This is a genomic window from Anaerobacillus sp. QJM3NY_32, assembly GCF_056173645.1.
Window position 1 is genome coordinate 115,344 of the sequence record NZ_CM149684.1, and the last position, 230,686, is coordinate 346,029.

Here is a 230,686-nt window from a genome sequence, read left to right on the forward strand (position 1 = left end):
GTATACTTACCAGATTTAATACAATTACTCAATATAGGGGATCTTCCAGCAGTATTTACTAATTCTTATGCAGGTGCTGTCATAGGAGCGGTGTTATTCTTTTTAGCAACTTTTTGGGTGACAGATTATATTGTCGATTTCATTCGTCTGGTTGAAGAAAAGGTTGTTAGTGCACCGGTTGGAGACGTACTATTTGGGGCAATTGGACTGATTATTGGACTTATAATTGCATTTTTACTAACCGTACCTCTGGCTGAGATTAACTTTCCAGTTGTGAGTAACATTCTGCCGATTTTCATTACCATTTTGCTTGGGTATTTTGGATTCCAGGTTGGATTTAAAAAGCGTGATGAGCTTATTAATCTTTTCTCGAACACCAAAGGAAAAGATAAGAAAAAGGATAACGATGAGGATGAGATTGATTCTGGTTCATCCAAATTGAAGATCCTTGATACAAGCGTAATTATTGATGGAAGAATTGCTGATATCTGTCAAACTGGTTTTCTTGAAGGAACACTCGTTATACCACAATTTGTACTAGAGGAATTGCAGCATATTGCTGATTCATCAGACGTTTTGAAACGAAACCGTGGTCGTCGAGGTCTTGATATACTAAACAAGATACAGAAAGAGCTTGCGGTGAATGTGGAAATATACGAAGGTGATTTTGAAGAAATTCAAGAAGTTGATAGTAAACTGGTTAAGCTTGCCAAGCTTGTTAATGGCATGGTTGTTACAAACGACTTTAACTTAAATAAAGTATGCGAACTTCAAAAGGTTCAAGTGTTGAACATCAACGATTTAGCCAATGCGGTTAAACCAGTCGTTCTCCCTGGTGAAGAGCTTAATGTTCAAGTCATCAAAGATGGAAAAGAATATAATCAGGGCGTAGCCTATCTAGACGATGGTACAATGATAGTAGTGGAAGAAGGTAGGAATTATATTGGCAAAACGATTGATGTTCTTGTAACGAGCGTATTGCAGACATCAGCTGGACGCATGATTTTTGCCAAACCCAAACTACTCGAAAAAGCACTTTAAGTGATAGGCGACGGGGGTTCTAGCTTTGAAATATTCAGTAGTCATTCCTGCTGCCGGACAGGGAAAAAGGATGAACGCAGGGAAAAACAAACAATTTATTATGCTTGAAGGAAAACCGATTATCGTTCATACGATATCGGTTTTTCAGAGTGACCCACATTGCGAGGAGATCGTGCTCGCTGTAAATGAACGTGAGCATGAAGATTTTCACTCGCTTATTCAGGAATATGGACTAACAAAGGTAAGTCATGTCGTAACAGGTGGCTATGAACGTCAGCAAAGTGTTTATGAAGGACTTAAAGCATTGCAAGGGGATAAAATTGTTTTAATTCACGATGGTGCCCGTCCATTTTTTACACATGAAGTTGCAAATCAAGCGGCGACAGCAGCTAAAGATTACGATGGTGCGATTGTAGCTGTTCCAGTTAAGGACACAGTGAAGCAAGTGGATGAACTGAAGGTGCAGAAAACCATTGATCGCTCAAGCTTGTGGGCCGTGCAAACTCCACAGGCTTTTCGTCTTTCGGTCATCAAAGGAGTTCATAAATGGGCTGAGGAGAACGGTGTGATTGGAACTGATGACGCCAGTTTAGTAGAGATGAATGGACGCTCAGTCCAAGTGATCCCGGGGGATTATTGGAATGTGAAATTAACAACACCTGAAGATTTAATTTTTGCGAGAGCGATCTTGCGAGAGAAGAGGGAGAGTGGAGTTTAATGCGAGTTGGTCATGGCTTTGATGTACATAAGTTAGTGGAAGACCGTCCGTGTATTATTGGAGGGGTTACCATTCCATTTGAGAAAGGTTTGCTTGGTCATTCCGATGCTGACGTACTCCTACATTCCGTTGCGGATGCTTGTCTTGGTGCTATTGGAGAAGGCGATATAGGAAAACATTTTCCCGATACAGATGAAGCTTTTAAAGATGCTGATTCAAAGGAACTTCTTCGACATGTATTTGGAATTGTGAAGGAAAAAGGCTTCACGCTCGGTAATGTGGATTGCACAATTATTGCGCAGCTTCCCAAAATGGCTCCTCATATTTCAGCTATGCGTGAAGTGATTGCTCATTTACTTGAGTGTGACATTAGCCAGGTAAATGTGAAGGCTACTACTTCAGAGAAGCTTGGATTTACTGGTAGAGGGGAAGGAATTGCGGCTGAAGTTGTCGTGTTGCTTCAAAAAGCTTGACCGATAATTTGACGGTAATGGTAAAATAATAAGACAGTTAAAGATAATAATTAATGGTGGTGGATATAATGGGAAACGAAGTACGCGTACGTTATGCGCCGAGCCCAACAGGTTATTTACATATTGGGAATGCAAGAACGGCGTTATTTAATTATTTGTTTGCTAGAAATCAAGGCGGTAAGTTCATCATTCGTATTGAAGATACGGACCAGTCTCGTAATGTTGAAGGTGGCGTTGAGAATCAGCTTGATTACTTAAAGTGGCTAGGAATGGATTGGGATGAGAGTATCGATAAAGAGGGAGAATACGGTCCATATACTCAAATGGAACGTCTAGATATTTATACTGAACATACAAAAGAGCTTTTGAATAAAGAACTTGCATATAAATGTTATTGTACAGAAGATGAGCTTGAGGCAGAGCGAGAAGCACAGCGTGCGCGAGGAGAAATGCCGCGATATTCTGGAAAATGTCGACATCTTACAGAAGACCAGCGTGAAAAGTTAGAAGCAGAAGGTAGAGAACCGAGCATTCGTTTTGCAGTTCCACGTGATAAAGAATATTCGTTTGACGATGTTGTAAAAGACCGCGTATCCTTTGAATCGAATGGAATTGGCGACTTTGTTATCGTTAAGAAGAACGGTATTCCGACTTACAACTATGCCGTTGCTCTCGATGATCACCATATGAAGATTTCTCACGTTCTTCGTGGGGATGATCATATCTCAAACACACCTAAGCAGTTAATGATCTACGAAGCATTTGGTTTTGAACCACCTAAATTTGGTCATATGACACTGATCGTTAATGATCAGAAGAAGAAGCTTAGTAAGCGGGATAAATCAATTGTGCAGTATATTGAACAGTACCATGACTTAGGTTTTCTTCCAGAAGCGTTATTTAATTTTGTGACACTACTTGGTTGGTCGCCTAAGGGAGAAGAAGAGCTGTTTACGAAAGAGCAATTGATCGAAATCTTTGATCCAGAACGCTTGTCCACTTCGCCGGCAGTTTTTGATTCACAAAAACTCTACTGGATGAATAATCAATATATTAAACAGGCGAGTCTTGATCGAGTGGTTGAACTGACTCTTCCACATCTTGTTGAAGCAGGAAGGTTCCCTCTTGAAATGACAGCGGAACAAAAGGAATGGGCTCAAGAACTAATCGCCCTTTATCAAGAACAACTTCACTATGGTAGAGAAATTGTTGAGCTTACTGAGTTGTTCTTTAAGCAAGAAATTCAGTATAATGAAGAGGCAATGACAGTACTAAACGAAGAGCAAATTCCTGAAGTGATGCAAGGATTCTTAGACCAACTTAAAGAAGTTGAAGAATTTGAGCCAGCTGCAATTAAATCAGCTATCAAGGCTACTCAAAAGGCAACTGGTCATAAAGGGAAGAAACTCTTTATGCCAATCCGTGTGGCTACTACAGGTGAAACACATGGTCCTGAACTTCCACAGGCGATTGCCTTACTTGGAAGGGAAGCAGTTAATGCTCGTTTGAATCAAGTTCTTGCGATGAGTAAAGCATAATAATAAGCGAATTGACAACAAACGTTGAAGAGGAAAAGTAAATGAGTGTAATTCTTTATAGAGAGAGCTGTCCTCGGCTGAAAGCAGCTTAAGTATTTACTCATTGAAATGCCCCTCTGAGTCTTCTACAGAAAGCCTTTATGGTTATTAGGTAGGAGCGGTGCCGCCGTTATCGGTGATAGGAACATTTGTAAAAATGTTCGAAGCAGAGTGGAACCACGCAAATAGCGTCTCTGTGTGATGGAGTCATCACACAGGGGCGCTTTTTTTAATAATTATTATTCTTTGGAACGCAGAGATGGTGAACCTACATTCTAGTTGATCTTATGGGAGTATACGGAGAGAGGTGAAGACATGTGGAAGACGTTGAAGCAGGATATCGATGTGGTCTTTGATCAAGATCCAGCAGCACGAAGTTATTTTGAGGTTATTTTAACTTATGCTGGCCTTCACGCAATATGGTCACATCGAGTGGCACACTGGTTTTGGAAAAAGAAGTTTTTCTTTCTTGCTAGAGCAGTATCGCAAATCAGTCGATTTTTCACAGGTATCGAAATTCATCCAGGAGCAACAATTGGAGAACGTTGTTTTATTGATCACGGTATGGGTGTTGTTATTGGAGAAACATGTGAGATTGGAAATAATGTGACGTTATTCCAAGGCGTAACACTTGGGGGAACTGGTAAAGAAAAAGGGAAACGTCATCCAACTCTTGGGGATAATACGCTTGTTGCGACGGGAGCGAAGGTGCTAGGCTCCATCACGATAGGAGAGAATTCCAAAGTAGGTGCCGGGTCAGTTGTTTTGCAGGATGTGCCTGTTAATTCAACTGTGGTAGGTATACCTGGAAGAGTCGTTATCCAAAATGGAGTGAAAGTTCCACATAATCTTGACCATCATAAGATGCCGGATCCAGTGGCTGATAAATTTAAGCAAATGGAACAAGAATTGCGAGAGTTAACAGAGGAAGTCCGAACGTTAAGGAAGAGGAGTGAAAGTTATGGCGATTAAGCTATATAATACATTGACACAGAAAAAAGAAACGTTTCAACCAATTGAAGAAGGTAAAGTACGGATGTACGTGTGCGGTCCGACCGTATACAACTATATTCATATTGGTAACGCGCGCCCTGCTATTGTCTTTGATGTTGTCCGTCGTTATCTGCAATACAGAGATTATGATGTGCAGTATGTTTCTAACTTTACGGATGTAGATGATAAATTGATTCGAGCGGCCAATGAATTGGGTGAAGATGTACCGGCAGTGGCTGAACGATTTATCGGTGCTTATCATGAAGATACGGGTGCGCTTGGCGTTAAGAAAGCAGACGAACATCCAAGAGTAACAGAGAACATGCAGGAAATCATTGATTTTATCACAGCTCTTATTGAAAAGAACTACGCATATGAGTCTGAAGGAGATGTGTACTTTAGAACTCGTCAATTCGAAGGTTATGGAAAACTTTCACACCAGTCCATCGATGAGCTTAAGCTCGGTTCTCGAATTGTGGTGGGTGAAAAGAAAGAAGACCCTCTTGATTTTACACTTTGGAAATCTGCAAAAGAAGGTGAAATTTCATGGGCGAGTCCATGGGGAGAGGGGCGACCAGGCTGGCATATTGAATGCTCGGCGATGGCGAAGAAATATTTAGGAGATACAATTGATATTCATGCGGGAGGAAAAGATCTGGCATTCCCTCACCATGAAAATGAAGTAGCGCAAACGGAAGCGTTAACTGGGCATACTTTTGCGAATTATTGGCTTCACAACGGGTATATCAATATTAACAACGAGAAAATGTCTAAATCACTAGGTAATTTTGTCCTTGTTCATGACTTGATTAAACAGCATGACCCAGAAGCGATTCGATTCTTTATGTTGTCTGTTCATTATCGTAATCCCATTAACTTTGACCATGAGCTCCTGGCAAGTGCTAAAACAGGACTTGATCGCATTAAGGATACGGTAGAAAACCTTGAGCACCGCCTTCAACACAGTGCTGACCTTGATGGAGAAGTTGAGAAATGGCAAGAGAAAATTGAGGGATATCGTGAACGCTTCGTTACAGAAATGGACGATGATTTTAATACGGCGAATGCGATCTCCATTTTATTTGAACTTTCTAAAGAAGCTAATCTCTACCTCCAGGGGACAAATTCATCCATGGAGATTCTTGAACTATTTATGGAGCGCTTTGAAGACTTTGGTTCCGTTCTTGGCATTTCCTTCAAAAGAGAAAAAGCTCTACTTGATGAAGATGTGGATCAACTGATAGAAGAACGAAATGAAGCAAGGAAGCAACGTGATTTTGGAAGAGCAGATGAAATTCGTGATGAATTAAAAGAACAGGGAATTCTTCTTGAGGATACACCTCAAGGTGTTCGCTGGAAAAGGATGTAGCGCATGAAGGAAATCGATGCAAAACAACTTAATTCACTTGCGCTTGCTTATATGGGAGATTCTGTTATTGAAATTAACGTTCGGAAGCGGCTGCTTTCACTTGGTCACATTCGACCTAATCAGCTGCACCGAACAGCAACGACGTATGTTTCTGCAAAAGCACAGGCAGCGTTCCTGCACCATGTATTAAACAAAGAATGGCTGACAGAGGAAGAAGCTGGTGTTGTGCGCCGAGGAAGAAATGCTAAATCGGGAACTGTCCCAAAGAATACGAGCGTAAGTACGTACAAATATTCAACAGCCCTTGAAGCTTTGTTTGGGTACCATCATTTAAAGGGAAATGAAGAGAGAGTAAATGAATTGTTACAAAAGCTTTATGAATTCGTAGAACAACCGAAGAAAGAAGTGAAGTCAGATGGATAAAGAATTTATTGTAGGACGAAATTCGGTTCTTGAAGCATTACGATCGGGACACGAAATCAATAAAATTTGGATAAATGAAGGGTCTCAAAAAGGCCCTCTTCAAAACTTGATACAAAAAGCAAAGGAACAAAATGTACTCGTGCAGTTCGTGCCGAAACGAAAGCTAGAACAACTATCCGGGGAAAGTAACCATCAAGGTGTTGTCGCTTCAATTGCGGCTTATGAATATGCTGATCTTGAGGATTTATTTAAGAAAGCAGAGGATTCTGGGAAGCCGCCGTTTTTCCTTATTCTTGATGAAATTGAAGATCCTCATAATCTAGGATCTATATTAAGAACAGCGGATTCTGCAGGAGCTCATGGAGTTATTATTCCAAAAAGAAGAGCGGTTGGTTTAACTTCTACCGTTGCCAAATCTTCTACAGGAGCGATTGAGTATATCCCGGTTGCGCGAGTAACGAACCTTGCTAGAACAATGGACGAGTTGAAAGACCGCGGCTTGTGGTTTGTGGGCACTGATGCAACCGGGGGGCAGGACTATCGTCAGGCAGACTATGATATGGGGATCGGACTTGTCATCGGAAGTGAAGGTAAAGGGATGGGACGTCTTATTAAGGATAAATGTGATTTCTTAGTAAGTCTTCCAATGGCCGGAAAAGTAACCTCTCTCAACGCTTCAGTTGCTGCAGGGTTAATGATGTATGAGGTTTACCGACAACGTCATCCTTTGGGGGAGTAAATAATGGACGTGCTGTTAGTTGATGGCTATAACATTATTGGTGCATGGCCAGAATTGCGAACACTTAAAGAGAGAGATTTCAGTAAAGCACGTGAGCTTCTAATTGAAAAAATGGCCGAATATCAAGCTTATACCGGGTATCAGGTGATCGTCGTTTTTGACGCTCACCTCTCTCATGGTATTGAAAAACGTCATAGCCAATACAGAATTGATGTTATTTATACGAGAGAAAATGAAACAGCAGATGAGCGGATTGAGAAAATGGCGAGGGAACTGAAGGGTATAAGAACGCAAATACATGTGGCAACATCAGATTTTACAGAGCAATGGGCTATCTTTGGCCAAGGTGCACTTAGGAAATCGGCGCGTGAACTTTACAACGAAATGCAAGGAATTGAAAAAGGAATTGAAAAAAGTGTAAATATTGAAAATCGTCGCAATCGTTCTGGTGGCCTGCATTTATCAGAAGAAATTAGCGAAATATTTGAAAAATGGCGAAGAGGCGGTAAATAGGCGGTTGACGATTTTTCGACACGTACTGTATAATATTTCTATATAGCGTACTGGTCGGGGGGAACGCATATTGAGTACAGTAGACCTCAAAGAAAGCACGGTAAATCAAGAACAACTGTCAGTAGACCAAAGACACCTGGAACACGTAGCATTCGATCAACTTGATGATGAAATGCTCGTCATCATGGTTCATGAAGGTCACAGTAGAGCGTTGGAACATTTGATTACGAAGTACAAAAATTTCGTACGCGCTAAGGCGAGGTCGTATTTTCTCATTGGAGCAGACCGAGAAGATATCATCCAAGAAGGGATGATCGGTCTCTACAAAGCCATTCGTGATTTTAGAGGAGACAAGTTCTCATCTTTTAAAGCGTTTGCCGAATTATGCATCACCCGGCAGATGATTACAGCTATCAAAACCGCTACAAGACAGAAGCATATTCCGCTTAACTCTTACGTATCGCTTGATAAGCCAATTTACGATGAAGAGTCTGATCGTACGCTTCTAGACGTTATATGCGGCACGAAAGTAACAGATCCTGAGGAATTAATTATTAATCAGGAAGAATTTGATGACATCGAACTTAAAATGTCAGAAATTTTGAGCGATTTAGAGAGAAAGGTGCTAATGCTCTATCTCGATGGACGTTCATACCAAGAAATTTCGGTTGATCTAAACCGTCACGTCAAGTCAATTGATAACGCATTGCAACGAGTGAAACGCAAGTTAGAGCGTTATCTCGAACTACGTGAAGTCAGCCTTTAATATGGACAAACCTAAGATGGTTAGGGAAAAGAACAGGGGCGAGTTCCCTGTTCTTTTCTTATGAGTACCTATCCGACGCTTTATTGACATGCTGAAACACGCTGTGATAAAGTGATAAAAGTAAGAATGTCAATTTTTTGTTAGGTTTGTAAGAACGTCACAGGGTAGCTGAACGTTTTTTTATTTTGCTCTTTTTTGAAATAATATAGCTTATATAAATTACAAACTTCACTACTGCGCGGCTTAGGAAGGTGTCATTATGCGAAAAAAGGCAGTACTAGCATGTGTTCAATGCAATAGCCGAAACTATACAACTATGAAAAACTCACAGACGAGCCCGGCCCGCATGGAAGTTAAGAAGTATTGCAAATACTGCGATGTTCACACTGTCCATCGTGAAACAAAGTAATGCCTCGAAGGGTGTTTGCTTCTTGAGGCAAACCTTATCAAAATAGATTCTCGGGGGAGTTTTCCACCAGATTAATTGGGGGTAACAAGTAATGGCAAGTATTGTTCAACGTTCTGGTAAGTTCTTTCGTAATGTCGCAAGTGAAATGAAGCGGGTAAGTTGGCCAACGCGTAAGGAATTAACACGCTATACGATTGTAACTGTTACAACGGTTATTTTTATAGCTGTTTTCTTCGCATTGATTGACCAGGGTATTTCCTCGATAATCCGCCTCATTTTAGGATAATTCGTTATAAATTTTCATTCAGAAGGTTAGAATGAGAGAGTAAATGAGCTGGGGAGGGAAGGACGCAGTCCTGCAAATATGGAAAAAAGATGGTATGTTGTTCATACGTACTCGGGGTATGAAAACAAAGTAAAAACCAACCTTGAGAAAAGGGTTGAGACAATGGGCATGACGGATAAGATCTTTCGTGTTCTCGTCCCGGTAGAAGAAGAAACAGAAGAGAAGAACGGCAAGAAAAAGACAGTTATGAAAAAAGTCTTTCCTGGCTATGTTATTACAGAAATGGTCATGACAGATGATTCATGGTATGTCGTTCGGAATACACCAGGTGTTACTGGATTCGTAGGGTCTAGTGGTGCTGGGTCTAAACCGACTGCATTGCTTCCGGAAGAAGTGGAATCACTTCTTAAGCAAATGGGTATGGAGCAACCAAAAGTAGATGTAGACTTTGAACTTAAAGAGAAAGTTAAAGTGAAAGAAGGTCCATTTGCTGATTTCGTAGGTTCTGTTGAAGGGATCGATACGGACAAAGGAAAGGTCAAAGTGCACGTAAATATGTTCGGCAGAGAAACGCCTGTTGAACTTAATTTCGGACAAGTTGAGAAGTTCTAATTGAAAAGTCCTTGCTTAACTTTTCGATTAATGATAGAATTTTAATGTTTCATGAGTCTCATACTAATCGAGACATTCAATTGATATATAAGGTGGGAGGGTGTAAAACACCCAAATACCACATCACGGACTTAAGGAGGTGTGTCGCGTGGCTAAAAAGGTAATCAAGGTTGTTAAATTGCAAATCCCGGCTGGGAAGGCGAATCCTGCACCGCCAGTAGGACCTGCACTAGGTCAAGCTGGAGTTAACATTATGGGATTCTGTAAAGAGTTTAATGCTCGTACTTCTGACCAAGCTGGTATGATCATTCCAGTAGAAATTACGGTTTTTGAAGACCGTTCATTTACATTTATCACTAAAACTCCACCAGCTGCAGTTCTTCTTAAGAAAGCAGCAGGTATCGAGTCAGGTTCTGGTGAACCAAACCGCAACAAAGTTGCGACTGTGAAGCGTGATAAAGTGCGTGAAATCGCTGAAACAAAAATGCCAGACCTTAACGCAGCGAATGTTGATTCTGCAATGCGTATGGTTGAAGGTACTGCACGTAGCATGGGAATTACGATCGAAGATTAATGTTACACAAGCCGTTGCGATTAAAAGGGATTCCTGCCTGTGTTATACAGGTTCGCAACTTTTATTATGATGTCGACATTTTGGCGTCATAAATAGTGGGAGGTTAATCCGCTAAACCACATTCAAGGAGGAACACAAAATGGCAAAAAGAGGTAAGAGATACCAGGAGGCTGCCAAGCTAGTTGAACGTACAACTTTCTATGAGCCTCAAGAAGCAGTTGAACTTGTGAAAAAGACATCTGTAGGAAACTTTGATGGAACAGTTGAAGCAGCAGTTCGTCTTGGAGTAGACCCTAAGAAAAACGACCAGCAGGTTCGTGGCGCGGTTGTACTTCCAAACGGAACTGGTAAAACACAACGCGTTCTTGTTTTCGCTAAAGGCGAAAAGGCTAAAGAAGCTGAAGCAGCTGGCGCTGACTATGTAGGAGAAGCAGACTATATCGCTAAAATCAACGAAGGTTGGTTTGAGTTTGACGTAATCGTTGCAACTCCAGACATGATGGGCGAAGTTGGTAAACTAGGTCGTGTACTTGGACCAAAAGGTTTAATGCCGAACCCGAAAACTGGAACAGTAACGTTCGACGTTGAAAAAGCTGTTAACGAAATCAAAGCTGGTAAAGTAGAGTACCGCGTTGATCGTGCTGGTAACGTCCATGCACCAATCGGTAAAGTATCTTTCGAAGCTGACAAGCTTGTTGAAAACTTAAACACACTTGTAGAAACACTTGTGAAAGTTAAGCCAGCAGCAGCTAAAGGTACGTACCTTAAAAACATTTCGGTTACATCTACAATGGGACCTGGTGTTAAAGTTAACGCATCAACTTACCGCTAATTAAATTAGCTGTTGACATTTGCGTAGCTATTAAATATACTTGTAAATGTTGTTTGATAAATTAATACTTTCTGTACCGTAGACAGCAGGGGTGTTCTTGCACTTAATATCCTGCCGAGGTGTGAAGTGATTCGATACGTATGTAATCGTAAAGCCTTCATGTCTTCGGATGTGAAGGCTTTTTATATGACCTCATATTCCAGGGCGGTATAGATACATTTCTTTAGGAGGTGGAACTATGAGCAGTATAGTTGAACAGAAGAAGCAACTAGTTACGGAAATTGCAGACAAACTACGTGATAGCCAATCAACAATTTTTGTTGATTATCGTGGACTTGATGTTTCTGAAGTAACTGAGCTTCGTAAGCAATTGCGTGATGCAAACGTTGAGTTCCGTGTTTACAAGAACACAATGACTCGTCGCGCGGCAGAAGAGCTTGAACTTACTGATTTGAATGAACACCTTGTCGGACCTACGGCAATCGCGTTCAGCAATGAAGATGTTGTTGCTCCTGCTAAAATTTTGAACAACTTCGCTAAGAATCACGAAGCTCTTGAAATCAAGACTGGCGTAATCGAAGGCGGCGTTGTATCAGTAGAAAAGATCAAAGAACTTGCGGACCTACCAAACCGCGATGGACTACTTTCTATGTTGCTATCTGTGCTTCAAGCACCTATGCGCAATATGGCACTTGCTACAAAAGCTGTGGCTGATCAAAAGGAAGAACAAGGCGCGTAAACGCACGGCCTATCAATTGGTATAAATAAAACAAAAATTAAGGAGGATTTACTCATGGGTAACGAGCAAATCATTGAAGCAATCAAAGAAATGACAGTTCTTGAGCTTAACGACCTAGTTAAAGCAATCGAAGAAGAATTTGGTGTAACTGCAGCAGCTCCAGTAGCAGCAGCAGGTGGCGCAGCAGAAGGTGCTGCTGAAGAGCAATCTGAATTTGACGTAGTTCTTGAAAGTGCTGGAAGCAGCAAAATCAAGGTCATCAAAGTTGTTCGCGAAATCACTGGTCTTGGCTTGAAAGAAGCTAAAGAACTAGTTGATGGCGCACCAAGCCCGATTAAAGAAGGCATTGCTAAAGAAGAAGCTGAAGAGCTTAAAGGCAAGCTTGAAGAAGTTGGCGCAGTAATCGAAGTTAAGTAGTCGTTTGAAACAAAAGCTCGCTTTTAAAAGCGAGCTTTTTGTTATTTGACGCTATTATTTTTGGTTTGGTTATAGGGGTTAGGCTTATAGAAATGACGTTGAAAAGAGGGAAAGCAATGGGTGAACATTATTATACGAAGAATCCGGGTGTGAAAAGCAGTCCGAACAAAATTGATGCGGATTTACGGGGAAGTAAATTTCAATTCACGACTGATTCTGGTGTTTTTTCAAAGAAGGAAATCGATTTTGGGAGTAAACTTCTAATCGAATCATTTGAAGAACCTGAACTTGAAGGGGATATTGTTGATGTTGGATGTGGCTATGGCCCGATCGGCATTTCACTTGCTTCTGAATTTTCAAATCGTTATTTTTATATGCTAGACATAAATGAACGCGCAACAGAGCTTGCGATGAGCAATGCCATTAAGAATCGCGTTCATAATTTGAGCGTTATGGCAAGTGATCAGTTGAATGCCGTAAAAGATAAAACGTTCGCGTCTGTCCTTACGAACCCTCCTATACGTGCAGGTAAACAAGTTGTTCATGGAATTCTTGAAGAGGCCTATGACGTTTTAAAAAAAGGTGGGACGCTTTGGGTAGTGATCCAAAAGAAGCAAGGGGCCCCATCTGCAATAACCAGACTCGAAGAAATGTTTGAGCATGTTGAAACCGTCGTGAAAAAGAAAGGATACTATATTCTTAAAGCAGTCAAGTAAAATATGAAAATATCCTTTGACTTCATGGATGGCCTATGCTAATATAATATAATGCCAATGATGGATTTTCCAGGCCTTTTTCACATTCGTTTGCAAAGAGGTATAAAATGCCGTCGTCTGGAAAAACTAATATAATCGCTTATAGTTAAGGGGAATTTTTATCAATGCCCTTTTTCTTTTTTTGTCCAACGATAGATTCTTTTTAAAACAGAATATCATTGGGCTAAGAAAATAAATACGCTGGATTTGAGGGGTGAATCATTTGACAGGCCAACTAGTTCAGTATGGACGCCACCGCCAAAGAAGAAGCTACGCGCGAATCAAAGAAGTGTTGGATTTGCCAAATCTAATTGAGATTCAAACGGCTTCTTATCAATGGTTTCTTGATGAGGGTTTACGAGAAATGTTTCAGGATATTTCTCCAATCGAAGATTTCACTGGTAATCTTGTGCTGGAATTTATTGATTACAGCCTCGGTGAACCTAAGTATCCCGTGGAAGAAACCAAAGAGCGAGATGTGACCTATTCTGCGCCTTTACGTGTAAAAGTACGCTTGATCAATAAAGAAACAGGCGAAGTAAAGGAACAGGAAGTGTTCATGGGTGACTTCCCATTAATGACTGAAACAGGTACGTTTATTATTAATGGGGCAGAACGCGTAATCGTATCTCAGCTCGTGCGTTCTCCAAGTGTCTACTATAGTGAAAAGATCGATAAGAACGGCAAAAAAGGATATACAGCTACTGTCATTCCAAACCGAGGAGCATGGCTGGAATTTGAAACTGATGCCAAAGATATTGTCTATGTACGAATTGATCGTACTAGAAAGCTACCAATTACGGTGCTGCTCAGAGCGTTAGGGTTTGGGTCTGATCAAGAAATCATAGATCTCCTAGGTGAAGATGAGTATCTTCGCAATACCCTGGAAAAAGACAACACGGACGGCACGGAAAAAGCGCTTCTAGAAATCTACGAACGCTTACGTCCTGGCGAGCCTCCGACTGTCGATAACGCCAAAAGCTTACTTGATTCTCGCTTTTTTGATCCAAAGCGCTATGATCTTGCGAACGTAGGACGTTACAAGATTAACAAGAAGCTTCATATTAAAAATCGTCTATTCAATCAACGTCTTGCGGAAACGCTTGTTGATCCTGAAACAGGCGAAGTGATTGCAGAAGAAGGCGCGATCCTTGATCGTCGTCTACTGGACAGAATCCTTCCTGCTCTAGAGACTAACGTTGGATTTAAGGACGTTGAACCTCACGGTGGAGTAATTGAAGATGAGTCTATCGGTCTGCAATCCATTAAGGTATACGCACCTGATGATCCAGAAGGGGAAAGAGTCATTAATGTAATTGGTAATGGTGGAGTTGAAACAGGCGTGAAGAATATCACACCTGGCGACATCATTTCTTCTATTAACTATTTCTTTAACCTTCTACATCAAGTAGGTAACACAGATGACATTGATCACCTAGGTAACCGTCGTCTTCGTTCTGTAGGTGAACTACTTCAGAACCAATTCCGTATCGGTTTATCTCGTATGGAACGTGTCGTTCGTGAACGTATGTCTATTCAGGATACGAACGTTATTACGCCTCAGGCGCTTATCAACATTCGTCCTGTTATCGCTTCTATTAAAGAATTCTTTGGTAGCTCTCAGTTGTCCCAGTTTATGGATCAGACAAACCCGCTAGCTGAGTTAACTCACAAGCGTCGTTTATCTGCTCTAGGACCTGGTGGTTTAACACGTGAGCGTGCTGGCTTTGAAGTTCGTGACGTACATTACTCCCACTATGGCAGAATGTGTCCGATCGAAACTCCAGAGGGACCAAACATCGGACTTATTAACTCATTGTCTTCTTATGCGAGAGTTAATAAATTTGGCTTTATTGAAACGCCATACCGCAGAGTAGATCCTGAAACAGGTAAAGTGACGGAGTTTATTGACTACCTAACTGCTGATGAACAGGATAACTACGTTGTGGCACAGGCAAATGCTAAGCTACACGATGATGGTTCATTCCAAGACGAAGATATTGTTGCTCGTTTCCGTAGCGAAAACATTATCATCGCTCGTGAAAAAATTGATTACATGGACGTATCACCGAAACAGGTAGTTTCGGCCGCAACGGCTTGTATTCCGTTCCTTGAGAATGATGACTCCAACCGTGCGCTTATGGGTGCGAACATGCAGCGTCAAGCTGTACCTTTGATGGTTCCTGAAGCACCAATTGTCGGAACAGGTATGGAGCATGTTAACGGAAAAGATTCCGGTGCTGCTGTTATTTGTAAGCATGACGGTCTAGTCGAGTTTGCATCTGCTGCAGAAATTCATGTTCGTCGTATCTCCGTCATTGATGGACAGGAAGTGAAAGGCGATCTTGATCGTTACAAATTGCTTAAATTCATTCGTTCCAACCAGGGAACGTGCTATAACCAAAAGCCTATTGTTGTTGAAGGCGATCGCGTTGTAAAAGGAGAAATCCTTGGCGACGGACCTTCAATGGAAAAAGGTGAAATGGCCCTTGGGCGTAACGTCCTAGTCGGGTTTATGACATGGGAAGGTTACAACTACGAGGATGCTATTATTATGAGCGAACGTCTTGTAAAAGATGACGTTTATACCTCAATTCACATCGAAGAGTACGAATCAGAAGCTCGCGATACAAAGCTAGGACCTGAAGAAATCACTCGTGACATTCCGAATGTTGGGGAAGACGCATTGCGTAACCTTGATGAACGCGGAATTATTCGCATGGGTGCTGAAGTGAAAGACGGAGATATCCTTGTAGGTAAAGTTACTCCTAAAGGTGTAACAGAGCTAACTGCTGAAGAACGTCTACTTCATGCAATCTTTGGAGAAAAAGCTCGTGAAGTTCGTGATACTTCTCTACGTGTACCTCACGGCGGAGATGGTATTGTACTTGATGTGAAGATCTTTAACCGTGAAGACGGTGATGAGCTTCCTCCGGGAGTAAATCAACTTGTTCGTGTTTATATTGTACAGAAGCGTAAGATTCATGAAGGAGATAAAATGGCGGGACGTCATGGTAACAAAGGTGTAATCTCTAGGATTCTTCCTGAAGAAGATATGCCATACTTGCCTGATGGAACTCCGATCGATATCATGTTGAACCCTCTAGGTGTTCCTTCTCGTATGAACATTGGACAGGTACTAGAGTTGCATATCGGTATGGCCGCACGTGCACTTGGAATTCACGTAGCAACACCGGTATTTGATGGAGCTCGTGAAGAAGACGTATGGGAAACACTAGAAGAAGCAGGAATGCCACGTGATGGTAAAACTGTTCTTTACGATGGTCGCACAGGCGAACCATTTGATAACCGCATTTCTGTCGGTGTCATGTATATGATCAAACTTGCTCACATGGTCGATGACAAGCTTCACGCACGTTCTACTGGACCATATTCACTTGTTACGCAGCAACCGCTTGGTGGTAAAGCACAATTCGGTGGACAGCGTTTCGGTGAGATGGAAGTATGGGCACTCGAAGCATATGGTGCTGCATATACCCTTCAAGAGATTTTGACTGTGAAGTCGGATGATGTTGTTGGACGTGTTAAGACTTACGAAGCAATCGTAAAAGGTGAAAATGTTCCTGAGCCTGGTATTCCAGAATCGTTTAAAGTTCTAATCAAAGAATTGCAGTCGCTTGGTATGGATGTCAAAATGCTAGCAAGTGATGAGCAAGAAATTGAAATGAAAGAGTTAGACGATGAAGAAGACCAATCCAGTGAGAAATTAAACTTGAATGTTGGGTCAAATCAGGCGAGTGAGTAAGGGTTAAACCTGAATTCTAAAGGGAGGTAGGCCCCTTGATAGATGTCAATAAATTTGAGTATATGAAAATCGGTCTGGCGTCACCGGCTAAAATCCGCTCTTGGTCAAGAGGAGAAGTTAAGAAGCCAGAAACCATTAACTACCGTACCTTGAAGCCAGAGAAAGATGGTCTTTTCTGTGAGCGAATCTTTGGACCCACAAAAGACTGGGAATGTCATTGTGGGAAATACAAACGTATCCGTTATAAAGGAGTCGTTTGTGATCGCTGCGGTGTTGAAGTAACACGTGCAAAAGTCCGTCGTGAGAGAATGGGGCACATCGAGCTTGCTGCTCCTGTCTCTCACATCTGGTACTTTAAAGGCATTCCAAGTCGTATGGGACTTGTTCTCGACATGTCTCCGCGTGCACTAGAAGAAGTTATTTATTTTGCTTCTTATGTTGTTACTGAAGCTGGAGACACACCGCTTGAGAAGAAACAACTTCTTTCTGAAAAAGAATACCGTGCATACCGTGAAAAGTATGGTAAAACATTCTCTGCAGAAATGGGTGCGGAAGCAATCCGCAGACTACTGTTTGATATCGACCTTGATAAAGAAGTAGATATCCTTAAAGAAGAGCTTAAAACTGCACAAGGTCAACGTAGAACTCGTGCGATTAAACGTCTTGAAGTACTTGAGGCATTTCGTGGTTCAGGAAATAACCCGTCATGGATGATCTTAGATGTTCTTCCGGTTATTCCTCCAGAGCTTCGTCCTATGGTACAGCTTGACGGCGGACGATTTGCGACATCGGATTTAAACGATCTGTATCGTCGTGTAATTAACCGCAATAATCGTTTGAAACGTTTGTTAGATCTTGGTGCTCCTAGTATTATCGTGCAGAATGAGAAGCGTATGCTTCAAGAAGCTGTCGATGCCCTTATTGATAACGGCCGTCGTGGTCGTCCAGTAACAGGTCCTGGTAACCGTCCTTTGAAATCTCTTTCTCACATGCTGAAAGGGAAACAAGGTCGTTTCCGTCAGAATCTACTAGGTAAGCGTGTTGACTATTCAGGTCGTTCCGTTATCGTTGTAGGTCCTCACTTGAAGATGTATCAATGTGGACTTCCAAAAGAAATGGCGCTTGAATTGTTCAAACCTTTCGTAATGAAGGAGCTTGTATCAAAAGGTCTTGCACACAACATTAAGAGTGCGAAACGTAAAGTAGAAAAAGTTCACCCTGAAGTTTGGGACGTTTTGGAAAACGTAATTAAAGAACATCCAGTTCTTTTAAACCGTGCACCAACGCTTCACAGACTTGGAATTCAGGCGTTTGAACCCATTCTAGTTGAAGGGCGCGCGATTCGTCTTCACCCACTCGTATGTACAGCTTACAATGCTGACTTCGATGGTGACCAAATGGCCGTCCACGTACCGTTATCTGCTGAAGCACAAGCTGAAGCACGTATCTTAATGCTTGCAGCACAGAACATCCTTAACCCGAAAGATGGTAAACCAGTTGTTACGCCGTCACAGGATATGGTTCTAGGTAACTACTACCTTACTATGGAACGTGAAGGAGCAATCGGTGAGGGTTCTGTTTACAAAGATACAAATGAAGCATTAATTGCTTACCAGAATGGATTTGCACATCTTCATTCTCGCGTAGCAATCCCTGCTGCATCATTGAATAAATCTGCCTTTACTGAAGAGCAGAACAAGCAATTGCTTGTGACAACGGTTGGTAAGTTGATTTTCAACGAAATTCTTCCGGAGTCATTCCCATATATTAATGAACCGACGACAAATAACCTTGAAATCGCCACACCGGAAAATTACTTCCTTCCTCACGGAGTGAATGTGAAAGAAGAAATTGCTCAGCGCGAATTGATTTCACCATTTAAGAAAGGTATTCTTGGTAAAATCATCGCCGAGGTGTTTAAGCGATTCAAAGTGACTGAAACGTCTCGTATGCTTGACCGCATGAAAGATCTTGGTTTCAAATTCTCAACTAAAGCTGGTATTACCGTTGGTGTAGCTGACGTAGTGGTACTTGCTGAGAAACAAGAAATTGTTCATGAGGCTGAAGAGAAAGTCGAAAAAGTTCTTAAGCAATTCCGTCGTGGTCTTATTACTGACGACGAGCGATATGATCGTGTTATTGCGATTTGGAGTAGTGCGAAAGATCGTATCCAGGAAAAACTAATGAATCGACTCGAAAAAGATAACCCAATCTTTATGATGAGTGATTCAGGTGCTCGTGGTAACGCATCTAACTTTACTCAGCTCGCAGGTATGCGTGGATTGATGGCAAACCCATCTGGACAGATCATTGAACTTCCAATCAAATCCAGCTTCCGCGAAGGTCTAACAGTGCTTGAGTACTTTATTTCAACACACGGTGCTCGTAAAGGTCTTGCCGATACGGCCCTTAAAACAGCTGACTCAGGTTACCTTACTCGTCGTCTTGTTGACGTGGCACAGGATGTTATTGTTCGTGAAGACGATTGTGGTACGGATCGCGGCCTTGAAGTTAGTGCGATTAAGAATGGAAATGAATTAATCGAAGGGTTGTTTGACCGTCTTGTTGGCCGTGTTGCCTTTAAGAAAGTTAGACATCCTGAGACGAACGAAGTTCTTGTTGAGAAAAATAACCTAATTACAGAAGACATTGCTACTGAAATCGTAGAAGCTGGTATTGAGAACGTCTATATCCGCTCTGCCTTTACTTGTAGCACTAGTCATGGCGTTTGTAAGAAGTGTTATGGACGTAACCTTGCAACTGGTACTCGTGTAGAAGTTGGTGAAGCAGTTGGAATTATCGCTGCTCAATCAATCGGTGAACCAGGTACACAGTTGACAATGCGTACATTCCACACAGGTGGTGTTGCCGGAGACGATATTACTCAGGGTCTTCCTCGTATCCAGGAGCTATTTGAAGCACGTAACCCTAAAGGTCAGGCTGTTGTGTCTGAACTTGATGGTAAAGTGATTGATTTGGCTGAGGTGAAAGAGAAGAAAGAGATTGTCGTTCAAGGTGAAACTGAAACAAGAAACTACCCTGTTCCATACGGCGCTCGTTTGAAAATAGTTGTAGGAGATGAAGTGAAGGCTGGTCAACCTCTAACTGAAGGTTCGATTGACCCTAAACAACTTCTAACAATTAGTGGTATTGACGGCGTTCAAGAATACCTACTTGCAGAAGTGCAAAAGGTTTACCGTATGCAGGGTGTTGAAATTGGCGATAAACACGTTGAAGTTATGGTTCGTCAGATGATGCGTAAGATTCGTGTTATTGATGCGGGCGATACTGAAGTGTTGCCAGGATCCCTTATCGATATTCACCAGTTTAAAGGTGTTAACCGTAAAGTTCTTAAACAAGGTGGCTTACCTGCAACTGGTCGTCCGGTTCTTCTTGGTATTACTAAAGCGTCTCTTGAAACTGAATCATTCTTATCAGCAGCATCCTTCCAGGAAACAACTCGTGTCCTAACTGATGCAGCTATCAAAGGTAAGCGTGATGAGCTACTTGGTCTTAAGGAAAATGTTATTATCGGTAAACTTGTTCCGGCAGGTACTGGTATGCAACGTTACCGTAGAATCAACGTAGCAGGTGAAGCACAAGAGGCTGAAGAGCTTTTAGAACAAGAAGAAAGTGCGTTAGTTAGTCAAGAATAAACAGGGGAAGTGTTGACATCGGAAGTACAGGGTGATATTATATCCAAGGTGCTTCCGATAATCCTGTTACTTTGGAGGATATGTTCTTGTCTTATGAAAAAGTATCACAGGCAGATGAATTGATTATCGGAACGAAACAAACTCTAAAGGCCCTCCAGATTGGAGAAGCGAAGGAAGTTTTCATCGCTGACGACGCTGATCGCAGGGTAACTTCTAAAGTTGTTGCACTCGCCGAAGAGAAAAGCATACCAGTTTACCGAGTGGATTCTATGAAGAAGCTAGGTAAGGCATGTGGAATCGAAGTAGGCGCAGCAACAGTTACGATAAAAGCATAACCGTTTTTGCCGGGCAAGGCATGCCCTGTCAGGCAAAAACTTTCCTTTTATCTATACATGAACCACCTGGATGTGTGGGCTTGCTATTAACAAAAGAAGGGAGGAAAACAAAATGCCAACTATTAACCAACTTGTTCGCAAGGGACGCGTTTCTAAATCAAAGAAATCAGATTCTCCAGCATTGAACAAAGGATATAATAGCTTCAAAAAGTCTCATACTGATCTTTCATCTCCACAAAAACGTGGTGTGTGTACTCGTGTAGGTACGATGACTCCTAAGAAGCCGAACTCCGCATTGCGTAAATACGCTCGTGTTCGTCTTACTAACGGAATTGAAGTAACTGCTTATATCCCGGGTATCGGTCACAACCTTCAGGAGCACAGTGTAGTGCTAATCCGCGGAGGTCGTGTTAAGGATTTACCGGGTGTACGTTACCACATTGTTCGTGGTGCGCTTGACACTGCAGGTGTTAACGACCGTAGACAAGGTCGTTCTAAATACGGTACTAAGAGACCGAAACCAGCTAAGAAATAATAGCTATAAAATTAACTAAAACATGAAAGGGGGTTAACCCATGCCACGTAAAGGTCCAGTAGAACGTCGTGACGTATTACCAGATCCAATTTACAAATCCAAGCTAGTTACTCGCCTGATCAACCGCCTTATGGTAGACGGTCAGAAAGGTAAAGCTCAACAGGTGCTATACAAAGCATTTGATCTTATTCAGGAACGTACAAACACAGAGGCTATGGAAGTATTTGACCAAGCGATGAAGAACGTTATGCCAGTACTTGAAGTACGCGCTCGTCGTGTTGGTGGTGCAAACTACCAGGTTCCAGTTGAAGTACGTCCTGATCGTCGTACAACTCTAGGTCTTCGCTATCTTGTGAACTATTCCCGTCTTCGCGGTGAAAAGACTATGGTAGAAAGACTTGCTAACGAAATTATGGATGCTGCTAACAACACAGGTGCTTCTGTTAAGAAGCGTGAAGAACAGCACAAAATGGCTGAAGCTAACAAAGCATTTGCTCACTACCGTTGGTAATCAGCACACAACCCAAATCCCTTTATAAAAGGAAGGAGAAATACTAATGGCAAGAGAATTCTCCTTAAGAGATACACGTAATATCGGTATCATGGCTCACATCGATGCTGGTAAAACAACAACTACTGAGCGTATTCTTTTCTACTCAGGCCGTATCCACAAAATTGGTGAAACTCACGAGGGTGGATCACAGATGGACTGGATGGAGCAGGAGCAGGAGCGTGGAATCACGATCACTTCTGCTGCTACCACTGCCCAGTGGAAAGACCACCGTGTTAACATCATTGACACGCCTGGTCACGTAGACTTCACAGTAGAAGTTGAACGTTCATTGCGTGTATTGGATGGAGCAGTTGCAGTACTTGATGCACAATCTGGTGTTGAACCACAAACAGAAACTGTTTGGCGTCAAGCTACTAACTACGGCGTACCGCGTATCGTATTCATTAACAAAATGGATAAACTCGGAGCAGACTTCCTATACTCCACAGGTACACTAACTGAGCGTTTACAAGCTAATGCACACCCTATTCAGCTACCAATTGGTGCTGAAGATGACTTCGAAGGAATCATTGATCTCATCACAATGGAAGCTTTCTATTATCTTGATGATCTTGGTTCACGTACAGAATCACGCGAAATTCCTGCCGAATACAAGGAACAAGCTGAAGAGTACCGCACGAAGCTTATTGAGGCTGTAGCTGAGCTTGAAGAAGACCTTATGATGAAATATCTTGAAGGTGAAGAATTGACAGTTGAAGAAATCAAAGCTGCAATCCGTAAAGGAACTTGTAACGTTGAATTCTATCCTGTACTTTGTGGTTCTGCATTTAAGAACAAAGGCGTTCAGCTTGTTCTTGATGCTGTACTTGACTACCTACCTTCACCACTTGATGTTCCAGCAATTAAAGGTCATCTAAAAGATTCCGAAGAAGAAGTAATTCGCACAGCTGACGATAATGGTCCTTTCTCTGCACTTGCATTTAAAGTAATGACTGACCCTTACGTTGGTAAGCTTACATTCTTCCGTGTTTACTCAGGAACGCTTTCTTCTGGTTCTTATGTTAAGAACTCGACTAAAGATAAGCGCGAACGTGTAGGCCGTATTCTTCAGATGCACGCTAACTCCCGTGAAGAAATCTCAACTGTTTACGCAGGAGATATCGCAGCGGCAGTTGGTCTGAAAGATACTTCTACTGGTGACACTCTATGTGATGAAAAGGATACTGTTATCCTTGAGTCTATGGACTTCCCAGATCCGGTTATCTCAGTAGCAATCGAGCCTAAGACTAAGAGTGACCAAGATAAAATGGCTGTTGCTCTAGCTAAGCTTGCTGAAGAGGATCCAACTTTCAAAACTGAAACAAACGAAGAAACTGGCCAAACGATCATTTCTGGAATGGGTGAACTTCACCTTGATATCATCGTTGACCGTTTACGTCGTGAGTTTAAAGTTGAAGCAACTGTTGGTGCACCTCAGGTTGCTTATCGCGAATCAATCCGTAAAGCCGGTAAGGTTGAAGGTAAATTCGTACGTCAGTCCGGTGGTCGTGGACAATTCGGACACGTATGGGTTGAATTTGAACCTAACGAAGAAGGCGCTGGATTTGAATTTGAAAACAAAATTGTCGGTGGTGTTGTTCCACGTGAATATATCCCTGCAGTTGAAGCAGGACTTCGCGATTCAATGGCCAACGGTCTGCTTGCAGGCTACCCACTAATCGACGTGAAAGCTCGTCTTGTTGATGGATCTTACCATGACGTTGACTCAAACGAAATGGCATTTAAGATCGCAGCATCTATGGCTTTGAAAAAAGCTAAGACTGTTTGTGACCCTGCTCTTCTTGAGCCTATGATGAAAGTTGAAGTTGTAGTTCCAGAAGAATACTTGGGAGACATCATGGGCGATGTAACTAGCCGTCGTGGACGTGTTGAAGGTATGACTGCACGCGGAAACGCTCAGGTTATTAACGCGTTCGTACCACTATCAGAAATGTTTGGTTATGCAACTACGCTTCGCTCACGTACACAAGGTCGTGGTACTTATACAATGACTTTCGATCACTACGAGCAAGTACCTAAATCAATTTCTGAAGAAATCATTAAAAAAGCTACAGGCGAATAATTGTAGCAAACCAACTTTTGTTGTAATCTAAGATAGGCGAGATTGATTCATTCATACGCCTATCTTGGCATAGATAATTTCTTGGTAATCAAAGGAGGAAACACTAATGTCTAAAGAAAAATTCGACCGCTCCAAGCCCCATGTTAACGTTGGTACAGTTGGACACGTTGACCATGGTAAAACAACTCTAACAGCTGCGATCACTTCAGTGCTTCATAAGCGTTCAGGTAGCGGTACTGCTATGGCTTATGATCAAATTGATGGTGCTCCTGAAGAGCGCGAACGTGGAATTACAATCTCAACTGCACACGTTGAGTACGAAACTGAAAACCGTCACTATGCACACGTTGACTGCCCAGGTCACGCTGACTATGTTAAAAACATGATCACTGGTGCTGCACAAATGGACGGAGGAATCCTAGTAGTTTCTGCTGCTGACGGTCCAATGCCACAAACTCGTGAACACATCCTTCTTGCTCGTCAAGTTGGTGTACCAACTCTAGTTGTATTCTTGAACAAATGCGACATGGTTGACGACGAAGAACTACTTGAACTAGTTGAAATGGAAGTTCGTGATCTTCTTTCTGAATACGACTTCGATGGCGATGAAGTTCCAGTAATCAAAGGTTCTGCTCTTAAAGCTCTAGAAGGCGACGCTGACTACGAAGCTAAGATTTATGAACTTATGGACGCTGTTGATGAGTATATCCCAACTCCAACACGTGACACTGACAAGCCATTCATGATGCCAGTTGAGGACGTATTCTCAATCACTGGTCGTGGTACAGTAGCAACTGGCCGTGTTGAGCGTGGACAAATCAAAGTCGGTGACGAAGTTGAAATTCTTGGTCTTGCTGAAGAGAACAAGAAAACAACAGTTACTGGTGTTGAAATGTTCCGTAAGCTTCTTGACTATGCTGAAGCTGGTGACAACATTGGTGCACTTCTTCGTGGTGTATCCCGCGACGACATTCAGCGTGGACAAGTTCTTGTTAAGCCAGGAACTGTAAAAGCTCACACTAAGTTCCAAGCTGAAGTTTACGTTCTTTCTAAAGAAGAGGGTGGACGTCACACTCCATTCTTCGCTAACTACCGTCCTCAGTTCTACTTCCGTACAACTGACGTAACTGGTACAATCGCTCTTCCTGAAGGCGTAGAAATGGTTATGCCTGGAGACAACATCGAAATGACAGTTGAACTTATCGCTCCAATCGCAATCGAAGATGGAACTAAGTTCTCTATCCGTGAAGGTGGACGTACTGTAGGCGCAGGCGTTGTAGCAACAATCACTGAGTAATCTCATTGATTTAACAAAACACCCGGATTTTTCCGGGTGTTTTTTATTTTGAATCTATGTTAGATTAGACAAATGGGTTCGATCAGAACCATTTGAAATTACAACCGATTCATTGAATAGTCTGAAATTGCTTTTAGACCTTGCATTTTTCGGCGCAGGCCGTTATACTATCAAGAGTGTGCGATCGACATACTTTTCTAATTGAGCTTAACCTTGCATATAGGCGCTTAATTTAGTATAATAAGAATGTTGGTCATAAACAGCGATGATGTGGAAGGTTGCTGACACACCCGGCCCCTTTGCCATGGCGAGTGTGTTGGGTTTATTTTCACGGAGAACTGTCTATAACAATATGGGCGATAAAGGAGGGGAAATAATGGCAAAGCAAAAGATTCGTATTCGTTTAAAAGCATATGATCACCGTATTCTAGATCAGTCTGCTGAGAAAATTGTAGAAACAGCAAAACGTTCAGGTGCTCAAGTATCCGGACCAATCCCGTTGCCGACGGAAAAATCTGTTTACACAATTCTACGTGCTGTACACAAGTACAAAGATTCTCGTGAGCAGTTTGAAATGCGTACGCATAAGCGTCTTATCGACATCATCGAGCCTACACCACAAACGGTTGACTCGTTAATGCGTTTGGACCTACCGTCTGGCGTTGACATCGAAATTAAACTTTAATATAACGCTAAATAAATCATTTAAAAACAATTAGGAGGTGTGACGAATGACCAAAGGAATCTTAGGAAGAAAAGTAGGCATGACACAAGTTTTTGCTGACAACGGAGATATTATCCCGGTAACTGTTATTGAAGCAGAACCAAACGTTGTCCTTCAAAAGAAATTGGTTGATACAGACGGCTACGAAGCAATCCAAGTTGGTTTTGCTGACAAGAAGAAGTCTCGCTTCAACAAGCCTGAAGAAGGCCATGCTACAAAAGCTAGCACAACACCTAAGCGCTTCGTGAAAGAAATTCGTAACGCAGAAGGTAGTTACGAAATTGGTCAGGAAGTCAAGGTAGATATCTTTAACGAAGGTGACGTAGTTGATGTAACTGGTACGTCTAAAGGGAAAGGTTTCCAAGGTGCAATTAAGCGCCACAACCAATCTCGCGGACCAATGACTCACGGTTCTCGTTATCACCGTCGTCCAGGTTCAATGGGACCTATCGATCCAATGCGTGTTATGAAAGGTAAACTTCTACCTGGTCGCATGGGTGGCGAACGTGTAACTGTACAAAACCTTGAGATCGTTAAAGTAGATTTAGAACGTAACGTCATTCTAGTAAAAGGTAACGTACCTGGAGCTAAGAAGAGCTACGTAACTATCCAAAGCGCGGTTAAAGCAAAAGAAGCTAAGTAAGAAGGGAGGATATCCAAGTGCCTAAAGTAACAATGTTCAACCAAACCGGAGCACAGGTCGGCGACATCGAACTCGCTGAAGCAATCTTCGGCATCGAACCAAACGAAAGTGTTATGTATGATGCGGTTATCATGCAACAAGCATCTATGCGTCAAGGTAATCATGACGTAAAAAATCGTTCAGAAGTACGCGGTGGTGGAGCTAAACCATGGCGCCAAAAAGGAACAGGTCGTGCTCGTCAGGGCTCAATCCGTTCACCACAATGGGTTGGCGGTGGAGTAGTATTTGGTCCGACACCAAGAAGCTACTCTTACAAGCTACCTAAAAAAGTTCGCCGTTTGGCAATCCGTTCTGCTTTGTCTTCTAAAGTACAAACAGAGGATATGGTCATCGTGGACAGCATTTCTTTTGATGCTCCAAAAACAAAAGAAATGAAATCAGTACTATCAAGCTTATCTGCAGAAAACAAGGCGCTTATCGTTACAGGAGACTATAACGAAGCAGTTGCATTATCTGCACGCAATATTCCTGGTGTTACTGTTGTAACTTCAGCTGGACTTAACATCCTTGATGTCCTTAAAGCTGACAAACTAGTTATGACAAAAGACGCTGTGGAACAAGTAGAGGAGGTGCTAGCGTAATGAACGCTCGTGATATCATCAAGCGCCCCGTTATTACAGAAGCTACTACAGATGTAATGGCAGACAAAAAGTATACTTTCGAAGTTGATACTCGTGCTAACAAAACTCAAATCAAGAGTGCTCTAGAAGAAATCTTCGGAGTTAAAGTTGCAGGAGTTAACACTCAGAACTATATGGGTAAAAAGAAACGTGTTGGCCGCCACAGCGGATTTACACCACGTCGCAAAAAAGCTATCGTGACGCTTACACCAGAAAGCAAAGAATTGGACTTCTTTGAAGGCTAAAAATTAATAGTGAAGGAGGGAAATAAGAATGGCGATTAAAAAGTATAAACCGACCACAAACGGTCGTCGTGGTATGTCAGTATCTGATTTTGCTGAAATCACAACAGACCAGCCGGAAAAATCGTTGCTTGCACCGATTCATAGAAAAGGCGGTCGTAACAACCAAGGTCGCTTGACAGTTCGTCACCAAGGTGGCGGTCACAAGCGTAAATACCGTGTTATCGACTTTAAACGAGACAAAGATGGAATACCAGGACGCGTTGCTACGATCGAGTACGATCCAAACCGCTCTGCTAACATCGCTCTTATCAACTATGCTGATGGAGAGAAGCGTTACATTCTTGCTCCAAAAGGAATTAAAGTAGGAACTGAAATCATGTCTGGCGCTGAAGCTGACATTAAAGTAGGAAACGCTCTTCCACTAATCAACATCCCAGTTGGTACTACTATTCACAACATCGAACTTAAACCAGGCCGCGGCGGACAGCTTGTTCGTTCTGCTGGCGCAGAAGCTCAGCTTCTTGGTAAAGAAGGCAGATACGTACTAGTGCGTCTTCGTTCTGGAGAAACTCGTATGATTCTATCTACTTGCCGCGCTACAATCGGTCAGGTTGGTAACCTTGAGCACGAGCTTATCAATATTGGTAAAGCTGGTCGTTCTCGCTGGTTGGGCATTCGTCCTACAGTTCGTGGTTCTGTAATGAACCCAGTTGATCACCCACACGGTGGTGGTGAAGGTCGTGCGCCGATCGGACGTAAATCACCAATGTCACCATGGGGCAAACCAACCCTTGGATTTAAGACACGTAAGAAAAACAAAGACTCTGACAAGTACATTGTACGACGTCGTAAAAAATAACGAGATTTTCCTACGGTTCCATGGAGCCGTAGCATAATCTCAAAAGGGAGGTTCACAAATGGGTCGTAGTTTGAAAAAAGGACCTTTTGTCGACGATCATTTAATGAAAAAGGTCGAAGACTTAAATGAAAAGAGCGACAAAAAAGTTATCAAAACTTGGTCTCGTCGTTCAACAGTATTCCCAGAATTTATTGGACACACTTTTGCAGTATATGATGGACGCAAGCATGTACCGGTTTATGTTACTGAAGACATGGTCGGCCACAAACTTGGTGAATTTGCTCCAACTCGCACATATCGCGGGCACGCTGCAGATGACAAAAAAACTAGACGTTAATTTGAGGGGAGGTACAACGAATGCAAGCTAAAGCTGTTGCAAAACACGTGCGTATTGCTCCTCGTAAAGCACGCTTAGTCGTAGATCTCATTCGAGGAAAGCAAGTCGGTGAAGCTATTGCGATTTTGCGCAACACAAACAAAGCTGCTTCTCCAGTAGTTGAGAAAGTGCTTAACTCTGCGATCGCTAATGCAGAGCATAATCTTGAGCTAGAACCGAACAATCTTACGGTTTCTCAAGTGTTTGTGGACGAAGGAGTAACAATGAAACGTTTCCGCCCACGCGCTATGGGTAGAGCTAGCCGCATTAACAAGCGTACTAGCCATATCACAGTCGTGGTATCAGAAAAGAAGGAGGGATAACGAGTGGGTCAGAAAATTAATCCGGTAGGACTTCGAATTGGTGTCATTCGTGATTGGGAGTCTAAATGGTACGCAGACAAAGATTACGCTAACCTTTTACACGAAGATATTAAAATTCGTGAATATATTGAAAAACGTTTGAAAGATGCATCTGTTTCAGCTGTTGAAATCGAACGTGCAGCAAACCGAGTGAATGTTACAGTGAAAACTGCTAAACCTGGTATGGTAATCGGTAAAGGTGGTTCTGAAGTTGAGTCTCTTCGTAAGTCTCTCGCGGAACTAACAGGTAAGAAAGTTCACGTTAACATTTTCGAAATCAAACAAGCTGACATCGACGCAACTCTAGTTGCTGATAACATCGCTCGTCAACTTGAAAACCGCGTTTCATTCCGTCGCGCTATGAAGCAAACAATTCAGCGTGCAATGAGATCCGGAGCAAAAGGTATTAAAACGCAAGTATCTGGCCGTCTAAACGGTGCTGATATTGCTCGTTCTGAATCATACAGTGAAGGTACTGTACCTCTTCACACACTTCGTGCTGACATCGATTATGGTACTGCAGAAGCAGATACTACTTACGGTAAGCTTGGTGTGAAGATTTGGATCTATCGTGGTGAAGTCCTTCCAACGAAAGGAACGCAAAAAGAGGAAGGGGGAAAATAAATCATGTTGTTACCTAAACGTGTTAAATACCGCAGAGAACATCGCGGAAAAATGCGCGGACGTGCTAAAGGTGGCACTGAAGTAGCATTTGGTGAATATGGTCTACAAGCTCTTGAAGCTAGCTGGATCACTAACCGTCAAATCGAAGCAGCTCGTATCGCTATGACTCGTTACATGAAACGTGGCGGTAAAGTTTGGATTAAAATTTTCCCATCAAAGCCTTACACTGCTAAACCACTTGAAGTACGAATGGGTTCCGGTAAAGGTGCTCCTGAAGGTTGGGTAGCTGTAGTAAAGCCAGGGAAAATCTGTTTTGAAATTGCAGGCGTATCTGAAGAAGTAGCGCGCGAAGCACTTCGTCTTGCTTCTCACAAATTGCCTATTAAAACTAAGTTCGTAAAACGCGAAGAAGTGGGTGGTGACACAAATGAAAGCTGAGGAAATTCGTAACTTGACCACTGCCGAAATCGAGCAGAAAGCGAAATCTTTTAAAGAAGAACTTTTCAATCTTCGCTTTCAACTTGCTACAGGTCAACTGGAAAACCCAGCCCGCATTCGTGAAGTCCGTAAATCAATCGCTCGCGCAAACACTGTTTTGCGTGAAAGAGAGTTAGGAATCACAAACGGTTAATATGAGGGGAGGTTTGCGAAATGAGCGAACGCAATAATCGCAAAGTATACACTGGGCGTGTAGTCTCTGACAAAATGGATAAGACAATTACTGTTATGGTTGAGACATACAAAATGCACCCGTTATACGGTAAACGCGTTAAGTATTCTAAGAAGTTTAAAGCACATGATGAAAACAACACTGCAAAAATCAACGACGTGGTAACTATCATGGAAACTCGTCCAGTTTCTAAAGATAAGCGTTTCCGTCTTATGGAAGTAGTTGTAGAAGCAGTTATTATCTAAATGAACTCGGATCATTGAATAATGTCCGAAGGGAGGTCTTTCTAGATGATTCAACAGGAATCTCGTTTGAAATCAGCAGACAACTCTGGTGCACGCGAATTGCTATGTATCAAAGTTCTTGGTGGCTCCGGTCGCAAAACTGCTAATATCGGTGACGTAATTGTTTGTTCGGTGAAACAGGCAACACCTGGAGGCGTTGTTAAGAAGGGTGAAGTCGTAAGAGCTGTTATTGTACGCAGTAAATCTGGCGTTCGTCGTCAAGATGGTTCATATATCAAATTTGACGAAAACGCAGCGGTTGTTATCCGTGATGACAAAGGACCGCGCGGAACACGTATTTTCGGACCAGTTGCTCGCGAACTACGCGACAACCAGTTCATGAAAATCGTTTCTCTTGCTCCAGAAGTTCTTTAATCATTTGAAAATAGATGCCTTGTAAGGAGGTGCGCGACCTTATGCACGTAAAAAAGGGAGATAAAGTAAAAGTTATTTCTGGTAAGGATAAAGGTAAACAAGGTGTGATCCTTGAAGCTTACCCGAAAAAAGATAGAGTTATCGTTGAAGGTGTCAACCTTGTTAAGAAACATTCGAAACCATCCCAGGCTAATCCTCAAGGTGGAATCATCGAACAGGAAGCTGCGGTTCATGTTTCTAACGTAATGGCGCTTGATCCGAAGTCTGGTGAACCTACTCGCGTTGGATACAAAGTAGACAACGGGAAGAAAGTTCGTATCTCAAAAAAATCCGGTGAAGTACTCGATAAGTAGTTCGTAGCGAAAGGAGGTCAATCCGATGAATCGTTTCCAAGAAAAGTATCAAAATGAAACTAAACCTGCATTGATGGAGAAATTTAACTATTCCTCTGTTATGGAAGTTCCAAAACTTGAGAAAATCGTAATCAACATGGGTGTTGGTGATGCTGTACAGAACCCGAAAGCTCTTGATACAGCTGTTGAAGAACTTGAGTTAATCTCAGGTCAAAAACCACTTATCACTCGTGCTAAGAAGTCTATCGCTGGCTTTAAGCTTCGTGAAGACATGCCGATTGGTGCAAAAGTTACATTGCGCGGAACTCGTATGTTTGAATTCCTAGATAAACTTATTTCTGTATCACTACCACGTGTACGTGACTTCAGAGGTATTTCTAAGAAAGCATTCGATGGTCGTGGTAACTACACACTTGGTATTAAAGAGCAGTTGATTTTCCCTGAAATTGATTACGATAAAGTAAATAAAGTACGCGGAATGGACATCGTTATCGTAACAACAGCTAATACGGACGAAGAGAGCCGTGAAATGTTGACTAACCTAGGTATGCCATTTCAAAAGTAAGTAAGGAGGGAAAATTGTGGCGAAAAAATCAATGATCGCGAAACAACAGCGTCAAGCTAAGTTTAAAGTTCAAGAATACACTCGTTGTGAACGTTGCGGACGTCCTCACTCTGTTATTCGTAAATTTAAACTTTGCCGTATTTGTTTCCGGGAACTTGCACACAAAGGTCAAATCCCAGGCGTTAAAAAGGCTAGCTGGTAAACCCGAAATAGGGAAGGAGGTAATTACTAATGGTCATGACTGATCCAATCGCAGATATGCTTACAAGAATTCGTAATGCGAACACTGTTCGTCACGAAAAACTTGAGTTTCCTGCATCTAATTCGAAAAGAAGCATCGCTGAAATCCTCAAACGTGAAGGTTTTGTGCGTGATGTTGAAATGATCGAAGACAGCAAACAAGGAATCATCCGTATCTTCTTAAAATACGGTTCAAATAACGAACGAGTTATCACTGGATTAAAGCGAATCAGTAAACCTGGTCTTCGCGTATACGCTAAAGCAGACGAAGTACCACGTGTACTTGGCGGTCTAGGAATCGCTCTTGTTTCTACTTCTAAAGGAATTATGACGGACAAAGAAGCTCGTCAACAGCAAGTAGGCGGAGAAGTTCTAGCGTACGTTTGGTAATTCTTAAAGCAGAATGGAGGTGTAATTATGTCACGTGTCGGACTTAAACCGATTGAAATCCCAAGTGGTGTAACAATTGATATCAAAGAAGACGTTGTAACGGTTAAAGGACCTAAAGGGGAACTTTCTCGTTCATTCAGCTCTGATATCAAAGTAAACATTGAAGAGAACGTGCTAACAGTAGCTCGTCCTTCAGATCATAAAGAGCACCGTGCACTTCACGGTACAACTCGCAGCCTGATCGCTAACATGGTTGAAGGTGTGACTAAAGGCTTTGAAAAAGGTCTTGAAATCATCGGGGTTGGTTACCGTGCTAGTAAATCCGGTCAGAAACTAATCCTTAACGTAGGGTACTCTCACCCAGTTGAGATGGTACCTGAAGAAGGTATTGACATTGAAGTTCCTTCAAACACAAAAGTTGTTGTTAAAGGAATCGATAAAGAACGCGTTGGAGCTGTTGCAGCAAACATCCGCGCTGTCCGTACTCCAGAACCTTATAAAGGCAAAGGAATTCGTTACGAAGGCGAATATGTACGTCGTAAAGAAGGTAAAACAGGTAAATAGGTAAAAACCTAGCGGAAAGGAGTGACTTTAATGATCACTAAGGCCGATAAAAACAAAGCGCGTCAAAAAAGACACGCTCGCGTTCGTCGCACAGTTACCGGTACTACTGAACGTCCGCGTCTAAACGTATTCCGTTCTAACAAGAACATCTATGCTCAGCTTATCGATGACACTAAAGGTGTTACAATCGTTGGAGCTTCAAGTATGGAAGAAGGAATTGACGTTAAACACGGCGGTAACACAGAAGCAGCTGTGAAGGTCGGAGAAACAATTGCAAAGCGTGCTGTAGAAGCAGGTTATTCTGTAGTGGTTTTCGACCGCGGAGGATACCTCTATCACGGACGTGTGAAAGCTCTTGCAGACGCAGCGCGTGAAGCAGGACTGAAATTTTAATAAAAAGGAGGTTAACTCATGCCTAGCATTGATGCTAACAAACTAGAACTTGAAGAACGCGTAGTTACCGTTAACCGCGTAGCGAAGGTTGTAAAAGGTGGACGTCGTTTCCGCTTTGCAGCAATCGTAGTTGTCGGAGATAAAAACGGTCACGTTGGATTCGGAACTGGTAAAGCACAGGAAGTTCCTGAAGCTATTCGCAAAGCTATTGAAGATGCGAAAAAGAACTTAATTACTGTTCCAGTCGTTGGAACAACAATTCCTCACCAAATCACAGGCCACTTCGGAGCTGGTAACGTACTATTGAAGCCTGCTTCTGAAGGTACAGGAGTTATCGCTGGCGGACCTGTTCGTGCGGTACTTGAACTCGCTGGTGTAGGTGACATTCTATCGAAGTCTCTTGGATCTAACAATCCGATTAACATGGTGCGTGCAACTCTTAATGGCCTTGAAAACCTTAAGCGTGCTGAAGACGTTGCGAAGCTTCGTGGAAAATCTGTAGAAGAGCTACTAGGTTAAGGGAGGGAAATTAGATGGCTAAGCAATTAGAAATCACCCTCACACGTAGTGTGATTGGTCGCCCTCAAGACCAACGCGTGACGGTAAAAACACTTGGACTTAAAAAGATGCATCACACGGTTGTTCATAGCGACAATCCTGCGATTCGCGGTATGATCAACAAGGTATCTCACCTTGTAACTGTTAACGAAATTGATGCGTAAAAAATCTATACATTGAGGAGGTGCCCACAATGAAACTACACGAACTAAAACCATCTGAAGGTTCTCGTAAAGAACGCAACAGACTTGGTCGCGGTATTGCTACTGGTAACGGTAAGACATCTGGCCGTGGTCAAAAAGGTCAAAAAGCTCGTTCTGGCGGCGGTGTACGCGTCGGTTTCGAAGGAGGACAGCTTCCAATCTTTAAACGTCTACCGAAACGTGGATTTACAAACATGAACCGTAAAGAGTTCGCGATTGTTAATCTTGATTCGTTGAACCGTTTTGAAGATGGAACTGAAGTTTCTCCAGAGCTTCTTTTAGAATCTGGCGTAGTTAGCAAAGAAAAAGCTGGAATTAAGATTCTAGGTAATGGTAAGCTTGAGAAAAAGCTTACCGTGAAAGCCCACAAGTTCTCTGCTTCTGCAAAAGAGGCGATTGAAGCGGCAGGCGGAAATACTGAGGTGATCTAATGTTCCAAGCAATCTCCAACATTATGCGCGTAGGTGATATTAGAAATAAAGTTATTTTCACCCTACTCATGCTTGTCGTGTTCCGTATCGGAACATTCATACCGGTTCCTGGTGTGAACAGAGATGTACTTCAATTTCAAGATCAAATGAGTCTCTTCGGAGTTCTCAACACCTTTGGCGGTGGAGCGTTGCAAAACTTCTCCATCTTTGCCATGGGAATTATGCCTTACATCACTGCTTCTATCATTGTGCAGCTTTTACAAATGGACGTCGTTCCTAAGTTTACCGAATGGTCTAAACAGGGCGAAGCCGGACGTAAAAAGCTAACACAAGTTACTCGTTATGGGACGATCGCACTTGGACTTGTCCAAGGTGTTGGACTTTCCATCGGGTTTAACAATATTGTTGGAGGTCAGTTGATTAGTAATCCCGGTGTACTAACGTATCTTAATATTTCTCTTGTTTTAACAGCCGGAACGGCTTTTTTGATGTGGTTAGGCGAACAGATCACTGCAAAAGGCGTTGGAAACGGAATTTCAATCATCATCTTTGCTGGGATTGTAGCTGCAATTCCTCCAGGGCTTAATCAGCTTTATGCTCAGATGTTTGAGGGTTCTCAGGATGAGTTGTTCATTAACATCGTTACACTTGTTATTATTGCACTAGCTGCACTTGCAATTGTTGTCGCTGTTATCTTTGTTCAACAAGGTCTTCGTAAAATTCCAATTCAATATGCAAAAAGAACTGTTAACCGCAGACAAGTTGGTGGTCAATCCACACACTTACCGATTAAAGTTAATGCAGCAGGTGTTATTCCAGTTATTTTTGCGATATCACTGATCATTACTCCACCAACGATCGCCAGGTTGTTCGGAGATAATTCGGTAACGGAATGGATCGTAAGGGTGTTTGACTATACACAGCCTATTGGTATGGTCGTGTATGCGTTACTCATCATTGGATTTACGTATTTCTATACGTTCGTCCAGGTAAATCCGGAGAAAATGGCTGAGAATCTGAAAAAACAGGGTGGATACATTCCTGGTATTCGTCCGGGTAATGCTACTGAAACGTACATTACACGAATTCTCTACCGTTTAACGTTTGTAGGAGCACTTTTCCTTGCTGTTATATCGATTATTCCGGTATTTTTCACAACCGTAGCAGGACTGCCGCAGACGCTGCAAATCGGCGGAACAAGCTTGCTGATCGTTGTTGGGGTAGCGCTTGATACGATGAAGCAAATTGAAAGTCAATTAATTAAACGTCATTATAAAGGCTTTATTAAATCTTGAGGATAAACCGGGAAGAGCTTTCTTCCCCTCCTTCATCCTCGATTGGGTGACGTGCGGAGGGATTAGATGAATCTAGTATTAATGGGGCTTCCGGGTGTCGGAAAAGGAACCCAGGCAGAAAAGATTGTCGAAAAGTATGGTATCCCTCATATCTCTACTGGAGATATGTTCCGAGCAGCGATCAAAGAAGGAACGCCTCTTGGTCTAAAAGCAAAAGAGTACATGGATTCTGGAAACCTCGTACCTGATGAAGTAACTATCGGTATAGTACGGGAGCGTTTAGGAAAAGATGATTGCGAAAAAGGATTTCTCCTCGATGGTTTTCCAAGAACCGTCGCACAGGCTGATGCGCTTGAAACGATCTTAGCCGATCTTGGTAAAAAACTTGACTACGTGGTAAACATTGCAGTCGAGGAAGATCAACTCATGCAGCGTTTGACTGGACGTCGCGTTTGCCGAAATTGTGGAGCAACCTATCACGTAATCTTTAATCCACCTAAAGAAGATGGAATTTGTGATAAGTGCGGTGGAGAACTTTATCAACGTGATGATGATAAGGAAGAAACTGTGCGAACTCGCCTCGAAGTCAACAAGCAGCAACAGCAGCCATTGTTGACCTTTTATGAAGGCAAGGGCTATCTTAAAACGATTGATGGCAACAGAAACATCAATGAGGTGTTTGAAGATGTCGACCAACTCCTAAAAGGGTTGTCGTAATGATTATTTGCAAGACTCCTCGTGAACTTGATATCATGCGAGAAGCAGGCAAAATTGTCGCGTTAACACATCAAGAACTACAGAAGCACATCAAGCCTGGAGTTACGACAAAAGAGCTGGATACGATTGCCGATCGGTTTATTCGTCAGCTTGGTGCAATTCCTTCCTTTAAGGGTTACAATGGATTTACTGGAAGTATATGCGCTTCAGTCAATGAAGAGCTTGTACATGGTATTCCAGGAGATCGCGTGTTGGCGGAGGGAGATATAATTAGCATTGATATTGGTGCTAAGTATAATGGTTATCATGGCGATTCAGCCTGGACCTATCCTGTTGGCACTATCTCAGAAGAAGACGAACGGTTGTTAAAAGTTACCGAGGAATCGTTATATAAAGGGTTGAATGAGACGAAGGCCGGTAGGAGGCTTTCTGATATTTCTCATGCGATCCAAGCATATGCCGAAGCTGAGGGTTTTTCGATTGTACGAGAATATGTTGGTCATGGTGTAGGTCAGGACCTTCATGAAGATCCTCAAATTCCCCATTACGGTCCTCCAGGAAAAGGACCGAGGCTTAAGCAGGGGATGGTCCTTGCAGTAGAGCCAATGGTGAATCTGGGCTCTCGCTACGTTCGAACACTTTCGGATAATTGGACTGTAGTAACAACTGACGGTAAGAACTGTGCTCATTTCGAGCATACGATTGCCGTTACAGAAGAAGGATATGAAATACTAACAAAAGCCTAAGTGAAGGTGATGGTTCGTGAAAGAGTCGGATACCGTTCCCGAGATCGGTCAGATCGTTTGGAATAGACGGGGAAGAGACGCTGAACAATATAGCGTGATTGTAGGGATTGTTGATGAACGTTATGTTTTCTTAGCCGATGGTGACAAACGAAAGTTTGATCGTCCTAAGCGGAAGAACCTCGCACACCTTGAGCTGGTAGAGTATATATCTCCTGAGGTAAAGCGAAGTCTTGAAGAAACGGGCCGTGTCACAAATGGCAAGCTACGTTTCGCGATCTCAAAGTATATGAATGAACACGTCATTGATTTAAAGGAGGGAGAGCAAGTAGATGGCTAAAGAAGAAGTAATTGAAATGGAAGGCACGGTTATCGAACCTCTACCGAATGCAATGTTTCGAGTAGAACTCGAAAACGGTCATAAGATTCTTGCTCACGTATCCGGAAAGATACGTATGCATTACATCCGTATTCTACCAGGTGACAAAGTAACTGTTGAGCTTTCTCCATATGACTTATCACGTGGTCGTATCACGTATCGATATAAATAAGAAATTAATCTCCGTATATAAGGAGGGTTAAAATAATGAAAGTAAGACCGTCAGTAAAACCAATGTGTGAAAAATGTAAAGTTATTCGCCGTAAAGGGAAAGTCATGGTTATCTGTGAAAATCCAAAGCATAAGCAAAAACAAGGCTAATATATAAGGAGGTGCAACGTAATGGCACGTATTGCTGGTATTGATGTTCCACGCGAAAAGCGCATCGTAATCGCGTTAACTTACGTTTATGGAATCGGTAAAACAACTGCGAAACAAGTTCTAGTTGACGCTGGTGTTTCTGAAGACACTCGTGTACGCGACTTAACTGAAGAAGAGCTCGGAAAAATCCGTGAAGTAGTAGACAAAATTAAGGTTGAGGGTGATCTTCGTCGTGAAATCTCACTTAACATTAAACGTCTAATCGAAATCGGTTCTTATCGTGGTATCCGCCACCGTCGTGGTCTTCCTGTCCGAGGTCAACATACGAAGAACAACTCTCGTACTCGTAAAGGCCCTCGCCGTACAGTAGCTAACAAGAAGAAGTAAGGGAGGTAATTAACAAATGGCTAAACAACGTAAAGCAAATACACGTAAAAAGCGCGTGAAAAAGAATGTTGAGAGTGGAGTAGCTCATATCCGTTCCACTTTTAACAACACAATCATTACGATTACTGATACTCACGGAAATGCGATTTCTTGGGCAACTTCCGGAAACATGGGCTTCAAAGGTTCTCGTAAGTCTACTCCATTCGCTGCTCAAATGGCTGCTGAAACTGCAGGTAAAACTGCACAGGAGCACGGCATGAAAACTGTAGAAGTTTCTGTTAAAGGCCCTGGTGCTGGTCGTGAAGCTGCAATTCGTGCACTTCAAGCTGTAGGTCTAGAGGTTACTGCGATCCGTGACGTAACTCCAGTACCTCATAACGGCTGCCGTCCGCCAAAACGTCGTAGAGTCTAAGGTAGTAGAGAGTTCAAAAACGTAGATGTTCCCTTCGGGAGAATGCCTGGTTTTGAACAATCTCTTATGGAAAGATTCAATCTATCGGTATACAATTGATGAACATGTCAATAATGATAATGTATAAATTGTTGACGGTTGACGAATCATAATTAGGTTGTTGGTATTTGAACCACCTAAGGGGATTATTCGGTTAGACAGCATGTCTAACCGAAGTTCGACGTTTTGAAGGAGGGTTTGTTGGATGATCGAAATCGAAAAGCCAAAAATTGAAGCGGTAGCTATCAACGAGGATGCAAAATACGGTAAGTTTGTTGTAGAACCATTAGAGCGTGGTTATGGAACTACCCTGGGTAACTCCCTTCGTCGTATCCTGTTATCTTCACTTCCTGGTGCTGCTGTCACATCCGTACAAATTGAAGGAGTACTCCATGAGTTCTCTACAATTGAAGGCGTACATGAAGATGTAACAACTATCATTCTCAATCTTAAGAAGTTAGCTATGAAAGTTTACTCTGAAGAAGAGAAGACATTGGTTGTTGATGTACAAGGACCAGGAACGGTAACAGCAGGAGATATTACTCATGACAGCGACGTGGAGATCTTAAACCCTGACCTTCATATTGCTACCCTTTCTGCTAGTGCGCGTTTCCAGATGCGAGTTACTGCAATTCGTGGAAGAGGCTATGTACAAGCGGAAGGAAACAAAAATGATGAACAGCCAATCGGTGTAATTCCGGTTGACTCGATCTTCACACCTGTTTCTCGTGTTAACTACCAGGTTGAAAACACTCGCGTTGGCCAGGTAACAAATTATGACAAACTAACCCTTGATGTTTGGACAGATGGAAGCATTCGTCCTGAAGAAGCTGTTTCGTTAGGTGCAAAGATTTTAAATGAACATTTAAACATTTTTGTTGGTTTAACGGACCAGGCTCAAAATGCTGAAATCATGGTCGAAAAAGAAGAGGATCAAAAAGAGAAAGTGCTTGAGATGACTATCGAAGAGCTTGATCTCTCAGTTCGTTCATACAATTGCCTGAAGCGTGCTGGCATTAATACAGTTCAAGAATTGACTCAGAAGTCTGAAGAAGACATGATGAAAGTTCGTAATCTTGGACGTAAGTCACTTGAAGAAGTACAAGAGAAGCTTGAAGAGCTTGGGCTTGGACTTCGTAACGAAGAATAGATATTTAAAGTTGTTGATTTTATAAACAACAAAGGAGGGAATACTTCATGGCATACCAAAAGTTAGGTCGTACTAGTGATACGCGTAAAGCGCTATTCCGTGACCTTGTTACAGATTTGATCATCAATGAACGTATTGAAACGACAGAATCAAAGGCGAAAGAACTTCGTTCTTTCATCGACAAAATGATTACGCTTGGTAAACGCGGAGATCTACACGCACGTCGTCAAGCAGCTTCTTTCATCCGTAACGAAGTAGCGGATCAAGAAAGCGGTCAAGATGCAGTTCAAAAACTATTCAGCGATATCGCTCCTCGTTATGCAGAGCGTCAAGGCGGTTACTCTCGTATCCGTAAACTTGGACCACGCCGCGGTGACGGTGCTGAAATGGTTATCATCGAGCTAGTATAAGACGCACTTGATTAAAAGGGCGGGACAGGATCTCGACATTGGATACTGATTCTATGCCCTTTTTTCGTGCGTTTTTTTGTTTGAATCGCACAAATTCAAGTGGTTATTTGCTGCTTGCCATTAAAAAAAGCCTGGCATCTGCCAGGCTTTTTTTATAGGATAAGTACAGTTAATATCACGCATTAAAAAGCTTATTATACTGATAGGAAAAAGCGGCGGTTCCAACTGCCCGCCTTTTTTTCGCACCAGTATATTGCCTGAAGCGATCACCGCTTGAAATTAGCAGAGGCAGGAGGAACGAGTATGGAAGAACTAATCACCGTTCAAAATGTATCCTTTCGGTATCAGGAAGAGCAACCCCATGTATTGCATGATGTTTCATTATCTGTTCATAAGGGTGAATGGCTAGCGATAGTAGGACATAATGGTTCTGGGAAGTCGACACTTGCAAAGCTTCTAAATGGGCTGCAACTTCCTGAAAAAGGCGATGTTACCGTAGAAGGATATAACAGTAGAGATGAGGAAAGTATTTGGGAAATTAGAAGAAGAGTGGGGATCGTATTTCAAAACCCAGACAATCAGTTTGTAGGTACGTCTGTGCGTGATGATGTAGCTTTTGGTCTTGAAAATAACGGAATGGCACGCGAAAAAATGTTGGAGCGCATCCATGAGAGTGTGAATAAGGTGCGGATGGCAGATTACCTTGATCAAGAGCCACACCGTCTCTCAGGTGGTCAAAAGCAACGTGTAGCGATTGCTGGGATTATTGCCTTAAGACCATCCATTGTCATCCTAGATGAAGCCACTTCTATGCTAGATCCAGCTGGTCGTAAAGAAGTGCTTCAAACAATGCGTGAGCTTAAAGACGAAGAAGGCATGACGGTGATCTCTATCACCCATGATCTCGAAGAAGCTGCACAAGCTGATCGATTGATCGTCATGAATGCAGGAGAGGTCATTGATGAAGGTCTTCCGGTTGATGTGTTTAAGAAAGGTGACATGCTTGAGCAAATTGGTTTAGATTTGCCGTTTCCACTTCAGGTGCAGCGAGCACTCAGTGAGAAAGGCTATGATTTCTCAAAGCTTACTTTATCTCAAGAGGAACTGGTGAATGAGCTATGGACATTACAATCAAAGATTTAGAGCATTCTTATGGTAGAGGGACCCCTTTCGAAAGAAAAGCGCTCTCTGAAATATCGTTATCTATCCCAGCACGTACTTTCCAAACGATTATTGGGCATACAGGCTCAGGCAAATCAACGCTGATCCAGCATTTAAATGGGTTACTTAAACCTACAAAAGGAAGCATTCAGATTGGCGACTTTTTGATTCGAGCTGGTGAGAAAGAAAAACGCCTAAAAGCCCTAAGAGAGCATGTAGGGATCGTTTTTCAATATCCAGAACATCAGTTGTTTGAAGAGACTATAGAGAAAGATATTATCTTTGGTCCTCGTAATTTTGGAGTATCAGAAGAAGAAGCGAAACAGCGTGCAGCGAGGTTAATTGAACAAGTGGGACTTGATCAATCATACCTTAGCCGTTCTCCGTTTGATTTGAGTGGTGGCCAAATGCGCAGAGTAGCTATTGCAGGAGTACTAGCGATGAAACCATCTATTCTAATTCTCGATGAACCTACTGCTGGACTAGACCCTAAAGGGCGACGGGAGATTATGAGTCTCTTTTATCGTTTACATCAGGAGGAGGGCCTCACTACGATTCTAGTGACCCATAGCATGGAAGATGCAGCGCAGTATTCCGATGAGATCGTCATAATGGAAAAGGGCGGTGTGGCACTTCAGGGGAAACCTGAGGAAATTTTCGCTAATTCCGATGCGTTAAAGAAACTAAGTCTTGATGTACCAGAAACTGTTAAGTTCATTCATCGGCTAGAAGAACGCTTTAATCTCAGTCTGCCAAAGAGTGTATTTACTCTCGATGCGGCAGTTGATGCAGCCCTGTCTATTTTGCAGAAAGGAGATGATTCTTGATGCAAAATATTATTATTGGTCAATACGTCCCAGGTCAATCCTTCATTCATAAACTTGATCCAAGAGCGAAGTTGCTAACGGCGTTTCTATTTGTTATTATCGTTTTCTTGGCTAACAATTGGATTACCTACGCATTACTTGGTGGTTTTACACTTCTAGCGATCCTGGTATCCAAATTACCATTGCGCTATATCTATAATGGTTTAAAACCAATTTTACTTGTTATCATTTTAACGTTTCTTCTTCATGTGTTTTTAACGAAAGAGGGACCGCTGCTGTTTGATTTTGGTTTTCTTGACGTTTATGAAGGTGGCTTGAAGCAAGGTGTATTTATTTCACTCCGGCTATTGTTTTTAATCATGATTACTTCCTTGTTAACTCTGACGACAACGCCTATTGATATTACAGTAGGTATTGAAACGTTACTTGGACCTATGAAAAAAATTGGTCTTCCTGTTCATGAGTTTGCTCTCATGATGTCTATTGCTCTTCGGTTTATTCCGACGCTTCTGGAAGAAACTGAGAAGATTATGAAAGCACAATCTGCACGAGGTGCGCAATTTTCTAGTGGACCAATTAAAGAACGATTGAAAAGTATTGTTCCTCTGCTAGTACCTCTCTTTGTAAGTGCATTTAAGCGTGCTGAAGATCTTGCTATGGCAATGGAGGCTAGAGGATATCGTGGAGGAGAAGGAAGAACTAGCATCCGATTACTGAAGTGGTCAGGAAAAGATACAGCCTTATTTCTTATCCTCCTCCTTCTATGTGTTAGTTTGCTGCTTCTAAGAAGTTAGGGGAGAATGTGATGCAACGAATAAAAATGACCCTCTCTTATGACGGGACGGCTTTTAATGGTTATCAAATTCAGCCAAATGGCCGCACAGTTCAAGAGGAAGTGCAGTGCGCCCTGAAGCAGATGCATAAAGGCGCCTCTATTCCGATTACCGGATCAGGAAGAACGGATGCTCGGGTGCATGCTCACGGGCAGATTATTCATTTTGACACCCCGCTTTCGATTCCTTCTGAAAATTGGACACGGGCATTAAACGCTCAGCTCCCACAGGATGTGAGGGTTTTACACACTGAAACCGCTCCTAGCGATTTCCATGCGAGGTATGATGTCGTTCGCAAAACCTATCAATATCGAGTGCATAATCGTGCAGCTTCAGATGTTTTTAGAAGAAACTATGCCGTACATGAACCTCATCCGCTCAATGTTAAAGAGATGAGGCGTGCAGCCGCTCACCTCATTGGGGAGCATGACTTTACATCCTTTTGTGCTAGTAAGACTGATGTGAAGAATAAAGTGAGGACCATCTACCGAATAGAAATTGAGCGAATTCAGGATGAACTCGTTTTTACCTTTGAAGGAAGCGGGTTCCTATACAATATGGTTCGCATTTTAATGGGGACATTCCTTGAGATAGGGAGAGGGCGGCGCTCAGCGAATGAAATGGTGTCCATTTTAGAAGCAAAGGATCGAAACACAGCGGGAAAGACGGCACCACCACATGGGCTTTATTTATTGGAAGTCTCTTATAGGTAAAAAAGGAAAGAAAGTTACCAAACACTTGACATTTTCGCCCCAGTATTATAAGATATTCTTTGGTATTTCTACATCCACTTGCCCCGGATTTAGAAATCTGACTGACAACTGACAATGAAAATTCTGTGCTAGTTTTAAAATAAATTGGATTGATTTTAGGAGGGAAACTCATGCGTACAACATTTATGGCTAAAGGCCACGAAGTAGAACGTAAATGGTACATCGTTGACGCTGAAGGTCAAACACTTGGCCGTCTAGCAAGTGAAGTAGCAGCGATCCTGCGCGGTAAAAACAAAGTAACTTTCACACCTCACGTTGACACTGGTGATCATGTGATCATCCTTAACGCTGAGAAAATTGAACTAACTGGTAACAAACTTAATGACAAGATGTACTACCGTCATAGTGGACACCCAGGTGGTTTGAAATCAAGAAATGCTCTTGAAATGCGTACTAACCGTTCTGAGCAAATGCTTGAACTTGCAATCAAAGGTATGCTTCCAAAGAACAGCCTTGGTCGCCAAATGATTAAAAAGCTTCATGTATTCGCTGGTAGCGAGCACAATCACCAGGCACAACAGCCTGAAAAATACGAACTAAGAGGATAATTAAAAGGAGGGAATTAACTTGGCACAAGTACAATACAACGGCACTGGCCGACGTAAAAACTCTGTAGCACGCGTACGTTTACTTCCTGGTAACGGACGTATGGTTATTAACAACCGTGAAATCGATGACTATTTCGATCTTGAAACACTTAAGCTAATCTCTAAGCAACCACTAGTTGAAACTGGTACTGAAGGCACTTACGATATTTTCGTGAATGTTAACGGTGGTGGATTCACTGGACAAGCGGGCGCAATCCGTCACGGTATCGCTCGTGCACTACTTCAAGCTGATCCGGAATCACGCGCTACACTTAAGAGTGCAGGCTTCCTAACACGTGATGCTCGTATGAAAGAACGTAAAAAATACGGTCTTAAAGCAGCACGTCGTGCACCTCAGTTCTCAAAACGTTAATATGGTTTTTCAAAACCTCTGGCCTATGGCCAGGGGTTTTTTTGTATTTAGAAAAGATTTGCTACTATGGTCTTTTTAACAAAAGACTTGAGAATTATTCATTTTGAAGCCTGAATGAATTACCAATTTATTTGCTGTATACTCCCCAACTCTTGAGTGAGACTAAAACAATATGATTCGAGAGGATGGGTGAGATGGACAACGTTATTACTGTATTCAAGGAACGTCAGCGTCATAAACGCCTTGAATTCGAACGAAGGGTGTTGATTGAAATTTCATTGAAAGAGCTATCGGATAACATAAGAGAACTGTTTTCTCCATTTTTCTCAGAGGCTATTCTGTATAAAGGTGATGTGGAGAATGTTTGTATGGACATTGCGATCGAAGCATATTTACTTGGTGCTGAGTATAGCAAGTTTTCTTATTATGGAGAATCAATGTCGACAGCGCATAAACGGTGCTTCAAATTAGAGAAAGCATTAATTGAAGCGTTGTTTGATTACTGGCTTTTCTGGAAAACGTCAGCGGTTTACGAAGAATCATTACAAATTACGTGTGATGTATTTGTTTCGAATTGGTGGAAAGCAGGCTATGAAAAAGGAACAATGAGGCGTCGACTTCGATTACAATAAATTGATTAAGTTCCATGACTAATTCAGCTACCCGTCCCATATAGATAAGATAGGACAAAATAAGGGGCGGTGTTAGTGGGATATGAAAAAGTGGTATAAGCGATTTGGTGTTGCCACTGGAATCATCGTGCTGTTATTTATTATTAATTACAAATTCGCTATTGATTCTTCTTGGGATGCCTGGCATCTTCCTTTATCAGGACAGGTCATTGTCATTGACGCTGGACATGGAGGGGCTGATGGAGGAGCTGTTGGTGATAACGTGGTTGAAAAAGATATTGCGTTAACGATCTCTCTTAAGTTAAGGGATTATCTCCAAGAAGCGGGAGCGCTTGTTATTATGACACGTGAGACGGATACAGATTTAGCAGCAGAAGGAACTAAGGGACTTAGCAATCGAAAAGCTGAAGATTTAAGAAAACGAGTTGAGTTGATTAATGAGGGAAGTAACGATCTTTTTGTGAGTATTCATCTAAATGCGATTCCGTCTTCTAAATGGAGTGGCGCTCAAACGTTTTATAATCCAGTTAATGATGAGAGCCAGGCCTTATCTCGTTTTATTCAGGCTGAAATTAAGCGAAACCTTGAAAACACAAATCGATTGGCTAAAAACATGGATAGTGTATATTTACTAAGAGAGGCTGAAGTTCCAGGAGCTCTTGTTGAAGTTGGCTTCCTTTCTAACCCTACTGAGAGGGAGTTATTAAATACTGAAACGTATCAAAATAAAGTCGCAGCCTCTATTTATCAGGGCATTATACGATATACGACAAATGAGCCAGTACCCGAGGAATAAAGAAAACACTGGCTTATTGTACGTTCTATACTCTTTCATTGATTTGGTATATCCTTCAAGCACCGAAGTCAAAACTCTCTGAATGATATGTTATACTAGCAATGTAATCGAATTCAGAGAAGGTGGTGCCTCCATGTTAACGAAAGATCAAGTCGTTGAATTACTACAAAAGGTGCAAGATCCTATTTTACATAAAAGTATCACGATTCGTGATGTGAAAACGAAAGAAGGCTATGTCAGTGTTAAGGTTGCTCTTGCTCAAACTGAATCAGCTGAACAGATGAAGGTGCAGCAAGAAATCGTCAACACTTTAAAAGGCGAAGGGGCCGAATCAGTGGGATTGCGATTTGAACAGTTGGCGGATGAAGAGCTTCCTGAAGGAACATCTGCTAATCCTGACCTCCCGTCATTGCTTTCTCCAGAAAGTAAAACACAGTTTATCGCAGTGGCAAGTGGAAAAGGTGGCGTAGGTAAATCAACTGTAACCGTAAACCTTGCAACGTCACTTGCCCGTCTTGGAAAAAAGGTCGGCATTATCGATGCAGATATTTATGGATTTAGTGTACCGGATATGATGGGGATTGAAACCAGACCCAAAGTGGAAAACGAAAAAATCTATCCCGTTGAGCGGTTTGGCGTTAAAGTAATGTCTATGGCCTTTTTTGTAGAAGATAACGCTCCTGTTATTTGGCGTGGTCCAATGCTTGGGAAAATGCTGAATAACTTCTTTAGTGAAGTAGATTGGGGAGAGTTAGATTACCTGCTTCTAGATTTACCGCCAGGAACGGGAGATGTAGCATTGGATGTTCATACGATGCTTCCGGCTTCAAAAGAAATCATCGTGACCACTCCTCATGCTACAGCAGCTTTTGTAGCTGCGAGAGCGGGTGCTATGGCGCTTAAAACGAAACATGAAGTGCTTGGTGTTGTTGAAAATATGTCTTACTTTGAGAGTAAAGTAACAGGCGAGAAAGAATATGTGTTTGGTCAAGGTGGAGGAGATAAGTTAGCTTCCGAGTTAACAACTGACATTCTTGGTAGACTTCCTCTTGGGCAGCCAGATTTTAATGATGAAGAATTTGCACCTTCTGTTTATCAAGAAGATCATCCGATTGGACAGCAATATCTTCACATTGCACAAGAAATCTTAAAAAGAACAGCAAAATAATAATAAAAGGGCATGCGAGCGCATGTCCTTTTATTATGCAGATTATTTCTGACCAGAATTTGATCCTTCGCCACTATCTGATTCGGTATTGTCTGTGTTTTCTTCTTTCTTATTACCGCTCTCAGATGATTTTAGTTGTTCAGAAGTAATTCCAGTTAACATTTCCTGGATTTTGGCCTGGAATAACGGACTTTCAAATGTTTCGGATATAAGGTCTTTAATTTGCTGTCTCGATTGTTTACTTTCGAGTAGTTGTAAATAATGTTTTTCCATTACCGGATCTTGCAAGAGATCCATCATTTTTTCCTGGTATTCTGGATCATCCATCAGTGATTTAAATAATTTCTCATTTTCACTTTGAATGTTCTTGGCAAAGTTCTCAACGAACGCAGGATCTTTCAGCATTTCTTGCCAGTAATCTTTTCCTTCTTCAGTTGTTAGTACTTTTTGTATGGTTTCTTTCACAAATGGCTGTTCCATAACAAGTTGTTTTTTTATTTCTTCATCTGACATGACTTCTTGAATTGCTTTCTTGCCATCATCTGATTTAAGTAGATCGACAAGCATCTTTTTCGTTTCTTCGTAATTAGCCTGAGATCCTTCAGCAGAACCCGAGGCACATCCGGTTATTAAAAGAATGGTTAATCCAAGAGCAAGCAGTTTGAATCCATGACTCATAAGTCTGTGCTCCTTTCTCGAGGTGTTAACCTTAATATTAGGCGAAACTGTGAATTTATACCCGGTGAATAAAGGAAGGGTGGCAATTTAAAAGTGGCATTGGTACAATTCAACATAGAAGCACCATTAACGTTTACGGGGGTTTGATTTTGAAAACAAGAAATCTTGTTTACTTATTTTTTACAACCCTTCTGATTGGATCAACAGCAGGTATGCTCACAGGGATTGTTTTAGATTGGTCACAGTATTGGACGGATCTGAAAAATGGAGAATTTGTTTCGTTCCTCATTGTGATACTCTGGTTACTGGGAGTATCTAGTATCTTTAGTTTGATTAGTCAGATGGGATTCTTTGCCTATTTAACAATTCATCGTTTTGGTCTTGGTATCTTTAAATCAGTAAAGCTTTGGAATACGATACAAGTCGTACTTATTGCGGTCGCTCTATTCGATCTTGTCTACTTCCGCTATGCTGTTTTTGCTGAAAAAGGAGAGAGTATTCTAAGTTATATCTTGACCGCTCTTTTTATTTTGATTATTGGATTGGTAACAGCATATATTAAGCAAAAAGAAACGAATAAGCAGGCCTTTATTCCAGCTCTTTTCTTTATTGTTGTTGTAACTATTCTTGAGTGGATTCCTGGCCTGCAAAGTAATGATCCAAAATGGCTCTGGCTTATTTTGATTCCGCTATTGGTGAGTAATGTATGGCAATTGCTAACACTTCATCGATTAATTCGAAAAGAAGCTTAATACACAAAAGCAGCTCTCCTAATCGGAGGGCTGCTTATTTTACTTCCTTGGTATTTATTTTTGCATTAGATACGAGTTCACTGACTGTGACAAAAGAATAGCCTTCCTTTTTTAGAAGAGAGATCATTTCTGGAATGGCTTCAACTGTTTGTTTAGCGGAATCAGATGCATGCATAAGAATGATATCTCCCGGATCAGCTTGTGTTGTTACATTCTGAACAATTTTGTCTACTCCTGGGTTTTTCCAGTCTTCTGAATCGAGACTCCAATGAATGACTGTGTAATTAAACTTCTCAGATAGAATAAGAACACGTTTATCAAAGTTTCCATTTGGTGGTCTTAGTAATTCTGGTTGGTCATCTGTTACTTTTTTGATTGCTTCATTAGAACGAATAATGTCCTTTTTTATTTCCTCGTCCTTCATTGACGTATAGTTCTCATATCGATATCCAAGGTTCCCGATTTCGTGTCCATCTTTTGCAATTTGCTCAACAATTTCAGGGTGGCGTTCAGCCCAGGCTCCCGAAATGAAGAATGAGGCTTTCACTTTATTTTGTTTTAGCTCTTCAAGAATAGGTAGAGCTTTTGTCTCGCCCCAACTAATATCAAAGGTTAATGCAAGACGTTTATCCTCGCTTTTCACGTGATCAATTGCGAGCGGGACGTTGTTATTTGTAAATACAGCGAGGTCCCCACCTTCAATAAAAAGAATAATTGCAGCAAAGAAAGCGGCTGTAACTATAATCAGTCCTTGCTTTATTCGCATGCCATTCCAAATCCAAAAAAACCTCATCATGCACCCCCTTTGTCCCATTCATATGCGAAAAGTTTCTTAACTATGTACAAACTCTAGAGGAGACACATATTTCTTAAAAGCTTAGGTCATACTGGTTTGAGGAAGGAGAGGTTCAGATGATTGGATTCTTAGTAAACTTTAAAGAGATGAAGGAAATCGAATACTTACTTAAAAGAGAAATGGAAGAGCTACTGTTAGACCTGGATAACAATCGAATCGATGGACTAATTAAAAGAGCGATGGAAGAACGATATCACCTTCTATTAGGTATCTATAAAAGAACGGCTACAGAAGCGGAGATTTCGAAGTATAGGCGGATTTTGAAAAAAAGTACAAATTAATTTAAAATACCCCTTGCCAAATAGTACAACTACCTGTATATTTATATAGGTCGCCGCAACAATGCGGTTGACGCCAAAAAGAATTTCAAAAAAGTTATTGACGCTGACGGAGTTAATATGGTATATTAATAAAGTCGCTGAAAACGACATTGAAAGAAACAAATTGATCTTTGAAAACTGAACGAAACGCCATGTAAGTAGTTGTTTCTAAGGAAACAAAACATTGTTTTAAAGCTAGATTAGGCTTTCTATCGGAGAGTTTGATCCTGGCTCAGGACGAACGCTGGCGGCGTGCCTAATACATGCAAGTCGAGCGAAGAGATGGGAGCTTGCTCCCTGATCTTAGCGGCGGACGGGTGAGTAACACGTGGGCAACCTGCCCTGCAGACTGGGATAACTCCGGGAAACCGGAGCTAATACCGGGTAATACATCGCACCGCATGGTGCAATGTTGAAAGTTGGCTTTCGAGCTAACACTGCAGGATGGGCCCGCGGCGCATTAGCTAGTTGGTAAGGTAATGGCTTACCAAGGCGACGATGCGTAGCCGACCTGAGAGGGTGATCGGCCACACTGGGACTGAGACACGGCCCAGACTCCTACGGGAGGCAGCAGTAGGGAATCTTCCGCAATGGACGAAAGTCTGACGGAGCAACGCCGCGTGAGTGACGAAGGCCTTCGGGTCGTAAAGCTCTGTTGTTAGGGAAGAACAAGTACCGTTCGAATAGGGCGGTACCTTGACGGTACCTAACCAGAAAGCCACGGCTAACTACGTGCCAGCAGCCGCGGTAATACGTAGGTGGCAAGCGTTGTCCGGAATTATTGGGCGTAAAGCGCGCGCAGGCGGTCTTTTAAGTCTGATGTGAAAGCCCACGGCTCAACCGTGGAGGGTCATTGGAAACTGGAGGACTTGAGTGCAGAAGAGGAGAGTGGAATTCCACGTGTAGCGGTGAAATGCGTAGATATGTGGAGGAACACCAGTGGCGAAGGCGGCTCTCTGGTCTGTAACTGACGCTGAGGCGCGAAAGCGTGGGGAGCAAACAGGATTAGATACCCTGGTAGTCCACGCCGTAAACGATGAGTGCTAGGTGTTGGGGGGTTCCACCCTCAGTGCTGAAGTTAACACATTAAGCACTCCGCCTGGGGAGTACGACCGCAAGGTTGAAACTCAAAGGAATTGACGGGGGCCCGCACAAGCAGTGGAGCATGTGGTTTAATTCGAAGCAACGCGAAGAACCTTACCAGGTCTTGACATCCTCTGACAATCCTGGAGACAGGACGTTCCCCTTCGGGGGACAGAGTGACAGGTGGTGCATGGTTGTCGTCAGCTCGTGTCGTGAGATGTTGGGTTAAGTCCCGCAACGAGCGCAACCCTTGATCTTAGTTGCCAGCATTTAGTTGGGCACTCTAAGGTGACTGCCGGTGACAAACCGGAGGAAGGTGGGGATGACGTCAAATCATCATGCCCCTTATGACCTGGGCTACACACGTGCTACAATGGACGGTACAAAGGGCAGCAACACCGCGAGGTGAAGCGAATCCCATAAAGCCGTTCTCAGTTCGGATTGCAGGCTGCAACTCGCCTGCATGAAGCCGGAATTGCTAGTAATCGCGGATCAGCATGCCGCGGTGAATACGTTCCCGGGCCTTGTACACACCGCCCGTCACACCACGAGAGTTTGTAACACCCGAAGTCGGTGGGGTAACCTTTATGGAGCCAGCCGCCGAAGGTGGGACAAATGATTGGGGTGAAGTCGTAACAAGGTAGCCGTATCGGAAGGTGCGGCTGGATCACCTCCTTTCTATGGAGAATTACGAAGGTAACTTACGTTACCAACCTTACATGAGCGTTTCGTTTAGTTTTGAAAGAATGATTTATTCTTTCAAACCAGGTGAAGTGATGAAGCTTAGGCGGATTCAAGTAGTAACCTTGTTCCTTGAAAACTAGATAGCACAAACAACGACATCCAATAATTATTTTTTATGCAATAACTTAGTAATAACTGATGCGTTATGGCAGTAATGCCTAACAAATCGAAGGTTAAGCTACTAAGGGCGCACGGTGGATGCCTTGGCACTAGAAGCCTAAGAAGGACGGGACGAACACCGATATGCTTCGGGGAGCTGTAAGTACGCTTTGATCCGGAGATTTCCGAATGGGGGAACCCACCATCTTTAATAGGATGGTATCCATTTCTGAATACATAGGGAATGGAAGGCAGACCCGGGGAACTGAAACATCTCATTACCCGGAGGAAGAGAAAGCAAACGCGATTTCCTGAGTAGCGGCGAGCGAAACGGAATCAGCCCAAACCAGAGGGCTTGCCCTCTGGGGTTGTAGGACGTCTCTTTGGAGTTACAAAGGCACGGATAGACGAAGCGACCTGGAAAGGTCCATCAGAGAAGGTAACAATCCTGTAGTCAAAATCCGATGCCCTCCGAGACGGATCCTGAGTACGGCGGGACACGTGAAACCCCGTCGGAATCCGGGAGGACCATCTCCCAAGGCTAAATACTCTCTAGTGACCGATAGTGAACCAGTACCGTGAGGGAAAGGTGAAAAGCACCCCGGAAGGGGAGTGAAAAAGAACCTGAAACCGTGTGCCTACAACTAGTTGGAGCCCGTTAATGGGTGACAGCGTGCCTTTTGTAGAATGAACCGGCGAGTTACGATCCCGTGCAAGGTTAAGCTGAGAAGGCGGAGCCGCAGCGAAAGCGAGTCTGAATAGGGCGAAATAGTACGTGGTCGTAGACCCGAAACCAGGTGATCTACCCATGTCCAGGGTGAAGTTCAGGTAACACTGAATGGAGGCCCGAACCCACGCATGTTGAAAAATGCGGGGATGAGGTGTGGGTAGCGGTGAAATGCCAATCGAACCTGGAGATAGCTGGTTCTCTCCGAAATAGCTTTAGGGCTAGCCTCGCGGCAAGAATCTTGGAGGTAGAGCACTGATTGGACTAGGGGTCCTTACCGGATTACCGAATCCAGTCAAACTCCGAATGCCAACGATTTATCCGCGGGAGTCAGACTGCGAGTGATAAGATCCGTAGTCGAGAGGGAAACAGCCCAGACCACCAGCTAAGGTCCCAAAGTATACGTTAAGTGGAAAAGGATGTGGCGTTGCTTAGACAACCAGGATGTTGGCTTAGAAGCAGCCATCATTTAAAGAGTGCGTAATAGCTCACTGGTCGAGTGACGCTGCGCCGAAAATGTACCGGGGCTAAACGTATCACCGAAGCTGTGGATTGTCTTACGACAATGGTAGGAGAGCGTTCTAAGGGCTGTGAAGTCAGACCGAAAGGACTGGTGGAGCGCTTAGAAGTGAGAATGCCGGTATGAGTAGCGAAAGACAAGTGAGAATCTTGTCCGTCGAAAGCCCAAGGTTTCCTGAGGAAGGCTCGTCCGCTCAGGGTTAGTCGGGACCTAAGCCGAGGCCGAAAGGCGTAGGCGATGGATAACAGGTTGATATTCCTGTACCACCTCCTTTCCGTTTGAACGACGGGGGGACGCAGAAAGATAGGGAGAGCGCGCTACTGGAAATGCGCGTCCAAGCGATTAGGCTGGTGAATAGGCAAATCCGTTCACCATGAAGGCTGAGTCGTGATGGCGAGGGAAATTTAGTACCGAAGTCCTTGATTCTACGCTGCCAAGAAAAGCCTCTAGTGAGGAAAAAGGTGCCCGTACCGCAAACCGACACAGGTAGGCGAGGAGAGAATCCTAAGACGATCGGGAGAACTCTCGTTAAGGAACTCGGCAAAATGACCCCGTAACTTCGGGAGAAGGGGTGCTTCCTCGGGTTTATAGCCCAGGGGAGCCGCAGTGAAAAGATCCAAGCGACTGTTTAGCAAAAACACAGGTCTCTGCAAAGCCGTAAGGCGAAGTATAGGGGCTGACACCTGCCCGGTGCTGGAAGGTTAAGAGGAGGGGTTATCCCTTACGGGAGAAGCTCTGAATCGAAGCCCCAGTAAACGGCGGCCGTAACTATAACGGTCCTAAGGTAGCGAAATTCCTTGTCGGGTAAGTTCCGACCCGCACGAAAGGTGCAACGACTTGGATACTGTCTCAACGAGAGACCCGGTGAAATTATAGTACCTGTGAAGATGCAGGTTACCCGCGACAGGACGGAAAGACCCCATGGAGCTTTACTGTAGCCTGATATTGGATTTTGGTACAGCTTGTACAGGATAGGTAGGAGCCATAGAAGTCGGACCGCCAGGTTCGATGGAGGCGTCGGTGGGATACTACCCTGGCTGTACTGACATTCTAACCCAGCACCGTGATCCGGTGCGGAGACAGTGTCAGGTGGGCAGTTTGACTGGGGCGGTCGCCTCCTAAAGTGTAACGGAGGCGCCCAAAGGTTCCCTCAGAATGGTTGGAAATCATTCGCAGAGTGTAAAGGCACAAGGGAGCTTGACTGCGAGACCTACAAGTCGAGCAGGGACGAAAGTCGGGCTTAGTGATCCGGTGGTTCCGCATGGAAGGGCCATCGCTCAACGGATAAAAGCTACCCTGGGGATAACAGGCTTATCTCCCCCAAGAGTCCACATCGACGGGGAGGTTTGGCACCTCGATGTCGGCTCATCGCATCCTGGGGCTGAAGTAGGTCCCAAGGGTTGGGCTGTTCGCCCATTAAAGCGGTACGCGAGCTGGGTTCAGAACGTCGTGAGACAGTTCGGTCCCTATCCGTCGCGGGCGCAGGAAATTTGAGAGGAGCTGTCCTTAGTACGAGAGGACCGGGATGGACACACCGCTGGTGTACCAGTTGTTCCGCCAGGAGCATAGCTGGGTAGCTACGTGTGGAAGGGATAAGTGCTGAAAGCATCTAAGCATGAAGCCCCCCTCGAGATGAGATTTCCCACAGCATGAAGCTGGTAAGATCCCTTAGAGATGATGAGGTAGATAGGTTCGGGGTGGAAGCGTGGCAACACGTGGAGCTGACGAATACTAATCGATCGAGGGCTTAACCTAAAAACGAAAAGTAAAGCAGGCTTGGTCACTTTCGTAGACCATTGGAGCTCTTGAACGTAAGGCGCTTTTCGCCTGAAGTGAAAGAGTGAAATGGGCAAGAATGTAGCCTGCGGAACTAGACATTGTTATTGGAAAACGTTGTGCGTGCTATCTAGTTTTCAAGGAATGAAAATTTTTCTTGATCTTTATAAAGAAATATAGTAAGATATATCTTGTCCTTGGTTAAACACTTTCTAGTGGAACAACCTTTGATTAGTCTGGTAATGATGGCGAAGAGGCCACACCCGTTCCCATGCCGAACACGGAAGTTAAGCTCTTCAGCGCCGATGGTAGTTGGGGGATCTCCCCCTGCAAGAGTAGGACGTTGCCAGGCTGACCAATATTCCACAGTAGCTCAGTGGTAGAGCAATCGGCTGTTAACCGATCGGTCGTAGGTTCGAATCCTACCTGTGGAGCCATTATGCTTCCATAGCTCAGCAGGTAGAGCACTTCCATGGTAAGGAAGGGGTCATCGGTTCGAATCCGGTTGGAAGCTCCAGGACATGGCCCGTTGGTCAAGCGGTTAAGACACCGCCCTTTCACGGCGGTAACACGGGTTCGAATCCCGTACGGGTCACCAATTTAATTTATCTATACTCTGTGGAGGATTAGCTCAGCTGGGAGAGCATCTGCCTTACAAGCAGAGGGTCGGCGGTTCGAGCCCGTCATCCTCCACCATTTTTCTTAATAATTGCTTTACCTTCAGGAGTACTCAGTAGAGTGCACTCTTTTTTATTTGTTAATACTATATATTTGCCGGCCTAGCTCAATTGGTAGAGCAACTGATTTGTAATCAGTAGGTTGGGGGTTCAAGTCCTCTGGCCGGCACCATTTTTCCAGTGGAGGGGTAGCGAAGTGGCTAAACGCGGCGGACTGTAAATCCGCTCCCTCAGGGTTCGGCGGTTCGAATCCGTCCCCCTCCACCAGTAAGAGCCATTAGCTCAGTTGGTAGAGCATCTGACTTTTAATCAGAGGGTCGAAGGTTCGAGTCCTTCATGGCTCACCATATGCGGAAGTAGTTCAGTGGTAGAACATCACCTTGCCAAGGTGGGGGTCGCGGGTTCGAATCCCGTCTTCCGCTCCAAACTTTATATGCGGGTGTAGTTTAGTGGTAAAACCTCAGCCTTCCAAGCTGATGTCGTGGGTTCGATCCCCATCACCCGCTCCAAATGGGGCCTTAGCTCAGCTGGGAGAGCGCCTGCCTTGCACGCAGGAGGTCAGCGGTTCGATCCCGCTAGGCTCCACCATTTTCCTTAAACAATGTTTAGGGTTTTTTTTATGTCATAAAATCATTTTGAAGTAGGAAACTTTTCTATTTCTAATGCGCCTTGCAGATGATATATGATTCAGATCCTCCACGGCCAGGCTACTGTTCCTTATATTTATCCGTAAAGAACATCAATTTACGTAATTGTATGAATATTTATTCGTATTTTATGTCAGGTTGAGTCATTTACTGGAATATGGGTAGAATAGAGCTAGACTAGGATACGAGGAGGCTACATAATGAATAATAAACTTTCGATTATAGGAGTACCAATGGATCTTGGCCAAATGAGACGCGGGGTAGACATGGGTCCAAGTGCGATCAGATATGCTGGAATTGTAGAACGGTTATCAAATTTGAATTACGATATTGAAGATCTTGGGGATATTGAAATAGGAAGGCCAGAAAAGCGTCCAGAAGAACAGGATCATCAACTTAAAAATTTGAAAGAAGTTGCTGATGCTAGCGAAAAGCTTTCAAATGTTGTAAATGAAGTGATTAATCGAAAGCGCTTTCCACTAGTGTTTGGTGGAGATCATAGTATTGCTATTGGCACTCTTGCCGGTGTAGCACGTAATTATGAAAATTTAGGCGTTATTTGGTACGATGCGCATGGTGATTTAAATAACTCCGAAACGTCACCATCAGGAAATATTCATGGAATGCCACTTGCAGTTAGTCTTGGTATTGGTGATGAGTCTTTAACTAGCATTTCAGGATATTCACCTAAAATTAAACCAGAAAACATTGTGATTATCGGAGCTCGTTCTCTTGATGATGGTGAGCGTAAACTGATTAAAGAAAAAGGTATTAAAGTATATACGATGCATGAAGTTGACCGTATGGGTATGACGCAAGTAATGGAAGAGGCTATCGAGTATGTATCGAAAGACACTGATGGGGTGCATTTAAGTCTTGACCTTGATGGACTTGATCCGCACGATGCTCCTGGAGTAGGTACACCAGTACTTGGAGGAATTAGCTATCGTGAGAGTCATCTTGCGATGGAAATGCTTGCAGAATCAAACATTTTAACTTCTGCAGAATTCGTTGAAGTGAATCCTATTTTAGACGAGAAAAATAAAACGGCTACTGTTGCCGTCGCTTTAATGGGATCTTTATTTGGGGAAAAATTAAAATAAACACAAAGGCAGCGACTTTATCTTAAGATAAAGCCGCTGTTTTTTTATTTCGACATTGATCATATTCGTTTAATAGATAGTCCAGATAAGTGCTAATTTCAATTATTTCGGAAGAACTAAGTGGTTTGTTCCTTGCTAATAAATTCATTTTATTGCGGGAAGCCTCAATTTCTTGAAGGAGATGATCTTTCTCGCTTTTTATTTGAAAGCTTATTTTTCGATTCAACCTTTCCATGAGCCGAACCACCCTCTCAATAATTTATAGCTTTATACCCTATATATTAAAAAAATAAACTATTTTCACTAGAAAATTATGTATTTTCATTAAAAACAGTAATTCAAACGTGATAGAATAAGGAAAGATTAGAAAATGTTTTTTTAGAAAAAGTGAAACTTTGTTTTTCCTGATACGTAACTATAATAGCCGCAGGAATCAGCGGGGGTTGAAAAAATGGATGCAATCGTAAAAAGAATCGTGTTGAAAGTAAGAAAAGGGGACCATAATGCATTTGGGGAGTTAGTAGAGCTCTATAAAGATCGAGTCTTTGCTTTGACATACCGAATGCTTGGTAACAGGCAGGAAGCTGAGGATGTGGCTCAAGAGGCATTCATTCGTGCTTATACGAACATTGATCGCTATCAGATTGATCGAAAATTCTCTACTTGGTTATATCGTATAGCCACGAACTTATCGATTGATCGTATGCGAAAGAAAAAGCCGGATTATTACCTCGATGCTGAAATTTCGGGAACGGAAGGTCTGACAATGTATTCTCAAGTGTCGACTGATGAACCATTACCTGATGATGAAGTTGTATCGTTAGAGGCACAGGATGGGATACATCAGGCTATTCTAAGTTTGCCAGCTAAGTATCGAAGTGCTATAACTTTAAAGTATATTCAGGAGTTATCGCTAAAGGAAATCAGTGAAATTCTGGATTTACCAGTAGGAACGGTCAAAACCCGAATACATCGGGGTAGAGAAGCGCTTAGAAAGAAGCTTCGAGAGCAGTAAGAAAGGGGGAGAAGCTATGAAATGCCCTGCAGAAATAGTTGCAATTATGCATGATGTACTTGATGAAGAAGCTACAGATCAACAGCGTAAAGAGCTATTTGATCATTTAAAGACATGTCATGATTGCAAAGAGCATTATGAAGAACTGAAGAAAACGGAATCGTTTCTCCTCAGCTCACCTTCTATGAAGGCACCCGATGGTTTTACATCAAAGGTAATGCAACAGCTACCACAGGAGAAACGCACGGTCTGGATGAAACGATGGATGAAATCTCATCCATTCGTAACAGCGGCGATTTTATTCTTAGTATTAATGGCAGGATCTGTTTATTCATCATGGACGAGTGAGGATCAATTATCTGCGCTCTCTGGTAATTTAAGATTTGACCAGGAAACGAATACGGTTATTGTTCCTGAGGGTGAAGTCATTGAAGGAGATCTAACAGTAAAAAACCGTAATCTTGAAATTGAAGGACAGGTTAAAGGTGATGTTCTTGTGATCAATGGAGAACAGTATATGGCCTCTGCTGGACAGGTAACTGGTGAAATCGAAGAGGTGGATCATATTCTTGACTGGACGTGGTTTCAGCTGAAACACCTTTTTCAAGATATAGGTAGTGTATTTACAAATGATGAACAAAAATAAACCGTCCTATAGGGCGGTTTATTTTTGTGAATTATTGCTGTAGTAAAAAAATGATTCTTCTCCCCCGAACTCAACATTTGATCACAGAGTTACTAATTATATGAAATGTCATACTAATTGAGATGTGCTTTTTTTGAAGTTGTCAAAAATATGATATAATTAAAAAGTTACAAATGTATTTTAGCAATGCACTAGAAGTGAACTTCAGGCTAAATACAATACGTTTGGAGGAAGAGCCGTGCTGCCTGTTGGAAATGTAAATGTACTTGATTACATAACTGAGATTATTGATATTTTGCTCGTTACGTATGTGATATATAAAATTATTATGCTTATTCGCGGCACGAAGGCTGTTCAGCTTCTTAAGGGAATTACGGTCATTATTGCCGCATGGTTCTTAAGTAGTTTTTTCGAACTGAACACGCTACATTGGATTCTAGAGCGGGTCGTTCTTTATGGACTACTTGCCATCATTATTATTTTCCAACCTGAGCTTCGAAGAGCACTTGAGCAGTTAGGACGCGGTCGATTGTTTGCTCGCTCCGCTGTTGAAGAGGAAGAGACGAATAAAATGGTGGAAGCCATTATTAAGTCATCATCCTATATGGGTAAGAGAAGAATTGGCGCATTAATATCCATTGAGCGGGAAACAGGTCTCAATGACTATGTAGAGACAGGTATTCCTATGAATGCAAAATTAACTTCTGAACTTTTAATTAATGTGTTCATTCCGAATACACCACTTCATGATGGAGCGGTTATTCTAAAGAAGGATGAAATTTTAGCTGCAGCATGTTATTTGCCACTTTCAGAGAGTCCTTTTATTTCGAAGGAACTCGGTACAAGGCACAGAGCTGCTCTTGGAATAAGTGAAGTAACAGATAGCCTAACACTCATTGTGTCTGAAGAAACAGGGAGTATTTCCCTGACAAAGAACGGAGAACTTCATCGAAATTTATCTGAAGAGGTATTACGTGATCTTCTTAATGCTGAGCTAAATCCTTCTGTGTCTAAGACTGAGACTTCCAACCGCTTTAGTAATTGGAGGGGGAAAAAGTAATGGACAAATTGTTAACGAGCAACTGGTTTGTCAAAATCATCTCTTTTCTTCTCGCTCTCATGCTTTACACGATTGTTGCGATGCCTGATGGGTCTACTACTGATCCTAATGGATTACTTACTCAACAAACAGAAACAGAACGTTTACCAGATATGGAGCTTGAAGTGCTATACGATGAAGATAGCGTAGTGGTTTCTGATTTACCTGAAACCGTAGATGTCATTGTTGAAGGCCGCACAGATGGTTTAATGCTATCAAAGTTAACGAATAAAGAGGTCTATGTCGATTTGCGCAATTTAACACCAGGTCAACATCTTGTTACAGTAAAACACAGAGATTTTCCTGAAAATGTAGATGTCGCGATTGATCCAGTTAGAGTTTCTGTGACGATTGAAGAGAAAAAATCGAGTACTTTTCAAGCTGGAATTAACTTGTTGAAGGAAGATGAGCTTTCGGAAGGGTATGCGACAGAAGAACCGATCGTTTCACCTAAAACCGTTACAGTTACTGGTGCAAATTCCAAGCTTGAGCAAATTGCATTTGTTAGAGGCTATGTAAATGTGAGCGGTGCAAAAGAAGAAGTTAATGAAAGAATAACACTAAATGTGTATGATGCGAATATGGAAGAAATACAGGGGGTATCGATCGATCCTGCCGTAGTTGATGTAAAAGTACCAATTACTGCCCCTTACAAAAAGGTGCCGATTAAACTAGATCAAAAAGGAAAGCTTCCTGACGGTGTTAGTATCTCATCGATTGACCTTGAACCTTCGGAGGTTTCTGTCTTTGGTCCTGAAGAGGAACTTGGCAAACTAGAGTTTCTGGACGGTATTCCACTTGATCTATCAAAAATAACAAAGGATACAACGGTTGAGCTTGATGTACCAGTTCCGGACGGAATGAAAAAAGTAGATCCAGAAACGGTTGAAGCAAAAATTAAAGTTGGTAAAGAAGATGAAAAAGCATTTGAAGATGTACCAATTAAAGTAACTGGAGTATCTGATGGGTTAACAGCAAATATTTCAGAACCTGAAACGGGATCTACGGATATGAAGATATATGGTGTATCTAGCGTGCTTGAAAATATTCAGAATGATGATTTTCAGGCTTATATTGATGCAAGTGGTCTTTCCGAGGGAGAACATGAACTTGAATTACAATGGAACGGACCGTCTTATGTTCGCTGGTCCGGTTCATCCAAGAAGGTAACGCTGCAAATAGAGAATAGTCCTTCCTAATAGTTGGAACTGCGCGATAATAAAGGAGAGAGTATAACGATGGGTAAATATTTTGGTACTGACGGTGTAAGAGGGATAGCTAATACAGAGCTTACCCCTGAACTTGCATTTAAACTGGGCCGTCTCGGTGGGTATGTCTTAACGAAAGAGACCGAGAAACCTAAGATTTTAATCGGACGCGATACGCGTATTTCTGGATATATGCTTGAAGGGGCGCTAGTTGCCGGTCTTCTTTCCATTGGGGCTGAAGTAATGCGTCTTGGTGTCATTTCTACGCCAGGAGTTGCTCATTTAACGAAGGCACTAAGTGCTCAAGCGGGAGTAATGATTTCTGCTTCCCACAATCCAGTTGGGGATAACGGAATTAAGTTTTTTGGCCCGGACGGCTTTAAGCTTTTAGATGTTCAGGAAGAAGAAATTGAAGCGCTTATTGATAGCGATGAGGATCTTGTACCACGTCCTACAGGTGCTGATCTAGGTATCGTTAGTGATTACTTCGAAGGTTGTCAGAAGTACCTTCAGTATTTGAAACAAACAATTGATGAAGATTTCTCTGGACTTCACATTGCGCTCGACTGTGCACATGGTGCAACGTCTTCGCTTGCAGCTCATTTATTCGCTGATCTTGAAGCTGATATTTCCACTATAGGTACAAATCCTACTGGAACAAATATTAACGACGGTGTCGGATCGACGCATCCAGAAACACTGGCTGAATTTGTGAAAGAAAAGAATGCCAACGTAGGCTTTGCATTTGATGGAGATGGAGACCGTCTTATTGCCGTTGATGAAAATGGAGATATTGTAGATGGCGATCAGATTATGTTTATCTGCGCTAAATTCATGAAAGATCAAAAGCGTTTACGTCATGATACGGTTGTTTCAACTGTTATGAGCAATCTTGGATTCCATAAAGGGATGGAAGAGTCAGGTGTAACATCGCTTCAAACTAAGGTAGGCGATCGTTATGTGATGGAAGAAATGCGTAAAGAAGGCTACAACCTTGGCGGAGAGCAGTCTGGACATATTATTTTCCTTGATCACATCACGACAGGTGATGGTATGCTATCAGCACTTCAGCTTGCTAACATTATGCAAGTGACAAACAAACCGTTGTCAGAGCTTGCTGGAGAAATGAAGAAGTACCCTCAATCTCTTGTGAATGTGAAGGTAACAGATAAAAACAAGGTAGATTCAAACGAGCGTATTCAAGAAACGATTCAGCAAGTAGAAAGCGACATGAACGGAGAAGGGCGTATTCTTGTTCGTCCATCCGGAACGGAGCCTCTTGTTCGCGTCATGGCTGAAGCCCCTACAAAAGATCTATGTGATGAGTACGTCGATCGCGTTGTATCTATGGTGAAAGAAGAACTTGGAGCGTAATCGACAAAAATGAAAAGTTTGTACGAAAGGTATGCATGGGAAGCACGGAAAAAGCTACCCATGCATATTTTTATATATAGGGGAATTTTCACAAGTGATTTTCTCATTAAAATGAGTCAAAATAGAGCAAATTATAGCGAGAACGACTTGTTCTAGAAAAAAGAATTGACCAGCTTTTTACAATTGATATAATATAGAAGTATGTTTGGTTTTTATTCTAAAAGGGAAAGAGAGGAAAGTTGGGTTACTTTTGATATAAAAGCGCCTGGACTGTTTTCGAACGGTAGAAAACAGTTGACGAGGAAGAGGTTTATCGATCATCGGCGGATACCTCTCGATTGCTCCACCACAATCGAATGGTTTTGTGAAAAACAGAGAGGTGACTTTCTGAACAAAAGCAAAACTATGGTGACAAAAAAGCTATTAATCGGAAAAGAAGGGGCAGGTCTGCCCCGTTGTATGCCTGCTCCTTCAATTGAAGGAGGACTTTTACATGTGCGGTATTGTTGGATATATTGGAAATCAGGATGCTAAAGAAATTCTATTACGAGGTCTGGAGAAGCTTGAGTACAGAGGGTACGATTCAGCAGGTATTGCGCTTCTTAATGACGGTGGACTCCACCTTTTTAAAGAAAAAGGTCGTATTGCTGACCTTAGAAAAAAAGTGGATACAAGTGTGGAAGCGACAGCAGGTATTGGACATACACGCTGGGCAACACACGGTGAACCTAGTCAGGTAAATGCTCATCCACATCAGAGCTCAACTGAACGCTTCACGCTTGTTCACAACGGTGTAATTGAAAACTATCAACAAATCAAACGTGACTTCTTATCCGAAGTTAATTTCGTAAGTGCTACAGATACAGAAGTAGTTGTTCAACTTATTGCTACTCTTGTTGAAGATCAAAATATGTCTGTTGAAGATGCTTTCCATCAAACATTGAATGAACTTCACGGTTCATATGCACTTGCACTTATTGACAATCATAATCCAGAAACGCTCTACGTAGCGAAAAATAAGAGTCCGCTTCTAGTTGGAATCGGCGATGATTTCAACGTAGTAGCAAGTGACTCAATGGCTATGCTTCAAGTAACAAGTAAATTCATCGAGCTTATGGATGAAGAAGTAGTGATTGTGAAGCGTGATTCTGTCACAATTAAAGATATGAGTGGAAAAGTAATGGAACGCGAACCATTCACAGCTGAAATCGACGCAAGTGATATAGAAAAGGGAACATACCCTCACTATATGCTTAAAGAAATTGACGAACAGCCGCTTGCGATTCGTAACATTATTACAAAGTACAAAGATGAGAATGATAACATCAAACTTGATGAAGATATTCGTGAAGCGATGAAAGACACAGATCGTATTTATATCATTGCGTGTGGCACTAGTTACAATGCTGGCCTTGTTGGTAAACAGCTAATCGAGAACATCGCTGAGGTTCCTGTTGAAGTGCACATCGCAAGTGAGTTCTTATACAACATGCCGCTTGTTTCACAGAAACCACTCTTTATCTTTATTTCACAAAGTGGTGAAACGGCAGATAGCCGTGGCGTACTTGTGAACGTGAAGAAAAAAGGATTCAAATCTCTTACGATTACGAATGTTCCAGGATCAACGCTTTCTCGTGAGGCTGACTATACGCTGCACACACATGCAGGCCCTGAAATTGCAGTTGCTTCAACAAAAGCTTATACTGCACAAATGGCTGTACTAACACTACTTGCTGTTGATACTGCTCAGGCAAAAGGCATTAAGCTTGATTTCAACCCAATTCAGGAGCTTGGAATCGTTGCAACAGCGATGGAGTCCATGATTGACCAGAAGGAAATGATCGAAACAGTTGCACGTAACTTCCTTTCAGTTACACGTAATGCATTCTTTATTGGTCGCGGCGTAGATTACTACGTTTGTCTTGAAGGAGCTCTTAAACTTAAGGAAATTTCTTACATTCAAGCTGAAGGATTCGCAGGCGGTGAATTGAAGCACGGTACGATTGCTCTAATTGAGAAAGGTACTCCTGTTATTGCTCTTGCTACGCAGAAGCACGTGAATGGAAGCATCCGTTCAAACGTACAAGAAGTCGTTTCTCGTGGGGCATCACCATGCATTATTTCTCTTGCTGGCCTTGAAGAAGAAGGCGACACCATCGTCCTTGATGAAGTGCATGAGCATCTTACTCCGCTAGCTTCTGTTGTACCGCTTCAATTACTTGCATACTATGCAGCGCTACACAGAGAATGCGACGTAGATAAGCCAAGAAACCTTGCTAAATCAGTTACGGTAGAGTAACCATAGATTGATTAGAACGGCCTTTCCTTACTAGGGAGGGCCGTTTTATTTTTGGTTATCATTGTTAAAAAATGACTCGCCTCTCTTTTTTCGACTACTTAAAAGCATGTCCGAATACAATGATACGAATACGAAGAAGGGTGGAGGCGTATGAGTATCTTTGTAAGCTACATATTGTTAGGACTTTCCCTTTCAGCTCCAATGGGACCGATTAATGCGGCACAGCTGGACAGGGGGATTCGATTTGGCTTTATGAATGCCTGGTTAGTAGGGTTTGGAGCTATGGTAGCGGATGGCGTATTTATGATGCTCATTTACTTTGGACTTGCTCATGTCATTGAGACGCCGTTTATGAAAACATTTCTTTGGCTGTTTGGTTTTTTTGTTTTAACGTATACAGGAATTGAAAATATCGTGAAGGCTGATTCAATTGGACTTAAGCAGACAAGTGGTCGATATGAAACGAACCGCAAATCGTTTCGAACTGGTTTTTTTATCGCAATCTCAAATCCGCTGAACATTTTGTTCTGGCTTGGCATTTATGGTTCGATTCTAGCCCAAACATCTAGTATGTTTGGTGCCGCCCAACTGTTTCTTTATAGTACGGGCATTTTTTTAGGTATCACCCTATGGGATCTCACAATGGCGAGTGCATCAGCAGGTGCACGAGCGTGGGTAAATCCATTTATTTTGAAGCGAATATCGATCTTATCCGGTATCACGTTAATCGGATTTGGACTCTATTTCGGTATGCAAGCTGTTAGGTTGTTCCTTGGATAGACTGGCACCTCTTTTTGTCCCTCCTAATAGGATAACGCGTGTAGTGTTAAGGAGGGATTCCGTTTGGAACTATATACGAAATCATGGATTGATGAACATGGAGAAGGAATGGAAGGTTGGAAGCGAACTGCATTTGCTCATTTTGGAGCGATGTTATCAGATCGTGAACAACCTTACCCTTGCATTCCTGGGAAGCAGGGGTTCCATCAAGATAATTTACGATTTGGATTTGCGGAAGATCCTACAACAGACGTAGCAAGTGTACAGTTAGCTACATTGTTGAAACAGTACGGGGAAGTAGCGAGGGAAACGGGGAAATATGCCTCTCTTGTTGTTTTTTTTGACTCCACGACGTTACAGAAACAAAAAGCCGAAGTAGATCAATACCAGGAATTATTCTGGTCGCTACTAAACAGTTTACATGAGCTTGATGAGGCGCAGTGGCCAGAACATATCCCTAAAGACCCACATGATCCTAAATGGGAGTTCTGCTTCAACGGAGAACCGTATTTTGCATTCTGTGCGACACCAGCTCACCAAGTTCGAAAGAGTCGTCAGTTTCCATCTTTTCTGATTGCTTTTCAACCAAGATGGGTTTTTGATGAAATTAATGCAGAAACAACATTTGGTCAAAAGCTTAAAAAAGCGATCCGGCAACGGTTGGTTTCTTACGATGGGATTCCAGCTCACCCCGCCTTGAAGTGGTACGGTCAACAAGATAATTATGAATGGGAGCAATATTTTCTATCTGATGATGATTCTTCTCTTTCCAAGTGTCCCTTTATGGCGATGAAAAACAAGTGGAAGAGCATTCGCTCTTAACTGTGTTTTCTTTTCATTTTCAGAAAAGTTGCCCCGGCAATGAGAACTAGAAAGCATAAACTAACCAAAAATCCAGCCCGGCTAATATGGTCAAATAACGTTCCTGAAATAGCTGTACCAATCAGGACTACGCCGGTTCCAATTTTCAAATGATCTTTAAACGTAGTTTTGGTTAGTTTCCGATATGAAAAAAGAATGAACATCCAATTATAGAGAAGCATTAAACCAGCAGCTGTCGTCAAATACTCAAAGATGTTCTCCGGTAAAAGTAGTGCAACAACAATTGAAAGTAAGACGACTAGAGTCGTGAGACCAAAAGCAGGAAGAGGAATCTTCCTGCTTTTCTTTGCAAAGAGGGCAGGTGCATCATTTTCTTCAGCAAGTGTTACTAGCATGGTCGTTACGGCATATAGGGAAGCGACCATAGTGGAGAAACCGGCAATAATGAGGGTCGCATTAAATACGTGTGGGATCCAGGGTAGATGAAATTGAGTTAAAGCTGTTAAAAATGGACTTTCATTCGGATCAATGCTTTTGATCGGAATAAGTTTTAACACAACGAAAAAAGACATTACGTAAAGAAACGTTAAGACTAAAAGCATGATCTTTCCAGCTTTTGGGGCATTTTTGGGATCTTCAAGCTCATTCGCCATCAGTCCCATCACTTCAATTCCACCAAATGCATAGAACGCATAAATAAGGGCAACCCAGAGACCCATTGCGCTACCTGTGAGAAAGTCTTTTGACGTGATTTCAATTCCAGCGTTACCTTTTTGTGGTTCAAGCCATCCAAATAAGGAGGCGATTCCGATAGCGAGAAACATCACAATGGCAGCAATCTTCATTACCCCAAATACGTTCTCCATTTTTTCTACGAGTTGAACACCGATAAGAATAACGATAAGGCCAAGTGAAGCGAATACAGATGCGGTGAGCCATAAAGGAGCTTTCGGAAACCAAAACTGTGCAAATAGAGCGAGGGCTGTTAGTTGACTTCCCATAATAAGCATTTCAGATGACCAGTATACCCAGCCGTTACTAAAGCCGGCCCATTGGCCAAAAGCTTGTTTTGCATAAGTGCGAAAAGACCCTTTTTCTGGATGTTCAGCAGTTAATTTCGCAAGTGCTTCATAAACAATCCATGTGCCGATCGCGGCCAGAAAATAAGCCAATAAAACGAGATAGCCTGCTTTTTCAATCGTGATACTAGAACCAAGGAAATACCCGGTCCCGATAATACACCCTACCCCTATAAACGACATTTGCCACCAGGTTAATTTCTTTTCGTGATTTGTCGATTTACTCATTATTGCATCCCCCTCTTATCTTCTTTAGTTTGAGAATCACTGGCAGTGTTTATGTGTGTTTCTTGAATTGGAGAATCTTTTCTTCGGATGAGGAGAAAGTAAGGAGACTATGTATGATAAAGGAGTTTGGTTGAATGAACATCCATCCGAATTGTTGGAATGAATATGGAGAATTAAAAACGGTTGTCGTTTGTTCTCCTTCACACTTAGATGTACCAGATCAGCAAACTGCTACAGATGTGCAGTGGGAAAAAGCAGTGAAACAAAAGAAGGCGCAAGAAAATCATGAAGAAATGATTCGCGCAATGGAGGATGCTGGCGTTCATGTTATTGATTATTCCGTTCATTTATTACGAGAAGACCTTCTATTAAATGAAAAATTAATCAATCGTATTTTTGTACGTGATCTTGCTTGTGTATTTGGAAATACGATTCTTCCGGGAGCAGCAGGAACTTCCATGAGGCGACCTGAATATTTTCAAAGCCACAGGTTATTTCAACAGTGGTTTGATGAGCGGACGTTTCAAATTCAATCAAATAATCAGTTAAAGGCATTGGAATATGGAGATGTCATGATACTTAATAAGGATGCTGTTTTTATTAATTCTGGGATTCGGACAAGCATTGAAAGTATAGAAGCACTGCAAGGGAGTATTTTTAATGCGGGGTTCCAGGAAATCGGTGTTATTGATCTACCACGACGTCCAGATACGATGCATCTTGATATGAATTGTAATGTAGTGGGAGAGAGTATATTTATAGCGAAAAGCTATATGAGGTATCTCCCTGTACAGGTTGTGACCGAAAATGATTTTCGATATGAGATGACGGGTGATTTTTTAGAGCGACATGGATATGAAGTCGAATGGACCTCTGAGATCAAACATACTGTTGCAGATATTAATTTCTTGAATTTAAATCCTGAGACGCTATTGATTAGTACGAAAACAAATAAATCTATTCTTAAAAATCATCCTACCCTTCGTAAAAAGAAGCTTATTGAGATAGAGGTAGGTGAATTAGAAAACGGTGGTGGAGGAATACGATGTATGACATTACCACTTGAGAGGGGATAAGAGAAAGTGGCTTGAAGGCCAATTCAATATATATTTCATAAAGAATCCTGCAAAGTTGTGGGATTCTTTTACATGTGTTTTGGTTGACTATTATACCTAAGGGGGGTATATTGATAATAAGCTAAATTAGAGGAGATGATCGGATTGACAGATGAACTAAACATCCCTTTACAGCCGGATAAAAAGCCAACTGAACCGAGAACGGATGAAGAGAAACAGCAGCTGCAGAACCGATTGAAGCGAATCGAAGGCCAAATACGCGGGATTCAGAAAATGGTTGGAGATGATCGCTATTGCGTGGATATTCTTATTCAGCTGTCTGCCATTCAGGCTGCCTTAAAAAAGGTCGGCTATACGTTGCTTGAACGTCATACAAAAACGTGTGTTGCTAGTTCCATACAAGAAGGTAATGGAGATGAGCAAATAGAGGAATTAATGAAAGTGATTCAGCAGTTCTCTAAATAAAGAGGTGAGTCAGATGGATTCGAAGAAACAACTCTCTCTTGATGTGACGGGGATGACATGTGCTTCTTGCTCATCAAGAATCGAGAAGGTATTAAATAAAATGGATGGTGTCGAGGCAAACGTCAATTTAACGATGGAAAAAGCAACAATCTTGTATGATTACGATCAAGTGAAGACAGAAGATATCGTAAGGAAAATTGAAAAACTAGGCTATGGGGTTCGGAAAGAAAAAGTGGAGCTTGATATTCACGGAATGACCTGTGCAGCTTGCTCCACAAGAATCGAAAAAGGCTTAAATCGTACGAAGGGTGTTGAGCTTGCTTCGGTTAACTTAACAACAGAGTCTGGCGTTGTCGAATATCAGCCGGGAGAAGTGACGTTAGATGACATTCTCCAGAAGGTGAAAAAACTTGGTTATGAAGCGGTGATTAAAGAGAATCGTGAAAATCAAAAAAGCCATAAAGATGATGAAATTATGAAGAAGAAACGTCGATTATTGATTTCAGCTCTTCTTTCTCTTCCGCTTCTGTTAACGATGCTTGCCCATATACCTGGGGAGTTGCCTATTCCTGTTCCTCATCTTCTTATGGAACCATGGTTTCAGTTTCTTTTAGCAACACCTGTTCAATTTGTAATAGGTGCTCCATTTTACACTGGGGCTTATCGTGCCTTAGTAAATAAAAGCGCAAATATGGACGTTCTTGTTGCGCTTGGGACTTCAGCCGCTTATTTTTATAGTGTTATTGAAGGAATCAGAAGTTATTTGACAGAAGGATACAATCCGTCGCTTTATTTCGAAACAAGCGCCATTCTGATCACGCTCATCTTAGTAGGGAAGTTATTTGAAGATCTAGCGAAAGGGAGAACGACGCAGGCCATTACCAAATTACTAAACCTTCAAGCAAAAGAAGCGAGTGTTATTCGAGAAGGCGCTGAAGTGAAAGTACCTGTCGATCAGGTTCAGGTAGCTGATCGAATCGTCGTTCGCCCGGGTGAAAAAATACCAGTAGACGGTATCGTGGAAAAAGGGAATTCATCCGTAGATGAGTCCATGATTACAGGTGAATCCATTCCCATTGAGAAAGAAGTAGGGGCGAGTGTGATTGGCTCTACGATTAATGAAAATGGGACTTTAACAATGCGTGCTGAAAAAGTGGGGAAAGACACCGCTCTTGCTGGAATCATTAAGATTGTTGAAGAAGCGCAGGGTTCAAAGGCACCGATCCAACGTTTAGCAGATGTGATTTCAGGCATATTTGTCCCTATTGTGGTAGGGATCGCAGCGATTACGTTTCTAGTTTGGTATTTACTAGTCAATCCTTACAATTTGCCACAGGCACTTGAAGCGGGGATTGCGGTGCTCGTTATCGCATGTCCTTGTGCACTAGGATTAGCTACACCAACTTCTATTATGGTAGGGACTGGGAAGGGTGCTGAGCAAGGGATTCTGTTTAAAGGTGGCGAATTTTTAGAAGCCACTCATAAAATTGATGCAATTTTACTTGATAAAACCGGTACAATCACAAAGGGAAAGCCTGAAGTAACGGACTTTGTTGCTTTTGACCTCGATGAGAAAACGGTGCTCGAACAATTGGTTGCCGCTGAGAAAGCTTCCGAGCATCCTCTAGCAAGGTCCATTGTTCAATATGGCGCGAATCACAATGTTACTTTAGCTGAAGCTGAGCAGTTTCAAACTATACCAGGTCACGGTATTGTTGCTACTGTCAAAGGAAATCAGGTTCTTGTTGGGACTCGAAAACTTATGGAACGAGAGCAAATTCCTTATTCCACTCATGAAGAACAAATGAAAACATATGAACTTGACGGGAAGACAGCCATGTTTGTTGCATTTGACGGTCGCGTACAGGGAATTATCGCTGTTGCAGATACGGTGAAAGAAACGTCGAAAAGCGCTATTGAGGAAATGAGATCCCTTGGAATCGATGTATATATGATTACAGGTGACAATAAACGGACGGCTGAAGCTATCGGGCGGCAAGTGAACCTAAATGGTGTGTTTGCAGAAGTACTTCCTGAGGAAAAGGCTACTAAGGTGAAGGAATTACAGGCACAAGGAAAACGAGTGGCGATGGTAGGGGATGGCATTAACGATGCGCCAGCACTTGCAACAGCCGATATAGGAATGGCAATTGGAACCGGAACAGATGTCGCCATTGAGACAGCAGACGTTACACTTGTTGGTGGCGATCTTGAAAACATTGCAAAGGCGATTCATTTAAGCCGTAAAACGATGCGGAATATTCGCCAGAATCTATTCTGGGCGTTATTCTATAATTCAATTGGGATTCCAATTGCTGCAATTGGTTTACTAGCACCTTGGGTTGCGGGGGCTGCTATGGCCTTTAGCTCTGTATCAGTCGTAACCAATTCCCTTCGTTTGAAGCGAGTGAAACTATAATTCATTGAGAGGAGAATCAGGATGGAACAAACAACATTAAAAATTGAAGGAATGACATGTGATCATTGTAAAGCAGCAGTAACAACTGCTTTACAGGAACTTGAAGGAGTTTCAGAAGTAAATGTGAACGTAGAAGAAGGAACGGCAAAAGTTTCTTATAATGCTTCTAGCGTTAGCGTTTCGGAAATGAATGAAGCGGTAGAAGAACAAGGATATGACATTGTCTAAATAAAAAGCCGAAGAAGGGAGTGAATCCTTTCTTCGGCTTTTTAAATTCATAACTTTCGTTTCTTGATAATAAAATTCGCTAATAGGACAAGTGGAAGAATAAGCTTATCTTTGAGGAGGGAAAGACGCCAATGAACACTTCACTGTTCACAAGTTTATTTATGATAGGCTTCGGGGGTCTTTTGATAGGAGCTACTGCAGGGAAGGTGGCATTTACCTATTATCAACATCGTTTGGAAGCTCTTTATCTGATTTGTGGTGGTATGCTCATCGGCGTGATTTCCTTTGAACTGATACCAGAAAGCGTTCGTTCGTATTCGTTTTGGGCACTACTTGCAGGTGCGTCGCTTTCTGTTCTTTTCTTTATTTGGACAGAGCAAGTGGTTCACAGAAAGTTTCAAGACAAGAGTTACCTTCCAGTGTTTGCTTTCGTTCTTGCTGTCATCTCGCACAATATCCCAGTCGGGATCGCTCTTGGAATGACGTCAGTTAGTAGCGGAATTGGCATGTCATTACTGCTAGCCTTATTTATCCATCACTTACCAGAGGGAGTGGCGTTGTATATACTCACTAGAATGAACGGATTACATCGGTCGTTTATGATCTTAGCAGCAAGCTCTGTAACAATTATTTTAACGCTATCGGCCTGGTTCGGTATGGTTTCTTATCAATCGCATCTACTAAATGGTCTCTTTATGGGCGTAGCTATTGGATCTTTATCATATGTAGCCCTTCATGAAATGATCGGTCATGTTGTTGGAAGAGTTTTAAATCGGGAGTTGTACTTATATACAAGTCTGGGAATACTTTTACTGGCTATTTACCTTGAGGTGACTCATAAACTCTTTTGACAACATATATAAAATTCAGTAAAATTGTACATAGACTAATATGAACACATGCTCATATATTGAATAAAATAAATAAACCACATAAGAAAGGAGTTCCCATCGATGGAAGAATATCGTTTGACAGGTTTATCCTGTCCAAATTGTGCAGCGGGAATGGAACAACAGATTCAAAAACTTGAATACGGAGAATCCGCTCAAATTCAATATAATTCCGGTAAATTAAAGCTAGATGAGAGAGTGAATCTTGAACAAGTTGAGAAAATTCTTGCTTCAGATCACGCATCATTGATTAAAAACGGAAATGGACATGCCCATGAACATAGTAAGGGTGACAACAACGGGAAGTGGCTCCTTGCTATCTCATCAGCGATTTTCGCTGCTGCTCTTCTTTTAGATGGATTTACAAACATACCAGCTATTCCTTTCTATTTAATTGCCATTATTTTAAGTGGCTATCAAACGTTTATTAAAGGTCTACAGAACTTAATAAAACTGACATTTAATATTGAGACGTTGATGACTATTGCTTTAATAGGTGCAGTCTCTATTGGAGAGTGGAAGGAAGGCACGCTTGTTGCAATCCTATTTGGACTGAATGAATATTTAGAAGGCCTAGGTATGGAGAAGGCAAGAAAGTCTATGGAGTCCTTACTAGAAATTGCGCCGAAGGAAGCCCTTCGTATTCGAGAGGGAAGAGAAGAAATCGTTTCGATTCAGGATCTAAAAGTGAACGACATTGTTTTGGTCAAATCTGGCGCAAAAATTCCATCAGATGGAATCGTCGAATCTGGCTATAGTTCAGTGAACGAAGCGGCTATTACTGGAGAAGCTATGCCGGTTGAAAAAAGTGCTAATGAGTCTGTTTATGGCGGAAGTATAAATAATGAAGGAATTCTTCGTGTGAAAATCACGAAAGCTTATGAGGATTCCTCACTAGCAAAAATATTGCATTTAGTTGAAGAAGCTCAGGAAACAAAAACACCTACGGAATTATTTATTAATCGTTTCTCAAAGTATTACACACCGATTATTATGCTTATCTCAGCACTCGTGATGCTTGTTCCGCCTTTATTGTTCGGAGGGGCTTTTAGTGAGTGGTTTTACCAGGGACTTGCAGTGCTTATTGTAGGATGTCCATGTGCACTTATTCTTTCATCACCGATTGCCAACATCTCGGGTATTACTCGAAATGCGCGTAACGGTATTCTCGTAAAAGGATCTGTTTATCTTGAACAGCTAGGAAAAATTGATACGCTCGCTTTTGATAAAACCGGTACGCTTACAAAAGGGCTACCTTATGTGGAGAAATATAAAGTTTATGACCAGGAGCATTTCTTATCAGTAGCGGCAGCGGTTGAGAAACATTCTTCACATCCGTTAGCAAAAGCAATCATGACAAAAGTAAATAGCTTTCCTTATCGTAAAATCGAAGCAACAAATATCGAAACGATATCAGGGCAGGGGATCATAGCCGACATTAATGGAAAAAGACATTGGGTAGGAAATGAAAAAAGTGTTCAACATGTAACCATCTCTGAGGATGTGAGAACATCGATTGATGCGATGAAACATGATGGGTTAACGCTGGTCCTTGTAGCCGATGAGAAACATATTCTTGGGATATTTGGAGTTGCAGATGAAATTAGAGAGGAAAGTGAGTCTGTTATTCGCGCTTTACATCATGTAGGTATTAAGAATACGGTGATGTTAACAGGAGATCATGAGAAAACAGCTGAGAAAGTGGCAAAACGTGTTGGCGTACGTTCTTATTTCGGAGGTCTCTTACCTGAAGACAAAGTGGCTAAGGTGAAAGAATTAACAACAGAAGGTAAAGTAGCCATGATCGGTGACGGGATTAATGATGCTCCGGCTCTTGCTTCAGCAGACCTTGGAATCGCTATGGGAAAAGGGACAGATAGCGCGATTGAAACAGCCGATATCGTATTGATGCAGGATCACTTAGGAAAACTGCCTGAAGCGGTCTCGATCGCTAAACGAGTGAATCGAACGATACGGGTTAATATTGCGTTAGCCCTTGGCTTAAAAATGATTGCTTTACTGCTTACTATTCCTGGGTTATTAACGCTATGGATTGCGATACTGTCTGATATGGGGGCAACAATTCTCGTGACGTTCATTAGTTTAACGATTCTATGGGAACGGAAAACAAAAGAAAAAACGCATATTCATAATGAAGCAGAACCACAGCATTCGTAACCCTCTAGATTTCTAGAGGGTTTTTGTTTATGATATCGCTCTATATTATTCTCCGTAAATATTAATAGAAAGTAAAGCTTTGTTTAATCATGTCAACAAGTGCTGTGCCGAATTCACATTTGGATTTCGTTGTAACTGACTTTGTCTCCCTTTATGATAGTAAGTAATTAAGACAAACAATACGTGCCGGGGAATAGGGGTTCCAATTAAGCGAAATATAAGATCATGTCAACAAGTCTCCTAAAAAAATGAAAACGCTTTAACGGTGCGGAAGAAAGGGAGGATATATAATGAGTGAACAGAACACAGCAGAGAAATCTGGATTTAAAGTAAAAGTTCAGCGTTTCGGAAGTTACTTAAGCAGTATGATTATGCCAAATATTGGCGCATTTATTGCTTGGGGATTGATTACTGCTTTATTCATACCAGATGGTTATCTACCAAATGCAAGCCTTGCCGAGTTAGTAGAACCAATGCTTTACTACCTATTGCCACTTTTGATTGGTTACACTGGAGGTAAAATTGTATACGGTGGTCGAGGCGGAGTTGTTGGTGCAACGGCAACCATTGGTGTTATTGTTGGAGCAGACATTCCGATGTTCCTTGGAGCTATGGCTATGGGGCCGCTTGGGGGATATTTAATTAAGAAATTCGACGAAGCGATTCATGGCAAGATTAAATCAGGCTTTGAAATGCTCGTTAACAATTTCTCAGCTGGGATTATTGGTGGGGCTTTAACTATTATAGCTTCTCTAGCAATTGGACCAGTTGTATTAGGTTTAAACAAAGCGCTTGCTGCAGGTGTAGAAGTTATTATTGCTGCAGGTCTATTACCATTAGTAAGTATTCTAATTGAACCAGGTAAAGTACTCTTTTTAAATAATGCGATTAACCACGGGATTTTCACCCCACTTGGACTTGAACAGGTAGCGAATACAGGTAAATCGGTTCTCTTTTTAGTTGAATCCAATCCTGGTCCAGGTTTAGGGATTCTCCTTGCCTACTCGATTGTGGGTAAAGGGTCAGCAAAACAATCAGCACCAGGAGCTGCACTGATTCATTTTGTTGGGGGAATTCATGAAATTTACTTCCCTTACATTTTGATGAAGCCGGCACTTCTTCTAGCTGCCATTCTTGGTGGAATGAGTGGTGTGTTCACATTTACACTTCTAGATGCAGGGTTGTTAGCGGCAGCTTCACCGGGTAGTATTGTCTCTCTTATACTTATGTCACCACGGGGTGGTTATCTAAGCGTCATTGCAGGTGTTGTGGTTGCAACGATTGTTTCTTTCCTGGTCGCTTTCATAATCCTTAAACGCTCAAAAGATAGCGGAGAAGATATATCAGAAGCGACTGAAAAAATGGAAGCAATGAAAGGGAAGAAGAGCAGCGTATCTTCTAACCTAAAAACGAATGCAGAAGAGCCAAAAGAAGAAACAACATCTTCTTATGGCAATATAGCCAAAGTAGTCTTTGCATGTGATGCTGGAATGGGATCAAGTGCAATGGGGGCATCCGTACTACGTAATAAATTCAAAAAAGCTGGGTTAACAGACATTGAAGTAACAAATACTTCGATTAGCAATTTACCTAATGATGCAGATCTAGTTGTGACTCATCAAGATTTAACCGATCGTGCAAAGGATAAGCTTCCAGAAGCGAATCACATTTCGGTTAAAAACTTTATGAACAGCCCAAAATATGATGAACTTGTTGCTGAGTTAACTTCCGCAGGTGAAGTGCCAGTGAAAGAAGAAGTAGAGCAAGTTGAGAAGAAAGATATTAATAAAGTAGTGTTTGCATGTGATGCTGGAATGGGATCAAGTGCAATGGGCGCATCAGTCCTTCGCAATAAGTTCAAGAAAGCTGGACTTCAAGACATTGATGTGACAAATACGGCTATTAGTAACTTACCTGATGATGCCGACTTAATCGTAACGCACCAGGACTTAACAGATCGAGCAAAAGCAAAACGTCCTGATGCTGAGCATATCTCAGTGGCAAACTTTATGAATAGCCCGAAATACGAAGAGCTTGTTGATAGACTTAAAAAGTAGGTATAGCCAGAATTCGAGGTGAACCATGTGTTTATTTCAGCAAGGGAACGAACAATTCTTCAGCTTCTATTAGAGAGTAATGACTATTATACGGTCAAAGGAATCGCTCAAGAACTTGAGGTAAGCGAACGAACGGTTCACCGTGATTTAGTAGGCGTAGAGGATATTCTCACTCAGTATGATTTAACCTTAAACAAGAAAGCTGGAGTAGGGGTTCGAATTGATGGTGAAGAATCCAACCGAAATGAGTTGAAAAGCTATCTAGTTGATCTAACCATTACGGAATACACGCAACAAGAAAGGGAGACGCTGATTCTATGTAAGCTATTGGAATCAGCTGATCCTATTAAGTTAATTGGTCTAGCGAATGACTTGAGAGTGACAGTTGCTACTGTCAGTCATGATTTAGACAAAGCGGAAGAATGGCTTGAAAGAATGCAGCTTTCATTAATACGAAGGCGGGGATATGGTGTGCAGGTTGAAGGGACTGAAGCCCTGAAAAGGCACGCCATGAGTTCCTTGCTTGCTTCTGAGTTTAATGATTCAGACTTTTTTACGTTGTTAAAGAAGTCGATTCAAAAGAAATCTCAAGGCAATGTTCTCGAATCTGCTTCCGAACGATTGCTAGGGTTAGTTGATCGAGATAAGCTTTTGAAAGTTGAAACAATCGTTGATGATATTAACAATGAGTTACCTTATACGATCGCTGATAGTGCATATATTGGTTTAATTGTGCATTTGACTCTGGCTGTGGAGCGTATTCAAAAGGGTGAAAAGATCGAGATTGATGAAGACTATTTAAGCACGCTAAGGAATACGAAAGAGTTTGGTTTTGCTAGAATAATCGCTACAAAACTTGAAGAATCTTTTAGTGTTTTAATACCTGAAGCTGAGATCGGTTATATCACCATGCATTTACGCGGAGCCAAATTAAGAAACACTGGAGACTACTATTTAGAAGAAACAAATTATCCGATTCTTGTTAAAACCAAGGAGTTAATCCGCTATGTAGATAAGCGTCTCAATGCGAATTTAGAAACGAATGAATCACTTCTAGAGGGTTTAGTGACACACCTCGGTCCTGCTACGCATCGTGTTAGGCAGAACATGAATATCCATAATCCTTTGCTTACAAAAATCAAAGCAGATTATGCTGACTTATTCCAACTGCTTGAAGATGCGCTAAAAGATACTTTTCCGGGGGTATCCATTCCTGATGAAGAAGTTGGTTTTCTCGTCCTTCACTTTGGTTCAGCCCTTGAAGGTCGCTTTCAACATAACGAAGTGAATATTCTTGCCGTATGCTCAAGTGGTATCGGGACATCCAAAATGCTGGCGACTCGATTGAAGCAGGAGTTACCAGAAATCCAAACTATCAAAAGCGCTTCATTATTTGAACTACAAGATGAAGATCCAGAGAATTATGATCTGATTGTTTCTACAATCCCTCTCCCTGAATATGAAGGAGAGTATATAAAGGTAAATCCTTTTTTAACGGAGGAAGAGGCAACACGAATCCGCTCGACTCTTCATAAGAAGTCGATGATGAAAAGAAGAAGCACGGTCGAGAAGCCAAAGACGGATAAGGAATCCTTGTTTTTTTCAAATGATGAAGCGAGTACCTGGTTTCGTAAAGCTGAATTATATACCAAGACTGCAGCTTCAGTAGTGGAATTATTTCGAGTAAATCAATCTGAACACAAAGAGGTGGAGAAGCTTTTAGCAGAAGAGTGTATGCGTCTAGAAATGCTTGATGCTATCAGCGATTCATCAGATGTTAAAGAAGCACTTCTAAAGCGCGAAACCATTAGTGGAGTGGGTATTCCTGAGACTTCACTTGCATTGTTTCATACGCGGACACCTGAAGTTAAGAAGCCTGTGTTTACAATTGTTCGATTAATGGAACCTGTTCAGAGAAAGGCAATGGATGGTTCATTTATTGAAATGGACACCGCTCTTTTACAACTGGCACCAGAGGATTCGCCAATTGAAAGCATTGAGATCATGAGCTACATTAGTTCTCTTATCATTGAATCAAATGAAAGCATCGCGCTTTTTTCGGGGAGCAATCAAGAATCAATTGGATTGTATCTCGCTAACAAAATGAAAAGTCATGTAGAAAAACAATTAGGATTTAAAGGAGACGATTAAAATGGCAAAAGAAATTCTATCAACTGAGAACGTATTACTAAACGAAACGGCTGCAACAAAAGAAGAGGCTATCCGTATGGCAGGTCAAATCCTTGTAGACAACGGTTATGTGGATGAAAGCTACCTTGAGCAAATGCAAGAACGTGAAAAGATCACGACGACTTACATGGGCAACTCTGTTGCAATTCCTCACGGTACGGAGGATGCTAAGAAAGCTGTGAAGCATTCTGGACTATCCATCATCCAATTGCGAGAAGGCGTTGATTTCGGAGATGGAAATATTGCGAAAATTATCATAGGTATTGCTGGTAAGGATAATGAACACTTAGAGATCCTTTCTCAAATTGCCATTGTATGTTCTGAAGAAGAAAATGTAGAAGAGTTGATTCAAGCGGATTCCAAAGAAACGTTAATCTCAATGTTTAACGAGGTGAATTAATCATGCTTGCCGTTCATTTTGGTGCTGGAAATATTGGAAGAGGCTTTATTGGTAAGCTTCTTTCTCAATCAGGATATGAAGTATGCTTCGTAGATATCAACGAGAATGTGATTAACGAGCTTAATGAACGAAATAGTTATACAGTGGAAATATTAGGTCAGGATAAGGAGAAGATTGCTGTTGAGGGTGTGAAAGGTATTAATAGCCAACAAGATCCTGAGGCAGTTGTCGATGCGATCTATCAAGCTGACCTTATTACGACCGCTGTTGGCCCGACCGTATTGAAATTGATTTCTTCTGCTATCAAAGAAGGCATCTCAAAACGTATCGCAGATGGAAAGGCTCCCGTTAACGTTATTGCATGTGAAAATATGATCGGTGGCAGTACAATGCTTCGAAAAGCTGTTGAAGAAAAGATGGATGAAGCGGATCGTAAAGTGCTAGATCAATATGCTGGTTTCCCAGATGCCGCAGTGGATCGTATTGTTCCAAATCAAACGCACGAAGATCCATTAATGGTTGCGGTTGAACCGTTCTATGAATGGGTAGTCGATCAAACTATGATGGCTGGAGAGGTTCCGGATATTGCTGGGCTTACGTACGTTCAAGATCTTGCTCCTTACATTGAGCGGAAGTTGTTCACCGTTAATACTGGACACGCAGTGACAGCTTACCTTGGTTATCAAGCAGGGTATGAGACAATAAAGGAAGCACTAGACACTGAAGATATCTATCATGATGTTAAGAAAGCTCTTGAAGAGTCTGGTGAATTGCTTCAGCATAAGCACGGTTTCGAAAAAGAGGCGCATGAGGCTTATATTACAAAAATTCTTGGTCGTTTTCTAAATCCACATCTAGTGGATGAAGTTACTCGCGTTGGACGAGCTCCAATTCGTAAAATTGGAGCTGACGACCGTCTTGTTGGACCGGCACGTCAGCTCGCGGAATTAAACAAAGAACCAAACTACCTTGCGAAAGGAATTGCAGCAGCATTACGATTTGATCCTAAAGAAGATGAAGATGCTGTAACGATTCAGAGTAAAATCAAAAACGAAGGTCTTTCTAGTGCGATTACTGCTTTTACAGGAGTAACCGAAGGAGAAACTCTATTTGATCTAATTAGCAAGCATTATAAAGAAATGGCGTAATCTCTACGCAGAAGGGGAGCTCATTAAATGGAGCTTCCCTTTATTTGTTTGAAATCTGTTCGTTTCGGAATTATTTATTAGGGATAAATAATATCTTAAATCGTATCATTTTGTTACGATTTCGTATTAGGACTTGTGCCAACCTCAATACAATTCTACTATTAAGGTATGGCGTTAGTCATATTCATTTTCAATGGGAAGGGGAACACGAATGTTCAATATATTACTTCAGTCTCACTCAGGTTCATGGGCGATTCTTGTTTTGCTATTAGTGGTTAGTTACTTTGCTCCTAAGCAAAAGATCTCGCTTATGATTCAGCGATTATTTTACTTGATTATGCTCGGTACTGGAATTGGGATGCTCTTTATCCTTGGTTTTCCGCTGATCTATGTGCTTAAAGGGATCCTGGCGGTTGTGTTAATCGGGGTTATGGAAATGATTGTTGGAAGAAGAAAGCGTGCCGAATCAACAAAAATGCTTTGGATCGCATGTATTGTTCTTATTTTAGTTATTATTTCAATCGGCTACAATTGGATTTAATGTGAAAAAGCGACAGCCAATAAAATTGGCTGTCGCTTTTTTTAGTGGCCTCAGTCCCTCGATCGCTTCACCTCATAAAATGAACACAAAGACCGTGTTCTTTTTATAAGGCTCCAGCGCTTGTCGGGCCTAATCGGTCACTTCCGCTTTTGTTACCATCCAGCTGCAGTGACCAGTCCCTCGATCGCTTCACCACTCAAAATGAACACAAAAGACGTGTTCTTTTTGAGTGGCTCCAGCGCTTGTCGGGCCTAACCAGTCACTTCCGCTTTTGTTATTCCCAAGGTTTTTCTGTGGTTAGGAGGCCGGCTAGTTCTTTACTGGCCTGGCGGTGTTCTTTGCGTTTTTCTGCTCGGGCGGGAGCTGTTTCGTGTAGGTTTTTTTCTTCTTCTGATTCAGGGATGACTTTTGGAACGGGTAGTGGTTTTTTCTTTTCATCCAATGCCACAAATGTAAGGAATGCTGTAGCTCCTATATGTCGTTCGCCCGATAGGAGATGTTCTGCAATTACTTTCACAAATACTTCCATAGAAGACTTTCCGGTGAATGTCACGTATGCTTCGAGACAAACAGAGTCGTCTGGTGTAATCGGGTGTAAGAAGTCAACAGAGTCAGTTGAGGCTGTTACAACTTCACTACGACAGTGGCGCATTGCTGCGATTGATGCAATATCATCAATGTCTCTCATCAGCTGGCCACCAAATAAAGTATTATGATTGTTTGTTGCTTCTGGGAATACGTGACTTGTTTTGACAACACGTGATTCGCGAATGTATTTAGATTCCATAGTCGTCTCTCCTTATTATGCTTTTCTTGTCGTCTATCTTTACTATGCCCTTGATTAGGAGCTGAAAAACCTCTGTCAAATATGTAAGAGTAGAGGAGTTACCTAAAGTAGCGATTATATAAATCGTCCCACTCATCTTCGTTCACGTCAAAGACTGTTTTTGAATCCCATTTTGATAAATTGTCTCAAGGTTTAAATCGATCCATGTGTTTCTTTATGTATCGAGGTTTTCAAAAGGATGTGATGTATGTGATTTTTTTGAAGTAATTGAAGAGAGAGAAGATCGGTTGACCACTTTCTGTACAGATGCGTAGTAAATACTCATCTACGTTCATACTGAAGCTCCTTTCTTCTCTCTATTTTCATGCAGTCGAATGGATAACGCAACTGATCTACCTCGGCATTCATGAAGAAGCCTTGTATGGGAATAGTAAAGGGTGAAAGGAGTGTGTGGACGTGAACAAGTGGGTTTGTTTTATGATGTTGATCGTACTTTTTCCAAGTCACGTGTATGCGGAGAATAATCGCGAGTTGGCCATTGTTATTGATGATTTTGGAAATGACATGGGTGGGACAGATGAAATGCTTCGATTACCTGTTACACTAACGGTAGCCATTATGCCGTTTCTTGAAACGACTGAAAGAGACGCGGAGGAAGCGCATCGTTATGGACATGAAGTGATCGTTCATGTTCCGATGGAACCGGTAAAAGGGAAGAGAAGCTGGCTAGGTCCAGGCGCAATTACAACTGATCTTTCTAATAAAGAAATTCAAAAGCGAGTAAACGAAGCGATTGAGGCTGTTCCTCATGCGGTTGGAATGAATCACCATATGGGTTCAAAAGCGACAGCTGATGAACGAGTGATGAGGATAGTTCTTGAAGTGTGTCGAGAAAAGGGTCTCTATTATTTAGATAGCAAGACAACAGGCAAAAGTGTCATTCCTGAACTAGCAGAAGAAATAGGGGTACCTTACCTTGAGAATGAGCTGTTTTTTGACGATGTCTATACGATTCAACATATGAGCAGACAAGCTCAAGAGTTGGCGGAAAAGCTGAAGGATGATGAGGCTCATATCGCAATTGGACATGTAGGAATCGCCGGGAAAAAGATGGTAGCTGTTTTAAATGAATTTATTCCAATGTACAAAAGCGAAGCAAAAATTGTACCTCTTTCACAGATGATTCCAGGTTTTGAAATGATTGATGAAAGCATGCCTTAAATAGAACTTCCTCCTTTATATAATAAATGTTAACATTTATTATATAAAGGTTAACATTTGAGGGGGAAGAAAATGCAGAAATCAAAGCTTAGAATGATAATTTTATGTGGATTCTTTATTGGCATTACAGCTATTCTTGCACAAATGGAAATTCCTTTACCACTTGTCCCTATTAGTGGACAGACTTTAGCTGTCGGTTTAACCGCCACAATTCTTGGTAGTAAATACGGTGCCATTACAATGACAGGCTATACAATATTAGGTGGGATTGGTCTTCCGGTGTTTGCACAGGCTAAAGGTGGATTAGGAGTCTTATTAGGGCCGACTGGTGGATATATTTTTGCCTTCATTATTGCGGCATATGTTACTGGCCTTATCCTAGAGAAAACACGTATACTTTGATACATGCGATGTTGGCGAACACCGTGGCTATGATTATCATCCTTTTAATCGGTACGATTCAATTGAAATTTGTTGTAGATCTAAACTGGCATGATGCGATGATTGCGGGAGTTTATCCTTTCTTATTTGTTGGTTTAATCAAAGCATTTCTTGCAAGTTGGTTAGGTATTACTGTTCGCAAACGTCTGATTGAAGCAAGGCTCTTACAAAGTCCAGTGGGACCGATTCAAGCATAAAGTGATCCAAGGACCCTATCTGACACGTTAGCTAAGAAACAATACAAGTGAGGTGTCCATTGTGAAGAACAGAATGGAATGGGGCTTTCTGGGTGGGCGAGTAATACTCGGTTTCATTATGCTAGCTCATGGAATACAGAAACTAGGTGGAATAGGAGATACCATTGCCATGTTTGAAAAGATTGGTCAACCTGCCTGGTTAGCTTATGCTACAGCCATTATTGAAGCCGTTGGAGGAGCGTTTCTTATTGCGGGGATTTTCGTTGTCCCATCTGCGATCCTCCTAGGATTAACGATGATTGGTGCTATTGTTCTTGCAAAGCTTCCTATGGGATTAATAGGAGGCTACGAATTTCCACTCTCCCTTTTTGGATTATCACTTATATTAGCATTTACAGGTAGTAGGAAGTTGGCCTTATCTGAAGTTATTTCAAGTGAAAAATAAAAAGATGAAATAGAACGATCTTTGAAGAGATGATTTTTCAACAAATATTGTACAGCAAGATAGCTCTAAATAGTGCTAAATAAACGTTTGTTTAAGAAGAATAAAATAAAGAAGCGCCTTTCTGTAGAGAGGCGCTTCTGTTTGTGTCATATCCAGATAAAATTCAGAATATATCTCGGTTAGCGATGCTCTTATGGAATATCATGTCCCATAGAACTTGTTAGAATTTCAAACCACTGATCACGTGATAAGGAGTAAGAAAGAGCTTCGACAGCACTATCAATTCGCTCTCGCTTTCCTGATCCAACGATTGGCATAATGTTTGCCGGATGGTTAAGTAGCCATGCATAAAGCACTTGATCGATCCCTTCAGCACCGGTCTCAGAGGCTATCTTTTCTATCGTCTTGCGGAGACGAACTGCTTTATCGTCTTGCGATGTGAACACATCTCCTCCTGCAAGTGGAGACCATGCCATTGGTTTCATTCGCTTTTCCTGACAAAGATTTAACGTCCCATCTTCGAAGTTCTCAAGATGGTAGGCTGAAAGTTCCAGCTGATTTGTAATTAACGGTTGATCCACATAAGATTGTAGCATGTTAAATTGATGATGTTTGAAATTAGAGACTCCAAAATGACGAACCTTTCCAGCTTGTTTTAATTCAGAAAAAGCTTCGGCCACTTGTTCTGGATCCATAAAGGGATCAGGTCGATGAATTAACAGGACATCGATATGCTCAATCCCAAGTGCTGTAAGGGACTGTTCAGCAGAAGCGATGATGTGATCTTTACTTGTATTATAATGATGAGATTGGTGGGAGGGACGATTGGGAGACTCGATTACAATCCCGCATTTTGTGACAATCTCCATTTGGTCACGTAGAGATGGCTTGAGTGCTAATGCCTTCCCGAAAAGTTCTTCACACTCATAACTTCCATAAAGATCAGCATGATCGAACGTTGTAATGCCACGATCGAGATTATGCTCTATTAAAGAAAGTGTTTCTTCGCTCGTTTGATTCCAGTCTGCCAGTCGCCAGAGACCATGAACGAGACGAGAGAATGATAAATCTGCTGTTAGATGAATACGCTGCATCATTAAACCTCCAAAATGGTTTTGTATGTACTTTTCTTATCATAATGTAATGAAATCGTTTGCGCAACTTGTTGAACCTTTATTAGTTGGCAAATGTGCTCACCCTTAATGATAATGCTTCTCATTATCATTAAGGCGTGCTATAATGAAAAAAATAGTCAACGAAGAGGTGGGTAAAATGGTTGAAACGTTACAAATCTCCATGTTTTTCTTAATACTGGTCTTTTCCTTTACAGCATTTGCACTTGTTCTTAGAGCAGAGGCTTTAAGAAGTGGTTATGTACGTGAAAAGAAAACGAGTGCTTTTGAATCAACACCACAAATTTCATTTAAGAAAAGTTATTGACTTTCTAATTGATAAAGATTATCATTATCGGTATAGAAGAAAAGAGACATGGTGTTCCCCGACACAAATTGTCCTATATAGCTCAAACAAAGCCAAAGAAGTTCCCCCTTCTCCAATTGTTTGAATATTGTAGCTGCCAACGCCGGCAGCTATTTTTATTTGTCTCCTTTAATAAATATACATAAATGCTTTTATACTAGTGATTTAGAAAGGGTTTTTATCCATATATTTTCATTTACAAAATTTAATAACGTGCTAAACTAATTTTTGGAAGTACACATATAATGGGGGTTATACCAATGAAAAAGGTCTTTTTTGTATTGAGTTTATCAATGCTTCTCGTCGTAGCAGCATGCGGTTCAAATACAAATAGTGCTAATGAAACTAGCGGAGATGCAGAGCAAATGGACACGAAGAGTGTTCTACTTGATTTTCAATCTGAAATTGTTAGCGTATTGAAAGAAAATAATGAAGACATTGCAGCATACGAGTCAGCTAAGTTTGCTGTAAGTGACAGTGAAACACCAGAAGAGGAAAAGCCTTCAAATGAAGAACTTAAAGAGCTGAAAGGCAGTGCTGTAGAAGCAAGCAAAGCCACTGTTGAAGGTATTGAAAGCCTGGAAGTTCCATCTGAATTGAAAGACTCGAAAGAAGAAATTGAAAGCGCACTTGATGAACTAACGGAAGCCTATGAAATTCGCGCAGAGCAAGCTGCTATTGATGATCCTTCAGTGCAAGAGAAGGCATTAGAGCATTTTACGATGTTTGAAGATCAAATGGGTAAAGTATTTGAAGATGCTGATTTAATTAAGCCAAGCTTTGCGAAAGAACTAGAATAGTGAAATTTAACCCTGCATATTAAATGCAGGGTTTTTTACATAGTAGTTTTTTGTATGACGTATACGATTTCACGTATGATAAGCTAGGGGAGGAAACGCTCTTAATAATCAAGAGGCCTGTGTTCTGATAGAATGAAAAAATGAACAGGTTAATTTAAAAAAGGAAGTGTCACTATGAACGAACGTTTATCGAAATTTACGAATTACCTTATTGAGCAGAATCAAGATTTTGCCTACATCCATTCCCCTTCTAATGTCTATTATTTGACTAACTTTCATTGTGAGCCTCATGAAAGGTTGCTTGGACTTTTTGTGGTGCCGAATCAGGAACCATTCCTAGTCTGTCCTGGAATGGAAGTTTCACAGGCTAGAGACGCAGGGTGGAAATATGACATTATCGGCTATAGTGATTCAGAACAACCATTTGACTTCATTTTTGAAGCATTGAAACAACGTGGCATCCATAAACCAACTAGTGCTTCGATTGAGAAAGGTATGCTTGCTTATGAGCGAGCTGAAGAACTGCAAGCACGTTATCCTGAGCTGAGCTATCACTCAGCAGAGCTTGGACTGAATCAATTGCGCCTAATTAAGGATGAGAAAGAAATTGAAGTATTACGTGAAGCAGCAGCACTTGCTGATTTTGGTGTAGAGACTGGTGTTAAGGCTTTACGAGAAGGTGTTACAGAGATGGAAGTCCTTGCTACCATTGAATTTGAATTGAAGAAAAAAGGAATTCGTGAGATGTCATTTTCAACAATGGTCTTGTTTGGTGAGAAATCTGGACAACCACACGGTAACCCTGGAGAGCGTCAATTAAGAAAAGGAGATCTCGTCTTATTTGATCTCGGAGTTGTATTAAACGGGTATTGCTCTGATATTACTAGAACAGTGGCTTTTGGTGAGATTAACGATAAGCAAAGAGAAATTTATGAGACAGTATTAAGTGCACAAACGGAATCACTTAATATCTCAAAACCCGGGACACGACTAGGTGATATTGACCTTGCAGCAAGAAACGTTATTTCTGATGCAGGCTATGGCGAACACTTTCCACATCGTATTGGACATGGTATTGGAATTGAAGTACATGAGTTTCCTTCCATGAGCGAGAAGAATGACGACTTGCTTCAAGTAGGTATGACGTATACGATTGAACCGGGTATCTATCTACCAGATGTTGGCGGCGTGCGTATAGAAGATGATGTTCTTGTAACAGAGACTGGTTATGAGACGTTAACAAAGTACCCGAAGGATCTACAAATTATTAAGTGAGATAAAGTCGGCTCTTCAAAGAGCCGGCTTTAAAAAGAGTTAGGTGGATTGTCATCATTCTGTTTATTTCATGTCATCAATAGTAGTGTATAATAATAATATATTTTGGCTTGAAAGAAGAGAGGTACAGCTGTGAATACTGAGAAAAAAAGTGAGTATCTTTTATTTGGAGCGTGGGCTGCTTCAGTTCTTGCCCTTGCTGGAAGTTTGTATTTTTCTGAAGTTCTTAGATACGAACCTTGTGAACTATGTTGGTATCAAAGAATTCTCATGTATCCTCTAGTTATAATTCTAGGTATCGCTGTGGTGCGAAAAGACGCATCCCAACGATTTTATGTTCTCCCATTGTCGATCATTGGTACATGCGTTTCGCTGTATCATTATTTGCTACAAAAAACATCTTTTCTAGCAGAAGCGGCACCATCATGTGGTAGGGTTCCATGTACAGGTGAATATATTAATTACCTTGGATTTATTACGATACCGTTTCTTGCACTTATTGCATTTCTAATCATTACGATTCTAATGGTTGCCTTACATAAGCAAACAAAGAGGGAGGAAAACATGTGAAGAAAGCTATTATCTTTCTTGGTATTGTCATCGTAATATTCGGAGCACTCGCCTTCGTTACAAACTATAGTAATAGTGAGAAGACAGAAGGGAATCCATACGGGAAGAGCTCTTTAAATCCGGCTACAATAGAGCAACTTGACGATCCATTATATCAAAATCAAATTTTACCTGATGAGCTTGAGGAAGCCCTGTCTAATGAAGAAGATGCCTTCGTTTATTTCTATAGTCCAACATGTATCCATTGTAAAAATACTTCCCCAGTCCTTGTACCACTTGCCGAAGACATGGGAATTGACTTGAAAAAATACAATGTTCTTGAGTTTGAACAAGGTTGGAATGATTACAGAATTGAATCAACGCCAACTCTTGTGCGATTTAAAGATGGTAAAGAAGTTGATCGTATTGTAGGTACGCAATCAGAAGACACTTTTAAACAGTGGATCGAAAAGAATGATTAACATACTAAAGCACCCTATGAGGGTGCTTTTTGTATACAATAAAACATTGGAATGTTTACACGTCATTCAACCGGGAACTAGAGATGTGAGGATAAAACGAAAGGTGGAGAATCATGAGTCATATTAATGGAAAAGTAGTTATTATTACTGGAGCAAGCAGTGGAATCGGCGAAGCAACGGCGAAGAAACTTGCAGGAGACGGCGCAAAAGTTGTTCTTGCAGCTCGACGTGAGGACCGCCTTGAAGAATTAAAGAACGATATTACGAACAATGGCGGAGAAGCAATTATTCAAATAACAGACGTAACTTCAAGGGAACAAATGCAGGCTCTTGCCGATAAAACCATTGAGCATTATGGACAGATTGACGTCATGATCAATAACGCAGGATTGATGCCACTATCATTCATGAATAAGCTTAAGATTGATGAGTGGGATAAGATGGTTGATGTGAATATAAAAGGTGTCCTCTACGGTATTGCCGGAGTTCTTCCACATATGGAAGAAAGAAAATCTGGACATATTATTAATGTATCTTCTGTTGCCGGTCACGAAATTATGCCAGCTGGGGCAGTGTATTGTGGTACGAAATTTGCTGTACGAGCGATTACAGAAGGACTGCGTAAGGAAATGTCTCCTTCAACAAATATTCGTGCAACGATCATATCACCAGGGGCTGTTGCAACAGAGTTAACGAACACAATTACAGATGAAGATGTTCAAGAGAAGTTGAACAATCGCGGACCAAATGGTCTTGATCCACTAGATCCAGAGGCGATTGCTGATGCCGTTTATTATGCTGTTGGTCAACCTGACAGTGTATCGATCAATGAAGTACTAGTGCGTCCAACATCCCAAGGATAATGAAAAAACCGTTCTCCATTTAGGAGAACGGTTTTTAACTTTCTAGATTAAGGTTCTAGAGCAACATTGTGGCGACCATCTTGGCCAATTGCGCACAGAGAACCGCTGCGTAGCTACCGACAACATTACCTACAATTCCCATCAAAAGTCCAACAGGAGCAAGTGAAGGTTGGAAAACAGAGGCAACGATTGGTGCCGAGCTTGTCCCACCAATATTTCCTTGTGAACCTACGGCTACAAAGAAAAGAGGGGCACGTAATAAGCGCGCTGCGATGAAAATAACAAGAATATGAATACTGAGCCACACAATGCCCATTAAAACATATTGTGGTGAATCCACTACATAAGTAAGATCCGCTCTTGCCCCTATTGTTGCAAGCAAAAGATAAATGGCTGTATAGCCGACTTTACTAGCGCCATAACCCTCTAGCTTTTTAATAGGAGTGAATGAGAACAAAATACCGATGGCAGAAATAATCATGACTGTCCATGTTGTTGTAGAAAGAACAGCTGATTGTGGAAGATTCTCGGAAATTTTCAATACAATATAAGAGACACCAAAGCCAAGTCCAAGTAATCCTAGTAGCTGAGGTACTTGAATTGGGCGTTCATTCTTACGTTGAATATCATTCATTTCCTTATTCACACTTTGAATAACGGAATCGTCCGCTTTGTTCCATTTGTTAAACTTGTGCTGGAATCCTGCTAGGAAAATCATAATCCCCATCCAGCTATAGCCGACAACAGTGTCAACGACAATAATTGGGGAAAGAATTTCTTTCGGTGTCCCCACTGCTTCAATCATTGCAGCCATATTCGCTGAGCCGCCAATCCAACTTCCTGCGAGAGCAGCAACTCCTGTCCATGCGTCTGCAGGTAGCCAAGGTTGGAAGATGGCTAGTGCAATCGGCCCGCCGATAATAACACCGATTGTTCCTGCTAGGAACATTAATAAGGCTTTTGGTCCTAATCTTAACGTAGCTGGGACGTTAGCTGATAATAATAACAGCAGGAGCCCAACTGGAAGAATATACGTAGAAACGAAGCCATATAAAGTCGACTCTTGCGGAATAATCGCAAATGTCGTTGATAGCATTGGGATAAAGTATGTCCAAATTAACGGTGGGGCATAATGAAATATCTTCTGCAGAACGTTGTTTTTTGATTCGCCAAGCATGAAGATTGCTCCAACTACAACCGTTAGATAGACAAATACAGCCATCGGATCCTCAATTAATGGATTAGCCTTTGACCAGGCTAGTGCAAATGTCATTATTGTTCACTCCTTGATGTTAGACTATAGTCGCAAATAGACATTATATCATCTAAGTGACTTTCTTCGCTTTTAAAATTAATTAAAGAAAAATTGCAAGTATTAGAAAAATTCATAGCTTGTATTAATGAAGCATACATATTGTGTAGAGCGAGGATAAAGGAGTGAATTTCCATCGGTCTATTAAATGAATTTCGTCATTTCGCTATTAGAGGTAACGCGGCTGATATGGGAATTGGAATTGTCCTAGGCGCAGCGTTTAGTAATTTTATCGATTCGCTTGTTTCAGATATAATACTTCCACCTGTAGGTCTACTATTAGCGAGAATTAATTTTTCCGATCTTTTTATTAGTTTAAATGGGCATTATTATCCTTCTCTCTCTGATGCAAAAGAAGCCGGGGCGGCAACAATCAATTATGGAGTTTTCCTTACAACGTCCATTCGCTTTTTAATCATTTTCTTTTCGGTGTTTCTTGTCGTTCGTCAGTTGAATAGATGGCGAAAACCAGGACAGGATCCTATTAATTCTATGACTAGAAAAGAATGCCCGTTTTGCTGTACACCGATACCTTCGAAAGCGGTGATTTGTCCGAATTGCTCTACATCTCTTCGTGAAGAATTTGAACCGCCTTCACTAAAGGTTCATGTTCGGAAAGATTCAAGAACATCATTTAAGTAATAGGAATGATATGTATGGGCAACAAGCGATTAACTTTTTCTTCTGATGGGAATATAAAGTGGTAACGACAGAAGGAAAGGTGAGAGGACAAACATGATTGGTTGTTTGCTCATACATGGATTTACAGGGTCACCATTTGAGGTTGAACCTTTGGCAAATTATTTTCGAAGTCAAACGGATTGGGTTGTAGCATCACCGACACTTCCAGGACACGGTGAGAACGATTCACTTAAAGGGATTACCTTTCAACAGTGGGTAGATACAGCTGAGGAATATTTAGTACAGTTATTAGAAAGGTGCGACACGATTTATCTCATTGGGTTTTCAATGGGGGGCGTTCTTGCAGGATATTTAGCAACGAAGTACCAAATCGATAAATTAGTATTATTAAGTGCAGCTATACAGTATATCCATCCTTTTCAAATGGTGAAGGATATAAGAGAAATGATGACTGATCTATGCAGAGGAAAGCTTCTTCAGAATGAGTTATTCATTCGCTATAGCAAAAAGGTAAAGACAACGCCACTCCTTGCTTCATTAGAATTTCGAAAGCTTGTCCAACACCTCAAGCCATCCTTCGAACAGGTCTCTATTCCAACGATCATTTTACAGGGAAAGCTTGATGGAATGGTACCTTATAAAACCGCTGATACGATTTATCAGTTGATTCGTTCGGATGAGAAACAGGTTAGATTGATGGAGAATTCAAAGCATTTGATCTGCCACGGGGAGGATCGGGATGAGGTTATTCATACGGTGTACCGTTTCCTTACAAACTAGCGGGATGATTGTTTATAAAACAAAGAACTTGCTTTTAACTATAAAGAACAGCTTCATACTTGCTAGCTCCTTCTTAGGGTCTCGGTGAAAAGGAGAAAAAGAGATGCGAAATCCACTACTTACTCCAATAATGATTGAAAAATACGCTAAACGCCTTGTTGTCCGATTGAAACAACCATCGTTATCTGGGATTGTTTTGACTGGTAGCTTTGCTAGAGGGGAAGCTGGTCCATATTCCGATCTGGATATCTGGTGTTTTTATAAGGAGCTCCCAAGTAAGTCGCCATGTCTCCCTGAACTAACGGGTATTTCACTTGATCTAAGAGAAGTTAGTCTACAGGAATTTAGTGAAATGGCTGATGGGTCAAAAGAGTATGTGGCTCCTTGTTTTGAGCAATTAAATGTATTTGGAGAAACACCTTTTGTCCTTCCTTCAAGAAATAAAATCAAGGTTGGTCTTATGAGCCTGCTACAGTCTATTGATACTCGCTTGCAACAGTGTGTGCCACCAATCAACCACTACGAATTATTAAATGACATCATGTACGCCCTTCGCATCGAACAGTTCTTCAAGACTTCACAATACCCCCTCACCCTATCTGAACTATACGCTATACAATTTGAAGAGAGCGATCGCTTCCTAGTAGAGTGTTATTCTTCATTCTTATTTGGAGAGCGACACAAAAGTGAGGATGAAATTCATAGCGGGATTCATCTTTTTATGGAGAAGAGATTGGAATAAGAAGGATTTTAAAATCATCTCGAGAAACAAATGGTAGAGGTATTGAAAGAAAATGATACTATACTTAGATGAAAAGGCAGGGTGGATGAAGTGGCGACGTTTGATGATTTTATGAAACTTGATATTCGTGTTGGGGAAATTATTGAAGTGAATGATTTTAAAAAGGCTAGAAAACCAGCTTATCAATTAAAGGTAGATCTGGGGGAGGAAATTGGTATCAAGAAGTCCAGTGCACAAATTAAGGACCTGTATAACCAGAATGATTTAATCGGTAAACAGGTGATGGCAGTGGTGAATTTCCCCCCACGGCAAATTGCAGATTATATGTCTGAAGTACTTGTATTAGGCGTATACGGAGATGAAGGAGTCGTGCTAATACAGCCTGATCAAAAAGTGAAAAAAGGTGATAAATTAGGATAAGGAGTGCATATAAGCATTCTTTTTTTCTTGTCTATTTACTTCCAATCCCTATATAATGATTTAATATCTAAAAAATGTAAAAATGAGGTGAGGGAGTGAAGCAAGAAGAAGCAGTTCGACTGATATCTAACAGTCTGGAGCAAGATCCTCTCGTAAAAGCAATTTTCCTTAAAGGATCTATGGGGCGAAACGAACATGATGAAAATTCGGATGTTGATCTTTATTGTCTTGTAGAAGAGAACGATGTGGAGTTGTTTCTTAAGAATCGAAAGCATCATTTAGAAGCATATGCTAATCTTCTCTTTTATGATGAAATTTTTATTATTGCTCCACAGATCATCGCTGTGTTCGATAATATGCTCCATCTTGATTTATTTACAGTGACAGCGGAATCGTTGGTAGAGAAAGATTATTGCAAAGTGATTTATGATCCCAACAATCGGTTGAGTCATTTTAATGAGGAGTTAACCTTATCGAGGCAGGAGTTTATCAATCACGTGGATGATACAGCTTTTTTCTTATTTCAATACGAGAAGTCCAGAAGAAGAGGAAACGATATTTGGTCTGTTCATATGTTAAATCAAGTTATGCTTCATTATTCAAGAGTGATATTGCACCGTTATCATCCGGATCGAGCTCAGCTTGGTTTAAAAGCATTGGATGGAACACTGAAAGAGAAAAAGGTTGAGAAGTCGAAAGAAATTTTTCAGTTTATGACGATTGAAGAGCATGAGAAATCTGCTAAGTTTATTCGAAACTGGTTGAAGGAAGAGGAAGATTGGATCATAGAGCAGTTAGAAGGTACGGTTTATAGTGTGCCTTTTCTTAAACGTATGATTTGGAATTGATATAGAACGAAAAGAAAAGGCGCTCTCTGGCGTCTCTTCTTTTCGTTTTGGGACCTAGCTAGTTAATCGATATGGTTTCGGGTTCAAACGCGATTTTAGCACCTTCATAAATGGCGCGTTTCGCATCTAGCTCACCAGCAAGACGAGCGCCACCGATAACTGCGATATCAACACCTTTTTGTGAAAGCAATTCGCATTCACGGGGTATATTCGATTCCTGCCCAGCTGCGAGAATGATGGTGTCGGCTTCGAGAAATTCTTTCTCGCCTGTCTCTGCATTTCTGATTGTAAGACCATCCTTTGTCATTTCTTCATATGAGAGATTCGTTCGAAACTTCACACCATTTTGTTTTAAATCCTGCAACATCGCCCATTTAGTTGTTTTGCCAAGGCCTTCACCCATTTTTCCATTACGTCTTAGAAGGAGAATGTTATTGATTCCTTTTTCGATTAAGAAATGAGACACATCGCATCCGATGCCACCGGCCCCAATGATAATCACATTTCTGCCCACAGCCACATTACCAGAAAGAACGTCTGGATAAGCGATGGAGTGTTCAATACCCGGAATAACCGGTTGCCGTGGTGTCACACCAGTTGCTACCACAACAAGATCTGGTGAATGATTTAAAAGCTCTTGTTCTGTTGGTTTATGATTTAAATAAATCTTAACGCCTAATCGGTTTAGTTCCGTTGTATAGTAGCGAATGGTTTCATCAAATTCTTTCTTGATTGGAATTTTTCTAGCCAGGTTAAACTGCCCACCAAGCGCAGAGCTCGCCTCATAAAGTATCACGCTATGACCTAATTCAGCATGAGCTCTTGTAGCTTCCATGCCAGCGACGCCTCCACCGAGCACAATAACTTTTTTTATATTTTCAGCTTTCTTAATGGTCCACTTGTGCTCTCTGCCAGCCCTGGGATTAACAAGACAAGAGACGGCTTTGCCTTCGAAGGCATGATCAAGGCATGCCTGGTTACAAGCGATGCATGTGTTGATCTGATCAAGTGCTTGTTCCTTCGCCTTCACTAATAGATGTGGATCGGCCAGGAAAGGTCTAGCCATTGAGACCATATCGAGTTTCTGAAGTAACTCTTCAGCTAGAACCGGGTCATTAATTCGATTACTTCCAATCACCGGGATGGTCACCGCTTCTTTAATTTGTAGAGCGGGTTCAATAAAACCAGCACGAGGCACCATCATTGAAATCGTTGGGACTGTTGATTCGTGCCAACCGATTCCAATGTTTAGAATATCAGCGCCATGGGCCTCTAATTTTGTAGCTAGTTGAACTGTTTCTTCTGGTGTTGAGGAGTCGGGTACTAAATCGAGTCCAGACATACGAAAAATCACTGGATAATCCTCTCCGACTGTTTTTCGAACTGCTTTAAGGACTTCGATTGCAAAACGGGTGCGATTCTCAAAGTTTCCGCCCCATTTATCTGCTCGCTTATTTGTTCTTGGTGATAGGAATTGATTGATTAAATATCCTTCAGAGCCCATGATTTCTACTGCGTCAAATCCAACCTCTTTCGCTTTCCTGGCAGCTTCTGCATAGGATTCAAGTAAATTAAGAATATCAAGTTCATTTAGTTCCTGGGGAGTTTCTCTGTGTATGGGCGATTTGATAGGAGATGGAGCGACAGACGGAATGCCGTTCATCTCAGAGTAAGCATATCGTCCAGCATGAAAAAGCTGTGCCGCAATACGCCCATTTGCTGTATGCACGCTGCTTGTTAATCGTTTCATGACTCGAAGATCATCGTCTCGATAGAATCCTAGAAAATGGTGTCCACCATCGCCTTCAGGTGAAACAGAAATCCCTCCTGTGACAATGAGACCTGGCCCGTTCTCTCCTGACCGTTCAGTATAAAACGAAATGAGAGCATCCTCTTGATCCTTATTACCTTCCATTCCAAGGTGCATGGATCCCATCATTACTCTGTTCGGCAGGGTTAATCTCCTTAATTGAATTGGTTTAAATAATTTTTCCCATTTCATAACTGCTCACCACACTTCTTTGTTTTGAACACATTTCGATGAATGGTCATTCATTTCCTGTAAAGAAAGCGTTTTTTTATTTTAAATTTTTATTTTATTCAAGGCAATGGTAATGAATGTTATTGATTTTTGGCTCATTTGAGTAATCAACAATATGAGCAAACATAGATTTATCCAAAAAAAAGAGCGCAAAATGCGCTCCCTAAATGGATATTAATTTTTCTTGAATGCGACAAGAAGGCCACCTTCGCCAGCATAAGTGCCAATAAGCGGCCCCATCGTCGAAAGGATGACGTTTTTAAATTTATAGCGTTCTTGAATTTGCTCGATTAATGCTTTTGCTTTATCCTCACAATTACTATGAGCTACAGCAATGACTTTATCCTCAAAATTATGCCCATACTCGCCAATTTTTTGTATGAACTGGCGTACTGCTCGCTTGTTTCCGCGGATTTTATCAAGGACCTCAAGTGAACCATCGTCATCACTTGCCTTCATAAGTAATTTAATATTCAAGGCAGAAGCAATCGTTCCTCTTACACGATCGAGGCGTCCCCCCTTGATAACGTTCTCAAGGGTGTCTAATAAAAACATTGTTAGCGTATCTTCTGTGTATTCATATGCTTGTTCAACGATGGATTCAAAGGTTTCGCCGTCACGAGCCATTTCTGCAACGTGATAAACAATGATCCCAAGACCTGATGAGGCTGTTTTTGAATTGATGACTTCGATTTTCCTGTCAGGATGTTCCTCATGAAACATTTTCTTTGCAAGTACAGCATTGTCATAAGTAGTGCTTAATGCTCCGGACAGCGCTATAACAAGAATATCGTCCTCAGGACTTGCTTCTTCAAATTTTGTAAGAAAGTCCTGTGGTGCTGGGGCAGAGGACTTAGGAAGTTCTTTCGATTTTTTTAGTTTTTGGTAGAACGTTTGCGTATCAAGATCTACTCCAGCTTTGTATTCTTCTTCACCAAAGAGAAGGTTGAGTGGAACGACCGTTACGTTCAATTCATTTAGCAGTTCTTCAGGGAAGTCGACGCTGCTGTCAGTAATGATTCGAGTTGCCATACAATTACCCCTTTTTTGTTATTACCCGCATCCAGGTATTATGTCTATTGTACCACGCTTCAACGTCTAATCGAACGTAAGTTGTGGCTAATGAATTAAGAATGGAATGGAGAGCCTAATAGAAAGATGTTTGGAGGTGAGAATGGAATGACAATTATTCGGCTAGGGTATGTCGCAATGAGTACAGAACTGAATAACAGCTCTCCGTCTCAGACGATGACATATGCTCAATTTCAAAAAATCCAAGATAGAGAAGCTGCTATTCGGAAACTGGAGCGGATTGCAATTTCAAATCTTGAGAACTGCCTACGTCTTCTTAAGCACAATAAAGGGAACGAGATTCATTTTTTTCGCTTTAGCTCAAGGCTAATCCCGCTTGCCAATCATGAAGCCCTTGAAGGGTGGGATTATCTTTCTCCACTAAAGAAATCGTTGAAACAGGTAGGTGATTTTGCAATTAGAGAAAAAATGAGGGTGGACTTTCACCCGGATCATTTCGTCTTACTTAATTCACCTAAGAAAGAAATTTTACAAGCATCGATTCAAATGCTTTCTTTGCACGTGCGCCTTCTTGAAGAAATGGGACTTCCTTCAACACATCGGTGTGTCCTTCATGTAGGAGGAGCCTATGATGATAAGGAGAAATCACTTGAACGGTTTATCCATAATTGGATGTATACCCCACACAAAATACAACAAACCATTATTTTAGAGAATGATGATACAACGTTTACGCTCCTAGATACTCTTTATTTATGTGAGAAGTTAAACGTGCCGCTCGTTTTTGATTATCATCATCATGTGGCGTGTCATAAAACAAAAGATTGGGTGACAGAATGGGGGAGAGTGGTTAATACTTGGAGAGACTCTTCACTACCTGTTAAGATGCATATTTCTTCTCCTAAGAGTGAAGAGGATTTTCGAAGTCATGCTGATTATGTAGATGTTGATTGGTTCTTTTCTTTTCTAAATGAAGTCAAAGGTAGCACAGACCAAATTGATTGTATGATTGAAGCCAAGCAAAAAGATGCAGCGCTCTTTCAACTGATGGAGAGAATTAGACAAAGAAGTGATGTTGAACTAATTGATCAATCTACGTTTAAACTAAAGTAAAACCGGGCGTGCTTGGCCCGGTTTTACTCTGTGATTTTTTTGCTTTTTTGTTTAGTGGAAGGCTTTGTTTGGTTGGCATGTTCAACAGATTGAGACAGCTCTTTTTTCATGCCGCGTTTTTTCTCCTGAGGCAAACGTCATTCCTCCTTTACTTGATGTTAGCTTGTCCTTTCTCAGTTGTTTTATTAATAAGAGTGAAAGGCTGACTTGTTTTTTGAGAGAATGAAGTTCAATAGGAAATGTGGAGCTTTTCATTGAAAAGTAGCACGGGTCGAAAAGTAGCAAAAGTTAGTTTTGTATATAGGAAAGCACGCTTCTGTAACAAGCTGTTTTATATGCGCTATGTTGTATATGGTCACCCGTCATCATCCATTGAATCATATAACCGTCTATCATGGCCCTTATTGTTCTCCCTGCCTCTTCGTTATCAATCGTACGAAAGGCGCCCTCTTTCTTCCCTTGCTCGAGAATCACTTTAGAGATGGATGAACAATTTTGATAAAAGCGTTCATTTATTTCTCTGTACCGTTTGTTTTTGGTTGCCTGCGCAAGAAAATCTAAATATACACGGTAGAATTTCTCATTTTCTTTAGGACCTACAAACACTGTATTTAAATATGCCAGAAGCATGTTAGTTGAAGTTGTTTCTTTTTCAACAGCCAGCTTCTCTTTTTCGTATATGCGATCGGTAATTTGAGCGAGCAGATGAGCAAGTACGTCCTCTTTGTTCTGGAAATAATAATTCGGGACGCCTTTACTTACGTCTGCATAATCAGCTATGTCTTGAAGTGTAACCGCCTCATAGCCTTTATCAGAGACGGCTTGATAGGCTGCTTTAATAATCTGCTGTCGCTTTAACTCAGCTTTACGTTTCATCTCATTCCTCTCCTTACAGTGATCATTATACACAAACCATATGTGTGATTAAAGAATTCAGATTAATTGACCGGTCAGAATAATTTCTGTTAAGATGAGTCCGAAAGAAAGTTGAAGGAGGGATCCTAGATGGATCAATTTAAAGCTTTAGTTGTTGATAAGGTTGATGAGAATACAGAAGTATCGATAAAGAATTTAACGAAAGACGATCTTCCTGAAGGAGATGTGTTAGTTAAAGTTCATTATTCTAGCGTGAACTATAAAGATGGGTTAGCTACTCATCCAAAGGGAAATATTGTTAAGAAATATCCCCACATCCCTGGTATAGATCTTGCAGGTGTTGTTGCTGAATCGGATCATCCAGATTGGAAGGAAGGAGATCGGGTCATTGTTACTAGCTACGAGTTAGGCGTGTCACACTACGGTGGGTTTAGCGAGTATGCAAGGGTGAAATCAGATTGGATCGTCCCACTTCCTGAAGGGTTGTCTTTTAAGGAAGCAATGGTATACGGGACAGCAGGATTTACGGCAGCTCTTTCCGTGTATCAACTTGAACAAGCTGGTGTGACGCCTGAAAAAGGACCAGTTCTTGTGACAGGTGCAACGGGTGGCGTAGGAAGTATGGCTGTTGCTATTCTAGCTAAAAAAGGGTATGAAGTGGCAGCAAGTACAGGGAAAGAATCAGAATACGATTACCTGAAGCAACTTGGTGCGACACATACAATCGGTCGAGAAGAAGTAGCCCCTGAAGGATTTAAGCCAATTGGCAAGCAGAAGTGGGCAGGCGCAGTCGATCCCGTTGGAGGAGAAACGCTTGCTGCTGTTTTAAGTAATACAATGTACGGTGGCGCAGTTGCCGTAAGTGGTCTTACTGCAGGCGCTAAAGTTCCTACAACTGTTTTTCCGTTTATTTTAAGAGGAGTTAATTTACTTGGAATTGACTCTGTCTATTGTCCAATGGAAAAACGGAAGGAAATTTGGAAGAAAGCCGCTGACGAGTATAAACCGTCTGAGCACCTTGAAGCGATTCAAAATGAAGTGACACTTGATGAACTACCTGATGTGTTGAGTTCTATTCTAAATGGCAAAGTACGTGGAAGAACAATCGTAGCATTCTAAATAAGAGGGCGATGTTAGGCGGTTTCTTCGCCTTTCAGCTAACAAAAAGAAGGGAGAGCAATGCTCTCCCTTCTTTTTTGTATATTTCTTCTAGTTAAGGTTTTACTCTACAAATCGTTAAGCCATCGCACAAAGGCAATAGAATGGACTCAACTCTATCATCAGTTGCTATTTGTTTATTAAATGTTCGAATAGCTTCCACATTCTCACTATGAATATCTTCATCGAAAACTTTATCACCTTGAAGGGTATTATCAGCTACGATGACTGCTCCGGGAGTTGCTAATTTTAGTGCCATAGTAAAATAGTTAGGATAGTTCACTTTATCAGCATCAATAAAGAAGAAATCGTATTGCTGGCCGGCATTATGGAGAGATTCCATATTTTGAAGAGCGGGTCCTATGACATACTTCACTTTATCGCCAAGTCCAGCTCTAGTGAGGTTGTCTTTAGCAACATTGGCGTAGGTTTCTTCTAACTCCAGGGATGTGAGGGAGCCTTCTTTCTCAAGAGCACCTGCGAGCATGATGCCACTATAACCGCCAAGTGCACCGATTTCCATTACGTTTCGAGGTTTTGCAATACTTACGAGTAGAGCTAGGAAGCGTCCTACTTCAGGTTTAATTGAGATTGCGGGCATACCATTTCTACGAATGCTTTCATTGACTGATTGAAGTGCTGTGTCTTCATTTCCAAATAAATTGCGAATATACTCATCATGGTTGCGTGCCAAGTGAATCTCATCCTTCCTGAAATTAGTGGATTCGTAATCATTGTTATGCAGAAGAGAAAGGGTGTCAAGGTAAAAGTCGTCCTCCTACTACTGTTTATTCACTAGTAGTAAAGAGAGCATGTCCCGGTTAAGTGGCTTGAATAGGGAGTAAAGTCCTAGTCCATTCCACAATACTTGGGAAAGTAGGAAACAATTCGCTTAATTAATCCGACGAAAGTTATTGTTATTTCCCAATACCCCCTTGACGAATTGTTTGTTAAACTAGTACTAACAGCAAGGATCGGTTATAAATATCTATCCTTTTTCCTACTTGCCTAAACGGAAGAAGGCAGCTGATTATGAAGGGAGAGTTTAGAATGCCGTTAGAGCAAGGGAACAAAGCACTTAAATCCGGTGAAAATGCCCATCACAATACTAAAACATCTGAGCGGGTCAATGTACCCAAGCTACCAATCGCAAGTGAAGAAGGCTTTTCTAATGTTGTAAGGGATTCAAACCAGAATTATTGGTTTACCAAGCAACTTTCATCTAACCATGTCGAGGTTTATGTCTTTGTTCACCACCTTGCTCAATTGAGAACATTTCAAGTAAACGGGAAGCCAAGTTTCTATGAATATCCTGAGTCAGTTTGCATTGCTTGTGAAGGGGAAGAATGGAATGGATGGATTTATGAGTTCGCAAAGGAAGACCCGCGAATCACACACCAGTGGCATGTGAATGGCATTTTCTGTGATCTAAAAAGAAAAGGAAATCAGCTAATTGTTTCTTCTTACCATGTTGAAGGAAATGAAGCTCTTTTAACAACATTCGGTGACAAAGGAAAAAAAGTGATCCCGCTAGAAGCTGGATATTCTCCAGTTAATATGATGATCGCAGAGGAAGGCATATATATTGCTGCACTATCGATCTCAGCTTCTTATCAAGATCAGATTCTTCTTCTAAATGATTCTTATCAGATAAAAAATTCCTTTAAGCTCGACTTTTCTCCAAGAACGATTCACTCCTGGAACGGGAGCTTAATTGTTCATGGCATCAATGGGCGAACAGGGAAAAGTGATCAGCTCGTTTATATATGCTCCAAAACAGGACATCAAGAAAAATTCCCTATCCCAAGTAGTGAGCTTGTTCAATGTTCAGATCAACATCTAACTTTCTACAACGCTGACTCAAAAATACTATCGATTTGGGATCATGAACAAAAAGAAATCATTAGTATGAGAGAATCCGAACGACCATATGTATCAAAGCATTTTTAATTCTGTCATGCTCATAAACGTTATTAATTTATTGGGCCTTTATCCTTTATAAGGACTTTTCGCTCGAAATGAGCCAGAATCGAAAAATCAATATTATGGACTAATATAGTTTTGATTTTAGAAAAAACTTGAGCTGAATGTCGCTCAAGTTTTTTGTTTTGTGAGATTTTGATGAAATGAAAAGGTGAATGAAGAAGGAACAAAGAATACAGTTAGAACTAGTGATAGAGGACCTTAATAAACATGATATACTAATTTAAAGAAAATAGAAGATACGAGGTAGAAGGGGGAAAAGAATGCGACTGGAACCTTCAAAACAAATTGATCCACAAGGATTGAAAGTTTGGCAAATTACTGGTGGACTGGCTTCTTTACTAGCCATTGCTCTCCTATGTGGCCTGTTTGTTATTCATTTAATGATAGTACCAATTCCTATATGGACATTGGTGATAAGCTGCATACTTGCTTTGCTCTTTTTCCTATTACAAACCTGGATTTTACCGAGATTACGATGGTCAAAATGGCGGTATGAAGTAACAGAACATGAAATTGAGCTTAAATATGGCGTTATTGTAGTGAAGCGAACGTTGATTCCAATGGTTCGAGTTCAACACGTTGATACAAGACAGGGCCCACTTTTAAGAGCTTATCGTCTATCATCTGTGACTATTTCTACTGCAGCAACGACTCACGAGATTCCAGCTCTATCAAATGACATAGCAGATGAGCTAAGAGACCGTATCTCCGTGCTTGCAAGGGTGGCGGAAGAAGATGTCTAATAAGAAACGTCTTCATCCAGTGGCTATGTTATTATCCCTTTTAAGATACGCAAGAGAAGCGGCGCTCCCTCTTATTTTCTTTATTTTTGTTGGGGGCGGAAGCGGCTATGAATGGTGGCACGTTATAGCAATAGGGGCACTCTTATTGTTTACGATCGGAAATGGTGTTCTTGGTTGGTTTTTTTATACATATCAAGTCGAAAACAATGAGCTTCGAATTCATCAAGGCTTTATATTTCGAAAGAAAAGATTCATTCCACGTGAAAGAATTCAATCCATTGATTTTTCTGAAGGTCTTATTCAACGTTTGTTCAGTCTTGTGAAAGTTCAAATTGAAACCGCTGGTGGTGGTGGCGAACCTGAAGTGGTTATGTCCGCTCTAAGACGTGAAGATGCAGAGCTATTAAGAAGTGAACTTTATGATAAAAGAAAACCAAAATTAGATGAAGAAGTGGAAGAACTTAAAAATCCAAAGACATTCGAATATAAGCTTTCATGGCAAGAGTTACTTATAGCGGCATCCACGTCGGGCGGTATTGGCGTAGTGATCTCGTTCGTTGCAGCCTTTGCTTCCCAAGTGGATGATCTTCTTCCTGATGCATTTTATGAGAGTATGACAGAGCGAGTGATGGAGGCTACCCTTCCATTTGTATTACTTGCTGTTGCCTTTTTATTATTAGTCTCCTGGATCTTCTCTGTTTTGGGGACTGTTTTGAAGTACGGAGGGTTCATTCTCACTCGAATGGAGAATGATTTAATCATTAATAGAGGGATATTAGAGAAGAGACAGTTAACGATTCCTGTGCATCGTATTCAGGCCATACGCATTGTAGAGGGGGTTCTTCGTCAACCGTTCGGCTTTTCTGTGCTTTATGTGGAGAGCGGTGGTGGCGGTGGAAAAGATGAACAGTTTTCAACGATTTTATTTCCGCTTATAAAGCGTCAGAAAGTTACCGAGTTGCTTGCAGAAATTCTACCTGAATTAGCGATCCATGAAGAATATGTCTCCTTGCCTGTTCGTGCTAGGAGAAGGTATTTTTTTCGATTCTGTATCCCCGTTCTATTACCAATAGGTGTCATTAGTTACTTTGTTCCATATGGCGCTATGTCGATATTGTTGCTACCGCTCTTTGCTCTGATTGGTTATCTTCATTATCGAGATGCTGCTTCTGGTGTGAAAAATGACGTGGCGCTGTTACAATTTAGGCAAATTGGGAGAACACGTGTCTATGTTTCTCGTAAGAAGGTTCAATCGCTGGAAATCGAGACGAATTTCTTCCAAAAGCGTCGAAAATTAGCTACATTTAAGGTATCGATTTTATCAAGTCTTGCTGGAAAACAGTTTAGAGTGAAAGACATCGGTCATTCTCATGCAGAAGAACTGTTAAATTGGTATTCCTATCGTTCAAATAAAAGTAAGGATAATAAAGAGTGAACTTCTTCTTGCAGAATGTCAGGTCATATGAAATAGCAATACTTTTAGAGGGATCATTCATCTTATAGAAAGGGGTGTGAACATGGCGATCAATATTGAAATGTTAACAGATGACTTTCTTGAAGGTGATCAAAATCAAGCATGGGAAAGAATAATGGAGCATTCTGAGTTGCTGGAAAACAGTTATTTAACCTTCGAAGTTCTTACAAAAGCGATGCATCGTATTGGAATACTATGGGAGGAAAATAAAATATCTGTAGCGGACGAGCATTTAGCTACAACAACTTGTGATTATGTTCTATCACGATATGCGCATTTTAGAAAGATGGCGAATCGGAATTCAGAAGGACCAAAGGCTCTTTTTCTTTGTATCGAACAAGAGCAGCACTACTTGGGAGTGAAAATGATTTCATTGCTCTTTGAGGAATACGGATTTCAAACAAAGCTTTTTGGAGCAAATTTACCTCTTGAGTATACTTTAGATCAAGTTAAGAAGTGGGAAGCATCAGTAGTAGGGATTTCAGTCTCTATTCGTTACCATGCGGAGCGCTTAAATCGATATGTAACCGAACTTGAAGATTTGCCACATTCACCTGAGATAATAGTAGGAGGTAGGCTTGCATCACAATATGATTTGTCTAGCTACTGCTCTGAACAAACTACGCTAGTAGCTGATTTGTATCAGGTACGTGAATGGCTTGAAAGTTGGAAGGATAGTGTACAGTATGATTTATGATATAAATGATCATCCTCTTCCAGCTTTTTTAATTGATGAGACATTGACGATCCTTTCACAGTCCGAAAATGCTGTGAAAGCTTTCTCATTTCATTCGTCTTTCTTAGATCTAGTTGATCTTGATAGCAGAGATAAAGCGGTACGTATGTTGAGCCCCTCTCAAAATGAAGTTGAGTTAGAATTGGTCATGAATACGGTTCAGTCGCCCTATTCTCTTTTTCAGGTTTTTGCAAAATGGTCAAGTGGGATCGGGCAGATAGTTTGTATCAGACAGGATGATCGTATTGAGAAGTTGTCCACTATGCTACAGAAGCAACAGGAGAGACTAGCAGATACAAACTTTGATTTATTAGATAAAAAGGAGGAGCTTGAAGCTGCTTTATTGAAAATAAAGCAGCTATCAAGCCCCTTCTTACCAATATCTAATAATATGGGGATTATTCCTTTGTTTGGTGAACTTGAAAAGGAGCTCTTTCTTGTTAACGAATTAAATCTTTTGCAAATTTTGAACAATGGAAAGTATGAACGTGTGATTCTGGACTTTAGTGGTATTGGAGAAATTGAAAATAGCGGTGTTCTTCCGCTGTTATCGTTTTGCTCAATGCTCGAAGTTACTGGCGTTTCCGTGGTTTTATGTGGGTTAAAACCGAATCATGTGCTTCAATTAATGAAGTATGATTTTGAATTAAATCAAAACTTTGAGGTTACGGGAAGCTTAAAAGATGCTGTAGATTATTATTTAAAACAGTCTTTCATGTAAAAAAACCAGTGATTAGTTTAATATGTACCCTATAGAGTAGACACTTAAAAAAAGTCTGCCCTATAGGGTACTTTTATGTATAATGAGGACAAATTCTACGATGGGAAATGATTATTAATGAGTAAGAAAGTATTCTCAGAGGAAGATGTCAAAACACTTGCCTCTAATAAATTTGTGAAATCAGTTAGTGAAAAAGGAATCACATACAGTGATGAATTTAAGCGAATATTCATTACTGAGTATGAAAAAGGAAAACTACCGAGTCAGATTTTTAAAGAAAATGGATTTGATGTCGATACTCTCGGACACGAAAGAGTACATTCTGCCGCGAGAAGGTGGAGACAGGGTTATAAAAACAAAGGGATTAATGGACTTACTGACACTCGTAAAGAAAGCTCCGGAAGATCCAAAGATAAGGAACTGTCTTTAGAGGAAAAATACAAACGTTTAGAAGCTCAAAATAACCTATTAAAAGCAGAGAATGATCTCCTAAAAAAGCTCGAAATGATGGAAAAGGGGATGGGAAAAAAGAGATAAAATTAGCTGCTTCTCTCAAGTTTGAATTAATCCGCCATATCATCCATGAGTATCAACTTAAAAATATGGTCCGATACTTATGTTCCGTAGTGGGTGTCTCACGATCTGGTTATTATCGTTATTTCACTGAAGGTGCTCGAAAGCGTCGAACAGAAAACGAGGCGCGAGACCAAGTTTTAAAAGACTGGATCCTAAAAGCCTATGCCTTTAAAAAGCGAAAAAAAGGGGCACGTCAAATCAAGATGACGCTAGCTAACCAGTATCAAATAACCTATAACTTAAAACGCATACGCAGAATCATGAAAAAATACGGAATCGTATGTCCGATCAGAAGAGCGAATCCCTATCGTCGTATGGCGAAAGCAACGAAAGAGCACAGCGTTGTACCAAACAAACTTGAGCGAAACTTCAAACAAGGCATCCCAGGGAAAGTACTTCTAACTGACATTACCTATTTGTTTTATGGAAATAAGAAGAAAGCGTATCTATCTACCATAAAGGACGGCTCTACGAATGAGATCCTAGCTTATCATGTGTCTGACCGAATTACGCTCGATCTAGCGACAGATACGTTAGTAAAACTTAAAAACAACCGTAAAGCAAAACTAGATGCGAATGCCTTTATTCATTCTGATCAAGGCTTTCACTATACTCACCCTACCTACCAAAAACAGCTAAAGAAATACGGTTTAGATCAGTCTATGTCTAGAAGAGGAAACTGTTGGGATAATGCCCCACAGGAATCTTTCTTTGGTCACTTTAAAGACGAAGCCTCAATAAAACCTTGTCAAACACTAATCGAATTAAAACGTGAAGTTAAGAGTTATATGATGTATTACAACCTGGATAGATGTCAGTGGAACTTAAAAAAGATGACCCCTGTTCAATACAGGAATCATCTTCTTAATGTTGCCTAGTCTTTTTTAAACTGTCCTTTACACAGGGTACATATTAGTTAAAATCACTGGTTTTTTTGTGTGAACTTCGTTAAACAAATCTTGCTATAAAACCAATTACGACGAGGAAAATGAAAATTCCCCATAGAATTTTTCCGCCGCGACCAGACCCTGTACGGATTTTCCTCCGTTGCCAACGATTTGGTTTAAACCGTATTTCTCCACTGTCTGCCGTTCGTCTGACGCGAATAATGCCGCGATTGATAAATGGTTTAGCTCCAATCAAAAGAATAGGTGCCAGAGCTGCCCCGCCTATAAACCCAAAGAGATGACCAAGAATGTTGATATTAGGACTTACAAATGTCATTACGAGTCCTATTCCAAGAATCATTAAAATCAATTGTGAATTTGCTTGATCAATTAATTCTTTGCGATAGAAAGCCATATAAAAATATATCCCAAAAAGCCCAAAGATTGCACCAGAAGCACCCACGTGACTGAAATTACTATCTTGCAAATAGAAGGTGGCAATATTGGCGATAATTCCAGCCCCGAAGTAGCCAACCAAGAACTTGGCTTTCCCTAACATCTGTTCTAAAGCCGGACCAAAAAGATAGAGTGAAAAGGAATTGAATAAAACGTGGGCAAATCCACCATGTAGGAAGATCGGCGTAATGAGTCTCCAATATTCACCAATTTCAATCGCTCGATTGTAGCCCACCCCAAGTCTTAAGATCGAATACAAACCAAAAAGGTTTACGAGAACAAAGAGGAGGATATGTATACCAATAAGTATGGAAATGATAGGATAATAACGGATAAATGAGCGAAAATCTTCATTTCGCACAAACATAATTCGACCACCTTTTTCAGAGAATTTATTATCAATTCAGTTCAATGGAATGTTGTAGGAGTGGCTGGTAAATTAAGCTCACTCGTTTTCTTATTAGTTTAGCATAGCTAGAGGTATAATCACTATTGAAAACACTATGCAGGCTTGTGACGAATTAGTACGAAGGAGTATAGAGATGATTAGAGGAATCGGAATAGATATGATTGAGGTTGATCGTATCAAACAGGTTGTTCAGAGGAATGCTGCATTTGCTGGGCGTATCCTAACTGAACGTGAACGTAGAGAATATCAGCAAATAAGTGGGCATAGAAGTGTGGAATTTTTGGCGGGACGTTTTGCAGCTAAAGAAGCGTATGCAAAAGCGAGGGGTACTGGGATTGGTAGACTTAGCTGGCAAGACATTTGTGTGCGGAAATCGCCAGAAGGTGCGCCGTATATTGAATCAGCCGATCAAGATGAGAAGATACATATATCCATTTCACATACGAAGCAGCATGCTATTGCACAAGTAATTATTGAGTGCTCGTCAAGCTAGTCTGCATAAGGTGGAGACTTGCCTCATATAATTTACCACGGTCAGGAGGGACCTGTTGTGAGAATCGTATCCGGAGAAGAAATGTATGAAGCAGACCGTTTTGCCATGGAGGAAATCGGGATTAGCGGTGTGATGTTGATGGAAAATGCGGGGAAAGCTCTATTTGAGGCGATGAAGAGCAGAATTCAAAAAGAAAAGCGTGTGGCTGTATTAATTGGCACAGGGAATAACGGAGGCGACGGTTTTGTTCTGGGAAGATATTTAAAAGAGCATGGATATGATGTAGATATCTGGTTGATTCCACCATATTCAAAGATAAGGGGAGACGCTAGAACTCACTTCGATATTTATCGTAGCCTCTCGTATTCTTACAAATCGTATGAAGACGGAGTTGCATTCGCTCGGGACATTCAAAACTATTCTGTAGTTATCGATTGTCTTCTAGGACTTGGCTTATCAGGGGCAATTCGTGCTCCATACGATGAGGTAATTAGGCAATTGAATCGGTCTTCTGCAACGGTTTTATCTGTTGATCTTCCGAGCGGTCTACATGCGAATGGAGGATACGTGGGCGAAGGCGTTCCGGTTCGTGCGAATAAAACTTATACGATTCAGTGTCCAAAATTAGGAGCCTTCCTTTATCCAGATGCCGATTTTTATGGAGATTTAGAGGTAGTTGATATTGGTCTACCACAGGCTGCTTTTTCATCTGTATTCAATAGAGAACTCTGGCAAAAGTCAGATGTACATCGCACGCTTTCTGATCGATCGGCGTCCTCTCATAAAGGAAGCCATGGAAAAGGGCTGGTGATTGGAGGATCAAAGGGAATGGTTGGAGCGCCTGTTATGACAGCGAAAGCTGCCTATAGGAGCGGAGCGGGGTTAATTCAGGCTTCAGTACCTGATGAAATTCTTTCTGTGGTGGCTGGAACAGTCGTTGAAACAATTTTCCAGGGGTGGTCATCTCGCGAAGGATTTTTCTCTGGAGAAGTGCCGGAGGACCTTTCTTCTTTCGATGGAATTGCTGTTGGTCCAGGTCTTGGGAGAAAACCGGGGTGTAAATCAGTCGTTGAAGCAGCGTTATCAACAACTTCCCCCCTCATTCTGGACGCAGATGCTTTGTACCACCTGGCAGAATTGAAAGGATGTCTGAAGGCAAGGGAAACACCGACTGTGCTAACGCCCCATCCTGGAGAGATGGCAAGGTTAACTGACTTGCCAATCGAGGAAATTCAGCGTAAGCGATTCGAGATCTCTCGTTCATTTGCTAAAGAATTCGGTGTTTACCTTGTATTGAAAGGCCCGAATACGATTGTAACTTCCCCAGATGGAAGTCAGTTCGTTAACACAACAGGTAATCCAGCGCTTGCTAAGGGAGGAACCGGTGACGTCCTGACTGGTATGGTACTTGCTTTCGTTATGCACAGTTCGTCCATCCAAGAAGGGATAAGCAATGCGGTATTTCTACATGGGCAAGCAGCAGATACCCTTGTTCAAACGACTCACACTACTCTTGACGTACTGGCGACTGATGTTATTGCTACGATTCCAACCGTTCTGCATTCATTTCTTAACCAACATCACGGATAGGTTTTTCACATGACAGGAACCTCCTTTGTCGTTTTAAATGAGGCAAAGGAGTTGGATAGAGTGAAAAAGTTCGGAGTCGTTTTTCTTATCGGAGTACTGATGCTTGTGGCACTATCGGGATGCGGACAGAAAAGTCAGCAGGATGTTGTAGATGCTTTAGACAAAAAGTTGAATGAGATGGAGAGCTATAAAGTAAATGCCAAAATGACGCTTGAAACAGGTGAAGAACCACAGCGTTATGATGTAGAGATCTGGTACCAAAAGCCCTCTTTTTATCGTGTTGAGTTAAAAAACGCTTCAAAAGAACAGAGTCAAATTATCTTGCGTAACGATGAAGGGGTATTTGTTCTGACTCCTGCTCTTAATAAAAGTTTTAGATTCCAGAGTGATTGGCCGGAGAATGGTAGCCAGGCCTATCTCTATAACACGCTTGTTCTAGATATACTAAATGATTCTGGAGCAGAATTTGAAGCAAAAGAAAATGATTATGTGTTTACAACGAAAACAAACTACCAGAACAAGAACTTATCAAAACAGTCTATCCAATTAAATAAGAAAGACCTTGCGCCAGAGAAAGTAACCATTATGAATCAAGATCAGAAACCTCTTGTTGATATTGAATTCTCTAATATGAAATTCAACGCTTCATTCGATAAGGGTGCATTTGATATGGAACGAAATATGACAGCTGCTCAGTTAGAAATACCTGTCATTGCTACAACAAATGAACCGTTTGAAGTTGTGTATCCAATGTACGAACCACAAGGCACAGGTCTTACAGATGAGAAAGAAGTAGCCACAAACAAAGTTATGTTAAGCTTCACTGGTGAAAAGTCCTTTACGTTAATAGAAGAGAAAAGTGAGGCGGTGCTCGAAACAAGTGCTCCTGTCTCGGTAGGTGAGGGTCAACCGGTGGACTTAGGCTTTACAATGGGTGTCATGACAGATACTACAGTTACCTGGAACCATAATGGTGTTGATTTCTTCCTGGCTTCAAATGATTTAACTCAAGAAGAGATGGCGTCTGTGGCAAGGTCAGTGTATGGTATGACGGAAATTAAATAACACTTCAAAGAGGTTCAGCTATGATTACATGGCTGAACCTTTTTTAGAAATAGCTATAGTAAACCATATTTAATAGCTTCCAGCGCTTGTCGGAATTAACGAGACACTTGCGCTTTTATTGTCTAGCTCCAGTGTCTAGTTCCTCGAGTCGCTTCAGCTTTTCCCCAGAACACAAAGGGCGTGTTCAGGAAAAAAGCTTCCAGCGCTTGTCGGAACTAAACGAGACACTTGCGCTTTTCTTGAAATCTCCTAAAATAGAGGGCAGAGTGATTTGTTTTAGGAGGAAGTTGGAATGGACAATCAGGCGTTTTATCGTGAAACTTGGGCTGAGGTTAATCTGGATGCTATTGAACAGAATGTAAAATCATATAAGCAATATGTGCCGAAAGATGTTTCCATCATGGCTGTTGTGAAAGCAAATGGGTATGGACATGGAGCTGTTGCGACAGCTAAGAAGGCTTTAAGCGCTGGGGCTAAATACCTTGCGGTAGCTATTCTTGATGAGGCACTTGCACTTCGTGAAGAAGGAATTGATGCTCCCATTCTTGTATTGGGATGGGTGCCTCCTGAGTATGTGAAAATGGCAGCAGAACATGACATTACCCTTACTGCTTTCCAAAAAGATTGGATCGAACAAGCTGCGAGAGTACTAGGGGAATTACCACTTAATATCCATTTGAAAGTTGACACTGGGATGGGGCGTCTTGGGATAAAAAAGGAAACAGAAGCAACCATGATTATAGAAAGGTTAAGAAAGCACACTTCTTTTATCGTTGAGGGGATCTACACTCATTTCGCGACAGCGGATGAACCGGATAATGCTTTCATTGAATCTCAAATAGCAACTTTTAAAAAAATGAAAGATTATTTTCGAAGAGAAGGTATTGAGCCTAAATGGGTTCATCTTGGAAATAGTGCAGGAGCGATTCGCTACCCTGATCGAATTGGAAATTTAATTCGTATCGGTATTTCAATGTATGGATTGATTCCTTCTCAAGAGATGAAGTCCATTCAACCTTTTGAGCTTAAACCTGCATTTAGTCTTCATAGTCAGCTAGTTAACGTGAAGCAAATGAGCACAGGAGAGCCGATTAGCTATGGGTCTACGTATCACACAGCTGAAGGGGAATGGATTGGAACAGTTCCTATTGGATATGCTGATGGATGGATACGTAAACTAAGTAATGCTTATGTTCTCATAAATGGCGAGCGTGCACCTATTGTGGGCCGTATCTGTATGGATCAACTCATGGTTCGTCTTTCTTCTGAAGTTGAAATAGGAACTCATGTGACGCTAATTGGAGTACAAGGTTCAGAGGAAATTACAATAGATGACATTGCTGAACGACTTGAGACGATTAACTATGAAATTCCTTGTATGATAGGACCGCGCGTTCCGAGACTTTTTCGTGAAAACGGAGAAAAAAAAGGCGTAATGAATACAATTTTAAAAAAATAGTAAAATAAAAGAAGGATTTTGGAAGAATATGATGAAATAGTCTTGTGGAAAGTTGTTTTGCAATGCGTCGTTTGCAATGGTAAGATTAATGGTGGAATACAATATGAGTAGCAGTGCTTCGGAGGTGTATGTTTGTGTCAGAGGCAAACAAAAAATCGATTGTTGTAACTCTCCCACAACATATTTTAAATGAGGTGGATGGTATTATTCAACAGGAACAGCTTGATCGTAACGAGTTCATATCACAGGCCACGACAATGTATATTCGCGAACGAAAGAAGCGACAAATTCGTGACGCCATGCGCCAGGGGTACATGGAGATGGCTAAGATTAACTTGAACCTTGCAGCAGAAGCCTTTCTTGTTGAGGAGGAAGCAGAGCACACCGTGGACCGCTTAGTAAGCGGGGTGTAGTGGCTTGATTGTCAAACGAGGTGATGTGTATTTTGCTGACCTTTCTCCTGTTGTAGGTTCTGAACAAGGTGGGGTAAGACCCGTCTTAATTATTCAGAACGACATTGGGAATCGTTTTAGTCCTACTGTCATTGTTGCCGCAATTACTGCGCAAATCCAAAAAGCTAAGCTGCCCACACATGTGGAAATTGATGCCAAGCGTTACGGGTTTGAACGTGATTCGGTTATCCTGCTAGAACAAATTCGTACCATTGATAAACAGCGTCTAACTGATAAAATCACTCACCTTGATGAGGGTATGATGCAAAGAGTGCAAGAAGCTTTGCAGATCAGCCTTGGACTCATTGATTTTTGAAAACGTATAATACCCAAACGAAGCTGCTCCTATGAGCAGTTTTTTTGTATCATATAAATGTTTTTAGGTAGAGTGCTTCCTTGCAACTCTTGGTCTGCTCCCCCTTTTATTCACCACATTTCGTGTAGCTCATAGCAGGGAATTTTCTAGTTATGTCGAAAAGTGTGTTAAGATGAAAATGATGTGATGCGCTAAGACTAGTAAGGCATAATAATTGCGAGTGATTTCTTGCAATGAGAAGATAAATGAATGAAGAAAGATCGTAGGGAGGAGCACGATGGACAAGTTAGTTATACAATTATTGAACGAAAGCCGAGAACGTATTTACACCAGATGGATGGATGAGATGGAGAGAGTACGTGATGAACATCGGCTTCAATCAATAACAGATAATGCTTATATAGAAACAAACAAAGAGTTGTTCGAAATTATTTACACGCATATTGAACAAAACGTTCATAAACCAACAGATCGAATGACGGAGTTTGCAGAGCGTTTGATGAAGATTGGGTGGAGACTGAGTTATGTCACTCAGGGATTACAAAACTTCCGTCGAATTATTCTAGGTGTTCTTCTTGATGCGAATCAATCTAATGATAGAGTGTTTAGCATGTACGATGAAATCGATCGTTGGATCGATCCAATTGTTAATCAATTAATTAATGAGAGCGCAAAAAATTGGGAGAACACTGTATCTATTCAAAAAGTTGCTCTTCAAGAATTATCTGCACCTCTCATCCCGGTATTTGAGAATATTAGCGTCATGCCACTTATAGGCACAATTGATACTGAGCGGGCGAAACTTATAATGGAAAACTTGTTAACTGGTGTTATTAAACACAGGTCTCAAGTTGTTCTTATTGAAATCACTGGGGTTCCAGTTGTTGATACGATGGTCGCTCATCATATTATACAAGCAGCAGAAGCAGTGAGACTTGTTGGCGCTCAGTGCATTCTTGTAGGGATTAGACCAGAAATTGCTCAAACAATCGTTAACCTAGGAATTGACCTTGGACAATTCCCAACGAAAAGTACGTTATTTAAAGGCATGAAAACTGCATTAGAAATGACAAAACGTCAGATGATTGAGATTGAGTAAGGGGGGAAGACAATGCGAATTCCTATATTAAAATTAAATGAGTATTTACTAATTACCATACAAATAGACCTCGATGACAAAACAGCACTTCAATTTCAGGAGGATTTGCTCGAGAAGATTCATGAAACAGGAGCAAAGGGCGTTGTAATTGATTTAACTTCTGTCGATATGATTGATTCATTTATTGCCAAAGTTTTAGGTGATGTAGTGCGCATGTCGAATTTAATGGGGGCAAAAGTAGTACTGACAGGAATTCAACCTGCCGTTGCTATTACGTTAATTGATTTAGGAATCATGATGAAAAATGTCCCGACTGCATTAGATTTAGAACAGGGGTTAGAGAAATTACAACAGGAATTGGGGGGATAAGTTATGAATATCCAATCCTGTGTGGAAGTACGAAATGAATGGGATATTGTGAAAGCGAGACAGTCTGGTAGGAATATAGCAAAAGAGCTAGGCTTCGGTACTGTTGATCAAGCTCGTATTACGACGGCTATTTCTGAACTCGCTCGTAACATATACCTCTATGCCGGGAGTGGCGAAGTAGCCATTGAACGGGTAGAAAACGGGGGGAAGTTAGGACTTAAAATCGAAGCATCTGACTCTGGCCCGGGAATTAAAGATATTAGAAAAGTAATGGAAGATGGTTTTACAACCTCTGGTGGTCTTGGAGCTGGTCTTCCTGGGGTCAAACGATTAATGGATGAGTTTACGATCGATTCGAAAGAAAATGAAGGAACTGTTATCACTTCTATTAAATGGCTCCGTTAAGGAGGATAGACAATAATGGACGACCGAGATCTTCAATATCAAAAATACAAAGCAATATTAGAGAATTATTTAGAGGAGCAGTCTGAGCAAACCTTATATAAGGGACAGCAGTTTAGTCGAAAGATGATCGAACAAAAGATATCTCCTGAAGAAGCTGTCAGTCTCCATGTGAGCGTTCTTGAGGAACTGTTCCCGGATATACCTGAGCCGCTTAAAAATTCATATGATTTTCTACTTGAGATGATGATCGGGTATGGATTTGCATACAGAGAGCATCAGAGTCTTCGTAGTCGTCAGCAACAATTAGAATCCGAAATTGAGATCGCGGCAAACATGCAGCAAACCTTGCTTGCGGGTGATAAGCCAGAAGTTCAGGATCTTGATATTGGTGCTATTAGTAAACCCGCCCAGAAAATGAGCGGGGATTACTATCATTTTGTTCAAGATGAGAACAATTGCGTTAGTGTAGCTATCGCTGATGTTATAGGCAAAGGTATTCCAGCTGCTTTGTGCATGAGTATGATTAAATACACAATGGATAGCGCGCCAGAGCAGCGAATGCAGCCGGGTGCGGTTCTTGAAAATCTAAATCGAGTAGTGGAACAAAATGTTGACCCTAATATGTTCATTACGATGTTTTACGGATTATATGATCCTAGGGTACATTCATTTTATTACGCTGGTGCCGGTCATGAACCGGGCTTTTTTTACGATGCAGAAAAAGATGAGTTCGAGGAGCTATTTACAAAGGGACTTGTCCTAGGGGTTTCAAAGAAAACGTCATATCAAGAATACCAACGTGTCCTTAATGGAAATGATATGGTTATCATGCTTTCAGATGGTGTAACTGAATGCCGCTCCACTAATGGTTTTATTGAACGTGATGAAATTGTTGCGTTAATTCGTAAATACATCCACCTCTCTGCTCAAGAAATTGTCGATGAGGTTTATCGAGAGCTTGAGCGCTTACAGGAGTTTGAACTCAGAGATGATTTCACCCTTGTTATTTTGCGTCGTGAGGTTTAACTTCTTTCTAAAAGTGGAATAAGGAATTAATGGATTTAACTAATAATTAGAAGCAACCTACAGGGGGTAATGTTATGAATTTGCAAATCAAACAAGAAGACCATGAAAATACACATCATTTACATATAGCTGGTGAAATAGATGCTTATACAGCACCTCAGCTCCGTGAAGCTTTGCTTCCGTTAACTGGAAAAGAAGGACATGAGACACTTGTTCATCTTGGTGACGTAAACTATATGGACAGTACTGGTCTTGGTGTTTTCGTAGGTGCACTGAAGTCATCTAAAGAGCACGGTAGCTCTATTAAGTTGACTGGAATGACTTCACGCGTACAGCGTCTTTTTGAAATCACTGGATTAGACGAAGTGATCGATATCGAAGACGTAAAGGGGGGATCGAAGTGATCAATATTTCAGATTTTGTTGAAATGAAAATCCCTGCACAAGCAGAATTTGTTGGCGTTACGAGATTAACGGTTTCAGGAATTGCGAATCGCATGGGGTATTCCTATGATGAGATTGAGGATATCAAAATTGCTCTTTCAGAAGCTTGTACAAATGCAGTGAACCATGCCTATAAAGAAGATGAAAAGGGTCAAATCACAATTGGATTTGGTATTTATGAAGACCGACTTGAGATGATGGTGCTCGATCGCGGTCAAAGTTTTGACTATACAAAAGTTTCCGAAAAGCTTGGACCAGTTGATAGTGACAAGTCTGTAGAACAACTCAGTGAGGGAGGATTAGGGCTCTTTCTGATTGAATCACTGATGGACAAAGTGGAAATCAGTGGAGAGGACGGAGTAGTAGTCATGATGACAAAGTTCCTCCACAGAGATGGGGTGGAAGTAGATGCCGACACAATCTCATCATCCCCGCAATAATAACAACAATGAGGTATATGAGTGGATTGAGCAATATCAAAACGATCCGACTGATGAAGTTGTTCAACTAAAGCTTGTTGAGAGGTATCAGGATCTTGTGCAGTCACTCGCTCGTAAGTTCTCGAAGGGGAAAAGCATTCATGACGACCTTTCACAGGTTGGGATGATTGGGTTGCTTGCAGCTCTTCGTCGTTACGACCCTGAATTTGGTAGAAGCTTTGAATCGTTTGCAGTTCCAACGATTGTCGGTGAAATCAAACGGTTTATTCGGGACAAAACATGGAGTGTTCATGTGCCGAGAAGAATAAAAGAGCTTGGACCCCGTATTAAAAAAGCGGTTGAAGAATTAACTAATGAACTTCAGCGTTCTCCAAAGGTCGATGAACTTGCAGAGTACCTTAATGTATCTGAGGAAGAAGTTCTTGAGACGATGGAAATGGGCAAAAGTTATCAAGCTCTTTCGGTTGATAGTTCAATTGAAGCAGATCAGGAAGGAAGTACAGTTACTCTACTTGATCTAGTTGGTGATCAAGAGCAAGGGTTTGATCTTGTGGATCAGCAAATGCTTCTTAAAAAGGCTTTTGCAGTACTCACTGAGCGAGAACAAGAAATCTTGAATTGTACGTATTTTGAAAATATGAGCCAGAAAGAAACTGGAGAGAAGCTTGGTATTTCACAAATGCATGTTTCCCGCTTGCAGAGAAGAGCTCTCGAAAAATTAAGACAGGCAATTCGTATTGAACCAACGGAGGCTTTTTAATCATGATTCATCATCATGATTTTAAAAAGCTTACTGTTGCAGCTTATCAGAAACCTAAGGCAGGTAATCAGATGTGCGGGGATAGCTATTATGTAGCTGAAACATCTGATTATTTCATTTGCGCTGTAGCGGATGGGCTTGGCAGTGGAGATATGGCTAAAGATTCTTCCCTAGCCGCTATCAATGTAGTAAAAGAATATCAGGATGAAGATGTAGAAACTTTGATGAAACGTGCAAATGAAGAGATGAGAGGGAAACGTGGGTGCGTGCTTTCTATTTTTAAACTTGATCTTAAGACAAGACAGCTCGAATATAGTGGTATAGGAAATATTAATTTAATTATTTACCAACCGGATGGTAAGATTATTCGTCCTATCTCTTATTCAGGGTATCTCTCAGGAAAGCTTCAGAAGGTGAAGGTGCAATCAATTGATTATCCTTCAGGGTCCTCTTTCGTTACTTATTCTGACGGTGTTCAAATTAGTTCTAAAAACTACTCAATGATTGCTCGATTTGATTCAGTAAAGGAATCCTTTCAGCATTTAACAGACGCGCTTCCCTCTACAAATGATGACATTACTCTCCTTGTAGGGAAAACGGTATAAAAAGTTCTTCCAGATAAATCAGGGAGAGCTTTTTTATTTTGGTTTAAGTTTCTACTACTAGTAGTAGAAACCGTCTGAAGTGTTTTAGTGATTATGCTTGCGCGCTTTTAACTAATCAACTTATCCGGTAAACTAATAGTATTATCGAATGAGTCCCGAGGAGGAATTATTTTGGAAATGACAGCAGATAAAAAGCAAGCGGAACATTTTCATAAGGTAGCGCAGAAATTGCAGCTTGCTGAACGAAGTGTACGAGAAGTAATCACACTTTTAAATGATGGTAACACGGTTCCGTTTATTGCGCGTTACCGTAAGGAGTTAACAGGTGGGCTTGATGAAGTTCAATTGAGGGATATTCAGGAAGCTTGGCTTTATCTTCAAAATCTCGCCAATCGAAAAGAAGAGGTTATTCGTCTCATACGGGAGCAAGACAAACTAACAGATGAATTAAAGAAGCAACTAGAGAAGGCTACTAAGCTTCAAGAAGTAGAAGATCTATATCGACCTTATAAACAAAAGAAACGAACGAAGGCTACAATTGCAAAAGAGAAGGGATTGGAGCCTCTTGCTCTTTGGATTCTAAATGATGGAACTGGAGAAGCCTCCGAAGCGGCTGTAGAATACATATCAAAAGAAAACGAAGTTCCTACAGTGGAAGATGCCATCCAAGGAGCGCAGGATATTATTGCTGAATGGATATCAGATGATGCGGACGCACGTAAGTGGATTCGTGCAAAAACATTTCAACATGGTATTCTTCAAACCGCTGTGAAATCTGAAGAAGAAGATCCTAAAAAGATATTTGAAATGTACTATTCCTACCAGGAAGGTATTTCAAAAATCGTTCCACATCGGGTTCTGGCGATTAATAGAGGTGAGAAGGAAAAAGTTTTACGTACATCAGTCACCCCACCTACTGATTCAATCCATGATTATTTAAATAGGAAAATAATAAAAAATCAGCAGCAAAGTTGCGTCACTCTATTAGAGGAAGCCATTATTGACAGTTACAAACGTCTTATTCAACCTTCTGTAGAAAGAGAAATACGTAAAGAATTAACTGAGCGAGCTGAGGACCAAGCCATTCATATTTTCTCAGAAAACCTAAAACATCTTTTGCTACAACCCCCTTTAAAAGGAAAGAGAGTACTTGGGGTAGATCCTGCCTTTCGAACTGGGTGTAAACTAGCTGTTGTTGATGATACCGGTAAAATGCTTAATGTGTCTGTTATCTATCCAACACCGCCACGCTCAGAAGTCGAGAAAGCGAAAGCTATAGTGATACAAATGATAAAAGACTACGATATTGAGATGGTTGCTATAGGGAACGGGACGGCATCACGTGAAACCGAACAGTTTATTGCAGATGTGATAAAAGAAGTGGAAGTAAAAGTGGTCTATTTAATTGTTAATGAAGCAGGAGCGAGTGTTTACTCTGCATCAGACCTTGCAAGAGAAGAGTTTCCTGATCTACAGGTGGAGGAACGTTCGGCGGTTTCCATTGCGCGTAGAGTTCAAGACCCACTTGCTGAGCTAGTTAAAATTGATCCTAAATCAGTAGGAGTGGGACAATATCAGCACGATGTGTCTCAGAAAAAGCTGAATGATCAATTAACCTTTGTTGTGGAAACCGCTGTTAACCAGGTTGGCGTTAATGTGAATACAGCTTCTGTCTCTCTCCTTCAATATGTAGCTGGTCTTTCTCGAGCAGTTGCGATGAATATCGTTAAAAAACGAGATGAAGAAGGAAAGTTTACAAGTAGGGTGCAGTTAAAGAAAGTGCCAAGGCTTGGTGCTAAAACATATGAGCAGTGTATTGGATTTCTTCGAATAATGGGAGGGAAGCAACCTCTTGATCAAACAGAGATCCACCCTGAAAGTTATCAGGTAACAAAAGCACTTTTAGAACGCATTGATTGTAAGCCGCAGGATATTGGGACTGAAAAACTAGTGCAATCTTTGTCTGCAATTCCGATGAAGGAAACTGCAGAGGCTTTAAATATAGGGGAACCCACGTTACAAGATATTGTGGCATCTCTGCAGAAGCCGGGGCGTGACCCCCGAGATGAACTCTCACAGCCTATTTTAAAAACAGATGTTTTGAAAATGGAAGATCTTGAACAGGGTATGGAGTTAGAAGGAACAGTACGAAACGTAGTAGACTTTGGTGCTTTTATTGATATAGGGGTTAAACAAGATGGGCTTGTTCATATCTCGAAATTAACGACTCGCTTTGTGAAAAACCCTATGGAAGTTGTCCATGTAGGGCAAGTTGTTACTGTATGGGTTGATGAAGTTGATTTGAAAAGGGAAAGAATCGCTCTTACTATGCTAAAGCCATCATAAGCACTGCCCTTAGGGGCGGTGTTTTCTTCTGTAAAAAAACCAACATTGATTAAGAAGCTTGATTTGTCGGCGATTTTTCTCAAGGTAAGCTTGTTTCAGTTGTTTCTTAAACCATACAGGCAACTCCATCTCCTCCTTTAATGGATGACACTGCGTGAATGATGATGTAAATTAGTTTATGAAAAGCGGCTTGTATATGTTCGGAAAGTGAAAGGATGAATGAGTTGACTGAGAAAGAACTGCAGCGTTTAGTAGAAGCAATATCCGAGAGGTATTTTGGTATGCCTTTTCTTCATCAAGCTACATTTAATGCTCGTTTAAGAACTACTGGCGGACGTTATTTGTTAAGGTCACATAATCTTGAATTCAATAAAAAGCACTATGATCAATTTGGTGTAACAGAACTTGAAGGGATTATAAAGCATGAACTATGTCATTATCACCTACACATTCAGAAGAAAGGTTATAAACATCAGGACCAGGATTTCAAACAACTTCTTCAAAAAGTGGGGGGATCACGCTACTGCCAGGTAGTACCTGGGCAAAGAAGAGTAGAATCATATAAGTACCTTTACGAGTGTCAACAATGCCATGCTAAGTATAGAAGGAAGAGAAGGATGGACACCTTACGATATGTGTGCGGAAAGTGTAGAGGAAAGTTAAAACAAGTTTATTGAAAGTTATCATTGACGACCTAGATTGTATGTGGTAAATTAATAAAGTCTCTTCGGAGAGCAAGTCCAGATCGAATACATAACGCTTTAAGAAATTTCAAAAAAGCTGTTGACTTTGATTGCCGGATGAGTTATTATATTAAATGTCGCCGATAACGGAGACAACAAATTAAACACTATTCCACAGTAGCTCAGTGGTAGAGCTATCGGCTGTTAACCGATCGGTCGTAGGTTCGAATCCTACCTGTGGAGCCAAACGGAGAAGTACCCAAGTGGCTGAAGGGGCGCCCCTGCTAAGGGTGTAGGTCGCGTGAGCGGCGCGAGGGTTCAAATCCCTCCTTCTCCGCCATTTTTATGGCCCGTTGGTCAAGCGGTTAAGACACCGCCCTTTCACGGCGGTAACACGGGTTCGAATCCCGTACGGGTCACCAACAAATTTTAAAAATAAAATGTTTCAACAACATGATATGTAATCAGTTATAGAGGTCTCGTGGTGTAGCGGTTAACATGCCTGCCTGTCACGCAGGAGATCGCGGGTTCGATTCCCGTCGAGACCGCCATTATTTTCTAAAATGAATCTGATTATATAAATTGTTGGGCTATAGCCAAGCGGTAAGGCAACGGATTTTGATTCCGTCATGCGCTGGTTCGAATCCAGCTAGCCCAGCCATGTTGAGCCATTAGCTCAGTTGGTAGAGCATCTGACTTTTAATCAGAGGGTCGAAGGTTCGAGTCCTTCATGGCTCACCACTTTTTGCGGGTGTGGCGGAATTGGCAGACGCGCTAGACTTAGGATCTAGTGTCTTACGACGTGGGGGTTCAAGTCCCTTCACCCGCACCAATTCTTTTAAAATGCTAAGTTTTCATCAAGTAACGATGTGCGGTTGTGGCGGAATGGCAGACGCGCTAGCTTGAGGGGCTAGTGGGGGAAACCCCGTGGAGGTTCGAGTCCTCTCAACCGCACCAAATATAATATGCGCCCGTAGCTCAATTGGATAGAGCGTCTGACTACGGATCAGAAGGTTAGGGATTCGACTTCTCTCGGGCGCACCATATTTATTTACTTAATAAAATGTCGGGAAGTAGCTCAGCTTGGTAGAGCACTTGGTTTGGGACCAAGGGGTCGCAGGTTCAAATCCTGTCTTCCCGACCATCAATATCGCGGGTGTAGTTTAGTGGTAAAACCTCAGCCTTCCAAGCTGATGTCGTGGGTTCGATCCCCATCACCCGCTCCATTAAAGATGGGCCTGTAGCTCAGCTGGTTAGAGCGCACGCCTGATAAGCGTGAGGTCGGTGGTTCGAGTCCACTCAGGCCCACCATCTTTTGAAAAAAAGTTGTTGACACTGTTCAAGTCATCATGGTATGATGATTTGGTCGCTGAAAACGACATTGAAAGAAACAAATCGATCTTTGAAAACTGAACGAAACGCCATGTAAGTAGTTGTTTCTACGGAAACAAAACATTGTTTTAAAGCTAGATTAAGCTTTCTATCGGAGAGTTTGATCCTGGCTCAGGACGAACGCTGGCGGCGTGCCTAATACATGCAAGTCGAGCGAAGAGATGGGAGCTTGCTCCCTGATCTTAGCGGCGGACGGGTGAGTAACACGTGGGCAACCTGCCCTGCAGACTGGGATAACTCCGGGAAACCGGAGCTAATACCGGGTAATACATCGCACCGCATGGTGCAATGTTGAAAGTTGGCTTTCGAGCTAACACTGCAGGATGGGCCCGCGGCGCATTAGCTAGTTGGTAAGGTAATGGCTTACCAAGGCGACGATGCGTAGCCGACCTGAGAGGGTGATCGGCCACACTGGGACTGAGACACGGCCCAGACTCCTACGGGAGGCAGCAGTAGGGAATCTTCCGCAATGGACGAAAGTCTGACGGAGCAACGCCGCGTGAGTGACGAAGGCCTTCGGGTCGTAAAGCTCTGTTGTTAGGGAAGAACAAGTACCGTTCGAATAGGGCGGTACCTTGACGGTACCTAACCAGAAAGCCACGGCTAACTACGTGCCAGCAGCCGCGGTAATACGTAGGTGGCAAGCGTTGTCCGGAATTATTGGGCGTAAAGCGCGCGCAGGCGGTCTTTTAAGTCTGATGTGAAAGCCCACGGCTCAACCGTGGAGGGTCATTGGAAACTGGAGGACTTGAGTGCAGAAGAGGAGAGTGGAATTCCACGTGTAGCGGTGAAATGCGTAGATATGTGGAGGAACACCAGTGGCGAAGGCGGCTCTCTGGTCTGTAACTGACGCTGAGGCGCGAAAGCGTGGGGAGCAAACAGGATTAGATACCCTGGTAGTCCACGCCGTAAACGATGAGTGCTAGGTGTTGGGGGGTTCCACCCTCAGTGCTGAAGTTAACACATTAAGCACTCCGCCTGGGGAGTACGACCGCAAGGTTGAAACTCAAAGGAATTGACGGGGGCCCGCACAAGCAGTGGAGCATGTGGTTTAATTCGAAGCAACGCGAAGAACCTTACCAGGTCTTGACATCCTCTGACAATCCTGGAGACAGGACGTTCCCCTTCGGGGGACAGAGTGACAGGTGGTGCATGGTTGTCGTCAGCTCGTGTCGTGAGATGTTGGGTTAAGTCCCGCAACGAGCGCAACCCTTGATCTTAGTTGCCAGCATTTAGTTGGGCACTCTAAGGTGACTGCCGGTGACAAACCGGAGGAAGGTGGGGATGACGTCAAATCATCATGCCCCTTATGACCTGGGCTACACACGTGCTACAATGGACGGTACAAAGGGCAGCAACACCGCGAGGTGAAGCGAATCCCATAAAGCCGTTCTCAGTTCGGATTGCAGGCTGCAACTCGCCTGCATGAAGCCGGAATTGCTAGTAATCGCGGATCAGCATGCCGCGGTGAATACGTTCCCGGGCCTTGTACACACCGCCCGTCACACCACGAGAGTTTGTAACACCCGAAGTCGGTGGGGTAACCTTTATGGAGCCAGCCGCCGAAGGTGGGACAAATGATTGGGGTGAAGTCGTAACAAGGTAGCCGTATCGGAAGGTGCGGCTGGATCACCTCCTTTCTATGGAGAATTACGAAGGTAACTTACGTTACCAACCTTACATGAGCGTTTCGTTTAGTTTTGAAAGAATGATTTATTCTTTCAAACCAGGTGAAGTGATGAAGCTTAGGCGGATTCAAACAGTAGCCTTGTTCCTTGAAAACTAGATAGCACAAACAACGACATCCAATAATTATTTTTTATGCAATAACTTAGTAATAACTGATGCGTTATGGCAGCAATGCCTAACAAATCGAAGGTTAAGCTACTAAGGGCGCACGGTGGATGCCTTGGCACTAGAAGCCTAAGAAGGACGGGACGAACACCGATATGCTTCGGGGAGCTGTAAGTACGCTTTGATCCGGAGATTTCCGAATGGGGGAACCCACCATCTTTAATAGGATGGTATCCATTTCTGAATACATAGGGAATGGAAGGCAGACCCGGGGAACTGAAACATCTCATTACCCGGAGGAAGAGAAAGCAAACGCGATTTCCTGAGTAGCGGCGAGCGAAACGGAATCAGCCCAAACCAGAGGGCTTGCCCTCTGGGGTTGTAGGACGTCTCTTTGGAGTTACAAAGGCACGGATAGACGAAGCGACCTGGAAAGGTCCATCAGAGAAGGTAACAATCCTGTAGTCAAAATCCGATGCCCTCCGAGACGGATCCTGAGTACGGCGGGACACGTGAAACCCCGTCGGAATCCGGGAGGACCATCTCCCAAGGCTAAATACTCTCTAGTGACCGATAGTGAACCAGTACCGTGAGGGAAAGGTGAAAAGCACCCCGGAAGGGGAGTGAAAAAGAACCTGAAACCGTGTGCCTACAACTAGTTGGAGCCCGTTAATGGGTGACAGCGTGCCTTTTGTAGAATGAACCGGCGAGTTACGATCCCGTGCAAGGTTAAGCTGAGAAGGCGGAGCCGCAGCGAAAGCGAGTCTGAATAGGGCGAAATAGTACGTGGTCGTAGACCCGAAACCAGGTGATCTACCCATGTCCAGGGTGAAGTTCAGGTAACACTGAATGGAGGCCCGAACCCACGCATGTTGAAAAATGCGGGGATGAGGTGTGGGTAGCGGTGAAATGCCAATCGAACCTGGAGATAGCTGGTTCTCTCCGAAATAGCTTTAGGGCTAGCCTCGCGGCAAGAATCTTGGAGGTAGAGCACTGATTGGACTAGGGGTCCTTACCGGATTACCGAATCCAGTCAAACTCCGAATGCCAACGATTTATCCGCGGGAGTCAGACTGCGAGTGATAAGATCCGTAGTCGAGAGGGAAACAGCCCAGACCACCAGCTAAGGTCCCAAAGTATACGTTAAGTGGAAAAGGATGTGGCGTTGCTTAGACAACCAGGATGTTGGCTTAGAAGCAGCCATCATTTAAAGAGTGCGTAATAGCTCACTGGTCGAGTGACGCTGCGCCGAAAATGTACCGGGGCTAAACGTATCACCGAAGCTGTGGATTGTCTTACGACAATGGTAGGAGAGCGTTCTAAGGGCAGTGAAGTCAGACCGAAAGGACTGGTGGAGCGCTTAGAAGTGAGAATGCCGGTATGAGTAGCGAAAGACAAGTGAGAATCTTGTCCGTCGAAAGCCCAAGGTTTCCTGAGGAAGGCTCGTCCGCTCAGGGTTAGTCGGGACCTAAGCCGAGGCCGAAAGGCGTAGGCGATGGATAACAGGTTGATATTCCTGTACCACCTCCTTTCCGTTTGAACGACGGGGGGACGCAGAAAGATAGGGAGAGCGCGCTGCTGGAAATGCGCGTCCAAGCGATTAGGCTGGTGAATAGGCAAATCCGTTCACCATGAAGGCTGAATCGTGATGGCGAGGGAAATTTAGTACCGAAGTCCTTGATTCTACGCTGCCAAGAAAAGCCTCTAGTGAGGAAAAAGGTGCCCGTACCGCAAACCGACACAGGTAGGCGAGGAGAGAATCCTAAGACGATCGGGAGAACTCTCGTTAAGGAACTCGGCAAAATGACCCCGTAACTTCGGGAGAAGGGGTGCTTCCTCGGGTTTATAGCCCAGGGGAGCCGCAGTGAAAAGATCCAAGCGACTGTTTAGCAAAAACACAGGTCTCTGCAAAGCCGTAAGGCGAAGTATAGGGGCTGACACCTGCCCGGTGCTGGAAGGTTAAGAGGAGGGGTTATCCCTTACGGGAGAAGCTCTGAATCGAAGCCCCAGTAAACGGCGGCCGTAACTATAACGGTCCTAAGGTAGCGAAATTCCTTGTCGGGTAAGTTCCGACCCGCACGAAAGGTGCAACGACTTGGATACTGTCTCAACGAGAGACCCGGTGAAATTATAGTACCTGTGAAGATGCAGGTTACCCGCGACAGGACGGAAAGACCCCATGGAGCTTTACTGTAGCCTGATATTGGATTTTGGTACAGCTTGTACAGGATAGGTAGGAGCCATAGAAGTCGGACCGCCAGGTTCGATGGAGGCGTCGGTGGGATACTACCCTGGCTGTACTGACATTCTAACCCAGCACCGTGATCCGGTGCGGAGACAGTGTCAGGTGGGCAGTTTGACTGGGGCGGTCGCCTCCTAAAGTGTAACGGAGGCGCCCAAAGGTTCCCTCAGAATGGTTGGAAATCATTCGCAGAGTGTAAAGGCACAAGGGAGCTTGACTGCGAGACCTACAAGTCGAGCAGGGACGAAAGTCGGGCTTAGTGATCCGGTGGTTCCGCATGGAAGGGCCATCGCTCAACGGATAAAAGCTACCCTGGGGATAACAGGCTTATCTCCCCCAAGAGTCCACATCGACGGGGAGGTTTGGCACCTCGATGTCGGCTCATCGCATCCTGGGGCTGAAGTAGGTCCCAAGGGTTGGGCTGTTCGCCCATTAAAGCGGTACGCGAGCTGGGTTCAGAACGTCGTGAGACAGTTCGGTCCCTATCCGTCGCGGGCGCAGGAAATTTGAGAGGAGCTGTCCTTAGTACGAGAGGACCGGGATGGACACACCGCTGGTGTACCAGTTGTTCCGCCAGGAGCATAGCTGGGTAGCTACGTGTGGAAGGGATAAGTGCTGAAAGCATCTAAGCATGAAGCCCCCCTCGAGATGAGATTTCCCACAGCATTAAGCTGGTAAGATCCCTTAGAGATGATGAGGTAGATAGGTTCGGGGTGGAAGCGTGGCAACACGTGGAGCTGACGAATACTAATCGATCGAGGGCTTAACCTAAACGAAAAGCGAAGTAAGCCGTTTAAATCCGACAAGCGTTGGAGGCTTTTGAGTCAGACGCGCTTTATGCGTCAGAATCAAAAGGTGAAACGATCGAGGATTTGGCTTACGTAGCTGGACATATTGGAAAGTTGTGCGTGCTATCTAGTTTTCAGGGAACACCTGAAATAAGGAAGTTCGATTAAGTGCCACCACGTCCTGTGGTGAACACCGAACGGCTAACATCCTGTTAGTCTAGTGATGATGGCGAAGAGGTCACACCCGTTCCCATGCCGAACACGGAAGTTAAGCTCTTCAGCGCCGATGGTAGTTGGGGGATCTCCCCCTGCAAGAGTAGGACGTCGCTGGGCAATTGAAGAAAAGTGAGAGACCAAATGGTTTCTCACTTTTTTGTATTGATAAAGTGAAGAAAACTCGCAAGAGAAAAAAGCTTCATGTGAGACAATCAAAACTTCTTCGAAAGCTACGTAGGGGTGGGAGAAGCAAGAAATTCGAGGAAGCAAGCGATGTCAGACCGGAGTGGATATTCGAGAGATCCATGAGGATCTGGCATCGCGCAGCTGGCGAAGTTCGCCGCTTATCGCACCCCGTATGAGAACACGGAAGTTAAGCTCGAGCGCCGATGGTAGTTGGGGGATCTCCCCTTGCAAGAGTAGGACGTCGCTGGGCACAAGATGAAAGGCGAGAGACCTGAGGGTTTCTCGCTTTTTTTTGTATGGTTTTTACGTTCGCGGAATTAATCTCAAATTCGCGGAATAAATTTGATTTTCGCGGAATTATATAAAATATCGCGAAATAACCGCATGCGAGTAAGCATTTTAATTCTATCCAGCCAGAATGTGGTGCTTAATAAGAATAATTAATTGAAAATTTCGAACCGTATTTCTTGAAATTACTCTCTAGAACACGTACAGTTAATGAAAAAGAATTTTATTTAGAGGAAGGGGAAAATAAATGGATTTTCATTTTGATACAAAAGCAGTACGTTTTCCACGAAAGACGAAAGCAGATACAGTTAGTAAGGTTCAACCGATTTATCAGACCTCTGCCTTTGTTTTTGAAGATCTCGATGATTTGGAATCTTTTTATGAAGGTAAAAAAGACTATTTGTATACGCGTGTTAGCAATCCGAATACAGATGATCTTGGAATGGGTGTAGCAGACCTTGAGGGGGCTCCTAAAGGCATTGCAACTTCTTCAGGTTTATCTGCTATTCTTGCAGGAGTACTTGCTGTTGTTAAGGCTGGCGACCACATTGTGGCTTGTGAAGATCTATACGGAGGTACATACTCTCTTTTTAATGAAGAACTCCCTGACTTCGGCATAGAAGTTTCTTTTGTTGATTTTACTGACAAAGAAAAAATTGAGCATGCCATACGTCCAAATACAAAGTTACTTTATACGGAATCAGTAACAAACCCGCTATTAAGAGTAGAGGATCTAACCCTTCTTAAAGAACTTGGTGAAAAGCATGAACTAATTACAATGATAGATAATACGTTTGCTACTCCGTATCTTCTTCAACCTTATCAAGTTGGAATTGATCTTGTTGTACATAGCGCAACAAAATACATTGGCGGACATAGTGATGTAACAGCAGGCGTACTAGTAGGCAGAGAAGATCTTATGGCTAAAGCAAAAGCCAAAGTGATTAACCTTGGTGCTAACCTTAGTCCATTCGAAGCGTGGCTAGGGTGCCGTGGGTTAAAAACGATGAGTGTACGAATGGAACGGCATGTTAGGAATGCTGCATTTCTTGCAAGCCAACTCAAAGACGTTAAAGGCATAAAGAATGTATATTATCCAGCATATGTAGCTGAAAGAGGATCTGGGGCAATGGTTTCCATTGAATTAGAGGAAGAAACCAATGTGAAATCGTTCTTCAAGTCACTAGGATGGGTGAAGATTATACCGACTCTGGCTGGATTAGATACTACCGTTTCTTATCCCATTGCCACCTCCCACCGAACAGTACCTGAAGATACTAGACAGAAGCTGGGGATCAATAAGCAGCTCGTCCGTATTTCTGTAGGAATTGAAAACGAAAATGATATTGTAGATGCATTCAAAAATGCTGTGGAAAAATCCCTCTAATAGGAGGGATTTTTCTTTTTCTCCTAAAGGTTGCATTCATTACATTTATCTGGTATAGTAGTATTTGTGTCCGAGAGACATATTAAGTTCTTTTATATCGTCGCGGGGTGGAGCAACGAGCGTTACTTCAATGAAACAACATCGAGTTGTTTCGACGGATACGCATCGTAGCATAATCTTGCAGAGGAAGAAACAGTGCACTGCATAAAGAAGCAGGCACAAATTATTTTTTTATATCGTCGCGGGGTGGAGCAGTTCGGTAGCTCGTTGGGCTCATAACCCAAAGGTCGCAGGTTCAAATCCTGCCCCCGCAACCAAAAATTTACCTACGTCGATTAATCTTCCTTGTTAAATTTTTATTGTAGTGAATTTAGGGGCAACCTAAACTGATAACTTGGTATTATTTCTCACAATCGTAAGTGTATATTGTTCAAACATTGCATACTGGTCTCGTGGTGTAGCGGTTAACATGCCTGCCTGTCACGCAGGAGATCGCGGGTTCGATTCCCGTCGAGACCGCCATTTCTAATAGAGCGATAGAATCGCTTTTTTTTTATACTCTAAAATCGTTTTTTTTCTATAAACCTTAGGGAAAATAGAAGTTTTTCTAAACAAACATGTGAATTTGTCGTTAAGTAAGATAAACTGATAGAAAAAGCACCTTAGGATGAAATTCCTAAGGTTTTTTTATAAAATAGAAAGAGAGATGAGTTTGGTGAAAGATGAATTTGCATTTATTCAATCCATTAAGCCAGCTTATACATTTCGTGAAGAATTGATTCAAGGGATTGGAGACGATGCTGCTCTTTATCGTATTGGATCAGACTGGGATGAAATCGCCTGTGCGGATACAATGGTGGAAGGAATCCATTTTAAAAAAAGTACGCTCTCCCCTTTCCAAATTGGCAGAAAAGCGCTCGCCGTCAATATAAGTGATATCGCTGCTATGGGCGGAATTCCGATGTTTTACCTTGTATCGATATCAGTACCTCAGACAGGCTGGTCGTCTAAGCAGCTAAAAGAAATCTATAAAGGTATGAAAGAAATTGCTGATGACTATGAAATAGATATGATTGGCGGAGATACTGTCTCGACGCGAAGCGATCTTCACATTGCAATTACTGTGATTGGTAAAATCGAGAAAGGACGCAAACTTCTGAGAAGTAATGCGCGAGCTGGAGATATTGTCTTTCTTACTGGACCTGTCGGTGGATCAGCTGCTGGACTTTTTTCTTTGCTTGAAGGGGAAGGGAATGAAGCCCCATATGTAAAATATCATCAAGAACCTAGTCCGAGAATAAAGCAAGGACGTATTCTCGCCAAAAGTGGGTACCGGATTTCATTAAATGATGTTAGTGATGGAATTGCAAGTGAGTCCCATGAGTTAGCTGAAGCAAGTGGCGTTTCTATTATACTGAATCAGGATACGATTCCAGCTCCTGAGGGCTTCGATGCTTATTCTTCCTTTCAGCGGTTAGAATGGATGTTAAATGGTGGAGAAGATTATGAACTTATCGGAACAGTTGCTGAGGAGAATTGGGAAAAGGTTGTAGAACTTTTCGAGGCGCACGATGAAGAAATTTATCGGATTGGTTATGTAGAGGATAAGCGGACAAGTGTATGGATGAATTATAAAGATCAAAAATTCAAACTGGACAAGAAGGGTTACAATCACTTCTCGTCTAAGGAATAGGTGATGACCATGAGTGGATATGCTTTCATCATGAAGTCTCCAGATGAAACGATGGAGTTTGGTAGAAAGCTTGCTGAAAAGCTTAAGCCAGGCAGTGTATTAACACTTGAAGGAGATCTAGGTGCTGGCAAGACAACATTTACAAAAGGAATCGGAAAAGGACTAGGGGTTACGAAAGTGGTAAACAGCCCGACTTTTACGATAATAAAAGAATATGAAGGTACGATTCCTCTGTTTCATATGGACGCATATCGTCTAGAAGAGAGTGATGAAGACCTTGGTTTTAGCGAATACTTTGAAGGGGAAGGTGTCACTGTAGTGGAATGGGCAAAATTCATTCAGGACATGCTTCCAAAGGAACTACTCAGAGTTGAAATTTATCATCAAAGAGAATCAGAACGTCGGCTAATATTGAGACCCTTTGGTCCTTTTTATGAGTCGTTATGTAAGGAGTTGCAACATGAGAGTACTAGCCATTGATTCTTCGAATTATTGTATGGGTGTCTCCGTTATGGTGGAGGGCACGATTGTTGGAGAAATCATAACAAATATAAAGAAAAACCACTCGGTTCGGTTGATGCCTGCTATTGAGCAATTGCTAGAAGAAGTTCAATTAAAGCCTATTGACCTTGATCGTATTGTAGTAGCGGAGGGACCAGGTTCTTATACAGGTCTTCGTATTGGTATTAGTATAGCTAAGACGCTTGCGTGGACATTAAACATTCCACTTGTGGGGGTTTCGAGTTTAGAGGTTCTGGGCCAGAACGGCCGTTATTTTACTGGAGCTATCATTCCCTTTTTTGATGCTAGACGAGGACAGGTCTATATGAGCGTATATCGAGCAAATGGAATAGAAGTCGAGAGAGAAACCGACGATCATATCGTCCTATTTGAAGACTGGTTGAAAGAGAATAAAGATCGCTATGAGCGCTTCTTATTTATTAGTGGCGATTTAAATTTACACAAGGAACAAATCGAAGCGATTTTAGGAGAGAAAGCAACTTTTGCACCGAGTAGCAGCTTGAATGCTCGTCCTTCTGATCTTGCAAGATTAGGGTCTTGTAAAGAACCGGTAGAAGATGTCCATCAGTTTACACCAAACTATGTAAGAATGGCTGAAGCTGAAGCGAAATGGCTGGCTTCACAGAAAAAGTAGGGGATTAACGATGAATGAGACGGTATCGTTTCGATCGATGACGATTGAAGATATAGAAGCTGTCATGCGAATTGAGCATGCAACGTTCCCTACGCCTTGGAGCAAATCCGCTTTCTATAATGAAATTGTAATTAACCATTTTGCTACTTATCTATTGCTCGAGGTTGGGGAAGAAATAGCGGGATATTGTGGTGTGTGGGTCATCATCGATGAAGCACATATTACCAACATAGCGCTTCATCCGGACTATAGAGGAATGAAGCTAGGAGAAGCACTACTTAAGAGAGCCATTCATTTTGCTAAATTACGTGGAGCGTTGACCATGACTTTGGAAGTTCGCGTATCTAATAAAGTTGCGCAAAACTTGTATCGGAAATTTGGATTTGAAGAAGGCGGCATTCGCAAAAATTATTACACTGATAATCATGAGGATGCGCTAGTTATGTGGGTGAATTTTAATGGAAAATAAAAATGAATTAATACTCGGTATTGAAACGAGCTGTGATGAAACGGCAGTAGCGATTGTAAGAAATGGGAAAGAAGTTTTGGCCAATGTCGTGGCTTCTCAAATTGAAAGTCATAAACGGTTTGGTGGGGTTGTACCAGAAATTGCTTCAAGACATCATGTAGAGCAGATGACGCTGATTTTAGAAGAAGCATTGGACGAGGCAAACGTTACAATGGACGATATTGATGGGATTGCTGTAACGGAAGGCCCAGGATTAGTGGGGGCACTCTTAATAGGTGTGAATACAGCAAAAGCACTTGCTTTCACTCATCAAAAACCGCTGATCGGTACTCATCATATTGCTGGGCACATATACGCGAATCAGCTTGTAGCAGAGCTAACATATCCACTGCTTGCTCTCGTCGTCTCAGGAGGCCATACAGAGCTTGTTTATATGCCATCTGAAGGTGAGTTTGAGGTAATAGGAGAAACGCGTGATGATGCAGCGGGTGAGGCCTATGATAAAGTAGCAAGAACGCTTCAGCTACCTTATCCAGGCGGACCGCATATTGATCGACTAGCCGCGGAAGGCGAGGAATCCGTCCCTCTTCCTCGTGCCTGGCTTGAAAAAGGTTCTTATGATTTTAGTTTTAGTGGCTTGAAATCCGCGGTTATTAATACTGTTCATAATGCGAAGCAAAGAAACGAAGAGTTAAAGCCTGAGGATCTTGCGGCAAGTTTTCAAGCTTCGGTCGTAGAAGTTCTTGTTACTAAAACTTTACGAGCAGCAAAAGAGTATGGTGTGAAACAGGTTGTACTTGCTGGTGGTGTAGCTGCCAATAGAGGACTCAGAAGTTCTCTAACAGAAGCATTCAATGGCAGTGAGACAGAGCTTGTGATTCCGCCACTTTATTATTGTACTGATAATGCAGCTATGATTGCAGCAGCTGGAACGATAGCTTATCGTAAAGGGAAGAGATCTAGCTTACAACTTAACGCAAATCCGGGATTAGAACTGGGAATCTAATCCCGGTTTTTTTATTTGAAGAAAAACCACCCATTTATCAGAAAGCTAAACAGACGTTCTTTTCATGTTTAAGGTGAGGTGTTTTAATGAGAACAGTTATCCACACGATGGTGGATAATGTGGATATAAGGAGAGGAAAGGGATTCCCTCGCCGTTTCTTGGAAAGTGGTCATTTTGTGGATAATCGGTTATTGACCTGTGGATAATGTTGATAGTTTTTAGGGAATTAGTCATAACAGGTGATTAATTGTGTATAAGTTTGTGGATAGTGTGAATATGTCGGAAAATTCTTACCTAATAAAAAAACAGTCCACTGTGGACTGTTTTTTCTTATGCTTCTTGTAGTTGCTCCCATTCTTCCATGAGAGTTTCCGTTTGGTGACGAAGATGATCCATTTCTTCATTTAATTTCATTACTTTTTCATGATCTTCAAAAACTTCTGGAATGCAAAGCTCTTCTTCTATTTCTGCGATGCGAACTTCAGCATTGTCGACCTCTTTTTCAATTTCTTCAATTCGTCTTTGCATTTGTCGTTCTTGGCGCTTCGTTTCCTTATCCTGCTGAAATGTTGATTTGGCAGATGGAGCATCTTGTGTGACATTGTTCTTTGGTTGCTCAAGAGCTGCTAATTCAGCAAGCTCTTGTTTTTTCTCAACATAGTAATCGTAATCACCTAGATAAGGTGTTACGCCATCAGTTGAAAGTTCAATGACGCGCGTCGCGATTCTGTTAATAAAATATCTGTCGTGCGAGACAAATAGGATTGTACCGGGAAATTGAATAAGTGCTTCTTCAAGAATTTCCTTACTATCTAGATCTAGATGGTTTGTTGGCTCATCCAGTATTAGTAGATTTGATTTTTGCATCATCAACTTGGAAAGTGCTAGGCGCCCTTTTTCGCCCCCACTTAAGTCAGAGACATTCTTCAAAACGTCGTCACCAGTGAAAAGAAAGCGTCCTAAAACTGCTCTAATGTCTTTCTCGTCTGTTAGTGGGAAGTCATCCCATAGTTCCTTTAAGACGGTTTTATTCGAGTGAAGATTGGTTTGTTCCTGGTCATAGAAGCCAATTTGAACATTGCTGCCATAGTGAATATCACCATTGAGGAGAGTTTCACCTGATACGATTGCTTTAAGTAGAGTTGATTTCCCAATTCCGTTTGGCCCTACAAGCGCAACGCTCTCCTGGCGCTTCAAATCAAATGTTAGGTTGTCGTTTATGGTGTTATTTGGATAGCCAATCGCTAGTTCTCTTAGCGTTAAGACGTCGTTACCAGTTTGCTTATCGATCCCGAACGTAATATTAGCAGATTTCTCGTCGCCTTTTGGTTTATCTAGTCGCTCCATTCGATCAAGTTGCTTGCGCCGACTTTGGGCTCGTTTTGTAGTTGAGGCGCGAACGATATTCTTCTGAACAAACTCCTCAAGTTTGGCAATTTCTTTTTGTTGCTTCTCAAACTCTTTCAATTGCTGTTCATACCGTTGTTCTTTTTCATCAAGGTAATAACTGTAGTTACCTTCAAATCTTTCCGCACGATGACGTGATACTTCATAAACTTTATTTACAATTTTATCGAGAAAATAACGGTCGTGAGAGACGATTAATAAGGCACCAGAATAGTTTTGAAGATAGCCTTCAAGCCAAGTAAGTGTTTCGATGTCCAGGTGGTTAGTGGGCTCATCTAGAATAAGTAATTCTGGTTTTGTTAGTAAAAGCTTACCAAGGGCAAGGCGTGTTTTCTGACCGCCGCTTAACGTTGAGATTTTTGTGCTGTAATCAAAGTCTTTGAAGTTGAGTCCATGTAAAACCGTACGAATGTCTGCTTCGTATTTGTATCCGCCCTGATCTTTAAAGGCGACTTGAAGTTCATCGTATTCTTTTAAAATTCGTTCATATTCAGTTTCATTCTCGTAAACATCAGGATTGCCCATCTTCTGCTCGTAACTCCTGAGTTCAGATTCCATTTTTCGCAAACGATTGAAGACGCCAAGCATTTCTTCCCAGATTGATAAATCTGATTCTAAACCTGTATCCTGAGCCATATAGCCGATGGAAACACCTTTCGGCTTAATAATGTCTCCTGAATCATAGGAAAGCTGACCTGTTATCATCTTGAGAAGGGTGGACTTGCCTGCGCCATTACGTCCGACAAGTGCTACACGGTCTCGTGATTGTACTTCTAATTTAATATTCGATAAAATGGTATCAGCACCAAATGATTTGGTGAGTCCATTAACTTGCAATACGATCATGTTCTTTCACCTCTATTTCCTTCCTTAAATCCGTGAAAAACGGTTAGTAAGGAAAGGTTATTTCCTGGTGTATCACCGATAGTTCGGCATTATCCGAGTTTCCTTTAAGTTTACCGCAGAGAGGACGAGCTGAGCAACTAAAGGAATGTGCATGAGTTAACAAAAAAAGTCATCAAAAAAACAGCAAAATCGAAAGAAATGGTGTATAGTCACAAGTAGCAGCATTATCCTTCTATCATCTTCGGATGAGGAAAGGGGCAAATATGAGTTCATTTACTCACTTTAATGAAGAAGGCCGCGCAAGAATGGTCGACATTTCTGATAAAACTCCCTCCGTTCGGACTGCAACAGCACGAACGAGCGTAAAGGTGAGTGAAGACATCTATTCTGGTATTCAATCAGGAACGATGAAGAAAGGCGATGTGCTTCAAGTCGCTCAAATTGCCGGAATTATGGCAGCAAAAAAAACATCTGATCTCATCCCCATGTGTCATCCGATAGCGCTTTCTGGCGTTGACCTTCATTTTTACTGGCAGGAGAAATCGCAAGCCTATGAGCTAATTATTGAGGCTCATGTGAAGACGAGCGGAAGTACTGGCGTTGAAATGGAAGCGCTGACGGCAGCCTCGGCAGCAGCATTGACGGTATATGATATGTGTAAAGCGGTGGATAAAGGCATCGTTATCGGGGAAACCTATCTTGTTACTAAAACAGGAGGTAAAAGCGGGGATTATGCGCGCGAATAACGTGACGATGGAGCGCGGAGATCAATATGGAGGTAGTGTATGGATATTGATCAGACAAAAATTCCGCAGGCGACAGCAAAAAGACTGCCGCTCTATTATCGATATTTAAAAAATTTAAGTGCATCAGGTAAACAACGCGTTTCGTCAGCAGAGCTTAGCGATGCCATCAAGGTCGATTCTGCTACAATTCGAAGAGATTTCAGTTATTTTGGTGCTCTTGGTAAAAAAGGCTATGGGTACAATGTTCATTATTTGTTATCCTTTTTTAGTAAGACGCTTGATCAGGATGAAACGACAAAAGTCGCGCTTATTGGTGTAGGTAATCTTGGAACGGCTTTCCTGCACTACAATTTCATTAAAAATAATAATACAAAGATCGAACTTGCTTTTGACGCAGACTCTGAAAAAGTAGGACAGGAGATTGGTGGCGTTCCAGTCTATCATATCGACGAGTTTCAAAAGCGGCTGAGAGAAAATGACGTTTCCGTCGTTATCTTAACCGTACCAGTTCATGTTGCTCAATCGATTGCCGATCAGATGGATCAAACAGGAATAAAAGGAATATTAAACTTTACGCCGGCACGATTAACGGTGCCGGATCACATTCGAGTGCATCATATTGATCTTGCAGTTGAGTTACAAGCACTAGTTTATTTCATGAAACATTATCCAGTATAACGACATGTTAAGGAGGTGACACGCATGGGAATGGGTGGCGCAAGTATCGCTTTAGTTGCTGTGGTTGCTTTAATTATTTTTGGACCTAAGAAATTACCTGAGCTTGGTAAAGCTGCAGGAAATACGCTTCGTGAATTTAAAAATGCAACAAAAGGTTTAGCGGATGATGATGATGAACCAAACGAAAAGAAAAATAACGACAAGTAATCGGTTAGGACGGATAGTGAATGGAGGATCAGAAGCAATCCATCTATGATCATTTAGAAGAATTAAGAAAACGGATTATTATTACAGTCGTTTTCTTAATTCTTTCCTTTATTGCGGGGCTGTTTCTGGCTAAGCCAGTCATTGTGTTCTTGCAACATGCTCCTGAAGCGCAGGGTATACCGATGAACGCGTTTCATCTGACTGACCCATTGAAAGTGTATTTCAGCTTCGCTTTTTTAATTGCTTTTATTATGACATCTCCACTGGCGCTTTATCAGCTGTGGGCATTTATTTCACCAGGATTATTTGAACACGAACGGAAAGTGACACTATCGTATATTCCCGCAGTGTTTATTTTGTTTCTTGGTGGTGTATCCTTTTCCTACTTTGTTTTATTTCCTTTTGTCATCGATTTTGTAGGGAATCTTGCTCAAAGTCTTAACATTCAAGAAATGTATGGAGCGAATCAATATTTCAGCTTTTTGTTTCAATTAACGCTCCCATTTGGGTTTGTTTTTCAGTTGCCAGTCATCGTTCTTTTCTTTACAAGGCTTGGTATGTTAAATCCAGCTATGCTTGTACAGATTCGAAAGTATGCCTATTTTGTCCTTCTTGTTATAGCGGGGATGATTACACCACCTGAAATCATTTCACATCTTATGGTTACAGTACCGCTGTTACTTCTGTATGAATTTAGTATCATTGTGTCACGATATGGCTACCGTAAAAGATTGCAGGCTGAAGCAAAACGGATCCTTGAGGAAGCTCAGGAAGAGAGCAATAATTAAATGCAAATAAAAAGCGATAGGGGAAGCCCCTATCGCTTTTCGTTATCATCTTTTTTCTTTAGTTCCGTTATCCTTCTTTTCAAGACGAAGAAACGAATAGCATAAACAAAATCTACCGTAGCGAGAACCATCAGCAGAATGGTATAAAAACTCCATATTTCCCCGTTACTACTAGCGCTTTGAATCGCCAGGTAGGTGAAGAGGGAGCCAAGTCCCAAGTAGAAAAAACCCATTACAATTGGTGAAAGTTTCATGAAAAGAGTCCTCCAATAAACGATTGCATCTCGTTCAGCTGCTTTTCCATCTCCATAATATCATCAGCAAAATAGACGTTAATTAATACAACAAAAGTATTCATCGTCATATGAGCAATGATTGGTACAATCAGACGCTTCGTTTTTACATAAAGAAAGGCGAAGGTGAGTCCCATTGCTGTATAAATAAGAATATGAGAAAAGTCAAAATGAATCGCTGCAAAAATAACAGAGCTGAGTATGCCGGCAATCCAAAAATTAAATCGTTTGTATAACGAACCGAAAATAACTTTTCGGAAAACAATTTCCTCAAGAATTGGTCCGATAATTGATGTCACAATAATAAAAACAGGTGCCGCTTTTGCGACTTCTATCAGCATTTCTGTGTTTTCAGAACCAGGATCAATCCCAAATACGTTCATTTCGATCATTGCAGCAATAATTTGGGAAGCATAAGCCATGAATACGCCTAGAATGCTCCATCCAACCGCCTGACCAGGAGAGACGCGCGTTGAGCGTTCAAAAGGGACGTCCGGAGTGGAACGGAGAAGAAATAGCATGATAATCAGTGCTGTCAGAAAACTAAACACAGACCAAGTGACGACTGGATCAGGGATGTTTAATTCCTGAAGTAGGGGAACGCCTACTAATCCTGAGAGCTGCATTACAATATAAGTAATCAATATAGTCCAATAATGTTTGGCCAAGAAGCATAACTCCTTTTAATGGTTTGCATGCCGTAAATGGCATTTTGCATACTCGTATTAGTTTAACACACTTTCTGAAGGGAATGCCGTTCATAAGACTTCGTATAACTATTTCATATAGCTATATCGAATATAATCGAAAAACAGGCCATAAGTCTTATCAGTTTATGTCACATGGTGACGAGTTAAGGAGAAAAGAAAAAACTGAAAAAAAAATCAACTTAAGTACTTGCAAAAGAATAGTGAATTATTTATTATATACATGTGTTAGCACTCGACGATGGTGAGTGCTAAAAAACGAATCAAACCATAATTTCCATCTGAGGAGGGTGTTTGAGTTGTTAAAGCCTTTAGGTGATCGAGTAGTCATCGAACCAATTCAATTAGAAGAAAAAACGTCTAGTGGGATCGTACTTCCAGATTCTGCGAAAGAAAAGCCACAGGAAGGTCGCGTCGTGTCTGTAGGTAGCGGTGCACTAACTGATGGTGGAGAGCGTGTAGCTCTTGAAGTATCAGAAGGCGACGCTGTTATTTACAGTAAGTATGCTGGTACTGAAGTAAAGTATGACGGTAAAGAGTATTTGATTCTTCGTGAGAACGATATTCTTGCAGTCGTAGGCAAGTAAAAACAAAAATAAAAAGTACTACATACATTTAGGAGGGTAACAAATGGCAAAAGATATTAAGTTCAGTGAAGAAGCCCGTCGCGCAATGCTTCGCGGTGTTGATTCTCTTGCGAACGCAGTTAAAGTTACACTCGGACCAAAAGGACGTAACGTTGTCCTCGAGAAGAAATTCGGATCTCCACTTATCACAAATGATGGTGTAACGATCGCGAAAGAAATCGAGCTTGAAGATGCATTCGAAAACATGGGTGCAAAGCTTGTCGCTGAAGTAGCTAGCAAAACAAATGACGTTGCCGGTGACGGTACAACAACTGCAACCGTTCTTGCGCAAGCTATGGTACGTGAAGGTCTTAAAAACGTAGCATCTGGTGCGAACCCAATGGTTATCCGTAAAGGAATTGAGAAAGCAACTAGAGCTGCTGTTGAAGAACTTAAAAACATTTCTAAGCCAATCGAAGGCAAAGAGTCAATCGCACAAGTTGCGTCAATCTCTGCTGCTGACGAAGAAGTAGGTCAATTGATCGCTGAAGCAATGGAGCGCGTTGGTAACGACGGCGTTATCACTGTTGAAGAATCAAAAGGATTTGCTACTGAGCTAGAAGTAGTAGAAGGTATGCAGTTCGATCGTGGATATGCATCTCCTTACATGGTTACAGACTCCGACAAAATGGAAGCTGTTCTAGAAGATCCTTATATCCTTATCACTGATAAGAAAATTGCAAGCATCCAAGATGTTCTTCCAGTGCTTGAGCAAGTGGTTCAACAAGGTAAACCACTTCTTATGATTGCTGAAGACGTTGAAGGTGAAGCACTTGCAACACTCGTTGTGAACAAGCTTCGTGGAACATTTAACGCAGTAGCAGTTAAAGCTCCTGGCTTCGGTGACCGTCGTAAAGCAATGCTTGAAGACATCGGTACACTTACTGGCGCTGAAGTGATTACAGAAGATCTTGGTCTTGATCTTAAACAAGCGAACATGACTCAGCTTGGTCGCGCTTCTAAAGTTGTTGTAACGAAAGAAAATACAACAATCGTTGAAGGCTCTGGCGAAACTGATAAAATTGCTGGTCGCGTAAACCAAATCAAAGCTCAGCTAGAAGAAACAACTTCTGAGTTCGATAAAGAAAAGCTTCAAGAACGTCTTGCTAAGCTTGCTGGCGGCGTAGCTGTCATCAAAGTTGGTGCGGCAACTGAAACTGAATTGAAAGAGCGTAAACTTCGCATTGAAGATGCTCTTAACTCAACTCGCGCAGCGGTTGAAGAAGGAATCGTATCCGGTGGTGGTACAGCGCTAGTGAACGTCGTTAAGGCTGTTCAAGCTGTAGAAGCTTCTGGAGATGAAGCAACTGGCGTTAAGATTGTTCTTCGTGCACTAGAAGAGCCAATCCGTCAGATCTCTCACAACGCTGGTCTTGAAGGATCTGTTGTGGTTGAGCGCCTTAAAGGCGAGAAAATCGGTATTGGCTTTAACGCTCTTACTGGTGAGTGGGTAAACATGGTTGACGCTGGTATCGTTGACCCTACAAAAGTAACTCGTTCTGCTCTACAAAATGCAGCATCCGTATCTGCTATGATTCTTACTACAGAAGCAGTAATCGCAGATAAGCCTGAAGAAAATGCAGGCGGCGGTGGCATGCCTGATATGGGCGGCATGGGTGGAATGGGCGGTATGGGCGGCATGATGTAATTCATGCTCCCATCTGCTCAGAATACCTGAGTGAATGGAAAGCTTCCTCCAGTTTTATGACTGGGGGAAGCTTTTTTTGTATTAAAACTTGAGAATAGATAAATCACATCCTATTCTGTCTATATTACAAAAAATACTTGTAACAGCAAGTCTATCGGTATAAAATAAAACAACAGGTCATCTGATGACTTGTTGTTTTATGATTTTGACTGAAAACGCTAACAAAAATGAAGCTATTAAAACGGAGGGATGTTGATGTTACTACTTGTAGCTTTAAGTGCCATTTTAGCCCCATTTCTCTTTCTGGTGCTCCTTCGGATGCCGGCTAAAAAGGGAATGTTCTTCAGCGCAATCATTGTGATCATCTTATCTTTTTTAGTATGGGGAGTAGAGGGAGACGTCATTTTAGCTTCTGTTTTAGAAGGATCGCATAAGGCGCTCACGATTTTATTTATTTTGTTCGGGGCGATCGCGTTATTAAATACTCTTCGTCGAACGGGCGCTGTGAATCGCATTAATCAAGGGTTTCGAAATATTTCAACGGACATGCGGGTCCAAATTGTCATTGTCGCTTTTTTATTTGGGGCTTTAATTGAAGGGGCTGCAGGGTTTGGTACTCCAGCGGCATTGACGGGACCACTGCTTGTAGCGTTAGGTTTTACACCGTTGGCAGCTGCAGCAATTGCTCTTATCGCAGATAGCTCATCCGTCTCTTATGGCGCTGTCGGTACGCCGATTCAAGTTGGACTTAGTAATCTACCAGATGCGGGTTTGTCTTTTTATCAAGATATAGGGGTGCAAGTTGCTTTTTTTGATTTATTTGCTGGTACGTTTATTCCGTTTATATTAGTTGTCGTTCTAATTGTCTTTTTTGGAAAGAAGAAAGGTTTGAAGGATGGCGTTGAGATGCTGCCATGGACATTATTGATTGGACTTACTTATACGTCATCTGCATATATCTATGCGGTTTTGTTCGGTCATGAGTTTGTTGCGATTTTAGCTTCTCTTACTGGCTTAGTTGTCGCTACGATCACTGCAAAGAAAGGGTTTTTGCTTCCAAAGACTTCGTGGCAGGATGCCCTTCAAGAGGATTTTGTTATTGAAGAAAAAGGATCTAATATGGGATTAGCATCAGCGTGGTCTCCTTACTTGATTATTGTAGGTCTTTTGTTAATGACGCGAATTGTACCTTCCATAAAGAACTTTACATTAAGTTGGGTGGATTTATCCTGGACGAATATTATCGGGATCGAGGGTATAACGTCCAAGTGGCAAGTCTTGTATTCACCAGGTTCCGTATTAATTTTGGCAACGGTTATTGCAGTGGTCATTCAACGAAAATCTTTCCGTCATTTTTCGGCTGCTGCAAAGGAATCGATTGTATCGATGAAAGATGCCGCTTTAGCGTTATTCGCTACCTTAGCTTTAGTACAGGTTTTTACGAACTCAGGCATGAATACGAATGATTTGATTAGCATGCCTCAATACATAGCGCAAACCCTTGCGAGTGGATTTGGTTCCATGTGGGTGCTTGCGGCACCGTTTCTTGGTGAATTAGGAGCCTTTATTACCGGAAGTGCAACAGTGTCAACGCTAACCTTTTCCCCTATCCAATATAGCATTGCGGAGGAAACGGCTCTTGCGAAGGATGCAATTTTATCGCTACAGGTGATTGGCGCTGCTGCAGGCAATATGATTTGTGTTCATAATGTGGTAGCGGCAGGGACAGTCGTTGGTCTTTCTGGAAAAGAAGGGGACATCATTCGAAAAACGCTATTACCAGCTCTGCTATACGGATTATTGGTGGGATTAGCAGCCTTATTCACGACGTTACTGTTATAATGACCCGATAACTTTTCCATTTGTAAGATTTAGAGTAAAATAGAAGTAACATATGATGGGAAGTTGGAGGAAGAATGGTGGAATATAAACCGATTCGATCGAAAAAGATCTATGAACAAGTTGCAGATTCTCTACTCGAATCGTTAAAAAGTGGCAGCTTAAAGTCAGGAGATAAACTCGATAGCGTAGAAGTGTTGGCAAAGAACTTCAATGTTGGAAGGTCTGCTATACGAGAATCTTTAAGTGCGCTTCGAGCAATGGGAATTCTTGAAATGCGACAGGGGGAAGGGACGTATGTGAAGTCCTTTGATGCTTCGCGTTTTTCGCTTCCAGTATCCGTAGCATTTTTGATGAAATCAGAAGATCTAAAAGAATTATTGGAAGTGCGGAAGATTCTAGAGGTCGGCGCAGCGGGATCAGCAGCTTCCTCACATCAAGAAGAAGATTTGTCTCCTATGAAGGACGCCCTTAGGAAGATGGAAGAGGCAAAAGGTAGTGGGGAGATTGGTGATCAGGCAGACTTAGCGTTTCATATGGCTCTGGTTAATGCGAGTCACAACCAAATGCTGATTAACTTAATGAATAGTGTTTCTGAAATTATGATACAAGCGATGCGAGAAACGCGAAAATTACTGCATACGCCGGAAGGCACAGAACGTTTGTTACAGGAACATGAAAGAATATTAGATGCGATTGAATCTCGTAATGAGGAAAAAGCACGAGAGGCGATGTTAGCACATCTTAACAATGTGGAAGATTCACTAGCCCACTTTATAAAATAAGGGATCTGATATTAGCAGTTTCCTTTTTTATTTATCATAGTCATCAGATGACCTTATGTTTAAAATAGGAGGTATTATTATGAAGGTTTCGTTATTTATTACTTGTTTATGTGACACGTTCACGCCTGATGTAGGGAAGGATACGGTGGAATTGTTAGAGCGCTTTGGATGTGAAGTGGACTTTCCAGCTGGACAGACGTGCTGTGGACAACCAGCTTATAACAGCGGATACAAAAGCGAGTCGATTAAAGGGTTGAAACAAATGATCAAGGCATTTGAACAATCTGAATATGTCGTTGGACCTTCAGGTTCATGCGTCCATATGATTAAAGAATATCCGAAAGTGTTAGCTGATGAACCGGAGTGGGCTGAAAGAGCACGTAAGTTGGCAGGCAAAACATATGAGTTAACACAATTTATAGTTGAAGTGCTAAATGTAAAAGACGTTGGTTCAACGTTTACTGGAACGGCAACATATCATCCTTCTTGTCATATGACTCGTTTATTGGGTGTGAAGGATGCTCCGAGAATTTTATTGGAAAATGTAGAAGGACTAAATCTTATTGATCTGCCACTGAAAGAGGATTGTTGTGGATTTGGAGGTACATTCGCTGTCAAAAATTCTTTGATATCTGGAGAGATGGTGCAAGAGAAAGCGGAGCATATTGGAGAGACGCAAGCGGATTATTTAATTGGTGGAGACATGGGGTGCTTGATGAACATGGGTGGTCGTTTGCGTAGAAACGGACAGGAAGTAAAGTTTCTTCATATTGCACAAGTACTGAACGCTCAATAAGGAGGGATAAAATGAGTATTAAAATTGGTCAAAAATCTTATGGTGATCGTATCCAAGATGGTCTTAGTAATTCCTTTATGAGAAAAGCTGTTTCTGGAGCTCAAGGTCGCTTCCGTTCGGGGCGATTAAAAGCAGCAGAAGAACTTGGTGATTGGGAAGATTGGAGAACCCTTGGTGAAGAGATTCGTTCTCATACGATGGAAAATCTGGATTATTATTTGCGTCAATTGAGTGAGCAGGTGGAAAACCGAGGTGGGACCGTCTTTTTTGCTAAGACTGCGGAAGAAGCGAACGAGTATATTCAGGAGATTGCGAAGAAAAAACAAGCAAAAAAAGTAGTTAAATCAAAATCAATGGTGACAGAAGAAATTGGTTTGAATGAAGCGCTAGAAAAGAGCGGGTGTGAAGTTGTCGAATCGGACCTTGGTGAGTGGATTTTACAATTGGATGAAGACCCACCATCTCATATTGTGACGCCAGCGCTTCATAAAAACAAAGAGCAAATTCGCGAAACGTTTATGAAGATGAAGGGATATACCGGTTCGGATGATCCCGTTGAGCTAGCCGCATTTGCACGAGAGCAATTGCGTCAGGACTTTCTAGAAGCAGATATTGGGGTTACGGGATGCAACTTTGCGGTTGCGGAATCTGGAGCAATTACGCTTGTTACGAATGAAGGAAATGCGAGGATGGTCACGTCTCTACCTGACACCCAAATCTCAGTCATGGGCATGGAGCGAATAGTGCCAACTTGGGAGGACTTAGAAGTCGTTGTTAGTTTGTTGACTCGTGCAGCTGTTGGTCAAAAACTTACGAGCTATATTACAGCATTAACTGGAACGCGCCTCGAAGATGAAGTAGATGGCCCGGAAGATTTTCATCTTGTCATTGTAGACAATGGGCGTTCGAAAATACTAGGAACTGAGTTTCAATCGGCTCTTCATTGTATTCGCTGTGCTGCGTGTATTAACGCGTGTCCGGTTTATCGTCATGTTGGTGGGCATTCGTATGGATCGATTTATCCAGGACCGATTGGAGCTGTATTAACCCCTCTGCTGGATGGATACGAGGATCACAAAGATCTCCCGTATGCTTCGACCTTATGTGCTGCATGTACCGAAGCATGCCCTGTTAAAATTCCTCTTCATGAGCATTTAATCAGACACCGAGAAATCATCGTAGAACGCGAAAAAATGACGACCAAAGCAGAGAAAATGATGATGATGGGTTTCGCTAAATGGGCCTCCACACCAGCGGCCTATAAATTGTCGACGAAAATGGCTAGAACGACGCTAAAGCCCTGGACAAAAGACGAATATATCGAAAAAGGTCCAGGTCCGATGAAAGGCTGGACGGAACAACGCGATTTCCCTGCGCCATCGAAGGAGCGTTTCCGGGATTGGTATCGACAACGAGAGCAGAGGAGTGATCATTAATGGCTATTCATAACCGGGAAGCGTTTTTGGACAACGTCGCTGAGCAACTGGGTCGAACGCGGAGAACGAAAGTGGAATCGCCTGTTTATTCTGTTCATCCGCAGGAGCGTGTTTTTCAAGGTGCAACGCAAGATGAGCTAGTCGGGAAATTGGAAGAACAGTGTAAAGTCATTCATACTTCTTTTACGAGTACGACCTTAGAAACTCTTGGAGAAACGTTACGGACAGTACTTAACGACTATAGTGTAACCAAAGTTGTTGGTGCAGCAGGGGCGAGGAATGATGCAACTCACTTGAGTACCGTGTACGCAGAACTTCAATCTGAAGGCTATGATATTCACCTTTGGGATGAGAACAAAGGACGAGAAAATGTTACTTTTGCAGAACAGGCGGGAGCCGGGATTGTGTTCAGTGATATTACACTGGCCGAATCCGGAACCGTCACGCTGTTTAACGATCGCTATAACGGTCGTTCGATTAGCTTGCTTCCGGAAACGTTCATTGCCATTGTTCCAAAGAGTACGCTCGTACCTCGAATGACGCAAGCGAGTCAATTGATTCATGAAGAAGAAAAGAAAGGAAATCCTGTTTCCTCCTGTGTAAGCTTTGTGACTGGACCAAGTAACAGTGCCGATATTGAAATGAATTTAATTGTCGGTGTGCACGGGCCGGTGAAAGCGACGTATATACTGGTTGACGATTTGTGATGATTTATAACGAAAGTTCGTGGTAAGAAAGCTTACAGTATGTAAGGTCAGATATAGAGGTAGGGTCTTATCTCAATCACGTGATATTAACGGCATGATGTCATTCATCCTACCCCTTTCGGCCGGTAGCTCCGTATTGCAATTGAAAGCATTCTCTAGGTGATGAGCCTTTGGAATGTTTTTTTGTTTGTGAATAGACAATATTTTCTAAATCAGTCTTAAGACGGAGTACTTATCAAACTGAGGGTCATCGTCTAGATTTCTATGATTCGCTACACTTAAAGTATCAAAACAGCAGGGGTGTTAGTAATGGCGATGAAAGAAAATGTTATGGAAAGAATGCCGGATGTAAAATCAGACAAGATTGACTCCATATTTAAAAATAAAAATTTCCTTCTTTTATGGGCGGCAGCGTTTTTATCAAGCTTTGGCATTTCCTTCTTTCTTTTTGCTGAGAGCTGGTACGTGGTGAATGTTTTAAATCTTGAAGCTTCACTCGGACTCATTTACATTGCTTCAAGTATTCCAAGACTAGTATTTATGGTGATAAGTGGCACGGTAGCGGATCGCATGAGTAAGACGAAGATCATGTTCTTATCTGATTTTTCAAGAGGGGTCCTTCTTAGTGGTTTAGTACTCTGGTTTATATTTGGAGATATCACTCTTTGGACATTTGTTGGAGTTGCCTTCTTCTTTGGAATTTTAGATGCTTTTTTCTGGGCAGCAGAGAGCGCTGTGATCCCATCGATTATTCGAAAAGAAAATCTGACTCGAGGCAATTCAATTATTCAAATGACTAACCAGGCATCGTTTATTATTGCACCTATGCTCGCAGGATTACTTATTGCTTTTGGAAGCTATGAAATCGTCTTCGCTGTAACAGCGCTAATGCTTTTTCTTGGAAGCGTATTGATTTATTTGATGAAAATCCCAAAACAAGAAACAGAGCAGGGGAATCAAGACCAAACTTTTTTTGAAACTTTTAAAGAAGGTTTTCTTTATGTGAAAGAGTCTAGGATTCTGGTAGTAGTTGTACTAACAACGGTCTTTATGAATCTATTTCTCGTTGGACCACTTTCCATGGGGCTACCTCTTTTTGTGAAAACAGTCTTAAATGGAGATGCATTTGCTTTCAGTTTAATGGAAGCCGGGGCGGCGATTGGAATGTTAATTGGGGCAGTAGTAATCGGTATTCTTAATCTAACGAAAGGACGAGGAAAAGTAGCTTTGCTTGCATTAATCATTTCTGGTTGTGCTTTTATAGGTCTGAGTTTCTCGACAGAGCTGTGGATGAGTATTGTCATGCTCGTTATTTTTGGGGCGTGTCTTTCTGGAAGTAACATCCCTTTATTTTCTGCAATTCAGTCATTGATCCAAGAGAAAGTGCTAGGGCGAGTAATGGGTTTGCTGTCTTTAGCTTCAATGGGGCTTATTCCTGTTAGCTATGCGATGACTTCCCTTCTTCTCTCAGCAGGTATTGGCATTCAACATATCATGTCAGGCGGTGCGTTTCTAGTTGTGCTGTATGCTTGCTTCGTCTATGTGAAATATCATGAATTGAGAAATGTAGATTAATGCGATTATGGGTTCATAAATCATTGACATTAATAAAGGGGAGCGCAGTAACGAATACCTAATTATCTAAATATAAGGTTTGATCTTATTTTATTGAGGGAACCACTATATATACGATTTTACATATATTAGCGGGAGGTATTACTGTGAGCGAGGACAATAAGAAAAAAGAACAGTTAGAACAATATAGCACAAATGATAAAGGGAAAATGACGACAAACCAGGGTCTAAAAGTTTCGGAAGATGAATTTTCTCTTAAAGCTGGTGAACGCGGTCCAACTTTGATGGAAGACTTTCATTTCAGAGAAAAAATGACGCATTTCGACCATGAGCGTATACCTGAACGTGTCGTACACGCAAGAGGATTTTCCGCTCACGGTGAATTTGAAGTATATGATTCATTGGAAGAGTATACGGATGCAGAATTCTTAAAAGATCCTTCCAGAAAAACGCCAGTATTTGTTCGGTTTTCAACGGTGGCAGGTTCAAAAGGTTCTTCTGAAACGGTTCGAGATGTGAGAGGATTCTCAACGCGTTTCTATACAGATGAAGGGAACTACGATTTAGTTGGGAATAACATGCCAGTCTTTTTCATTCAAGATGCCATTAAATTCCCTGACTTAATTCATGCGGTCAAACCTGAACCTCATAATGGTATGCCGCAAGCTGCCTCTGCTCATGATACGTTCTGGGACTTTATTGCTAACAATCAAGAATCAGCACATATGGCGCTATGGGCAATGTCAGACAGAGCGATCCCTCGAAGCCTACGTATGATGGAAGGTTTTGGTGTTCATACATTCCGGTTTGTGAATGCAAAAGGAGAAGCGCGGTTTATTAAGTTTCACTGGAAACCAAAGTTGGGCGTACACTCACTCGTGTGGGATGAAGCGCAAAAAATCTCAGGTAAAGATGCTGATTTCCACCGCGGCGACTTATATGAGTCTATTGAAAATGGTAACTACCCTGAGTGGGAACTAGGCGTGCAAATTATCAAAGAAGAAGATGAATTCAACTTTGACTTTGACGTTCTTGATCCAACTAAGATTTGGCCTGAAGAAGATATCCCTGTCAAAATCGTTGGGAAAATGACATTAAACCGAAATGTTGAGAACGTATTTGCTGAAAACGAACAGGTTGCTTTCCATCCTGGTAATGTCGTAAAAGGCATCGACTTTTCCAATGACCCGCTACTTCAAGGGCGCTTGTTCTCTTATACAGATACACAAATCAACCGTTTTGGAAGTGCGAATTATCATGAATTACCGATTAATCGACCTGTTTGCCCGTTCTTTAATAATCAGCGTGATGGCTTTATGCGCCAAACAATTAACAAAGGCCAGGTAAGCTATCACAAAAATTCTCTTGCTGATAATCAGCCAGAACCGGCTACAGAAGAAGAGGGTGGCTACGTTCATTATCAGGAGAAAGTAGAAGGTCATAAGGTTCGCGCACGCAGTGAAAGTTTTAAAGACCATTTCTCTCAAGCGGTTCTTTTCTATAACAGCATGAGTGATGTGGAGAAAGAACATATTAAGAATGCCTTTAGCTTTGAGCTCGGCAAGCTAAAGAGTAAGTCAGTTCAGCAACAAGTGGTCGATATGCTTTCGAATATCAATCTTGACCTTGCTCAAACCGTTGCTCAGAATGTTGGAGCTAAAGAACCTACAAAAGGTGGATCAGATATCACGAAGACATCACCTGCGCTTAGCCAACTAAATACAACGTTTACTGCGGATACTAGAAAAGTAGGTGTCATTGTAGACGATGGATTTAATGGAGAAGAACTCATACAAGTGCTTAATGGGCTTAAAGAAAAAGGCATTAAGCCTGAGCTCATTAGTGACAAGCGTGGTGTAAAAAAAGCCACTGACGGAGCCGAGGCTGAAATTGATCATACGTTCCTTACAAGCGAATCCGTTTTATTTGATGCTATTTATGCGGTTGGTGGAAATCAGGAAAGCAAAGGATTCTATCAATCCGCTAATTACTTTATCAATGAAGCATTCTCACACTTTAAACCGATCGGTGGAACGCATGAAGGGATGAAGTGGCTAGAGAATAACGACTTAGTAGGTCAACCAGGAGTAGTCACTGGTAAAGATATGAATACATTCGTGAAAGAGTTCAGTGAAGCTATTGCAACGCATCGTCACTGGGATCGTGAACTAGTATAATGGAATAGAATGAAGGAAGAGAGGATTAGATCCTCTCTTTTTTAGTGGAATAAGTGAAAATCCTTGTTCAACCTTCAATTATTTCTTTTAACACTACCGCATGATTATGCTCCATATCCTTTGCCCCAAATAAAAGAACAAGTCTTTCGTTTGTAGCCATTTTCTTTAGTTCTTGTAATTTCGTCTGTGCTGTCTTACTTCCATTGATTTCTTCTTGATATGCTTTCTTAAAGTCTTCAAACTTATCAGGATCATGATCAAACCATTTTCGTAACGAAGAACTTGGTGCGATTTCCTTCATCCATTCATTTAAGTTGGCTTTTTCTTTTGAAATGCCTCTCGGCCATACGCGGTCAATTAGAATACGCTTCCCTTCAAGCGGGTGATCTTCTCCATAAATTCGTCTAAGAATAACTGACATTTAAACCACCTTCCGTATTTATTAGTTTCGCATTAGTAGTATATAACTTAAAAAAAGAAGTCAATCCTAGCGATAAGGATTGGCTTCTTTTTGATTTACCTTCTTAACATCCCATGTGGATCAATGACAAACTTTTTTGATACACCACTATCAAACTCATTATACCCTTGAGGAGCTTCATCAAGACTGATAACGGTTGCATTTACAGCTTTCGCGATATCCGCTTTTCCATTTAAAATCGCCATCATTAATTGACGGTGATACTGCATGACAGGTGTTTGTCCTGTAACAAAATGGTGGGCTTTTGACCAGCCAAGTCCAAATCTTACTTTAAGTGAGCCTTGCTTGGCATCTTTGTCATCTGCTCCAGGGTCCTCTGTTACATATAACCCTGGAATCCCCATCTTTCCTCCAGCTTCTACAACATCCATCATCGTATTTAGCACAATTGCCGGCTGCTCTTCGTTATCTGTTCCATGACCATAAGCTTCGAAACCAACTGCATCGATCGCACAATCCACTTCAGGTATACCGAGTATTTGTTCGATTTGTTCGCCGGGATCGTTGTGTTCTTTTAGATTAATTGTTTCACACCCGAAACTCCTTGCTTGAGCGAGACGTTCTTCTTTTAAATCTCCAACAATGACAACCGCAGCACCAAGCAACTGAGCAGAATGGGCTGCAGCGAGTCCAACTGGTCCTGCTCCAGCGACATACACAGTGGACCCTGTCGTTACTCCTGCACTAATCGCTCCGTGGTAGCCGGTAGGAAAAATATCCGATAGCATTGTTAAGTCGAGGATTTTCTCCATCGCTTTCTCTTTATCGGGAAAGGCTAGTAATTGAAAGTCTGCATAAGGAACCATCACATATTCGGACTGGCCACCAACCCAGCCGCCCATATCAACGTATCCGTAAGCTGCGCCCGGACGTTCAGGGTTTACGTTTTGACAAATATGGGTGTCCTGACGCTTACACATTTTGCATCGACCGCAAGCAACATTGAATGGAACAGAGACAATATCTCCTTTTTTAATAAATTCAACATCTCGTCCAACCTCAATCACTTCTCCGGTAATTTCATGGCCGAGAACTAAACCAGAAGGAGCGGTCGTGCGACCGCGCACCATATGCTGATCGCTCCCGCATATATTCGTCACGATATTCTTCAAGATTACTCCATGTTCACATTTACGGCCGGCATTACTCTTGGGAACGCCTGGCCCCTCACGAAGAACTAAATCCGGAAAGCTAATATCCTGAACTTCTACACGACCTGCACCTGTATAAACGACACCGCGATTACCTACCATTTAATTTCCTCCTTTTCGTTTTAGACGAGTGGGACGAGAGGCATAGCGTAATCTTATGTACTCACCTCATTATAATGGTTTGAAGATTCAGGATTCTTTTGGTGTTTTCGTCTGAAAATTGTATTCCCTTTTTCATCCAGTATGAAACGATTTGCGATGTAGCTAGTCATATCTTTATTTGGATCAATAATGAAATTATAGGAAAACTCGCTTCTTATTAACGTGCCTAAAGTATTTTTTGTTACAATAAGGTTATGAGTATTCAGACATTTACTCTTGCTAATTTGTTGGAAAATTGATAGGTAAAGAGGCCTGTTTTTAAAATAAAAATTTTGAGAATGACTATTGGAGGAATCAGCTATGAGTTCATCGTACCAATTTGATGCGTACCACCCGGCTGTCAAACAAGTGATTGAAAATATTGAGAAGGTGATGGTTGGTAAGCGAGATGTAACAGAATTAAGCCTGGTTGCGCTGCTTGCTGGAAGTCATGTCCTTCTGGAGGATGTACCGGGTGTTGGTAAAACGATGATGGTTCGTGCTCTTGCAAAATCAGTAGGTGCAAAGTTTAATCGAATTCAATTCACACCAGACTTACTTCCGTCTGATTTAACAGGTGTATCCATTTTTAATCAACGTGAGATGAAATTCGAATTTCGTAAAGGACCGTTATTAGGCAATATTATTTTGGCAGATGAAATTAACAGAACGTCACCTAAAACACAATCGGCCCTTCTAGAAGGAATGGAAGAGGGGAATGTAACGGTTGATGGAGAAACGCACATTCTTCCACAGCCGTTTTTTGTTATGGCGACACAGAATCCGATTGAATACGAGGGAACGTATCCTCTGCCGGAAGCTCAGCTTGATCGCTTTTTATTGAAGTTACGTATGGGCTATCCATCTCCTGAAGAAGAACTTGAAGTATTGAATCGTACGGAACACGCGCATCCAATTGACTCGATTGGGACGGCCCTTGAGCTGGAAGACCTTCTTGAGATACAGAAAAAGGTGAAAGCTGTGTTTGTTGAAGGGTCTGTTAAACAATACATTATCGATATCGTGAGTAGAACGAGAAATAACTCATCGATTTATCTTGGAGCTAGTCCACGCGGGTCACTATCACTAATGAAAGCGTGTCAGGCGTATGCGTTCATGCGCAATCGCGATTATGTACTACCTGACGATGTGAAATTCTTAGCTCCTTTTGTATTATCCCATCGCATCATTCTTAAATCAGAGGCTGCGTTTGAAGGACAGAAGCCTGAGGAGATTATTAAGGAGATTCTTCATCGTGTAAGAGTTCCTCTTCAAAAGGAAGAGAAAGTGAAATGAGAGAGAAGCTAGCGAATAACAGAGTGTTAAAGTTTTTCTTTTTAGCACTGCTTTTCCTGATTACTTTTTCGTATGCGATGTTTCAGGGAGGTTTTGTGAGCTGGTTCTTGTTCTATAGTTTTTTACCTTTCGTTATCTATTCTATCCTTCTTATTTTCTATCCCTTGAGCGCAATCAAGATGACGCGATTGATCAGTCATACAGAATTAACAGATGGACAGGAGTTAACTGTTACGATCCAGATAGAGCGGAAAAGTCACTTTCCTCTTTTTTATTTAGTTGTTGAAGATATGCTTCCTGATCGGTTAGCTCCGTTTGCTAGAGAAGCCTCCTCAAGGTATCAAAAACGTTCACTTGCCTTGCTTCTTCCCATGTTCAAAAAAGAGTTAACTTATCGGTATACAATCAAGCCAATTCCGAGAGGAGAATACCATTTTAAGAAACTACGCTGTCGAACGGGGGACCTCTTTGGATTCGTCCAACATGAGAATATGATAGAGAACGATCAAGCGGTTTATGTTCTACCGCAATATCAAGAAATATCGTGGTCTCCCTATAATCAGCAGCTCTCTGGGACGAGACCTTCTCCACGTAAAGCAGATTTAGATTATTCTACGGCGGTTAGTGTTCGAGATTATGTACCAGGAGATAAATTGTCATGGATTGATTGGAAAGCAACCGCGCGTGGTTCGAAACTATTAACCAAGCAATTTGAACAACAAATTAGCCAGGATTATATGGTCTTCCTCGATCGAGAGACCGATCACTATGGTCGTGTAGATTCACCTTTATTCGAGAAGGGTGTAAGACTAGCTGCTTCCGTGACAAACGCTGCTTTAAAGCAGAATGCGATGATCGGTCTTGTTTCCTCAGGAAAAGATCATTCTGTTCTGAATATTAATGGTGGAAGAGCACAACGAAGGAGAGTATTTCATCATCTCGCACGAGTTCAAGCTAACGGGATAACAACGTTTGATACAGTTGTTAAAAGAGAGGCTCATCATTTCCCTGCTGGAACAGGTGTTATGATCATTAGTCCTTCGCTTGATGGGGCATTCACTTCTACGTTAAAAGAGCTTGTTGCACGAAAGGTTCAAGTGGAATTCTTTTATGTCACTGAGCACATTACGTTAGCGCAACAGGCTGAGCTTAATCAGCTTACTCTATACGGTGTTAAAGCACACGTGATTGCGGGAGATTCGTTTAATGAGGAAATAAAAGGGGGTGGGAAGCGTGCAACAAGGTAATGAAAAAACAGATTGGCTTTACGCGCTTCTCCTCTATGGATTGGGTTTTCTTCTGTTCTGGGAATGGCTACGACCTCTTTCGATCATTTCAGATACAGGTCAAACAGAAATTTTTATTCTGTTTACGGCATTTTTATTTTTGCTATCTTATTTTCAGCTACCTTTTTGGCTATCTTTCCCGATTAAAGGAGTGGCGTTAGTATATGCTCTACATGCCATGTTTTTTCCGGGACCGTTCTTTGAATTTCTGTGGGTAGATTACTTTCTATCAGACTTTTCACAGAACGTCGGTTTTCTATTTGATGGTAGTTTTGATCGTTTGTCAAATGTATTTCGAACCTTCTTGTTTTTCATATTGCTCTGGCTTATAAGTTATTTAATGCAATACTGGTTAATTCAAACAAGACGGATTTTCTTATTTCTATTAGTGACGATCGTTTACATTTCGGTTATTGATACCTTTACAACTTATCAAGCGGATAATGCGATTATTCGTATTGTGATCATTGGTTTTGTATTACTAGGTCTTCTTCAAATTCTGCGAATTCAAGAACAAGAGGGAGTTATTTTTTCAAAAGGTCGCTTCCCTGTCTATTGGCTTATGCCACTAGTTGTTGTTATTGCTTTTTCTTCTATATTCGGTTATATCGCTCCGAAGGCTGAGCCGCAATGGCCGGATCCGGTACCTTTCCTGAAGAAAACGACTGGAGATGGTGACGGCGCAGGGAGAAATGGCAACGGAATTAGTAAGATTGGATACGGAGAAGATGACTCACAACTTGGCGGCCCTTTCGTCATGGACGAAACTCCTGTTTTTACTGCACAAATTAAAGATAGAGGGTACTGGCGGGTTGAAACGAAAGATGAGTATACCGGTAAAGGCTGGGAATCTTCCGTACAGGATCGAGTTATTTTTGAAGGTAGCACAGAAACATTATTTGAAGATGATGTTGAGTTAGAAGCCTTTGATATGAAGATGAATATGACTGGGAATGAGAAGTTTGATTTTATTGTCCATCCAGGACAAGTAACAAACATCGAAACGGGAGCAGAAGTTCAACTACTTGAAAATCCTCTGACTGGAAAAGTGTTTACACAAAATCTTGGCGAGTCTATTGTGCTTGATAATTATAATTTAGATTACGAATCCCCTACCTTTTCTGAAAAGATGTTACGAGAAGCACCAGTTAACTATCCAGATCGGTTGGCAAATACGTACCTTCAATTACCGGAGTCTCTTCCTAAGAGAGTCAGTGATCTTGCTGAAGAGATTACGCTAGAAGAACAAAATCCTTATGATAAAGCGAGAGCGATCGAAAATTACTTCGTAGGGAATGGTTTTGTATATGAAACAACGGACGTTGCCGTTCCTGGGGAGAATGATGATTATGTCGATCAATTCCTTTTCGAAACGCAGCTAGGTTATTGCGATAATTTCTCTAGTTCGATGACCGTTCTTTTAAGAAGTCTCGGGATTCCGGCAAGATGGGTAAAAGGATTTACCGAGGGAGAATTTGTGGCAGCTGCTGGAGACTATCGAGAGTATGAAGTAACAAATAACAACGCACACTCGTGGGTTGAGGCATACTTCCCGGGTGTCGGTTGGGTTCCTTTTGAACCAACTCGAGGATTCACTAACCAGGCTGATTTTGTTAGCGATTATAGTGATGATGAAGCGACAAATTCTGAAGCACCTGATCCTGCACAAACTGAAGAAGAGCAGGCGCAGCAGCAGGAACAAACACCAGAGGAACAGGCATCATCAGGTTCATCATCTGTATCGTTTGAATGGACAGTGTGGTATACCGTTGTGCTTGTGCTTATTCTGTTGTTACTTGGATACGTCGTATTTAAGAATTATAAGAAATGGTTGAAGCGGTTGGTTATTTCAAGGTATAAGAAACGAGATGACGGAAAGGTGCTATCTGAAGCGTATTTTCGACTGCTATGGTTGTTAGACTTACATGGCATTAAGCGAGGGGAAAATCAGACTTTGCGGGAATATGCTGTTCAAGTTGACAGCAAGCTTCAAACAGAGGATATGAAGGAATTAACACGTCGCTACGAAGAAAATTACTATCGTGGAAAAGCGAACAGTGATGGTTGGAATGAAATGAAGGAATTATGGGAAAATTTAATTAAAAAGATGCAATCTTGACCGCTGTATAGACGGTTGATAGAATGAATCCATAGTTTGAACAACAAGTTGTAACCTTCGTATATCCCTGGGAATAAGGCCCAGAAGTCTCTACCGGATCACCGTAAATGATCTGACTATGAAGGCAGATACTCCTAGTATAAGCCAGGATTCTGCCTTTGTACCATGGCAGGGTTCTGGCTTTTTTTATATGACCTTGGATGAAAGAGATCGAAAAGCTTGTTAATCCCCTGTTTTTCGATTCGATTTCGGCAATGCTACTAGAGACTAAATAGAAGTGAGGGAATTAGATGTTAGAAGAACAGGAATCCATTATTGTCCTCGATTTCGGTGGACAGTACAATCAACTAATTGCTAGACGTATTCGTGACCTTGGTGTGTTTAGTGAATTGCACCCGAACACGATTACTGCTGAAGAAGTAAAGAAAATTAATCCAAAGGGAATTATCTTCTCAGGTGGTCCGAACAGCGTATATGGTGAAGACGCGCCGCGCTGCGATGAAGAAATTTTCGAGCTTGGCATTCCGGTTCTTGGCATCTGTTACGGCATGCAGCTAATGACACATCACTTTGGTGGAAGTGTAGAAGCGGCGAAACACCGTGAGTATGGTAAGGCGATGCTGACAATCAAGGACAAATCCCCATTATATGATGGTCTACCAGAAGAACAATCTGTATGGATGAGTCACGGTGATCTTGTTAAAGCTCCACCTGAAGGATTTGAAGTGGCCGCAACAAACCCATCTTGTCCAGTTGCGGCAATGAGCGATGCTTCTCGCCACCTATATGGCGTTCAGTTCCACCCGGAAGTTCGTCACACTGAGCACGGCAATGAACTATTGAAAAACTTTGTTTATAAAGTGTGTGAGTGTGATGGTAACTGGTCAATGGAAAACTTCATCGATGAGCAAATTAATGAAATCCGTGAAGCCGTTGGGCATAAAAAAGTTCTATGCGCCCTTAGTGGTGGAGTTGACTCTTCTGTAGTTGCCGCCCTCATTCATAGGGCCATCGGTGACCAGCTAACATGTATGTTTGTCGATCATGGTCTTCTTCGCAAAGGCGAAGCAGACAGCGTAATGAAAACATTTGGTGAAGGCTTCGATATGAATTTGATCAAAATTGACGCTGCTGATCGTTTTCTTACAAAGCTTAAAGGTGTAACTGATCCAGAGAAGAAACGAAAAATCATTGGTAACGAGTTTATCTATGTTTTTGAGGAAGAGTCTGAAAAGCTTGAAGACATGTCCTTCTTAGCACAAGGAACACTTTACACAGATATCGTTGAGAGTGGAACAGCGACTGCTCAAACCATCAAGTCCCACCACAACGTAGGCGGTCTGCCTGAAGATATGAAGCTCGATTTGATTGAGCCTTTAAATATGCTTTTCAAAGATGAAGTTCGTAAAGTAGGTACAGAGCTTGGTCTTCCAGACGAAATTGTATGGAGACAGCCGTTCCCGGGGCCGGGTCTTGGTATCCGTGTGATCGGAGAAGTGACAGAAGAAAAGTTAAAAGTTGTACGTGAATCTGACGCGATTCTTCGTGACGAAATTAAAAAAGCAGGGCTTGATCGTGATATCTGGCAATATTTCACCGCGCTTCCTGATTTCCGTAGTGTTGGTGTTATGGGTGATGCGAGAACGTATGACTACACAATTGGTGTTCGTGCTGTAACATCAATCGATGGCATGACATCTGACTGGGCGCGTATCCCATTTGAAGTCCTTGAAGTTATCTCTACAAGAATTGTTAACGAAGTGGATCACGTTAACCGCGTTGTGTATGACATTACTTCTAAGCCGCCCGCTACAATTGAGTGGGAGTAAACACGAACGAAATATAAATAAATAGATAAAATGTTCGTGTTTTGTATTGACGGCTTGTGAGAAAGCTGATACACTACAAAAGTAAATAAATAGAACGACCATCCATCGTATAACATCGGGAATAAGGCCCGAAAGTCTCTACCAGGTTACCGTAAATAACCTGACTACGAAGGAAATAGAGAAAGTATTGAAACGTCTTGCTCATGTAGCGACTCGTGGAGAACCTTCTCTTTTCCTATTAGTCCGCTCCGGGTAGAGAACCCGGAGCTTTTTTCTTTTTATGAATAGTTAACCTAAATGAATCAAGAATAAAGAATGGTTACTAACCGTTAGAAAGATGGATGAAGGGGAATAAGGGGGACTTAAAGAAATGGATCGTTTTTTTCGTTTTCATGAGCATAATACAACATATAGAAAAGAAACTATTGCTGGATTAACGACGTTCTTATCAATGGCTTACATTCTATTTGTGAATCCGGCTGTTTTGGCCGATGCAGGAATGGATCAAGGAGCTGTCTTTACTGCCACAGCACTTGCTGCTGCGCTCGGTACTTTAATTATGGGTGTTCTAGCGGGATATCCAATCGCTCTGGCGCCAGGAATGGGATTGAATGCGTTCTTCACCTATTCTGTTGTCACCGTTATGGGCGTACCGTGGGAAACAGCACTTGCAGGGGTACTTGTTTCAGGAATTATCTTTATTATTATTACCATTTTTAAAGTTAGAGAAATGATCATCAACGCGATTCCGATGGAATTAAAATACGCGGCAGCGAGCGGGATTGGACTTTTTATAGCATTTATCGGTCTTCAAAGCGCAGGAATTGTTCAAAACAATGATTCTACACTTGTTCAACTAGGTAATCTTCTCGCCGGTCCGACGTTACTTGCAGTCTTCGGATTAATTATTACTGTTATCTTAATGGTTCGTAACGTAACGGGCGGTATTTTCTACGGAATGGTGATTACAGCCATCGTAGGTATGATCTTTAACCAGGTGCCGATTCCAAGCGGGATTGTGGGTAGCGTACCAACTCTTGAACCAACTTTCGGCGTTGCTTTGGGTCACCTTGGTGATTTGTTTACAATTGACATGCTTGTCGTGGTTCTCACGTTCTTATTCGTCGATTTCTTCGACACAGCGGGTACTTTAATAGCTGTTGCGACGCAGGCAGGCATAATGAAAGACAACAAACTTCCAAGAGCAGGGAAAGCATTGTTTGCTGATTCATCTGCAACTGTTCTTGGGGCTGTACTTGGTACGTCAACAACTACAGCCTACATTGAATCTTCATCAGGAGTAGCGGCAGGTGGTCGAACTGGTTTTACATCTGTTGTAACAGCAGGATTTTTCTTGTTAGCACTATTCTTCTCTCCGTTACTAGCAGTGGTCACACCTTCAGTTACAGCACCAGTCTTGATTATAGTCGGTGTCCTGATGGTGAGCGTACTCGGTAACATTGAGTGGAAACGATTTGAGATTGCGGTTCCAGCATTCTTAACAATTGTTGCAATGCCATTAACATACAGTATTGCAACAGGGATTGCGTTAGGATTTGTAATGTACCCGATCACTATGGTCGTAAAAGGTGAGGGGAAGAATATTCATCCAATCATGTATGGTTTGTTCTTTGTATTTATCGCATATTTCGTGTTTTTAGCATAGTTCGTTTTGGAGCAGTCGAGAAATCGGCTGCTTTTTGTTATGTAGCGATACTCTTCGGTTTGTTCCATTATTAAGGTGAGAACAAATTTCGTAATTGAAGTGAGATAGTACTTTTCTGTTGCTAAAGTAGAGTGAGACGAGGAAATTCATTTTATTGGCTAAAAGGTTAATTAAACGTTTGTTTAACCTTAAACATAGTTCTTCATAATCTCCGTTAAAAAGAAGCTTCATTAAAGGGCGTCAATTAGACTTGAATATCTACTAATAATAATGTGTCTCTCTAAGCAAGCTATGTCATATTGATTTAATTAATTTGAAAAATACTATTGACCATATCATTCTTTACTGATAAAGTAGAGAACGTTGTTAAGAAAACAACAACAAACGCATGAAAAAAAGTGATTGACATCATTTCGCACTTCATGTATTATAAATAACGTTGCCGCTAAAACAAGCAGGTAACACTAAATAAAACATTTCAAATTAGTTGTTGACATCAAACGAAACAACATGGTATATTAGTTGGGTCGCTGAAAACGACAACGAAAGAAACAAATCGATCTTTGAAAACTGAACGAAACGCCATGTAAGTAGTTGTTTCTACGGAAACAAAACATTGTTTTAAAGCTAGATTAAGCTTTCTATCGGAGAGTTTGATCCTGGCTCAGGACGAACGCTGGCGGCGTGCCTAATACATGCAAGTCGAGCGAAGAGATGGGAGCTTGCTCCCTGATCTTAGCGGCGGACGGGTGAGTAACACGTGGGCAACCTACCCTGCAGACTGGGATAACTCCGGGAAACCGGAGCTAATACCGGGTAATACATCGCACCGCATGGTGCAATGTTGAAAGTTGGCTTTCGAGCTAACACTGCAGGATGGGCCCGCGGCGCATTAGCTAGTTGGTAAGGTAATGGCTTACCAAGGCGACGATGCGTAGCCGACCTGAGAGGGTGATCGGCCACACTGGGACTGAGACACGGCCCAGACTCCTACGGGAGGCAGCAGTAGGGAATCTTCCGCAATGGACGAAAGTCTGACGGAGCAACGCCGCGTGAGTGACGAAGGCCTTCGGGTCGTAAAGCTCTGTTGTTAGGGAAGAACAAGTACCGTTCGAATAGGGCGGTACCTTGACGGTACCTAACCAGAAAGCCACGGCTAACTACGTGCCAGCAGCCGCGGTAATACGTAGGTGGCAAGCGTTGTCCGGAATTATTGGGCGTAAAGCGCGCGCAGGCGGTCTTTTAAGTCTGATGTGAAAGCCCGCGGCTCAACCGTGGAGGGTCATTGGAAACTGGAGGACTTGAGTGCAGAAGAGGAGAGTGGAATTCCACGTGTAGCGGTGAAATGCGTAGATATGTGGAGGAACACCAGTGGCGAAGGCGGCTCTCTGGTCTGTAACTGACGCTGAGGCGCGAAAGCGTGGGGAGCAAACAGGATTAGATACCCTGGTAGTCCACGCCGTAAACGATGAGTGCTAGGTGTTGGGGGGTTCCACCCTCAGTGCTGAAGTTAACACATTAAGCACTCCGCCTGGGGAGTACGACCGCAAGGTTGAAACTCAAAGGAATTGACGGGGGCCCGCACAAGCAGTGGAGCATGTGGTTTAATTCGAAGCAACGCGAAGAACCTTACCAGGTCTTGACATCCTCTGACAATCCTGGAGACAGGACGTTCCCCTTCGGGGGACAGAGTGACAGGTGGTGCATGGTTGTCGTCAGCTCGTGTCGTGAGATGTTGGGTTAAGTCCCGCAACGAGCGCAACCCTTGATCTTAGTTGCCAGCATTTAGTTGGGCACTCTAAGGTGACTGCCGGTGACAAACCGGAGGAAGGTGGGGATGACGTCAAATCATCATGCCCCTTATGACCTGGGCTACACACGTGCTACAATGGACGGTACAAAGGGCAGCAACACCGCGAGGTGAAGCGAATCCCATAAAGCCGTTCTCAGTTCGGATTGCAGGCTGCAACTCGCCTGCATGAAGCCGGAATTGCTAGTAATCGTGGATCAGCATGCCGCGGTGAATACGTTCCCGGGCCTTGTACACACCGCCCGTCACACCACGAGAGTTTGTAACACCCGAAGTCGGTGGGGTAACCTTTATGGAGCCAGCCGCCGAAGGTGGGACAAATGATTGGGGTGAAGTCGTAACAAGGTAGCCGTATCGGAAGGTGCGGCTGGATCACCTCCTTTCTATGGAGAATTACGAAGGTAACTTACGTTACCAACCTTACATGAGCGTTTCGTTTAGTTTTGAAAGAATGATTTACTTCTTTCAACTGAAAAGGTAAGTTTTGAAGAAGAGCAAGTCTCTTTTAAGAAACACCTCCGGCTAATGGCTATGTCGGGGTATTTACTTTTCTTTTGTGGGCCTGTAGCTCAGCTGGTTAGAGCGCACGCCTGATAAGCGTGAGGTCGGTGGTTCGAGTCCACTCAGGCCCACCATAAAAGATCCTGGGGCCTTAGCTCAGCTGGGAGAGCGCCTGCCTTGCACGCAGGAGGTCAGCGGTTCGATCCCGCTAGGCTCCACCAACACATCTACTAATGATTAATACTAATCAAATAGTAGACTTGTTCCTTGAAAACTAGATAGCACAAACAACGACATCCAATAATTATTTTTATGCAATAACTTAGTAATAACTGATGCGTTATGGCAGCAATGCCTAACAAATCGAAGGTTAAGCTACTAAGGGCGCACGGTGGATGCCTTGGCACTAGAAGCCTAAGAAGGACGGGACGAACACCGATATGCTTCGGGGAGCTGTAAGTACGCTTTGATCCGGAGATTTCCGAATGGGGGAACCCACCATCTTTAATAGGATGGTATCCATTTCTGAATACATAGGGAATGGAAGGCAGACCCGGGGAACTGAAACATCTCATTACCCGGAGGAAGAGAAAGCAAACGCGATTTCCTGAGTAGCGGCGAGCGAAACGGAATCAGCCCAAACCAGAGGGCTTGCCCTCTGGGGTTGTAGGACGTCTCTTTGGAGTTACAAAGGCACGGATAGACGAAGCGACCTGGAAAGGTCCATCAGAGAAGGTAACAATCCTGTAGTCAAAATCCGATGCCCTCCGAGACGGATCCTGAGTACGGCGGGACACGTGAAACCCCGTCGGAATCCGGGAGGACCATCTCCCAAGGCTAAATACTCTCTAGTGACCGATAGTGAACCAGTACCGTGAGGGAAAGGTGAAAAGCACCCCGGAAGGGGAGTGAAAAAGAACCTGAAACCGTGTGCCTACAACTAGTTGGAGCCCGTTAATGGGTGACAGCGTGCCTTTTGTAGAATGAACCGGCGAGTTACGATCCCGTGCAAGGTTAAGCTGAGAAGGCGGAGCCGCAGCGAAAGCGAGTCTGAATAGGGCGAAATAGTACGTGGTCGTAGACCCGAAACCAGGTGATCTACCCATGTCCAGGGTGAAGTTCAGGTAACACTGAATGGAGGCCCGAACCCACGCATGTTGAAAAATGCGGGGATGAGGTGTGGGTAGCGGTGAAATGCCAATCGAACCTGGAGATAGCTGGTTCTCTCCGAAATAGCTTTAGGGCTAGCCTCGCGGCAAGAATCTTGGAGGTAGAGCACTGATTGGACTAGGGGTCCTTACCGGATTACCGAATCCAGTCAAACTCCGAATGCCAACGATTTATCCGCGGGAGTCAGACTGCGAGTGATAAGATCCGTAGTCGAGAGGGAAACAGCCCAGACCACCAGCTAAGGTCCCAAAGTATACGTTAAGTGGAAAAGGATGTGGCGTTGCTTAGACAACCAGGATGTTGGCTTAGAAGCAGCCATCATTTAAAGAGTGCGTAATAGCTCACTGGTCGAGTGACGCTGCGCCGAAAATGTACCGGGGCTAAACGTATCACCGAAGCTGTGGATTGTCTTACGACAATGGTAGGAGAGCGTTCTAAGGGCTGTGAAGTCAGACCGAAAGGACTGGTGGAGCGCTTAGAAGTGAGAATGCCGGTATGAGTAGCGAAAGACAAGTGAGAATCTTGTCCGTCGAAAGCCCAAGGTTTCCTGAGGAAGGCTCGTCCGCTCAGGGTTAGTCGGGACCTAAGCCGAGGCCGAAAGGCGTAGGCGATGGATAACAGGTTGATATTCCTGTACCACCTCCTTTCCGTTTGAACGACGGGGGGACGCAGAAAGATAGGGAGAGCGCGCTGCTGGAAATGCGCGTCCAAGCGATTAGGCTGGTGAATAGGCAAATCCGTTCACCATGAAGGCTGAGTCGTGATGGCGAGGGAAATTTAGTACCGAAGTCCTTGATTCTACGCTGCCAAGAAAAGCCTCTAGTGAGGAAAAAGGTGCCCGTACCGCAAACCGACACAGGTAGGCGAGGAGAGAATCCTAAGACGATCGGGAGAACTCTCGTTAAGGAACTCGGCAAAATGACCCCGTAACTTCGGGAGAAGGGGTGCTTCCTCGGGTTTATAGCCCAGGGGAGCCGCAGTGAAAAGATCCAAGCGACTGTTTAGCAAAAACACAGGTCTCTGCAAAGCCGTAAGGCGAAGTATAGGGGCTGACACCTGCCCGGTGCTGGAAGGTTAAGAGGAGGGGTTATCCCTTACGGGAGAAGCTCTGAATCGAAGCCCCAGTAAACGGCGGCCGTAACTATAACGGTCCTAAGGTAGCGAAATTCCTTGTCGGGTAAGTTCCGACCCGCACGAAAGGTGCAACGACTTGGATACTGTCTCAACGAGAGACCCGGTGAAATTATAGTACCTGTGAAGATGCAGGTTACCCGCGACAGGACGGAAAGACCCCATGGAGCTTTACTGTAGCCTGATATTGGATTTTGGTACAGCTTGTACAGGATAGGTAGGAGCCATAGAAGTCGGACCGCCAGGTTCGATGGAGGCGTCGGTGGGATACTACCCTGGCTGTACTGACATTCTAACCCAGCACCGTGATCCGGTGCGGAGACAGTGTCAGGTGGGCAGTTTGACTGGGGCGGTCGCCTCCTAAAGTGTAACGGAGGCGCCCAAAGGTTCCCTCAGAATGGTTGGAAATCATTCGCAGAGTGTAAAGGCACAAGGGAGCTTGACTGCGAGACCTACAAGTCGAGCAGGGACGAAAGTCGGGCTTAGTGATCCGGTGGTTCCGCATGGAAGGGCCATCGCTCAACGGATAAAAGCTACCCTGGGGATAACAGGCTTATCTCCCCCAAGAGTCCACATCGACGGGGAGGTTTGGCACCTCGATGTCGGCTCATCGCATCCTGGGGCTGAAGTAGGTCCCAAGGGTTGGGCTGTTCGCCCATTAAAGCGGTACGCGAGCTGGGTTCAGAACGTCGTGAGACAGTTCGGTCCCTATCCGTCGCGGGCGCAGGAAATTTGAGAGGAGCTGTCCTTAGTACGAGAGGACCGGGATGGACACACCGCTGGTGTACCAGTTGTTCCGCCAGGAGCATAGCTGGGTAGCTACGTGTGGAAGGGATAAGTGCTGAAAGCATCTAAGCATGAAGCCCCCCTCGAGATGAGATTTCCCACAGCATGAAGCTGGTAAGATCCCTTAGAGATGATGAGGTAGATAGGTTCGGGGTGGAAGCGTGGCAACACGTGGAGCTGACGAATACTAATCGATCGAGGGCTTAACCTAAAATATTGGAAAGTTGTGCGTGCTATCTAGTTTTCAGGGAACACCTGAAATAAGGAAGTTCGATTAAGTGCCACCTCGTCCTGTGGTGAACACCGAACGGCTAACATCCTGTTAGTCTAGTGATGATGGCGAAGAGGTCACACCCGTTCCCATGCCGAACACGGAAGTTAAGCTCTTCAGCGCCGATGGTAGTTGGGGGATCTCCTCCTGCAAGAGTAGGACGTCGCTGGGCACAAGATGAAAGGCGAGAGACCTGAGGGTTTCTCGTTTTTTTTGTATCTATAAAGTGAAGAAAACTCGCAAGAGAAAAAAGCTTCATGTGAGACAATCAAAACTTCTTCGAAAGCTACGTAGGGGTGGGAGAAGCAAGAAATTCGAGGAAGCAAGCGATGTCAGACCGGAGTGGATATTCGAGAGATCCATGAGGATCTGGCATCGCGCAGCTGACGAAGAAGTTCGCCGCTTATCGCGCCCCGTATGAGAACACGGAAGTTAAGCTCGAGCGCCGATGGTAGTTGGAGGATCTCCTCCTGCAAGAGTAGGACGTCGCTGGGCACAAGATGAAAGGCGAGAGACCTGAGGGTTTCTCGCTTTTTTTGTATGGTTTTTACGTTCGCGGAATTAATCTCAAATTCGCGGAATTATCATGGAAAAGCGCGGAATAAATCTGATTTTCGCGGAATTATATAAAATATCGCGGAATTACCATTCATTTCTAAGTTATTCACCTGATTCATTCACCATCCCCGTATTAAAAGTCCTGCATCTCCATAAAACTAAATTAACACTTGAAAATTTAGCGAGTAATATTTCATAAGTAGGATGATGGGAGAAGCGAATTGCTTCTTCTTTTTTTGTTGATCTTGCTGATTGTCAGTTAATCTAACATATTATTTTTAAATGGATTCATATAGAACATAAAAATTGTATACGTTACCAAAACCTTATATGTTAAGGGTTTTAGGTAGAAGAGAATGCTTAACTTAAAATAAGGCTTCAATATAAAAATAATCTAAACTTATTTTTTAACTTACTATTTTATGTATAATATGAATTATCTTAATTTTCGGTTTCTATGTGCGGGAGGAGAAATTTCTTTGAAGCTAATGGCGAGAGAACAAGAAAAATTGATGGTCGTTGTGGCGGCAGATTTGGCGAGAAGAAGACAGGGGCGAGGGTTAAAGCTGAATTATCCGGAAGCTATTGCGATTATTACATATGAAGTACTTGAAGGGGCGAGAGATGGGAAGAGCGTCGCAGAATTGATGCAGTATGGAAGAACGATTTTAGCAAGAGAAGATGTAATGGAAGGTATTCCAGAAATGGTCACAGATATTCAGGTAGAAGCTACTTTTCAAGATGGAACAAAATTAGTAACCGTTCACGATCCAATTATATGAAAGGGGTTCTGAGCATTGATTCCAGGTGAATATAAGTTAAGATCTTCTTCTGTTACATGTAATGTTGGGAAAGAATCAATCGAAATTGAAGTAACCAATATTGGTGATCGGCCAGTGCAAATTGGATCTCATTTTCATTTCTATGAGGTAAATGATGCTTTAAAGTTTGAACGTGACCTTGCTTTTGGGATGCATTTAAATATTGCTGCAGGTACTGCTGTCCGCTTTGAACCTGGGGATTCTAAAGAAGTCACGCTAGTCGCGTTTTCAGGTGAGCGAAAGGTGTTTGGACTTAATAATAAAACAAACGGTTCGTTAGATAGAGAGGTAGAACAATGAGTTTTGAACTTTCAAGAAAAGCGTATTCTGATATGTTTGGTCCGACGGTTGGGGATCAAGTTCGGTTAGCAGATACAGAATTGTTTGTTGAAGTAGAACGAGATGAAACCTCTTATGGTGATGAAGTGAAATTTGGTGGAGGCAAGGTGATTCGCGATGGAATGGGTCAACATCCACTTGCTACGAGAGGCGAATCTGTAGACCTTGTTGTAACGAATGCATTGATCATTGATTACACGGGGATCTATAAAGCGGATATTGGTGTGAAGGATGGTCGTATTGCTTCGATTGGAAAGGCAGGTAACCCTTATTTGATGGACAGTGTTGATATTGTGATTGGTGCTTCTACAGAGGTTATTGCCGCAGAAGGAATGATTGTAACAGCAGGTGGAATTGATTCTCATATACATTTTATATGTCCGCAATTAATCGAAACCGCGATCGAGTCTGGAATTACGACGATGCTTGGAGGTGGAACGGGTCCAGCGACTGGGACAAATGCAACAACTTGTACTCCAGGGGAATGGAACATTCACCGTATGCTTGAGTCAGCAGAAGCTTTCCCTGTTAATCTTGGGTTTTTGGGCAAAGGAAATGCTTCAGGTGAAGAAGCTTTACGCGAACAAATAGAAGCGGGTGCGATAGGCTTGAAGCTTCATGAGGACTGGGGAACGACGGCAGCTTCCATTGACACGGCATTAACCGTGGCGGATGAATATGATGTTCAGGTCGCGATTCATACCGATACATTAAATGAGGGCGGTTTTGTAGAAGATACGTTGAACGCGATTGATGGGCGCGTCATTCATACATACCATACAGAAGGCGCAGGTGGGGGACATGCACCGGATATTATTAAAGCCGCTTCTTATGAGCATATCCTTCCATCCTCGACGAATCCTACTAGACCATTTACAACAAATACAATTGCGGAGCATCTTGATATGTTGATGGTTTGCCATCATCTTGATTCTTCCGTACCGGAGGATGTGGCATTCGCTGACTCAAGGATTCGAAAAGAAACCATTGCTGCAGAAGATATTTTGCATGATATGGGTGTCTTCAGCATTATTAGTTCAGATTCACAGGCAATGGGACGAGTTGGAGAAGTGATTTCAAGAACGTGGCAAACGGCGGATAAAATGAAAAAGCAACGTGGGGCATTACCAAAGGGTTCAGAAAACGATAATGAGCGGGTGAAACGTTATATTTCGAAATACACGATAAATCCGGCCATTGCCCATGGTATATCAGACGAGGTGGGGTCCATAGAAGTAGGGAAACTAGCGGACTTTGTTCTATGGAAACCTGGTTTTTTCGGAGTAAAGCCCGAACAGATCGTTAAAGGTGGGATGATTGCTTGGAGTGTAATGGGGGATCCGAATGCATCAATTCCTACTCCTCAACCAGCTCTCTATAGGCCGATGTTTGGCCGATACGGGAAAGCGAAATTTAGAACCTCGATTACCTTTTTATCACAATCGGCTATTGAAAAAGGTGTTCATAACCAGCTTTCGCTGCAGAAAATGATTCGTCCTGTTCAGAATATTCGTAAGCTAAAAAAGAAAGACATGAAGTACAACGGTGAGACTCCTGATATTCAGGTGGATCCACAAACGTATGAAGTCGTGGTGGATGGTGAGCTAGTTACGTGCGAACCGGCAACGAGCGTACCGCTTGCACAAAGATACTTTTTATTTTGAGGTGGTAAACAGATGATCATTAGTGAGATAAAAGGAAACATTCGTGACGAAAAGGATACGCTACCGCATGTAGAAAGAGTTTATCTTCGAAGTGATGAACTTGTGAAACGAATTCAGCGAGTGAAGACCGATCACGGAAAAGAGCTTGGGATTAAACTTTCTAAGCCGAATGATTTAGTCGATGGTGATATTCTGTATCGTGCGGATGACAATATGATTATTGTCAGTGTGATGGAAGATGAAGTGATCGTCATTTATCCTAATTCTTTGAAACAAATGGGAGAAGTCGCTCATATGCTAGGCAATCGCCATTTGCCAGCACAATTTGAAGGAGATGAGATGATTGTGCAGCATGATTATCTAGTTATTCAGTTGTTAACAGAACTAAATATTTCTCATGTGATTGAAAAACGAAAAATGAAAGAAGCTTTTAAATACATTGGGCATGACTAATGCGCTCTTTCCGATCCTTCAACTAAGTGATTCGCAGTTTCCCTCAGGGGCCTTTTCGCATTCGTTTGGAATAGAAACATATATTGCAAATGGCACAATTCATGACTCTTCTTCATTTCAACATGTTCTTGAGCTTTTTCTAATGAATCAGCTAGTTTATACGGATGGACTTGCCTGTCGATTAGCGTATGAAGCCTTAGAAGTGGATGACACGGATCGTCTATGGGAGCTGGATCAATCATTGTATGCGTTGGGGATGGCTAGGGAGACCCGAGAAGGGAATAGAAGAATTGGTAATCGCTTAGTTAAGGTAGTTTCCACCCTTTATCCGAACGCGATATTTAATCAGTATATGGATGCAATGAAGGAGAAAAAGGTGTACGGCCATGGGGCACTAGTATTTGCGATTGTATGTTATCACCTTGGTATTGATGTTGAAAGTGCGGTTTCATGCTACGGATTTGCAACTGCTTCGTCACTCGTTCAAAACGCCGTTCGAGGCGTCCCGCTTGGTCAAACAGAAGGACAGCAAATTCTTGTTTCAATTCAGCCACTTTTAACAGATTGTGTGAAGCAGATCATGTCTCTTGAAGACAGTGACTTTGGGATAGGCGCTCCTGGCCTTGAAATTGCACAAATGAAGCATGAGGCGATCAATGTTCGTCTATTTATGAGTTAATGAAGAAAGGATGATTGAAAAATGAGTGAGCCCATACGAATAGGAATTGGCGGACCAGTTGGCGCTGGCAAAACACTATTAGTGGATCGCTTAACAAGAGCGATGAATAACGAATTTAGTATGGCTGTCATCACGAATGATATTTATACGAAAGAAGATGCGATGTTTTTGAATAAGAACGGGATTTTGTCTTCGGACCGCATCATCGGCGTAGAAACAGGAGGATGTCCGCATACGGCGATTCGAGAAGATGCATCGATGAACTTTGCTGCTATTGATGAATTGAATGAACGTCATGAAGATCTTGATCTCATTTTTGTTGAAAGTGGTGGCGATAATCTAGCTGCAACTTTCAGTCCTGAGCTTGTTGATTTTTCGATTTATATTATAGATGTGGCGCAGGGAGAGAAAATCCCCCGTAAAGGCGGTCAGGGGATGATTAAGTCGGATTTGTTTATTATTAATAAAACGGATCTTGCTCCTTATGTTGGCGCCAATCTTGATATCATGCGAGAGGATACGTTGAAATCAAGAGGAGATCGTCCATTTTTCTTTACTAACTTAAAGGATGAAACTGGCGTTAGTGATGTTGTACAGTGGATTAAGGAGCAGGCCTTTTTTGTAGGACTTGAGCAGTGACCTATACAGGTTATCTCAAGTTAGAAGCATCTGATCGATATGGGAAATCCGTGCTTTCGGATGCTTACTATAACGGTGTTTTTAAGATTTCACGCCCTACTTACAATGAGGAAGGACTTCCTCTGTTGCAAATGATTCATGTAGGTGGAGGATATGTAGACGGTGACACGTATTATACGGAAATTCTTGTGAAGGAGAAGGCTCGGTTAGCTGTTACAACGCAGGCTTCCACTAAGGTTTACAAAACACCAAATAAGCAAGTTATACAAAAAGCGTTCTATAAATTAGAAGAGCATAGTGAATTACATATGAAGCTGGATCCGCTCATTGCTTATCGAGATGCTCGCTTTACGCAGGAAACAGAAGTACACATGGATGAAAGTGCTGTTTTCTTTTTGACAGACATTGTAACGCCGGGATGGTCAAAGGATGGCGTCCTCTTTCCTTATGAGTGTGTAACCTCTAAGGTGAAAATCTATCAGAATAAGAATCTCAAAGTATATGATCATTTACGGTTGAAGCCTGAAGAAGATATGAAGAGGTTGCTTCAGTTAGAGGGGAACACCCATATCGGTTCATTGTACTTTATTCATCCGAACGTAACAGGAGAGTGGATAGAGAAGTTAAGAGAGTACCTTGCTTCGTTCGGTGATACTCATTTCGGAATATCGTTGTTGCAGGTTCCGGGGTGCTGTTTCCGAATTCTTGCGAAGCGAACGGCACATATTGAGACGGTTTTTGCTGCTATCGAAACGTTTATTCATAACACCATTTACAAGAGGAGTGCGATATCCTGGCGGAAGTAGTGTATACAGGAGGAAAAAATGGACGCTAGTTTATTATCAATTTTAGTTATTGGATTTCTACTTGGAATCAAACATGCTATTGAACCAGATCATGTAATAGCCGTATCGACCATTGCGAGTAAAACGCGTAGTTTGTGGAAATCTTCATTAGCTGGAGTGTATTGGGGGATTGGACATACCACCACGCTTTTCCTAGTAGGAATCCTTCTATTTCTCTTCAATACGACGATAACAGATACATGGGCGATGTTGCTTGAGATGATTGTTGGATTTATGCTCGTATTTCTAGGGATAAAAGCCTTACGTACAAAAACGGAAAGTACAGGATTGAAAGGAAACCATACATACGTACAGTCTGGAGTGATCGGGTTTATCCATGGATTAGCTGGAAGTGCCGCGATGATTTTGTTAACGATGAGTACGGTTGAAACGATGTTTCAAGGAGCTATCTATATACTAGTGTTTGGTGTAGGGACATGTGTTGGTATGCTCGGGTTTACAACCATTCTTGGACTTCCGTTCGTCGCAACGAGGAAGCAGTTAAAGCTCAACCATCGATTAACTCAAGTGACTGGGATTCTCTCAGTCGGGTTTGGATTCTATTATATTTATCGTATTGGTATAACTGATGGATTATTTAGCTTCTTATAAAGTGATTCATAATAAACAGAGACGATCGATATCGCTTATCGATCGTCTCTGTTTTTAGGTTTCATCTGATTCTACGTCTTTAATCTTTAATCGTTTTTTCTCTTCCTTCGATTCAATAAGTCGGTGAAGATGAATTAAGAGTATGCCCCTACTGTAACTCGCATCAATCGGTTTTTCACGAACGGGGAATGGTAACTCAACGATGCGTTCGAAGGGACCGTGCTTATATTCTTCCTGAACATTACGATAACCTTTAAGGTTCATCGCTGTTTGGCCTTTTACCTTAAGTGTCCGATAATGGATATACACGTCAACATCATCAATTTTCTTAATGCCAGGAAGATAAACTGTGCAGATGAGTTCGTTTCCAGCTTCATAGAGATTAACAAGAGGTCCATTTGATACGAACATATCCTGAAAATCCGTCCAAAAATCATCTCCCATAAATTTATTCATTTTATTGCGCCAGTCATACATCTGTCCCCAATGGTCTCCCATGAGGTCACCTCCTGGGCTTTTTGCCAGTATATGCACCGAGAAGTGGAATGTTAAAAGAACGTACTGCTGGTTTAAACCCTTTTGAGAAGTGAATGGGAAAGATATAGGGGAAGTTTGGAAAAAATAGTCGAAAATTATTAGTCTAATTCGATAAATATCGCATGCGGTTTCAGGTTTCCTCGTGTTATGCTAGGGAAAGTTCGAGTTTGAACGATAAGGGAAAAGGAGGATGGACATGCTGGATACAGGTCTTGGCATGGTTTTGACCATTTTTGTTATTAATATCTTTTATGTATCGTTTCTCACGATGCGTACGATACTTACACTTAAAGGTCAGCGATACCTTGCAGCTGTTACAGGAACAATTGAGATTGCGATATATGTTGTAGGGCTTGGTCTCGTCCTCGATAATCTAGGGCAAATTCAAAACGTTATTGCATACGCCCTTGGTTTTGGTGTAGGAATTATCGTTGGGATGAAGATTGAAGAATACCTTGCGCTTGGTTATATTACAGTGAATGCCATCACAACAAAGCTAGAAGATGATATTCCCAATAAATTAAGAGATGTCGGTTACGGTGTTACACATTATCTTGCGCACGGGCGTCAGGGAGAACGTCTTGTCATGCAAGTTCTAACATCGCGTAAATCGGAGCGTAAGCTTTATCAGGCTATTGAGGAACTTGATCCTAAAGCCTTCGTTATCTCTTATGAGCCCCGTACCTTCCAGGGTGGATTCTGGGTTAGAAAAATTCGGAGGTAATGTATGGAAAAGAAAGCGAAGAAAAAGAAGTTTGAAGTTAAAGAAAATGAATCACTTTCTGACTGCTTAAAACGAATGGACGATGAAGGATACATGCCCGTAAGACGCCGGGAAGAACCAGTCTTTAAAGAAGGTAAGGGTTCTAAAGAACCTGAGCTATGCGGTCAGAAAATTGTTTTTGAAGGAAAGTTAAAGTAAAAACCGAACATTAGACTAAATATAAAACGCATCGTTCGATTTTCGTTGACAGTTGAACGTCGCTCTTGTTACTATGTAAGAGGAGCAAAAAGGATACCTCATATAATCTTGGGAATAAGGCCCATAAGTTTCTACCTGACGACCATGAATCGTCGGACTATGAGGGGGAAAGTCGTGTTTTGCATATGCGCAGAACAGGATGGATGTGTTTTCGCCCGAGGTAGAAGCTTCTTCTAAGTAAATAGAAGAATTCTATCTCGGGCTTTTCTGTTATTTTCACACTATTTCGATTAATTAGCACCTTCATTTAAGGAGGAATAGCATGAACACAAAAGTTGGCGTCATCATGGGGAGCACTTCGGATTGGGATACGATGAAGCATGCCTGTGACATACTAGAGGAGCTTCAAGTGCCATTTGAGAAAAAAGTTGTTTCGGCTCATAGAACGCCGGAATTGATGTTTGAATATGCAGAATCAGCAAGAGAACGCGGTTTGAACGTCATTATTGCGGGAGCAGGTGGTGCCGCTCATTTACCAGGGATGGTCGCTGCTAAAACGACACTGCCAGTCATCGGCGTACCTGTACAATCGCGGACGTTAAATGGATTAGATTCGCTTCTATCAATCGTGCAAATGCCAGGTGGCGTGCCTGTTGCGACAGTTGCGATTGGAAAAGCGGGAGCGAAAAATGCAGGACTACTTGCTGCGCAAATACTAAGTACAGCTGATGAAACGATCGAGAAGAAGCTTAGCGACTATCGAAATCTGATGAAAGAAACAGTACTCGAAAGTAGTGACAGCTTATGAGGAAAACCATTTTACCCGGTAGCACAATTGGGATTCTAGGCGGTGGACAATTAGGAAGAATGATGGCGTTAAAGGCAAGAGAGATGGGCTATCAAATCGCCGTTCTCGAACCGAAAAAAGATTCTCCCTGTGGCCAGGTGTCTGATCATGAAGTGGTTAGTGGATATGATGATTTGGATGGCGCTCGTAAGCTAGCTGATTTAAGTGATGTGATCACTTATGAATTTGAAAATATTACACACGATACTGCAAAGTGGTTGGAAGAAAATGCGTATATGCCTCAAGGTGGAGAATTGCTTCGCGTAACGCAGGATCGCTATGTTGAGAAGACAGCGATTCAGAAGTCGGGACTTCAAGTAGCACCTTTTGAAGCAGTCGATTCTCATCAAGATCTCAAGGGTGCGCTCGAGAAGATCGGTCTCCCTTCAGTCCTTAAAACACGTACTGGTGGTTACGATGGAAAAGGCCAGTGGGTTTTAAAAACAGAAAAAGATGTTGAAGCTCTCTCTTTTCCTAATGTACCTTGCATTCTGGAGAGTTGGGTACCGTTTCAAAAAGAATTGTCAGTGATTGTGACACGCAGCGTAACTGGGGAAACAACGACGTTCCCTGTAGGTGAGAACGTTCATGTGAACAACATTCTTCATCAAACCATCGTTCCAGCTCGAGTAGACGAAGCGGTCATAACGAAAGCGGATGAGGTCGGAAAGAAGATTGCAAATACCCTACAGCTTGTCGGTACACTTGCAGTTGAGCTGTTTCTTAAAGATAATGAGATTTATGTAAATGAGCTTGCACCACGACCACATAATTCTGGCCATTATACGATGGAGGCATGTGAGACTTCGCAATTTGAACAGCATATTCGAGCAATATGTGGACTACCACTTGGAAGCACTGAACTTCTAAAGCCGGTTGTCATGGGGAATTTGCTCGGTCAGCACATCACACCGCTAATGGACAGTATAGAAGAGCTCGGTGATGCAAAGCTTCATTTATATGGGAAAGACGAAGCAAAGCCTAATCGGAAGATGGGACACATTAACTTTCTTGCACCTTCAACAGAAGAAGCAATTAAGCGAATGAACTCATGGAAGTTATGGCAGTAAAGACAAGAGACCAGGAGGACTTACAATGATTGAACGTTATACCCGCCCCGAGATGGGAGCTATTTGGACAGAAGAAAACCGCTATAACGCGTGGCTTGAAGTCGAGATCCTAGCATGCGAAGCGTGGGCAGAACTTGGCATTATCCCAAAAGAAGATGTACAAAAGATCCGTGAAAATGCCGGGTTCAATGTCGATCGCATTCACGAAATTGAAGAGGAAACGCGCCATGATGTTGTGGCATTCACAAGAGCGGTATCTGAAACGCTTGGAGAAGAACGGAAATGGGTTCACTACGGTTTAACATCAACGGATGTCGTTGATACAGCACTGTCTTATCAGTTGAATCAAGCGAACGACCTTCTGATTAAAGACATTGAGAAGTTCATTGAAGTCCTAAAGGCTAAAGCGCAGGAACATAAATACACTGTCATGATGGGAAGAACGCACGGTGTTCACGCAGAACCAACAACATTTGGTCTGAAATTGGCGCTATGGTATGAAGAAATGAAGCGTAACCTTGAACGATTCAAAACAGCTTCAGATAACGTTCGTTTCGGCAAACTATCTGGTGCAGTTGGAACATATGCCAACATCGATCCATTTATCGAGCAGTATGTTTGTGAAAAGCTTGGCTTACAACCAGCACCGATTTCAACCCAAACGCTTCAGCGCGATCGTCATGCTCATTACATGTCGGCTCTAGCACTTGTGGCAACATCCATTGAAAAGTTTGCTGTTGAAATTCGTGGTCTACAAAAGAGCGAAACGCGTGAAGTAGAGGAGTTTTTCGCAAAAGGACAAAAAGGGTCATCCGCAATGCCGCATAAGCGTAACCCGATTGGTTCTGAAAACATGACTGGCATGGCGCGTGTGATTCGTGGCTATATGACGACAGCTTACGAGAACGTTGCTCTTTGGCACGAACGTGATATTTCTCACTCATCAGCAGAACGCGTTATTCTTCCGGATGCAACGATTGCGCTCAACTATATGCTGAATCGTTTTGCAGGAATTGTTTCGAAACTAACGGTCTTCCCTGAGAACATGAAGCGCAACATGACAAGAACATACGGCTTGATTTACAGCCAGCGCGTTCTTCTTTCTCTTATTGATAAAGGCATGGCACGTGAAGCTGCCTATGATCTTGTTCAACCAAAAGCAATGGATGCTTGGGAAAGAGGCATTCAATTTAGAGAGCTTGTTGAAGCTGACCCTAAGATTACAGATCAGCTGAGTGAAGCAGAAATTGAAGATTGCTTTGACTACAATTACCACCTAAAGCCGGTGGATATGATTTTTGAACGTCTCGGACTTTAATTAAGCATCGGAGGGGATCACCATGGAAAAGCAAACATTGTTGTACGAAGGAAAAGCGAAGAGAATTTATGCAACAGATGAAGCGGAGGTTGTCTGGGTCGAGTATAAAGACTCAGCAACCGCTTATAACGGGGAGAAGAAAGCAACAATTACAGGCAAAGGTCGCCTGAACAATGAAATTACAAGCCTGCTCTTTGATTATTTAAAAAGTGCTGGAATCCAAAGTCATTTTATTGAAAAGCTTTCTTCTACTGAACAGCTTGTGAAACGCGTTTCGATCATTCCACTCGAAGTGGTTGTTCGAAACATCGCAGCTGGGAGCTTTTCCAAACGCACGGGTGTGGAAGAAGGGAAGTTACTAAAACAGCCGATCGTTGAATTTTATTACAAGAATGATGACCTTGGTGATCCTCTTCTTACGCTTGATCATGTGTTAGAACTTGAACTTGCAACAGAAGAAACCGTTCAAGAATTAAAAGAACGCGCGTTAAAGATCAATACGCTATTACGCGAATACTTCCTTGAGCGTGACGTGAAGCTCGTTGATTTTAAATTAGAGTTTGGTGTAACACCGGAAGGCAAGATTATGTTGGCGGATGAAATCTCTCCAGATACTTGCCGCTTATGGGATAGTAAAACGAATGAGAAACTAGATAAAGACGTGTTTCGAAGAGATATTGGAAATTTGACAGAAGCGTACGAACAAATTTTAACTCGCCTGGGGGGCTCCGAATCATGTACAAAGTAAAAGTCTATGTAACGTTAAAAGAAAGTGTTCTAGATCCACAAGGAAGTGCCGTAAAGAATTCATTGCACAGTCTTTCGTATCATGAAGTGGAAGACGTACGGATCGGGAAATACATGGAACTCACAGTGAAAGATACGGAAAACCTTGATCAGCGAATTAAAGAAATTTGCGAAAAGCTTCTTGCGAATACGGTTATTGAAGACTACACCTACGAAATCGAGGAGGGAGTCGCACAGTGAAATTTGCGGTGATTGTGTTCCCGGGTTCTAACTGCGATGTGGATATGTATCACGCCATCAAAGATGAGCTTGGAGAAGAAGCGGTTTATGTCCGGTACGATGAGCAAAATCTAGCAAACTATGATGCGATCCTTCTCCCAGGCGGTTTCTCTTACGGAGATTACCTTCGAAGTGGTGCCATTGCACGCTTTGCACCGATTATGACTGAGGTCGTGAAGGCAGCTGAAGCAGGGAAGCCAATTCTGGGTGTTTGTAATGGATTCCAAATTCTCTTGGAAGCAGGTCTGTTACCAGGAGCAATGAAACGAAACAAGAACTTGAAGTTTATGTGTCGACCGGTTACTCTTCGCGTTCAAAACAATGAAACAATGTTTACTTCAGCTTATGAGAAAGAAGAAGAAATCACGATTCCAATTGCGCATGGTGAAGGAAACTACTATTGCGATGAAGCAACGCTTGCAACACTGCAGCAGGAAAATCGAATTGCGTTTACCTATGCCGATAATCCGAACGGCTCGGTTGAAGATATAGCTGGAATCGTAAACGAAAAGGGCAATGTCCTCGGGATGATGCCTCACCCCGAACGAGCGGTAGATGAGCTATTAGGAAGTGCAGATGGATTAAATCTATTTAAATCGATACTACGTAACTGGAGGGAATCCCATGTCACACATGCATGAACCAACACCTGAGATGATTAAAGACCAAAAGCTCTATAGTCAGATGGGTTTAACAGATGACGAGTTCGGTATGGTGGAAGCGATTCTCGGCCGTACACCGAACTATACGGAGACGGGGCTATTTTCTGTTATGTGGTCGGAGCACTGTAGCTACAAGAATTCAAAGCCAGTGTTAAAAAAATTCCCTGTTACGGGTGAGCGTGTTCTTCAAGGTCCTGGTGAAGGAGCCGGAATCGTTGATATAGGTGATGAACAGGCGGTGGTATTTAAGATTGAAAGCCATAACCACCCGTCAGCTATCGAGCCGTATCAAGGTGCTGCAACAGGAGTTGGCGGCATTATCCGTGATGTCTTTTCGATGGGGGCACGTCCTATTGCCCTTCTTAACTCGCTTCGTTTCGGAGAGCTGAGCAATCCAAAAGTGAAGTATCTTTTTGAGGAAGTTGTAGCCGGAATTGCAGGATACGGAAATTGCATTGGTATTCCAACAGTTGGTGGGGAAGTTCAGTTTGATTCTTCTTACGATGGAAATCCTCTTGTAAATGCGATGTGTGTTGGCTTAATTGATCATAAAAACATTCAGAAAGGGATCGCATCAGGAGCTGGGAACACGGTCATGTACGTTGGCGCGAGCACGGGACGTGACGGGATCCACGGCGCAACCTTCGCATCTGAAGAATTGACAGATGCTTCTGACGAAAAGCGTCCTGCCGTTCAAGTTGGTGACCCATTCATGGAAAAGCTTCTGCTTGAAGCATGCCTTGAACTTGTTTACTGCGAGTCACTTGTCGGTATTCAAGATATGGGAGCAGCTGGACTAACGTCTTCAGCTTCCGAAATGGCGAGTAAGGCAGGCATGGGACTTGAAATGAATCTTGATGAAGTGCCACAGCGTGAAAAAGGAATGACGCCATACGAAATGATGCTTTCTGAATCTCAGGAGCGTATGCTCGTTGTTGTGAAAAAAGGTCATGAAGATGAAATTAAAGCTATAACAGATCGCTGGGGTCTTTTAGCGAAAGAGGTTGGTGTAGTAACGGAAGATAAGCGATTCCGTCTCCTTCATAAAGGAGAAGTCGTTGCGGACGTTCCTGTCGATGCATTAGCAGAGGAAGCACCTGTTTATCACAAACCATCTCGTATCCCAGAATATTATATTGAAAATCAGCAGCTTCATAAGCCAATTCCAAATGTGGAAGACGCGAAGGAAATGCTCTATACCTTGTTAAGTCAGCCGACAATTTCAAGTAAGGAATGGGTTTTTGATCAGTACGACTATATGGTGCGAACAAATACAGTTGTGTCACCTGGGTCAGATGCGGCTGTTGTTCGAGTGCGTGGAACAAACAAAGGGTTAGCGATGACAACGGACTGTAATTCCCGTTATTTATATCTTGATCCTGAAGTAGGCGGTCAAATTGCAGTTGCAGAAGCAGCGCGTAACATTGTCTGCTCGGGTGGCGAGCCACTAGCGATTACAGATTGCTTAAACTTCGGTAACCCTGAGAAGCCAGAGATCTTCTGGCAAATTGAGAAAGCGACAGACGGAATGAGTGAAGCGTGTCGTATGCTGAACTCACCAGTTATTGGTGGGAATGTCTCACTTTATAATGAAACAAACGGCATCGCTGTTTATCCAACACCGGTTGTTGGAATGGTTGGCCTTGTCCACGATCTAAATCATGTGACAACACAAGCCTTTAAAGAAGAAGGAAACTTAATATATATGCTAGGTGAAACGGGAGAAGATTTTGGCGGTAGTGAGCTTCAAAAGTATCTTGATGGTAAGATCTCAGGTCAAGCTCCTACACTTAATCTTGAAATTGAAAAAGAACGTCAAAACCAACTTCTAACTGCGATTCAAGACGGACTTGTTGAATCAGCTCACGACCTCGCAGAAGGTGGCCTTAGTGTTGCACTTGCGGAATCGCTCATTGGAACAGAATTTGGTGCTAATGTACGGATTGACGGAGATACGACAACAGATCTTTTCAGTGAAACACAATCTCGTTTTCTTGTAACCATCAAGGGGGAACATCAGCAGGCATTTGAGCAGCGTACAGGAGCGAAGTTGATCGGTGAAGTAACCGGTACTGGCGTATTAACGATTATGCACGAAGATGAAACACATATCTTCGATGCTCCGGTTCAAGAGCTTGAAGCAGCCTGGAAAGGAGCTATTCCATGTTTGGTGAAATCAAAGGCTTAAATGAAGAATGTGGCGTATTTGGTATCTGGGGTCACCCTGATGCTGCTTCGCTAACGTATTACGGACTGCATAGTTTACAGCATCGTGGTCAGGAGGGAGCGGGCATTGTCACAACTGACGGTGATCGCCTCTATAATCATAAAGGACTTGGATTAGTGAATGATGTGTTCGGACCTGGTGATCTTGATCAGCTTGAAGGCAATGGTGCGATTGGTCACGTGAGATATTCGACAGCTGGTGGAGGCGGGTATGAGAATGTTCAACCTCTTGTTTTCCGCTCTCAGAACGGTGGCCTTGCGCTTGCGCATAACGGAAACCTTGTAAATGCGAATGCTCTTAAGCATCAGCTTGAAGGACAAGGAAGCATTTTTCAGACGACATCAGACACAGAGGTATTGGCTCATCTTATTAAACGAAGCGGCTACTTGAGTCAGCGTGAAAAGGTTAAGAATGCTCTTACAATGGTGAAGGGTGCTTATGCCTTTATTATGATGACAGAGAAAGAAATGATGGTGGCGCTAGATCCACATGGCTTAAGACCACTATCACTTGGTATTTTAGAAGGGGCTTACGTTGTTGCTTCAGAAACGTGTGCGTTTGATTTAATCGGTGCGCAATATATTCGTGACGTACAGCCTGGTGAGCTTTTGATTATTAGTGAGAACGGACTTGAATCAGAGAGGTTCTCGTCTTCAATCTCACGTGCGATTTGCTCAATGGAATACATTTATTTCTCTAGACCGGATAGTAACATTGAGAATATTAACGTTCACACAGCACGTAAAAAGCTTGGTAAGCAACTCGCTAAAGAAGCCCCGATTGAGGCAGATATTGTAACCGGAGTGCCGGACTCAAGTATTTCAGCAGCAATTGGCTATGCGGAAGAATCTGGTATTCCATATGAAATGGGATTAATTAAAAACCGCTATGTTGGCAGAACCTTTATTCAACCTTCTCAAGAGTTGAGAGAACGTGGTGTGAAAATGAAGCTTTCGCCTGTTCGAGGAGTTGTTGAAGGTAAGCGTGTTGTTATTGTCGATGATTCGATTGTACGTGGTACAACTAGCAGACGAATCGTGACGATGCTTCGAGAAGCGGGGGCAAAAGAAGTTCACGTTCGAATCAGTGCGCCACCAATTATTAGCCCATGCTACTACGGCATTGATACATCCAATTCGGGTGAATTAATAGCGGCGAAGATGAGTGTAGATGAGATGTGTGAAGAAATTGGAGCCGATTCACTGACGTTTCTGACAACGGATGGGATGACTACAGCGATTGGAAGAGAAGAAGACGGCTCGTCGTGCGGTCAATGCCTTGGCTGCTTTACAGGAAATTATCCGACTGAAATTTATCCTGATACCGTACATCCTTACGAAAAAGTCTAACTGAAGGAGGCCGTTATGGCACAAGCATACAGGCAGGCAGGCGTTAATATAGAAGCAGGTTATGAAGCGGTAGATCGGATCAAACCGCATGTGAAAAAAACGATGCGTAAGGGAGTTATGGGAGGACTTGGTGGCTTTGGTGGCATGTTCGATCTGTCAGAACTCAATTATGAGAAGCCAGTTCTCGTTTCAGGGACGGACGGAGTAGGCACGAAACTCATGCTTGCGATCCAACTCGATCAGCACGATACAATTGGGATTGATTGTGTTGCGATGTGCGTAAATGATGTTGTCGCACAAGGCGCAGAACCGCTCTATTTTTTGGATTACATTGCAACAGGTAAGCTTGCACCAGAGCGGATCGAACAAATTGTGAAAGGCGTTGCAGAAGGCTGTTCACAGGCAGGGTGTGCTCTTGTTGGTGGTGAAACAGCTGAAATGCCTGACATGTACCAAGAGAATGATTATGACCTTGCTGGGTTTACAGTTGGCGCTGTAGAGAAGTCTCAGTTGATTACAACAGAGAATGTGACAGAAGGCGATGTTCTCATTGGCCTTGCATCAAACGGTATTCATAGTAATGGCTTTTCCCTTGTACGTAAAGTGCTTCTCAAGGATAATGATATGGATTTGAAAACGTCATATGACGAACTTGGTATGACGCTTGGAAATGCTTTGCTGACACCGACGCGTATCTATGTTAAACCTGTTCTAAATGTTCTTCAATCTAACACTGTTCATGGGATTGCACACATTACAGGCGGAGGTTTTGAAGAGAATATTCCGCGTATGCTTCCTGAAGGACTGGCTGCACAAATTGATTATGGTTCGTGGCCGGTTCCTCCTATTTTTGATTTGATCGAAAAGAAGGGAAGTCTCGCTCGTAAGGAAATGTTTACAACATTTAATATGGGTATAGGGATGGTCCTTGCTGTTCCAGAAGATGTTGCGGTTAATGTCATCAAAGCACTTGAGCAGGATGGTGAGCGTGCTTATATGATTGGACGCGTTGTAAAGGGAGAAGGAATCGAATTCGGAGGCGGTGACTTGTCGTGAAGAAGCTAGCCGTATTCGCATCTGGGAGCGGCTCGAACTTTGAAGCGATTGCCGCAGCGATTGAAAAGGGACAGCTTGAAGCAGAAGTGGCCCTCGTAGTCTGTGATCGTCCTGGAGCTAAGGTTGAAAAAAGGGCAGAACGCTTTGGCATTCCTGTCCTTTCCTTTTATCCTAAATCGTATGAATCGAAAGCTGACTTTGAAACATTTATTCTTCAGCAGTTACATGATGCTGGTGTTGAGTGGATTATTCTCGCAGGCTATATGAGGTTAATCGGTCCAACGTTGCTTCAAGGTTTCGAAGGAAGAATTGTGAATATCCACCCATCTCTTCTTCCTTCTTTCCCTGGAAAGGACGCAATCGGACAAGCATTTGAAGCAGGTGTTAAAATCACTGGCGTAACCGTTCATTTCGTGGACGAGGGAATGGATACCGGAAAAATCATTGATCAAGACAGTGTTCGGATTGATGAGGGCGACACGAAGGATGACCTGGCAAATAAAATCCAGGCAGTAGAGCATCTTTTATACCCTGCCGTCATCCGTTCCCTTCTTTAGGAAAAAAACAAAAGGTAGTAGGAGGAATCATTATGGCTATTAAACGTGCGTTGATTAGCGTTTCTGATAAAACAGATATTACAGCATTTGCAAAAGGACTTGCGGACAAAGGGGTCCAGGTGATCTCAACAGGGGGGACAAAGCGTGCTCTAGAAGAAGCTGGTGTAGACGTGATTGGCATCTCGGACGTAACTGGATTTCCGGAGATTCTCGATGGGCGCGTAAAAACCCTTCATCCAAACGTACATAGTGGTCTTCTAGCTGTGCGTGATAATGAAGCTCATCAGAAACAGTTGGATGATCTTAATATCAAGCCAATTGATCTTGTTGTTGTGAATTTGTATCCTTTCCAGGAAACAATCGCAAAACCTGATGTTACTTATGAAGAAGCGATTGAAAATATTGATATTGGTGGACCGACGATGCTTCGTTCTGCTGCAAAAAATCATCGGGACGTAACAGTTGTAGTGGATCCTTCTGATTACAATCGCGTTTTGCGACAAGTTGAAGAAAATGGTGATACAACCGGAATTCTTCGTCGTGAGCTTGCTGCAAAAGTATTTCGCCATACAGCTTCATATGATGCTGTGATTTCGGAATATTTAACTGCTCAATCAGGAGAAGAAGAGCCTGAGTCACTTACGGTAACATTTGAAAGGAAACAAACGCTTCGCTATGGTGAAAACCCCCATCAAAAAGCTGTTTTCTACAAAAAACCTTTATATACTGGAGCTTCACTTGCTTCAGCAGAGCAGTTAAATGGTAAAGAGCTTTCTTACAATAATATTAACGATGCCAATGCGGCGCTTAATATTGTGAAGGAATTTGATCAGCCGGCTGTTGTAGCTGTGAAACATATGAACCCGTGCGGAGTTGGTACTGGTGAAACGGTTGTACAAGCTTATCAAAAAGCATATGAAGCTGATTCCACTTCGATTTTTGGTGGGATTGTCGCGATTAATCGTGAAGTGGATGAAGCAACAGCGCTTAAGTTAAAAGAAATTTTCCTTGAAATTATTATGGCACCTTCGTTTACAGAAGAAGCTTTAGCTGTGTTAACGAAGAAAAAGAACCTTCGTTTATTGAAGCTTGATGTTTCTGCCTCTCCTGCGATTGAACATCAGTTAACTTCCGTAAATGGTGGCCTTTTACTTCAAGAGCGTGATCGTTATGGATTCGATGAAGCTGATATTTCGGTTCCAACCGATCGTGAGCCGACAGAAGAAGAGTGGGAAGCACTGAAGTTAGCATGGAAAGTTGTGAAACATGTGAAATCAAATGCTATCGTTCTAACGAAGAATGACCAAACGATTGGAATTGGTGCAGGACAAATGAACCGTGTCGGTGCTGCGAATATTGCCATCGAGCAAGCAGGTGAGAAGAGCAAGGGATCAGTTATGGGTTCAGATGCTTTCTTCCCAATGGATGATACTGTTGAAGCAGCAGGTCGCGCTGGTGTAACAGCTATTATTCAACCTGGCGGCTCCATTCGCGATGAGGACTCCATCAAGAAAGCGAATGAATATGGCATTACAATGGTCTTTACTGGCATTCGTCATTTTAAACATTAAGAGGAGGTTTTTCGAGTGAAGGTATTGGTAATTGGTCGCGGTGGCCGCGAGCATGTAATGGCATGGAAAGCGGCGGAAAGCAGCCTTGTTGATCAAGTCTTTGTCGCTCCTGGTAATGCAGGTATGACGGATGTTAGTCAGCTTGTGGCAATTGAAGAGAGTGATCATGAGGAACTTGTTGCCTTCGCAAAAAGGGAAAACATTGATTTAACGCTTGTTGGCCCTGAACAACCTCTTCTCGACGGGATTGTAAATCGCTTTGAGGAGGAAGGACTCCGTGTATTTGGACCAAGACAGGAAGCGGCCTTGATTGAGGGAAGTAAAACGTTCGCCAAAGAATTAATGGTTGCGCATAACATTCCTACCGCATTTTCTAAGTCCTTTACTGACTATATCGAAGCGAAAGCTTATGTTGAAAAAGTCGGGGCGCCGATCGTCCTAAAAGCAGATGGACTTGCTGCAGGTAAAGGTGTTGTGGTGGCAATGTCACTGGAGGAAGCACTTGAAAGCCTTCATGACATGATGGAGAACAATCAGTTTGGTGCTGCTAGTGAACGTGTTGTAGTAGAAGAATTTCTAGAGGGTGAGGAATTCTCTTTAATGGCTCTTGTCGAAGGTGATCGTGTTTACCCACTCGTTATTTCTCAAGATCATAAACGTGCTTTCAATGGTGACGAGGGTCCAAATACAGGAGGGATGGGAGCCTATTCTCCTGTTCCGCAAATTTCTCAAGATACTGTGGATCATGCGGTTGAGACGATTTTATGTCCTGCAGCAAAAGGAATGAAATCAGATGGCCGCTCCTTTACCGGAATTCTCTATGCTGGCCTTATGTTAACAGTTGATGGACCGAAAGTGATTGAATTTAATGCGCGCTTTGGTGATCCAGAAACGCAAGTCGTTCTCCCAAGAATGACATCAGACTTCGTCCAGGCTGTCCTTGATCTCCTCGAGGGTAAAACACCTAAGCTTGAATGGAGCGAACAGTCCGTTATTGGTGTTGTCGTTGCTTCAGGTGGCTATCCAGGTAGCTATGAAAAAGGCAAGGCGATTACTGGGCTTGATCAGGTTGGATCAGAGTCTCTTGTTTTTCATGCCGGAACAAAACAAATCGGTGAAAAACTAGTGACAGACGGGGGTCGTGTACTACTTGTTGCTTCTGCAGGTGATGATTTGAGAGAAGCGAGTCAGGTGGTATATAAAGAATTAGAAAATGTAAAAGTAACGGAAGGCTTCTATCGAACAGACATTGGGCATCGCGCTATTTCACACGTTTCTTCCTAATATAGGCGAACGCAATCGCAACGATACTTCCAATAATCATCGTATAAATTAACCATGTATCTGTTATATACTCGAGCATAAATAGACCTCCTTTTGATAAGGTAGATGAAACTTCCCTGAATGCAGGGAAGTTTTTTTATGAAAACGTTAAGAAGGATTAATCACTCTTTCAAGTGCCGTTTCATCTGGATCAAGTTTTTCATCGGGGGTCATGAGGTCAACGATGGGGCAATACCTCGTATGTCCTTCAGCTACTTTCATGGCACCGATTGCGGCGATTATCCAGGCTGATTTGGATTCTTCTTTAGAAAGCTTTGCGGTTGAATAAGCAAGAAGTGTGAATCCGGTAGCTAGTCGAACAAAGGCATTCATCATACTAATGTTTGGCTTCAATTGAAAAACTCCTTTCTTCATTCACAAATCTAAAGTAGCAACGTGTCGAAATTATGTTAAAATAAAGAAAACTTCTTGAAGCGGGTGATGGTTTTGGCAAAACGAAAAAATTTATGGACAAAGCAGCAATTACGACAACACGTTCAAGTAGTGTCTGGAGAACTGCCTCCATCGATCGTTTTTTACAATGCAACATATTTAAATAATGGACTTAAAAAATGGGTTACATCGAATATATGGGTATATGAAGATCGTATTGTTTACGTAGGCGATGATCTTCCTGAAAAGCACCCGTCAACTGAATGGATTGATTGTTACGGGAAATATCTCGTGCCAGGTTATATTGAACCACATGCACATCCATTTCAACTATATAATCCCCTTACGCTTGCGCGATATGCATCTCAGCGGGGAACAACAACAATGATGAATGATAACCTTTTATTCCTTCTAGGTTTGACAAAAGAGAAAGCGCTTACATTAATTGAGAATTTAGATCAGTATCCCGTTTCGATGTATTGGTGGGCGCGATATGATTCACAAACACAGCTTCTCGATGAGGAGGCCATTACGAATAAAAATATGAAGGAATGGCTGGCACACCCACTTGTGATACAGGGTGGAGAGCTTACCGCATGGCCTGATGTTCTCGGGGGAGATGATGAAATATTAGAATGGATGCAGGAGACGAGAAGACTCGGTAAACCAGTGGAAGGACATCTTCCAGGTGCTTCTCTCGCAACATTAACGAAGATGGGGCTTCTTGGCGTTTCATGTGATCATGAAGCGATGACAGGAGAGGAGGCGCTACGTCGCTTAGAGATGGGTATGATGACGTCACTCCGTTATTCTTCGATAAGACCTGATCTACCTGTCATTCTCGAATCATTGCTGAAAAAAGGAGTTACTTCCTTTGACCGCGTTATGATGAATACAGATGGATCAACGCCTTCATTCCTGGAAAATGGCACAACGGACAAGTTAATTGCAATAGCACTTGAGAAAGGAGTCCCTTCAGAAGATGCGTATTCTATGGTGTCATATAATGTCGCAAACCATTACGGTATAAGCGATACGCATGGTATGATAGCGCCGGGTAGAGTGGCTCACATTAATATTCTTGCGTCAAAAGAAGATCCGCTCCCTGTCTCTGTTCTAGCGCGTGGAAAATGGTTAAAGCGTGATCGTGATGAAGTAGAACAAGATTGGTCTTTTGATTGGGAAGATCATGGACTTTCTCCACTTGATAATTCGTGGGAAATCCAATCAAACGATTTAACTTTCTCTGGTCCGGCAGGAATTGAAATGGTGAATGCTGTTATTACAAAGCCTTATAATCTATCTGTCGAAACGTCAGTTGAAGAGTTACCTTCAGGTTCTGATGAAAGCTTTATGATGCTTCTCAGTCGTGAAGGGAAATGGCGTGTAAATACGATCATTAAAGGCTTCGCTAATCAAGTGAAAGGATTTGCAAGCAGCTTTTCGAATACGGGTGATTTTATTCTGATTGGGAAAAATAAAGCGGATATGATGACAGCTTTTAATCGAATAAATGAAATTGGTGGGGGGATCTCTCTTGTAGAAGATGGAGAAGTTATATCCGAAATTAAACTTCCTCTCATGGGCAAAATGTCTGATCTTCCACTTGAAGAACTAATCAAAGTTGAAAAGAGAATGATACAAGAACTAGAAGATAGGGGCTACTTATATAAAGATCCCGTTTATAGCTTGTTGTTCTTTTCTTCAACACATTTACCTTTTATTCGATTGACGCAGCAAGGAATTTATGATGTGAAAAGGAAAATGGTACTTTTTCCTTCGATAATGCGTTAAACTATAACAAAGTAACCTCTTAACGGAGTGAAGTGCATGATTTTATTCGGTTGAATTGTTAAAATGAATATAAAGCTTTATAAATAGCACATCAAGATGAACGTTACAGAATGCAACATATAGACGAAACATACTTAAGTAAGGAGAGTGGATTTAGAATGCAAATTGATAAACTTCGAGGTAAGACACTTGACCAACTTTTTGAAGCGATTCTTTCATTGAAAGATCTTGAAGAATGCTATTTGTTCTTTGATGATCTAGCGACTGTAAATGAGATACAATCGCTTGCTCAGCGTTTGGAAGTAGCAAGAATGCTACGTGAAGGGTTTACGTATCATAAAATTGAAACAGAAACAGGCGCAAGCACCGCAACGATTTCCAGAGTAAAGCGCAGCTTGAACTATGGAAACGATGGCTATCAAATGACGCTTGATCGTGTTCACAATAAAGAGTAGAAAATGAGCCGGCTTCCGGCTCATTTTTGTTTTGGTTGGCGTGTTGATGGATATTTGCCTTTTCGCGGATATATTTGAGAAATCGCGGAAATAATGATCGATTTCGCGGATAAAATGAGATTATCGCGGAATTATCGAGGAAATCGCGGAATTATGGATTTTAAATGGTTGCAGATGTTTGTGGGACCTAAACGCCCACTTCCGCTTTTCGTGATCCAGCTGCAGCCTCCAGACCCTCGGTCACTTCACCCTCCAAATTAAACACAAAGACCGTGTTCAATTTGGAGGGCTCCAGTGCCTGCCGGGTCTAAACGGAGGCTTCCGCTTTTCATTATCCAGCTACAGCGCCCAGCCTCTCGATCGCTTCACCCCATAAAATGAACACAAAGACCGTGTTCTTTTTATGGGGCTCCAGCGCTTGTCGAGGCTAAACGGGCGCTTCCGCTTTTAGGTGATCCAGCTGCAGTGGGCAGGTCCTCGATCGCTTCACCATTTCATCCGAACACAAAGGACGTGTTCAAATGAAATGCCTCCAGCGCTTGTCGGACCTAAACGCCCACTTCCGCTTTTCATGTATTCTTTGATATAATCCAATTTATGAGGAAAAGTGGGAGGAAGGGTTAGGATGTTTGATTTTCGAGAGTGGAAGCATGTGTTTAAGCTGGATCCGAATAAGGAGATAGAGGATTATGATCTTGAGGCGATTTGTGAGTCTGGGACGGATGCGGTGATTGTTGGTGGTAGTGATGGCGTTACGCTTGATCGGACTTTAGATCTACTTGCTAGAATTCGCCGCTACGCGGTACCATGTGCTCTTGAGGTATCCACTGTTGAGGCAGTGACACCAGGATTTGATTTTTATTTTATTCCGACAGTGTTGAATACGGAAGATAGCCGATGGGTGACCGGATTACATCATGAAGCTGTGAAAGATTTTGGCGAAATCATGAACTGGGATGAAATTGTGATGGAAGGGTATTGTATTTTAAACCAGGATTCTAAGGTTGCTCAGTTAACTTCTGCTCATACTAATCTAGATGAAGCTGATGTTCTTGCTTATGCTCGAATGGCAGAGAAAATGTTCAAACTGCCCATTTTTTATGTGGAATATAGCGGAACATATGGAGATGCAGAACTTGTTCGGAAAGTGAGCCAGGTTCTTGACGATACGCAACTTTTTTATGGTGGCGGAATTGACTCTCCTGAGAAAGCGAAAGAAATGGCAGCTTCTGCAGATACGATTATTGTCGGGAACGTCATATACGATAATATGAAGCAGGCGATAAAAACTGTTGCTGCTGTGAAAGGAAATTGATTCTCTCCTGTCGATCAGGTAAAATAAGAAACAAGAACATACGTTTGTGAGGAGTGCGAAAACATGCAACGAATAGTTGATAAGTTACTAAACGGGCTAAATCCCGAACAACAAGAAGCGGTCAAGCACACGGATGGACCGCTTTTAATTATGGCTGGAGCAGGTAGTGGAAAAACGAGAGTGCTGACGCATCGTATTGCGTATCTTCTTGTGGAGAAACAGGTATCTCCTTGGAATATTCTTGCGATTACGTTTACGAATAAAGCGGCGCGAGAAATGAGAGAGCGAGTGAATTCGATTACGGGACCAGTCTCGGAAGATATTTGGATTTCGACATTCCACTCTATGTGCGTACGTATTTTAAGAAGAGACGGTGATCGGATTGGGATTAACCGCAACTTCACCATTCTTGATTCTGGGGACCAGCTGACTGTTATTAAGAAGATCTTGAAAGAGCAGAACGTAGATCCAAAGAAATTTGAGCCTAGAGGGATTCTTGGCAGTATTAGCTCTGCAAAAAATGAACTCGAAACCCCTGAAGATTATAAAGCTAATGCAAAGGGGCCTTACGAAAGTGTTGTTGCTGATGCATATGAGCAATATCAGAAACAGCTTCGTAAAAACCAGGCGCTTGATTTTGATGATTTGATTATGCGGACGATCACGTTGTTCAAAAAGGTGCCGGAAGTACTCGAGTTTTATCAGCGTAAATTTCAGTACATTCATGTTGATGAGTATCAAGATACAAACAAAGCACAATATATCCTTGTTAAACTCATTGCTGAGAAATATCAGAACCTTTGCGTAGTAGGTGATTCTGATCAGTCGATCTACCGCTGGCGTGGTGCCGATATACAGAACATTCTTTCCTTTGAGAAGGACTATCCAAGTGCACGTGCGATATTCCTTGAGCAAAACTATCGTTCAACTAAGAAAATTCTACAAGCGGCCAATGTGGTTATTGAAAATAATACGAACAGAAAGCCTAAAAAGCTTTGGACGGATAATGATGATGGGCCACATATTACTTACTATCAGGCAAACGATGAACATGATGAGAGTCGTTTCGTAACAGGGAAAATCCTTGATATGGTGAATAGCGGACAGCGAACGAATTCACAAATAGCGATTCTTTATCGTACGAATGCCCAGTCGCGTGTGATTGAGGAAATTTTAAATAAGTCTAACATCCATTACAACATTGTCGGCGGTACAAAGTTCTACGACCGTAAAGAGATTAAAGATGTTCTAGCATACCTCCGTCTCATTGCTAATCCAGATGATGATATTAGCTTACTTCGAATTGTGAATGTTCCAAAGCGTGGTGTTGGTGCATCGACAATGGACAAGGTAGCACAATATGCGGCTAATCAGGATATTTCTATCTTTACAGCTCTTCAAGAAGTCGAGCAGATCGGGTTAAGCGCTCGTTTCACTAAAACTCTTAAATCATTTGGTAATCAAATGGCAAACTGGTCACAAATGCAGGAATACCTAGCCGTATCTGAACTTGTCGAGGAAGTAATTGATAAGTCAGGGTATCGTGATGCGTTAAGAAACGAGAATACAATCGAATCACAAACACGACTTGAAAACATTGATGAATTTCTTTCTGTTACACAAGAATTTGAGAAAGCAAGTGAAGATAAAAGCCTAATCGCTTTTCTAACAGACCTTGCGCTCGTTGCAGATATCGATAAGTTAGATGAGGATGAAGGTGAGCAGAAGGAAGCTGTTACACTTATGACGCTCCATTCAGCAAAAGGTTTGGAATTTCCTGTTGTTTTCCTCATTGGGATGGAAGAAGGAGTATTCCCGCATAGTCGTTCCCTATTTGAGGAAGAGGAGATGGAAGAAGAGCGTCGTCTAGCATATGTCGGTATTACAAGAGCAGAAGAAGAGCTTTTCATAACAAATTCTCGTCTTAGAACACTTTACGGAAAAACAAACGCGAATCCTGTGTCCCGCTTCATAGGAGAGATACCAGAAGAATTACTTGAGAAGCAAGGTCAAGAAAAGCCAGCTACACCGTTTGGTGGAACTAGTTCCCGACCTTCTTCAAGACCTGCTACTCCAAAGACGCCTAGACGTCCTCAACTTACTTCAACGGGTGGAGATTCACTCGATTGGAAAGTAGGAGATAAAGCAAGTCACCGCAAATGGGGCGTTGGTACGGTCGTTAGCGTTAAGGGTGAGGGTGACTCGACTGAGCTTGATATTGCTTTCCCTAACCCGGTAGGAATTAAGCGTTTGTTAGCGAAGTTTGCGCCTATTGAAAAGCAATAGTCATTTTAGAAGGTGAGGTTTGACGATGGAAGAAAAGCAAAAGCGCATCGAAGAGCTTCGTCAGCTCTTAAATCAGTACAATTACGAGTACCACGTTCTAGATCAGCCGACCGTTCCTGATGCCGAGTATGATCGGATGATGAATGAATTAATTAACCTGGAAGAAGAGACTCCTGAACTTAAAACGGAAGATTCTCCAACTCAGCGCGTCGGTGGCCCGCCGCTTGAAGGCTTTCAAAAAGTTGAACACAGAGTACCTATGCTAAGCCTTGGTAATGCATTTGGTGAAGAGGACTTGAAGGACTTCGACCGACGTGTACGTGATCGAATTGGCGAAAACTTTTCGTATGTATGCGAGTTAAAAATAGACGGTCTTGCCGTTTCACTTATTTATGAAGATGGAGTTCTTGTGCGTGGAGCCACACGTGGGGATGGCACGGTAGGAGAGGACATTACTCAGAATTTGAAAACCATTCCAGCTATCCCACTTCGTTTAAGCGAGAATGTTAGCATGGAGGTGCGTGGTGAGGCGTTCATGCCAAAGCCATCCTTCATGAAATTAAATGAAGCACGTGAGAAGAACGATCAGGATTTATTTGCAAATCCTCGAAATGCAGCGGCTGGTTCTCTTCGCCAGCTTGATCCAAAGATTGCTGCTAGCCGCAACTTGTCTATTTTTGTATACGGTGTAGGTACGGTTGAAGGCAGGGAAATTAGTTCACATTCAAATGGCCTTGATTTTCTCAAAGAGCTAGGATTCAAAACCAATCCAGAATGGAAGCGATGTAACACGATTGATGATGTTATTGATTACATCGGTGGTTGGTCAGAGAAACGTCCTGATCTTTCATACGAGATCGATGGGATTGTTGTGAAAGTAGATGCCCTCAATCAACAAGAGGAGCTAGGATTTACTGCGAAAAGTCCACGATGGGCCATTGCATACAAGTTTCCTGCTGAAGAGGTTGTAACGCAGCTCTTGGATATTCAGCTTAATGTGGGCAGAACTGGTGTCGTCACTCCCACGGCTGTTTTAGAACCAGTGCTTGTTGCTGGGACAACCGTACAGCGAGCATCTCTTCATAATGAGGATCTGATTCGTGAGAAGGATATTAAAATTGGAGACTATGTCGTTGTGAAAAAAGCAGGAGACATTATCCCTGAAGTTGTTTCTGTTCTCGAAGACCGTCGTACAGGTGAAGAAAAAGCATTTTCTATGCCTGAGAAGTGTCCTGAATGTGATAGTGATCTCGTTCGATTAGAAGAAGAGGTCGCACTTCGATGCATTAATCCAAAATGTCCAGCTCAGCTCCGTGAAGGACTCATTCATTTTGTTTCACGCAATGCAATGAATATTGATGGACTAGGTGAACGGGTGATTACTCAGCTGTTTCGTGAGGAATTAATTCATGATGTAGCAGATATCTATCAGCTGACACACGATCAACTTATTGAGTTAGAGCGAATGGGTGAGAAGTCAGTTTCCAACCTTCTTGAGGCGATAAGCGTCTCAAGGAATAATTCATTAGAAAAACTGTTGTTTGGTCTGGGGATACGCCATGTCGGTGCAAAAGCTGCGAAAACTCTTGCACAACAATTTGGCTCTATGGACAGTATTGTTCAAGCAAATATAGAAGATCTTGAAGCAATTAATGAAGTGGGACAGAAAATGGCTGATTCTGTTGTGCGATATTTTCAAAACGAAGAAGTGCATGAACTAATTGAAGAATTAAAAGAAGCTGGCGTTAATATGACCTATAAAGGACCTAAGCCAGTTGCGGTAGAAGACATTGATTCCGTGTTTGCGGGTAAAACAATTGTACTCACTGGTAAGTTAGAACAGTTGAGTCGCGGGGAAGCAAAGAAGAAGCTTGAAGAACAAGGCGCAAAGGTGACAGGTAGTGTAAGTAAGAGCACAGATCTTGTCATTGCAGGGGAAGATGCTGGTTCTAAGCTTGAAAAGGCAGAGTCTCTTGGCATTGACGTGTGGAGTGAGAACAGGTTCCTTGAAGAGTTAAACGAATGAGGAGAGGGAAGTAATGCCAAAGAAGCAAACGTTCATCGTTAGTATCATGGCCCTTTCGCTCGTATTATCCGGTTGTGTTCCAAGTTTTATGAAGGGCGATCAGGACGATACAGTGAAAGTGAATGATTCAGAAGGCGAAGATAGCGAAGAAATGATTGTTAGTGAAGATATCAAAACATCTGAAACGTATTATCGTTCAGTACTTGAGAAGGATGGGGATAAGAATTCTCTTGATACTTCACAAGTTAGGGGATTAATCACGGCTGGCGTTGATAACCGTCTCGATGTTGATGCGCTTGAGATGGGTTTAATCAGACTTTCTCAAGAGCAATTTGATCCTGAGAAATATTTCTTTAAAGAAGGGCAGCTTTTTGATACAGAGCAAATTCATAGCTGGCTGTATCGAGATAATGGTGTAACGAAAGAAGAAGCTGAAAAAGATAAAGAGAAGGAAGTAAATGAGGGACTTAATCCACAGCTCGGAGTGGAAGAAAATCCTGCTAATTATGAGCAAGTAATTGAAGCAGAGAAGAAAAACCCTAAATTCTTATCTTATATACATGAACAAGATTACTATGTTCAAAACAAAGATGACGAGTTACAACTAGGCGGAATTTCGATTGCCTTATCGCTTTATTCTGAATATCCTTACTCTGTTCTTGATGAGAATGGCTTGAAATATACTGGTTCAGTGAAACTAGGGAAAGAAGAAGTGATTTCTAAGGCGAAGGAATCGATTGAACCAATTGTGAAGAAAATTCGTGCTGAGCATGACGTACCTATCATGTTCACTCTGTTTTTAGAGCAACCAAGACAATCAGTTGTCCCAGGAAACTTTGTGGCGAGCACGATTGTAGGAGAGGGGAAATCCAGCCCAGATTCATGGAAGGATTTGAATGAGAAGTACGTTGCTTTTCCTTCTTCCGCAGCCTCCGACGAGTACCCTGCTGAAGCAGAGAAGTTTGATGATTTCACGCGTGAAATCCAGGATTTCTTTCCAAACTTTGTTGGTGTCATTGGCACCGGGTTCTATAAACAGGATGAGCTTACACAATTGAAGGTTGAAATACCAATTCAATTCTATAGTAAAGCGGAGGTCATTTCGTTTACACAGTTCGTAAACGGTCTTGTCAAGAAACGGAATGATACATTTCCTCAGGAGCTTCCGGTCTCCATCTACATTACAAATAACGGAGAAACGGAAAGTATGATTGTGAAAGATCCTAACGAAGAAGAACCGTTTGTTCATATTTATCAATAAACAAAAACCCTCTCAGTGTAAGGACACTGAGAGGGTTTTTGTTTATTCAGACAAGGCTTTTTGAAGTGTTTGAATGTTTTTTTTCATTAATGTGAAGTATGTTTCATTATTTTCGATATCTTCCTCGGTTAAAACTGATAGGTTATGGATGCGAAGCGTATTGAGTCCAAGCTCTTTTTGAACTGCTTTAGCAGGCTTGGGCGTAGCATTTTGTTCGAAAAGCATATACTTCAAATTGTGGCTTTTAGCTGTTTCGATAATTTCTTCCAATTGTTTTTGAGTTGGCTCTTGAGAAGGAGAAAGACCTGAGACGCTTAATTGTTCAAGGCCATAACGACTTTCCCAGTAGCTATAAGCATCATGAGAGATGAGAAATTCTTTCTTAGCTGCACGATCAGCCATTTCTTGAAAAGATTGATCCAAGGCTAATAATTCTTCTTGCAAAGAATTAAAATTAGTTTCGAATGTTTCTTTCTGATCAGGATCGAGCGTGATTAGAGCATCTTTAATATTTTCAGCCTGCTCGATTGCAAGGATGGGATCGATCCAGATATGGGGATTCATATCACCATGATCGTGATCGGCGTGCTCTTCATGTTCTTCATGCTCTTCTTCTGATTCATCCAGATGGATGTCTTTAGCAGACTCAAGAACCATGACATCCTCATTGCTTAGCGTATCCTGTGCAGCATCAGCAAATCCTTCCATACCTGCACCATTATAAATAAACAAATCAGCTTCAGCTAATTCGGCCATTGTTCTAGTTGTTGGCTCAAAGCTATGTGCATCGCTACCAGGAGGAATGATTGACTCTGCCGTTACATCTTCTCCTCCAATCCGTTCTGCAAAGTATTCAAGGGGGTAAAGTGTTGTATAAATGGTGAGCTTCCCATCCGTTTTAGAGTCTGACTCATCTTGACCACAAGCGACAAGGATAAACGTAGATATAGATAATAATAGCGCTAATTTAAAAAAGCGATTATTCATAAATGATTTTCCCTTCCGTAAGTTTCTCTGCCACTCATTATATCGTAATCATTACGTTTTGCAAACAGTAATCTTTCCGATTTGTTTCGTTCATATAATGAAAAATCTTAAAAAGATTTTGAAGTGGGAAGGTTCAAAATTACATGGAAAATATAGTTATAATAATTAGCGTTATGAAGGTATGAAAAGAAGAGAAACGCGGCAATCTATAAAAAATATTTCAATTTAAAGATTAACATTACAAAATAGTGGGTAAATGTTACTAGAGTATGTAGATGAGGCAAATAATGGTGAATTAATTTAAATAAATTTTCCTGAATACTTATGACATAAAAGTTGCTAAAAGAAGGGAAATCTCTTTTATTGTGTATTTTTATTCATTAAAAAGTTTATCTTATAATATTTTCATTGTTCAGAAAAATATTTTGTGATATAGTAATCATTGGTTTGTAAAGGACTAATGGTCTACTTGAATAATTTGAATTCACAGCGAAAATGCATAGTTGTGAATATTGACTTTGGAGGGGGTGAAAGTGTGGAATATACCTTAACTACCGCAACATGGTTCTGGCTACTTATACCAATGCCTTTATTAGTCGTATTATCAATAATAACTTTTTTTACCGAAAGGAGAGAATAGTACTCGATGAGTATTGAGACGCCAACGTTAGTCACATTTATAGTGTACCTTGTCGGTATGCTCGCAATTGGATTAATTGCTTACAAAATGACAAGTAACTTATCTGATTATGTTCTTGGAGGAAGAAGATTAGGTGGATCTGTTGCAGCACTTAGTGCCGGAGCATCAGATATGAGTAGCTGGCTCTTACTAGGACTACCTGGTGCAATGTATGCAGGTGGTATGAGTCAAATTTGGATTGGGATTGGGCTCGCAATCGGAGCTTACCTGAACTGGCAGTTTGTTGCATCGCGTCTTCGCCGTTATACAGAAGTGGCGAATGATTCGATTACGGTTCCTGATTACCTTGAAAACCGTTTTCGTGATGGTTCGAAAGCACTTCGCGTGATTTCGGCAATTGTCATTCTTGTATTCTTTACGTTCTATACGTCTTCAGGTCTTGTTGGGGGCGCAATCCTGTTTGAAAGCTCGTTCGGAATGAGCTATGAAAGCGCATTGTGGATCGGTGCACTTGTTATTATTTCTTATACGTTCCTCGGTGGTTTCTTAGCGGTAAGCTGGACAGATTTCTTCCAGGGAATACTTATGTTCCTTGCACTTGTTGTCGTGCCAATTGTTGCCCTAAATGAAATGGGTGGCTGGAGCGAAACAGTTAATCAAGTTGGTGCAACGGATACAACTTATCTAGATATCTTTACTGGTATGAGCTTCATGGGGATTATTTCCCTGCTTGGTTGGGGACTTGGTTACTTTGGCCAACCTCACATCATCACTCGTTTTATGGCAGTTAAATCTTCAAAAGAGATTCCTAAAGCACGCCTTGTTGGTATGTCATGGATGGTTCTTTCATTGTTTGGTGCAATCTTTACTGGTTTCATCGGTATTGCCTATTTCGATGCGGGCCTTCCGAACTCGGAAACAGTCTTTATTGAATTTACACAAGTGCTCTTTAATCCATGGGTTTCCGGCTTCTTGCTTGCTGCAATCCTATCTGCGATTATGAGTACAATTGACTCTCAGCTTCTTGTATCTTCAAGTGCTGTTGCGGAGGACTTTTATAAAGCGATCCTTCGTAAGAATGCTAGTCAGACTGAGCTTGTATGGGTAGGTCGTATCGCGGTTCTTGCGATTGCGTTACTAGCTATTCTACTTGCTTACAACCCTGATAGCAGTGTTCTTGATCTTGTAAGTTATGCGTGGGCAGGGTTTGGTGCCGCATTTGGGCCAGTAATTATACTGAGTCTATTCTGGAAACGTATGACGCGTAATGGTGCCCTTGCTGGTATCATCACGGGTGCAGTAGTCGTTATTCTATGGGCTCAATTATCAGGCGGACTCTTCGACCTTTACGAATTGATTCCAGGCTTTATTCTTGCGTGGATCGCTGTTATGGCATTCAGCTTTGTAGGTAAAGAACCTGGTAAAGAGATTGAAGATGAATTTGAAGCAGCTAAGACATCTGAATTTTAATATTATCCTTTTTGAAGACTCACCCTGAGATGGGTGAGTCTTTTTATTGAGAAATGCCTTGTATAGTAGAGAACGTTTTAGTCTGCGGGTACGGCACCGCAGTCAAACAAACGTTTAATTACATTTTCTTAATTAAACGTTTGTTTAAAATTGGAACAGACGGCGTTCTGTTGCTTAATGAAGCTTGTTTTTGGTATCATCTATATATTGCAGGTTGTTCGAAATTTGTGGAGGTGAAAGTGATGTCCAGAATTACCAAAGAAGAGGTTAAGCATGTAGCGAACCTCGCTAGACTAGAAATGGATGAGGCAGAGGTCGAGAAGTTTACAACTCAGCTTGATGACATTATTTCAATGGCGGAGCAGCTGAATGAATTAGATACAGAGAACGTTGAGCCTACAACGCATGTTCTCGATTTAAAAAATGTACTTCGTGAAGACAAAGTACAGCCGTGGTTATCTCGTGAGGAAGCATTGAAGAATGCACCTGATAAAGAGAATGGTCAAGTAAAAGTTCCATCAATATTTGAGTAAGGGAGGCAACGTCCTTGTTTGATAAAAGCATAAGTGAGCTTCACAGCTTGCTTCATAAGAAAGAATTATCCGTCAGTGAACTTGTTCAAACCTCGTTTGATCGTATTCATACGGTCGACGAAAAGGTAAAAGCATTCATGACGTTAAATGAAGAAGGAGCAATGCAAGCAGCAAAAGCGCTTGATGAAAAGCTCGGTACAGAAGATGCAAGAGGGCTTCTTTTTGGTCTCCCTGTAGGTGTGAAAGATAACATCGTCACAAAAGGCCTTCGTACAACAGCGTCAAGCCAGCTTCTAAGCAACTTTGACCCATTACATAATGCAACGGTGGTTGAACGTTTAAATGCAGCGGAAACAATCACTGTGGGCAAATTGAATATGGACGAGTTCGCGATGGGTTCTTCTAATGAGAACTCTGGCTTCTTTGGCACGCGTAACCCATGGAACACCGATTATGTACCTGGTGGCTCAAGCGGCGGCTCAGCTGCATCTGTTGCTGCTGGAGAAGTTTTCTTCTCACTTGGCTCTGATACAGGTGGCTCAATCCGTCAGCCAGCTGCTTTTTGTGGTGTTGTAGGATTAAAACCTACTTACGGACTCGTTTCTCGATTTGGCTTGATCGCGTTCGCATCATCACTCGATCAAATTGGACCAATCACAAACACCGTAGAAGATAACGCCTATCTTCTTCAATCTATTGCAGGTCACGATAAGATGGATTCAACATCAGCGAACGTTGACGTTCCAGATTACCTTTCTAGCCTAACTGGTGATGTAAAAGGATTACGTATTGCTGTACCGAAAGAATACCTTGCTGAAGGTGTAGATGAAGACGTGAAGAACAGCGTCCTTCAATCACTTAAAAAGCTTGAAGAGCTCGGCGCAACTTGGGAGGAAGTATCTCTACCTCACTCTAAATATGCTGTAGCGACATACTATCTTCTTTCTTCTTCAGAAGCATCAGCTAACCTTGCTCGCTTTGACGGCGTCCGCTATGGCGTTCGTGCTGAAGCTGAGAACCTTCTTGATCTTTATAAGAAAACAAGAAGCGAAGGCTTTGGTGACGAAGTGAAGCGACGTATTATGCTTGGTACATTTGCACTTAGCTCTGGCTATTACGATGCTTATTATAAGAAAGCACAAAAAGTTCGTACGCTCATCAAGAATGACTTTGAAAAAGTATTCGAGGACTACGATGTGATTATCGGACCTACAACGCCGACACCAGCCTTTAAAGTAGGCGAGAAAATTGATAACCCGCTAACGATGTATGCGAATGATATTCTCACAATCCCGGTTAACCTTGCAGGCGTTCCTGCGATTTCCGTACCTTGTGGTTTATCAAATGGCCTACCTGTTGGACTTCAAATAATCGGAAAGCACTTTGATGAGAAGACCGTTTACCGCGTAGCTCATGCATTTGAGCAAGCAACGGATCATCATAAGGCTAAACCAGAGCTGTAAGGGGTGACGACTGAAAATGAATTTTGAAACTATTATTGGTCTGGAAGTTCACTCAGAACTGAAGACAAACACAAAGATTTTCTGTAATTGTTCAACGAATTTCGGTGCGCCGCCTAACACGAACGTTTGCCCGATCTGTCTAGGTCATCCTGGTGTTCTTCCAGTGATGAACGAACAAGCTGTTGATTTTGCGATGCGTGCGGCAATGGCATTGAACTGTGAAATCGCAGAAGATACGAAGTTTGACCGTAAAAACTATTTCTACCCAGATAATCCGAAAGCTTATCAGATCTCACAATATGATAAGCCAATCGGTGAAAACGGATGGATTGATATTGAAGTAAACGGCAAAACAAAGCGTATCGGTATTACGCGTCTTCACCTTGAAGAAGATGCTGGTAAGCTCACGCACGTTGATGGAGAGAACCATTCTCTAGTTGACTTCAACCGTCAGGGTACACCACTTGTTGAGATCGTATCTGAGCCGGATATTCGTACACCTGAAGAAGCGTATGCTTACCTTGAGAAGCTTAAAGCGATTCTTCAATATACGGAAGTGTCTGACTGTAAAATGGAAGAAGGATCTCTTCGTTGCGATGCGAACCTTTCTCTTCGCCCATATGGACAAGAAGAGTTTGGTACAAAAACTGAGCTTAAGAACTTGAACTCATTTGCTAACGTACAAAAAGGTCTTCAATTCGAAGAAGTACGTCAGGAGAAAGAACTTCTAGCAGGAAACGTGATCGGTCAGGAAACGCGTCGTTATGACGAAGCTGGCAAGAAAACAATTCTGATGCGTGTGAAAGAAGGATCTGACGACTACCGTTACTTTCCAGAGCCTGACCTTGTTCGTCTTGCGATTAATAAAGAGTGGATGGACCGCGTGCGCGAAGATATTCCTGAACTTCCAGATGCTCGTCGTGAGCGCTATGTGCAGAAATATGATCTTCCAGAGTACGATGCGATGGTACTCACTCAGTCCAAGAAAATGTCAGATTTCTTCGAAGTAGCGATTGACCAGGGAGCTGATCCTAAACAAGCCTCAAACTGGTTGATGGGTGAAGTATCGGCATACTTAAATGCGAACTATAAAGAAATTGATGAAGTGGCCCTAACTCCGGAAGGATTAGGCAAACTAATTTCTCTAATCGAGAAAGGAACAATTTCTTCTAAGATCGCGAAGAAAGTATTCAAAGATCTTATCGAAAAAGGCGGCGATCCTGAACAGATCGTTAAAGACAAAGGCCTTGTGCAGATTTCTGACGAAGGCGAGCTTCGTTCAATCGTTTCAGGTATTCTTGACGAGAACGAACAATCCATCGAAGACTACAAAAACGGGAAAGACCGCGCACTCGGCTTCCTCGTTGGTCAAGTGATGAAGGCAACCAAAGGAAAAGCAAATCCTCCAATGGTAAACAAACTCATTGTTGAAGAAATGGATAAGCGATAAATTGTGAAACCCTCCCATTGCGGAGGGTTTTTTTATTGTCTATATAGAAGTGCAAGCTTGTATACCTCATCCGCATTTTTTCGGCTTTGCTTTTTTTTAGGGAAAAGCCTATAATCAGAACAGAAGGTTAAGCGGTGGAAAACGGTCACGAGAATGTGGGCGTTTTTTGTTTGCGGCTATCATATAAATAAAAGAAGACATTACTTAAGAGAACGCGTACGATTGTTGTCCAAACCAAATCAAAAAAGTAACCATACATGCAAATCAGAATGAAAGAATTAAGATAGAGAAGATAGGATGATGAAGGATGAAACGTGCAAGACTAATTTATAATCCAACGTCCGGTAGAGAACAAGTGAAGCGCTCGCTGCCATACATTTTAGAACGCCTTGAAGTAAATGGGTACGAGACGTCTGCCCATGCAACCACTTGTGAAGGGGATGCAACGGAAGCAGCGCGCATCGCTGTAGAAAGACGATTTGATCTTGTTATTGCTGCAGGTGGAGACGGAACGATTTATGAAGTAATCAATGGCATCGCTGAGCAGCCGTATCGTCCAAAAATGGGGATTATTCCAGTTGGTACAACGAACGATTTCGCACGAGCGATTGGCGTTCCTCGCACAGTTGAAGGTGCTATGGATGTCCTATGCAACGGCCTTGAAATGCCAATTGATATTGGTCGTGTAAACGAACATTACTTTATCAACATCGCAGGTGGCGGACGCCTGACTGAATTAACGTATGAAGTGCCTAGTAAGCTTAAAACAATGCTTGGCCAGCTAGCTTATTATATGAAAGGCATCGAAATGCTTCCATCCATACGCCCGGCGAGGACTCGGATTGAATATGATGGAAAACTCTTTGAAGATGAAATTATGCTTTTTCTAGTCTCTAACTCAAATTCCATCGGCGGATTTGAAAAGCTAGCCCCTCATGCGTCATTGAATGATGGACTGTTCGATCTCATGATTTTGAAAAAGACGAACATCGCAGAATTCATTCGGATCGCAAGTAGTGCGCTACGTGGTGATCATATTAATGATCCAAATGTTGTCTATAAAAAAGCAAGTCACATCAAAGTAGAATCAGTCGATAAAATGCAGCTCAACCTGGACGGAGAGTACGGCGGCCCACTTCCAGCAGAGTTTACGAACTTATATCGTCACATCACAATGATCGTCCCGAAAGAAACGAGCGAGAAACATACAAACGAAGAAGAAGCCGCGCACAAGCGCGCTATTTCAGGTGAGTAGAAGTGAAGTGTATGGGAGAAGTCAGAGACTGAGAGCTCTGGCTTTTTCTGTTGTAGTGGAGGGAAATTGGGTTTGGCCAATAAAAATTGATTTTGGCTAATATATTTCAGATTTGGCCAATATATCGTGAGTTTAGCCAATATAATCCCATTTTGGCCAATAAACCATGAAATCGAGCTTGCCTCACATGCAAAAAGCACCGCGCTGATACATTTCGCGATCCATTCACACTGTGGTACAATTTTTGTACATGAAATTGAACGGAAAAGGACGGAAACCAAATGAGTAATCAAGAAGTACCTGTAAAAAAGAATGACGTTGTTGAAGTAGAGTTCAGAGACCTTTCCCATGACGGAGCAGGCGTTGCGAAAATAGATGGTTACACGCTTTTCGTCCCGTACGGTATCCCTGGCGAAACAGCGAACGTGAAAGTGATCAAAACGAAGAAAGGTTACGGCTTCGGAAAGATTCTTGATGTGAAAGTTGAGAGCGAAGACCGTAACATGCCGCCGTGTCCAATCTTCTATCAGTGTGGAGGCTGCCAAACACAGCACATTACGTACGATAGCCAGTTGAAGTTCAAGCATAAGCAAGTTCAAGATGTGATGGAGCGGATCGCGAAAATCGACGTACCCGTTCATCCTGTGCTTGGCATGGAAGACCCATGGCGCTACCGCAACAAAGCTCAGGTACCAGTTGGCGAACAGAATGGTAAGATCGTCGCTGGCTTCTACCAGCAGCGCAGTCACCAGATTATCGACATGGACCAGTGCCTCATTCAGGAGCAGGAAAACGATGAAGTTTTACGAGTTGTAAAAGGAATTGCTGAGAAGTACGGCATCCGTGCATACGACGAGCGTTCACATCGCGGAACGCTCAGACACGTTGTTGCAAAATACGGAAAGCAAACAGACGACATCATGGTCGTCATCGTTACAAAAAACAAAGACTTACCAAATCGCAAGAACATCATCAAAGACATCACTGAGCAACTTCCGAAAGTGAAATCAATCGTTCAAAACGTAAATCCAAAGCGCACGAACGTGATCTTCGGTGACGAAACCCGCGTCCTGTGGGGCTCACCATACATTTACGATACGATCGGCGACATTAAATTCGCCATCTCAGCTCGCTCGTTTTATCAGGTGAACCCTGATCAAACAAAGGTGCTTTACGATCAGGCGCTTGAATACGCTGGACTTACTGGGAATGAAACGGTCATCGACGCTTATTGCGGCATCGGAACGATTTCTCTTTTCCTCGCGCAAAAAGCAAAGCAGGTATACGGCGTTGAAATCGTACCAGAAGCGATTGAAGATGCGAAGCGAAATGCTGATTTAAACGGCATTACAAACGCAGAGTTTGCGGTAGGTGAAGCAGAGAACGTCATTCCAGCCTGGAAAGAGCAGGGCATCAAGCCTGATGTGATCGTCGTTGACCCACCACGTAAAGGGTGTGACGAAGCTCTACTTCAAACAATTATTGATATGAAGCCTGAGAAAGTCGTTTATGTATCATGTAACCCAGCTACGCTCGCTCGTGATCTACGCATCTTAGAAGATGGTGGTTTTAAAACGAAAGAAGTTCAGCCGGTTGATATGTTCCCGCATACGACGCACGTCGAGTGCGTAGCCGTACTGGAGCTATAATAAACTTCACTAAATCCCACCTTAACTCCAAAGTTGAGGTGGGATTTTAATTAGTTGCCATAAGGTGTTTGGTTTATAGCAGGATTAGTCTTTATAATAGTTATACTTGTTGAAATATATTTTGTGAAATTGAATAGAGTGCAATTAAATTGAATCGCATATAGTGGTGTGATATGGTTTAGGCGTGAAGCATTATTGTATTCTTGAAGGAGTGAGGATCTTGACTATTACGTTTACGGACGCTGCAATTGAACATTTAAATACAGAGGATCACGTAGCTTTTCAGCTTAATCCTAGTTTAGGTGGATGTAGTATTGGTGCGGATTGGATCACATTTAAGGCTTTGTCTTCCAAGGAAACACAGACAGGTGAGAAGTTGTTAGAGACTAATTATAAGCCTGTGGTTTTAGGAGTTAAGCACGAATCCTTTTTCAAAGAAGATATGATCATTGACTACTCTAGTAAAAGAAATGCATATACGTTAAAAAGCAAAAGTGAGATTCTCAGTTCTCGTTTGCCATTAGAAAAATAAGTTAGATTTACGAGTGAAAACATCAGGAACTGAAAGATGACCGAAAAAAAGCACCATCTCAAACTCTTCTAAGCGTTTGAGATGGTGCTTTTATGATTTATTATGCGTTAGACGCCATTTTATCCTTACTCATTTTCAGGTCAAAACGATCAGCATTCATGATCTTCACCCATGCTGACACAAAGTCGCGCACGAATTTCTCTTTATTGTCTTCTTGTGCATAGACTTCTGTATAAGCACGGAGGATGGAGTTTGAACCGAAGACGAGGTCAACGCGTGAAGCAGTGCGGACAAGTTCGCCTGTTTTGCGGTCGCGTCCTTCGTATTCATTGAAGTCAGCTGGCTTCCATTCAATTCCCATGTCGAGTAGGTTTACAAAGAAGTCGTTTGTTAGTGTACCAACGCGATCAGTGAACACGCCATGCTTCGTACCCTTGTGGTTTGTCCCAAGTACGCGCATACCACCAATAAGAACGGTCATTTCAGGAGCAGTTAGACCGAGAAGCTGTGACTTGTCGACGAGTAGCTCTTCAGGACTTAACGTGTATTCCTTCTTCTGATAGTTACGGAATCCGTCAGCCATTGGCTCTAATACGTCAAAGCTTTCAACATCTGTTTGCTCTTCGGTTGCATCCCCGCGTCCTGGTGAGAATGGAACAGTAACGTCAACACCAGCATCTTTTGCCGCTTTTTCTACAGCTGCACTACCTCCAAGAACAATCAAGTCAGCAAGGCTAACTTTTTTATCAAGTTTGCTTTGGATTTTCTCATATACGGATAGTACTTTTGATAATTGCTCTGGTTCATTTACATCCCAGTTATTTTGTGGCTCTAAGCGGATACGCGCACCATTAGCACCACCGCGATAATCAGAACCGCGATACGTACTTGCAGAAGCCCAAGCTGTTGTCACAAGCTCGCTGACACTTAATCCGGAGTCGAGGATTTTAGCTTTCAGGTTTTCAACTTCAGCAGCAGTCAATTCGTAATCCACATTCGGGATCGGGTCCTGCCAGATCAAATCTTCCTGTGGTACTTCAGGGCCAAGGTATCTTTCTTTCGGTCCCATGTCACGGTGAAGCAATTTGAACCATGCACGTGCAAATTGATCAGCGAAATATTCGATATCCTCGTGGAAGCGACGTGAAATCTTTTCATAAATTTCATCTTCACGAAGCGCCATATCTGCTGTTGTCATCATAGTATTCACTTTAATTGAAGGATCTTCAGCATCTGGTGCAAGGTGCTCTGGTTTAGGATTCACTGGCTTCCATTGGTGAGCTCCTGCAGGGCTTTTTGTTAATTCCCACTCATAGCCGAATAGTAAGTCGTAGTATCCGTTATCCCATTTTGTTGGATTAGCGGTCCATGCGCCGTCTACACCACTTGTAATTGTGTCGCGACCTTTACCACTTCCGTAAGAGTTCTTCCAACCAAGTCCCTGCTCTTCAATATCAGCAGCTTCCGGTGCGGCTCCAACGTTAGCCTCAGCATCTCCTGCGCCGTGTCCTTTACCAAATGTATGACCACCGGCAATAAGAGCAACCGTTTCTTCATCATTCATTCCCATTCGGGCAAATGTTTCACGAATGTCACGTGCACTTCCTAGTGGATCTGGTTCGCCATTTGGTCCTTCAGGATTCACATAAATAAGCCCCATTTGAACGGCAGCTAGCGGACTTTCGAGCTCGCGGTCGTCTGAATAACGGTTGTCACCAAGCCACTCTTTTTCAGCACCCCAATAAATATCTTCTTCTGGATGCCACACATCTTCGCGTCCGCCAGCAAAACCAAATGTATTCAAGCCCATTGATTCAAGCGCAACGTTCCCCGTGATGACAAGTAAATCAGCCCAAGAAATCTTATTTCCGTACTTTTGCTTGATTGGCCAAAGGAGGCGACGTGCTTTATCAAGGCTCGCGTTATCTGGCCAGCTGTTCAATGGTGCAAAACGCTGCGATCCAGTAGCGCCACCGCCACGTCCGTCACCAGTACGATATGTACCAGCTGCGTGCCATGACATACGGATGAAGAGAGGGCCATAATGTCCATAATCAGCTGGCCACCAGTCCTGGCTGTCTGTCATTAAGTCACGAAGATCCTGCTTCAGTGCATAATAGTCCAGCTTTTTGAATTCTTCAGCATAATCAAAGTCTTCCCCCATTGGGTTGCTTTTGCGGTCGTGCTGTTGAAGAAGTTGCAAGTTTAACTGGTTCGGCCACCAGTCTTTATTTGTAGTCTTCACTTTAGTCGTAGTAATGGCGCTATCTTCCTTTGTTTGGCCGTGAGAGACAGGGCACTTCCCAGCTTGGCTGTCATGCATTTCATTTTTATCCATATTTCAATCTCCTTCCGAATTTAAGAAAATTAATTATAACTCCTATTAGATTATAATTATAATAAATTAATAATCATTTTGGAAGAGTTATGCACTAATTTTCACAAAATAAATTTAATAACTCGTTTTATAAAGCGGTTACAATTAATGGGAAAGAAATAGTCACCCTTGTTTCGGGTTTATTTATCCACTTACTATATATTTTCGATTCCATTACGAGTTTACCTCTTTCAAAAAACAGTTTATGGCATATCATATAATAGAAAAGAGAGGCGGTAATCCCCGCCTCTCTTTTTAGTAACCTATTTTGTTATAAGCTGATCCTTCAAAAGAAACTTTTCAACCACTTTTGCGACACCATCATTCTCGTTCGTATCTGCAATATAGTCAGAAATCTTTTTGATGTCATCAGGGGCATTACCCATTGCAACACCTAGGCCTGCAAATTCAATCATTTCTTGATCATTGTAGCTGTCTCCAACTGCAATGACTTCTTCCCGTTTAACACCGAGCTCGTTAATAAGCTTCTCGATGCTCGTGCCTTTCGTAATCCCTTTATCAGTAAACTCGAGAAAGTAAGGCTTAGAACGCATCACGCTGAATTCTTCACCTAACTCAGCTTGAAGTTTGGTTTCCACTTTCTTCAGATGCTCCGGTTCACCGACCATCAGAACTTTTACTACTGGTTCTGTGACACGATCGATAAACGAATCGACGACAGTGATTGGTAGACCTGTTAGATCAGACTCAATCGTTGTGTAGGGATTTTTTTCGGCGGTAATAATTTCATCCTCGACGTAAGTGTGAATATAGACGTTCTCTCGAAGACTGATTTCGTAAAGTCGTTGAACAGCTTCGACAGATAATGTCTGACTGAAGAAATCCTTTTTGGAATGACAGTTAATAATCTTTCCGCCGTTAAAAGAAAGAATATAACTCTCATAGTCTGCGAGCAGGAGCTCCTCAGCATATGGGACCATTCCGAATGTTGGGCGTCCAGACGCAAGCACGACTTTGTTTCCTTCTTGCTGGGCTTGCATAAGAGCTTCTTTGCTTCGAGCAGAAATCATTTGATCAGCATTGAGCAATGTATCGTCTAAATCTAATACAATCATTTTATATGACATATGTGATTTTCATCTCCTTACTAGTTTCCTTTACCATTTTACTAGAAATAATGAGATAGAGGGGGAGGGATTAATAAATGGAAAAAAGTAATTAGTGTATTAGGTAACGAATAGAACGTTAGATCATAATTGAAATAATAGAGGACTAGTTAAATTCATGGGCTGATCATGGTCAATTCCGTGAGCCGTCCCCACACTTTTAGAATACTTATAAGCTAATTAAATAGAAAGATATATCCATTTCGCTAAACTCTTATGCTTTACGCATCATGTTAACGGGTATATGAATAATGTAGAGCATTGATGTTACAAAACCATTTATAAGAATTGATAACATTGTGCTAATGATCATTTGATAGCTTAATATACTTAGAAAGGGTGTAGTAAAGAATGAAAGTACTTATTGTTGGTGCAAACGGTCAGGTTGGAAAGCATCTTGTTTCATTTATTCAAGATCATAAAGACTTAGAAGCGAAAGTTATGATTCGAAAAGAGGAGCAAGCTTCCTACTTTAAAGATTTAGGTGCTGAAACAGCGGTAGTTGATTTGGAAGAAGACATTAACGCTATAGCAAAAGCTGCTGAAGGCGTAGATGCTGTTGTCTTCACAGCAGGTTCTGGACCAAACACTGGAGCAGACAAAACCGTTCTTGTTGATTTAGACGGTGCTGTAAAAACAATTGAGGCTACAAAACAAGCTGGTGTGAAGCGTTTTATTATGATCAGTTCCTTTGATACATCTCGTGAAGCCATCCAGTCTGCACCTTCTTCCTTTTCACCATACGTGGTAGCCAAACATTATGCAGACAAATGGTTAAGAGCAACTGATTTGGATTATACAATTATCCATCCAGGTTTATTAACAAATGATAATGGAATTGGCAAAGTGAATGCAGCATACGAAGTAGAGAGAAATGAAATTCCTCGAGAAGATGTGGCAAGTGTCATTTTGGCCACTCTTGAAAATGATGCAACCATTGGGAAAGAATTTCAGGTTGTAACTGGAACGAATTCAATTAAGGATGAAATTAGTTCACTGTAATTGAAAGGTTATGCTTGGGACTTAGTACTCGTCTCACGATACTCATAAGTTTGAAGCTTCAGAGGCTTGAATTGAGAAATGTATGAGTCAGTGAATGAAGCGATAGGAATAGATTAAAAGGAGAGCACCTGATATCAGGTGCTCTCCTTTTAAATGGTAGTTACTAACAATTGTATTTTATCAGAAACGAACCAGAATGAATGTCCTTTTTCTAAATATTTCTGAAGGGGATATGAACAGAAGGACAAAAAAACAACCACCAGGAATTCTCCCTGATGGTTGTGATAAAAAAAATTAGCAATCTTGCCCTTTAACAAACGCAGCGCCAACGATAATAAGAAGAATGAACAAAACAACGATCAACGCGAAGCCATTCCCGTAACGAGCGCCACCTACCTGGTTTCCACAGCCGCCATATCCAGCGCCGCCTACCTGGTTTCCACATCCGTAACCATAACTCATGAAATCATCTCCTTTCATAGGATCTTCTTTAGTGTATGAAGGAGATATGAATCGTGCTTAGGTGATGGACTAGGTAGAAGAAAGTTAGGTAGATCTTTATAAGACTAATAACAAAATTCTGCTTTACTAAAGCAGAATTTTGTACTTTCTATTTAAAAGAAGCATACCCTTCATCAGCCATTACGACGCTACAATCAGCAACTAAAAGAACGTGATATCGTCATGGTAGAGATCGAAGAAGGAGAGCATGAAAGGGTGTATCTTGCCCTTGTTCGTCATCGAGAAGGACAAGCAACTCGAGTAGGAAAAGAGTTTGTAACTAACATAAAAAAACATTTCTAAAAAAAAGGACTGGTTCATCATTTGAACCAGCCCTTTTCCTTGAATCGCGATATCGCTTCAATTCGATTTGTTACTTCTAATTTATCCAGAATGACAGAAATATAATTACGAACCGTTCCAGGGGTAATGTAAAGTTCACTTGAAATGTCTTTTGTGTTTTTACCATCAGCCATTAACTGAATGACTTGCTTCTCACGTTCTGTTAGCGGATTTTCATTACCGAAAGCTAGATCCACTAACTCAGGCGAGAAAATCCTCTGACCCTCAATGATCTTTCGAATCGAGCTCGCGAGCTCATCACTCGGACTATCCTTCAGAAGATAGCCACTAACGCCGGCTTTACGAGCACGTTCGAAATAACCAGCACGAGCAAAGGTTGTTAGTATAATGATTTTACATGAATGACTGCTTAGCTCTTCAGCTGCATCAAGTCCGCTTTTAAGTGGCATTTCAATGTCCATAATACAAATGTCTGGCTGTAATTCTTTTACTAAAGAAATCGCTTCTTCACCATTCGTCGCCTGACCGACAACTTCCATTCCTTCTTCTAGATCGAGTAAGGAGCCAAGCGCCCCAAGTAGCATACGCTGATCCTCCGCAAGCACGATGCGTATCACACCGATCCCTCCTGTTCTTTTTGTTGAATCACATTTGGTACACGAATATTTAAAGTTGTTCCTGTTGAAGAATTAATATCAAGAGAGCCGTTTACGAATTCTAGTCGCTCCCTCATTCCCTGTAGTCCGTGTCCTTTGAATGAAGTTGTTCCTTCTGGGATGCCATCACCGTTATCTTCGACTTGAATGAGGACATCTGTTGGAGATTGTTCAATCAGAACTCTGCACCATGAAGCGTTACTGTGCTTGACGATATTCGTCACAGCTTCTTTGAGACACATGCTTAAGACATTTTCTACGAGTAACGGTGTATTCTCAAGTTGTTGATTACCTTCAAAATGAAATTCCATCTCTGCGGCCTGTAAAATTTGTTGTACGCGTAAAAGCTCGTCTTCAACTCTGGCTCCACGCATATTCGATACCATTTCACGTACTTCTTTTAGAGCGGTTCTGGCTGTTTGTCGAATATCATGAATTTCATTAATAGCAGCATCAGGCTTAACAGGAATTAGCTTTCTAGCTAAATCACTTTTAAGTCCGATCATCGATAGTTTTTGCCCGAGTGTATCATGTAAATCTCTCGCAATCCGTTCTCTTTCTTCAATCACCATCAGCTGCGAAATTTTCTCATTCGCGTTTTGGAGTTGTTGCTCCAAGCGGTGCTGTTTGTTTCGATAGCGAATGGTAAAAGGAAGCAGAGCCACTCCAAGCACACAGATGAAAATAAATGGGAGCTGTGGTAGTAATGTATCATCGTGAGTGAAGAATATAATGACTGTTGCAGCTATAGTCGTTGTGAGATGAACAATATAGAGTGTTAGAAAACCTGCTTTATTTTCGATGCTACCAATGAAAAACGCTAAAAACAGAGCGAAGTAGACATAACCGAATAAGATCGTCATCACAATACTTATGGCCATTTCAATGCTGACCCATAAATAGACTAATTTACTATTTGATATGAAAGATAATCGATAGGATAAGAAAAATAAAAGAATGACGAAGATGCCGATTGTAATTTCTATAACCGATGAAGATCGGAAAATAAAAAAGAAGGGTAGCAAACAAAAAATAATCCAAACGTAAGAACTGATCCCAGTGTTCTTAGGAATGATATGATACCAGCTTTGCATAGGGATCTCCTTTCGAGGTGCTTTAATTACAGGATATACCATCAGTATTCGCCTGTCACTTATCTACCATTAGTATAATCTCTTTAAAGATATTGAAAAACCCATCCAGGCTGAATGGGTTTTTCAGTAATGTTATTTTTCCTGGAAGCTTGGTCTTTTCGTAGTCATCATCGCAAGCTTTGCAGGATTTTTAAGAAGTGGTTTTACTTCTTTAAATGTAACGAACGTTTTATTCTTTGTATCATATAGACGGAATCGAATGGATTCAAGGCTTGATAATAACGTAATCGTCGTCGCCTTATGCAATGGAGGCGTTGATTCATGCGCCTTTTCAAGATGATAATTTGGCACTCTTGGACTTAAGTGATGCACGTGATGATACCCGATGCTTCCGGATACCCACTGAAGAAGTTTAGGAAGTTTATAGTAAGAACTGCCATCCACGGCTGCTTTTACAAAGTCCCACTCTGTTTCATCTTCATAATAAGAGTCCTCGAATTGGTGCTGAACATAGAACAACCAGATTCCAAGTGAACCAGCAACATAAAGAATTGGAAGTTGAATGATTAGAAACGCTTCCCATCCAATAGCCAGGATCAATAGGGAATAGATCGCAACGATTGATGCGTTGGTAATGTATGTGCTCATACGCTCTTTACGTTTCGCGTCTTTGCGATTAAAACGGTTAGCGATAAGGAAAAGATAGATCGGACCAAGTCCGAACATCACAATCGGGTTACGGTAGAGACGATAAGCGAGTCTACCCCAGAATGTAGCTGCAGCATACTCTTCAACTGTCATCACCCAGATATCACCTGTTCCACGCTTATCTAAGTTTCCACTTGTTGCGTGATGAATATTATGCTCGCGTTTCCATTTTTCAAACGGGAAGAGAGTGATGATCCCAGAGATCGTACCAACTATCCGGTTTGCTTTTTGACTCTTGAAGAAAGAGCCGTGCGTGCAATCGTGAAAAATAATAAAGATTCGAACGACAAATCCTCCTGCGATCATCGCAAGTGGAACGGCTAGCCAGGCGGACACGCTTAAGCTCTGATAAGCCAGAAACCATAGCAATAAGAATGGAAGAAGGGTGTTCAAGAGCTGTCGTACCCCTACGACCGTGTCGGGTTTTGCGAAAGTTGATACACTTTTTTTCAATTCTTTTTGTTTTTGTTTTTGTTCATTCATATGGTTACCCCTTTGTTAGGCATAGTTGAAATAACGTTAAGCCTAATGATAGAGGATTTGGTGTCATGGTGTAAGACACAAACGTCAGGACATAACCATGATAAATGTCATGGGTTTGTTGGGGATAAAAGGAAGATAGAGTATGCTATCATGCAAAAACGCCTGAAAAACCTCTACTTTAGAGGTTTTTCAGGCGTTTAACACTATTCTAAGTTCGCATGCTTTCCATACATCTTATTCGTATCCAACCCTTTCTTATCCATAAAGCGTAAAATTATCGCATCATAGAAAAGTAAAAGAGTCTGTTCAAATAAAGAGCCCATTGGCTGAATCGTTTCATAATCACCTGACTGATCCTTTGGTGAACCTGGTAATGTTACGATGATGTCTGCTAGCTCGCCAATTGTTGAGTCAGGATTAATTGTTACAGCTGCGATCTTTCCGCCGATATTGGCGGCCTTATTAGCAATGGAAACGAGCTGTTTCGTTTCACCAGAACCTGATCCGATGATGACAAGATCACCTTCTTCAAAGTTTGGTGTGACCGTTTCGCCAACAACGTAAGCATCAATTCCCATGTGCATCATGCGCATCGCAAAAGACTTTGCCATAAAGCCAGATCGACCACCGCCAGCAACGAAAACCTTGTTCGCTTCCAGAATTTCGTTAGCGAGCTGTTCCGCTTCTTCGTCAGCAATGAGATCTACTGAACGATTTAGCTCATCAATGATTTCAGCTAAATAGTGAGTAGTCTGCATGATTGATTATCCTTTAATAAGCTCTTGCATTTTTGATGCAACGGCTTTTTTATCGTCTTCACCAGTAATACCGCCACCTACGATGACAAGGTCTGGTTGTACTTTTACAACTTCTTCAAGAGAATCAAGCTTAATGCCACCAGCGATTGCTGTTTTCGAATTCTTTACGACGCCTTTAATTGTTTCAAGGTCTTCGAAAGAATTCTGGCCTTTTGCTTGAAGATCGTATCCAGTGTGGACACAAATATAGTCAACGCCAAGTGCGTCTACTTCTTTCGCACGAGTTGCGAGATCTTTCACTGCCATCATATCAACAAGGATTTCCTTACCTTGTTTCTTCGCTTCTTCAACAGCACCTTTGATTGATTCATCTTCAGCAGCACCAAGAATTGTGATGATATCTGCGTTAGATTCAGATGCTTTCATAACTTCATATCCTGCAGCATCCATAATTTTAAGGTCTGCAAGAACTTCAAGGTTAGGGAATGCTGCTTTCATATCTTTGACAGCACGAAGACCTTCATTGATGACGATCGGCGTACCGATTTCAACGATATCAATATGCTCCTGAACTTCTTTCACTAGTTCAATACCTTCTTCTGTGTTTACCAAATCTAATGCTAGCTGTAATTTCATAATGCTTTCACTCCCAGTCCATATTTTTTCTTTCTCTCTCTTGTCCGACACCAATATAATCGATCTGTTGGTGTAGTAGCAAGTATACTGCTTACAACCTATTAATGTAAGTACGCACATTAAACTTACATAGTGTCAAAAAGTATACTATGAGTTATACTGGGCTTAAACGGAGGTGATGCGTATGTCACGTACCCAGGATAAAACATTTTACTGTGAAAAAGAATTAACGCTTGCGGTTATCGGAGGCAAATGGAAAATGCTTATCTTATGGCATTTAGGTAAGCAGGGAACGAAGCGATTTGGTGAGCTAAAGTCACTAATGCCGGGAATTACACAGCGTATGCTAGTGAACCAGCTACGAGAATTAGAAGACGACCAAATCGTACATCGAGAAGTATACCCTGTTGTCCCTCCGAAAGTAGAGTATTCCCTTACCGAGCAAGGTGAAACATTAATGCCTATACTCGACTCCATGTATGAGTGGGGGAAGAATTACAATCAGAACGTCCTTGGCAAACCGATTGAGACGAAAGAGTCTGTATAGAAATAAACGAAAAGCCGGGGCGCTCCCCGGCTTTTCGTTTATTTTAATATTCGACTAAAAGTGAAAGTTCTTCTTTAATCGTTTCCCATGCAAATGAAGTTGTATCGGTCAGCACAAAGTGTTCTGCTGAAGGAAGCTCGATCAATTTAACAAAATCGCCTTCGCCTTCACCTTCGCGCTGGTAGTAATCACTAATCCCGATCGGAACATTGATATCTAGCGCACCATGAACGAGAATTTGTTGCACACCAAGCGGAAGAAGTTCCACAGGGGAAGCATTTTTGTAGCGCTCTGGATATTCTCTAGGCGAACCACCTAGTAGTTCTGCGGTAGGATTATTTGGTTCAAGAGAGAGAACTTGATCTCTGTACTCATGAACACCATGCATCATTTCAAGATCGTTCACACCTGCAAGGCTAACCACTCCGTGAATAGGAAGAGGGGTGTCCGTAATGAATAACTCACTATTCTTATCTATACGGTGACGCGCAGCAATCCATGTAGCAAGATGGCCCCCAGCTGAATGTCCAATCGTAACCACTTTGTTTAGATCGAGCGGAAAGGATTCTGCAAGTGTCCTTATGTAGTCAGTTGCTTTTGCAGCATCTGTAAGTGTTCCAGGATAACCTCCACCTTCTTGTCCCGTTCGACGGTATTCAATATTCCACGTGGCAAATCCACTCGCTGTTAAATCTTCCGCTACTTTTCTCATGATCTCGAGTGTGAACGGTTTTCTCCAAAAGCCGCCGTGAATAACGATTGCCACAGGGAAAGGTCCTTCTCCTTCTGGAAGTCGTAGTTCGCCAAATTGATTTTCGTTATCTCCGTAGAAAAATTTCTCCATGTTACTTACCACCTCTCTGATTGGATTAGAGTCCTCTTCATTATCGCATATCTCCTGACACTTTCATTACGTTAGGAATTGAAAAAACCAATCGTTAATCGATTGGCTTTACTTCATAAAAAGGATAATGATGCCTATTGTCCGGACTTTATTCCTTTTGCAACGCTATAGAAATTATTTACAATCATAAATGATCCTGTATTGCCCCCACCGGATCCACTAACCGTATTACTTACGGAGATTGGGGAGATCGTGTGTGCACATTGGACTACCGTTCCGCTATTGTTTGTAATGATCACTTGTCCTCTAATAAAACAACCCATTTATTTCACTCCTCAAAAGCCATCTTCTGATAGCAGTATATGGACAAACTGATTGAATGGTGTGGACATGTCTTTAAAATTAGCGTCTAAATTTAGTTAAGCAAAAAAATAGAAGTCAGTTTCCTGACTCCTAAAATAAATGGTTAACTTATGAAAATCGCTTGCGCAAAAGTGATGCCCCCGGTGATGAGTAAAAAGACGAAGCTATATTTGAGAGTGAAACGGAAGAGATCTCCTTCTCGTCCTACTAGGCCAACCGCACCTGTTGCAACAGCGATAGACTGAGGAGATAGCATTTTTGCCATCACGCCACCTGCAGTATTCGCAGCAACGAGAACCATTGGAAGAACAGCAATTTGTTGAGCAGTAATTTGTTGCAAGTTCCCGAATAAAGCATTGTTAGACGTAACAGAACCAGTTAAGAATACGCCAAGCCATCCTAGGAGTGGAGAAAGGAATGGGAAGACACCTCCGCTTGCAGCAAGAGCTAGACCTAATGTAGAGCTCATGCCACTATAATTTGCAATGAAGGCAAATCCTAGCACCATCATAATTGTAAGTACGGGCTTTTGAAGTTCTTTTATTGTTTCAACAAAAGCTTCTAGCGCTGCTTTAGGACTCATTCTAAGAATGAAAATAGATAGGACCGCAGCGATGAAGATGGCTGTTCCTGTTGCTGAAAGAAGATCAAGTTTCAACATCGCCCCATATGGTGTAGGTTCACTTACAATTGGTGCTGTTTTAATGACGAGATTATGGAGTCCAGGTACAGGAATTTGAAGAATTGTTGCTTCAAGTAATCCGCCTTCTACAAATAAATTTTTGAAAGGTTTTAAACTCCAGATTGTTACCATTCCTGTTAACGCAATAAATGGAGACCATGCTTTTAAAATTCTACCTGCGGTTAGTTGAGCATCAGGGTCAAGAGAAACAGCCAGTTGTGCCTCCACTTCAGGGTTAATTCCCTGAGTTTGTTGCATTTTTGGATGCCATATTTTCACGAATACAGCTACGGCTACTAAACTAACGATGGAAGACGTAATGTTAGGGAGTTCAGGTCCAATAAATGTGACTGTCGCCCATTGCGTAATGGCATATGTGCTACCGGCAACGAGAGCTGGTGGCCATACTTCTTTCAAGCCTTTCATACCATCCATAATGACGACGAGTAGGAATGGAATTGTGAAAGAGATAAAGGGAAGAGACGTGCCGAGAAATTGCCCAATTTCCATTGGGGCGAGTCCACTTACTTGACCAGCAACAATGACTGGGATGCCCATTGCGCCAAAAGCACCGCTAGCTGTATTAGCGATTAAACATAGTCCAGCTGCTTTAAGTGGTTCGAATCCAAGTCCGACAAGTAGGGCGGCTGTAATGGCAATCGGTGCGCCAAAACCAGCTGCGCCTTCAAGAAACGCATTGAATGAAAAGGCGACGAGTAACATTTGAATTCGTTTGTCGTCCGTAATGGATACAATGGAACTTCTGATAATATCAAATTGCCCACTTTTTACAGAAAGTTTATAAAGGTAGACAGCTCCAATTACGATGTAAGAAATTGGCCATAAGCCAAATGCAAAACCGTAACCAGTTGTCGCTGCAACCATCGTAATAGGCATATCATAGAAGAGAATCGCAATCACTATAGCGAGCATCACTGTAACAGTAGCAGCGATATGCCCTTTCATTCGAAATGCTGTAAGAGCAAGAAAGAAAAAGAAAATCGGAATAAGAGCAATAAAAGCGGATAGCCAGATGTTATTAAATGGGTCATATACTTGTGTCCATGTTTCCATGGGGATCACCTCTTATGTGTTATAGTAGGGTTTCATTTAACCGTCTCAAAACAGGGTTTCATTGCTTCGCGTAACGTCCTTGCAGAATGATGCAGTTGTTTCATCTCGGTCTCTGTGAGATCAAGCTCTACAATTTCTCGAATACCGTTTCTGTCGATAATGGCAGGTGCGCCAATATAGATGTCATTAAGACCATATTCACCTTGCATCAATGTTGAAATCGTTAGGATAGAGCTTTCGTTTCTTAGAATCGCTTTGGTCAGACGTACAAGTCCCATTGCAATACCGTAATAAGTTGCGCCTTTCCGATGAATAATGTGGTAAGCTGCGTCGCGGACGTTCGTGAAAATCTCGTCAAGTACTGGCAACTCTTCTTCTGATAGCATTTTCGTTACTGGGCGGCTACTAATGGTAGCGTGGCTCCATACTGGAAGCTCCGTATCGCCATGCTCGCCGAGGATATAAGCATGTACATTTCTAGAATCGACCTTGAAATGATCGCCGATTAAGTAACGAAGTCTTGCGGTATCAAGAATCGTACCAGAACCAATAACGCGTTCCATCGGTAGACCAGAGAATTTCCATGTAGCATAAGAGAGGATATCTACTGGATTCGTTGCAACGATGAATAGTCCGTCAAAACCACTCTCCATAACGGCAGTAACAATTCCCCTGAAGATGTTTACATTCTTTTCAACAAGATCAAGTCTCGTTTCCCCAGGTTTCTGATTTGCGCCGGCTGTAATTACGACAATGTCAGCATCTCGACAGTCTTCATAATCCCCTGCCCAAATTCTCATAGCTGATCCAAACGGCATCCCGTGATTTAAATCTCTTGCTTCTCCTTCAGCTTTTTCTTTATTTAAGTCAATGAGCACCATTTCATTTACTACTTCTTGATTTAATAAGGCGAAAGCATAGCTTGTCCCAACAAATCCAGTTCCAATGACAGCAACTCTAGTTGTATATCGTTCGTTTTTCATATTAATTCCACCAATCTATTGTATGTGATGTCTTTCACATACATAATATAACGTGGATTTAATTGCTCATATGTGACAAAGATCACATGAAAAGGTTTACATGAAAAATTAATTTTATAAGGTAAAATAAATATGATTACATGAGAAGTCTATGTAAAAAAACGCTCAAAATCTGAGCGTTTTGCTTTTTACCAGAAAAAGAAAGGTGACCAGCTATAAGCGGCGATGGAGGCAAGACCGACTGCAATGAGAGCCGCTCCGAAAAAGAAGTAGCTTCCAAAGCCTGGACCATCGTTTTGGCCATCCATTGGTCGAAGATAGACATTGTCGCGGTCACAATGATCGATGTAACCGTAATGCGTTTTGCCATCATGACAGCGAATGGCTATACACCTACCAGCGTTTTTAGTGAATTCGTCGTGATAAGACATGTTATTCCTCTTTTCTTGTTAAATGTAAGAGTCGGGAAACTCTTAGATCGTGCATTATTACTTTATGAAATTCAGATAGATGGGGTTTGGACAGGAATGGAGCTGAAACAAAATAACGGCTCTTTTGTAAAAGGAATAAAGTAGCTATGATAAGGATAGAAAGAAGGAGGGATGAAATGGACGGTATTAAACAAATTGGGTCTTTCTATCAAGTCGATCATAAGGGGTACCTTGTAAATGATACGTCCTGGGAGAAAATCAATAGAAACTATCGAAACGCGATCGATCGTGCTGTGGAGATTTTAACTATAGCTATGCCTTTAAGCAGTATTTATTTAAGAGGATCAGTGCCAAAGGGGAAAGGAATAGAAGGTGTGTCTGATCTGGATCTCATTGTTTTAACAGAGAACGGGAATGAGCAAGTAGCTGAATTATTGAATCAACAATTAGTTGATGAATTTCCATGGTTAAATGGGTGTGAGATAAGTTTCTATTCAGCTAAAGAGTTAGAGGGGTTAACTTCCTTTTCAATCATTCCATTCATGCTGAAAACGTCCAGTCTCTGTGTTTATGGAAAAGATGTGGCAAAAGCTATTCCTAGGTTCAAGCCACATAGAGCTCTTGCAAATGATCATCTGATTCAGCTAGAAAACCACATCGTTCAGGCAAAAAGCGATCTTGTTGGAAATGAAGATATTGAAGATATAGCGGATTGCTGCGGATGGATTATGAAAATCATTGTCCGGAGCGGTCTCGCGCTTGTGATGGAGAAAGATCCAATGTATACAAGAGACCTTTATCCAGCTTATAAGCTGTTTAGTAATTTTTATCCACATAAAGAGTCTTATATGAAACAAGCCTTAACATACGCTGTATTTCCTACATCCTCAAGAGAAGAGATTACTCATTTTTTGGATCAGTATGGGAAATGGCTTATTCAAGAAGCGAATGATTGGCTAAATGAGTATAACCCTGAAAGAGTTCGGCATCTTTCGATTGAGTAGTAAAAAGGGAGCGAGATCATGGATTCGATCTCGCTCCCTTTTTAAAATTTCATAAATAGGTGATTAGCGCAATTCCGCAAAGAAACAAAACGCTAAGAATCACTTTTCCAAAGAGAGGGAGCTGTTCTTTTCCCTTCTCATTAATACGTTCTTCTTCCTCTTCAAGAGTCGTTTTATCTTTCGATTGGCAGCAGCCCATATCATCACACCTTTTCGGTTTAATACGCTATCCGTCAAAGGGGATTCTCTGTTCAATGTATCCCTTTAAGCAACGCTATCCTTATCCCAACCGGAAATGTCGATTTCTAGTGGAATGTTGGCAGCGCGTTGCTTACGAGCAGAGTAGAAGAAAGCTACAATAACGCCGATCGTAATGATGGTTGCGCCGATGTAGGCGACATTCATTGGTAAGCGAAAGCCGATTGGTGCATTAAGAATGTAAGTTGTCGTTGCCATTGTGATAAAAATTGCTGGGATCATGGCAATCCAGTAGTTTTTCTTCGCAATAAACAAGTACATCGCGCCAACCCATAAGGCAATCATCGCTGTAGACTGGTTAGCCCATGAGAAGTATCTCCACAGAAGGGTAAAATCAATTTTCGTAAGCCCAAATGCGACAACGAAAAGCGGTAGTGCGATCCAGAGGCGATTTGTTACTTTACGCTGAGAGTAATTAAAGTAATCTGCAATAATCATACGAGCACTTCTGAAGGCTGTATCGCCGGACGTGATTGGAAGGACGATGACACCAAGAATGGCAAGCGTTCCACCGATCGCACCTAGCATGAGAGTAGAAGCTTCACTTACAATCGCAGCGGGACCACCATTTGCAAGCAGTTCATTTAACCCAACCGGTCCATTGAATAAGCTCATAGCAGCAGCAGCCCAAATCATTGCAATGACACCTTCTGCAATCATCATTCCGTAGAAAATGTTGCGACCTTGTTTTTCATTTTGCGTTGTACGCGAAATGATTGGCGTTTGTGTAGCGTGAAATCCAGAAAGTGCGCCGCAAGAGATTGTTAAGAATAACAACGGAAAGACTGGTGCGTTGTCAGGGTGGAAATTACTTAGCGTGATTTCAGGAATCGGTGCGCCAGTGAACACAAGTCCAGCACCAACGCCGAGTGCGCTAATAAGAAGAAGCGCACCAAAAATCGGATAAAAGCGTCCAATGATTTTATCAATCGGTAGCAATGTAGCTAGGATATAGTAAACAAAAATCGCTCCTAGAATAAGACCCATTGTTGCCCAGCCGTTCATTAAGTTGTTCAATAGTCCAGCTGGTGCTGTGACAAACACCGTTCCTGTTAGGAGGAGAAGTAGCACAGCGAAAGCATTCACAACGTGCTTCATCACTTTTCCAAGAAACTTTCCTGCAAGTTCAGGTAAGTGAGCGCCCCTGTTACGAATGGAGATCATTCCTGTAAGGTAATCGTGAACAGCTCCTGCGAAAATACAGCCAAATACGATCCAGAGAAAAGCGACTGGCCCGTAGAGTGCACCAAGAATCGGGCCGAAGATTGGACCAACTCCTGCAATGTTCAATAATTGAATCAAGGAGTTCTTCTTCGTGTTCATTGGAAGGTAATCGACGCCATCCTGATGCGTATAGGCGGGGGTTTGACGTGCTTCCTTAATGCCAAAAATTTTCTCAACAAATTTTCCGTAAGTAAAATAACCAATTATAAGAAGTGCAATTCCTGCTAGAAATGTATACATGAAACCATCCCTTTCCGTACAATGTATGCGTTTACATAAAGTATAAGAGATGAGAGGGAGGAATGGATTAATTCCGCTCTAACATGTCTGAAAGTTGGATTGAGATGTTTGTATGAAAGACTGAAATGCACTCGGAATTACAATTCAAGTTCTGTACGTAGTGCTTTTACATAATTACGACTTACAGAAAGCTTTTCTCGAACACCTTCTAATTCAAGCTGATAAGCACCATTAAACCATGGGGTCAGGCGCGTCACGTAGTGAAGATTAACTAGATATCCTTTATGAATTCTAAAAAACGAAAAGGAGGATAGTCGGCTTTCAAGTTCTTTTAGCGCCATCTTCACTTCGTACTCGCCATTTTTTACAACGATCCGTGAGACTTTTTCATCGCGAAAAATAAAGAGGATATCATTGGGATCGAGGTAATGAATCTCACCTTCTAGTTCAACTGAGAGCTTGCCTTTCTTTGGCGGAGGTTCTTCTTTAGTAGATACTTGCATCAACTTCTCTAGACGTTGTACGGTTTGATGAAGCTGTTCTTCATCATAGGGTTTCAGAAGATAGTCAATCGCTTCATATCGAAAAGCTTCTGCAGCAAATTCAGGATAAGCGGTCGCAAAAACGATTAGAGGAGATTTCTTAAGTTCCAATAAGGCTTTTGCTGCTTCCATCCCATTCATTTTGGGCATCTCAACATCAAGAAAAACAACATCTGGTTGAAGTTGAAGTGCTTTGATCACTGCTGTTTCACCTGAATCAGCCTCACCGATCACATTTATCGACTTAAAATGTGAGAGTAAATGAACGAGTTCCTGGCGGCTGTATCGTTCATCATCCACGATTAAACATTTCATTTCGTTCATCTATTAGTCCTCCATTAGTGGAATCAAAAAGCAAATGGTTGTACCGTTGCAAGGCTCGCTATGAATGGCAAGGCTTGCTTCGCTTCCAAATAGCATTGTTAGGCGACGATTAACGTTATAGAGGCCAAGCCCTGTACCAATTTCTGACGACACGTGTACTCTACCAAGCTCTGGTAAACGATCAGGGGAAATCCCTTCACCGTTATCAGTTACGCAAACAGTAACCCCGTTTGGATTTTGAGCAATTGCAATTTCAACAAGACAATCGTTTTCCTTATTTTTGATACCATGTTTAATAGCATTCTCAACAATCGGCTGTAACGTGAGTGGAGGTAATTGGACGGATAATACACTTTCATCGATTGTATATTTAACGGTTAGTCTGTCTACAAATCGTGCTTCTTCCACTTCAAGGTAGGCTTTCACGTGTTTTAACTCCTGGTTAAGCGAGGTCATGTTCGCTGTAGTACCAGATAAATTTTGTCTTAAAAAGTGTGAAAGGGAAACGAGTAATTTACGTGCTTTATCAGGTTCAATACGAATTAACGAAATAATTGTATTCAGTGAATTAAAAAGAAAGTGCGGACTGATTTGTGCTTGTAATGCTTTGATTTCGGCTTCTTTTGCGAGCTGATAGGCTTTATCCGCTTCAGCTATTTCTAACTGATTACTAAGAAGATTGCTGAGACCGAGAACGAGCTCAGTAATAATATGGGTGATCTCTTTTTCCGATCGGAAATAGAATTTTAGCGTGCCGATTGTTTTACCTCGCTGTTTAAGGGGAGCAATAATGGCTGCTCCGAGCGGACAATTTTTCTCAGCACAGTGAATGGTTTGATCGTTTGCTATAACAATTTCACCTTTATGAATCACGTCTTTTGTAATGGTCGTTTGAATCTCGTGTCCTGATTGATGATGGTCGTTCGCAAGGCCAACGTGACTTAAAATGTGTGTACGATCCGTTATCGCTACTGCGCTACCTTCAATTTCTCGATGAAGAATCTGACAGACCTCATGAGCTGAAGCTTCAGAAAGCCCTTGTCTGAGATAACCAAGTGTTTGATCCGCGATACGAAGGGTTTTCTGTGCCTGAAGCGCACCAGCTTTTTCTTCCTCGTTTACAACATTTTTTATGATAAGGAGGAAGAGAGCACAGCCAATTCCGTTTGCGAGAATCATTGGAATTCCGATCACTTCTACAAGAGCCATGGCATTTTGAAACGGTTTTGAAAGAAGCAAGATAATGAGCATTTGAACGGCTTCTGCACCTGCACCGATCATAAAGGCTGATCGAAGTTTTACATGACGGTTTCGTTTGTGTAGAGAGCCAGCGATAAGTCCAGCAATAATGGAGGCAAGTCCACAAGCTACTGCTGTAAATCCACCAAGCATATAGCGATGAATCCCTGCAATTAGCCCTGCACCAAATCCAACCCTCTTTCCACCAAGAAGTCCAGCAAGAACGACTCCGATTACTCTTGAATTCGCGATTGCTTCGTCAGAAGAAACTTCAAGTGGCCATGAATTAAATTGGAGTGAATCTGTACTAAATGTTAATCCTGTATATGTTCCGATGATCCCAAAGAAACCAAAGAAGCCAATCGCAACATACTGCTGCTTACGAGCAAGCTGATCGCTGTATATCATATCTCGGAAGAAGCGAAAGCGGGTTAGCACAAACGCAATTGTGACGATAATGCCAAGTCGCTCTAGCATCGTAAGCAAGAGTTCGAACATGAGGGAAAGCTCCTTTCTGGTCTTTCTGGTGCCTGTCACCACCCGGTTTAAGTCAAATTCTGTCGAATGGTAAAGCGGTTACTTCTTATTATACGTGTTTTAATGAAGAGATAAAATGGATGGAAGAGAGAAGGCGAATCACTCACACATAAGCTACGATTTCATCTAGCCTCTTATTTTTACGTTTGAATATCAAATTTCCTTAACCGGTACTGCAAGCTTTGTCTACTTAGACCTAACACTTTTGCGGTTTTTGAGATATTGTTTTTGTTTTCTTGAAGCACCTTTTGGATATAAACTTTTTCAGCTTTCTCCATTTGTTCTTTCAATGGGATAATTTGATTGGAATGATGTATGGTAAGTTGATTAGCCTCAATCAAATGCCTTTCTTTTTGTAATGGCGATTTATTTCGATACTGAATGGGCAAATGAGAATAGTGTATGATGTCTTCGCTCATCATTAAATTCATTGCCCCTTCAATAATATGTTCTAATTCTCGTACATTCCCTGGCCAGTCGTAAGCTTGAAATGATTCAGAGACTTCCGTATCTACTCCTTTAACATCCATTTGAAAGAGATCGTTATATTTTGAGATAAACGAATCCACTAATAAAGAGATGTCCTCTTTCCTTTCTCTAAGTGGAGGGATAAATAGAGTCACAACCCCAAGTCGGTAATACAAGTCTTTACGCATTCGTTCCTTCGCAATGGCTTCAATGGGATCTTCGTTCATTGTAGCGATGATTCTAACGTCAATGGCCTTATCTTCTGTGTCACCAATGCGCCGAATTGTTTTTTCCTGTAGGACTCTCAATAGTTTCGCTTGTAAATTCATACTTAAAGAATTAATTTCATCAAGTAATAACGTCCCGCCTTCTGCTTGTTCAAATAAGCCTGGTCGCTCAGTTGCTCCTGTAAATGCGCCTCGCTTCGTACCGAACAGAAGGCTTTCAATCAAATTATCAGGTAAGGCAGCACAGTTTTGCGAAATAAACGGAGCGGAAGAACGGTGGCTACCATTGTGGATGCTTTGAGCAAATAATTCTTTTCCTGTTCCGGTTTCCCCAACGATCAAAACAGACGACGATGTTCGTGTGCTTCGTTTTGTATTCTCAATCACTTCTTGAATGGCAAGACTATCTCCAATAATGCTATCGAATGTGAATCGAGTGTTTCCTTTTCGATTCATATTGTCACGAATTAACCGTTCAAGCTTTGTTACGTCGTTAGAAATCTCGACAGCGCCTTTAATAGTTCCATTTTCTAAAATGGGAAATGAGTTGTTAATTGTTGTGATTTCTTTCCCTTTATTATTGAAATACGTTTGCTTCACATTCGACGTTTCGATGCCTTTTTGAAGTGCCTTAACAAGCGTGCTGCTCTCATTCGCTGAGAACATAAAGACATCTAATAAATATTTATCAACAACATCCTGACGATCCATGGCTTCAATTTGCATCATTTTAGGATTATAAATGATCGTTTTGCCTTTTTCATCAATCACATGAACGCCGACGT

At 42.1% G+C, this 230,686-nt stretch carries 225 protein-coding genes, 26 tRNA genes, 9 rRNA genes, 2 pseudogenes, 3 riboswitches and 2 other annotated features (2 of these 267 only partly in view); of the genes and pseudogenes, 222 read left to right on the top strand and 40 right to left on the bottom strand.

The window, feature by feature from the left end:
• From AC0VYH_RS00590 to AC0VYH_RS00910, 65 genes are all read left to right on the top strand, one after another.
• Positions 1 to 1,041, top strand: the 3' portion of a protein-coding gene (locus tag AC0VYH_RS00590) for a PIN/TRAM domain-containing protein (RefSeq protein WP_194220272.1). It extends 57 nt beyond the left edge of the window; the window shows 1,041 of its 1,098 coding nt (coding positions 58-1,098); the start codon falls outside the window, past its left edge; the stop codon is at positions 1,039 to 1,041.
• A gap of 25 nt (positions 1,042 to 1,066) precedes the next feature.
• The gene (gene ispD, locus AC0VYH_RS00595) at positions 1,067 to 1,759 is read left to right on the top strand and encodes a 2-C-methyl-D-erythritol 4-phosphate cytidylyltransferase (RefSeq protein ID WP_404684292.1); all 693 of its coding nucleotides are present in this window, start codon (positions 1,067 to 1,069) and stop codon (positions 1,757 to 1,759) included.
• Positions 1,759 to 2,232: a 2-C-methyl-D-erythritol 2,4-cyclodiphosphate synthase gene (ispF, locus tag AC0VYH_RS00600; protein WP_430246607.1), complete on the top strand. Its 474-nt coding sequence runs from the start codon at positions 1,759 to 1,761 to the stop codon at positions 2,230 to 2,232. The genes ispD and ispF overlap by 1 nt, the downstream gene beginning before the upstream one ends.
• Before the next feature lie 68 nt (positions 2,233 to 2,300).
• A complete protein-coding gene (gltX, locus tag AC0VYH_RS00605) occupies positions 2,301 to 3,770 on the top strand; it encodes a glutamate--tRNA ligase (RefSeq protein WP_430246606.1) in 1,470 nt (489 codons plus the stop codon).
• A gap of 15 nt (positions 3,771 to 3,785) precedes the next feature.
• Positions 3,786 to 4,008: a binding site (T-box leader), on the top strand.
• A 116-nt stretch (positions 4,009 to 4,124) separates the two neighbouring features.
• Positions 4,125 to 4,781, top strand: a complete 657-nt coding sequence (cysE, locus tag AC0VYH_RS00610; protein WP_404684295.1) for a serine O-acetyltransferase — start codon at positions 4,125 to 4,127, stop codon at positions 4,779 to 4,781.
• Entirely contained in the window at positions 4,771 to 6,171 is a 1,401-nt protein-coding gene (gene cysS / locus AC0VYH_RS00615; protein WP_475373182.1) for a cysteine--tRNA ligase, read from the top strand. Before cysE ends, cysS begins: the two co-directional genes overlap by 11 nt.
• 3 nt (positions 6,172 to 6,174) lie before the next feature.
• The gene (locus AC0VYH_RS00620) at positions 6,175 to 6,594 is read left to right on the top strand and encodes a Mini-ribonuclease 3 (RefSeq protein WP_194220277.1); all 420 of its coding nucleotides are present in this window, start codon (positions 6,175 to 6,177) and stop codon (positions 6,592 to 6,594) included.
• Positions 6,587 to 7,333 carry a 23S rRNA (guanosine(2251)-2'-O)-methyltransferase RlmB gene (gene rlmB, locus AC0VYH_RS00625; protein WP_226616809.1) on the top strand — a complete coding sequence of 249 codons (747 nt, stop codon included), beginning with the start codon at positions 6,587 to 6,589 and terminating at the stop codon, positions 7,331 to 7,333. The genes AC0VYH_RS00620 and rlmB overlap by 8 nt, the downstream gene beginning before the upstream one ends.
• Positions 7,334 to 7,336: 3 nt before the next feature.
• Positions 7,337 to 7,846 carry an NYN domain-containing protein gene (locus AC0VYH_RS00630; protein ID WP_475373183.1) on the top strand — a complete coding sequence of 170 codons (510 nt, stop codon included), beginning with the start codon at positions 7,337 to 7,339 and terminating at the stop codon, positions 7,844 to 7,846.
• A 115-nt stretch (positions 7,847 to 7,961) separates the two neighbouring features.
• Positions 7,962 to 8,612: an RNA polymerase sporulation sigma factor SigH gene (gene sigH, locus AC0VYH_RS00635; RefSeq protein WP_194220319.1), complete on the top strand. Its 651-nt coding sequence runs from the start codon at positions 7,962 to 7,964 to the stop codon at positions 8,610 to 8,612.
• Between the two features lie 259 nt (positions 8,613 to 8,871).
• On the top strand, positions 8,872 to 9,021 hold the full coding sequence (gene rpmG / locus AC0VYH_RS00640; RefSeq protein WP_194220280.1) for a 50S ribosomal protein L33: 150 nt from the start codon (positions 8,872 to 8,874) through the stop codon (positions 9,019 to 9,021).
• A gap of 91 nt (positions 9,022 to 9,112) precedes the next feature.
• Positions 9,113 to 9,307 carry a preprotein translocase subunit SecE gene (gene secE, locus AC0VYH_RS00645; protein ID WP_098445961.1) on the top strand — a complete coding sequence of 65 codons (195 nt, stop codon included), beginning with the start codon at positions 9,113 to 9,115 and terminating at the stop codon, positions 9,305 to 9,307.
• 78 nt (positions 9,308 to 9,385) lie between these two features.
• On the top strand, positions 9,386 to 9,919 hold the full coding sequence (gene nusG / locus AC0VYH_RS00650) for a transcription termination/antitermination protein NusG (protein WP_194220281.1): 534 nt from the start codon (positions 9,386 to 9,388) through the stop codon (positions 9,917 to 9,919).
• Between the two features lie 148 nt (positions 9,920 to 10,067).
• Positions 10,068 to 10,493, top strand: a complete 426-nt coding sequence (gene rplK, locus AC0VYH_RS00655; RefSeq protein ID WP_048313309.1) for a 50S ribosomal protein L11 — start codon at positions 10,068 to 10,070, stop codon at positions 10,491 to 10,493.
• A gap of 139 nt (positions 10,494 to 10,632) precedes the next feature.
• Positions 10,633 to 11,325 carry a 50S ribosomal protein L1 gene (rplA, locus tag AC0VYH_RS00660; RefSeq protein WP_194220282.1) on the top strand — a complete coding sequence of 231 codons (693 nt, stop codon included), beginning with the start codon at positions 10,633 to 10,635 and terminating at the stop codon, positions 11,323 to 11,325.
• A 58-nt stretch (positions 11,326 to 11,383) separates the two neighbouring features.
• Positions 11,384 to 11,519, top strand: a sequence feature (ribosomal protein L10 leader region).
• A 44-nt stretch (positions 11,520 to 11,563) separates the two neighbouring features.
• On the top strand, positions 11,564 to 12,064 hold the full coding sequence (rplJ, locus tag AC0VYH_RS00665; RefSeq protein WP_160921565.1) for a 50S ribosomal protein L10: 501 nt from the start codon (positions 11,564 to 11,566) through the stop codon (positions 12,062 to 12,064).
• A 54-nt stretch (positions 12,065 to 12,118) separates the two neighbouring features.
• A complete protein-coding gene (rplL, locus tag AC0VYH_RS00670) occupies positions 12,119 to 12,481 on the top strand; it encodes a 50S ribosomal protein L7/L12 (RefSeq protein ID WP_430246602.1) in 363 nt (120 codons plus the stop codon).
• 116 nt (positions 12,482 to 12,597) lie between these two features.
• Positions 12,598 to 13,197 carry a class I SAM-dependent methyltransferase gene (locus AC0VYH_RS00675; protein ID WP_475366288.1) on the top strand — a complete coding sequence of 200 codons (600 nt, stop codon included), beginning with the start codon at positions 12,598 to 12,600 and terminating at the stop codon, positions 13,195 to 13,197.
• A 262-nt stretch (positions 13,198 to 13,459) separates the two neighbouring features.
• Complete coding sequence (rpoB, locus tag AC0VYH_RS00680; protein ID WP_194220285.1) at positions 13,460 to 17,002, top strand: DNA-directed RNA polymerase subunit beta; 3,543 nt, start codon at positions 13,460 to 13,462, stop codon at positions 17,000 to 17,002.
• A 35-nt stretch (positions 17,003 to 17,037) separates the two neighbouring features.
• The gene (rpoC, locus tag AC0VYH_RS00685) at positions 17,038 to 20,658 is read left to right on the top strand and encodes a DNA-directed RNA polymerase subunit beta' (protein ID WP_283153200.1); all 3,621 of its coding nucleotides are present in this window, start codon (positions 17,038 to 17,040) and stop codon (positions 20,656 to 20,658) included.
• A gap of 86 nt (positions 20,659 to 20,744) precedes the next feature.
• Positions 20,745 to 20,993: a 50S ribosomal protein L7ae-like protein gene (locus AC0VYH_RS00690; RefSeq protein ID WP_194220287.1), complete on the top strand. Its 249-nt coding sequence runs from the start codon at positions 20,745 to 20,747 to the stop codon at positions 20,991 to 20,993.
• Positions 20,994 to 21,105: 112 nt separating this feature from the next.
• A complete protein-coding gene (gene rpsL, locus AC0VYH_RS00695) occupies positions 21,106 to 21,528 on the top strand; it encodes a 30S ribosomal protein S12 (RefSeq protein WP_475368289.1) in 423 nt (140 codons plus the stop codon).
• 40 nt (positions 21,529 to 21,568) lie between these two features.
• Entirely contained in the window at positions 21,569 to 22,039 is a 471-nt protein-coding gene (rpsG, locus tag AC0VYH_RS00700) for a 30S ribosomal protein S7 (protein WP_194220289.1), read from the top strand.
• Between the two features lie 46 nt (positions 22,040 to 22,085).
• Positions 22,086 to 24,164, top strand: coding sequence for an elongation factor G (gene fusA / locus AC0VYH_RS00705; protein WP_194220290.1), 2,079 nt, complete (start codon positions 22,086 to 22,088; stop codon positions 24,162 to 24,164).
• Between the two features lie 106 nt (positions 24,165 to 24,270).
• Complete coding sequence (gene tuf / locus AC0VYH_RS00710) at positions 24,271 to 25,461, top strand: elongation factor Tu (protein WP_194220291.1); 1,191 nt, start codon at positions 24,271 to 24,273, stop codon at positions 25,459 to 25,461.
• A gap of 376 nt (positions 25,462 to 25,837) precedes the next feature.
• Positions 25,838 to 26,146, top strand: coding sequence for a 30S ribosomal protein S10 (gene rpsJ, locus AC0VYH_RS00715; RefSeq protein WP_098445973.1), 309 nt, complete (start codon positions 25,838 to 25,840; stop codon positions 26,144 to 26,146).
• A 46-nt stretch (positions 26,147 to 26,192) separates the two neighbouring features.
• On the top strand, positions 26,193 to 26,828 hold the full coding sequence (gene rplC, locus AC0VYH_RS00720; protein WP_430246599.1) for a 50S ribosomal protein L3: 636 nt from the start codon (positions 26,193 to 26,195) through the stop codon (positions 26,826 to 26,828).
• 17 nt (positions 26,829 to 26,845) lie between these two features.
• Entirely contained in the window at positions 26,846 to 27,469 is a 624-nt protein-coding gene (rplD, locus tag AC0VYH_RS00725; RefSeq protein WP_475366290.1) for a 50S ribosomal protein L4, read from the top strand.
• Entirely contained in the window at positions 27,469 to 27,753 is a 285-nt protein-coding gene (gene rplW, locus AC0VYH_RS00730; RefSeq protein ID WP_194220294.1) for a 50S ribosomal protein L23, read from the top strand. Before rplD ends, rplW begins: the two co-directional genes overlap by 1 nt.
• Positions 27,754 to 27,781: 28 nt before the next feature.
• Positions 27,782 to 28,612 carry a 50S ribosomal protein L2 gene (rplB, locus tag AC0VYH_RS00735; RefSeq protein WP_194220295.1) on the top strand — a complete coding sequence of 277 codons (831 nt, stop codon included), beginning with the start codon at positions 27,782 to 27,784 and terminating at the stop codon, positions 28,610 to 28,612.
• A 58-nt stretch (positions 28,613 to 28,670) separates the two neighbouring features.
• On the top strand, positions 28,671 to 28,949 hold the full coding sequence (gene rpsS, locus AC0VYH_RS00740) for a 30S ribosomal protein S19 (RefSeq protein WP_048313326.1): 279 nt from the start codon (positions 28,671 to 28,673) through the stop codon (positions 28,947 to 28,949).
• 20 nt (positions 28,950 to 28,969) lie between these two features.
• Positions 28,970 to 29,311 (top strand): 50S ribosomal protein L22, encoded by a 342-nt coding sequence (gene rplV, locus AC0VYH_RS00745; RefSeq protein WP_048313327.1) that lies wholly within the window; start codon positions 28,970 to 28,972, stop codon positions 29,309 to 29,311.
• A 3-nt stretch (positions 29,312 to 29,314) separates the two neighbouring features.
• Complete coding sequence (gene rpsC / locus AC0VYH_RS00750) at positions 29,315 to 29,974, top strand: 30S ribosomal protein S3 (protein WP_098445978.1); 660 nt, start codon at positions 29,315 to 29,317, stop codon at positions 29,972 to 29,974.
• A 3-nt stretch (positions 29,975 to 29,977) separates the two neighbouring features.
• The gene (gene rplP, locus AC0VYH_RS00755; protein WP_048313329.1) at positions 29,978 to 30,412 is read left to right on the top strand and encodes a 50S ribosomal protein L16; all 435 of its coding nucleotides are present in this window, start codon (positions 29,978 to 29,980) and stop codon (positions 30,410 to 30,412) included.
• Positions 30,402 to 30,605, top strand: a complete 204-nt coding sequence (gene rpmC / locus AC0VYH_RS00760; RefSeq protein ID WP_048313330.1) for a 50S ribosomal protein L29 — start codon at positions 30,402 to 30,404, stop codon at positions 30,603 to 30,605. Before rplP ends, rpmC begins: the two co-directional genes overlap by 11 nt.
• A gap of 20 nt (positions 30,606 to 30,625) precedes the next feature.
• The gene (gene rpsQ, locus AC0VYH_RS00765) at positions 30,626 to 30,889 is read left to right on the top strand and encodes a 30S ribosomal protein S17 (RefSeq protein ID WP_194220296.1); all 264 of its coding nucleotides are present in this window, start codon (positions 30,626 to 30,628) and stop codon (positions 30,887 to 30,889) included.
• Between the two features lie 45 nt (positions 30,890 to 30,934).
• Positions 30,935 to 31,303, top strand: a complete 369-nt coding sequence (rplN, locus tag AC0VYH_RS00770) for a 50S ribosomal protein L14 (protein ID WP_098445980.1) — start codon at positions 30,935 to 30,937, stop codon at positions 31,301 to 31,303.
• A 41-nt stretch (positions 31,304 to 31,344) separates the two neighbouring features.
• Positions 31,345 to 31,656 carry a 50S ribosomal protein L24 gene (rplX, locus tag AC0VYH_RS00775; protein ID WP_404684302.1) on the top strand — a complete coding sequence of 104 codons (312 nt, stop codon included), beginning with the start codon at positions 31,345 to 31,347 and terminating at the stop codon, positions 31,654 to 31,656.
• 25 nt (positions 31,657 to 31,681) lie between these two features.
• Positions 31,682 to 32,221 (top strand): 50S ribosomal protein L5, encoded by a 540-nt coding sequence (rplE, locus tag AC0VYH_RS00780; protein WP_194220298.1) that lies wholly within the window; start codon positions 31,682 to 31,684, stop codon positions 32,219 to 32,221.
• A 16-nt stretch (positions 32,222 to 32,237) separates the two neighbouring features.
• On the top strand, positions 32,238 to 32,423 hold the full coding sequence (gene rpsN / locus AC0VYH_RS00785) for a 30S ribosomal protein S14 (RefSeq protein WP_098445982.1): 186 nt from the start codon (positions 32,238 to 32,240) through the stop codon (positions 32,421 to 32,423).
• Between the two features lie 29 nt (positions 32,424 to 32,452).
• Positions 32,453 to 32,851, top strand: a complete 399-nt coding sequence (rpsH, locus tag AC0VYH_RS00790) for a 30S ribosomal protein S8 (RefSeq protein WP_048313336.1) — start codon at positions 32,453 to 32,455, stop codon at positions 32,849 to 32,851.
• Between the two features lie 27 nt (positions 32,852 to 32,878).
• Complete coding sequence (rplF, locus tag AC0VYH_RS00795) at positions 32,879 to 33,415, top strand: 50S ribosomal protein L6 (protein WP_194220299.1); 537 nt, start codon at positions 32,879 to 32,881, stop codon at positions 33,413 to 33,415.
• 30 nt (positions 33,416 to 33,445) lie between these two features.
• Complete coding sequence (gene rplR / locus AC0VYH_RS00800) at positions 33,446 to 33,808, top strand: 50S ribosomal protein L18 (RefSeq protein WP_430246595.1); 363 nt, start codon at positions 33,446 to 33,448, stop codon at positions 33,806 to 33,808.
• 18 nt (positions 33,809 to 33,826) lie between these two features.
• Complete coding sequence (gene rpsE / locus AC0VYH_RS00805; protein ID WP_098445986.1) at positions 33,827 to 34,327, top strand: 30S ribosomal protein S5; 501 nt, start codon at positions 33,827 to 33,829, stop codon at positions 34,325 to 34,327.
• 14 nt (positions 34,328 to 34,341) lie between these two features.
• Positions 34,342 to 34,530, top strand: coding sequence for a 50S ribosomal protein L30 (gene rpmD, locus AC0VYH_RS00810; protein ID WP_194220301.1), 189 nt, complete (start codon positions 34,342 to 34,344; stop codon positions 34,528 to 34,530).
• Positions 34,531 to 34,559: 29 nt separating this feature from the next.
• Positions 34,560 to 35,000, top strand: a complete 441-nt coding sequence (gene rplO / locus AC0VYH_RS00815) for a 50S ribosomal protein L15 (protein WP_098445988.1) — start codon at positions 34,560 to 34,562, stop codon at positions 34,998 to 35,000.
• A complete protein-coding gene (secY, locus tag AC0VYH_RS00820) occupies positions 35,000 to 36,295 on the top strand; it encodes a preprotein translocase subunit SecY (RefSeq protein WP_194220302.1) in 1,296 nt (431 codons plus the stop codon). The genes rplO and secY overlap by 1 nt, the downstream gene beginning before the upstream one ends.
• A gap of 66 nt (positions 36,296 to 36,361) precedes the next feature.
• Complete coding sequence (locus AC0VYH_RS00825; protein WP_475373184.1) at positions 36,362 to 37,012, top strand: adenylate kinase; 651 nt, start codon at positions 36,362 to 36,364, stop codon at positions 37,010 to 37,012.
• Entirely contained in the window at positions 37,012 to 37,758 is a 747-nt protein-coding gene (gene map / locus AC0VYH_RS00830; RefSeq protein WP_194220304.1) for a type I methionyl aminopeptidase, read from the top strand. The genes AC0VYH_RS00825 and map overlap by 1 nt, the downstream gene beginning before the upstream one ends.
• A gap of 16 nt (positions 37,759 to 37,774) precedes the next feature.
• On the top strand, positions 37,775 to 38,095 hold the full coding sequence (locus AC0VYH_RS00835) for a KOW domain-containing RNA-binding protein (RefSeq protein WP_475368290.1): 321 nt from the start codon (positions 37,775 to 37,777) through the stop codon (positions 38,093 to 38,095).
• Entirely contained in the window at positions 38,088 to 38,306 is a 219-nt protein-coding gene (gene infA / locus AC0VYH_RS00840) for a translation initiation factor IF-1 (RefSeq protein WP_098445993.1), read from the top strand. Before AC0VYH_RS00835 ends, infA begins: the two co-directional genes overlap by 8 nt.
• Before the next feature lie 35 nt (positions 38,307 to 38,341).
• Positions 38,342 to 38,455 carry a 50S ribosomal protein L36 gene (rpmJ, locus tag AC0VYH_RS00845; RefSeq protein ID WP_003720928.1) on the top strand — a complete coding sequence of 38 codons (114 nt, stop codon included), beginning with the start codon at positions 38,342 to 38,344 and terminating at the stop codon, positions 38,453 to 38,455.
• A 21-nt stretch (positions 38,456 to 38,476) separates the two neighbouring features.
• On the top strand, positions 38,477 to 38,842 hold the full coding sequence (rpsM, locus tag AC0VYH_RS00850) for a 30S ribosomal protein S13 (RefSeq protein WP_048313347.1): 366 nt from the start codon (positions 38,477 to 38,479) through the stop codon (positions 38,840 to 38,842).
• 16 nt (positions 38,843 to 38,858) lie between these two features.
• Complete coding sequence (gene rpsK / locus AC0VYH_RS00855; RefSeq protein WP_048313348.1) at positions 38,859 to 39,254, top strand: 30S ribosomal protein S11; 396 nt, start codon at positions 38,859 to 38,861, stop codon at positions 39,252 to 39,254.
• Positions 39,255 to 39,498: 244 nt separating this feature from the next.
• Complete coding sequence (locus AC0VYH_RS00860) at positions 39,499 to 40,443, top strand: DNA-directed RNA polymerase subunit alpha (RefSeq protein WP_194220306.1); 945 nt, start codon at positions 39,499 to 39,501, stop codon at positions 40,441 to 40,443.
• 47 nt (positions 40,444 to 40,490) lie between these two features.
• On the top strand, positions 40,491 to 40,853 hold the full coding sequence (gene rplQ, locus AC0VYH_RS00865; RefSeq protein WP_098445995.1) for a 50S ribosomal protein L17: 363 nt from the start codon (positions 40,491 to 40,493) through the stop codon (positions 40,851 to 40,853).
• Positions 40,854 to 41,156: 303 nt separating this feature from the next.
• On the top strand, positions 41,157 to 41,996 hold the full coding sequence (locus tag AC0VYH_RS00870; protein WP_194220307.1) for an energy-coupling factor ABC transporter ATP-binding protein: 840 nt from the start codon (positions 41,157 to 41,159) through the stop codon (positions 41,994 to 41,996).
• Positions 41,972 to 42,841 (top strand): energy-coupling factor ABC transporter ATP-binding protein, encoded by an 870-nt coding sequence (locus AC0VYH_RS00875; protein ID WP_194220308.1) that lies wholly within the window; start codon positions 41,972 to 41,974, stop codon positions 42,839 to 42,841. Before AC0VYH_RS00870 ends, AC0VYH_RS00875 begins: the two co-directional genes overlap by 25 nt.
• Complete coding sequence (locus AC0VYH_RS00880; protein ID WP_475366292.1) at positions 42,838 to 43,635, top strand: energy-coupling factor transporter transmembrane component T family protein; 798 nt, start codon at positions 42,838 to 42,840, stop codon at positions 43,633 to 43,635. The genes AC0VYH_RS00875 and AC0VYH_RS00880 overlap by 4 nt, the downstream gene beginning before the upstream one ends.
• An 11-nt stretch (positions 43,636 to 43,646) precedes the next feature.
• Positions 43,647 to 44,387 carry a tRNA pseudouridine(38-40) synthase TruA gene (gene truA / locus AC0VYH_RS00885; protein ID WP_194220310.1) on the top strand — a complete coding sequence of 247 codons (741 nt, stop codon included), beginning with the start codon at positions 43,647 to 43,649 and terminating at the stop codon, positions 44,385 to 44,387.
• A gap of 170 nt (positions 44,388 to 44,557) precedes the next feature.
• Complete coding sequence (rplM, locus tag AC0VYH_RS00890) at positions 44,558 to 44,995, top strand: 50S ribosomal protein L13 (protein ID WP_048313355.1); 438 nt, start codon at positions 44,558 to 44,560, stop codon at positions 44,993 to 44,995.
• A 19-nt stretch (positions 44,996 to 45,014) separates the two neighbouring features.
• Positions 45,015 to 45,407, top strand: coding sequence for a 30S ribosomal protein S9 (gene rpsI, locus AC0VYH_RS00895; protein ID WP_048313356.1), 393 nt, complete (start codon positions 45,015 to 45,017; stop codon positions 45,405 to 45,407).
• 194 nt (positions 45,408 to 45,601) lie between these two features.
• Entirely contained in the window at positions 45,602 to 46,039 is a 438-nt protein-coding gene (locus AC0VYH_RS00900; RefSeq protein ID WP_194220311.1) for a DUF2521 family protein, read from the top strand.
• Between the two features lie 82 nt (positions 46,040 to 46,121).
• The gene (gene cwlD, locus AC0VYH_RS00905; protein WP_475366293.1) at positions 46,122 to 46,835 is read left to right on the top strand and encodes an N-acetylmuramoyl-L-alanine amidase CwlD; all 714 of its coding nucleotides are present in this window, start codon (positions 46,122 to 46,124) and stop codon (positions 46,833 to 46,835) included.
• Between the two features lie 133 nt (positions 46,836 to 46,968).
• The gene (locus AC0VYH_RS00910; protein ID WP_194220313.1) at positions 46,969 to 48,003 is read left to right on the top strand and encodes an Mrp/NBP35 family ATP-binding protein; all 1,035 of its coding nucleotides are present in this window, start codon (positions 46,969 to 46,971) and stop codon (positions 48,001 to 48,003) included.
• 42 nt (positions 48,004 to 48,045) lie between these two features.
• Here AC0VYH_RS00910 and gerD read toward each other — a convergent pair whose 3' ends face one another.
• On the bottom strand, positions 48,046 to 48,681 hold the full coding sequence (gerD, locus tag AC0VYH_RS00915) for a spore germination lipoprotein GerD (RefSeq protein ID WP_430246585.1): 636 nt from the start codon (positions 48,679 to 48,681) through the stop codon (positions 48,046 to 48,048).
• Positions 48,682 to 48,830: 149 nt separating this feature from the next.
• Between gerD and AC0VYH_RS00920 the strand changes: the two genes are divergently transcribed.
• On the top strand, positions 48,831 to 49,433 hold the full coding sequence (locus AC0VYH_RS00920; protein ID WP_475366295.1) for a KinB-signaling pathway activation protein: 603 nt from the start codon (positions 48,831 to 48,833) through the stop codon (positions 49,431 to 49,433).
• Positions 49,434 to 49,467: 34 nt separating this feature from the next.
• Here the strand turns inward: AC0VYH_RS00920 and pdaB are convergent, their stop codons facing one another.
• Entirely contained in the window at positions 49,468 to 50,226 is a 759-nt protein-coding gene (gene pdaB / locus AC0VYH_RS00925; RefSeq protein ID WP_194220316.1) for a polysaccharide deacetylase family sporulation protein PdaB, read from the bottom strand.
• 119 nt (positions 50,227 to 50,345) lie between these two features.
• On the opposite strand from pdaB, the gene AC0VYH_RS00930 reads away from it, so the two are divergent.
• From AC0VYH_RS00930 to rocF, 15 genes are all read left to right on the top strand, one after another.
• On the top strand, positions 50,346 to 50,570 hold the full coding sequence (locus AC0VYH_RS00930) for a hypothetical protein (RefSeq protein WP_194220317.1): 225 nt from the start codon (positions 50,346 to 50,348) through the stop codon (positions 50,568 to 50,570).
• 248 nt (positions 50,571 to 50,818) lie between these two features.
• A 16S ribosomal RNA gene (locus AC0VYH_RS00935) occupies positions 50,819 to 52,370 on the top strand.
• Positions 52,371 to 52,607: 237 nt separating this feature from the next.
• Positions 52,608 to 55,537: ribosomal RNA gene (locus AC0VYH_RS00940) — 23S ribosomal RNA — on the top strand.
• Between the two features lie 256 nt (positions 55,538 to 55,793).
• Positions 55,794 to 55,910: ribosomal RNA gene (gene rrf / locus AC0VYH_RS00945) — 5S ribosomal RNA — on the top strand.
• Together the 16S, 23S and 5S rRNA genes with 10 tRNA genes alongside form the textbook arrangement of a ribosomal RNA operon.
• A 10-nt stretch (positions 55,911 to 55,920) precedes the next feature.
• Positions 55,921 to 55,995: transfer RNA gene (locus tag AC0VYH_RS00950), tRNA-Asn, on the top strand.
• Between the two features lie 4 nt (positions 55,996 to 55,999).
• Positions 56,000 to 56,075, top strand: a tRNA-Thr gene (locus AC0VYH_RS00955).
• Positions 56,076 to 56,081: 6 nt separating this feature from the next.
• Positions 56,082 to 56,156: transfer RNA gene (locus AC0VYH_RS00960), tRNA-Glu, on the top strand.
• Between the two features lie 22 nt (positions 56,157 to 56,178).
• Positions 56,179 to 56,254, top strand: a tRNA-Val gene (locus tag AC0VYH_RS00965).
• A 77-nt stretch (positions 56,255 to 56,331) separates the two neighbouring features.
• Positions 56,332 to 56,407, top strand: a tRNA-Thr gene (locus AC0VYH_RS00970).
• Positions 56,408 to 56,417: 10 nt separating this feature from the next.
• A tRNA-Tyr gene (locus tag AC0VYH_RS00975) sits at positions 56,418 to 56,502 on the top strand.
• Between the two features lie 4 nt (positions 56,503 to 56,506).
• A tRNA-Lys gene (locus AC0VYH_RS00980) sits at positions 56,507 to 56,582 on the top strand.
• Positions 56,583 to 56,585: 3 nt separating this feature from the next.
• A tRNA-Gly gene (locus AC0VYH_RS00985) sits at positions 56,586 to 56,660 on the top strand.
• Positions 56,661 to 56,670: 10 nt separating this feature from the next.
• A tRNA-Gly gene (locus AC0VYH_RS00990) sits at positions 56,671 to 56,744 on the top strand.
• A gap of 3 nt (positions 56,745 to 56,747) precedes the next feature.
• Positions 56,748 to 56,823 (top strand) — tRNA-Ala (locus tag AC0VYH_RS00995).
• A gap of 259 nt (positions 56,824 to 57,082) precedes the next feature.
• Positions 57,083 to 57,985, top strand: a complete 903-nt coding sequence (gene rocF, locus AC0VYH_RS01000; protein ID WP_194222547.1) for an arginase — start codon at positions 57,083 to 57,085, stop codon at positions 57,983 to 57,985.
• Between the two features lie 22 nt (positions 57,986 to 58,007).
• On the opposite strand, the gene AC0VYH_RS01005 is transcribed toward rocF, so the two are convergent.
• The gene (locus AC0VYH_RS01005; RefSeq protein WP_194222546.1) at positions 58,008 to 58,220 is read right to left on the bottom strand and encodes an aspartyl-phosphate phosphatase Spo0E family protein; all 213 of its coding nucleotides are present in this window, start codon (positions 58,218 to 58,220) and stop codon (positions 58,008 to 58,010) included.
• 216 nt (positions 58,221 to 58,436) lie between these two features.
• Here AC0VYH_RS01005 and sigW point away from each other — a divergent pair, with 216 nt between their 5' ends.
• The 8 genes from sigW (at position 58,437) to AC0VYH_RS01045 (ending at position 67,228) form a co-directional block, all read left to right on the top strand.
• A complete protein-coding gene (gene sigW, locus AC0VYH_RS01010; protein ID WP_194222545.1) occupies positions 58,437 to 59,000 on the top strand; it encodes an RNA polymerase sigma factor SigW in 564 nt (187 codons plus the stop codon).
• Positions 59,001 to 59,016: 16 nt separating this feature from the next.
• Positions 59,017 to 59,646 (top strand): anti-sigma factor family protein, encoded by a 630-nt coding sequence (locus tag AC0VYH_RS01015; protein ID WP_303535674.1) that lies wholly within the window; start codon positions 59,017 to 59,019, stop codon positions 59,644 to 59,646.
• Between the two features lie 241 nt (positions 59,647 to 59,887).
• Complete coding sequence (cdaA, locus tag AC0VYH_RS01020) at positions 59,888 to 60,706, top strand: diadenylate cyclase CdaA (RefSeq protein WP_194222558.1); 819 nt, start codon at positions 59,888 to 59,890, stop codon at positions 60,704 to 60,706.
• Positions 60,706 to 61,944, top strand: coding sequence for a CdaR family protein (locus AC0VYH_RS01025; RefSeq protein WP_475366296.1), 1,239 nt, complete (start codon positions 60,706 to 60,708; stop codon positions 61,942 to 61,944). Before cdaA ends, AC0VYH_RS01025 begins: the two co-directional genes overlap by 1 nt.
• 39 nt (positions 61,945 to 61,983) lie before the next feature.
• Positions 61,984 to 63,327 (top strand): phosphoglucosamine mutase, encoded by a 1,344-nt coding sequence (gene glmM / locus AC0VYH_RS01030; RefSeq protein WP_194222542.1) that lies wholly within the window; start codon positions 61,984 to 61,986, stop codon positions 63,325 to 63,327.
• A 493-nt stretch (positions 63,328 to 63,820) separates the two neighbouring features.
• The gene (gene glmS / locus AC0VYH_RS01035; protein WP_430246629.1) at positions 63,821 to 65,626 is read left to right on the top strand and encodes a glutamine--fructose-6-phosphate transaminase (isomerizing); all 1,806 of its coding nucleotides are present in this window, start codon (positions 63,821 to 63,823) and stop codon (positions 65,624 to 65,626) included.
• Positions 65,627 to 65,776: 150 nt separating this feature from the next.
• The gene (locus AC0VYH_RS01040) at positions 65,777 to 66,406 is read left to right on the top strand and encodes a LysE family transporter (protein ID WP_303535682.1); all 630 of its coding nucleotides are present in this window, start codon (positions 65,777 to 65,779) and stop codon (positions 66,404 to 66,406) included.
• A 63-nt stretch (positions 66,407 to 66,469) separates the two neighbouring features.
• Positions 66,470 to 67,228 carry a YqcI/YcgG family protein gene (locus AC0VYH_RS01045; protein WP_242057456.1) on the top strand — a complete coding sequence of 253 codons (759 nt, stop codon included), beginning with the start codon at positions 66,470 to 66,472 and terminating at the stop codon, positions 67,226 to 67,228.
• On the opposite strand, the gene AC0VYH_RS01050 is transcribed toward AC0VYH_RS01045, so the two are convergent.
• On the bottom strand, positions 67,225 to 68,535 hold the full coding sequence (locus tag AC0VYH_RS01050; RefSeq protein ID WP_475373185.1) for an amino acid permease: 1,311 nt from the start codon (positions 68,533 to 68,535) through the stop codon (positions 67,225 to 67,227). The two genes, AC0VYH_RS01045 and AC0VYH_RS01050, sit on opposite strands and share 4 nt — an antisense overlap.
• A 134-nt stretch (positions 68,536 to 68,669) precedes the next feature.
• Between AC0VYH_RS01050 and AC0VYH_RS01055 the strand changes: the two genes are divergently transcribed.
• From AC0VYH_RS01055 to AC0VYH_RS01105, 11 genes are all read left to right on the top strand, one after another.
• Positions 68,670 to 69,611 (top strand): arginine deiminase family protein, encoded by a 942-nt coding sequence (locus AC0VYH_RS01055; protein ID WP_475373186.1) that lies wholly within the window; start codon positions 68,670 to 68,672, stop codon positions 69,609 to 69,611.
• A 135-nt stretch (positions 69,612 to 69,746) separates the two neighbouring features.
• Complete coding sequence (locus AC0VYH_RS01060; protein ID WP_303535692.1) at positions 69,747 to 70,076, top strand: metal-sensing transcriptional repressor; 330 nt, start codon at positions 69,747 to 69,749, stop codon at positions 70,074 to 70,076.
• A 13-nt stretch (positions 70,077 to 70,089) separates the two neighbouring features.
• Complete coding sequence (locus AC0VYH_RS01065; protein WP_475373187.1) at positions 70,090 to 72,495, top strand: heavy metal translocating P-type ATPase; 2,406 nt, start codon at positions 70,090 to 70,092, stop codon at positions 72,493 to 72,495.
• A gap of 21 nt (positions 72,496 to 72,516) precedes the next feature.
• Entirely contained in the window at positions 72,517 to 72,723 is a 207-nt protein-coding gene (gene copZ / locus AC0VYH_RS01070) for a copper chaperone CopZ (protein WP_194222535.1), read from the top strand.
• A gap of 131 nt (positions 72,724 to 72,854) precedes the next feature.
• On the top strand, positions 72,855 to 73,574 hold the full coding sequence (locus AC0VYH_RS01075) for a ZIP family metal transporter (RefSeq protein WP_475373188.1): 720 nt from the start codon (positions 72,855 to 72,857) through the stop codon (positions 73,572 to 73,574).
• Positions 73,575 to 73,676: 102 nt separating this feature from the next.
• Complete coding sequence (locus AC0VYH_RS01080) at positions 73,677 to 75,791, top strand: heavy metal translocating P-type ATPase (RefSeq protein WP_475373189.1); 2,115 nt, start codon at positions 73,677 to 73,679, stop codon at positions 75,789 to 75,791.
• Between the two features lie 290 nt (positions 75,792 to 76,081).
• Complete coding sequence (locus tag AC0VYH_RS01085; protein ID WP_475373190.1) at positions 76,082 to 77,848, top strand: PTS mannitol transporter subunit IIBC; 1,767 nt, start codon at positions 76,082 to 76,084, stop codon at positions 77,846 to 77,848.
• Between the two features lie 27 nt (positions 77,849 to 77,875).
• Positions 77,876 to 79,999: a BglG family transcription antiterminator gene (locus AC0VYH_RS01090; protein WP_475373191.1), complete on the top strand. Its 2,124-nt coding sequence runs from the start codon at positions 77,876 to 77,878 to the stop codon at positions 79,997 to 79,999.
• Between the two features lies 1 nt (position 80,000).
• Positions 80,001 to 80,438, top strand: coding sequence for a PTS mannitol transporter subunit IIA (locus AC0VYH_RS01095; RefSeq protein ID WP_160921705.1), 438 nt, complete (start codon positions 80,001 to 80,003; stop codon positions 80,436 to 80,438).
• A gap of 2 nt (positions 80,439 to 80,440) precedes the next feature.
• Entirely contained in the window at positions 80,441 to 81,586 is a 1,146-nt protein-coding gene (locus AC0VYH_RS01100; protein ID WP_430246641.1) for a mannitol-1-phosphate 5-dehydrogenase, read from the top strand.
• 211 nt (positions 81,587 to 81,797) lie between these two features.
• Positions 81,798 to 82,127 carry a DUF1516 family protein gene (locus AC0VYH_RS01105; protein WP_430246643.1) on the top strand — a complete coding sequence of 110 codons (330 nt, stop codon included), beginning with the start codon at positions 81,798 to 81,800 and terminating at the stop codon, positions 82,125 to 82,127.
• 274 nt (positions 82,128 to 82,401) lie between these two features.
• On the opposite strand, the gene AC0VYH_RS01110 is transcribed toward AC0VYH_RS01105, so the two are convergent.
• A complete protein-coding gene (locus AC0VYH_RS01110) occupies positions 82,402 to 82,914 on the bottom strand; it encodes an acyl-CoA thioesterase (protein ID WP_226616780.1) in 513 nt (170 codons plus the stop codon).
• A 477-nt stretch (positions 82,915 to 83,391) separates the two neighbouring features.
• On the opposite strand from AC0VYH_RS01110, the gene AC0VYH_RS01115 reads away from it, so the two are divergent.
• The 3 genes and pseudogenes from AC0VYH_RS01115 to AC0VYH_RS01125 all read left to right on the top strand — a co-directional run bounded on the left by AC0VYH_RS01115 (position 83,392) and on the right by AC0VYH_RS01125 (position 85,218).
• Positions 83,392 to 84,135, top strand: a complete 744-nt coding sequence (locus AC0VYH_RS01115; protein ID WP_475367437.1) for a divergent polysaccharide deacetylase family protein — start codon at positions 83,392 to 83,394, stop codon at positions 84,133 to 84,135.
• Positions 84,136 to 84,279: 144 nt separating this feature from the next.
• A pseudogene (locus AC0VYH_RS01120) lies at positions 84,280 to 84,773 on the top strand (biotin transporter BioY).
• Between the two features lie 61 nt (positions 84,774 to 84,834).
• Positions 84,835 to 85,218, top strand: coding sequence for a DoxX family protein (locus tag AC0VYH_RS01125; protein ID WP_430246647.1), 384 nt, complete (start codon positions 84,835 to 84,837; stop codon positions 85,216 to 85,218).
• Positions 85,219 to 85,409: 191 nt separating this feature from the next.
• Here the strand turns inward: AC0VYH_RS01125 and AC0VYH_RS01130 are convergent, their stop codons facing one another.
• Entirely contained in the window at positions 85,410 to 86,312 is a 903-nt protein-coding gene (locus AC0VYH_RS01130) for an aldo/keto reductase (RefSeq protein WP_475368295.1), read from the bottom strand.
• A 145-nt stretch (positions 86,313 to 86,457) separates the two neighbouring features.
• On the opposite strand from AC0VYH_RS01130, the gene AC0VYH_RS01135 reads away from it, so the two are divergent.
• The 6 genes from AC0VYH_RS01135 (at position 86,458) to AC0VYH_RS01160 (ending at position 90,666) form a co-directional block, all read left to right on the top strand.
• Positions 86,458 to 86,658, top strand: coding sequence for a hypothetical protein (locus AC0VYH_RS01135; protein WP_475373192.1), 201 nt, complete (start codon positions 86,458 to 86,460; stop codon positions 86,656 to 86,658).
• A 299-nt stretch (positions 86,659 to 86,957) separates the two neighbouring features.
• On the top strand, positions 86,958 to 87,497 hold the full coding sequence (locus AC0VYH_RS01140) for a hypothetical protein (RefSeq protein ID WP_475373193.1): 540 nt from the start codon (positions 86,958 to 86,960) through the stop codon (positions 87,495 to 87,497).
• A gap of 174 nt (positions 87,498 to 87,671) precedes the next feature.
• Positions 87,672 to 88,772, top strand: coding sequence for a M24 family metallopeptidase (locus AC0VYH_RS01145; protein WP_475373194.1), 1,101 nt, complete (start codon positions 87,672 to 87,674; stop codon positions 88,770 to 88,772).
• Between the two features lie 132 nt (positions 88,773 to 88,904).
• Positions 88,905 to 89,342 (top strand): disulfide oxidoreductase, encoded by a 438-nt coding sequence (locus tag AC0VYH_RS01150; RefSeq protein ID WP_475366309.1) that lies wholly within the window; start codon positions 88,905 to 88,907, stop codon positions 89,340 to 89,342.
• Entirely contained in the window at positions 89,339 to 89,803 is a 465-nt protein-coding gene (locus tag AC0VYH_RS01155; protein ID WP_475373195.1) for a thioredoxin family protein, read from the top strand. Before AC0VYH_RS01150 ends, AC0VYH_RS01155 begins: the two co-directional genes overlap by 4 nt.
• A 113-nt stretch (positions 89,804 to 89,916) precedes the next feature.
• On the top strand, positions 89,917 to 90,666 hold the full coding sequence (locus tag AC0VYH_RS01160; protein WP_475373196.1) for an SDR family oxidoreductase: 750 nt from the start codon (positions 89,917 to 89,919) through the stop codon (positions 90,664 to 90,666).
• Positions 90,667 to 90,721: 55 nt separating this feature from the next.
• On the opposite strand, the gene AC0VYH_RS01165 is transcribed toward AC0VYH_RS01160, so the two are convergent.
• On the bottom strand, positions 90,722 to 91,939 hold the full coding sequence (locus AC0VYH_RS01165; protein ID WP_194222516.1) for a DUF819 family protein: 1,218 nt from the start codon (positions 91,937 to 91,939) through the stop codon (positions 90,722 to 90,724).
• 174 nt (positions 91,940 to 92,113) lie between these two features.
• Here AC0VYH_RS01165 and mscL point away from each other — a divergent pair, with 174 nt between their 5' ends.
• The 5 genes from mscL (at position 92,114) to AC0VYH_RS01190 (ending at position 95,410) form a co-directional block, all read left to right on the top strand.
• Positions 92,114 to 92,620 (top strand): large conductance mechanosensitive channel protein MscL, encoded by a 507-nt coding sequence (gene mscL / locus AC0VYH_RS01170; protein ID WP_475367438.1) that lies wholly within the window; start codon positions 92,114 to 92,116, stop codon positions 92,618 to 92,620.
• A 93-nt stretch (positions 92,621 to 92,713) separates the two neighbouring features.
• Entirely contained in the window at positions 92,714 to 93,400 is a 687-nt protein-coding gene (locus AC0VYH_RS01175; protein WP_475366311.1) for an alpha/beta hydrolase, read from the top strand.
• A gap of 103 nt (positions 93,401 to 93,503) precedes the next feature.
• On the top strand, positions 93,504 to 94,142 hold the full coding sequence (locus AC0VYH_RS01180) for a nucleotidyltransferase domain-containing protein (protein ID WP_430241952.1): 639 nt from the start codon (positions 93,504 to 93,506) through the stop codon (positions 94,140 to 94,142).
• A gap of 90 nt (positions 94,143 to 94,232) precedes the next feature.
• The gene (locus AC0VYH_RS01185) at positions 94,233 to 94,562 is read left to right on the top strand and encodes a tRNA-binding protein (RefSeq protein WP_226616766.1); all 330 of its coding nucleotides are present in this window, start codon (positions 94,233 to 94,235) and stop codon (positions 94,560 to 94,562) included.
• A gap of 95 nt (positions 94,563 to 94,657) precedes the next feature.
• Positions 94,658 to 95,410 (top strand): nucleotidyltransferase domain-containing protein, encoded by a 753-nt coding sequence (locus AC0VYH_RS01190; RefSeq protein WP_475368297.1) that lies wholly within the window; start codon positions 94,658 to 94,660, stop codon positions 95,408 to 95,410.
• A gap of 58 nt (positions 95,411 to 95,468) precedes the next feature.
• Here the strand turns inward: AC0VYH_RS01190 and AC0VYH_RS01195 are convergent, their stop codons facing one another.
• Both AC0VYH_RS01195 and AC0VYH_RS01200 read right to left on the bottom strand, forming a co-directional pair.
• A complete protein-coding gene (locus AC0VYH_RS01195) occupies positions 95,469 to 97,412 on the bottom strand; it encodes an oxidoreductase (RefSeq protein WP_475366314.1) in 1,944 nt (647 codons plus the stop codon).
• A gap of 213 nt (positions 97,413 to 97,625) precedes the next feature.
• Positions 97,626 to 98,483 (bottom strand): DegV family protein, encoded by an 858-nt coding sequence (locus AC0VYH_RS01200; protein ID WP_194222510.1) that lies wholly within the window; start codon positions 98,481 to 98,483, stop codon positions 97,626 to 97,628.
• Positions 98,484 to 98,630: 147 nt separating this feature from the next.
• Here AC0VYH_RS01200 and uvsE point away from each other — a divergent pair, with 147 nt between their 5' ends.
• Complete coding sequence (gene uvsE, locus AC0VYH_RS01205; protein ID WP_475366315.1) at positions 98,631 to 99,596, top strand: UV DNA damage repair endonuclease UvsE; 966 nt, start codon at positions 98,631 to 98,633, stop codon at positions 99,594 to 99,596.
• Positions 99,597 to 99,884: 288 nt separating this feature from the next.
• On the opposite strand, the gene AC0VYH_RS01210 is transcribed toward uvsE, so the two are convergent.
• Entirely contained in the window at positions 99,885 to 100,472 is a 588-nt protein-coding gene (locus AC0VYH_RS01210) for a TetR/AcrR family transcriptional regulator (protein ID WP_430241944.1), read from the bottom strand.
• A gap of 129 nt (positions 100,473 to 100,601) precedes the next feature.
• Here AC0VYH_RS01210 and AC0VYH_RS01215 point away from each other — a divergent pair, with 129 nt between their 5' ends.
• The gene (locus AC0VYH_RS01215) at positions 100,602 to 101,591 is read left to right on the top strand and encodes an NADPH:quinone oxidoreductase family protein (protein ID WP_430241942.1); all 990 of its coding nucleotides are present in this window, start codon (positions 100,602 to 100,604) and stop codon (positions 101,589 to 101,591) included.
• A gap of 94 nt (positions 101,592 to 101,685) precedes the next feature.
• Here the strand turns inward: AC0VYH_RS01215 and AC0VYH_RS01220 are convergent, their stop codons facing one another.
• Positions 101,686 to 102,324 (bottom strand): O-methyltransferase, encoded by a 639-nt coding sequence (locus AC0VYH_RS01220; protein ID WP_430241940.1) that lies wholly within the window; start codon positions 102,322 to 102,324, stop codon positions 101,686 to 101,688.
• A gap of 356 nt (positions 102,325 to 102,680) precedes the next feature.
• Between AC0VYH_RS01220 and AC0VYH_RS01225 the strand changes: the two genes are divergently transcribed.
• The 6 genes from AC0VYH_RS01225 (at position 102,681) to AC0VYH_RS01250 (ending at position 108,744) form a co-directional block, all read left to right on the top strand.
• Positions 102,681 to 103,580 (top strand): hypothetical protein, encoded by a 900-nt coding sequence (locus tag AC0VYH_RS01225; RefSeq protein ID WP_430241938.1) that lies wholly within the window; start codon positions 102,681 to 102,683, stop codon positions 103,578 to 103,580.
• 296 nt (positions 103,581 to 103,876) lie between these two features.
• Complete coding sequence (locus AC0VYH_RS01230) at positions 103,877 to 104,359, top strand: PH domain-containing protein (RefSeq protein ID WP_475366317.1); 483 nt, start codon at positions 103,877 to 103,879, stop codon at positions 104,357 to 104,359.
• Complete coding sequence (locus AC0VYH_RS01235) at positions 104,352 to 105,794, top strand: PH domain-containing protein (RefSeq protein WP_475366318.1); 1,443 nt, start codon at positions 104,352 to 104,354, stop codon at positions 105,792 to 105,794. Before AC0VYH_RS01230 ends, AC0VYH_RS01235 begins: the two co-directional genes overlap by 8 nt.
• Positions 105,795 to 105,876: 82 nt before the next feature.
• A complete protein-coding gene (locus AC0VYH_RS01240; protein ID WP_475366319.1) occupies positions 105,877 to 106,530 on the top strand; it encodes a cobalamin B12-binding domain-containing protein in 654 nt (217 codons plus the stop codon).
• Positions 106,520 to 107,290, top strand: a complete 771-nt coding sequence (locus AC0VYH_RS01245; protein ID WP_475366320.1) for an STAS domain-containing protein — start codon at positions 106,520 to 106,522, stop codon at positions 107,288 to 107,290. Before AC0VYH_RS01240 ends, AC0VYH_RS01245 begins: the two co-directional genes overlap by 11 nt.
• Positions 107,291 to 107,407: 117 nt before the next feature.
• Positions 107,408 to 108,744, top strand: a protein-coding gene (locus AC0VYH_RS01250; RefSeq protein WP_430241928.1) for an IS3 family transposase whose coding sequence is annotated in 2 segments (ribosomal slippage) — positions 107,408 to 107,792 and positions 107,792 to 108,744 — 1,338 coding nt in all. Because the reading frame shifts where the segments join, the coding sequence is not laid out codon by codon here.
• Between the two features lie 70 nt (positions 108,745 to 108,814).
• Here the strand turns inward: AC0VYH_RS01250 and AC0VYH_RS01255 are convergent.
• Positions 108,815 to 109,576, bottom strand: a complete 762-nt coding sequence (locus AC0VYH_RS01255; RefSeq protein ID WP_430241926.1) for a rhomboid family intramembrane serine protease — start codon at positions 109,574 to 109,576, stop codon at positions 108,815 to 108,817.
• A 175-nt stretch (positions 109,577 to 109,751) separates the two neighbouring features.
• On the opposite strand from AC0VYH_RS01255, the gene acpS reads away from it, so the two are divergent.
• From acpS to AC0VYH_RS01330, 15 genes are all read left to right on the top strand, one after another.
• On the top strand, positions 109,752 to 110,111 hold the full coding sequence (acpS, locus tag AC0VYH_RS01260) for a holo-ACP synthase (protein ID WP_475373197.1): 360 nt from the start codon (positions 109,752 to 109,754) through the stop codon (positions 110,109 to 110,111).
• A gap of 57 nt (positions 110,112 to 110,168) precedes the next feature.
• The gene (locus AC0VYH_RS01265) at positions 110,169 to 111,701 is read left to right on the top strand and encodes an NAD(P)H-hydrate dehydratase (RefSeq protein WP_475366321.1); all 1,533 of its coding nucleotides are present in this window, start codon (positions 110,169 to 110,171) and stop codon (positions 111,699 to 111,701) included.
• A 60-nt stretch (positions 111,702 to 111,761) separates the two neighbouring features.
• Positions 111,762 to 112,766 (top strand): LolA family protein, encoded by a 1,005-nt coding sequence (locus AC0VYH_RS01270; protein WP_430241920.1) that lies wholly within the window; start codon positions 111,762 to 111,764, stop codon positions 112,764 to 112,766.
• Positions 112,767 to 113,058: 292 nt separating this feature from the next.
• Positions 113,059 to 114,225 (top strand): alanine racemase, encoded by a 1,167-nt coding sequence (gene alr / locus AC0VYH_RS01275; protein ID WP_475366322.1) that lies wholly within the window; start codon positions 113,059 to 113,061, stop codon positions 114,223 to 114,225.
• A gap of 128 nt (positions 114,226 to 114,353) precedes the next feature.
• Positions 114,354 to 114,638, top strand: a complete 285-nt coding sequence (locus tag AC0VYH_RS01280) for a CopG family ribbon-helix-helix protein (protein WP_048312993.1) — start codon at positions 114,354 to 114,356, stop codon at positions 114,636 to 114,638.
• A 4-nt stretch (positions 114,639 to 114,642) separates the two neighbouring features.
• On the top strand, positions 114,643 to 114,993 hold the full coding sequence (ndoA, locus tag AC0VYH_RS01285) for a type II toxin-antitoxin system endoribonuclease NdoA (RefSeq protein ID WP_048312992.1): 351 nt from the start codon (positions 114,643 to 114,645) through the stop codon (positions 114,991 to 114,993).
• A gap of 277 nt (positions 114,994 to 115,270) precedes the next feature.
• On the top strand, positions 115,271 to 116,092 hold the full coding sequence (locus tag AC0VYH_RS01290) for an STAS domain-containing protein (protein ID WP_430241915.1): 822 nt from the start codon (positions 115,271 to 115,273) through the stop codon (positions 116,090 to 116,092).
• A gap of 12 nt (positions 116,093 to 116,104) precedes the next feature.
• Positions 116,105 to 116,461, top strand: a complete 357-nt coding sequence (locus AC0VYH_RS01295; protein ID WP_194222497.1) for an STAS domain-containing protein — start codon at positions 116,105 to 116,107, stop codon at positions 116,459 to 116,461.
• Positions 116,462 to 116,464: 3 nt separating this feature from the next.
• Positions 116,465 to 116,866, top strand: coding sequence for an anti-sigma regulatory factor (locus tag AC0VYH_RS01300; protein WP_194222496.1), 402 nt, complete (start codon positions 116,465 to 116,467; stop codon positions 116,864 to 116,866).
• A gap of 15 nt (positions 116,867 to 116,881) precedes the next feature.
• Positions 116,882 to 117,892 (top strand): PP2C family protein-serine/threonine phosphatase, encoded by a 1,011-nt coding sequence (locus AC0VYH_RS01305; protein ID WP_303535794.1) that lies wholly within the window; start codon positions 116,882 to 116,884, stop codon positions 117,890 to 117,892.
• A 74-nt stretch (positions 117,893 to 117,966) separates the two neighbouring features.
• A complete protein-coding gene (locus AC0VYH_RS01310) occupies positions 117,967 to 118,296 on the top strand; it encodes an STAS domain-containing protein (RefSeq protein ID WP_048312987.1) in 330 nt (109 codons plus the stop codon).
• Between the two features lie 23 nt (positions 118,297 to 118,319).
• Positions 118,320 to 118,775, top strand: coding sequence for an anti-sigma B factor RsbW (gene rsbW / locus AC0VYH_RS01315; protein ID WP_048313049.1), 456 nt, complete (start codon positions 118,320 to 118,322; stop codon positions 118,773 to 118,775).
• Positions 118,744 to 119,535 carry an RNA polymerase sigma factor SigB gene (gene sigB / locus AC0VYH_RS01320; RefSeq protein ID WP_194222493.1) on the top strand — a complete coding sequence of 264 codons (792 nt, stop codon included), beginning with the start codon at positions 118,744 to 118,746 and terminating at the stop codon, positions 119,533 to 119,535. The genes rsbW and sigB overlap by 32 nt, the downstream gene beginning before the upstream one ends.
• 2 nt (positions 119,536 to 119,537) lie before the next feature.
• Positions 119,538 to 120,140 carry a PP2C family serine/threonine-protein phosphatase gene (locus AC0VYH_RS01325; protein ID WP_475366323.1) on the top strand — a complete coding sequence of 201 codons (603 nt, stop codon included), beginning with the start codon at positions 119,538 to 119,540 and terminating at the stop codon, positions 120,138 to 120,140.
• Between the two features lie 177 nt (positions 120,141 to 120,317).
• Positions 120,318 to 122,486: a Tex family protein gene (locus AC0VYH_RS01330; RefSeq protein WP_475367439.1), complete on the top strand. Its 2,169-nt coding sequence runs from the start codon at positions 120,318 to 120,320 to the stop codon at positions 122,484 to 122,486.
• A gap of 9 nt (positions 122,487 to 122,495) precedes the next feature.
• On the opposite strand, the gene cmpA is transcribed toward AC0VYH_RS01330, so the two are convergent.
• Positions 122,496 to 122,609: a cortex morphogenetic protein CmpA gene (cmpA, locus tag AC0VYH_RS01335; RefSeq protein WP_194222491.1), complete on the bottom strand. Its 114-nt coding sequence runs from the start codon at positions 122,607 to 122,609 to the stop codon at positions 122,496 to 122,498.
• A 101-nt stretch (positions 122,610 to 122,710) separates the two neighbouring features.
• Between cmpA and AC0VYH_RS01340 the strand changes: the two genes are divergently transcribed.
• The 24 genes from AC0VYH_RS01340 to tsaD all read left to right on the top strand — a co-directional run bounded on the left by AC0VYH_RS01340 (position 122,711) and on the right by tsaD (position 135,786).
• The gene (locus AC0VYH_RS01340; protein WP_430241906.1) at positions 122,711 to 123,163 is read left to right on the top strand and encodes a SprT family protein; all 453 of its coding nucleotides are present in this window, start codon (positions 122,711 to 122,713) and stop codon (positions 123,161 to 123,163) included.
• 177 nt (positions 123,164 to 123,340) lie between these two features.
• Positions 123,341 to 123,415 (top strand) — tRNA-Asn (locus tag AC0VYH_RS01345).
• A gap of 3 nt (positions 123,416 to 123,418) precedes the next feature.
• Positions 123,419 to 123,509 (top strand) — tRNA-Ser (locus tag AC0VYH_RS01350).
• Between the two features lie 7 nt (positions 123,510 to 123,516).
• Positions 123,517 to 123,591 (top strand) — tRNA-Glu (locus AC0VYH_RS01355).
• Positions 123,592 to 123,644: 53 nt separating this feature from the next.
• Positions 123,645 to 123,720 (top strand) — tRNA-Asp (locus tag AC0VYH_RS01360).
• A 35-nt stretch (positions 123,721 to 123,755) separates the two neighbouring features.
• Positions 123,756 to 123,830, top strand: a tRNA-Gln gene (locus tag AC0VYH_RS01365).
• 4 nt (positions 123,831 to 123,834) lie between these two features.
• Positions 123,835 to 123,910: transfer RNA gene (locus AC0VYH_RS01370), tRNA-Lys, on the top strand.
• A 6-nt stretch (positions 123,911 to 123,916) separates the two neighbouring features.
• Positions 123,917 to 124,001: transfer RNA gene (locus tag AC0VYH_RS01375), tRNA-Leu, on the top strand.
• Positions 124,002 to 124,040: 39 nt separating this feature from the next.
• Positions 124,041 to 124,126: transfer RNA gene (locus tag AC0VYH_RS01380), tRNA-Leu, on the top strand.
• A gap of 10 nt (positions 124,127 to 124,136) precedes the next feature.
• A tRNA-Arg gene (locus tag AC0VYH_RS01385) sits at positions 124,137 to 124,213 on the top strand.
• 23 nt (positions 124,214 to 124,236) lie between these two features.
• Positions 124,237 to 124,313, top strand: a tRNA-Pro gene (locus AC0VYH_RS01390).
• 8 nt (positions 124,314 to 124,321) lie between these two features.
• Positions 124,322 to 124,395: transfer RNA gene (locus tag AC0VYH_RS01395), tRNA-Gly, on the top strand.
• A gap of 8 nt (positions 124,396 to 124,403) precedes the next feature.
• Positions 124,404 to 124,480: transfer RNA gene (locus AC0VYH_RS01400), tRNA-Ile, on the top strand.
• A 169-nt stretch (positions 124,481 to 124,649) separates the two neighbouring features.
• Positions 124,650 to 126,201, top strand: a 16S ribosomal RNA gene (locus tag AC0VYH_RS01405).
• A 237-nt stretch (positions 126,202 to 126,438) separates the two neighbouring features.
• Positions 126,439 to 129,368 (top strand): 23S ribosomal RNA (locus tag AC0VYH_RS01410).
• 233 nt (positions 129,369 to 129,601) lie between these two features.
• Positions 129,602 to 129,718, top strand: a 5S ribosomal RNA gene (gene rrf / locus AC0VYH_RS01415).
• 604 nt (positions 129,719 to 130,322) lie between these two features.
• Positions 130,323 to 131,462 carry a trans-sulfuration enzyme family protein gene (locus tag AC0VYH_RS01420; RefSeq protein ID WP_430243525.1) on the top strand — a complete coding sequence of 380 codons (1,140 nt, stop codon included), beginning with the start codon at positions 130,323 to 130,325 and terminating at the stop codon, positions 131,460 to 131,462.
• Between the two features lie 240 nt (positions 131,463 to 131,702).
• Positions 131,703 to 131,779: transfer RNA gene (locus AC0VYH_RS01425), tRNA-Met, on the top strand.
• Positions 131,780 to 131,908: 129 nt separating this feature from the next.
• Positions 131,909 to 131,984, top strand: a tRNA-Asp gene (locus AC0VYH_RS01430).
• Between the two features lie 184 nt (positions 131,985 to 132,168).
• Complete coding sequence (gene thiL, locus AC0VYH_RS01435; protein ID WP_475373198.1) at positions 132,169 to 133,155, top strand: thiamine-phosphate kinase; 987 nt, start codon at positions 132,169 to 132,171, stop codon at positions 133,153 to 133,155.
• A 9-nt stretch (positions 133,156 to 133,164) separates the two neighbouring features.
• Positions 133,165 to 133,635: a tRNA (adenosine(37)-N6)-threonylcarbamoyltransferase complex ATPase subunit type 1 TsaE gene (tsaE, locus tag AC0VYH_RS01440; RefSeq protein ID WP_430243528.1), complete on the top strand. Its 471-nt coding sequence runs from the start codon at positions 133,165 to 133,167 to the stop codon at positions 133,633 to 133,635.
• On the top strand, positions 133,616 to 134,311 hold the full coding sequence (gene tsaB / locus AC0VYH_RS01445) for a tRNA (adenosine(37)-N6)-threonylcarbamoyltransferase complex dimerization subunit type 1 TsaB (RefSeq protein ID WP_430243530.1): 696 nt from the start codon (positions 133,616 to 133,618) through the stop codon (positions 134,309 to 134,311). Before tsaE ends, tsaB begins: the two co-directional genes overlap by 20 nt.
• Positions 134,312 to 134,321: 10 nt before the next feature.
• Complete coding sequence (gene rimI / locus AC0VYH_RS01450) at positions 134,322 to 134,780, top strand: ribosomal protein S18-alanine N-acetyltransferase (RefSeq protein ID WP_475373199.1); 459 nt, start codon at positions 134,322 to 134,324, stop codon at positions 134,778 to 134,780.
• A complete protein-coding gene (gene tsaD / locus AC0VYH_RS01455) occupies positions 134,770 to 135,786 on the top strand; it encodes a tRNA (adenosine(37)-N6)-threonylcarbamoyltransferase complex transferase subunit TsaD (RefSeq protein WP_430243532.1) in 1,017 nt (338 codons plus the stop codon). The genes rimI and tsaD overlap by 11 nt, the downstream gene beginning before the upstream one ends.
• 330 nt (positions 135,787 to 136,116) lie before the next feature.
• Here tsaD and AC0VYH_RS01460 read toward each other — a convergent pair whose 3' ends face one another.
• Positions 136,117 to 138,039 (bottom strand): ABC-F family ATP-binding cassette domain-containing protein, encoded by a 1,923-nt coding sequence (locus tag AC0VYH_RS01460; protein ID WP_430243534.1) that lies wholly within the window; start codon positions 138,037 to 138,039, stop codon positions 136,117 to 136,119.
• Positions 138,040 to 138,302: 263 nt separating this feature from the next.
• Between AC0VYH_RS01460 and moaC the strand changes: the two genes are divergently transcribed.
• Genes moaC through tatC form a run of 4 tightly spaced genes read left to right on the top strand, consistent with a single transcriptional unit; the run spans position 138,303 to position 140,458 of the window.
• Positions 138,303 to 138,785: a cyclic pyranopterin monophosphate synthase MoaC gene (moaC, locus tag AC0VYH_RS01465; protein WP_430243536.1), complete on the top strand. Its 483-nt coding sequence runs from the start codon at positions 138,303 to 138,305 to the stop codon at positions 138,783 to 138,785.
• 45 nt (positions 138,786 to 138,830) lie between these two features.
• The gene (locus tag AC0VYH_RS01470; protein ID WP_194222549.1) at positions 138,831 to 139,463 is read left to right on the top strand and encodes a redox-sensing transcriptional repressor Rex; all 633 of its coding nucleotides are present in this window, start codon (positions 138,831 to 138,833) and stop codon (positions 139,461 to 139,463) included.
• Positions 139,464 to 139,487: 24 nt separating this feature from the next.
• Entirely contained in the window at positions 139,488 to 139,670 is a 183-nt protein-coding gene (locus AC0VYH_RS01475; protein ID WP_194222482.1) for a twin-arginine translocase TatA/TatE family subunit, read from the top strand.
• A 20-nt stretch (positions 139,671 to 139,690) separates the two neighbouring features.
• On the top strand, positions 139,691 to 140,458 hold the full coding sequence (gene tatC, locus AC0VYH_RS01480; protein ID WP_194222481.1) for a twin-arginine translocase subunit TatC: 768 nt from the start codon (positions 139,691 to 139,693) through the stop codon (positions 140,456 to 140,458).
• A gap of 29 nt (positions 140,459 to 140,487) precedes the next feature.
• Here tatC and AC0VYH_RS01485 read toward each other — a convergent pair whose 3' ends face one another.
• Entirely contained in the window at positions 140,488 to 140,712 is a 225-nt protein-coding gene (locus tag AC0VYH_RS01485; protein WP_430243538.1) for a YdiK family protein, read from the bottom strand.
• Positions 140,709 to 141,419 carry a lysostaphin resistance A-like protein gene (locus AC0VYH_RS01490; RefSeq protein WP_475368303.1) on the bottom strand — a complete coding sequence of 237 codons (711 nt, stop codon included), beginning with the start codon at positions 141,417 to 141,419 and terminating at the stop codon, positions 140,709 to 140,711. The genes AC0VYH_RS01485 and AC0VYH_RS01490 overlap by 4 nt, the downstream gene beginning before the upstream one ends.
• 338 nt (positions 141,420 to 141,757) lie before the next feature.
• On the opposite strand from AC0VYH_RS01490, the gene groES reads away from it, so the two are divergent.
• From groES to AC0VYH_RS01535, 9 genes are all read left to right on the top strand, one after another.
• Complete coding sequence (groES, locus tag AC0VYH_RS01495; RefSeq protein WP_048313430.1) at positions 141,758 to 142,045, top strand: co-chaperone GroES; 288 nt, start codon at positions 141,758 to 141,760, stop codon at positions 142,043 to 142,045.
• Between the two features lie 43 nt (positions 142,046 to 142,088).
• Positions 142,089 to 143,732, top strand: a complete 1,644-nt coding sequence (gene groL / locus AC0VYH_RS01500) for a chaperonin GroEL (protein WP_194222478.1) — start codon at positions 142,089 to 142,091, stop codon at positions 143,730 to 143,732.
• A gap of 255 nt (positions 143,733 to 143,987) precedes the next feature.
• Positions 143,988 to 145,574 (top strand): L-lactate permease, encoded by a 1,587-nt coding sequence (locus AC0VYH_RS01505; RefSeq protein ID WP_475373200.1) that lies wholly within the window; start codon positions 143,988 to 143,990, stop codon positions 145,572 to 145,574.
• Between the two features lie 77 nt (positions 145,575 to 145,651).
• On the top strand, positions 145,652 to 146,356 hold the full coding sequence (locus AC0VYH_RS01510; protein WP_242057451.1) for a FadR/GntR family transcriptional regulator: 705 nt from the start codon (positions 145,652 to 145,654) through the stop codon (positions 146,354 to 146,356).
• Positions 146,357 to 146,435: 79 nt separating this feature from the next.
• Entirely contained in the window at positions 146,436 to 147,152 is a 717-nt protein-coding gene (locus tag AC0VYH_RS01515) for a (Fe-S)-binding protein (RefSeq protein WP_430243543.1), read from the top strand.
• Between the two features lie 11 nt (positions 147,153 to 147,163).
• Positions 147,164 to 148,588 carry a LutB/LldF family L-lactate oxidation iron-sulfur protein gene (locus AC0VYH_RS01520; protein ID WP_475373201.1) on the top strand — a complete coding sequence of 475 codons (1,425 nt, stop codon included), beginning with the start codon at positions 147,164 to 147,166 and terminating at the stop codon, positions 148,586 to 148,588.
• Positions 148,588 to 149,295, top strand: a complete 708-nt coding sequence (locus tag AC0VYH_RS01525) for a LutC/YkgG family protein (RefSeq protein ID WP_430243547.1) — start codon at positions 148,588 to 148,590, stop codon at positions 149,293 to 149,295. Before AC0VYH_RS01520 ends, AC0VYH_RS01525 begins: the two co-directional genes overlap by 1 nt.
• A gap of 309 nt (positions 149,296 to 149,604) precedes the next feature.
• On the top strand, positions 149,605 to 150,870 hold the full coding sequence (locus tag AC0VYH_RS01530) for an MFS transporter (RefSeq protein WP_475373202.1): 1,266 nt from the start codon (positions 149,605 to 149,607) through the stop codon (positions 150,868 to 150,870).
• A gap of 146 nt (positions 150,871 to 151,016) precedes the next feature.
• Complete coding sequence (locus AC0VYH_RS01535) at positions 151,017 to 153,047, top strand: catalase (RefSeq protein ID WP_475373203.1); 2,031 nt, start codon at positions 151,017 to 151,019, stop codon at positions 153,045 to 153,047.
• 67 nt (positions 153,048 to 153,114) lie between these two features.
• On the opposite strand, the gene AC0VYH_RS01540 is transcribed toward AC0VYH_RS01535, so the two are convergent.
• A complete protein-coding gene (locus AC0VYH_RS01540) occupies positions 153,115 to 153,468 on the bottom strand; it encodes a DUF488 domain-containing protein (RefSeq protein ID WP_475373204.1) in 354 nt (117 codons plus the stop codon).
• Between the two features lie 95 nt (positions 153,469 to 153,563).
• Entirely contained in the window at positions 153,564 to 154,781 is a 1,218-nt protein-coding gene (gene fdhA / locus AC0VYH_RS01545) for a formaldehyde dehydrogenase, glutathione-independent (protein ID WP_430243554.1), read from the bottom strand.
• Between the two features lie 360 nt (positions 154,782 to 155,141).
• Here fdhA and AC0VYH_RS01550 point away from each other — a divergent pair, with 360 nt between their 5' ends.
• The 18 genes from AC0VYH_RS01550 to AC0VYH_RS01635 all read left to right on the top strand — a co-directional run bounded on the left by AC0VYH_RS01550 (position 155,142) and on the right by AC0VYH_RS01635 (position 175,295).
• Positions 155,142 to 156,116, top strand: a complete 975-nt coding sequence (locus AC0VYH_RS01550; RefSeq protein WP_430243556.1) for an AAA family ATPase — start codon at positions 155,142 to 155,144, stop codon at positions 156,114 to 156,116.
• The gene (locus AC0VYH_RS01555) at positions 156,113 to 157,363 is read left to right on the top strand and encodes a DUF58 domain-containing protein (protein WP_194222468.1); all 1,251 of its coding nucleotides are present in this window, start codon (positions 156,113 to 156,115) and stop codon (positions 157,361 to 157,363) included. The genes AC0VYH_RS01550 and AC0VYH_RS01555 overlap by 4 nt, the downstream gene beginning before the upstream one ends.
• Positions 157,350 to 159,521, top strand: coding sequence for a transglutaminase TgpA family protein (locus AC0VYH_RS01560; protein WP_475373205.1), 2,172 nt, complete (start codon positions 157,350 to 157,352; stop codon positions 159,519 to 159,521). Before AC0VYH_RS01555 ends, AC0VYH_RS01560 begins: the two co-directional genes overlap by 14 nt.
• Positions 159,522 to 159,558: 37 nt before the next feature.
• Positions 159,559 to 159,660: riboswitch (purine riboswitch) on the top strand.
• 151 nt (positions 159,661 to 159,811) lie between these two features.
• Complete coding sequence (guaA, locus tag AC0VYH_RS01565) at positions 159,812 to 161,350, top strand: glutamine-hydrolyzing GMP synthase (RefSeq protein WP_283153160.1); 1,539 nt, start codon at positions 159,812 to 159,814, stop codon at positions 161,348 to 161,350.
• 85 nt (positions 161,351 to 161,435) lie between these two features.
• Positions 161,436 to 161,537: riboswitch (purine riboswitch) on the top strand.
• A gap of 183 nt (positions 161,538 to 161,720) precedes the next feature.
• Positions 161,721 to 163,016 carry an NCS2 family permease gene (locus AC0VYH_RS01570; protein ID WP_475373206.1) on the top strand — a complete coding sequence of 432 codons (1,296 nt, stop codon included), beginning with the start codon at positions 161,721 to 161,723 and terminating at the stop codon, positions 163,014 to 163,016.
• A 641-nt stretch (positions 163,017 to 163,657) separates the two neighbouring features.
• Positions 163,658 to 165,209: ribosomal RNA gene (locus AC0VYH_RS01575) — 16S ribosomal RNA — on the top strand.
• A 175-nt stretch (positions 165,210 to 165,384) separates the two neighbouring features.
• Positions 165,385 to 165,461 (top strand) — tRNA-Ile (locus AC0VYH_RS01580).
• 11 nt (positions 165,462 to 165,472) lie between these two features.
• A tRNA-Ala gene (locus AC0VYH_RS01585) sits at positions 165,473 to 165,548 on the top strand.
• Positions 165,549 to 165,695: 147 nt separating this feature from the next.
• Positions 165,696 to 168,625 (top strand): 23S ribosomal RNA (locus AC0VYH_RS01590).
• 115 nt (positions 168,626 to 168,740) lie between these two features.
• A 5S ribosomal RNA gene (rrf, locus tag AC0VYH_RS01595) occupies positions 168,741 to 168,857 on the top strand.
• A gap of 865 nt (positions 168,858 to 169,722) precedes the next feature.
• Entirely contained in the window at positions 169,723 to 170,025 is a 303-nt protein-coding gene (locus AC0VYH_RS01600) for an urease subunit gamma (protein WP_475373207.1), read from the top strand.
• Positions 170,026 to 170,040: 15 nt separating this feature from the next.
• On the top strand, positions 170,041 to 170,364 hold the full coding sequence (locus AC0VYH_RS01605; protein WP_404684092.1) for an urease subunit beta: 324 nt from the start codon (positions 170,041 to 170,043) through the stop codon (positions 170,362 to 170,364).
• Positions 170,361 to 172,067 carry an urease subunit alpha gene (ureC, locus tag AC0VYH_RS01610; protein WP_475373208.1) on the top strand — a complete coding sequence of 569 codons (1,707 nt, stop codon included), beginning with the start codon at positions 170,361 to 170,363 and terminating at the stop codon, positions 172,065 to 172,067. The genes AC0VYH_RS01605 and ureC overlap by 4 nt, the downstream gene beginning before the upstream one ends.
• Before the next feature lie 12 nt (positions 172,068 to 172,079).
• Positions 172,080 to 172,520, top strand: coding sequence for an urease accessory protein UreE (locus tag AC0VYH_RS01615; RefSeq protein WP_475373209.1), 441 nt, complete (start codon positions 172,080 to 172,082; stop codon positions 172,518 to 172,520).
• Positions 172,513 to 173,199, top strand: a complete 687-nt coding sequence (locus tag AC0VYH_RS01620; protein ID WP_475373772.1) for an urease accessory protein UreF — start codon at positions 172,513 to 172,515, stop codon at positions 173,197 to 173,199. Before AC0VYH_RS01615 ends, AC0VYH_RS01620 begins: the two co-directional genes overlap by 8 nt.
• Positions 173,200 to 173,220: 21 nt before the next feature.
• On the top strand, positions 173,221 to 173,838 hold the full coding sequence (gene ureG / locus AC0VYH_RS01625; RefSeq protein WP_475373210.1) for an urease accessory protein UreG: 618 nt from the start codon (positions 173,221 to 173,223) through the stop codon (positions 173,836 to 173,838).
• Entirely contained in the window at positions 173,835 to 174,644 is an 810-nt protein-coding gene (locus AC0VYH_RS01630) for an urease accessory protein UreD (protein ID WP_430242444.1), read from the top strand. Before ureG ends, AC0VYH_RS01630 begins: the two co-directional genes overlap by 4 nt.
• An 18-nt stretch (positions 174,645 to 174,662) precedes the next feature.
• A complete protein-coding gene (locus tag AC0VYH_RS01635; RefSeq protein WP_475366378.1) occupies positions 174,663 to 175,295 on the top strand; it encodes a HoxN/HupN/NixA family nickel/cobalt transporter in 633 nt (210 codons plus the stop codon).
• Positions 175,296 to 175,349: 54 nt separating this feature from the next.
• Here the strand turns inward: AC0VYH_RS01635 and AC0VYH_RS01640 are convergent, their stop codons facing one another.
• A complete protein-coding gene (locus AC0VYH_RS01640) occupies positions 175,350 to 175,793 on the bottom strand; it encodes an Hsp20/alpha crystallin family protein (protein ID WP_194222445.1) in 444 nt (147 codons plus the stop codon).
• A 235-nt stretch (positions 175,794 to 176,028) separates the two neighbouring features.
• Between AC0VYH_RS01640 and AC0VYH_RS01645 the strand changes: the two genes are divergently transcribed.
• From AC0VYH_RS01645 to purD, 14 genes are all read left to right on the top strand, one after another.
• Positions 176,029 to 176,556, top strand: coding sequence for a DUF2179 domain-containing protein (locus tag AC0VYH_RS01645; RefSeq protein WP_194222444.1), 528 nt, complete (start codon positions 176,029 to 176,031; stop codon positions 176,554 to 176,556).
• Between the two features lie 3 nt (positions 176,557 to 176,559).
• Complete coding sequence (locus tag AC0VYH_RS01650; protein ID WP_303533645.1) at positions 176,560 to 176,754, top strand: NETI motif-containing protein; 195 nt, start codon at positions 176,560 to 176,562, stop codon at positions 176,752 to 176,754.
• 78 nt (positions 176,755 to 176,832) lie between these two features.
• Positions 176,833 to 176,934: riboswitch (purine riboswitch) on the top strand.
• A gap of 142 nt (positions 176,935 to 177,076) precedes the next feature.
• Positions 177,077 to 177,562 carry a 5-(carboxyamino)imidazole ribonucleotide mutase gene (purE, locus tag AC0VYH_RS01655; RefSeq protein ID WP_430242446.1) on the top strand — a complete coding sequence of 162 codons (486 nt, stop codon included), beginning with the start codon at positions 177,077 to 177,079 and terminating at the stop codon, positions 177,560 to 177,562.
• Positions 177,559 to 178,671 carry a 5-(carboxyamino)imidazole ribonucleotide synthase gene (gene purK / locus AC0VYH_RS01660; protein WP_430242448.1) on the top strand — a complete coding sequence of 371 codons (1,113 nt, stop codon included), beginning with the start codon at positions 177,559 to 177,561 and terminating at the stop codon, positions 178,669 to 178,671. The genes purE and purK overlap by 4 nt, the downstream gene beginning before the upstream one ends.
• 25 nt (positions 178,672 to 178,696) lie before the next feature.
• Positions 178,697 to 179,989 (top strand): adenylosuccinate lyase, encoded by a 1,293-nt coding sequence (gene purB, locus AC0VYH_RS01665; protein ID WP_194222440.1) that lies wholly within the window; start codon positions 178,697 to 178,699, stop codon positions 179,987 to 179,989.
• A gap of 22 nt (positions 179,990 to 180,011) precedes the next feature.
• Entirely contained in the window at positions 180,012 to 180,737 is a 726-nt protein-coding gene (gene purC / locus AC0VYH_RS01670; RefSeq protein ID WP_194222439.1) for a phosphoribosylaminoimidazolesuccinocarboxamide synthase, read from the top strand.
• Positions 180,725 to 180,976 carry a phosphoribosylformylglycinamidine synthase subunit PurS gene (purS, locus tag AC0VYH_RS01675; RefSeq protein ID WP_098446125.1) on the top strand — a complete coding sequence of 84 codons (252 nt, stop codon included), beginning with the start codon at positions 180,725 to 180,727 and terminating at the stop codon, positions 180,974 to 180,976. The genes purC and purS overlap by 13 nt, the downstream gene beginning before the upstream one ends.
• The gene (purQ, locus tag AC0VYH_RS01680) at positions 180,973 to 181,656 is read left to right on the top strand and encodes a phosphoribosylformylglycinamidine synthase subunit PurQ (protein WP_475373211.1); all 684 of its coding nucleotides are present in this window, start codon (positions 180,973 to 180,975) and stop codon (positions 181,654 to 181,656) included. The genes purS and purQ overlap by 4 nt, the downstream gene beginning before the upstream one ends.
• Positions 181,640 to 183,865 (top strand): phosphoribosylformylglycinamidine synthase subunit PurL, encoded by a 2,226-nt coding sequence (purL, locus tag AC0VYH_RS01685; RefSeq protein WP_475373212.1) that lies wholly within the window; start codon positions 181,640 to 181,642, stop codon positions 183,863 to 183,865. The genes purQ and purL overlap by 17 nt, the downstream gene beginning before the upstream one ends.
• Positions 183,841 to 185,253 (top strand): amidophosphoribosyltransferase, encoded by a 1,413-nt coding sequence (gene purF / locus AC0VYH_RS01690; RefSeq protein WP_430242453.1) that lies wholly within the window; start codon positions 183,841 to 183,843, stop codon positions 185,251 to 185,253. The genes purL and purF overlap by 25 nt, the downstream gene beginning before the upstream one ends.
• 15 nt (positions 185,254 to 185,268) lie before the next feature.
• Positions 185,269 to 186,309 carry a phosphoribosylformylglycinamidine cyclo-ligase gene (gene purM, locus AC0VYH_RS01695; protein WP_430242455.1) on the top strand — a complete coding sequence of 347 codons (1,041 nt, stop codon included), beginning with the start codon at positions 185,269 to 185,271 and terminating at the stop codon, positions 186,307 to 186,309.
• Complete coding sequence (gene purN, locus AC0VYH_RS01700) at positions 186,306 to 186,866, top strand: phosphoribosylglycinamide formyltransferase (protein WP_430242457.1); 561 nt, start codon at positions 186,306 to 186,308, stop codon at positions 186,864 to 186,866. Before purM ends, purN begins: the two co-directional genes overlap by 4 nt.
• Positions 186,867 to 186,898: 32 nt before the next feature.
• On the top strand, positions 186,899 to 188,437 hold the full coding sequence (gene purH / locus AC0VYH_RS01705; protein WP_430242460.1) for a bifunctional phosphoribosylaminoimidazolecarboxamide formyltransferase/IMP cyclohydrolase: 1,539 nt from the start codon (positions 186,899 to 186,901) through the stop codon (positions 188,435 to 188,437).
• Between the two features lie 15 nt (positions 188,438 to 188,452).
• A complete protein-coding gene (purD, locus tag AC0VYH_RS01710; protein WP_475373213.1) occupies positions 188,453 to 189,721 on the top strand; it encodes a phosphoribosylamine--glycine ligase in 1,269 nt (422 codons plus the stop codon).
• On the opposite strand, the gene AC0VYH_RS01715 is transcribed toward purD, so the two are convergent.
• Together AC0VYH_RS01715 and AC0VYH_RS01720 are read right to left on the bottom strand one after the other, a co-directional pair.
• Positions 189,699 to 189,800: an EYxxD motif small membrane protein gene (locus AC0VYH_RS01715; protein WP_337957775.1), complete on the bottom strand. Its 102-nt coding sequence runs from the start codon at positions 189,798 to 189,800 to the stop codon at positions 189,699 to 189,701. The two genes, purD and AC0VYH_RS01715, sit on opposite strands and share 23 nt — an antisense overlap.
• 68 nt (positions 189,801 to 189,868) lie before the next feature.
• Complete coding sequence (locus tag AC0VYH_RS01720) at positions 189,869 to 190,114, bottom strand: YgaP family membrane protein (RefSeq protein ID WP_226616410.1); 246 nt, start codon at positions 190,112 to 190,114, stop codon at positions 189,869 to 189,871.
• An 87-nt stretch (positions 190,115 to 190,201) separates the two neighbouring features.
• Here AC0VYH_RS01720 and AC0VYH_RS01725 point away from each other — a divergent pair, with 87 nt between their 5' ends.
• From AC0VYH_RS01725 to AC0VYH_RS01750, 6 genes are all read left to right on the top strand, one after another.
• A complete protein-coding gene (locus AC0VYH_RS01725) occupies positions 190,202 to 191,947 on the top strand; it encodes an adenine deaminase C-terminal domain-containing protein (protein WP_430242464.1) in 1,746 nt (581 codons plus the stop codon).
• A 158-nt stretch (positions 191,948 to 192,105) separates the two neighbouring features.
• The gene (locus AC0VYH_RS01730) at positions 192,106 to 192,402 is read left to right on the top strand and encodes a YerC/YecD family TrpR-related protein (protein WP_136948324.1); all 297 of its coding nucleotides are present in this window, start codon (positions 192,106 to 192,108) and stop codon (positions 192,400 to 192,402) included.
• A 625-nt stretch (positions 192,403 to 193,027) separates the two neighbouring features.
• Positions 193,028 to 193,717: a heptaprenylglyceryl phosphate synthase gene (pcrB, locus tag AC0VYH_RS01735; RefSeq protein WP_430242468.1), complete on the top strand. Its 690-nt coding sequence runs from the start codon at positions 193,028 to 193,030 to the stop codon at positions 193,715 to 193,717.
• Positions 193,718 to 193,780: 63 nt separating this feature from the next.
• Positions 193,781 to 196,003, top strand: a complete 2,223-nt coding sequence (gene pcrA, locus AC0VYH_RS01740) for a DNA helicase PcrA (protein WP_475373214.1) — start codon at positions 193,781 to 193,783, stop codon at positions 196,001 to 196,003.
• Between the two features lie 25 nt (positions 196,004 to 196,028).
• Complete coding sequence (gene ligA / locus AC0VYH_RS01745) at positions 196,029 to 198,029, top strand: NAD-dependent DNA ligase LigA (RefSeq protein ID WP_430242471.1); 2,001 nt, start codon at positions 196,029 to 196,031, stop codon at positions 198,027 to 198,029.
• A gap of 13 nt (positions 198,030 to 198,042) precedes the next feature.
• Positions 198,043 to 199,290: a CamS family sex pheromone protein gene (locus tag AC0VYH_RS01750; protein WP_430242472.1), complete on the top strand. Its 1,248-nt coding sequence runs from the start codon at positions 198,043 to 198,045 to the stop codon at positions 199,288 to 199,290.
• A gap of 42 nt (positions 199,291 to 199,332) precedes the next feature.
• Here the strand turns inward: AC0VYH_RS01750 and AC0VYH_RS01755 are convergent, their stop codons facing one another.
• The gene (locus AC0VYH_RS01755) at positions 199,333 to 200,277 is read right to left on the bottom strand and encodes a metal ABC transporter substrate-binding protein (protein ID WP_430247163.1); all 945 of its coding nucleotides are present in this window, start codon (positions 200,275 to 200,277) and stop codon (positions 199,333 to 199,335) included.
• A gap of 646 nt (positions 200,278 to 200,923) precedes the next feature.
• On the opposite strand from AC0VYH_RS01755, the gene putP reads away from it, so the two are divergent.
• The 7 genes from putP (at position 200,924) to AC0VYH_RS01790 (ending at position 209,269) form a co-directional block, all read left to right on the top strand.
• On the top strand, positions 200,924 to 202,387 hold the full coding sequence (gene putP, locus AC0VYH_RS01760; protein WP_194222424.1) for a sodium/proline symporter PutP: 1,464 nt from the start codon (positions 200,924 to 200,926) through the stop codon (positions 202,385 to 202,387).
• 242 nt (positions 202,388 to 202,629) lie between these two features.
• Complete coding sequence (gene gatC / locus AC0VYH_RS01765) at positions 202,630 to 202,920, top strand: Asp-tRNA(Asn)/Glu-tRNA(Gln) amidotransferase subunit GatC (protein ID WP_226616418.1); 291 nt, start codon at positions 202,630 to 202,632, stop codon at positions 202,918 to 202,920.
• A 14-nt stretch (positions 202,921 to 202,934) separates the two neighbouring features.
• The gene (gatA, locus tag AC0VYH_RS01770) at positions 202,935 to 204,383 is read left to right on the top strand and encodes an Asp-tRNA(Asn)/Glu-tRNA(Gln) amidotransferase subunit GatA (protein ID WP_194222422.1); all 1,449 of its coding nucleotides are present in this window, start codon (positions 202,935 to 202,937) and stop codon (positions 204,381 to 204,383) included.
• 16 nt (positions 204,384 to 204,399) lie between these two features.
• Complete coding sequence (gatB, locus tag AC0VYH_RS01775; RefSeq protein WP_194222421.1) at positions 204,400 to 205,833, top strand: Asp-tRNA(Asn)/Glu-tRNA(Gln) amidotransferase subunit GatB; 1,434 nt, start codon at positions 204,400 to 204,402, stop codon at positions 205,831 to 205,833.
• Between the two features lie 307 nt (positions 205,834 to 206,140).
• Entirely contained in the window at positions 206,141 to 207,088 is a 948-nt protein-coding gene (locus tag AC0VYH_RS01780; RefSeq protein WP_194222420.1) for a diacylglycerol kinase, read from the top strand.
• 281 nt (positions 207,089 to 207,369) lie between these two features.
• Positions 207,370 to 208,737, top strand: coding sequence for a 23S rRNA (uracil(1939)-C(5))-methyltransferase RlmD (rlmD, locus tag AC0VYH_RS01785; protein ID WP_475373215.1), 1,368 nt, complete (start codon positions 207,370 to 207,372; stop codon positions 208,735 to 208,737).
• Between the two features lie 220 nt (positions 208,738 to 208,957).
• Positions 208,958 to 209,269 carry an iron-sulfur cluster biosynthesis family protein gene (locus AC0VYH_RS01790; protein WP_475366392.1) on the top strand — a complete coding sequence of 104 codons (312 nt, stop codon included), beginning with the start codon at positions 208,958 to 208,960 and terminating at the stop codon, positions 209,267 to 209,269.
• A 100-nt stretch (positions 209,270 to 209,369) separates the two neighbouring features.
• Here AC0VYH_RS01790 and katG read toward each other — a convergent pair whose 3' ends face one another.
• Positions 209,370 to 211,607, bottom strand: a complete 2,238-nt coding sequence (gene katG, locus AC0VYH_RS01795; protein ID WP_475373216.1) for a catalase/peroxidase HPI — start codon at positions 211,605 to 211,607, stop codon at positions 209,370 to 209,372.
• Between the two features lie 302 nt (positions 211,608 to 211,909).
• The gene (locus AC0VYH_RS01800; protein ID WP_475373217.1) at positions 211,910 to 212,734 is read right to left on the bottom strand and encodes a Cof-type HAD-IIB family hydrolase; all 825 of its coding nucleotides are present in this window, start codon (positions 212,732 to 212,734) and stop codon (positions 211,910 to 211,912) included.
• Between the two features lie 390 nt (positions 212,735 to 213,124).
• On the opposite strand from AC0VYH_RS01800, the gene AC0VYH_RS01805 reads away from it, so the two are divergent.
• Positions 213,125 to 213,775: an SDR family oxidoreductase gene (locus AC0VYH_RS01805; protein WP_430247013.1), complete on the top strand. Its 651-nt coding sequence runs from the start codon at positions 213,125 to 213,127 to the stop codon at positions 213,773 to 213,775.
• A 294-nt stretch (positions 213,776 to 214,069) separates the two neighbouring features.
• On the opposite strand, the pseudogene AC0VYH_RS01810 reads toward AC0VYH_RS01805, so the two are convergent.
• The 6 genes and pseudogenes from AC0VYH_RS01810 to hxlA all read right to left on the bottom strand — a co-directional run.
• Positions 214,070 to 214,156: pseudogene (locus AC0VYH_RS01810) on the bottom strand (YjcZ family sporulation protein); the annotation flags it as partial.
• 440 nt (positions 214,157 to 214,596) lie between these two features.
• Positions 214,597 to 215,196 (bottom strand): response regulator transcription factor, encoded by a 600-nt coding sequence (locus AC0VYH_RS01815; RefSeq protein ID WP_194222401.1) that lies wholly within the window; start codon positions 215,194 to 215,196, stop codon positions 214,597 to 214,599.
• The gene (locus tag AC0VYH_RS01820; protein ID WP_303533718.1) at positions 215,193 to 216,329 is read right to left on the bottom strand and encodes a sensor histidine kinase; all 1,137 of its coding nucleotides are present in this window, start codon (positions 216,327 to 216,329) and stop codon (positions 215,193 to 215,195) included. Before AC0VYH_RS01820 ends, AC0VYH_RS01815 begins: the two co-directional genes overlap by 4 nt.
• Before the next feature lie 132 nt (positions 216,330 to 216,461).
• On the bottom strand, positions 216,462 to 217,520 hold the full coding sequence (desA, locus tag AC0VYH_RS01825) for a Delta(5) desaturase DesA (protein ID WP_194222399.1): 1,059 nt from the start codon (positions 217,518 to 217,520) through the stop codon (positions 216,462 to 216,464).
• Positions 217,521 to 217,723: 203 nt separating this feature from the next.
• Positions 217,724 to 218,278, bottom strand: a complete 555-nt coding sequence (gene hxlB / locus AC0VYH_RS01830; RefSeq protein ID WP_475366395.1) for a 6-phospho-3-hexuloisomerase — start codon at positions 218,276 to 218,278, stop codon at positions 217,724 to 217,726.
• Between the two features lie 6 nt (positions 218,279 to 218,284).
• Complete coding sequence (gene hxlA / locus AC0VYH_RS01835) at positions 218,285 to 218,914, bottom strand: 3-hexulose-6-phosphate synthase (protein ID WP_430247007.1); 630 nt, start codon at positions 218,912 to 218,914, stop codon at positions 218,285 to 218,287.
• A gap of 184 nt (positions 218,915 to 219,098) precedes the next feature.
• Here hxlA and AC0VYH_RS01840 point away from each other — a divergent pair, with 184 nt between their 5' ends.
• Positions 219,099 to 219,461, top strand: a complete 363-nt coding sequence (locus AC0VYH_RS01840) for a winged helix-turn-helix transcriptional regulator (protein WP_098446173.1) — start codon at positions 219,099 to 219,101, stop codon at positions 219,459 to 219,461.
• A gap of 43 nt (positions 219,462 to 219,504) precedes the next feature.
• Here the strand turns inward: AC0VYH_RS01840 and AC0VYH_RS01845 are convergent, their stop codons facing one another.
• The 5 genes from AC0VYH_RS01845 to AC0VYH_RS01865 all read right to left on the bottom strand — a co-directional run bounded on the left by AC0VYH_RS01845 (position 219,505) and on the right by AC0VYH_RS01865 (position 223,838).
• Positions 219,505 to 220,305, bottom strand: a complete 801-nt coding sequence (locus tag AC0VYH_RS01845) for an alpha/beta hydrolase family protein (protein ID WP_475366396.1) — start codon at positions 220,303 to 220,305, stop codon at positions 219,505 to 219,507.
• A 134-nt stretch (positions 220,306 to 220,439) separates the two neighbouring features.
• Positions 220,440 to 220,628 carry a spore germination protein gene (locus AC0VYH_RS01850; RefSeq protein ID WP_475366397.1) on the bottom strand — a complete coding sequence of 63 codons (189 nt, stop codon included), beginning with the start codon at positions 220,626 to 220,628 and terminating at the stop codon, positions 220,440 to 220,442.
• A gap of 143 nt (positions 220,629 to 220,771) precedes the next feature.
• Positions 220,772 to 222,424 carry a lactate permease LctP family transporter gene (locus AC0VYH_RS01855; RefSeq protein WP_475366398.1) on the bottom strand — a complete coding sequence of 551 codons (1,653 nt, stop codon included), beginning with the start codon at positions 222,422 to 222,424 and terminating at the stop codon, positions 220,772 to 220,774.
• A gap of 32 nt (positions 222,425 to 222,456) precedes the next feature.
• On the bottom strand, positions 222,457 to 223,407 hold the full coding sequence (locus AC0VYH_RS01860; RefSeq protein ID WP_475366399.1) for an L-lactate dehydrogenase: 951 nt from the start codon (positions 223,405 to 223,407) through the stop codon (positions 222,457 to 222,459).
• Between the two features lie 188 nt (positions 223,408 to 223,595).
• Positions 223,596 to 223,838 carry a hypothetical protein gene (locus AC0VYH_RS01865; RefSeq protein WP_475366400.1) on the bottom strand — a complete coding sequence of 81 codons (243 nt, stop codon included), beginning with the start codon at positions 223,836 to 223,838 and terminating at the stop codon, positions 223,596 to 223,598.
• Positions 223,839 to 224,014: 176 nt separating this feature from the next.
• On the opposite strand from AC0VYH_RS01865, the gene AC0VYH_RS01870 reads away from it, so the two are divergent.
• Entirely contained in the window at positions 224,015 to 224,842 is an 828-nt protein-coding gene (locus AC0VYH_RS01870) for a nucleotidyltransferase (RefSeq protein ID WP_475366401.1), read from the top strand.
• Between the two features lie 49 nt (positions 224,843 to 224,891).
• Here AC0VYH_RS01870 and AC0VYH_RS01875 read toward each other — a convergent pair whose 3' ends face one another.
• The 5 genes from AC0VYH_RS01875 to AC0VYH_RS01895 all read right to left on the bottom strand — a co-directional run.
• The gene (locus AC0VYH_RS01875) at positions 224,892 to 225,041 is read right to left on the bottom strand and encodes a hypothetical protein (protein ID WP_283153130.1); all 150 of its coding nucleotides are present in this window, start codon (positions 225,039 to 225,041) and stop codon (positions 224,892 to 224,894) included.
• Between the two features lie 65 nt (positions 225,042 to 225,106).
• Positions 225,107 to 226,564, bottom strand: coding sequence for a carbon starvation CstA family protein (locus tag AC0VYH_RS01880; RefSeq protein ID WP_194222389.1), 1,458 nt, complete (start codon positions 226,562 to 226,564; stop codon positions 225,107 to 225,109).
• Between the two features lie 137 nt (positions 226,565 to 226,701).
• Positions 226,702 to 227,430: a LytR/AlgR family response regulator transcription factor gene (locus AC0VYH_RS01885; protein ID WP_283153128.1), complete on the bottom strand. Its 729-nt coding sequence runs from the start codon at positions 227,428 to 227,430 to the stop codon at positions 226,702 to 226,704.
• A 3-nt stretch (positions 227,431 to 227,433) separates the two neighbouring features.
• A complete protein-coding gene (locus AC0VYH_RS01890) occupies positions 227,434 to 229,167 on the bottom strand; it encodes a LytS/YhcK type 5TM receptor domain-containing protein (protein WP_475368320.1) in 1,734 nt (577 codons plus the stop codon).
• A 179-nt stretch (positions 229,168 to 229,346) separates the two neighbouring features.
• Positions 229,347 to 230,686, bottom strand: partial view of a sigma-54 interaction domain-containing protein gene (locus AC0VYH_RS01895; RefSeq protein WP_475367442.1) — the 3' portion only. It continues 37 nt past the right edge of the window; the window shows 1,340 of its 1,377 coding nt (coding positions 38-1,377); its start codon lies beyond the right edge, outside the window; it ends in the stop codon at positions 229,347 to 229,349.

Coding starts and splice junctions, on each gene's coding strand:
- ispF (WP_430246607.1), top strand. CDS start 1,759: ATGCGAGTTGGTCATGGCTTTGATGTACATAAGTTAGTGGAAGACCGT.
- gltX (WP_430246606.1), top strand. CDS start 2,301: ATGGGAAACGAAGTACGCGTACGTTATGCGCCGAGCCCAACAGGTTAT.
- cysE (WP_404684295.1), top strand. CDS start 4,125: ATGTGGAAGACGTTGAAGCAGGATATCGATGTGGTCTTTGATCAAGAT.
- cysS (WP_475373182.1), top strand. CDS start 4,771: ATGGCGATTAAGCTATATAATACATTGACACAGAAAAAAGAAACGTTT.
- AC0VYH_RS00620 (WP_194220277.1), top strand. CDS start 6,175: ATGAAGGAAATCGATGCAAAACAACTTAATTCACTTGCGCTTGCTTAT.
- rlmB (WP_226616809.1), top strand. CDS start 6,587: ATGGATAAAGAATTTATTGTAGGACGAAATTCGGTTCTTGAAGCATTA.
- AC0VYH_RS00630 (WP_475373183.1), top strand. CDS start 7,337: ATGGACGTGCTGTTAGTTGATGGCTATAACATTATTGGTGCATGGCCA.
- rpmG (WP_194220280.1), top strand. CDS start 8,872: ATGCGAAAAAAGGCAGTACTAGCATGTGTTCAATGCAATAGCCGAAAC.
- secE (WP_098445961.1), top strand. CDS start 9,113: ATGGCAAGTATTGTTCAACGTTCTGGTAAGTTCTTTCGTAATGTCGCA.
- nusG (WP_194220281.1), top strand. CDS start 9,386: ATGGAAAAAAGATGGTATGTTGTTCATACGTACTCGGGGTATGAAAAC.
- rplA (WP_194220282.1), top strand. CDS start 10,633: ATGGCAAAAAGAGGTAAGAGATACCAGGAGGCTGCCAAGCTAGTTGAA.
- rplJ (WP_160921565.1), top strand. CDS start 11,564: ATGAGCAGTATAGTTGAACAGAAGAAGCAACTAGTTACGGAAATTGCA.
- rplL (WP_430246602.1), top strand. CDS start 12,119: ATGGGTAACGAGCAAATCATTGAAGCAATCAAAGAAATGACAGTTCTT.
- AC0VYH_RS00675 (WP_475366288.1), top strand. CDS start 12,598: ATGGGTGAACATTATTATACGAAGAATCCGGGTGTGAAAAGCAGTCCG.
- rpsL (WP_475368289.1), top strand. CDS start 21,106: ATGCCAACTATTAACCAACTTGTTCGCAAGGGACGCGTTTCTAAATCA.
- rpsG (WP_194220289.1), top strand. CDS start 21,569: ATGCCACGTAAAGGTCCAGTAGAACGTCGTGACGTATTACCAGATCCA.
- fusA (WP_194220290.1), top strand. CDS start 22,086: ATGGCAAGAGAATTCTCCTTAAGAGATACACGTAATATCGGTATCATG.
- tuf (WP_194220291.1), top strand. CDS start 24,271: ATGTCTAAAGAAAAATTCGACCGCTCCAAGCCCCATGTTAACGTTGGT.
- rpsJ (WP_098445973.1), top strand. CDS start 25,838: ATGGCAAAGCAAAAGATTCGTATTCGTTTAAAAGCATATGATCACCGT.
- rplC (WP_430246599.1), top strand. CDS start 26,193: ATGACCAAAGGAATCTTAGGAAGAAAAGTAGGCATGACACAAGTTTTT.
- rplW (WP_194220294.1), top strand. CDS start 27,469: ATGAACGCTCGTGATATCATCAAGCGCCCCGTTATTACAGAAGCTACT.
- rplB (WP_194220295.1), top strand. CDS start 27,782: ATGGCGATTAAAAAGTATAAACCGACCACAAACGGTCGTCGTGGTATG.
- rpsS (WP_048313326.1), top strand. CDS start 28,671: ATGGGTCGTAGTTTGAAAAAAGGACCTTTTGTCGACGATCATTTAATG.
- rplV (WP_048313327.1), top strand. CDS start 28,970: ATGCAAGCTAAAGCTGTTGCAAAACACGTGCGTATTGCTCCTCGTAAA.
- rplP (WP_048313329.1), top strand. CDS start 29,978: ATGTTGTTACCTAAACGTGTTAAATACCGCAGAGAACATCGCGGAAAA.
- rpmC (WP_048313330.1), top strand. CDS start 30,402: ATGAAAGCTGAGGAAATTCGTAACTTGACCACTGCCGAAATCGAGCAG.
- rpsQ (WP_194220296.1), top strand. CDS start 30,626: ATGAGCGAACGCAATAATCGCAAAGTATACACTGGGCGTGTAGTCTCT.
- rplN (WP_098445980.1), top strand. CDS start 30,935: ATGATTCAACAGGAATCTCGTTTGAAATCAGCAGACAACTCTGGTGCA.
- rplX (WP_404684302.1), top strand. CDS start 31,345: ATGCACGTAAAAAAGGGAGATAAAGTAAAAGTTATTTCTGGTAAGGAT.
- rplE (WP_194220298.1), top strand. CDS start 31,682: ATGAATCGTTTCCAAGAAAAGTATCAAAATGAAACTAAACCTGCATTG.
- rpsH (WP_048313336.1), top strand. CDS start 32,453: ATGGTCATGACTGATCCAATCGCAGATATGCTTACAAGAATTCGTAAT.
- rplF (WP_194220299.1), top strand. CDS start 32,879: ATGTCACGTGTCGGACTTAAACCGATTGAAATCCCAAGTGGTGTAACA.
- rplR (WP_430246595.1), top strand. CDS start 33,446: ATGATCACTAAGGCCGATAAAAACAAAGCGCGTCAAAAAAGACACGCT.
- rpsE (WP_098445986.1), top strand. CDS start 33,827: ATGCCTAGCATTGATGCTAACAAACTAGAACTTGAAGAACGCGTAGTT.
- rpmD (WP_194220301.1), top strand. CDS start 34,342: ATGGCTAAGCAATTAGAAATCACCCTCACACGTAGTGTGATTGGTCGC.
- rplO (WP_098445988.1), top strand. CDS start 34,560: ATGAAACTACACGAACTAAAACCATCTGAAGGTTCTCGTAAAGAACGC.
- secY (WP_194220302.1), top strand. CDS start 35,000: ATGTTCCAAGCAATCTCCAACATTATGCGCGTAGGTGATATTAGAAAT.
- AC0VYH_RS00825 (WP_475373184.1), top strand. CDS start 36,362: ATGAATCTAGTATTAATGGGGCTTCCGGGTGTCGGAAAAGGAACCCAG.
- map (WP_194220304.1), top strand. CDS start 37,012: ATGATTATTTGCAAGACTCCTCGTGAACTTGATATCATGCGAGAAGCA.
- infA (WP_098445993.1), top strand. CDS start 38,088: ATGGCTAAAGAAGAAGTAATTGAAATGGAAGGCACGGTTATCGAACCT.
- rpmJ (WP_003720928.1), top strand. CDS start 38,342: ATGAAAGTAAGACCGTCAGTAAAACCAATGTGTGAAAAATGTAAAGTT.
- rpsM (WP_048313347.1), top strand. CDS start 38,477: ATGGCACGTATTGCTGGTATTGATGTTCCACGCGAAAAGCGCATCGTA.
- rpsK (WP_048313348.1), top strand. CDS start 38,859: ATGGCTAAACAACGTAAAGCAAATACACGTAAAAAGCGCGTGAAAAAG.
- AC0VYH_RS00860 (WP_194220306.1), top strand. CDS start 39,499: ATGATCGAAATCGAAAAGCCAAAAATTGAAGCGGTAGCTATCAACGAG.
- rplQ (WP_098445995.1), top strand. CDS start 40,491: ATGGCATACCAAAAGTTAGGTCGTACTAGTGATACGCGTAAAGCGCTA.
- AC0VYH_RS00870 (WP_194220307.1), top strand. CDS start 41,157: ATGGAAGAACTAATCACCGTTCAAAATGTATCCTTTCGGTATCAGGAA.
- AC0VYH_RS00875 (WP_194220308.1), top strand. CDS start 41,972: ATGGACATTACAATCAAAGATTTAGAGCATTCTTATGGTAGAGGGACC.
- truA (WP_194220310.1), top strand. CDS start 43,647: ATGCAACGAATAAAAATGACCCTCTCTTATGACGGGACGGCTTTTAAT.
- rplM (WP_048313355.1), top strand. CDS start 44,558: ATGCGTACAACATTTATGGCTAAAGGCCACGAAGTAGAACGTAAATGG.
- AC0VYH_RS00900 (WP_194220311.1), top strand. CDS start 45,602: ATGGACAACGTTATTACTGTATTCAAGGAACGTCAGCGTCATAAACGC.
- cwlD (WP_475366293.1), top strand. CDS start 46,122: ATGAAAAAGTGGTATAAGCGATTTGGTGTTGCCACTGGAATCATCGTG.
- AC0VYH_RS00910 (WP_194220313.1), top strand. CDS start 46,969: ATGTTAACGAAAGATCAAGTCGTTGAATTACTACAAAAGGTGCAAGAT.
- gerD (WP_430246585.1), bottom strand. CDS start 48,681: ATGAGTCATGGATTCAAACTGCTTGCTCTTGGATTAACCATTCTTTTA.
- pdaB (WP_194220316.1), bottom strand. CDS start 50,226: ATGAGGTTTTTTTGGATTTGGAATGGCATGCGAATAAAGCAAGGACTG.
- AC0VYH_RS00930 (WP_194220317.1), top strand. CDS start 50,346: ATGATTGGATTCTTAGTAAACTTTAAAGAGATGAAGGAAATCGAATAC.
- rocF (WP_194222547.1), top strand. CDS start 57,083: ATGAATAATAAACTTTCGATTATAGGAGTACCAATGGATCTTGGCCAA.
- AC0VYH_RS01005 (WP_194222546.1), bottom strand. CDS start 58,220: ATGGAAAGGTTGAATCGAAAAATAAGCTTTCAAATAAAAAGCGAGAAA.
- sigW (WP_194222545.1), top strand. CDS start 58,437: ATGGATGCAATCGTAAAAAGAATCGTGTTGAAAGTAAGAAAAGGGGAC.
- AC0VYH_RS01015 (WP_303535674.1), top strand. CDS start 59,017: ATGAAATGCCCTGCAGAAATAGTTGCAATTATGCATGATGTACTTGAT.
- AC0VYH_RS01025 (WP_475366296.1), top strand. CDS start 60,706: ATGGACAAATTGTTAACGAGCAACTGGTTTGTCAAAATCATCTCTTTT.
- glmM (WP_194222542.1), top strand. CDS start 61,984: ATGGGTAAATATTTTGGTACTGACGGTGTAAGAGGGATAGCTAATACA.
- glmS (WP_430246629.1), top strand. CDS start 63,821: ATGTGCGGTATTGTTGGATATATTGGAAATCAGGATGCTAAAGAAATT.
- AC0VYH_RS01040 (WP_303535682.1), top strand. CDS start 65,777: ATGAGTATCTTTGTAAGCTACATATTGTTAGGACTTTCCCTTTCAGCT.
- AC0VYH_RS01050 (WP_475373185.1), bottom strand. CDS start 68,535: ATGAGTAAATCGACAAATCACGAAAAGAAATTAACCTGGTGGCAAATG.
- AC0VYH_RS01055 (WP_475373186.1), top strand. CDS start 68,670: ATGAACATCCATCCGAATTGTTGGAATGAATATGGAGAATTAAAAACG.
- AC0VYH_RS01060 (WP_303535692.1), top strand. CDS start 69,747: ATGATCGGATTGACAGATGAACTAAACATCCCTTTACAGCCGGATAAA.
- AC0VYH_RS01065 (WP_475373187.1), top strand. CDS start 70,090: ATGGATTCGAAGAAACAACTCTCTCTTGATGTGACGGGGATGACATGT.
- copZ (WP_194222535.1), top strand. CDS start 72,517: ATGGAACAAACAACATTAAAAATTGAAGGAATGACATGTGATCATTGT.
- AC0VYH_RS01075 (WP_475373188.1), top strand. CDS start 72,855: ATGAACACTTCACTGTTCACAAGTTTATTTATGATAGGCTTCGGGGGT.
- AC0VYH_RS01080 (WP_475373189.1), top strand. CDS start 73,677: ATGGAAGAATATCGTTTGACAGGTTTATCCTGTCCAAATTGTGCAGCG.
- AC0VYH_RS01085 (WP_475373190.1), top strand. CDS start 76,082: ATGAGTGAACAGAACACAGCAGAGAAATCTGGATTTAAAGTAAAAGTT.
- AC0VYH_RS01095 (WP_160921705.1), top strand. CDS start 80,001: ATGGCAAAAGAAATTCTATCAACTGAGAACGTATTACTAAACGAAACG.
- AC0VYH_RS01100 (WP_430246641.1), top strand. CDS start 80,441: ATGCTTGCCGTTCATTTTGGTGCTGGAAATATTGGAAGAGGCTTTATT.
- AC0VYH_RS01105 (WP_430246643.1), top strand. CDS start 81,798: ATGTTCAATATATTACTTCAGTCTCACTCAGGTTCATGGGCGATTCTT.
- AC0VYH_RS01110 (WP_226616780.1), bottom strand. CDS start 82,914: ATGGAATCTAAATACATTCGCGAATCACGTGTTGTCAAAACAAGTCAC.
- AC0VYH_RS01115 (WP_475367437.1), top strand. CDS start 83,392: ATGATGTTGATCGTACTTTTTCCAAGTCACGTGTATGCGGAGAATAAT.
- AC0VYH_RS01130 (WP_475368295.1), bottom strand. CDS start 86,312: ATGCAGCGTATTCATCTAACAGCAGATTTATCATTCTCTCGTCTCGTT.
- AC0VYH_RS01135 (WP_475373192.1), top strand. CDS start 86,458: ATGAAAAAAATAGTCAACGAAGAGGTGGGTAAAATGGTTGAAACGTTA.
- AC0VYH_RS01140 (WP_475373193.1), top strand. CDS start 86,958: ATGAAAAAGGTCTTTTTTGTATTGAGTTTATCAATGCTTCTCGTCGTA.
- AC0VYH_RS01145 (WP_475373194.1), top strand. CDS start 87,672: ATGAACGAACGTTTATCGAAATTTACGAATTACCTTATTGAGCAGAAT.
- AC0VYH_RS01160 (WP_475373196.1), top strand. CDS start 89,917: ATGAGTCATATTAATGGAAAAGTAGTTATTATTACTGGAGCAAGCAGT.
- AC0VYH_RS01165 (WP_194222516.1), bottom strand. CDS start 91,939: ATGACATTTGCACTAGCCTGGTCAAAGGCTAATCCATTAATTGAGGAT.
- AC0VYH_RS01175 (WP_475366311.1), top strand. CDS start 92,714: ATGATTGGTTGTTTGCTCATACATGGATTTACAGGGTCACCATTTGAG.
- AC0VYH_RS01180 (WP_430241952.1), top strand. CDS start 93,504: ATGCGAAATCCACTACTTACTCCAATAATGATTGAAAAATACGCTAAA.
- AC0VYH_RS01195 (WP_475366314.1), bottom strand. CDS start 97,412: ATGAAATGGGAAAAATTATTTAAACCAATTCAATTAAGGAGATTAACC.
- AC0VYH_RS01200 (WP_194222510.1), bottom strand. CDS start 98,483: ATGGCAACTCGAATCATTACTGACAGCAGCGTCGACTTCCCTGAAGAA.
- uvsE (WP_475366315.1), top strand. CDS start 98,631: ATGACAATTATTCGGCTAGGGTATGTCGCAATGAGTACAGAACTGAAT.
- AC0VYH_RS01210 (WP_430241944.1), bottom strand. CDS start 100,472: ATGAAACGTAAAGCTGAGTTAAAGCGACAGCAGATTATTAAAGCAGCC.
- AC0VYH_RS01215 (WP_430241942.1), top strand. CDS start 100,602: ATGGATCAATTTAAAGCTTTAGTTGTTGATAAGGTTGATGAGAATACA.
- AC0VYH_RS01225 (WP_430241938.1), top strand. CDS start 102,681: ATGCCGTTAGAGCAAGGGAACAAAGCACTTAAATCCGGTGAAAATGCC.
- AC0VYH_RS01230 (WP_475366317.1), top strand. CDS start 103,877: ATGCGACTGGAACCTTCAAAACAAATTGATCCACAAGGATTGAAAGTT.
- AC0VYH_RS01235 (WP_475366318.1), top strand. CDS start 104,352: ATGTCTAATAAGAAACGTCTTCATCCAGTGGCTATGTTATTATCCCTT.
- AC0VYH_RS01240 (WP_475366319.1), top strand. CDS start 105,877: ATGGCGATCAATATTGAAATGTTAACAGATGACTTTCTTGAAGGTGAT.
- AC0VYH_RS01245 (WP_475366320.1), top strand. CDS start 106,520: ATGATTTATGATATAAATGATCATCCTCTTCCAGCTTTTTTAATTGAT.
- AC0VYH_RS01255 (WP_430241926.1), bottom strand. CDS start 109,576: ATGTTTGTGCGAAATGAAGATTTTCGCTCATTTATCCGTTATTATCCT.
- acpS (WP_475373197.1), top strand. CDS start 109,752: ATGATTAGAGGAATCGGAATAGATATGATTGAGGTTGATCGTATCAAA.
- alr (WP_475366322.1), top strand. CDS start 113,059: ATGGACAATCAGGCGTTTTATCGTGAAACTTGGGCTGAGGTTAATCTG.
- AC0VYH_RS01280 (WP_048312993.1), top strand. CDS start 114,354: ATGTTTGTGTCAGAGGCAAACAAAAAATCGATTGTTGTAACTCTCCCA.
- AC0VYH_RS01290 (WP_430241915.1), top strand. CDS start 115,271: ATGGACAAGTTAGTTATACAATTATTGAACGAAAGCCGAGAACGTATT.
- AC0VYH_RS01295 (WP_194222497.1), top strand. CDS start 116,105: ATGCGAATTCCTATATTAAAATTAAATGAGTATTTACTAATTACCATA.
- AC0VYH_RS01300 (WP_194222496.1), top strand. CDS start 116,465: ATGAATATCCAATCCTGTGTGGAAGTACGAAATGAATGGGATATTGTG.
- AC0VYH_RS01305 (WP_303535794.1), top strand. CDS start 116,882: ATGGACGACCGAGATCTTCAATATCAAAAATACAAAGCAATATTAGAG.
- AC0VYH_RS01310 (WP_048312987.1), top strand. CDS start 117,967: ATGAATTTGCAAATCAAACAAGAAGACCATGAAAATACACATCATTTA.
- rsbW (WP_048313049.1), top strand. CDS start 118,320: ATGAAAATCCCTGCACAAGCAGAATTTGTTGGCGTTACGAGATTAACG.
- sigB (WP_194222493.1), top strand. CDS start 118,744: ATGCCGACACAATCTCATCATCCCCGCAATAATAACAACAATGAGGTA.
- AC0VYH_RS01325 (WP_475366323.1), top strand. CDS start 119,538: ATGATTCATCATCATGATTTTAAAAAGCTTACTGTTGCAGCTTATCAG.
- AC0VYH_RS01330 (WP_475367439.1), top strand. CDS start 120,318: ATGACAGCAGATAAAAAGCAAGCGGAACATTTTCATAAGGTAGCGCAG.
- AC0VYH_RS01420 (WP_430243525.1), top strand. CDS start 130,323: ATGGATTTTCATTTTGATACAAAAGCAGTACGTTTTCCACGAAAGACG.
- thiL (WP_475373198.1), top strand. CDS start 132,169: ATGAGTTTGGTGAAAGATGAATTTGCATTTATTCAATCCATTAAGCCA.
- tsaE (WP_430243528.1), top strand. CDS start 133,165: ATGAGTGGATATGCTTTCATCATGAAGTCTCCAGATGAAACGATGGAG.
- tsaB (WP_430243530.1), top strand. CDS start 133,616: ATGAGAGTACTAGCCATTGATTCTTCGAATTATTGTATGGGTGTCTCC.
- rimI (WP_475373199.1), top strand. CDS start 134,322: ATGAATGAGACGGTATCGTTTCGATCGATGACGATTGAAGATATAGAA.
- tsaD (WP_430243532.1), top strand. CDS start 134,770: ATGGAAAATAAAAATGAATTAATACTCGGTATTGAAACGAGCTGTGAT.
- AC0VYH_RS01460 (WP_430243534.1), bottom strand. CDS start 138,039: ATGATCGTATTGCAAGTTAATGGACTCACCAAATCATTTGGTGCTGAT.
- moaC (WP_430243536.1), top strand. CDS start 138,303: ATGAGTTCATTTACTCACTTTAATGAAGAAGGCCGCGCAAGAATGGTC.
- AC0VYH_RS01475 (WP_194222482.1), top strand. CDS start 139,488: ATGGGAATGGGTGGCGCAAGTATCGCTTTAGTTGCTGTGGTTGCTTTA.
- tatC (WP_194222481.1), top strand. CDS start 139,691: ATGGAGGATCAGAAGCAATCCATCTATGATCATTTAGAAGAATTAAGA.
- AC0VYH_RS01485 (WP_430243538.1), bottom strand. CDS start 140,712: ATGAAACTTTCACCAATTGTAATGGGTTTTTTCTACTTGGGACTTGGC.
- groL (WP_194222478.1), top strand. CDS start 142,089: ATGGCAAAAGATATTAAGTTCAGTGAAGAAGCCCGTCGCGCAATGCTT.
- AC0VYH_RS01505 (WP_475373200.1), top strand. CDS start 143,988: ATGTTACTACTTGTAGCTTTAAGTGCCATTTTAGCCCCATTTCTCTTT.
- AC0VYH_RS01515 (WP_430243543.1), top strand. CDS start 146,436: ATGAAGGTTTCGTTATTTATTACTTGTTTATGTGACACGTTCACGCCT.
- AC0VYH_RS01520 (WP_475373201.1), top strand. CDS start 147,164: ATGAGTATTAAAATTGGTCAAAAATCTTATGGTGATCGTATCCAAGAT.
- AC0VYH_RS01525 (WP_430243547.1), top strand. CDS start 148,588: ATGGCTATTCATAACCGGGAAGCGTTTTTGGACAACGTCGCTGAGCAA.
- AC0VYH_RS01530 (WP_475373202.1), top strand. CDS start 149,605: ATGGCGATGAAAGAAAATGTTATGGAAAGAATGCCGGATGTAAAATCA.
- AC0VYH_RS01540 (WP_475373204.1), bottom strand. CDS start 153,468: ATGTCAGTTATTCTTAGACGAATTTATGGAGAAGATCACCCGCTTGAA.
- fdhA (WP_430243554.1), bottom strand. CDS start 154,781: ATGGTAGGTAATCGCGGTGTCGTTTATACAGGTGCAGGTCGTGTAGAA.
- AC0VYH_RS01550 (WP_430243556.1), top strand. CDS start 155,142: ATGAGTTCATCGTACCAATTTGATGCGTACCACCCGGCTGTCAAACAA.
- AC0VYH_RS01555 (WP_194222468.1), top strand. CDS start 156,113: ATGAGAGAGAAGCTAGCGAATAACAGAGTGTTAAAGTTTTTCTTTTTA.
- guaA (WP_283153160.1), top strand. CDS start 159,812: ATGTTAGAAGAACAGGAATCCATTATTGTCCTCGATTTCGGTGGACAG.
- AC0VYH_RS01570 (WP_475373206.1), top strand. CDS start 161,721: ATGGATCGTTTTTTTCGTTTTCATGAGCATAATACAACATATAGAAAA.
- ureC (WP_475373208.1), top strand. CDS start 170,361: ATGAGTTTTGAACTTTCAAGAAAAGCGTATTCTGATATGTTTGGTCCG.
- AC0VYH_RS01615 (WP_475373209.1), top strand. CDS start 172,080: ATGATCATTAGTGAGATAAAAGGAAACATTCGTGACGAAAAGGATACG.
- AC0VYH_RS01620 (WP_475373772.1), top strand. CDS start 172,513: ATGACTAATGCGCTCTTTCCGATCCTTCAACTAAGTGATTCGCAGTTT.
- ureG (WP_475373210.1), top strand. CDS start 173,221: ATGAGTGAGCCCATACGAATAGGAATTGGCGGACCAGTTGGCGCTGGC.
- AC0VYH_RS01635 (WP_475366378.1), top strand. CDS start 174,663: ATGGACGCTAGTTTATTATCAATTTTAGTTATTGGATTTCTACTTGGA.
- AC0VYH_RS01640 (WP_194222445.1), bottom strand. CDS start 175,793: ATGGGAGACCATTGGGGACAGATGTATGACTGGCGCAATAAAATGAAT.
- AC0VYH_RS01645 (WP_194222444.1), top strand. CDS start 176,029: ATGCTGGATACAGGTCTTGGCATGGTTTTGACCATTTTTGTTATTAAT.
- AC0VYH_RS01650 (WP_303533645.1), top strand. CDS start 176,560: ATGGAAAAGAAAGCGAAGAAAAAGAAGTTTGAAGTTAAAGAAAATGAA.
- purE (WP_430242446.1), top strand. CDS start 177,077: ATGAACACAAAAGTTGGCGTCATCATGGGGAGCACTTCGGATTGGGAT.
- purK (WP_430242448.1), top strand. CDS start 177,559: ATGAGGAAAACCATTTTACCCGGTAGCACAATTGGGATTCTAGGCGGT.
- purB (WP_194222440.1), top strand. CDS start 178,697: ATGATTGAACGTTATACCCGCCCCGAGATGGGAGCTATTTGGACAGAA.
- purC (WP_194222439.1), top strand. CDS start 180,012: ATGGAAAAGCAAACATTGTTGTACGAAGGAAAAGCGAAGAGAATTTAT.
- purS (WP_098446125.1), top strand. CDS start 180,725: ATGTACAAAGTAAAAGTCTATGTAACGTTAAAAGAAAGTGTTCTAGAT.
- purL (WP_475373212.1), top strand. CDS start 181,640: ATGTCACACATGCATGAACCAACACCTGAGATGATTAAAGACCAAAAG.
- purF (WP_430242453.1), top strand. CDS start 183,841: ATGTTTGGTGAAATCAAAGGCTTAAATGAAGAATGTGGCGTATTTGGT.
- purM (WP_430242455.1), top strand. CDS start 185,269: ATGGCACAAGCATACAGGCAGGCAGGCGTTAATATAGAAGCAGGTTAT.
- purH (WP_430242460.1), top strand. CDS start 186,899: ATGGCTATTAAACGTGCGTTGATTAGCGTTTCTGATAAAACAGATATT.
- AC0VYH_RS01715 (WP_337957775.1), bottom strand. CDS start 189,800: ATGCTCGAGTATATAACAGATACATGGTTAATTTATACGATGATTATT.
- AC0VYH_RS01725 (WP_430242464.1), top strand. CDS start 190,202: ATGGTTTTGGCAAAACGAAAAAATTTATGGACAAAGCAGCAATTACGA.
- AC0VYH_RS01730 (WP_136948324.1), top strand. CDS start 192,106: ATGCAAATTGATAAACTTCGAGGTAAGACACTTGACCAACTTTTTGAA.
- pcrB (WP_430242468.1), top strand. CDS start 193,028: ATGTTTGATTTTCGAGAGTGGAAGCATGTGTTTAAGCTGGATCCGAAT.
- pcrA (WP_475373214.1), top strand. CDS start 193,781: ATGCAACGAATAGTTGATAAGTTACTAAACGGGCTAAATCCCGAACAA.
- ligA (WP_430242471.1), top strand. CDS start 196,029: ATGGAAGAAAAGCAAAAGCGCATCGAAGAGCTTCGTCAGCTCTTAAAT.
- AC0VYH_RS01750 (WP_430242472.1), top strand. CDS start 198,043: ATGCCAAAGAAGCAAACGTTCATCGTTAGTATCATGGCCCTTTCGCTC.
- AC0VYH_RS01755 (WP_430247163.1), bottom strand. CDS start 200,277: ATGAATAATCGCTTTTTTAAATTAGCGCTATTATTATCTATATCTACG.
- putP (WP_194222424.1), top strand. CDS start 200,924: ATGAGTATTGAGACGCCAACGTTAGTCACATTTATAGTGTACCTTGTC.
- gatC (WP_226616418.1), top strand. CDS start 202,630: ATGTCCAGAATTACCAAAGAAGAGGTTAAGCATGTAGCGAACCTCGCT.
- gatB (WP_194222421.1), top strand. CDS start 204,400: ATGAATTTTGAAACTATTATTGGTCTGGAAGTTCACTCAGAACTGAAG.
- AC0VYH_RS01780 (WP_194222420.1), top strand. CDS start 206,141: ATGAAACGTGCAAGACTAATTTATAATCCAACGTCCGGTAGAGAACAA.
- rlmD (WP_475373215.1), top strand. CDS start 207,370: ATGAGTAATCAAGAAGTACCTGTAAAAAAGAATGACGTTGTTGAAGTA.
- katG (WP_475373216.1), bottom strand. CDS start 211,607: ATGGATAAAAATGAAATGCATGACAGCCAAGCTGGGAAGTGCCCTGTC.
- AC0VYH_RS01800 (WP_475373217.1), bottom strand. CDS start 212,734: ATGTCATATAAAATGATTGTATTAGATTTAGACGATACATTGCTCAAT.
- AC0VYH_RS01805 (WP_430247013.1), top strand. CDS start 213,125: ATGAAAGTACTTATTGTTGGTGCAAACGGTCAGGTTGGAAAGCATCTT.
- AC0VYH_RS01820 (WP_303533718.1), bottom strand. CDS start 216,329: ATGCAAAGCTGGTATCATATCATTCCTAAGAACACTGGGATCAGTTCT.
- desA (WP_194222399.1), bottom strand. CDS start 217,520: ATGAATGAACAAAAACAAAAACAAAAAGAATTGAAAAAAAGTGTATCA.
- hxlB (WP_475366395.1), bottom strand. CDS start 218,278: ATGCAGACTACTCACTATTTAGCTGAAATCATTGATGAGCTAAATCGT.
- hxlA (WP_430247007.1), bottom strand. CDS start 218,914: ATGAAATTACAGCTAGCATTAGATTTGGTAAACACAGAAGAAGGTATT.
- AC0VYH_RS01840 (WP_098446173.1), top strand. CDS start 219,099: ATGTCACGTACCCAGGATAAAACATTTTACTGTGAAAAAGAATTAACG.
- AC0VYH_RS01845 (WP_475366396.1), bottom strand. CDS start 220,305: ATGGAGAAATTTTTCTACGGAGATAACGAAAATCAATTTGGCGAACTA.
- AC0VYH_RS01850 (WP_475366397.1), bottom strand. CDS start 220,628: ATGGGTTGTTTTATTAGAGGACAAGTGATCATTACAAACAATAGCGGA.
- AC0VYH_RS01855 (WP_475366398.1), bottom strand. CDS start 222,424: ATGGAAACATGGACACAAGTATATGACCCATTTAATAACATCTGGCTA.
- AC0VYH_RS01860 (WP_475366399.1), bottom strand. CDS start 223,407: ATGAAAAACGAACGATATACAACTAGAGTTGCTGTCATTGGAACTGGA.
- AC0VYH_RS01865 (WP_475366400.1), bottom strand. CDS start 223,838: ATGTCTTATCACGACGAATTCACTAAAAACGCTGGTAGGTGTATAGCC.
- AC0VYH_RS01870 (WP_475366401.1), top strand. CDS start 224,015: ATGGACGGTATTAAACAAATTGGGTCTTTCTATCAAGTCGATCATAAG.
- AC0VYH_RS01875 (WP_283153130.1), bottom strand. CDS start 225,041: ATGGGCTGCTGCCAATCGAAAGATAAAACGACTCTTGAAGAGGAAGAA.
- AC0VYH_RS01880 (WP_194222389.1), bottom strand. CDS start 226,564: ATGTATACATTTCTAGCAGGAATTGCACTTCTTATAATTGGTTATTTT.
- AC0VYH_RS01885 (WP_283153128.1), bottom strand. CDS start 227,430: ATGAACGAAATGAAATGTTTAATCGTGGATGATGAACGATACAGCCGC.
- AC0VYH_RS01890 (WP_475368320.1), bottom strand. CDS start 229,167: ATGTTCGAACTCTTGCTTACGATGCTAGAGCGACTTGGCATTATCGTC.